This is a genomic window from Shimazuella sp. NTD247, assembly GCF_059510415.1.
The window spans coordinates 287,276-517,961 of record NZ_JCAJZU010000002.1 but is presented as its reverse complement, the minus strand read 5'-3'; the positions used below and the strand labels follow the sequence as shown (position 1 = coordinate 517,961).

General features: G+C 37.6%; 255 protein-coding genes, 5 tRNA genes, 1 other RNA gene, 7 pseudogenes, 2 riboswitches and 3 other annotated features (2 of these 273 cut by a window edge). Of the genes and pseudogenes, 211 read left to right on the top strand and 57 right to left on the bottom strand.

The features are described from left to right. A protein-coding gene (locus tag AC5WOC_RS07200) for a hypothetical protein (protein ID WP_496054717.1) crosses the window boundary here: on the bottom strand, positions 1–139 show its start. It extends 161 nt beyond the left edge of the window; 139 of the gene's 300 nt are visible here — the first part of the coding sequence; the start codon lies at positions 137–139; the stop codon falls past the left edge of the window. Between the two features lie 77 nt (positions 140–216). Between AC5WOC_RS07200 and AC5WOC_RS07195 the strand changes: the two genes are divergently transcribed. From AC5WOC_RS07195 to AC5WOC_RS06980, 44 genes are all read left to right on the top strand, one after another. Next, positions 217–555 (top strand): histidine triad nucleotide-binding protein, encoded by a 339-nt coding sequence (locus tag AC5WOC_RS07195; RefSeq protein ID WP_496054716.1) that lies wholly within the window; start codon positions 217–219, stop codon positions 553–555. Positions 556–726: 171 nt separating this feature from the next. Next, entirely contained in the window at positions 727–906 is a 180-nt protein-coding gene (gene rpsU / locus AC5WOC_RS07190) for a 30S ribosomal protein S21 (protein WP_496054715.1), read from the top strand. Positions 907–919: 13 nt separating this feature from the next. Next, positions 920–1,363 (top strand): GatB/YqeY domain-containing protein, encoded by a 444-nt coding sequence (locus AC5WOC_RS07185; protein WP_496054714.1) that lies wholly within the window; start codon positions 920–922, stop codon positions 1,361–1,363. 4 nt (positions 1,364–1,367) lie between these two features. Continuing rightward, complete coding sequence (locus AC5WOC_RS07180) at positions 1,368–2,093, top strand: NfeD family protein (protein ID WP_496054713.1); 726 nt, start codon at positions 1,368–1,370, stop codon at positions 2,091–2,093. Between the two features lie 51 nt (positions 2,094–2,144). After that, entirely contained in the window at positions 2,145–3,125 is a 981-nt protein-coding gene (gene floA / locus AC5WOC_RS07175) for a flotillin-like protein FloA (RefSeq protein WP_496054712.1), read from the top strand. Between the two features lie 59 nt (positions 3,126–3,184). Further along, on the top strand, positions 3,185–3,595 hold the full coding sequence (locus AC5WOC_RS07170; protein ID WP_496054711.1) for a hypothetical protein: 411 nt from the start codon (positions 3,185–3,187) through the stop codon (positions 3,593–3,595). Between the two features lie 187 nt (positions 3,596–3,782). Continuing rightward, the gene (locus AC5WOC_RS07165; RefSeq protein ID WP_496054710.1) at positions 3,783–4,409 is read left to right on the top strand and encodes a TetR/AcrR family transcriptional regulator; all 627 of its coding nucleotides are present in this window, start codon (positions 3,783–3,785) and stop codon (positions 4,407–4,409) included. A gap of 21 nt (positions 4,410–4,430) precedes the next feature. Next, positions 4,431–6,809 carry a PEP/pyruvate-binding domain-containing protein gene (locus AC5WOC_RS07160; RefSeq protein WP_496054709.1) on the top strand — a complete coding sequence of 793 codons (2,379 nt, stop codon included), beginning with the start codon at positions 4,431–4,433 and terminating at the stop codon, positions 6,807–6,809. Positions 6,810–7,074: 265 nt separating this feature from the next. After that, entirely contained in the window at positions 7,075–7,353 is a 279-nt protein-coding gene (locus tag AC5WOC_RS07155; RefSeq protein WP_496054708.1) for a GNAT family N-acetyltransferase, read from the top strand. Between the two features lie 110 nt (positions 7,354–7,463). Next, positions 7,464–7,856, top strand: a complete 393-nt coding sequence (locus AC5WOC_RS07150; RefSeq protein ID WP_496054707.1) for a GntR family transcriptional regulator — start codon at positions 7,464–7,466, stop codon at positions 7,854–7,856. Further along, positions 7,853–8,545, top strand: a complete 693-nt coding sequence (locus AC5WOC_RS07145) for an ABC transporter ATP-binding protein (protein ID WP_496054706.1) — start codon at positions 7,853–7,855, stop codon at positions 8,543–8,545. The genes AC5WOC_RS07150 and AC5WOC_RS07145 overlap by 4 nt, the downstream gene beginning before the upstream one ends. 12 nt (positions 8,546–8,557) lie before the next feature. Beyond that, the gene (locus tag AC5WOC_RS07140; protein WP_496054705.1) at positions 8,558–9,292 is read left to right on the top strand and encodes an ABC transporter permease; all 735 of its coding nucleotides are present in this window, start codon (positions 8,558–8,560) and stop codon (positions 9,290–9,292) included. A 24-nt stretch (positions 9,293–9,316) separates the two neighbouring features. Further along, on the top strand, positions 9,317–10,231 hold the full coding sequence (locus tag AC5WOC_RS07135; protein WP_496054704.1) for an ABC transporter ATP-binding protein: 915 nt from the start codon (positions 9,317–9,319) through the stop codon (positions 10,229–10,231). Between the two features lie 15 nt (positions 10,232–10,246). After that, positions 10,247–11,386 carry an ABC transporter permease gene (locus AC5WOC_RS07130; protein WP_496054703.1) on the top strand — a complete coding sequence of 380 codons (1,140 nt, stop codon included), beginning with the start codon at positions 10,247–10,249 and terminating at the stop codon, positions 11,384–11,386. 92 nt (positions 11,387–11,478) lie between these two features. After that, positions 11,479–11,826: a hypothetical protein gene (locus AC5WOC_RS07125; protein ID WP_496054702.1), complete on the top strand. Its 348-nt coding sequence runs from the start codon at positions 11,479–11,481 to the stop codon at positions 11,824–11,826. A gap of 94 nt (positions 11,827–11,920) precedes the next feature. Beyond that, a complete protein-coding gene (locus AC5WOC_RS07120) occupies positions 11,921–12,109 on the top strand; it encodes an alpha/beta-type small acid-soluble spore protein (protein WP_496054701.1) in 189 nt (62 codons plus the stop codon). A gap of 113 nt (positions 12,110–12,222) precedes the next feature. Beyond that, a complete protein-coding gene (locus AC5WOC_RS07115; protein WP_496054700.1) occupies positions 12,223–12,492 on the top strand; it encodes a YabP/YqfC family sporulation protein in 270 nt (89 codons plus the stop codon). A 13-nt stretch (positions 12,493–12,505) separates the two neighbouring features. Beyond that, positions 12,506–13,693 carry a sporulation protein YqfD gene (gene yqfD, locus AC5WOC_RS07110; RefSeq protein ID WP_496054699.1) on the top strand — a complete coding sequence of 396 codons (1,188 nt, stop codon included), beginning with the start codon at positions 12,506–12,508 and terminating at the stop codon, positions 13,691–13,693. Between the two features lie 5 nt (positions 13,694–13,698). Then, on the top strand, positions 13,699–14,673 hold the full coding sequence (locus tag AC5WOC_RS07105; RefSeq protein ID WP_496054698.1) for a PhoH family protein: 975 nt from the start codon (positions 13,699–13,701) through the stop codon (positions 14,671–14,673). A gap of 2 nt (positions 14,674–14,675) precedes the next feature. Continuing rightward, positions 14,676–16,784, top strand: a complete 2,109-nt coding sequence (locus AC5WOC_RS07100; RefSeq protein ID WP_496054697.1) for an HD family phosphohydrolase — start codon at positions 14,676–14,678, stop codon at positions 16,782–16,784. Next, positions 16,785–17,252 carry an rRNA maturation RNase YbeY gene (gene ybeY, locus AC5WOC_RS07095; protein WP_496054696.1) on the top strand — a complete coding sequence of 156 codons (468 nt, stop codon included), beginning with the start codon at positions 16,785–16,787 and terminating at the stop codon, positions 17,250–17,252. It begins immediately after the preceding gene. A 12-nt stretch (positions 17,253–17,264) separates the two neighbouring features. Beyond that, entirely contained in the window at positions 17,265–17,951 is a 687-nt protein-coding gene (locus tag AC5WOC_RS07090) for a diacylglycerol kinase (RefSeq protein WP_496054695.1), read from the top strand. A 92-nt stretch (positions 17,952–18,043) separates the two neighbouring features. Next, complete coding sequence (gene era / locus AC5WOC_RS07085; protein ID WP_496054694.1) at positions 18,044–18,946, top strand: GTPase Era; 903 nt, start codon at positions 18,044–18,046, stop codon at positions 18,944–18,946. A 95-nt stretch (positions 18,947–19,041) separates the two neighbouring features. After that, entirely contained in the window at positions 19,042–19,185 is a 144-nt protein-coding gene (locus tag AC5WOC_RS07080) for a YqzL family protein (RefSeq protein WP_496054693.1), read from the top strand. Positions 19,186–19,196: 11 nt separating this feature from the next. Further along, positions 19,197–19,955, top strand: a complete 759-nt coding sequence (gene recO / locus AC5WOC_RS07075) for a DNA repair protein RecO (RefSeq protein WP_496054692.1) — start codon at positions 19,197–19,199, stop codon at positions 19,953–19,955. 100 nt (positions 19,956–20,055) lie between these two features. Continuing rightward, positions 20,056–20,991 carry a hypothetical protein gene (locus AC5WOC_RS07070; RefSeq protein WP_496054691.1) on the top strand — a complete coding sequence of 312 codons (936 nt, stop codon included), beginning with the start codon at positions 20,056–20,058 and terminating at the stop codon, positions 20,989–20,991. A 417-nt stretch (positions 20,992–21,408) separates the two neighbouring features. Beyond that, positions 21,409–22,404 carry a beta/gamma crystallin family protein gene (locus tag AC5WOC_RS07065; protein ID WP_496054690.1) on the top strand — a complete coding sequence of 332 codons (996 nt, stop codon included), beginning with the start codon at positions 21,409–21,411 and terminating at the stop codon, positions 22,402–22,404. 931 nt (positions 22,405–23,335) lie between these two features. Then, positions 23,336–23,513, top strand: a binding site (T-box leader). A gap of 61 nt (positions 23,514–23,574) precedes the next feature. Next, positions 23,575–24,465, top strand: a complete 891-nt coding sequence (gene glyQ / locus AC5WOC_RS07060) for a glycine--tRNA ligase subunit alpha (RefSeq protein ID WP_496054689.1) — start codon at positions 23,575–23,577, stop codon at positions 24,463–24,465. Next, positions 24,455–26,530 carry a glycine--tRNA ligase subunit beta gene (glyS, locus tag AC5WOC_RS07055; protein ID WP_496054688.1) on the top strand — a complete coding sequence of 692 codons (2,076 nt, stop codon included), beginning with the start codon at positions 24,455–24,457 and terminating at the stop codon, positions 26,528–26,530. Before glyQ ends, glyS begins: the two co-directional genes overlap by 11 nt. A 285-nt stretch (positions 26,531–26,815) precedes the next feature. Further along, a complete protein-coding gene (ccpN, locus tag AC5WOC_RS07050; protein WP_496054687.1) occupies positions 26,816–27,475 on the top strand; it encodes a transcriptional regulator CcpN in 660 nt (219 codons plus the stop codon). 11 nt (positions 27,476–27,486) lie between these two features. Beyond that, positions 27,487–28,302, top strand: coding sequence for a pyruvate, water dikinase regulatory protein (locus tag AC5WOC_RS07045; protein ID WP_496054686.1), 816 nt, complete (start codon positions 27,487–27,489; stop codon positions 28,300–28,302). Between the two features lie 2 nt (positions 28,303–28,304). Continuing rightward, positions 28,305–30,956 carry a pyruvate, phosphate dikinase gene (ppdK, locus tag AC5WOC_RS07040; RefSeq protein ID WP_496054685.1) on the top strand — a complete coding sequence of 884 codons (2,652 nt, stop codon included), beginning with the start codon at positions 28,305–28,307 and terminating at the stop codon, positions 30,954–30,956. A 395-nt stretch (positions 30,957–31,351) separates the two neighbouring features. Beyond that, entirely contained in the window at positions 31,352–33,163 is a 1,812-nt protein-coding gene (dnaG, locus tag AC5WOC_RS07035; RefSeq protein ID WP_496054684.1) for a DNA primase, read from the top strand. 26 nt (positions 33,164–33,189) lie between these two features. Next, positions 33,190–34,293, top strand: coding sequence for an RNA polymerase sigma factor RpoD (rpoD, locus tag AC5WOC_RS07030; RefSeq protein WP_496054683.1), 1,104 nt, complete (start codon positions 33,190–33,192; stop codon positions 34,291–34,293). Between the two features lie 221 nt (positions 34,294–34,514). Beyond that, positions 34,515–35,657: an acyl-CoA dehydrogenase family protein gene (locus AC5WOC_RS07025; protein WP_496054682.1), complete on the top strand. Its 1,143-nt coding sequence runs from the start codon at positions 34,515–34,517 to the stop codon at positions 35,655–35,657. 102 nt (positions 35,658–35,759) lie between these two features. Then, entirely contained in the window at positions 35,760–36,344 is a 585-nt protein-coding gene (locus tag AC5WOC_RS07020) for a GNAT family N-acetyltransferase (RefSeq protein ID WP_496054681.1), read from the top strand. Between the two features lie 168 nt (positions 36,345–36,512). Continuing rightward, positions 36,513–37,922 carry a M1 family metallopeptidase gene (locus AC5WOC_RS07015; protein ID WP_496054680.1) on the top strand — a complete coding sequence of 470 codons (1,410 nt, stop codon included), beginning with the start codon at positions 36,513–36,515 and terminating at the stop codon, positions 37,920–37,922. 329 nt (positions 37,923–38,251) lie between these two features. Then, positions 38,252–38,977, top strand: a complete 726-nt coding sequence (locus tag AC5WOC_RS07010) for a tRNA (adenine(22)-N(1))-methyltransferase (RefSeq protein WP_496054679.1) — start codon at positions 38,252–38,254, stop codon at positions 38,975–38,977. Continuing rightward, positions 38,953–40,056: a Nif3-like dinuclear metal center hexameric protein gene (locus AC5WOC_RS07005; RefSeq protein ID WP_496054678.1), complete on the top strand. Its 1,104-nt coding sequence runs from the start codon at positions 38,953–38,955 to the stop codon at positions 40,054–40,056. Before AC5WOC_RS07010 ends, AC5WOC_RS07005 begins: the two co-directional genes overlap by 25 nt. A 56-nt stretch (positions 40,057–40,112) precedes the next feature. Next, positions 40,113–40,533: RNase P RNA component class A (gene rnpB, locus AC5WOC_RS07000), an RNA gene on the top strand. 98 nt (positions 40,534–40,631) lie between these two features. Beyond that, complete coding sequence (locus AC5WOC_RS06995) at positions 40,632–40,868, top strand: hypothetical protein (protein WP_496054677.1); 237 nt, start codon at positions 40,632–40,634, stop codon at positions 40,866–40,868. A gap of 172 nt (positions 40,869–41,040) precedes the next feature. Next, a complete protein-coding gene (locus AC5WOC_RS06990; protein WP_496054676.1) occupies positions 41,041–41,310 on the top strand; it encodes a hypothetical protein in 270 nt (89 codons plus the stop codon). Between the two features lie 23 nt (positions 41,311–41,333). Further along, a complete protein-coding gene (locus AC5WOC_RS06985) occupies positions 41,334–42,401 on the top strand; it encodes a M42 family metallopeptidase (protein WP_496054675.1) in 1,068 nt (355 codons plus the stop codon). 103 nt (positions 42,402–42,504) lie between these two features. Then, positions 42,505–43,122 (top strand): DedA family protein, encoded by a 618-nt coding sequence (locus AC5WOC_RS06980; protein ID WP_496054674.1) that lies wholly within the window; start codon positions 42,505–42,507, stop codon positions 43,120–43,122. Positions 43,123–43,146: 24 nt separating this feature from the next. Here the strand turns inward: AC5WOC_RS06980 and ftsW are convergent, their stop codons facing one another. Then, positions 43,147–44,277 (bottom strand): putative lipid II flippase FtsW, encoded by a 1,131-nt coding sequence (ftsW, locus tag AC5WOC_RS06975; RefSeq protein ID WP_496054673.1) that lies wholly within the window; start codon positions 44,275–44,277, stop codon positions 43,147–43,149. Positions 44,278–44,455: 178 nt separating this feature from the next. On the opposite strand from ftsW, the gene AC5WOC_RS06970 reads away from it, so the two are divergent. The 11 genes from AC5WOC_RS06970 to AC5WOC_RS06920 all read left to right on the top strand — a co-directional run bounded on the left by AC5WOC_RS06970 (position 44,456) and on the right by AC5WOC_RS06920 (position 51,692). After that, positions 44,456–45,145, top strand: coding sequence for a zinc metallopeptidase (locus AC5WOC_RS06970; RefSeq protein ID WP_496054672.1), 690 nt, complete (start codon positions 44,456–44,458; stop codon positions 45,143–45,145). An 8-nt stretch (positions 45,146–45,153) separates the two neighbouring features. After that, a complete protein-coding gene (locus AC5WOC_RS06965; protein ID WP_496054671.1) occupies positions 45,154–45,597 on the top strand; it encodes a YhcN/YlaJ family sporulation lipoprotein in 444 nt (147 codons plus the stop codon). A 161-nt stretch (positions 45,598–45,758) separates the two neighbouring features. Then, complete coding sequence (locus AC5WOC_RS06960; protein ID WP_496054670.1) at positions 45,759–46,034, top strand: DivIVA domain-containing protein; 276 nt, start codon at positions 45,759–45,761, stop codon at positions 46,032–46,034. A gap of 85 nt (positions 46,035–46,119) precedes the next feature. Further along, complete coding sequence (locus tag AC5WOC_RS06955; protein ID WP_496054669.1) at positions 46,120–46,458, top strand: hypothetical protein; 339 nt, start codon at positions 46,120–46,122, stop codon at positions 46,456–46,458. Positions 46,459–46,626: 168 nt separating this feature from the next. Beyond that, on the top strand, positions 46,627–47,256 hold the full coding sequence (locus AC5WOC_RS06950; protein WP_496054668.1) for an O-methyltransferase: 630 nt from the start codon (positions 46,627–46,629) through the stop codon (positions 47,254–47,256). Continuing rightward, the gene (locus tag AC5WOC_RS06945; protein ID WP_496054667.1) at positions 47,253–47,489 is read left to right on the top strand and encodes a PGPGW domain-containing protein; all 237 of its coding nucleotides are present in this window, start codon (positions 47,253–47,255) and stop codon (positions 47,487–47,489) included. Before AC5WOC_RS06950 ends, AC5WOC_RS06945 begins: the two co-directional genes overlap by 4 nt. A gap of 56 nt (positions 47,490–47,545) precedes the next feature. Beyond that, positions 47,546–48,067, top strand: a complete 522-nt coding sequence (locus tag AC5WOC_RS06940; protein ID WP_496054666.1) for a DUF6042 family protein — start codon at positions 47,546–47,548, stop codon at positions 48,065–48,067. Between the two features lie 4 nt (positions 48,068–48,071). After that, positions 48,072–48,542 (top strand): peptide-methionine (S)-S-oxide reductase MsrA, encoded by a 471-nt coding sequence (msrA, locus tag AC5WOC_RS06935; protein WP_496054665.1) that lies wholly within the window; start codon positions 48,072–48,074, stop codon positions 48,540–48,542. A gap of 57 nt (positions 48,543–48,599) precedes the next feature. Further along, the gene (locus tag AC5WOC_RS06930) at positions 48,600–49,736 is read left to right on the top strand and encodes a cysteine desulfurase family protein (protein ID WP_496054664.1); all 1,137 of its coding nucleotides are present in this window, start codon (positions 48,600–48,602) and stop codon (positions 49,734–49,736) included. A gap of 7 nt (positions 49,737–49,743) precedes the next feature. Next, positions 49,744–50,916 (top strand): tRNA uracil 4-sulfurtransferase ThiI, encoded by a 1,173-nt coding sequence (gene thiI / locus AC5WOC_RS06925; RefSeq protein WP_496054663.1) that lies wholly within the window; start codon positions 49,744–49,746, stop codon positions 50,914–50,916. 113 nt (positions 50,917–51,029) lie between these two features. After that, entirely contained in the window at positions 51,030–51,692 is a 663-nt protein-coding gene (locus AC5WOC_RS06920) for a TerC family protein (protein ID WP_496054662.1), read from the top strand. 443 nt (positions 51,693–52,135) lie between these two features. Here AC5WOC_RS06920 and AC5WOC_RS06915 read toward each other — a convergent pair. From AC5WOC_RS06915 to AC5WOC_RS06905, 3 genes are all read right to left on the bottom strand, one after another. Continuing rightward, positions 52,136–52,210: transfer RNA gene (locus AC5WOC_RS06915), tRNA-Gln, on the bottom strand. Positions 52,211–52,310: 100 nt separating this feature from the next. Beyond that, positions 52,311–52,553: a hypothetical protein gene (locus tag AC5WOC_RS06910; RefSeq protein WP_496054661.1), complete on the bottom strand. Its 243-nt coding sequence runs from the start codon at positions 52,551–52,553 to the stop codon at positions 52,311–52,313. Positions 52,554–52,744: 191 nt separating this feature from the next. Next, entirely contained in the window at positions 52,745–53,023 is a 279-nt protein-coding gene (locus AC5WOC_RS06905) for a hypothetical protein (RefSeq protein ID WP_496054660.1), read from the bottom strand. A 326-nt stretch (positions 53,024–53,349) separates the two neighbouring features. Here AC5WOC_RS06905 and AC5WOC_RS06900 point away from each other — a divergent pair, with 326 nt between their 5' ends. Further along, positions 53,350–53,922 carry a hypothetical protein gene (locus tag AC5WOC_RS06900; protein ID WP_496054659.1) on the top strand — a complete coding sequence of 191 codons (573 nt, stop codon included), beginning with the start codon at positions 53,350–53,352 and terminating at the stop codon, positions 53,920–53,922. A 291-nt stretch (positions 53,923–54,213) separates the two neighbouring features. Here the strand turns inward: AC5WOC_RS06900 and AC5WOC_RS06895 are convergent, their stop codons facing one another. Beyond that, positions 54,214–55,530 carry a helix-turn-helix domain-containing protein gene (locus tag AC5WOC_RS06895; RefSeq protein WP_496054658.1) on the bottom strand — a complete coding sequence of 439 codons (1,317 nt, stop codon included), beginning with the start codon at positions 55,528–55,530 and terminating at the stop codon, positions 54,214–54,216. Positions 55,531–55,828: 298 nt separating this feature from the next. Between AC5WOC_RS06895 and AC5WOC_RS06890 the strand changes: the two genes are divergently transcribed. From AC5WOC_RS06890 to ispG, 11 genes are all read left to right on the top strand, one after another. Beyond that, positions 55,829–56,137 carry a hypothetical protein gene (locus AC5WOC_RS06890; protein ID WP_496054657.1) on the top strand — a complete coding sequence of 103 codons (309 nt, stop codon included), beginning with the start codon at positions 55,829–55,831 and terminating at the stop codon, positions 56,135–56,137. Positions 56,138–56,264: 127 nt separating this feature from the next. After that, positions 56,265–57,344 (top strand): GspE/PulE family protein, encoded by a 1,080-nt coding sequence (locus AC5WOC_RS06885; RefSeq protein WP_496054956.1) that lies wholly within the window; start codon positions 56,265–56,267, stop codon positions 57,342–57,344. A gap of 2 nt (positions 57,345–57,346) precedes the next feature. Beyond that, positions 57,347–58,348 carry a type II secretion system F family protein gene (locus AC5WOC_RS06880; RefSeq protein ID WP_496054955.1) on the top strand — a complete coding sequence of 334 codons (1,002 nt, stop codon included), beginning with the start codon at positions 57,347–57,349 and terminating at the stop codon, positions 58,346–58,348. 10 nt (positions 58,349–58,358) lie between these two features. After that, a complete protein-coding gene (locus AC5WOC_RS06875) occupies positions 58,359–58,679 on the top strand; it encodes a competence type IV pilus major pilin ComGC (RefSeq protein ID WP_496054656.1) in 321 nt (106 codons plus the stop codon). Next, a complete protein-coding gene (locus AC5WOC_RS06870) occupies positions 58,664–59,104 on the top strand; it encodes a prepilin-type N-terminal cleavage/methylation domain-containing protein (RefSeq protein ID WP_496054655.1) in 441 nt (146 codons plus the stop codon). Before AC5WOC_RS06875 ends, AC5WOC_RS06870 begins: the two co-directional genes overlap by 16 nt. Next, positions 59,097–59,462 carry a type II secretion system protein gene (locus AC5WOC_RS06865; protein WP_496054654.1) on the top strand — a complete coding sequence of 122 codons (366 nt, stop codon included), beginning with the start codon at positions 59,097–59,099 and terminating at the stop codon, positions 59,460–59,462. Before AC5WOC_RS06870 ends, AC5WOC_RS06865 begins: the two co-directional genes overlap by 8 nt. Continuing rightward, on the top strand, positions 59,354–59,884 hold the full coding sequence (locus AC5WOC_RS06860; RefSeq protein WP_496054653.1) for a hypothetical protein: 531 nt from the start codon (positions 59,354–59,356) through the stop codon (positions 59,882–59,884). Before AC5WOC_RS06865 ends, AC5WOC_RS06860 begins: the two co-directional genes overlap by 109 nt. After that, entirely contained in the window at positions 59,877–60,251 is a 375-nt protein-coding gene (locus AC5WOC_RS06855) for a hypothetical protein (protein ID WP_496054652.1), read from the top strand. Before AC5WOC_RS06860 ends, AC5WOC_RS06855 begins: the two co-directional genes overlap by 8 nt. A 22-nt stretch (positions 60,252–60,273) precedes the next feature. Further along, positions 60,274–60,804: a shikimate kinase gene (locus AC5WOC_RS06850; protein ID WP_496054651.1), complete on the top strand. Its 531-nt coding sequence runs from the start codon at positions 60,274–60,276 to the stop codon at positions 60,802–60,804. Between the two features lie 16 nt (positions 60,805–60,820). Then, the gene (locus AC5WOC_RS06845) at positions 60,821–60,997 is read left to right on the top strand and encodes a YqzE family protein (protein ID WP_496054650.1); all 177 of its coding nucleotides are present in this window, start codon (positions 60,821–60,823) and stop codon (positions 60,995–60,997) included. A gap of 274 nt (positions 60,998–61,271) precedes the next feature. Continuing rightward, the gene (gene ispG, locus AC5WOC_RS06840; RefSeq protein WP_496054649.1) at positions 61,272–62,378 is read left to right on the top strand and encodes a flavodoxin-dependent (E)-4-hydroxy-3-methylbut-2-enyl-diphosphate synthase; all 1,107 of its coding nucleotides are present in this window, start codon (positions 61,272–61,274) and stop codon (positions 62,376–62,378) included. A gap of 344 nt (positions 62,379–62,722) precedes the next feature. On the opposite strand, the gene AC5WOC_RS06835 is transcribed toward ispG, so the two are convergent. Next, the gene (locus AC5WOC_RS06835; protein WP_496054648.1) at positions 62,723–62,884 is read right to left on the bottom strand and encodes a hypothetical protein; all 162 of its coding nucleotides are present in this window, start codon (positions 62,882–62,884) and stop codon (positions 62,723–62,725) included. 166 nt (positions 62,885–63,050) lie between these two features. Here AC5WOC_RS06835 and AC5WOC_RS06830 point away from each other — a divergent pair, with 166 nt between their 5' ends. After that, positions 63,051–63,263: a DUF378 domain-containing protein gene (locus AC5WOC_RS06830; protein WP_496054647.1), complete on the top strand. Its 213-nt coding sequence runs from the start codon at positions 63,051–63,053 to the stop codon at positions 63,261–63,263. Positions 63,264–63,344: 81 nt separating this feature from the next. Next, the gene (locus tag AC5WOC_RS06825) at positions 63,345–64,052 is read left to right on the top strand and encodes a gamma-glutamyl-gamma-aminobutyrate hydrolase family protein (RefSeq protein WP_496054646.1); all 708 of its coding nucleotides are present in this window, start codon (positions 63,345–63,347) and stop codon (positions 64,050–64,052) included. 366 nt (positions 64,053–64,418) lie between these two features. Here the strand turns inward: AC5WOC_RS06825 and AC5WOC_RS06820 are convergent, their stop codons facing one another. After that, positions 64,419–65,432 (bottom strand): cytochrome d ubiquinol oxidase subunit II, encoded by a 1,014-nt coding sequence (locus AC5WOC_RS06820; RefSeq protein WP_496054645.1) that lies wholly within the window; start codon positions 65,430–65,432, stop codon positions 64,419–64,421. Between the two features lies 1 nt (position 65,433). Further along, positions 65,434–66,762 carry a cytochrome ubiquinol oxidase subunit I gene (locus AC5WOC_RS06815; RefSeq protein WP_496054644.1) on the bottom strand — a complete coding sequence of 443 codons (1,329 nt, stop codon included), beginning with the start codon at positions 66,760–66,762 and terminating at the stop codon, positions 65,434–65,436. A gap of 185 nt (positions 66,763–66,947) precedes the next feature. On the opposite strand from AC5WOC_RS06815, the gene AC5WOC_RS06810 reads away from it, so the two are divergent. From AC5WOC_RS06810 to AC5WOC_RS06745, 14 genes are all read left to right on the top strand, one after another. Next, positions 66,948–67,256, top strand: a complete 309-nt coding sequence (locus AC5WOC_RS06810) for a DUF1294 domain-containing protein (protein ID WP_496054643.1) — start codon at positions 66,948–66,950, stop codon at positions 67,254–67,256. A gap of 60 nt (positions 67,257–67,316) precedes the next feature. Continuing rightward, positions 67,317–68,159, top strand: a complete 843-nt coding sequence (locus AC5WOC_RS06805; protein WP_496054642.1) for a VanW family protein — start codon at positions 67,317–67,319, stop codon at positions 68,157–68,159. 203 nt (positions 68,160–68,362) lie between these two features. Continuing rightward, the gene (locus AC5WOC_RS06800; protein ID WP_496054641.1) at positions 68,363–69,355 is read left to right on the top strand and encodes a 3D domain-containing protein; all 993 of its coding nucleotides are present in this window, start codon (positions 68,363–68,365) and stop codon (positions 69,353–69,355) included. A 164-nt stretch (positions 69,356–69,519) separates the two neighbouring features. Next, positions 69,520–70,971, top strand: a complete 1,452-nt coding sequence (locus AC5WOC_RS06795) for a YecA family protein (RefSeq protein ID WP_496054640.1) — start codon at positions 69,520–69,522, stop codon at positions 70,969–70,971. A 100-nt stretch (positions 70,972–71,071) separates the two neighbouring features. Then, positions 71,072–71,239 (top strand): hypothetical protein, encoded by a 168-nt coding sequence (locus tag AC5WOC_RS06790; RefSeq protein WP_496054639.1) that lies wholly within the window; start codon positions 71,072–71,074, stop codon positions 71,237–71,239. Positions 71,240–71,306: 67 nt separating this feature from the next. Next, a complete protein-coding gene (locus AC5WOC_RS06785; RefSeq protein WP_496054638.1) occupies positions 71,307–72,149 on the top strand; it encodes a PHP domain-containing protein in 843 nt (280 codons plus the stop codon). 91 nt (positions 72,150–72,240) lie between these two features. Beyond that, on the top strand, positions 72,241–72,777 hold the full coding sequence (locus tag AC5WOC_RS06780; RefSeq protein WP_496054637.1) for a phosphatidylglycerophosphatase A family protein: 537 nt from the start codon (positions 72,241–72,243) through the stop codon (positions 72,775–72,777). A gap of 239 nt (positions 72,778–73,016) precedes the next feature. Beyond that, complete coding sequence (locus tag AC5WOC_RS06775) at positions 73,017–73,196, top strand: hypothetical protein (RefSeq protein ID WP_496054636.1); 180 nt, start codon at positions 73,017–73,019, stop codon at positions 73,194–73,196. 55 nt (positions 73,197–73,251) lie between these two features. Next, a tRNA-Met gene (locus AC5WOC_RS06770) sits at positions 73,252–73,328 on the top strand. A 5-nt stretch (positions 73,329–73,333) separates the two neighbouring features. After that, positions 73,334–73,410 (top strand) — tRNA-Asp (locus AC5WOC_RS06765). 40 nt (positions 73,411–73,450) lie between these two features. Next, a tRNA-Ile gene (locus tag AC5WOC_RS06760) sits at positions 73,451–73,526 on the top strand. Between the two features lie 14 nt (positions 73,527–73,540). Then, positions 73,541–73,615, top strand: a tRNA-Val gene (locus tag AC5WOC_RS06755). A gap of 115 nt (positions 73,616–73,730) precedes the next feature. After that, positions 73,731–74,639 carry a tyrosine-type recombinase/integrase gene (locus AC5WOC_RS06750; RefSeq protein ID WP_496054635.1) on the top strand — a complete coding sequence of 303 codons (909 nt, stop codon included), beginning with the start codon at positions 73,731–73,733 and terminating at the stop codon, positions 74,637–74,639. Between the two features lie 117 nt (positions 74,640–74,756). Next, a complete protein-coding gene (locus tag AC5WOC_RS06745; RefSeq protein ID WP_496054634.1) occupies positions 74,757–75,533 on the top strand; it encodes a helix-turn-helix domain-containing protein in 777 nt (258 codons plus the stop codon). Positions 75,534–75,654: 121 nt separating this feature from the next. On the opposite strand, the gene AC5WOC_RS06740 is transcribed toward AC5WOC_RS06745, so the two are convergent. Beyond that, a complete protein-coding gene (locus tag AC5WOC_RS06740; RefSeq protein WP_496054633.1) occupies positions 75,655–77,073 on the bottom strand; it encodes a helix-turn-helix domain-containing protein in 1,419 nt (472 codons plus the stop codon). A 241-nt stretch (positions 77,074–77,314) separates the two neighbouring features. On the opposite strand from AC5WOC_RS06740, the gene AC5WOC_RS06735 reads away from it, so the two are divergent. The 12 genes from AC5WOC_RS06735 to AC5WOC_RS06680 all read left to right on the top strand — a co-directional run bounded on the left by AC5WOC_RS06735 (position 77,315) and on the right by AC5WOC_RS06680 (position 83,378). Continuing rightward, entirely contained in the window at positions 77,315–77,467 is a 153-nt protein-coding gene (locus AC5WOC_RS06735; RefSeq protein WP_496054632.1) for a hypothetical protein, read from the top strand. Next, positions 77,439–77,693: a hypothetical protein gene (locus AC5WOC_RS06730; RefSeq protein ID WP_496054631.1), complete on the top strand. Its 255-nt coding sequence runs from the start codon at positions 77,439–77,441 to the stop codon at positions 77,691–77,693. Before AC5WOC_RS06735 ends, AC5WOC_RS06730 begins: the two co-directional genes overlap by 29 nt. Before the next feature lie 21 nt (positions 77,694–77,714). Further along, on the top strand, positions 77,715–78,173 hold the full coding sequence (locus AC5WOC_RS06725; protein WP_496054630.1) for an NUDIX hydrolase: 459 nt from the start codon (positions 77,715–77,717) through the stop codon (positions 78,171–78,173). Next, positions 78,166–79,743, top strand: a complete 1,578-nt coding sequence (locus AC5WOC_RS06720; RefSeq protein ID WP_496054629.1) for a hypothetical protein — start codon at positions 78,166–78,168, stop codon at positions 79,741–79,743. The genes AC5WOC_RS06725 and AC5WOC_RS06720 overlap by 8 nt, the downstream gene beginning before the upstream one ends. Before the next feature lie 120 nt (positions 79,744–79,863). Continuing rightward, positions 79,864–80,073, top strand: a complete 210-nt coding sequence (locus AC5WOC_RS06715) for a hypothetical protein (protein WP_496054628.1) — start codon at positions 79,864–79,866, stop codon at positions 80,071–80,073. Further along, positions 80,070–80,390, top strand: coding sequence for a hypothetical protein (locus tag AC5WOC_RS06710; protein WP_496054627.1), 321 nt, complete (start codon positions 80,070–80,072; stop codon positions 80,388–80,390). Before AC5WOC_RS06715 ends, AC5WOC_RS06710 begins: the two co-directional genes overlap by 4 nt. Next, entirely contained in the window at positions 80,387–80,665 is a 279-nt protein-coding gene (locus tag AC5WOC_RS06705; RefSeq protein WP_496054626.1) for a hypothetical protein, read from the top strand. The genes AC5WOC_RS06710 and AC5WOC_RS06705 overlap by 4 nt, the downstream gene beginning before the upstream one ends. Positions 80,666–81,211: 546 nt before the next feature. Beyond that, positions 81,212–81,355 (top strand): hypothetical protein, encoded by a 144-nt coding sequence (locus AC5WOC_RS06700; RefSeq protein ID WP_496054625.1) that lies wholly within the window; start codon positions 81,212–81,214, stop codon positions 81,353–81,355. After that, entirely contained in the window at positions 81,348–81,725 is a 378-nt protein-coding gene (locus AC5WOC_RS06695) for a hypothetical protein (RefSeq protein ID WP_496054624.1), read from the top strand. Before AC5WOC_RS06700 ends, AC5WOC_RS06695 begins: the two co-directional genes overlap by 8 nt. 317 nt (positions 81,726–82,042) lie before the next feature. Then, on the top strand, positions 82,043–82,462 hold the full coding sequence (locus AC5WOC_RS06690; RefSeq protein WP_496054623.1) for a phBC6A51 family helix-turn-helix protein: 420 nt from the start codon (positions 82,043–82,045) through the stop codon (positions 82,460–82,462). Between the two features lie 371 nt (positions 82,463–82,833). Then, positions 82,834–83,025 carry a hypothetical protein gene (locus tag AC5WOC_RS06685; protein WP_496054622.1) on the top strand — a complete coding sequence of 64 codons (192 nt, stop codon included), beginning with the start codon at positions 82,834–82,836 and terminating at the stop codon, positions 83,023–83,025. Between the two features lie 116 nt (positions 83,026–83,141). Continuing rightward, positions 83,142–83,378 carry a hypothetical protein gene (locus AC5WOC_RS06680; protein ID WP_496054621.1) on the top strand — a complete coding sequence of 79 codons (237 nt, stop codon included), beginning with the start codon at positions 83,142–83,144 and terminating at the stop codon, positions 83,376–83,378. Between the two features lie 32 nt (positions 83,379–83,410). On the opposite strand, the gene AC5WOC_RS06675 is transcribed toward AC5WOC_RS06680, so the two are convergent. Then, on the bottom strand, positions 83,411–83,908 hold the full coding sequence (locus AC5WOC_RS06675; protein ID WP_496054620.1) for a site-specific integrase: 498 nt from the start codon (positions 83,906–83,908) through the stop codon (positions 83,411–83,413). Positions 83,909–84,020: 112 nt separating this feature from the next. Here AC5WOC_RS06675 and terL point away from each other — a divergent pair, with 112 nt between their 5' ends. The 36 genes from terL to AC5WOC_RS06495 all read left to right on the top strand — a co-directional run bounded on the left by terL (position 84,021) and on the right by AC5WOC_RS06495 (position 120,476). After that, entirely contained in the window at positions 84,021–85,727 is a 1,707-nt protein-coding gene (gene terL / locus AC5WOC_RS06670) for a phage terminase large subunit (RefSeq protein WP_496054619.1), read from the top strand. Positions 85,728–85,865: 138 nt separating this feature from the next. Then, positions 85,866–87,419: a phage portal protein gene (locus tag AC5WOC_RS06665; RefSeq protein ID WP_496054618.1), complete on the top strand. Its 1,554-nt coding sequence runs from the start codon at positions 85,866–85,868 to the stop codon at positions 87,417–87,419. Between the two features lie 3 nt (positions 87,420–87,422). Continuing rightward, positions 87,423–88,469: a phage minor capsid protein gene (locus tag AC5WOC_RS06660; protein WP_496054617.1), complete on the top strand. Its 1,047-nt coding sequence runs from the start codon at positions 87,423–87,425 to the stop codon at positions 88,467–88,469. 109 nt (positions 88,470–88,578) lie between these two features. Continuing rightward, entirely contained in the window at positions 88,579–89,217 is a 639-nt protein-coding gene (locus tag AC5WOC_RS06655; RefSeq protein ID WP_496054616.1) for a hypothetical protein, read from the top strand. Between the two features lie 69 nt (positions 89,218–89,286). Then, positions 89,287–90,189: a major capsid protein gene (locus AC5WOC_RS06650; RefSeq protein ID WP_496054615.1), complete on the top strand. Its 903-nt coding sequence runs from the start codon at positions 89,287–89,289 to the stop codon at positions 90,187–90,189. Positions 90,190–90,275: 86 nt separating this feature from the next. Further along, entirely contained in the window at positions 90,276–90,470 is a 195-nt protein-coding gene (locus AC5WOC_RS06645; protein ID WP_496054614.1) for a hypothetical protein, read from the top strand. Positions 90,471–90,483: 13 nt separating this feature from the next. Next, on the top strand, positions 90,484–90,876 hold the full coding sequence (locus tag AC5WOC_RS06640; RefSeq protein WP_496054613.1) for a hypothetical protein: 393 nt from the start codon (positions 90,484–90,486) through the stop codon (positions 90,874–90,876). Then, positions 90,873–91,181, top strand: a complete 309-nt coding sequence (locus AC5WOC_RS06635) for a hypothetical protein (protein ID WP_496054612.1) — start codon at positions 90,873–90,875, stop codon at positions 91,179–91,181. Before AC5WOC_RS06640 ends, AC5WOC_RS06635 begins: the two co-directional genes overlap by 4 nt. Next, positions 91,181–91,609 (top strand): hypothetical protein, encoded by a 429-nt coding sequence (locus AC5WOC_RS06630; RefSeq protein WP_496054611.1) that lies wholly within the window; start codon positions 91,181–91,183, stop codon positions 91,607–91,609. The genes AC5WOC_RS06635 and AC5WOC_RS06630 overlap by 1 nt, the downstream gene beginning before the upstream one ends. A gap of 7 nt (positions 91,610–91,616) precedes the next feature. Beyond that, positions 91,617–91,982 carry a minor capsid protein gene (locus AC5WOC_RS06625; protein WP_496054610.1) on the top strand — a complete coding sequence of 122 codons (366 nt, stop codon included), beginning with the start codon at positions 91,617–91,619 and terminating at the stop codon, positions 91,980–91,982. A 35-nt stretch (positions 91,983–92,017) separates the two neighbouring features. Further along, positions 92,018–92,431 carry a phage tail tube protein gene (locus AC5WOC_RS06620; RefSeq protein ID WP_496054609.1) on the top strand — a complete coding sequence of 138 codons (414 nt, stop codon included), beginning with the start codon at positions 92,018–92,020 and terminating at the stop codon, positions 92,429–92,431. Positions 92,432–92,537: 106 nt separating this feature from the next. Beyond that, positions 92,538–92,828, top strand: coding sequence for a hypothetical protein (locus tag AC5WOC_RS06615; protein ID WP_496054608.1), 291 nt, complete (start codon positions 92,538–92,540; stop codon positions 92,826–92,828). After that, the gene (locus AC5WOC_RS06610; RefSeq protein ID WP_496054954.1) at positions 92,825–93,202 is read left to right on the top strand and encodes a phage tail assembly chaperone; all 378 of its coding nucleotides are present in this window, start codon (positions 92,825–92,827) and stop codon (positions 93,200–93,202) included. The genes AC5WOC_RS06615 and AC5WOC_RS06610 overlap by 4 nt, the downstream gene beginning before the upstream one ends. Positions 93,203–93,254: 52 nt before the next feature. Next, positions 93,255–96,023: a phage tail tape measure protein gene (locus AC5WOC_RS06605; protein ID WP_496054607.1), complete on the top strand. Its 2,769-nt coding sequence runs from the start codon at positions 93,255–93,257 to the stop codon at positions 96,021–96,023. After that, complete coding sequence (locus AC5WOC_RS06600) at positions 96,023–96,742, top strand: distal tail protein Dit (RefSeq protein WP_496054606.1); 720 nt, start codon at positions 96,023–96,025, stop codon at positions 96,740–96,742. The genes AC5WOC_RS06605 and AC5WOC_RS06600 overlap by 1 nt, the downstream gene beginning before the upstream one ends. A gap of 17 nt (positions 96,743–96,759) precedes the next feature. Next, entirely contained in the window at positions 96,760–100,056 is a 3,297-nt protein-coding gene (locus AC5WOC_RS06595; RefSeq protein ID WP_496054605.1) for a phage tail spike protein, read from the top strand. Between the two features lie 17 nt (positions 100,057–100,073). Beyond that, the gene (locus AC5WOC_RS06590; RefSeq protein WP_496054604.1) at positions 100,074–102,626 is read left to right on the top strand and encodes a DUF859 family phage minor structural protein; all 2,553 of its coding nucleotides are present in this window, start codon (positions 100,074–100,076) and stop codon (positions 102,624–102,626) included. Between the two features lies 1 nt (position 102,627). Then, positions 102,628–102,915, top strand: a complete 288-nt coding sequence (locus AC5WOC_RS06585; protein ID WP_496054603.1) for a hypothetical protein — start codon at positions 102,628–102,630, stop codon at positions 102,913–102,915. A 4-nt stretch (positions 102,916–102,919) separates the two neighbouring features. Next, a complete protein-coding gene (locus AC5WOC_RS06580; protein WP_496054602.1) occupies positions 102,920–103,312 on the top strand; it encodes a DUF4376 domain-containing protein in 393 nt (130 codons plus the stop codon). A gap of 116 nt (positions 103,313–103,428) precedes the next feature. Continuing rightward, positions 103,429–104,241, top strand: a complete 813-nt coding sequence (locus tag AC5WOC_RS06575; RefSeq protein ID WP_496054601.1) for a peptidoglycan recognition protein family protein — start codon at positions 103,429–103,431, stop codon at positions 104,239–104,241. A 109-nt stretch (positions 104,242–104,350) separates the two neighbouring features. Continuing rightward, entirely contained in the window at positions 104,351–104,578 is a 228-nt protein-coding gene (locus AC5WOC_RS06570) for a BhlA/UviB family holin-like peptide (RefSeq protein WP_496054600.1), read from the top strand. 39 nt (positions 104,579–104,617) lie between these two features. After that, complete coding sequence (locus AC5WOC_RS06565) at positions 104,618–104,866, top strand: holin (RefSeq protein WP_496054599.1); 249 nt, start codon at positions 104,618–104,620, stop codon at positions 104,864–104,866. Positions 104,867–104,984: 118 nt separating this feature from the next. Next, the gene (locus AC5WOC_RS06560) at positions 104,985–105,860 is read left to right on the top strand and encodes a helix-turn-helix domain-containing protein (protein WP_496054598.1); all 876 of its coding nucleotides are present in this window, start codon (positions 104,985–104,987) and stop codon (positions 105,858–105,860) included. Further along, on the top strand, positions 105,860–106,630 hold the full coding sequence (locus tag AC5WOC_RS06555) for an ATP-binding protein (RefSeq protein ID WP_496054597.1): 771 nt from the start codon (positions 105,860–105,862) through the stop codon (positions 106,628–106,630). Before AC5WOC_RS06560 ends, AC5WOC_RS06555 begins: the two co-directional genes overlap by 1 nt. Positions 106,631–106,645: 15 nt before the next feature. Then, entirely contained in the window at positions 106,646–107,917 is a 1,272-nt protein-coding gene (locus AC5WOC_RS06550) for a DnaB-like helicase C-terminal domain-containing protein (protein WP_496054596.1), read from the top strand. A 649-nt stretch (positions 107,918–108,566) separates the two neighbouring features. Then, positions 108,567–109,526 carry a toprim domain-containing protein gene (locus tag AC5WOC_RS06545; RefSeq protein ID WP_496054595.1) on the top strand — a complete coding sequence of 320 codons (960 nt, stop codon included), beginning with the start codon at positions 108,567–108,569 and terminating at the stop codon, positions 109,524–109,526. 506 nt (positions 109,527–110,032) lie between these two features. Next, entirely contained in the window at positions 110,033–110,764 is a 732-nt protein-coding gene (locus tag AC5WOC_RS06540) for an RNA polymerase sigma factor (RefSeq protein ID WP_496054594.1), read from the top strand. Positions 110,765–110,907: 143 nt separating this feature from the next. Beyond that, on the top strand, positions 110,908–111,606 hold the full coding sequence (locus AC5WOC_RS06535; protein WP_496054593.1) for a hypothetical protein: 699 nt from the start codon (positions 110,908–110,910) through the stop codon (positions 111,604–111,606). A 61-nt stretch (positions 111,607–111,667) separates the two neighbouring features. Continuing rightward, positions 111,668–112,153 (top strand): hypothetical protein, encoded by a 486-nt coding sequence (locus AC5WOC_RS06530; RefSeq protein WP_496054592.1) that lies wholly within the window; start codon positions 111,668–111,670, stop codon positions 112,151–112,153. Between the two features lie 66 nt (positions 112,154–112,219). After that, a complete protein-coding gene (locus AC5WOC_RS06525; RefSeq protein ID WP_496054591.1) occupies positions 112,220–112,924 on the top strand; it encodes a PhoH family protein in 705 nt (234 codons plus the stop codon). Further along, positions 112,921–113,322 (top strand): group I intron-associated PD-(D/E)XK endonuclease, encoded by a 402-nt coding sequence (locus tag AC5WOC_RS06520; protein ID WP_496054590.1) that lies wholly within the window; start codon positions 112,921–112,923, stop codon positions 113,320–113,322. The genes AC5WOC_RS06525 and AC5WOC_RS06520 overlap by 4 nt, the downstream gene beginning before the upstream one ends. 64 nt (positions 113,323–113,386) lie before the next feature. Further along, on the top strand, positions 113,387–114,115 hold the full coding sequence (locus AC5WOC_RS06515; RefSeq protein ID WP_496054589.1) for a Mom family adenine methylcarbamoylation protein: 729 nt from the start codon (positions 113,387–113,389) through the stop codon (positions 114,113–114,115). 88 nt (positions 114,116–114,203) lie between these two features. After that, complete coding sequence (locus tag AC5WOC_RS06510; protein ID WP_496054588.1) at positions 114,204–116,612, top strand: DNA polymerase; 2,409 nt, start codon at positions 114,204–114,206, stop codon at positions 116,610–116,612. Between the two features lie 2 nt (positions 116,613–116,614). Beyond that, positions 116,615–117,550, top strand: a complete 936-nt coding sequence (locus AC5WOC_RS06505) for a PD-(D/E)XK nuclease family protein (RefSeq protein WP_496054587.1) — start codon at positions 116,615–116,617, stop codon at positions 117,548–117,550. Beyond that, a complete protein-coding gene (locus AC5WOC_RS06500; protein ID WP_496054586.1) occupies positions 117,550–117,909 on the top strand; it encodes a hypothetical protein in 360 nt (119 codons plus the stop codon). Before AC5WOC_RS06505 ends, AC5WOC_RS06500 begins: the two co-directional genes overlap by 1 nt. A 173-nt stretch (positions 117,910–118,082) precedes the next feature. Continuing rightward, the gene (locus tag AC5WOC_RS06495) at positions 118,083–120,476 is read left to right on the top strand and encodes a glycyl radical enzyme family protein (RefSeq protein ID WP_496054585.1); all 2,394 of its coding nucleotides are present in this window, start codon (positions 118,083–118,085) and stop codon (positions 120,474–120,476) included. 127 nt (positions 120,477–120,603) lie between these two features. Here the strand turns inward: AC5WOC_RS06495 and AC5WOC_RS06490 are convergent. The 3 genes and pseudogenes from AC5WOC_RS06490 to AC5WOC_RS06480 all read right to left on the bottom strand — a co-directional run. Then, positions 120,604–120,738, bottom strand: a pseudogene (locus AC5WOC_RS06490) (excalibur calcium-binding domain-containing protein); the annotation flags it as partial. 288 nt (positions 120,739–121,026) lie between these two features. Beyond that, a pseudogene (tyrS, locus tag AC5WOC_RS06485) lies at positions 121,027–121,941 on the bottom strand (tyrosine--tRNA ligase); the annotation flags it as partial. Positions 121,942–122,025: 84 nt separating this feature from the next. After that, positions 122,026–122,319 carry a hypothetical protein gene (locus AC5WOC_RS06480; RefSeq protein ID WP_496054584.1) on the bottom strand — a complete coding sequence of 98 codons (294 nt, stop codon included), beginning with the start codon at positions 122,317–122,319 and terminating at the stop codon, positions 122,026–122,028. A 237-nt stretch (positions 122,320–122,556) separates the two neighbouring features. Between AC5WOC_RS06480 and AC5WOC_RS06475 the strand changes: the two genes are divergently transcribed. The 10 genes from AC5WOC_RS06475 to thyA all read left to right on the top strand — a co-directional run bounded on the left by AC5WOC_RS06475 (position 122,557) and on the right by thyA (position 126,995). Further along, positions 122,557–122,811 carry a hypothetical protein gene (locus AC5WOC_RS06475; protein WP_496054583.1) on the top strand — a complete coding sequence of 85 codons (255 nt, stop codon included), beginning with the start codon at positions 122,557–122,559 and terminating at the stop codon, positions 122,809–122,811. A 70-nt stretch (positions 122,812–122,881) separates the two neighbouring features. Then, complete coding sequence (locus AC5WOC_RS06470; protein WP_496054582.1) at positions 122,882–123,103, top strand: hypothetical protein; 222 nt, start codon at positions 122,882–122,884, stop codon at positions 123,101–123,103. Between the two features lie 95 nt (positions 123,104–123,198). Beyond that, positions 123,199–123,804: a hypothetical protein gene (locus AC5WOC_RS06465; RefSeq protein ID WP_496054581.1), complete on the top strand. Its 606-nt coding sequence runs from the start codon at positions 123,199–123,201 to the stop codon at positions 123,802–123,804. An 82-nt stretch (positions 123,805–123,886) separates the two neighbouring features. Beyond that, positions 123,887–124,153: a hypothetical protein gene (locus AC5WOC_RS06460; RefSeq protein WP_496054580.1), complete on the top strand. Its 267-nt coding sequence runs from the start codon at positions 123,887–123,889 to the stop codon at positions 124,151–124,153. A gap of 29 nt (positions 124,154–124,182) precedes the next feature. After that, positions 124,183–124,404 carry a hypothetical protein gene (locus AC5WOC_RS06455; protein WP_496054579.1) on the top strand — a complete coding sequence of 74 codons (222 nt, stop codon included), beginning with the start codon at positions 124,183–124,185 and terminating at the stop codon, positions 124,402–124,404. Further along, positions 124,401–124,850, top strand: a complete 450-nt coding sequence (locus tag AC5WOC_RS06450) for a dUTPase (protein ID WP_496054578.1) — start codon at positions 124,401–124,403, stop codon at positions 124,848–124,850. The genes AC5WOC_RS06455 and AC5WOC_RS06450 overlap by 4 nt, the downstream gene beginning before the upstream one ends. Continuing rightward, the gene (locus AC5WOC_RS06445) at positions 124,850–125,056 is read left to right on the top strand and encodes a hypothetical protein (protein WP_496054577.1); all 207 of its coding nucleotides are present in this window, start codon (positions 124,850–124,852) and stop codon (positions 125,054–125,056) included. Before AC5WOC_RS06450 ends, AC5WOC_RS06445 begins: the two co-directional genes overlap by 1 nt. Next, on the top strand, positions 125,053–125,310 hold the full coding sequence (locus AC5WOC_RS06440; protein ID WP_496054576.1) for a hypothetical protein: 258 nt from the start codon (positions 125,053–125,055) through the stop codon (positions 125,308–125,310). The genes AC5WOC_RS06445 and AC5WOC_RS06440 overlap by 4 nt, the downstream gene beginning before the upstream one ends. Then, a complete protein-coding gene (locus AC5WOC_RS06435; protein WP_496054575.1) occupies positions 125,307–126,200 on the top strand; it encodes an RNA ligase family protein in 894 nt (297 codons plus the stop codon). The genes AC5WOC_RS06440 and AC5WOC_RS06435 overlap by 4 nt, the downstream gene beginning before the upstream one ends. Next, positions 126,201–126,995 carry a thymidylate synthase gene (gene thyA, locus AC5WOC_RS06430; RefSeq protein WP_496054574.1) on the top strand — a complete coding sequence of 265 codons (795 nt, stop codon included), beginning with the start codon at positions 126,201–126,203 and terminating at the stop codon, positions 126,993–126,995. A 49-nt stretch (positions 126,996–127,044) separates the two neighbouring features. Here thyA and AC5WOC_RS06425 read toward each other — a convergent pair whose 3' ends face one another. Further along, a complete protein-coding gene (locus tag AC5WOC_RS06425) occupies positions 127,045–127,266 on the bottom strand; it encodes a helix-turn-helix domain-containing protein (protein ID WP_496054573.1) in 222 nt (73 codons plus the stop codon). Positions 127,267–127,431: 165 nt separating this feature from the next. Here AC5WOC_RS06425 and AC5WOC_RS06420 point away from each other — a divergent pair, with 165 nt between their 5' ends. The 15 genes and pseudogenes from AC5WOC_RS06420 to AC5WOC_RS06350 form a co-directional block, all read left to right on the top strand. After that, positions 127,432–127,956, top strand: coding sequence for a hypothetical protein (locus AC5WOC_RS06420; protein WP_496054572.1), 525 nt, complete (start codon positions 127,432–127,434; stop codon positions 127,954–127,956). Further along, on the top strand, positions 127,943–128,506 hold the full coding sequence (locus tag AC5WOC_RS06415) for a deoxynucleotide monophosphate kinase family protein (RefSeq protein ID WP_496054571.1): 564 nt from the start codon (positions 127,943–127,945) through the stop codon (positions 128,504–128,506). The genes AC5WOC_RS06420 and AC5WOC_RS06415 overlap by 14 nt, the downstream gene beginning before the upstream one ends. Position 128,507: 1 nt before the next feature. Then, entirely contained in the window at positions 128,508–128,876 is a 369-nt protein-coding gene (locus AC5WOC_RS06410) for a sigma factor-like helix-turn-helix DNA-binding protein (protein WP_496054570.1), read from the top strand. Continuing rightward, entirely contained in the window at positions 128,860–129,264 is a 405-nt protein-coding gene (locus tag AC5WOC_RS06405) for a hypothetical protein (RefSeq protein WP_496054569.1), read from the top strand. The genes AC5WOC_RS06410 and AC5WOC_RS06405 overlap by 17 nt, the downstream gene beginning before the upstream one ends. Positions 129,265–129,277: 13 nt before the next feature. After that, positions 129,278–129,538 (top strand): hypothetical protein, encoded by a 261-nt coding sequence (locus AC5WOC_RS06400; RefSeq protein WP_496054568.1) that lies wholly within the window; start codon positions 129,278–129,280, stop codon positions 129,536–129,538. Next, positions 129,513–129,743: a hypothetical protein gene (locus AC5WOC_RS06395; protein ID WP_496054567.1), complete on the top strand. Its 231-nt coding sequence runs from the start codon at positions 129,513–129,515 to the stop codon at positions 129,741–129,743. The genes AC5WOC_RS06400 and AC5WOC_RS06395 overlap by 26 nt, the downstream gene beginning before the upstream one ends. A gap of 132 nt (positions 129,744–129,875) precedes the next feature. Next, a complete protein-coding gene (locus AC5WOC_RS06390; RefSeq protein WP_496054566.1) occupies positions 129,876–130,481 on the top strand; it encodes a hypothetical protein in 606 nt (201 codons plus the stop codon). Between the two features lie 138 nt (positions 130,482–130,619). Next, positions 130,620–130,874: a hypothetical protein gene (locus tag AC5WOC_RS06385; RefSeq protein WP_496054565.1), complete on the top strand. Its 255-nt coding sequence runs from the start codon at positions 130,620–130,622 to the stop codon at positions 130,872–130,874. Between the two features lie 102 nt (positions 130,875–130,976). Continuing rightward, positions 130,977–131,693 (top strand): hypothetical protein, encoded by a 717-nt coding sequence (locus tag AC5WOC_RS06380; protein ID WP_496054564.1) that lies wholly within the window; start codon positions 130,977–130,979, stop codon positions 131,691–131,693. Positions 131,694–131,909: 216 nt separating this feature from the next. Continuing rightward, the gene (locus AC5WOC_RS06375; RefSeq protein WP_496054563.1) at positions 131,910–132,128 is read left to right on the top strand and encodes a hypothetical protein; all 219 of its coding nucleotides are present in this window, start codon (positions 131,910–131,912) and stop codon (positions 132,126–132,128) included. A 494-nt stretch (positions 132,129–132,622) separates the two neighbouring features. Then, a complete protein-coding gene (locus AC5WOC_RS06370; RefSeq protein WP_496054562.1) occupies positions 132,623–133,078 on the top strand; it encodes a hypothetical protein in 456 nt (151 codons plus the stop codon). Between the two features lie 238 nt (positions 133,079–133,316). Further along, positions 133,317–133,679 (top strand): hypothetical protein, encoded by a 363-nt coding sequence (locus tag AC5WOC_RS06365; protein WP_496054561.1) that lies wholly within the window; start codon positions 133,317–133,319, stop codon positions 133,677–133,679. Positions 133,680–133,845: 166 nt separating this feature from the next. Next, positions 133,846–134,391 (top strand): GNAT family N-acetyltransferase, encoded by a 546-nt coding sequence (locus AC5WOC_RS06360; protein ID WP_496054560.1) that lies wholly within the window; start codon positions 133,846–133,848, stop codon positions 134,389–134,391. Positions 134,392–134,458: 67 nt separating this feature from the next. After that, on the top strand, positions 134,459–135,430 hold the full coding sequence (locus tag AC5WOC_RS06355) for a phosphotransferase enzyme family protein (RefSeq protein WP_496054559.1): 972 nt from the start codon (positions 134,459–134,461) through the stop codon (positions 135,428–135,430). A 173-nt stretch (positions 135,431–135,603) separates the two neighbouring features. After that, positions 135,604–135,816: pseudogene (locus AC5WOC_RS06350) on the top strand (phage terminase large subunit family protein); the annotation flags it as partial. A 200-nt stretch (positions 135,817–136,016) separates the two neighbouring features. On the opposite strand, the gene AC5WOC_RS06345 reads toward AC5WOC_RS06350, so the two are convergent. From AC5WOC_RS06345 to AC5WOC_RS06335, 3 genes are all read right to left on the bottom strand, one after another. Further along, the gene (locus tag AC5WOC_RS06345; protein ID WP_496054558.1) at positions 136,017–136,565 is read right to left on the bottom strand and encodes an undecaprenyl-diphosphatase; all 549 of its coding nucleotides are present in this window, start codon (positions 136,563–136,565) and stop codon (positions 136,017–136,019) included. Positions 136,566–136,733: 168 nt separating this feature from the next. Then, entirely contained in the window at positions 136,734–137,327 is a 594-nt protein-coding gene (gene uptA / locus AC5WOC_RS06340) for an undecaprenyl phosphate transporter UptA (RefSeq protein WP_496054557.1), read from the bottom strand. A 127-nt stretch (positions 137,328–137,454) separates the two neighbouring features. Then, positions 137,455–138,201, bottom strand: coding sequence for a polysaccharide deacetylase family protein (locus AC5WOC_RS06335; protein WP_496054556.1), 747 nt, complete (start codon positions 138,199–138,201; stop codon positions 137,455–137,457). 272 nt (positions 138,202–138,473) lie between these two features. On the opposite strand from AC5WOC_RS06335, the gene AC5WOC_RS06330 reads away from it, so the two are divergent. Beyond that, on the top strand, positions 138,474–138,788 hold the full coding sequence (locus tag AC5WOC_RS06330; RefSeq protein WP_496054555.1) for a phosphatase PAP2 family protein: 315 nt from the start codon (positions 138,474–138,476) through the stop codon (positions 138,786–138,788). 495 nt (positions 138,789–139,283) lie between these two features. Here the strand turns inward: AC5WOC_RS06330 and AC5WOC_RS06325 are convergent, their stop codons facing one another. The 5 genes from AC5WOC_RS06325 to AC5WOC_RS06305 all read right to left on the bottom strand — a co-directional run bounded on the left by AC5WOC_RS06325 (position 139,284) and on the right by AC5WOC_RS06305 (position 144,503). After that, positions 139,284–140,081 (bottom strand): COG4705 family protein, encoded by a 798-nt coding sequence (locus AC5WOC_RS06325; protein ID WP_496054554.1) that lies wholly within the window; start codon positions 140,079–140,081, stop codon positions 139,284–139,286. 123 nt (positions 140,082–140,204) lie between these two features. Then, positions 140,205–141,008, bottom strand: coding sequence for a COG4705 family protein (locus AC5WOC_RS06320; protein WP_496054553.1), 804 nt, complete (start codon positions 141,006–141,008; stop codon positions 140,205–140,207). A gap of 120 nt (positions 141,009–141,128) precedes the next feature. Further along, on the bottom strand, positions 141,129–142,451 hold the full coding sequence (locus tag AC5WOC_RS06315; RefSeq protein WP_496054552.1) for a sensor histidine kinase: 1,323 nt from the start codon (positions 142,449–142,451) through the stop codon (positions 141,129–141,131). Next, a complete protein-coding gene (locus tag AC5WOC_RS06310; protein WP_496054551.1) occupies positions 142,441–143,115 on the bottom strand; it encodes a response regulator transcription factor in 675 nt (224 codons plus the stop codon). Before AC5WOC_RS06310 ends, AC5WOC_RS06315 begins: the two co-directional genes overlap by 11 nt. Positions 143,116–143,423: 308 nt before the next feature. After that, complete coding sequence (locus AC5WOC_RS06305; protein ID WP_496054550.1) at positions 143,424–144,503, bottom strand: alpha/beta hydrolase; 1,080 nt, start codon at positions 144,501–144,503, stop codon at positions 143,424–143,426. Positions 144,504–144,935: 432 nt separating this feature from the next. On the opposite strand from AC5WOC_RS06305, the gene AC5WOC_RS06300 reads away from it, so the two are divergent. Beyond that, positions 144,936–145,556: a hypothetical protein gene (locus AC5WOC_RS06300; protein ID WP_496054549.1), complete on the top strand. Its 621-nt coding sequence runs from the start codon at positions 144,936–144,938 to the stop codon at positions 145,554–145,556. Positions 145,557–145,726: 170 nt separating this feature from the next. Here AC5WOC_RS06300 and AC5WOC_RS06295 read toward each other — a convergent pair whose 3' ends face one another. Next, complete coding sequence (locus AC5WOC_RS06295; RefSeq protein ID WP_496054953.1) at positions 145,727–148,360, bottom strand: valine--tRNA ligase; 2,634 nt, start codon at positions 148,358–148,360, stop codon at positions 145,727–145,729. A 75-nt stretch (positions 148,361–148,435) separates the two neighbouring features. After that, positions 148,436–148,689, bottom strand: a binding site (T-box leader). 412 nt (positions 148,690–149,101) lie between these two features. Here AC5WOC_RS06295 and mtnK (AC5WOC_RS06290) point away from each other — a divergent pair. After that, positions 149,102–150,307 (top strand): S-methyl-5-thioribose kinase, encoded by a 1,206-nt coding sequence (gene mtnK, locus AC5WOC_RS06290; protein WP_496054548.1) that lies wholly within the window; start codon positions 149,102–149,104, stop codon positions 150,305–150,307. Positions 150,308–150,509: 202 nt separating this feature from the next. Here the strand turns inward: mtnK (AC5WOC_RS06290) and AC5WOC_RS06285 are convergent, their stop codons facing one another. The 4 genes from AC5WOC_RS06285 to AC5WOC_RS06270 form a co-directional block, all read right to left on the bottom strand. After that, complete coding sequence (locus AC5WOC_RS06285) at positions 150,510–151,328, bottom strand: alpha/beta fold hydrolase (RefSeq protein ID WP_496054547.1); 819 nt, start codon at positions 151,326–151,328, stop codon at positions 150,510–150,512. Positions 151,329–151,474: 146 nt separating this feature from the next. Beyond that, positions 151,475–151,747: a hypothetical protein gene (locus tag AC5WOC_RS06280; RefSeq protein WP_496054546.1), complete on the bottom strand. Its 273-nt coding sequence runs from the start codon at positions 151,745–151,747 to the stop codon at positions 151,475–151,477. Positions 151,748–152,266: 519 nt separating this feature from the next. After that, on the bottom strand, positions 152,267–152,794 hold the full coding sequence (locus AC5WOC_RS06275) for a tetratricopeptide repeat protein (protein ID WP_496054545.1): 528 nt from the start codon (positions 152,792–152,794) through the stop codon (positions 152,267–152,269). 247 nt (positions 152,795–153,041) lie between these two features. Beyond that, on the bottom strand, positions 153,042–154,250 hold the full coding sequence (locus AC5WOC_RS06270; RefSeq protein WP_496054544.1) for a tetratricopeptide repeat protein: 1,209 nt from the start codon (positions 154,248–154,250) through the stop codon (positions 153,042–153,044). Positions 154,251–154,587: 337 nt separating this feature from the next. Here AC5WOC_RS06270 and AC5WOC_RS06265 point away from each other — a divergent pair, with 337 nt between their 5' ends. From AC5WOC_RS06265 to AC5WOC_RS06245, 5 genes and pseudogenes are all read left to right on the top strand, one after another. Then, the gene (locus AC5WOC_RS06265) at positions 154,588–154,737 is read left to right on the top strand and encodes a hypothetical protein (protein WP_496054543.1); all 150 of its coding nucleotides are present in this window, start codon (positions 154,588–154,590) and stop codon (positions 154,735–154,737) included. 429 nt (positions 154,738–155,166) lie between these two features. Then, positions 155,167–156,510, top strand: coding sequence for a phenylacetate--CoA ligase family protein (locus AC5WOC_RS06260; protein ID WP_496054542.1), 1,344 nt, complete (start codon positions 155,167–155,169; stop codon positions 156,508–156,510). A gap of 27 nt (positions 156,511–156,537) precedes the next feature. Continuing rightward, a complete protein-coding gene (locus tag AC5WOC_RS06255) occupies positions 156,538–157,791 on the top strand; it encodes a phenylacetate--CoA ligase family protein (RefSeq protein WP_496054541.1) in 1,254 nt (417 codons plus the stop codon). Positions 157,792–157,869: 78 nt separating this feature from the next. Continuing rightward, positions 157,870–158,673, top strand: a pseudogene (locus tag AC5WOC_RS06250) (bifunctional 3-deoxy-7-phosphoheptulonate synthase/chorismate mutase); the annotation flags it as partial. Positions 158,674–158,729: 56 nt separating this feature from the next. Further along, positions 158,730–159,326, top strand: a complete 597-nt coding sequence (locus AC5WOC_RS06245; RefSeq protein ID WP_496054540.1) for a 4-hydroxybenzoate synthetase — start codon at positions 158,730–158,732, stop codon at positions 159,324–159,326. Positions 159,327–159,443: 117 nt separating this feature from the next. Here AC5WOC_RS06245 and AC5WOC_RS06240 read toward each other — a convergent pair whose 3' ends face one another. Further along, positions 159,444–159,728, bottom strand: coding sequence for a hypothetical protein (locus AC5WOC_RS06240; RefSeq protein WP_496054539.1), 285 nt, complete (start codon positions 159,726–159,728; stop codon positions 159,444–159,446). Positions 159,729–160,092: 364 nt separating this feature from the next. Continuing rightward, positions 160,093–160,362, bottom strand: coding sequence for a hypothetical protein (locus AC5WOC_RS06235; RefSeq protein ID WP_496054538.1), 270 nt, complete (start codon positions 160,360–160,362; stop codon positions 160,093–160,095). A 167-nt stretch (positions 160,363–160,529) separates the two neighbouring features. Between AC5WOC_RS06235 and AC5WOC_RS06230 the strand changes: the two genes are divergently transcribed. From AC5WOC_RS06230 to AC5WOC_RS06215, 4 genes are all read left to right on the top strand, one after another. Beyond that, a complete protein-coding gene (locus AC5WOC_RS06230; RefSeq protein ID WP_496054537.1) occupies positions 160,530–161,249 on the top strand; it encodes a hypothetical protein in 720 nt (239 codons plus the stop codon). A gap of 787 nt (positions 161,250–162,036) precedes the next feature. Beyond that, complete coding sequence (locus tag AC5WOC_RS06225; RefSeq protein ID WP_496054536.1) at positions 162,037–162,540, top strand: nitrite reductase; 504 nt, start codon at positions 162,037–162,039, stop codon at positions 162,538–162,540. A 61-nt stretch (positions 162,541–162,601) separates the two neighbouring features. Continuing rightward, complete coding sequence (locus AC5WOC_RS06220) at positions 162,602–162,931, top strand: metal-sensitive transcriptional regulator (protein WP_496054535.1); 330 nt, start codon at positions 162,602–162,604, stop codon at positions 162,929–162,931. 343 nt (positions 162,932–163,274) lie between these two features. Beyond that, positions 163,275–164,333, top strand: a complete 1,059-nt coding sequence (locus AC5WOC_RS06215; protein ID WP_496054534.1) for an RNA-guided endonuclease TnpB family protein — start codon at positions 163,275–163,277, stop codon at positions 164,331–164,333. Between the two features lie 153 nt (positions 164,334–164,486). On the opposite strand, the pseudogene AC5WOC_RS06210 reads toward AC5WOC_RS06215, so the two are convergent. Continuing rightward, positions 164,487–164,667: pseudogene (locus AC5WOC_RS06210) on the bottom strand (YmaF family protein); the annotation flags it as partial. Positions 164,668–164,839: 172 nt separating this feature from the next. On the opposite strand from AC5WOC_RS06210, the gene AC5WOC_RS06205 reads away from it, so the two are divergent. Together AC5WOC_RS06205 and AC5WOC_RS06200 are read left to right on the top strand one after the other, a co-directional pair. Further along, positions 164,840–165,637, top strand: a complete 798-nt coding sequence (locus AC5WOC_RS06205) for a DUF2935 domain-containing protein (protein ID WP_496054533.1) — start codon at positions 164,840–164,842, stop codon at positions 165,635–165,637. A 274-nt stretch (positions 165,638–165,911) separates the two neighbouring features. Further along, positions 165,912–166,667 (top strand): GTP cyclohydrolase II, encoded by a 756-nt coding sequence (locus AC5WOC_RS06200; protein WP_496054532.1) that lies wholly within the window; start codon positions 165,912–165,914, stop codon positions 166,665–166,667. Positions 166,668–166,929: 262 nt separating this feature from the next. Here the strand turns inward: AC5WOC_RS06200 and AC5WOC_RS06195 are convergent, their stop codons facing one another. Next, entirely contained in the window at positions 166,930–167,772 is an 843-nt protein-coding gene (locus AC5WOC_RS06195; protein ID WP_496054531.1) for a sulfurtransferase, read from the bottom strand. 133 nt (positions 167,773–167,905) lie between these two features. Between AC5WOC_RS06195 and AC5WOC_RS06190 the strand changes: the two genes are divergently transcribed. The 4 genes from AC5WOC_RS06190 to AC5WOC_RS06175 all read left to right on the top strand — a co-directional run bounded on the left by AC5WOC_RS06190 (position 167,906) and on the right by AC5WOC_RS06175 (position 174,296). Next, entirely contained in the window at positions 167,906–170,539 is a 2,634-nt protein-coding gene (locus tag AC5WOC_RS06190) for a tetratricopeptide repeat protein (RefSeq protein WP_496054530.1), read from the top strand. Positions 170,540–170,616: 77 nt separating this feature from the next. Continuing rightward, positions 170,617–170,861, top strand: a binding site (T-box leader). A 50-nt stretch (positions 170,862–170,911) separates the two neighbouring features. After that, a complete protein-coding gene (locus tag AC5WOC_RS06185) occupies positions 170,912–172,474 on the top strand; it encodes a 2-isopropylmalate synthase (RefSeq protein WP_496054529.1) in 1,563 nt (520 codons plus the stop codon). A gap of 11 nt (positions 172,475–172,485) precedes the next feature. After that, positions 172,486–172,953, top strand: coding sequence for a YbaK/EbsC family protein (locus AC5WOC_RS06180; RefSeq protein WP_496054528.1), 468 nt, complete (start codon positions 172,486–172,488; stop codon positions 172,951–172,953). A gap of 152 nt (positions 172,954–173,105) precedes the next feature. Continuing rightward, positions 173,106–174,296, top strand: a complete 1,191-nt coding sequence (locus tag AC5WOC_RS06175) for a low temperature requirement protein A (protein WP_496054527.1) — start codon at positions 173,106–173,108, stop codon at positions 174,294–174,296. A 110-nt stretch (positions 174,297–174,406) separates the two neighbouring features. Here AC5WOC_RS06175 and AC5WOC_RS06170 read toward each other — a convergent pair whose 3' ends face one another. Beyond that, a complete protein-coding gene (locus tag AC5WOC_RS06170; protein WP_496054526.1) occupies positions 174,407–174,796 on the bottom strand; it encodes a nuclear transport factor 2 family protein in 390 nt (129 codons plus the stop codon). 611 nt (positions 174,797–175,407) lie between these two features. On the opposite strand from AC5WOC_RS06170, the gene desA reads away from it, so the two are divergent. The 3 genes from desA (at position 175,408) to AC5WOC_RS06155 (ending at position 177,246) form a co-directional block, all read left to right on the top strand. Beyond that, entirely contained in the window at positions 175,408–176,418 is a 1,011-nt protein-coding gene (gene desA, locus AC5WOC_RS06165; RefSeq protein WP_496054525.1) for a Delta(5) desaturase DesA, read from the top strand. Positions 176,419–176,547: 129 nt separating this feature from the next. Further along, positions 176,548–176,844 (top strand): PadR family transcriptional regulator, encoded by a 297-nt coding sequence (locus AC5WOC_RS06160; protein WP_496054524.1) that lies wholly within the window; start codon positions 176,548–176,550, stop codon positions 176,842–176,844. Next, positions 176,845–177,246, top strand: coding sequence for a permease prefix domain 1-containing protein (locus AC5WOC_RS06155; RefSeq protein WP_496054523.1), 402 nt, complete (start codon positions 176,845–176,847; stop codon positions 177,244–177,246). A 73-nt stretch (positions 177,247–177,319) separates the two neighbouring features. Here the strand turns inward: AC5WOC_RS06155 and AC5WOC_RS06150 are convergent, their stop codons facing one another. From AC5WOC_RS06150 to AC5WOC_RS06140, 3 genes are all read right to left on the bottom strand, one after another. Continuing rightward, positions 177,320–177,790, bottom strand: a complete 471-nt coding sequence (locus AC5WOC_RS06150) for a VOC family protein (RefSeq protein WP_496054522.1) — start codon at positions 177,788–177,790, stop codon at positions 177,320–177,322. 790 nt (positions 177,791–178,580) lie between these two features. Beyond that, positions 178,581–179,276: a YetF domain-containing protein gene (locus AC5WOC_RS06145; RefSeq protein WP_496054521.1), complete on the bottom strand. Its 696-nt coding sequence runs from the start codon at positions 179,274–179,276 to the stop codon at positions 178,581–178,583. Between the two features lie 104 nt (positions 179,277–179,380). Then, entirely contained in the window at positions 179,381–179,818 is a 438-nt protein-coding gene (locus AC5WOC_RS06140) for a DUF350 domain-containing protein (protein ID WP_496054520.1), read from the bottom strand. Positions 179,819–180,035: 217 nt separating this feature from the next. Between AC5WOC_RS06140 and AC5WOC_RS06135 the strand changes: the two genes are divergently transcribed. The 3 genes from AC5WOC_RS06135 (at position 180,036) to helD (ending at position 185,076) form a co-directional block, all read left to right on the top strand. Then, positions 180,036–180,641: a DUF3298 and DUF4163 domain-containing protein gene (locus AC5WOC_RS06135; protein WP_496054519.1), complete on the top strand. Its 606-nt coding sequence runs from the start codon at positions 180,036–180,038 to the stop codon at positions 180,639–180,641. 287 nt (positions 180,642–180,928) lie between these two features. Continuing rightward, on the top strand, positions 180,929–182,554 hold the full coding sequence (locus tag AC5WOC_RS06130; protein WP_496054518.1) for a SulP family inorganic anion transporter: 1,626 nt from the start codon (positions 180,929–180,931) through the stop codon (positions 182,552–182,554). Between the two features lie 197 nt (positions 182,555–182,751). Then, positions 182,752–185,076 carry an RNA polymerase recycling motor HelD gene (helD, locus tag AC5WOC_RS06125; protein ID WP_496054517.1) on the top strand — a complete coding sequence of 775 codons (2,325 nt, stop codon included), beginning with the start codon at positions 182,752–182,754 and terminating at the stop codon, positions 185,074–185,076. 320 nt (positions 185,077–185,396) lie between these two features. Here the strand turns inward: helD and AC5WOC_RS06120 are convergent, their stop codons facing one another. After that, complete coding sequence (locus AC5WOC_RS06120; protein WP_496054516.1) at positions 185,397–186,293, bottom strand: LysR family transcriptional regulator; 897 nt, start codon at positions 186,291–186,293, stop codon at positions 185,397–185,399. Positions 186,294–186,422: 129 nt separating this feature from the next. Between AC5WOC_RS06120 and AC5WOC_RS06115 the strand changes: the two genes are divergently transcribed. Beyond that, positions 186,423–187,175, top strand: coding sequence for an SDR family NAD(P)-dependent oxidoreductase (locus AC5WOC_RS06115; RefSeq protein WP_496054515.1), 753 nt, complete (start codon positions 186,423–186,425; stop codon positions 187,173–187,175). A gap of 79 nt (positions 187,176–187,254) precedes the next feature. Then, on the top strand, positions 187,255–187,635 hold the full coding sequence (locus AC5WOC_RS06110) for a hypothetical protein (protein WP_496054514.1): 381 nt from the start codon (positions 187,255–187,257) through the stop codon (positions 187,633–187,635). An 85-nt stretch (positions 187,636–187,720) separates the two neighbouring features. On the opposite strand, the gene AC5WOC_RS06105 is transcribed toward AC5WOC_RS06110, so the two are convergent. Further along, positions 187,721–188,329, bottom strand: a complete 609-nt coding sequence (locus AC5WOC_RS06105; protein ID WP_496054513.1) for a LysE/ArgO family amino acid transporter — start codon at positions 188,327–188,329, stop codon at positions 187,721–187,723. 99 nt (positions 188,330–188,428) lie between these two features. Here AC5WOC_RS06105 and AC5WOC_RS06100 point away from each other — a divergent pair, with 99 nt between their 5' ends. Continuing rightward, positions 188,429–189,850, top strand: coding sequence for an aminotransferase-like domain-containing protein (locus AC5WOC_RS06100; RefSeq protein WP_496054512.1), 1,422 nt, complete (start codon positions 188,429–188,431; stop codon positions 189,848–189,850). A gap of 106 nt (positions 189,851–189,956) precedes the next feature. Here the strand turns inward: AC5WOC_RS06100 and AC5WOC_RS06095 are convergent, their stop codons facing one another. Beyond that, positions 189,957–190,628 (bottom strand): TetR/AcrR family transcriptional regulator, encoded by a 672-nt coding sequence (locus tag AC5WOC_RS06095; protein ID WP_496054511.1) that lies wholly within the window; start codon positions 190,626–190,628, stop codon positions 189,957–189,959. Between the two features lie 87 nt (positions 190,629–190,715). Here AC5WOC_RS06095 and AC5WOC_RS06090 point away from each other — a divergent pair, with 87 nt between their 5' ends. Next, complete coding sequence (locus AC5WOC_RS06090; protein WP_496054510.1) at positions 190,716–191,699, top strand: NADP-dependent oxidoreductase; 984 nt, start codon at positions 190,716–190,718, stop codon at positions 191,697–191,699. 119 nt (positions 191,700–191,818) lie between these two features. Here AC5WOC_RS06090 and AC5WOC_RS06085 read toward each other — a convergent pair. Then, positions 191,819–192,046: pseudogene (locus AC5WOC_RS06085) on the bottom strand (SDR family NAD(P)-dependent oxidoreductase); the annotation flags it as partial. A 444-nt stretch (positions 192,047–192,490) separates the two neighbouring features. Here AC5WOC_RS06085 and AC5WOC_RS06080 point away from each other — a divergent pair. Further along, positions 192,491–192,841, top strand: a complete 351-nt coding sequence (locus AC5WOC_RS06080) for a hypothetical protein (protein ID WP_496054509.1) — start codon at positions 192,491–192,493, stop codon at positions 192,839–192,841. On the opposite strand, the gene AC5WOC_RS06075 is transcribed toward AC5WOC_RS06080, so the two are convergent. Continuing rightward, positions 192,838–193,134 carry a hypothetical protein gene (locus tag AC5WOC_RS06075; RefSeq protein ID WP_496054508.1) on the bottom strand — a complete coding sequence of 99 codons (297 nt, stop codon included), beginning with the start codon at positions 193,132–193,134 and terminating at the stop codon, positions 192,838–192,840. The two genes, AC5WOC_RS06080 and AC5WOC_RS06075, sit on opposite strands and share 4 nt — an antisense overlap. 295 nt (positions 193,135–193,429) lie before the next feature. On the opposite strand from AC5WOC_RS06075, the gene egtD reads away from it, so the two are divergent. From egtD to AC5WOC_RS06060, 3 genes are all read left to right on the top strand, one after another. Continuing rightward, positions 193,430–194,389, top strand: a complete 960-nt coding sequence (gene egtD / locus AC5WOC_RS06070) for an L-histidine N(alpha)-methyltransferase (protein WP_496054507.1) — start codon at positions 193,430–193,432, stop codon at positions 194,387–194,389. A gap of 121 nt (positions 194,390–194,510) precedes the next feature. Further along, entirely contained in the window at positions 194,511–194,726 is a 216-nt protein-coding gene (locus AC5WOC_RS06065) for a hypothetical protein (RefSeq protein ID WP_496054506.1), read from the top strand. Positions 194,727–194,740: 14 nt separating this feature from the next. Beyond that, entirely contained in the window at positions 194,741–196,549 is a 1,809-nt protein-coding gene (locus AC5WOC_RS06060) for an MFS transporter (RefSeq protein ID WP_496054505.1), read from the top strand. Between the two features lie 263 nt (positions 196,550–196,812). On the opposite strand, the pseudogene AC5WOC_RS06055 reads toward AC5WOC_RS06060, so the two are convergent. Continuing rightward, positions 196,813–197,701, bottom strand: a pseudogene (locus AC5WOC_RS06055) (AraC family transcriptional regulator). A 123-nt stretch (positions 197,702–197,824) separates the two neighbouring features. Here AC5WOC_RS06055 and AC5WOC_RS06050 point away from each other — a divergent pair. After that, positions 197,825–198,766 (top strand): EamA family transporter, encoded by a 942-nt coding sequence (locus AC5WOC_RS06050; RefSeq protein ID WP_496054504.1) that lies wholly within the window; start codon positions 197,825–197,827, stop codon positions 198,764–198,766. Between the two features lie 273 nt (positions 198,767–199,039). Next, positions 199,040–200,419 carry a catalase gene (locus AC5WOC_RS06045; RefSeq protein WP_496054503.1) on the top strand — a complete coding sequence of 460 codons (1,380 nt, stop codon included), beginning with the start codon at positions 199,040–199,042 and terminating at the stop codon, positions 200,417–200,419. 275 nt (positions 200,420–200,694) lie between these two features. Here the strand turns inward: AC5WOC_RS06045 and AC5WOC_RS06040 are convergent, their stop codons facing one another. Next, entirely contained in the window at positions 200,695–201,528 is an 834-nt protein-coding gene (locus AC5WOC_RS06040) for an HAD family hydrolase (protein WP_496054502.1), read from the bottom strand. 419 nt (positions 201,529–201,947) lie between these two features. Between AC5WOC_RS06040 and AC5WOC_RS06035 the strand changes: the two genes are divergently transcribed. The 3 genes from AC5WOC_RS06035 to AC5WOC_RS06025 all read left to right on the top strand — a co-directional run bounded on the left by AC5WOC_RS06035 (position 201,948) and on the right by AC5WOC_RS06025 (position 203,745). Further along, on the top strand, positions 201,948–202,169 hold the full coding sequence (locus AC5WOC_RS06035) for a catalase-related domain-containing protein (RefSeq protein WP_496054501.1): 222 nt from the start codon (positions 201,948–201,950) through the stop codon (positions 202,167–202,169). 554 nt (positions 202,170–202,723) lie between these two features. Further along, positions 202,724–203,221 (top strand): DinB family protein, encoded by a 498-nt coding sequence (locus AC5WOC_RS06030; protein WP_496054500.1) that lies wholly within the window; start codon positions 202,724–202,726, stop codon positions 203,219–203,221. Continuing rightward, positions 203,218–203,745, top strand: a complete 528-nt coding sequence (locus AC5WOC_RS06025) for an SMI1/KNR4 family protein (RefSeq protein ID WP_496054499.1) — start codon at positions 203,218–203,220, stop codon at positions 203,743–203,745. The genes AC5WOC_RS06030 and AC5WOC_RS06025 overlap by 4 nt, the downstream gene beginning before the upstream one ends. 65 nt (positions 203,746–203,810) lie before the next feature. Here the strand turns inward: AC5WOC_RS06025 and AC5WOC_RS06020 are convergent, their stop codons facing one another. From AC5WOC_RS06020 to AC5WOC_RS06010, 3 genes are all read right to left on the bottom strand, one after another. Then, positions 203,811–205,103, bottom strand: coding sequence for an SGNH/GDSL hydrolase family protein (locus AC5WOC_RS06020; protein ID WP_496054498.1), 1,293 nt, complete (start codon positions 205,101–205,103; stop codon positions 203,811–203,813). A 185-nt stretch (positions 205,104–205,288) separates the two neighbouring features. Beyond that, complete coding sequence (locus AC5WOC_RS06015) at positions 205,289–206,077, bottom strand: SDR family NAD(P)-dependent oxidoreductase (RefSeq protein ID WP_496054497.1); 789 nt, start codon at positions 206,075–206,077, stop codon at positions 205,289–205,291. An 80-nt stretch (positions 206,078–206,157) separates the two neighbouring features. Then, entirely contained in the window at positions 206,158–207,351 is a 1,194-nt protein-coding gene (locus AC5WOC_RS06010) for an MFS transporter (RefSeq protein WP_496054496.1), read from the bottom strand. 207 nt (positions 207,352–207,558) lie between these two features. Between AC5WOC_RS06010 and AC5WOC_RS06005 the strand changes: the two genes are divergently transcribed. The 3 genes from AC5WOC_RS06005 (at position 207,559) to csaA (ending at position 208,798) form a co-directional block, all read left to right on the top strand. After that, on the top strand, positions 207,559–207,873 hold the full coding sequence (locus AC5WOC_RS06005) for an ArsR/SmtB family transcription factor (protein ID WP_496054495.1): 315 nt from the start codon (positions 207,559–207,561) through the stop codon (positions 207,871–207,873). Positions 207,874–208,022: 149 nt separating this feature from the next. Next, a complete protein-coding gene (locus AC5WOC_RS06000; protein ID WP_496054494.1) occupies positions 208,023–208,262 on the top strand; it encodes a hypothetical protein in 240 nt (79 codons plus the stop codon). Positions 208,263–208,468: 206 nt separating this feature from the next. After that, on the top strand, positions 208,469–208,798 hold the full coding sequence (csaA, locus tag AC5WOC_RS05995) for a chaperone CsaA (protein WP_496054952.1): 330 nt from the start codon (positions 208,469–208,471) through the stop codon (positions 208,796–208,798). 46 nt (positions 208,799–208,844) lie between these two features. Here csaA and AC5WOC_RS05990 read toward each other — a convergent pair whose 3' ends face one another. After that, entirely contained in the window at positions 208,845–209,252 is a 408-nt protein-coding gene (locus tag AC5WOC_RS05990; protein ID WP_496054493.1) for a hypothetical protein, read from the bottom strand. Positions 209,253–209,439: 187 nt separating this feature from the next. Between AC5WOC_RS05990 and AC5WOC_RS05985 the strand changes: the two genes are divergently transcribed. Then, positions 209,440–209,880 carry a GNAT family N-acetyltransferase gene (locus tag AC5WOC_RS05985; protein ID WP_496054492.1) on the top strand — a complete coding sequence of 147 codons (441 nt, stop codon included), beginning with the start codon at positions 209,440–209,442 and terminating at the stop codon, positions 209,878–209,880. 104 nt (positions 209,881–209,984) lie between these two features. Beyond that, on the top strand, positions 209,985–210,443 hold the full coding sequence (locus AC5WOC_RS05980) for a hypothetical protein (protein WP_496054491.1): 459 nt from the start codon (positions 209,985–209,987) through the stop codon (positions 210,441–210,443). Positions 210,444–210,481: 38 nt separating this feature from the next. Here AC5WOC_RS05980 and AC5WOC_RS05975 read toward each other — a convergent pair whose 3' ends face one another. The 5 genes from AC5WOC_RS05975 to AC5WOC_RS05955 form a co-directional block, all read right to left on the bottom strand. Further along, entirely contained in the window at positions 210,482–210,994 is a 513-nt protein-coding gene (locus AC5WOC_RS05975; protein WP_496054490.1) for a 1,2-dihydroxy-3-keto-5-methylthiopentene dioxygenase, read from the bottom strand. Positions 210,995–211,007: 13 nt separating this feature from the next. Then, positions 211,008–211,640, bottom strand: coding sequence for a methylthioribulose 1-phosphate dehydratase (locus tag AC5WOC_RS05970; RefSeq protein ID WP_496054489.1), 633 nt, complete (start codon positions 211,638–211,640; stop codon positions 211,008–211,010). Beyond that, positions 211,637–212,296, bottom strand: a complete 660-nt coding sequence (locus tag AC5WOC_RS05965; protein ID WP_496054488.1) for a 2-hydroxy-3-keto-5-methylthiopentenyl-1-phosphate phosphatase — start codon at positions 212,294–212,296, stop codon at positions 211,637–211,639. Before AC5WOC_RS05965 ends, AC5WOC_RS05970 begins: the two co-directional genes overlap by 4 nt. After that, complete coding sequence (locus AC5WOC_RS05960) at positions 212,296–213,492, bottom strand: 2,3-diketo-5-methylthiopentyl-1-phosphate enolase (protein ID WP_496054487.1); 1,197 nt, start codon at positions 213,490–213,492, stop codon at positions 212,296–212,298. The genes AC5WOC_RS05965 and AC5WOC_RS05960 overlap by 1 nt, the downstream gene beginning before the upstream one ends. A gap of 68 nt (positions 213,493–213,560) precedes the next feature. Then, positions 213,561–213,670, bottom strand: a riboswitch (SAM riboswitch). 58 nt (positions 213,671–213,728) lie between these two features. Continuing rightward, positions 213,729–214,904, bottom strand: a complete 1,176-nt coding sequence (locus AC5WOC_RS05955) for a pyridoxal phosphate-dependent aminotransferase (protein ID WP_496054486.1) — start codon at positions 214,902–214,904, stop codon at positions 213,729–213,731. A gap of 177 nt (positions 214,905–215,081) precedes the next feature. Beyond that, positions 215,082–215,238, top strand: a riboswitch (SAM riboswitch). A 72-nt stretch (positions 215,239–215,310) separates the two neighbouring features. Between AC5WOC_RS05955 and mtnK (AC5WOC_RS05950) the strand changes: the two genes are divergently transcribed. The 6 genes from mtnK (AC5WOC_RS05950) to AC5WOC_RS05925 all read left to right on the top strand — a co-directional run bounded on the left by mtnK (AC5WOC_RS05950) (position 215,311) and on the right by AC5WOC_RS05925 (position 221,522). Beyond that, positions 215,311–216,528, top strand: a complete 1,218-nt coding sequence (mtnK, locus tag AC5WOC_RS05950; protein ID WP_496054485.1) for an S-methyl-5-thioribose kinase — start codon at positions 215,311–215,313, stop codon at positions 216,526–216,528. Continuing rightward, positions 216,525–217,592 carry an S-methyl-5-thioribose-1-phosphate isomerase gene (gene mtnA / locus AC5WOC_RS05945; protein WP_496054484.1) on the top strand — a complete coding sequence of 356 codons (1,068 nt, stop codon included), beginning with the start codon at positions 216,525–216,527 and terminating at the stop codon, positions 217,590–217,592. Before mtnK (AC5WOC_RS05950) ends, mtnA begins: the two co-directional genes overlap by 4 nt. Next, a complete protein-coding gene (locus AC5WOC_RS05940; protein ID WP_496054483.1) occupies positions 217,589–218,701 on the top strand; it encodes a sugar ABC transporter substrate-binding protein in 1,113 nt (370 codons plus the stop codon). The genes mtnA and AC5WOC_RS05940 overlap by 4 nt, the downstream gene beginning before the upstream one ends. After that, the gene (locus tag AC5WOC_RS05935) at positions 218,698–220,215 is read left to right on the top strand and encodes a sugar ABC transporter ATP-binding protein (protein WP_496054482.1); all 1,518 of its coding nucleotides are present in this window, start codon (positions 218,698–218,700) and stop codon (positions 220,213–220,215) included. The genes AC5WOC_RS05940 and AC5WOC_RS05935 overlap by 4 nt, the downstream gene beginning before the upstream one ends. Next, positions 220,181–221,203: an ABC transporter permease gene (locus AC5WOC_RS05930; RefSeq protein ID WP_496054481.1), complete on the top strand. Its 1,023-nt coding sequence runs from the start codon at positions 220,181–220,183 to the stop codon at positions 221,201–221,203. Before AC5WOC_RS05935 ends, AC5WOC_RS05930 begins: the two co-directional genes overlap by 35 nt. A 70-nt stretch (positions 221,204–221,273) precedes the next feature. Continuing rightward, positions 221,274–221,522: a hypothetical protein gene (locus AC5WOC_RS05925; RefSeq protein WP_496054480.1), complete on the top strand. Its 249-nt coding sequence runs from the start codon at positions 221,274–221,276 to the stop codon at positions 221,520–221,522. Positions 221,523–221,620: 98 nt separating this feature from the next. Here AC5WOC_RS05925 and AC5WOC_RS05920 read toward each other — a convergent pair whose 3' ends face one another. Continuing rightward, entirely contained in the window at positions 221,621–222,466 is an 846-nt protein-coding gene (locus tag AC5WOC_RS05920) for an isocitrate lyase/PEP mutase family protein (RefSeq protein ID WP_496054479.1), read from the bottom strand. Then, positions 222,463–223,092: a TetR/AcrR family transcriptional regulator gene (locus AC5WOC_RS05915; protein ID WP_496054478.1), complete on the bottom strand. Its 630-nt coding sequence runs from the start codon at positions 223,090–223,092 to the stop codon at positions 222,463–222,465. Before AC5WOC_RS05915 ends, AC5WOC_RS05920 begins: the two co-directional genes overlap by 4 nt. A gap of 89 nt (positions 223,093–223,181) precedes the next feature. Between AC5WOC_RS05915 and AC5WOC_RS05910 the strand changes: the two genes are divergently transcribed. Then, positions 223,182–223,727 (top strand): hypothetical protein, encoded by a 546-nt coding sequence (locus tag AC5WOC_RS05910; protein WP_496054477.1) that lies wholly within the window; start codon positions 223,182–223,184, stop codon positions 223,725–223,727. Between the two features lie 121 nt (positions 223,728–223,848). On the opposite strand, the gene AC5WOC_RS05905 is transcribed toward AC5WOC_RS05910, so the two are convergent. After that, complete coding sequence (locus AC5WOC_RS05905; RefSeq protein WP_496054476.1) at positions 223,849–225,285, bottom strand: NAD(P)/FAD-dependent oxidoreductase; 1,437 nt, start codon at positions 225,283–225,285, stop codon at positions 223,849–223,851. Positions 225,286–225,469: 184 nt separating this feature from the next. Between AC5WOC_RS05905 and AC5WOC_RS05900 the strand changes: the two genes are divergently transcribed. Further along, positions 225,470–225,913, top strand: a complete 444-nt coding sequence (locus tag AC5WOC_RS05900) for a hypothetical protein (protein ID WP_496054475.1) — start codon at positions 225,470–225,472, stop codon at positions 225,911–225,913. A 170-nt stretch (positions 225,914–226,083) separates the two neighbouring features. Next, positions 226,084–226,533 (top strand): hypothetical protein, encoded by a 450-nt coding sequence (locus AC5WOC_RS05895; protein ID WP_496054474.1) that lies wholly within the window; start codon positions 226,084–226,086, stop codon positions 226,531–226,533. 148 nt (positions 226,534–226,681) lie between these two features. Here AC5WOC_RS05895 and AC5WOC_RS05890 read toward each other — a convergent pair whose 3' ends face one another. Both AC5WOC_RS05890 and AC5WOC_RS05885 read right to left on the bottom strand, forming a co-directional pair. Beyond that, positions 226,682–227,686: a C40 family peptidase gene (locus AC5WOC_RS05890; RefSeq protein ID WP_496054473.1), complete on the bottom strand. Its 1,005-nt coding sequence runs from the start codon at positions 227,684–227,686 to the stop codon at positions 226,682–226,684. Positions 227,687–227,954: 268 nt separating this feature from the next. Beyond that, positions 227,955–228,896 carry an AEC family transporter gene (locus AC5WOC_RS05885; RefSeq protein ID WP_496054472.1) on the bottom strand — a complete coding sequence of 314 codons (942 nt, stop codon included), beginning with the start codon at positions 228,894–228,896 and terminating at the stop codon, positions 227,955–227,957. A gap of 320 nt (positions 228,897–229,216) precedes the next feature. Between AC5WOC_RS05885 and AC5WOC_RS05880 the strand changes: the two genes are divergently transcribed. From AC5WOC_RS05880 to AC5WOC_RS05865, 4 genes are all read left to right on the top strand, one after another. After that, complete coding sequence (locus tag AC5WOC_RS05880) at positions 229,217–229,555, top strand: hypothetical protein (protein ID WP_496054471.1); 339 nt, start codon at positions 229,217–229,219, stop codon at positions 229,553–229,555. A gap of 137 nt (positions 229,556–229,692) precedes the next feature. Continuing rightward, entirely contained in the window at positions 229,693–230,010 is a 318-nt protein-coding gene (locus tag AC5WOC_RS05875; protein WP_496054470.1) for a hypothetical protein, read from the top strand. A gap of 48 nt (positions 230,011–230,058) precedes the next feature. Then, positions 230,059–230,466, top strand: coding sequence for a DUF6678 family protein (locus AC5WOC_RS05870; RefSeq protein WP_496054469.1), 408 nt, complete (start codon positions 230,059–230,061; stop codon positions 230,464–230,466). Between the two features lie 74 nt (positions 230,467–230,540). Then, on the top strand, positions 230,541–230,686 hold the 5' portion of the coding sequence (locus tag AC5WOC_RS05865; RefSeq protein WP_496054468.1) for a hypothetical protein. Its footprint extends 58 nt past the window's final position; the window shows 146 of its 204 coding nt (coding positions 1–146); it begins with the start codon at positions 230,541–230,543; the stop codon falls past the right edge of the window.

The following is a 230,686-nucleotide window of genomic DNA, read 5'->3' as shown; positions in this document are numbered from 1 at the left end:
AATAAAACCAAGGATCTTCTTGGGATTCGTCTATATAAGGATTTGCAGCTTGATTTCTTTGTGTTTTTATTTCTTCTGACACCATTTGTTTTACTAATCTACGTAAAGCTGTTTCACTTACAGTATATTTTTTAGCCAAAAGTATTCTCCCCTTTTGTTAAAATCGTGGTATAGTGTATGCTGATAAGATGTATTGGTGAATAGTGGAGGGTAATAATGGACTGTATTTTTTGTAAAATCGTCAATGGGGAAATACCATCGAAAAAAGTATATGAGGACGAAAATTTGTATGCTTTTTATGATATCGAACCAGCAGCTCCAACACATGTACTGGTTGTACCCAAACAACATATAGCATCTATCTTAGCTGTTACACCAGAAGATGCAACATTGTTGGGTAAAATTATGTTAGGAATCAAAGCTATTGCAGAGCAGCTTGGTCTGCAGGAGGATGGCTTTCGCGTCGTTACAAATACAGGCCCGCATGGGGGACAAACTGTTTTTCATCTTCATTTTCATATTCTTGGTGGTCATGAGCTTGGCAGAATGGGTTAAAAATGAATTTTGACATAGTCTTTGTGTATGATTTATAATGGAGAGTGACCTTTTGTGTACAATTCTTTAGAAGGTTATTGCAGGTGTTGTGGAAGCTGACCTCCTTTTTTGGATCAGGCCGCTATCTGCTTACTCTAGTGGCTTTTTTTGCTCTTGGAGGGAGGGAGAAGCATGGTTGAAACACGTGTGAGAAAAAATGAATCACTCGATGCTGCTTTACGTCGTTTCAAACGTTCCGTATCAAAAGATGGTGTATTGGCGGAGAACAGAAAACGCGAACGCTATGATAAACCCAGTGTGAAACGTAAAAAGAAAGCTGAGGCAGCAGCACGCAATAAAAAGCGTAAATAATGAGGTGCTACCTGTGAGTTTAGTCCAGCAGTTGGATCAAGATATGAAAGCTGCGATGAAGCAAAAAGACAAAGAAACATTGTCTACGATTCGGATGATCCGCAGTTCCATCAAAAAGGTGGAGATCGATAACCGAGGCGAACTCAGTGAAGATCAAGTTTTAGAAGTGCTTGTACGTGAAATCAAGCAGCGCAAGGACTCATTGCAGGAATTTGAAAAAGCAAATCGAGATGACCTTGCATCTAAGGAAAAGCGCGAGATTGAAATATTGTCTGCGTACTTACCAAAACAATTAACGGAAGAAGAACTTCGTACAATTGTGCAGCAGGCAATTGCAGATACAGGTGCTACTTCAAAAAAAGAAATGGGCAAAGTAATGGGAGCTGTCTTGCCGCATGTAAAAGGAAAAGCAGATGGCAAACATGTCAGTCAATTAGTCCAGCAGTTACTCGGATGACAGCGTGCTACACGCTGTCTTTTTTCAACATCAAGAGAAGGGATTTGATGAAATGGCCCTTGGGACTACCATGCTGGCTGCAAGCAGTTGGGATATTGTAACGAATCCTGTCATCATGGCGATACTTTTAACCATCGGTCTGGCTGGAATTTTTGTTGAATTGCTTGCACCAGGACATATTATCCCTGGCGCAATCGGCGTTGGTGCATTTATCTTGTATTTTTATGGTCAAATTGCTGCAGGTATATCAGAGATGAGTGCACCGCTTATTTTTATCGCGGGACTAGTTTTGTTAATTATCGAAATGTTTGTACCAGGTGGTATTTTTGGGACATTGGGTACTGTAGCATTATTTTATTCCGTGATAGCAGCTGCAAAAAGCGTAGTACTTGGTATTACAGCATTAGCGATCGGTATTGTCGCAACACTACTGTTACTTTGGTTATTATATAAATTTTTTGGTTTTCGTTCCTCTTGGAATCGAATTATTTTAACGAATAAACAAAACAATGAAGAAGGATATACTTCTTCCAAAAATAGAAAGCATCTGATAGATCAAAAAGGAATAGCACTCTCAGCGCTTCGCCCTGCGGGATGGGCAGAAATTAATGGCAAAAAGGAAGATGTTGTAAGTGAAGGAGAACTCATTCCAAAAGGTTCTAACATAATTGTTACAAATGTGGAAGGAACAAGAGTTGTTGTTAAAAAAGTGGATGAAGTGCTGGATTAGTTAGGTTATGATTAATAATGTATCTATATCACATCATGTAAGGAGAATTTCATGGATACTAGCTTATTAGGCCCTATTGTTATTATTGTTTTAGCGATTATTGTCTTGTCTATTTTATTTTCTTTTGTACCAATTATGCTATGGATTAGTGCAATGGCTTCGGGTGTATATGTTGGTTTAACGACATTGATTGGAATGCGTCTTCGTCGTATTGTACCAGCACGCATTGTGAATCCTTTGATTAAAGCACATAAAGCGGGTTTAGGCGTTAATATTCAACAACTAGAAACACACTTTCTAGCTGGTGGGAATGTTGACCGTGTAGTTGATGCACTCATTGCTGCACATCGTGCAGATATTGATCTGATTTTTGAACGTGCTGCAGCAATTGATCTAGCTGGTCGCGATGTTTTGCAAGCAGTTCAAATGAGTGTAAATCCACGTGTTATTGAAACACCTGTTGTTTCCGCAGTTGCAAAAGATGGAATTGAATTAAAAGTTATTGCTCGCGTGACAGTACGAGCAAATATTGAGCGCCTTGTTGGTGGTGCGGGTGAAGAAACCATCATCGCTCGTGTTGGTGAAGGGATTGTCACCACCATTGGTTCTTCCGCAAGCCATAAAGCAGTCCTAGAAAATCCAGATAGTATCTCGAATACTGTTCTTTCCAAAGGTCTCGATGCTGGAACCGCTTTCGAAATTTTATCGATTGATATCGCTGATATTGATATCGGGAAAAACATCGGTGCAAAATTGCAAACAGACCAAGCAGAAGCAGATAAACGAATTGCCCAAGCAAAAGCAGAAGAACGTCGTGCAATGGCTGTGGCACAAGAACAAGAGATGCGTGCTAGAGTAGAAGAAATGCGTGCGAAAGTAGTTGAATCCGAAGCGGAAGTACCACTGGCCTTAGCAGAAGCATTGCGTTCAGGAAAACTAGGGGCAATGGATTACTACCAACTTCAAAACATTGATGCTGATACCAAAATGCGTCGTACCATAGGGGATACAGGCGAAGATGACAAAGAGTAGTCCCTTATCACAGTCCCATTTAAGTTTGATTTTTATGGGAAAGGAATGGGAGGGATGATATGGAAGCCATCTTAGAACTAATCAAAACACTCATCCCTTTTGGCATCGCTTTTCTGTTCTTATGGGGAATTGGTCGCATTTGTTGTACCAATAATGGAAAACCACAACAACAAGCCGATAGGGATCAAAAAAAACAGAGAAAAAAGAAACAAAAACAACAAAGTGATACAGACAAGAAAGATATGTTTGATTCAAAAGAAGAGATGATGAAAAATAAGCAGGACTTATTCTCTTCCAAAAAGCCATTGATACGAGAATCAAATGATGATATGTCCGAATTAGATGTATTGCTTTCTTTGCCGGTATCCAAACAGAAAAAGCTGACTTCTTTGCAAAAGGCTTATTTATTAAAAGAAGTTTTGGATGCACCAAAAGCGATTAAGCCTTATCGAAGAAAGTATCCAAGATAGTTTTTATTAAAAGCTGTTCCTCTTTCACCAAAGGTGATTATGGGCAGCTTTTTTATTTTGTGTTGTAGAAAGTAAAAAAATTGAAATGAAAATTAGATAGAGGGTTATTTTTTTTGTTGACCAATGTGGTCAAAAAAGCATATACTGAAATTGACCATGTTGGTCAATTGATCGAGGAAGAGTGAAAATGATGACAGCTAAATTTTTAGCACTGGATAATCAAAAACAACAACTAATCATAAATGCAGCAATGAAAGAATTTACGCAAAAAGATTATAAGACTGCATCTACCAATCAAATTGTCACCACAGCAAATATCTCCAAAGGATTATTGTTTCACTATTTTACGAACAAACAAGGATTATATCTCTATTTATACGATTACAGTGTAGATATTATATTGAATGACTTTTTTGGAGCAATAAATTATGAGGAAACAGATATATTGCTGCGGATTCGGCAAATGTTATTGATTAAATTTCAGCTAATGAATAAATACCCACTCATCTTTGATTTTTTAATGAAAGCAAATCTGGAAGAATTTCCTGAGATCAAGGTGCTTTTAGATGAAAGAAACCAAACTATCTTGAAAGAGAGTTACCAAAAAATGTTTTCGCAAATTGATGTATCTCTTTTTCGAAATGATATTGATGTGCAAAGAGCAAAACAAATCGTGATCTGGACAATGGAAGGGTTAGCGAATCAAGTACAGACAAGAGATAAACATAAAAGAATAAAAGAATTGCAAAATGGCACAACGTTAAACGAATTAGATGCTTATCTAGAAGTATTGCGAAAGCTTTTTTACAGCTAGAAGAAACAGGAGTTGTATTTGATGGAAAATCATGTGAAACATTTTAAAGATCTATCAGGTGCAGAGGAAGTATTTGCAGGTGGAAAAGGAAAAATGTTAGCGCGAATGTTTCAAAAAGGGTATCCAGTACCAGAAGGGTTTGTGATTTTATCCACTGCTATAAGTGATAAGGAGCAATTGGATGAGGTTATTTGGCAGCAAATCTTTTCACAAGTGAAAAATATTCGCAAGAAGAATCCTCCCGTTAAATTTGCTGTACGTTCATCTGCTTTGAGTGAAGATTCGGAACAAGCGTCCTTTGCAGGAGAGTTTGAGACGGTATTAAATTGCGAAACGGATGCAGAAATAAGAGCAGCAATTCAAACAGTATTGCAGTCGATTCATACAGAAAGAGTTCAAGCTTACAGCAAGATAAAAGGTATAAACAATCAGCATAAAATAGCAGTTGTCGTCCAAGTAATGGTGTCATCAGATATATCAGGCGTCCTTTTTACTGCTAATCCAATCACAGGCAGTTATATAGAAATGATAGGAAATTATGTTCATGGTTTAGGAGAGCAATTGGTATCAGGAGAAAGTGATGCACATTCTTTTCAGTTGATGCGGACAAATGGCAAATACAAAGGTCCAAAAGAACTGAAAAAACATGCTCATACATTGTATCGACTCGCTAAACAATTGGAGAGTGAATATGAGCTTCCTCAAGATATGGAATGGGCAATCTCCAAAGGAAAAGTCTATCTTTTACAGGCGAGACCGATTACTACATTATCTGTAGGGAATCTAGATACTTATGAAATAAATTATTCTTTGTCTGGTGATTATCTTTGGACAAATGCAAATGTGGGGGAAGCGGTTTCTGATGTAGTAACCCCTTTTACCTGGTCTATTTTGCAGTATTTGGATGAAGAAATTCGAGTAGTTCCAGGTTATTACTTAATGTCAGGCAATATATGCGGGAGAATTTACACCAATATAAGCAGACGGTTATCTGTTTTTGCGGCATTTGGATTAAAGCCAGAAAAAATGATTTCTTTGATTGGTGATGTTTTTGGCAACATTCCAAAAGAGATTACTATGCCTATTTACCCTTTTACCCGTTGGCAGCTATTGACAATGATGCTCCCAAAAGTAAAACATTATTTACAAGAAGTAAAAACGATTTCCAAAAGCATTCCCAAACAAGTGAAGAATACACCAGAATGGTGCCAACAAACAGCATTAAAAATAAAACAATGCAGTACCAATCAAGAATTAAAAGCTTTGTGGGAGAATGAAATATTTCCTTATCATCGCAATGCATGGTGGACATTATTGGCAGGTGGCACGAAAGCAGTATTGGCAATGAGATTAAAGAAAAAATTGACAAAGATGGTTGGAGAAGAGGATGCAAACTTGCTTCTTTCCAATCTAAGAGGAGAAAAAGAATTAGCAAGTCTTGGTCCTGTTTTGGGAATTACAAAAGTTTTAGCTGGTGAATTAACAGAAGAGGAATATAGATTGCAGCACGGACATCGTAGTCCATATGAATTTGAGCTTTCTATTGCAGATTCATCAGAAGATCCGCAATGGTTAGCGAATCAAATTTTGGAATTTAAAAATACCAATGCAAATGTAATACAGCTACTGCAAAAGCAAGAGGAGAAATATCAAGAAGCATTACAACGTTTCGGACTGATGTATCCACTAAAAAAACTATGGTTAAAAGAACAGCTTTGTTTAGCCAGTGAAGGAGCGCGATTGAGAGAGTTCGTTCGTTCCGAATTTGTCCGTAGCCACCGGATAATCCGAACATTCTTGTTACGTGCAGGTGAGTTAACAGGTCTTCAAGACGATGTGTTTTTCTTATATTTGAAGGAAGTATTAGCATTATTAGAGGGGGATATTTCATCACAAAAGAACATAGAAAAGCGAAAAGAAACATTTCAAAAATACAAAACCTTGCCCCCTTTTCCATCCGTTATTAGAGGAAGATTTGATCCGTTTACATGGATGAAAGATGATAATCGCAGGACTGATATTTATGATCCGTCTATCTCATTAAACGAAATCGATAGTGAGATATTAAAAGGTTTTGCAGGTGCATCAGGTGTTGTTAAAGGGAAAGTTAGGGTATTACAGAATCCAGATCAAGGGAATCAGCTGAGAACAGACGAAATTTTAGTTACTACTTCTACAAATATTGGTTGGACTCCTTTATTTCCAAAAGCATCAGCGATTATTACAGATGTGGGAGCTCCTTTATCACATGCTGCAATTGTAGCAAGGGAACTGGGGATTCCTGCTGTTGTTGGATGTGGAAATGCTACATCACGCTTAAAAACGGGAGATACTGTCATCGTTGATGGAGGAAAAGGAACAGTACAAATTCTAGAGAATTTAGTGAAGGAAATCAAGTAGGTGAGCAGCTTAGCTCACTTGCTTTTTGTTTTTGGTTATGTGAAACGATTATATTGATATTTGAATAAAACGAACTTCGTCGTTCTCTTACTCAGGAAATTCAAAGGTTCAATACCGCAGACAAAGGGGAAAACATATGAATTTTCGTACATTTTCTTTAAATGATTTTGACTCAGTGATTGATTTATGGCAAAGAGCTGGGTTAATTTTATCTCGTTATGATACATACGAAGGAATGAAGTAAAAATTAAAAAGAGACTCAGAGTTGTTTTTTGTATTAGAGAAGGATGCCCAAATTATAGGGGTTGTTATGGGGAGTTATGATGGAAGAAGAGGTTGGATAAACCACTTAGCCGTTGACCCTGAATACCAAGGGAAGAATATTGGCCAACGGATAATTGAGGAACTAGAAACTCGTTTTAAGAAAATAGAATGTGAAAAAATAAACCTTTTGATTGAATGGAGTAATCAGAAGGTTGAAGGATTTTATGAAAAACAAGGATTTAAGAAAGATGAATTAATATTTATGGAAAAGTGGATTTGAGTATCAACAAAATTTGGGTTTTTTTTTTGAAAATAATACTTGCATTAAGTGTATTAGTTGTTATAATACACTTATAAGAATAAAACTCCTGAAAGGGAGGAGCTGCATATATGAATGAAAAAAAGGTTGGCTCTTTTGTATTTCAACTTGATTTAAGCCAACCCTTATACGAACAAATCTTAGATCAAATAAGAAGTTCTGTAGCTAGGGGAGATATTGGATTGGGTGAAAAAATTCCTTCTGTTCGTGAATTGGCAATGAGTTTGAAAGTGAATCCAAACACGGTAATGCGAGCTTACCAAGAATTGGAGAGAGATGGATTGACAGAGAAAAGAAGAGGACAAGGAACGTTCATCACAACATCAGATGAAAGTATTGCAACTTTTAAAGAGGAGTTAGCCCAACAATACTGTTTAGATTTTGTGACCAAAATGAAAAGTTTAGGATTTAAAGAAAAAGACATGATACGTTGGATTGAACAGCAGAAAGGAGCAGAGGCATGAATGCAATTCAGTGTGATGGTGTAAGTAAAAAATTCGATAACAATCATGCCCTTCAACAAATTGATTTGGAGATTCCTAAAAATCGGATTGTTGGCGTGTTAGGACCAAATGGAGCAGGAAAATCTACTTTTTTCCGTATATTGGTTGGACAATTACAAAACTACGAAGGAAACCTTCAAGTATTTGGAGAGAAACCGGGTTGGAAAACAAACACACAAATTGCATACCTGCCTGATCGAGCTCGATGGTACCGTGATTATAGCGTAGAAAAAACAATCGAATATGGAAAAAACTTTTTGCCTGGATTTCAAGTGGAAAAAGCATATGAACTAGCAGAGCGGATGAAGCTGGATCAAAACAAACTCACAAAAAATATGTCTCGCGGACAAGAAGCGCAGTTAATGTTGATTTTGTGCATGGCTAGAGAAGTACCGTTAGTAGTGTTAGATGAACCATTTGCGGGAATTGATATGATCGCAAAAGAGAAAATTATGGAGACAATTATAGATTTATCAAGTGACCGTGAGCAGACAATCCTTATAAGCACACATGAAATCGCAGAAACGGAAGGATTATTTGACTATGTTGCTTTTTTTTATGAGGGAAATGTTGTCTTAAGTGGGGATGTAGAGGAATTAAGACAGAAACAAGGTTCGCTGCAAGACATTTATCGAAATTTATACAAATAGGAGGGATAGAATTTGTTTTGGAAATTGGTCAGACATGAAATGAAAATTAGATCGTCAGGAAAAGAAAGTAGCAGCAGCCAACGAGAAACAATGAAATATATTTACATCGGAATCTTTATCATCATTGGTCTCATTTTTTTGACAAAAGTATCATTGGCAGGAAAATTCCAACCTATTATGCTCTGGAATATTTTATATGGGTTGCCGTTTGTAGCCCTTTTTGTTGCAAGAGGTGCTATGAAGAGGGAGCATCGGGGCAATACAATTGGCTGGTGGTTATCCCTTCCATTGAGCAGACAGACTTTGGTTTTCGCTAAATTTGTAACAAGTTGTTGGCGTTCGTTATTAACTTTTGTTGCTATTTTTATCTTGGGTGTCATTGCTTTTTTCTATGCGTGGATGCTTGATTCTCACCTTCATTTGCAAGATCTTTCCGCATTTTTGCATATAGGATTGATTATTGCTTTTATTATGGTCGTGGTTGGGCCATTAATCATAGCAATAGGCATATTTATTGGAACTTTGGAATTGACCGAATTTCGTTTTCTCATGAGTATATTTTGGATTGGGTTTTGGGCACTTTGGGGATTTTTAGTTTCTACTTATTCTGAAACGTTTGTTCATATTTTGCAGCAGCAATATTTCCCATTTCCAATAGCAGCATTAATTGCCTGGGTTCCATGTTGGTTGGTGACTTATGGATTTATCTTGATTTCCGCTTATCTTTTAGAAAAGAAACTCATTTAATAAGTCTTCTAGGGAGGTAACACGATGCTTTCGTTTCAAAAGGTAAAAAAAACATATGGAAAAAGAGTGGCAGTAGATAATTTGGATTTGCATGTAAAAGAAGGTTCCTGTTTTGGTTTATTAGGTCCAAATGGAGCAGGTAAATCAACGATGATGAAATTAGTTGCTGGAATTATTAAACCGGATAATGGGCAAATCACAGTAATGGGACTGGATGTTACCAAGAATACAAAAGAAATTCAACAAAAGATCGGATATGTCCCACAGTCCATTACCCTTTACGAAGATCTGTCTGCTATTGATAATCTTCAATTTTTTGGTGAACTAGCAGGTGTGACTGGAAAACAGTTACAGGAGCGGATTGATGATGTATTAGCGAAAACAGGATTATCTGATCGTGGAAAAGATGATGTAAAAACGTATTCCGGCGGGATGAAAAGGAGAATCAACATTGCAGTAGCACTCTTGCATCAACCAAATCTATTAATATTGGATGAACCTACTGTAGGGATTGATCCACAATCTCGCAACCTAATTTTTGAACTGATACGTGAGCTTCATTCCCAAGGGATGACTATCATTTATTCCACCCATTACATGGAAGAAGTAGAAGCATTGTGTGACGAGATCGCAATCGTTGACAATGGAAATGTAATTGCAACAGGGGAACTGGATGAATTATTAGCAAAACATACAAAACCATCCATATACATTGAGTCTCCTCAGTTGGTGGAGATGCCGCGTTTACCTATACCTGTGACCACCATAAAACATGGAAATGGGTGGAAAATCGAGACGGATGAACTATTGTCTACGATGCAGTATCTCACAAGCAATGCGATCCAACAAAATCTAATTATTAAAAAACTCGAAATATTCAGGCCGTCATTAGAAGATGTATTCCTTACATTAACAGGCGTAAGTTTAAGAGATGTTTAAGGAGGAAAAATGAAAATGTCAGTAATACTAAAAAAAGAATTAAAAATATTTTTCAAACGAAAAGCTAATTTCTTTTGGTTACTTGCCATGCCAATTGCGTTTATTGTGATCATGAATTTTATGTTTTCATCTGCTGACTCTAGTGTCAATGTACATCTCATCGATAAAGATCAATCAAAATTTTCTCAGTTGTTCATTCAGCAGCTGGATAAGGTTGATGCTATTGCTGTACAAAAAGAATCTGCATCCCAATTTGATAATCAGATAAATATGCTGAAAAAAGGCAGTATTTCTTCTGTAATTGTAATTCCAAACGGATTTGAGAAAAATTTTGCAAAAGGCACATCACAAATCCAGCTTTATCGGGATGGAAATACAAACCAAGCAGCCTCTGCTGTAGATGCAGTTCTTCGAAATTTAAGTGATCAATACCGTGAGCAGAATATCAAAACACAAATGTTAAACAGAGGTGTTTCCGCGAAAGATGTACAATTAGCAATGAAAAATCCGATTCAAATTACAACCATTAATGAGACATCAAGCAAGATCAATGGAATAACTCAAGTAGTTCCAGGCTATATGATCATGTTTTCTTTTTTCATCATTATGACAATGGTAACACGTTTCACTACAGAGCGTGATTCTGGGATGGTATCTCGTTTGCAAAGTACTTCCATACATTCTTGGCAGTATTTAATTGGTATGTGGTTGCCAAATGTACTGATGGTTATGCTGCAGTGTTTACTCCTTTTATTATTTGGTCACTTTGTTTATGGATTAGCGTTTGGAAACTTTTTATTGATATTGTTCATCGTAATTTCTTTGAGTATTTGTGGTGCAGGGATTGGGATTGCTGTGTCTATGCTCATTGAATCAGATCAAGCATCCAAAGGAATAACGCAATTTTTTACATTAGGTGGTTCCATGTTGGGCGGTTTATGGTTCCCATTTGATATGTTACCTTCTTATGTTCAAGTGATTGGTAAAATCACTCCACAATATTGGGCACAGCATGGTTTACAAGAAGTGATGACACATGGAGCTGGTTTCACGGAAATATGGCCTACCTTTGCTGTCTTACTTGCAATCGGTTTTTGTGGATTACTTATAGCAAAATGGAGTTACCCCTCATTCTTGAGAAGAGCCGTGAATTAAAAAGAATAAATTGAGGATGAAGACTTGCCATTTGGCGAGTTTTCTTTATAGAATGAATTGAATTAAAGTGATAATAAAATGGAGGTATTACGTTGAAACGTTTTTTATCGATTTTTGTTGCTACTATGGTACTGGCATTAGGGTTCGTAACTTCACATGCAGATGTGAGCTATGCAAAAATACGCTCTCACTCCAGTTATCATTCTGGAAGTTCCCATTCAAGCTATTACTCTCCTTCGTATAAATCTCATTCCTATTCCTCCTATTCTTACTCCAAACCAAAAAAGAAAGGATTTTTTGGTAAAATCGGTTCATTTTTTGGTTCTATTATTAAAGGTGTTTTTATTGGAGGAATCATTCTCGTAATCCTATTCATCATTATTGTTATTGTCGGTTTCGTATTGCTGCGAAAATTTCTTCGTCATCGCAGACGGCATTAATTTAAACGGCCAATTTTTCCATCATTGGAAAGATGTAAGCAAAGTAAAGCACATGTCTCCTTCACATACTAAAGAAAAGAAGGAGGTGGGTTTCATGGCAAGAAGTTCAAATAAATTATTGGTTCCTGGTGCTGGAGCTGTGCTCAATCAGTTTAAAGAAGAGATCGCAAGTGAATTTGGTGTAACGCTAGGTAAAAATACAACTTCTCGTGCTAACGGTTCAGTTGGCGGAGAAATAACAAAACGTCTTGTAGCTCAAGCACAACAACAGCAAACCAAATAAATGGACAGTAACGAGCGGCTCTAATGGAGGAGTCGCTTTTTTTGTTTTATGATTTTCTTCTAATTCGTTTTTGCATTGCATAGCATTAACAAGGAGATGGAGGGAGGAAAACAATGAAACGATTTTCACAACTTGCCTCGAATTGGTTTGATTTTCCTGCGGAAGTAATCGGTTCTCTCCCTCGCATAGAATGGATCGGACAGCATTTACAAATAGAAAATTTTCAAGGTGTGCAACAGTTTAATCCGGATCTGCTCACATTGCAAACAGCTACAGGCTTTCTAACTGTTGAAGGGAATTCCCTTGTAATGGAAGCGATCTATCCCGATCGAATATTGCTAAAAGGAAAGATCACTGCCATACATATGAAAAACAAGGATTAAGGGGAGAAATCATATGCGAGGTGGAACCGTAACCATAGAGTGCAAAGGCGATCATATTGCCTCTTTACTAAATGAAATCGTACAAGCTAGTATTGTTTTGCATAATGTTAAATGGGTAAATCAAGAAAAAGTACAGATTATTGTATTGTTATCGGATATGATGAAAACTTGGCAATTGATGAAACGTCATCATGTGAAAGGGAGAATTATCAAGAGAAGTGGTCCTTTTTTTTGGTTGAAAAAAATAAAAAAACGCAAATTTTTTGTAGCAGGTTTTGCAATTTTTCTTTTTCTTTTATTTTTCTTTTCTTCGTTTATATGGCAAGTAGATGTGGAAGGAAACGAACAGATTCCTGATAAGCATATTTTATCTATTTTGCAGAAGGAAGGAATTTACCCTGGGCAGTTAAAAGTGAGTCTGCCAAATACAGATTTTTTACAGCGTAAATTGTTGAAACGAATCCCTAATGCCTCTTGGATTGGTGTGCGTTTAGAAGGGACGAGGGTTATCGTAACAGTTGCCGAGAAAAAACGAGTTGATTCGATAGGAGAAAAAAAGTTAGCAAGAAAGCCAGTCCATTTAATCTCCAAGAAAAACGCTTTCATTATGGATTTACGCGTTTTTCATGGAAATCCTGTAGTGAAAGTACATGATGCCGTGAAAAAAGGTCAACTGCTTGTATCAGGTGTTTATGGTGATCCCTCTGCATCCAGCAACGGCCCTGTCGTCGGAGCACAAGGGATCGTACTTGGGGAAGTATGGTATGAGTCGGAAGTGATTGTCCCTTTGTCATACACACAAAATGAATATACTGGCGAAAAAACTCGATATAGTTGGCCTTTTATTGGTTCCATTGTTTTGACTAACCCTTTTCAAAAACCAAAACCATATACCCGTTACGAATTGATGCGGAGAGTGTCGGCTTTAAATATTGGCAGATACCAGTTTCCAATTGGATTAGTTCGCGATGATTATTGGGCAGTGAAACAGCAATCGTATTCCCGTAGTGAAATGGATGCAATCACAGTAGGTAAAAAAAGGGCGAGATTGGAAATGATGAATACCATAGGGGACGATGGCAGAATTTTAGCGGAAAAAGTTTTGCACCAAAGGGTAGACAATGGTAAAGTTTATTTGAAGATACATTTTGATGTAGTGGAAAATATTGCTCAAGAAAAGCCTATTCTACAAGGGGATTGAAACATTTGCAAAGCAATAATAAACGGGTTCATATTGATTTTCAAACTTCAGATGAAGCAATAAAATTATTCGGTCCGCATGATGCTTTTTTAAAAGTAATCGAGGCGGATACAGATGTGAAAATAGTGTCTAGAGGCGGGGAAATCTCGATTTCTGGACCAGCTGATCAAGTAGATCGTACACAGGAACTATTTCGTGTATTACTCACCTTGATTCGTCAAGGTTTGGAGTTGAACGAAAGAGATGTTGTCTATGCGAAACGCTTATCGGAAGCAGATAAAGCAGATGAATTATTGGAATTGTATCAGGAAGAAGTAGGTATCACCCAAAAAGGTCAAAAAGTTCGTGTGAAAACATTAGGTCAGCGTCATTATGTGACAGCAATTCAAAAGAAAGATATCGTATTTGGAATTGGACCAGCAGGTACAGGGAAAACTTTTTTAGCAGTCGTTTTAGCTGTTATGGCATTAAAAACAAATCGAGTAAAACGAATCGTTTTGACTAGACCTGCAGTAGAGGCAGGGGAAAACTTAGGCTTTTTGCCCGGCGATTTGCAAGAAAAAGTTGATCCTTACTTACGGCCATTGTATGATAGCTTGTACTTTATGTTAGGTATGGAACAAGTTACAAAGATGATGGAACGAGGATTAATAGAAGTCGCTCCTCTAGCATATATGCGGGGTCGTACCTTGGAAGATGCGTTTGTAATTTTGGATGAAGCACAAAATACGACACCAGAGCAAATGAAAATGTTTTTAACTCGACTTGGATTTGGATCGAAAATGGTAATCACCGGTGATGTTACTCAGGTGGATCTACCAAGGGGAAAAAATTCAGGTTTACGAGTGGCAGAACGAATTTTAGGAAATATCACAGATATTCGTTTTGTTTATCTAAAACAAGCTGATGTCGTTCGCCATACACTCGTGCAGCAAATTATTGAAGCTTATGCGGAGGAAGACGAACAAGGAGCCAGCTAGAAATGGGAAAAAGTCAACTAGATTCCTTTCTAAAATTACAATGGAAAACGAGTTTTTCCATTCAAATGCTTATTTACGCGATCTTTGGGATCGCGTTCTATTTGTTATTATTACCACATGCTCTCCCGCAATTTGTAGATATCGAAGTTGGGAAAGCGAGTAAAGAAACGATCATTTCACCAATTACCAAGATAGATGAAACTGCTACAAAATTGGCCAAGGATAGAGCGGCTGGCTCAGTTGAACCACAGTTTACAAAAAACGAAGAACTGACCAATAACCAAATTGAAAAAATTGATTTGGTATTTGCCGATGCTCGAAGAATCCTTGCTGATAAGACATTGACAGAACCGGAGAAAATAAAAAGCTTAAAAGATGCCATTACGAAAGATTTGCCAGAAGAATTTTATTACAAATTAGTGCGCACACCTGTAGCTGAAATAACCGATTTGCGATTGACAACGAGGGATATTGTATCGGATTTGTTGCAGGAGGGGATAAAATCACAAGAATTAACGAGTAAAAAAGATGGTGTAGACCGGCTGCTTGTTACTTCTTCTCTATCAAGCAATTCGCGTTATTTAGCAAGGGAGTTAACAAGGTATTTTCTCATTGCAAATGAATTATATGATCCGAAAAAAACGGAGTCATTAAAGGAAGCGGCTCGAGATTCCGTTGAGTCCATACCTATTAAAGAGGGTCAAGTACTTGTCACTTATGGAGAAGAAGTAACACCTGATCAATATCGTAAATTAAAAGAGATTGGGATCATTCAAGAACAAACGAATCTCATTCCTTATCTCGGTTTACTCTTATTGGTGGTACTTATTTTAGGCATTTTTCGTTTCTATGTGCAGCGCTTTCATTCTTTTGTACACGCAGATAACAGCCAACTGTTGCTTTTGATTTCTGTGATATTACTAACATTGATTGGCATGAAGATTGTTACCTTGGGACAAAATCTAGAATGGAGTACGGTTGGTTTTATTGCTCCAGTCTCATTGGGAACGATGTTAATAACACTATTGTTAAATTCCAAATTATCCATATCAGCTAGTTTTCTTTTTACTATTGCTTCAAGTATGTTTTTTAAAGGAGACAGCCAATTTTTATTTGATTTTCGATTTGGACTTGTTGCAATGATTGCTGGGGTAGTGAGCACATTTGCATTGGATGGTGTGAAAAGAAGAAGCGCAGTATTAAAAGCTGGTATTTTGACTTCTCTTGTAAGTACGGTGGCAATTCTTGCATTATTTACATTAACTCCTGCGGAAAGAGATATTGCACAGTTACTCCAGTCATTACTTTTTGGTTTCATCAGTGGTATATTTTCAGCAGTATTGACCATTGGATTCTTACCATATTTTGAAACTCTGTTTGGCATTTTATCACCATTACGTTTATTGGAACTCAGTAATCCAAATCATCCTCTGTTAAAAGATTTGCTTTACAAAGCTCCAGGTACGTATCATCATTCGATTATTGTAGGAAATCTAGCTGAAGCAGCTGCTGAATCCATCGGGGCTGATGGATTCCTAGCACGGGTTGGTGCTTATTATCATGATGTTGGGAAGCTGAAGCGCCCTCAATTTTTTATTGAAAACCAAATTCATCGAGACAATCCACATGATAAAATATCACCAAATTTAAGTAAAACGATTATTTTATCTCATCCTCGCGATGGAGTGGAGATGTTGAAAGCTTATCGTATACCCAAGGCAATCCAAGACATTGCGGCGCAACATCATGGTACAACCCTTTTGAAATTCTTTTACTATCGTGCATTAGAACAAAGCAATGGCACACAAGTGATCGAAGAAGATTATCGATACCCTGGACCAAAAGCGCAATTCAAGGAAGCAGCTATCGTTGGAATTGCTGATTGTGTCGAAGCGGCAGTCCGTTCCATCGCCAAGCCAACACCAGCTCGGATCGAAAATATGATTGGGAAGATCATACGTGATCGATTAGAAGATGGACAGTTTCATGAATGCGATCTTACGTTTAAAGAGTGCAATCTAATTGCAAAAGCAATGGCAGCAACTCTCCAAGGGATCTTCCATTCGAGAATCGAATATCCAGAAGATATACAATTAAAAGGGGCAAAATAAATGGTAGAACTTGAGTTAGAAGTTGATATTCCATTAACAGAAGAAGAACGCGCGACGATAGATCGATTGCCAATGGTACTTGAAAAAGTAGCAGAACTTGAAGATTTACCAGATGTTTCTGTTTCTTTGACTTTAGTAGATAATCAAAGAATACAGGAGATCAATAAAGAGCATCGACAAAAAGATGAAGTGACAGATGTTTTGTCTTTTCCTCTTTTTGAAAATCGTGCGGAGTGGGTGCAGGAAGATTGGGAAGAATCGATTCAGTTAGGAGATATTATACTTGCTGTTCCACGTGCGATCGAACAAGCGATGGAATATAAACATTCGTTATCGCGGGAAATTAGTTTTCTAGTGGTTCATGGTTTTCTGCATCTACTCGGTTATGATCATGAGACAGTGGAACAAGAAAAAGAAATGTTTGCTCTTCAAGAAAATGTATTATCTCACCTTGGAATTACGAGATAAGGAGGAATGACTATGTGGGTGACCAAAGTGCTTAAAAGCTTTCGTTACGCCATAGAAGGCTTGAAGTATGCGGTCATCACCCAACGCAACATGCGCATCCATTTCATTACTGCGTTGGTTGTTTTGTTATTGAGTTTATGTCTGCCTTTATCCAAAGTAGAAATACTGTTATTGTTTGTATCGATTACATTGGTTTTATTTGCAGAACTTATTAATACTTCTATTGAAGCAGTTGTAGACATGGTGACAAAAGAGTTTCATCCACTGGCAAAGATCGCAAAAGATGTGGCTGCTGGAGCTGTTTTACTGACAGCAGGGCTCGCTTTTTTAGTAGGGACGAGTGTTTTCTTTCCGTATTTGCGGTTTATTCATTCAAGTATAGCAATGCATTCTCTTTACCCACCAACCATCGGTCTTACTGCCATCGTTTTATTTACTTTCTTTGCTACTTTATTGCTAAAAGCATGGATAACAAGATATTGGAAAGAATGGGAACCAAGCCTGATTATGGCTTTAACGTTTTGTGTTGCTACACTGCTCATATTAGTAATTTGGCAATTACCGATTAGTATATTGGTTTTGTTTTTAACTTTTATTGCGATTCAGTCGAGAATGAAAGAAAATACAAATTATCGATCGCTAAGTATGGGGGCATTTTTAGGGATTGTAATTGCTGTTCTTGGATTACAGCTGCTGTAGGAGCTTCTTATCACTCTGTATGAAGATGCAGTGATTACCATTTAATAAGGGGACAAAAAGCCCCTTCTTTGTTTTCCTGAAGGAGGATTTACATGTCGAATAAATTTCGTTCGGGTTTTGTCGCGCTTATTGGTCGCCCGAACGTTGGAAAATCAACACTAATGAATGAAGCAATAGGTCAAAAAATAGCTATTATGTCGGACAAACCACAAACGACAAGAAATCAAATTCGTGGTATTTATACGGATGAATTAGGACAGGTTATTTTTTTGGATACACCAGGTATTCATAAACCAAAATCAAAACTTGGAGAATATCTAGTAAAAACAGCGCAAAATGCATTTTCGGAAGTGGATTTAATTTTGTTTTTAGTAGATGCAGAAGAAGGATTAGGCGCTGGTGATAAATTTATTATTGAACGACTAAAGGGTGTCTCTACACCAGTATTTTTAGTTGTGAATAAAATAGATCTGGTTCATCCAGACGAATTATTACCTTTTATTGATAAATATAGAAGTCTGCACGATTTTGCAGAAATTGTTCCGATCTCGGCTTTACAAGGCAATAACACAGGCAGACTTTTGGAACTTATCATGGAAAAATTACCAGAAGGCCCAATGTATTATCCAGAAGATCAAGTTACTGACCATCCAGAAAAATTTATCATGGGTGAGATTATTCGGGAGAAAGTATTAGAATTAACACATGAAGAAATTCCGCATTCGGTTGCAGTAGTAGTGGAAGAAACGAAACTGCGTGAAAATCAAGAAACATTGTATATGAGAGCAGCAATTGTAGCAGAAAGAAAGTCACAAAAAGGGATATTAATTGGAAAACAAGGTGCAATGTTAAAAAAAGTCGGCAAACTCGCCCGCGAAGAAATGGAACGTTTATTTGGATATCGCATATTTTTGGATTTATGGGTAAAAGTGCGCAAAGATTGGCGCAATGAATACCAATATCTGAGGGAATATGGATATCGTGATGAGGAGTAAAAAATAACCAAAAACTTACATTAGCTTCTTCTCATAGAAATGCTGCTCCTCGGTCATCCTAACTTTGATACCCTCTTTAGAAAGGAAGAGACTCGTTGCGAAATTTTTCATGGAGCTGTTTTCAGGTGACGGGTAGCATTGATGCCTATCTTTTATATAAAGATATGGAAACACTGATGGGACAAAAGGAAGATGATGAAACATCAGATGATCCGGAGCAAAAGGAAGAGGTTAAGTAGAAAGGACAGCAATGATCATACGATTGCAAGGAATTGTGCTGCGCAATAAATCTTACGGGGAAAGTGACCAATTGCTTTTCCTCTTTTCTCGTGAACGTGGCAAAGTAAGTATGATAGTTAGGGGTTCGAAAAAACCTAGAAGTAGATTTGGTGCTGTTACCGAACCTTTTACACTTGCTGACTTTGTTTGTTATCAGCATAGTCCATCAAGTATGCCTTCCCTTTCTCAGGCTGATATTGTATACAATCATCAAGAGATTCGTTCGGATTTATTGTCAACAGCATATGGTGCTTACTGGTTAGAATTGGTTGATCGAGTAATTGTGGAAAAAGAACCTGCGGTTACCTTATATCAACAACTGGGTGTATTGTTAGGTCAATTAAATGATGGAAAAGATCCTGAAATTTTGACTCGATTGTTAGAACTGGCTGTTTTAACAGAAGCAGGTTATAAACCAATCTTTTCTAAATGCGCGAAATGCGGTAATGAATGGAAAACGGGAGATATAGCAGCCTTCTCGCTCAGACAAGGCGGCATTGTCTGTGCAAAATGTATGACACCAAGGGATATAAGTATCACCCCTGCAACAGCTCATTATTTACGCATACTAAATGATATAACTGCTGATCAACTTGGGAATGTAAAAATCAAACAGGAAACCAAACGTGATATGGAGACAATATTACAATATTATCTCGATGCTCAATTGGATTTAAAATTGAAATCGCGAGCAATTTTACACTCTTTACGAACAACATGGAGCAACTAAAGTTTGCTCCTTTTTGTATGCAATCGGAAAGTTGTTCCATTTACGTAAGTATGATTTTTCATGTAGAATGGGTCATCATGATCATTATAGGAGATATCAGATGAAAAAAATTACCATTCTACTATTCTCAGTTTTAATGATTGTCATATTAGCAATGGGTTGTAGTCAATCGCAATCAAAACAAACCAATTCGAACAAATCGAATAGTCAATCAAATACATCAAAGTTTATATTACAAAAAGCTGTGGATAATTGGAAAAATAATCAAGAACATCAATCAATTACTTGGTCAATTATACAAAATCATAGTTACCCGCTAAAAAGCTGCAGCTATCAAGTGATTAAAACGATGGAAGGAACAGAAGAACACTATGGGAAAGATCAAATTCATGCAGCTTCTTCTAGTAAGAGCGGTTCAGCAATCAATAAACAGCCAACTGCTTCTGAACCAGAAGACTCAGCGGATCAATGGCAGGTCAATGAAATGCTAAGTTATCACAAATATATCACCCCTAGTTATGATAATGGCAATAACAACAAATGGCTGTTATCCAAAAATGAACATACAGATTTAATACTTCCTAATTTAGACAAAGAGTATTTAGATGCGATTATAAACACTAAATCAACGAATAATATTACTTTTACGCAAACAGGCGATACTTATAAAATTATAGCTAAGCCTGAATTTTACGCGGCTCTTCCTCAATTTTTTGCGAATAAACAAAAACAAAACATGCTATTCCCTTATTATCCAAAAGCATTGAGGCAGACAATCGCAGATGGGAAAGCGACAATGATGGATTTTAACAGGCAAAAAGTTACGATCAAAAATGCAGATACATCCATCATTGTGGATAAGAAAACGTTGAATTTTAAAGAAGTCGTCTTGCACTATCAACTAGAGCTTACACTGTCTGGTAGTACACCAGCGAAAATAGACTACGTGCAAACGATGAAGCGGACTGGCAATTTCCAAAAACCGTTCAAAATTCCAGCAGAGGCACTAGCAGCGAAAGATAATGATAATAATTAATGGGGAAAGATAGCAGAGATACATTTACTGATTTCCGATGATCAAGCTGTAATGGATTTTTGATGTACGCTTGATGAGTACTTTGTAAATGTTTGGTAAACGATGCAAAAATAAGACAAAATAACATTTAGAGATTCAAGATATTTCCTTGAGTCTCTTTAAGATTCGCCCGGCCTTATTCTATAGCGTGGACGAAGGTAGCAGTAGTCGTCAGCTTAAGGTAACAACTCTATTTGCTTTCGACAGAGGAATGACAAGAAAAATATGGAAGCGGAAGTTTTATCAATGTTATACTCTCATTCAAATAACAAATGGGATATTTGCACAGTAATGAGACTTAATTTTCTTAATTTATTGTCTACATAAATGGGAATATATAGTACTATAGTAATAGTATGTGCATGAAGGAGGGAAGCTATGGAGAAAAAGAAGAATTCGATGAATAAATCACCAAATGATAAATTAGTCAAATGGTTGAAGTTAACCACACTTAGTCTCATCTGTACAATAGGTGGCATTATTATTTACCAATATGCTGAGACTTATGCCCAATCTTCTACAGTTAAGCCGCAATTACAAACGACCTTAGTAGAAAGTTCTGTTATTTCTCGAGAAGTAAAAAAGAAGATGATGGATACTCTTCCATCGCAAAGTATGGAGAAGGAATTGGACGCAGGTCCTATATCTTACAAAGATACAGAGCAACCATCAACCAATAGTAATCACACTTCGACACCAGACCCAAATAATCAAAACTCAGCAAAAGCAGAATCAACATCAGATTCTTCTCAAGCAATTTCTTCTAAACAAGCATCAACACCAGCAGTAAAACCAATAAGTTTTGGAGGACATGCAACTAGTATTGTACCAAAAACAAAACCAAAGCACCCAACCTCTAAACCAAAATCAAAGCCAACATCAAAACCAATACCAATACCAAAACCAAAGCCAAAGCCAAAGCCAAAGCCAATACAAAAACCGAAACCGAAACCAAAACCGAAACCGAAACCAAAACCAGAACCAGAACCAAAGCCAATACAAAAACCAAAACCGAAACCGAAACCGAAACCAAAACCAAAACCAAAACCAAAACCAAAACCACCAGAAAAATCTTGCGTTACACTATATGAAGACATTCATTTTCAAGGCGCATCTATAACATTTTGTTCAAATGATAGAACTCTTGTAAATAATAAAAGTAAACATTTAAAATATGGTAAAAAGAATTGGAATGATGTGACCTCTTCTATCAAGGTTTCTGGTGATGGCAATGGAATCATTTTTTATCAAGATATCAAATTCGGTGGACGCAGCTGGAAGTTAAAACCCGGGGAAAAATTGTCTAATCTTACTAAGTACAAGCTTGGTAAGGGCACTTGGAATGATGTTATCTCGTCCATTAAGATATTATAAGATTCGCAAAAATATCCGATCCCTTTTTTAGATGATCGGATATTTTTGTTATATTCTGCGTGTATTTTTTATTCTTCGATAATGACAAACAGTTTGTCCATTTTTAACCTTGATCGTCATTTAATTGTTTTTCATTTGAATATCAAGATTCTCCACAGGCAATTTCCAAAAACCGTTCAAAGTTCCAGCAGAGGCATTAGCAGCGAAAAATAATGACAACAATTAATGGTGGAAGCTGGTAATGTACTTTTTCAGCCTTCTTTCCTTGGTAATGATTAAGCTATAAAGCATTTTGGATGTTTACTTGTTAAATTAATGTTAGGTGAGACAGTGGACAGAATAAACAAACTATCAGTAAAATAACCATTCATTAGAATTTTGGAGATGATTATAGTCTTGCGAGTGTGAAAACCCACGGTTTGAATCATGGGATGTTAGCAGCATCACTACAACGGGAACACAAGTTTCGCCAATCCACTAAAGTGGCAAGTCTCACTTTGTAGACGAGGGAGGTTTCTACCTCTCGCGAATTTGACAAATTTTTCAAAAAACACTTTACAAACATACATTCTGTTGTTAAACTATCGCCAGTTGCTCTTTGAAAAGTGGATAGTATATAGGGTTATGCAAACCAATCGTTTTGCACGTAAAATGCTATGCGTACCGAAAAATGGCTAGACTGAAATGCGAAAACCAAGCAGTAAGTCTTTGCTATGACGTAGCAACAAAAACTCTGTTCAACCGTGGGGCTCGCGGAGTTAGCTTGGTAATGAAGTAGTCAGAAGGCTACCGTCCCAAGAATCCCATGGCTTCAGCCATGTGGAGTGTCAAAAAACAATTTCCCGATATGTCTTAATTAGGTTAATTGTTTTTTGGCGGTAAAAATCGCAAGTTGACATGAATGATTCAATTTGGTAATCTGAAAAAAATTTGAGATGCGATGACAGAAAAAAGTAACTAATATTTACCTTTTAGCGAGTCAGGGGGAGTGTGAGCCTGATAGGACAAGGTTAGTGAAATGGGCAATCTGGAGCATGATGATGAATAAAGTGGATCAGGCTGCCTGATCAAGTAGGGTGGAACCGCGGGAAAAGCTTCTCGTCCCTATGTGATTTGTTTTTTTATCACATGGGATGGAGAAGCTTTTGTTATTTTATGGAGGTGAAATCGTTGAATTTTCAACAAATGATTCGTCAATTACAACAATTTTGGAGTGAAAAAGGATGTATCTTGGTTCAGTCTTATGATGTGGAGACAGGAGCTGGTACCTTAAATCCAATGACCTTTTTACGTGCATTAGGTCCTGAACCGTGGAATGTAGCTTATGTGGAGCCTTCACGGCGTCCTGCGGATGGAAGATATGGGGAAAATCCCAATCGATTATATCAACACCATCAGTTTCAAGTTATTATGAAACCTGCACCGGAAAATATTCAAGAAATTTATTTAGATAGTTTACGTGTCTTGGGGCTAAATCCGTTGAAACATGATATTCGCTTTGTAGAAGATAATTGGGAAAATCCTACTTTCGGAGCTGCTGGTCTTGGTTGGGAAGTTTGGTTAGATGGAATGGAAATAACGCAGTTTACTTATTTTCAACAAGTTGGAAGCATTGAAACGGAACTTGTATCCGCTGAGATTACATACGGATTAGAAAGACTGGCATCCTATATACAAAATAAAGAAAATGTTTTTGATTTGGAATGGGTAGCAGGGGTAGCATATGGGGATGTTTTTTATCAAGCAGAGTATGAGCATTCCAAATATACATTTGAAATTTCAGATGAAGATTTTTTATTTGCACAATTTGATGCTTTTGAAAAAGAAGCGGCTAGAACGCTGGATGAGTCGCTTGTCTTTCCTGCCTATGACTATATCTTGAAATGTTCACATACATTCAATCTGCTAGATGCTCGAGGTTCTATTTCGGTAACCGAACGTACAGGTTACATAAAAAGAGTTCGAAATTTAGCGAGAAGATGTGCGAAGGCTTTTATTCAAGAACGAGAAAAACTAGGTTATCCCTTGTTAAAGCAAGGAGGAGAGTCATATGATGCATAATTTTTTATTCGAAATTGGTTGTGAGGAGATCCCAGCAAGGTTTGTACGAGAAACAGCTAAACAGTTTGCTGAGAAGGTGTCCGCTTGGTTTCATGAAAATCGGATAAATATCGGTTCGATTCAAACCTATGCTACTCCTCGACGAATTGCAGTGAGTGTTTTGGAAGTAGCGGATAAACAAAGTGATAAGACGGAATCCGTTCGTGGTCCAGCAGCAAAAATCGCAAAATTAGACGATGAAACATGGAGCAAAGCTGCTGTTGGATTTGCTCGTAAAAATGGAGTAGAAATAAGTAGTTTGCGATTACAAGAAGTAAAAGGAACAGAGTACGTATTTGCTCATAAACAAGAAATAGGTTTGCCAACAGCACAAGTTATCGAGCAATCATTTGTTCATGTATTAGAAAATATCACATTCCCCAAAACAATGAGATGGGAGCATACAAGAACAAAGTTTATCCGTCCTGTTCGTTGGTTGGTAAGTCTTTTAGATGAACATGTTATTCCAATTACTTTTGCAGGGGTAACTGCTGATCGAGTAACAAGAGGGCATCGCTTTTTAGGATCCGAGATTTCAATTTCCCATGCGAAAGATTATTCTCTTGCTCTTAGGGATCAGTATGTGATTGTGGATATGGATGAAAGACAAAGTATTATCGAGCAGCAGTTACAAGAATTACAAAAAGAAAATGGCTGGTTTATTCCTGTAGACTTGGAGCTGCTCGAAGAAGTTACCCAGTTAGTTGAGTATCCAACAGTTGTAAGTGGTCAGTTTGCAGATGAATATTTACAACTGCCAAAAGAAGTACTGATTACAACAATGAGAGAGCACCAACGATATTTTCCCGTACAAAATCCGCATAATGAACTTCTGCCATTTTTCGTAACGATACGAAATGGTGATAAAAACGGATTGCAGTATGTGAGTCAAGGTAACGAGAAAGTTTTACGAGCAAGATTATCGGATGCACAATTCTTCTTTGAAGAAGATAAAAAACAATCGATCAAGGCAGCACAGGAAAAATTGAAGCACATTGTATATCAGGAAGAATTAGGATCGATGGCAGCAAGAGTAGATAGAGGAAAGAAAATAGCACTAGCCATTGCTGAGTCAGTCGATCTTACAAAGTTAGAAAAAGAAAATCTCCTTCGTGCAGCTTCAATAGCAAAATTTGATCAAGCGACGCAGTTGGTGAGTGAATTTCCAGAGTTAGAGGGTTATATGGCAAGGGAATATGCAAATTTTCATGGTGAATCAAGTGATATAGCTACTGCTCTTTTTGAACAGGTCTTACCACGCCATGGCAAAGATGATCTTCCTGAGAGTAAAATTGGTACTATCCTTGCATTGGCTGATCGCTTTGATTCATTAGCTTCGGGATTTGGAGTTGGACTTTCTGTCAGCGGATCACAAGACCCATATGGTTTTCGTAAGAAAGCTTCCGCTATTATTCATATTTTGCTTCACCATGCAAAACTGTCTCTTTCTTTAACAGATTTAATTACACAAGCAAGCAATGTGATGTATGAAGCAGGGGTTTCCGACAATAGAGAACAATTAATAAGTGAATTAACTGATTTCTTCCGTGTCCGCTTAAAATCATATTTGTTAGAACAACAAGTTCGTTATGATGTGATTGATGCAGTTCTGCTGGGGAAAATTGGAGAGTTGTCTTCATTGATGCAAAAAACCAGCATCTTAGCAACATTATTAGAAGAAGAAACATTCAAAGGTCAAGTAGAGGCATTCACAAGAGTTTCCAACTTAGCACAAAAGGCGGATGATCGCCTAGTAAATGAAAATTTATTTGATACAGAGCATGAATATTCTTTGTATAATGCTTTTAAACAAGCAGAGCAGAGTTTCCAAGAAACTGATCAAACAGAAGCGGAAAAATATGATTCACTTGCAGCAATGGTCAGCAACATTCATCATTTCTTTGATCATGTGATGGTAATGGTCGACGAAGAAAAGATTCGAGGAAACCGCCTCGCGTTATTGCGGGAAATTGATAACCTTACCAGTTCATTTGCAGCTTTCGATCAAATCGTTTTTAACGGATAAATTACAATGAGAATCTGTTATACAGCTTGCCGCCTATTCTATGGTCGGCAGGTTTTTTTTACTGATTTGGAACATCCCGATCAGAATATTATCTCAAAAAGCCTGCTGCAATATAAATTCACTTCTCCGAAATTTTGTTGTTGCAGATCAATTATCTCATAAGTTAGAATTTTCATGACATAAAAACTCAATTTGACATAGGCTAGCAAAAACTTCTGTTATACGAATAGCGAAATATAGTATATACTATATGGAGTAATTATAATAAAAGTATAACACAATAGAATGACTAGGAGGTGTAAAGCCATCGAGCTGACCAAGCGCCAAGAAACTATTATTTCCATTGTGAAAAAAGAAGGTCCCATAACTGGAGAACAAATCGCAGAAAAACTGAATTTAACAAGAGCCACTTTGCGTCCTGATCTGGCGATTCTCACAATGTCTGGTTTCCTAGATGCAAGACCGAGAGTTGGATATTTTTATACTGGTAAGACTGCGAATCAATTATTGGGAGAACACATAAAAAGTATTTCCGTAGGAGATTACAAATCGGTGCCGATTGTGATTCAAGAAAATACATCTGTTTACGATGCCATTTGCACCATGTTTCTTGAAGACATTGGAAGCATTTTTGTTGTGAAAAAAGAAGGTTTCTTAGCAGGTGTGGTTTCTCGAAAAGATTTGTTAAAGGCCGCTATGGGGCAATCGGAGTTAAATACTGTTCCAGTAAGTATAATTATGTCTCGCATGCCAAATCTCATACTCTGTAAGAATGAAGATTCACTCTTTGAAGCGGCTTTGCAGATGGTTACACATCAAATAGACTCCCTTCCAGTTGTACGTCCACATCAAAATTTTGAGCGGGAATGGGAAGTGGTTGGACGTATTACGAAGACAACAATTGCAAAGGCATTCGTAGAACTAGGACAAGCAATGAATATATAGGAGGGACCCAGTTGTTAAACCATTCGGTTATTTATCTACTCTCTGATTCTATTGGGGAGACGGCAGAAGCAGTTGTTCGAGCAGCTGCCAGTCAATTTGGATCAAAAGCAGTGGAAATAAGACGTGTTCCTTATGTTGGAGATAAAAAAACAATCAAAGAAACAATGGAAATTGCTAAGGAAGAAAAAGCGCTTGTAGTATTCACTTTAGTTGTACCGGAGATGCAGCATTATTTGATCAGTGAAGCAGTTCGCAATCAAGTACCGTATGTCGATTTGATAGGACCAGTAATGAATGGCATCAGCCGGTTGTTGGAAAAAGAACCAAAAGGTGAACCAGGGATAATTCATAAATTGGATAAAGAGTATTTTCGAAAAGTAGAGGCAATTGAATTTGCTGTGAAATATGATGATGGAAAAGATCCACGCGGAGTATTGCGTGCGGATGTTGTCTTAATCGGAGTTTCAAGAACATCGAAAACACCATTATCCATGTACTTAGCTCATCGTGGATTAAAAGTGGCAAACATACCGCTTGTTCCTGAAGTCGAGCCGCCTGATGAATTACATCTTATCCCTCGAAAAAGATGTATTGGTTTGATCATTGATCCAGAGCACCTGAATAGCATTCGACGTGAACGATTGAAGGCACTGGGGCTGACATCTGAAGCAAGCTATGCAAATATGGGAAGAATTATCGAGGAATTAGAGTATGCAGAAAAAGTTATTCGTAAAATTGGATGTCCTCAAATTAATGTGACCAATAAAGCAGTGGAAGAAACGGCTAATATCATCTTAGATATGATTAACAAACAGGGGTGGGAATGATCATGACAAAAAAGGTATACTTGTTCCCTGAAGGCACAAAAGAGATGAAACATCTATTAGGAGGAAAAGGGGCAAACCTTGCAGAGATGACAAAAGTAGGTTTACCTGTTCCTCCTGGATTTACAATTACGACAACTGCATGTTTGGATTACTATCAAGGCAATGAACAGTTATCAGAAGAATTGATGGAGCAAGTTTATCTGGCATTGGAAGATTTAGAAAAGCAGACTGGGAAACAATTTGGAAATGTAATAAATCCCCTCTTAGTTTCTGTGCGCTCTGGATCTGTTTTTTCCATGCCTGGCATGATGGATACCATTTTAAATCTAGGTTTAAATAATGAAACCGTTCAAGGATTAGCACAATTATCTAATAATCCTCGATTTGCATATGACTCCTATCGCCGTTTCATCCAAATGTTTTCCAACGTTGTACTTGGCTTAGATCATTATTTATTTGAAGATATTATTGAAGAACAAAAACAGAAGAAACATGTTTCTGAAGATACTGCTCTTTTAGCAGAAGACTGGAAATATGTGATTGATCAATACTTATTGCTAGTACAAAAGAAAACCGGAAATCCATTCCCCCAAGATCCAAAAGTTCAGCTCTCTCAATCCATTGAAGCCGTTTTCCGCTCATGGAACAATGCAAGAGCGAAAATTTATCGGAAAATCAATAAAATACCTGATGATTTGGGAACAGCAGTAAATATTCAAATGATGGTTTTTGGAAATTTAGGTGAAGACTCCGGTACTGGTGTTGCTTTTACGCGTAATCCTTCTACAGGAGATCGGGAACTGTATGGAGAGTTTTTAATCAATGCACAAGGGGAAGATGTGGTTGCAGGAGTTCGTACTCCAAAACCAATTGCTGACTTGCAAACTCAAATGCCTCTTATATATCATCAATTTGTGAATTTATCTAATCTATTAGAAGAACATTATCATGATATGCAAGACATTGAATTCACAGTAGAACGCGGAAATCTTTATATTTTGCAGACCAGATCAGGAAAACGAACAGCTCAAGCGGCTGTAAAGATAGCTGTTGAAATGGTCAAAGAAGGAAAATTGAACAAAAAGGAAGCATTGTTAAGGATTGATCCAGATCAAATGGATCAAATGCTTCATCCACGAATCGACACTGCGGTAGAATTACAAGTAATAGCCAAAGGACTTCCAGCATCGCCAGGAGCTGCATCTGGTCAAATTGTTTTTGATGCAGATGAAGCGGAAAAGTTAGCGGAAAAAGGACATAAAGTAATTTTGGTTCGTCCAGAAACAACTCCGGAAGACATTCATGGAATTTTAGCATCTCAAGGAATTTTAACAAGCAGGGGCGGTATGACAAGCCACGCTGCTGTAGTTGCCAGAGGTATGGGGAAAGCATGTATTTGTGGTTGCGAACAATTAAAAATAGATTTACGTTCATCTAGTGTTCAAGTGGGTTCTATTTCTTTAAAACGAGGAGATCGTATAACGATTGATGGCAGTTCCGGGAAGGTCATATTAGGGGAGGTACCTTTAATAGACCCAAATCTTTCCGATGAGTTTGAACAAATGTTAACATGGGCAGATGAAGTACGACAGTTAAAAATAAGAGCAAATGCAGACAATCCTACAGATGCACAAAAAGCAAGACTCTTTGGTGCAGAAGGAATAGGCTTATGTAGAACTGAGCATATGTTTATTGAACCAGATAGAGTTCCTATCGTACAAAAAATGATACTTGCCGACAATGAAGAAGAACAAAAAATTGCTCTGGATCAGTTATTGCCAATGCAAAAGGAAGATTTTAAGGGAATATTTGCTTCAATGAATGGATTACCAGTAAATATACGCTTATTAGATCCACCATTACATGAATTTTTACCGAATATAGAGGAATTAGTAGTTGACCTGACTAAAATGCAGGAAAGAAAAGAAAATTCGACAGACATGATTGCTAAAGAAGCATTATTGAAAAAAGTTCGTTCGCTTCATGAGTTTAATCCAATGTTAGGTCATCGAGGTTGTCGCTTAGGAATTACGAATCCAGAGATATATGAAATGCAAGTGGAAGCGCTTTTCCAAGCAGTAGTTGAATCAATTCAATCTGGAGTAGAAGTATATCCAGAAGTTATGATACCACTGGTAGGTCATGTGCAAGAATTAAAGGCACTGCGTAGGATGGTAATCGGAATTGCAGATCGAATACAACAAGACTCTGGGATATCATTTGAATACACAGTAGGTACAATGATTGAAGTACCTCGTGCTGCTCTCACTGCTCAAGCTATAGCAGAACAAGCTGATTTCTTTTCGTTTGGTACAAATGACTTAACCCAAACTACATTTGGCTATAGTCGAGATGATGCAGAAGGAAAATTTTTGCATACGTATGTTGAGCAAAAAGTGCTGCCAGAAAATCCATTTATTGTACTCGATCAAGACGGTGTAGGATCCCTAGTGGATATTGCAGTAAAAGCTGGTAGACAAACAAAACCTGCGCTAAAAACAGGTGTGTGCGGAGAGCATGGAGGAGAGAAAAGTTCTATTGCATTTTTTCATCAAGTAGGGCTTGATTATGTCAGTTGTTCACCATTTCGTGTACCAATTGCCCGTTTGTCAGCCGCTCATGCAGTTTTAAATGATCCTGTCAAAAAAAATTAAATAATTGGACCCGGTTCGTCCGGGTTTTTTTTGTGTTTTTTAGATTCTAGTTAAATATTTCTATCTAGTATTTATTAGAAAATCTATTTTTTTGTTTCTGTTTTTAATGTATATTAATGATTGTATGCCCTAAAAACGGAAAATTATTCAATTAGAAGGACTCCATATATTTTTGTAGAATAGAGCATATGAGATTTGTTATTTACTAAACTTCGAATTAATCATTTTTCATTGGAATGGATTTATTTCGCCTATAAATACTAAGGGTTTTCTAGCCTTATTCGCTATGAATATTTTACCAAATAAAATTCTAGTAAATTTGCAGGAGAATCTTTTTTTACGGCGAACTATTCCAAGTGCTAATCATCTCTGACAGGCTAGGGGCAGTGGTGTTCATGGGAAAAATATCTTCAGAGATTTTACAGCGAATCCGTAAGGAAGTAGACATCTTGGATGTTGTAGGACAGTATGTGAATTTAAAAAGAAGCGGACGTAATTACTTTGGGATCTGTCCATTTCACTCTGAACGAACTCCTTCCTTCTCTGTGGCTGCTCACAAACAAATCTTTCATTGTTTTGGGTGTGGTGCTGGGGGAGATGTTATCCAATTTTTAATGGATGTAGAACAATTTACATTTCAAGAAGCAGTGGTATATCTAGCAAAAGAAAAAGGTATTACCATCCCAGAAGAAGTACACACTGTTTCGAGTGAAGATCAAACTTTGAACCAGTTGAGAGATGTTCTGTCTACTGCCGCAAAGTTGTACCATCACTTCTTATTGCATACACCTTATGGTCGTGAAGCAAGAGCTTATTTGGAAAAAAGAAAAATCAATATGGAAACCATTAAAACATTTGAAATTGGATATGCACCATCCAATGAATGTTTGATACCTTTTTTTCAAAAAAGAGGTGTATCCATTGACTTGCTTAGTGAAGCTGGTTTAGTAGTAGTTCCTGAAGATAAAAACAAAACTCCATATGATCGCTTCCGAAATCGCATTCTTTTTCCAATTGCTGATTCCCAAAGTAGGGTAATTGGCTTTGGTGGAAGGGCACTTGCGGATAATGGACCTAAATACTTGAATTCTCCGGAGACGCGGCTTTTTCAAAAACGGAATCATTTGTTTAATCTTTCTCGTGCCCGGAAACATATTCGCAAGGATGGACAAGCTATTCTAATGGAGGGATTTATGGATGTTATTTCATTGTGGCAAGCAGGAATATATCATGGGCTAGCTCCTCTAGGGACTTCTTTAACGGATACACAATCTCGTTTAATTGGTCGAAACTCAGATCGAGTCATTCTTTGTTTTGATTCTGATGAGGCTGGACAATCAGCGACCGAACGTACATTAGAAATATTGAAAGATCAGAAGTTAACAGTGAAAGTAGCACAGATGCCAGTTGGTACCGATCCTGATGAATTTATTCGGAATAGAGGTGCATCAACATTTCGAGAAGAAGTATTAGGAGCAGCCAAACCGATTGCTCAATTTAAATTAAATCGGTTAAAAAGAGGGTATAGACTGACAGATGATGATGACCGTTTGAGTTACATTAGTGCTGCTATCCGTTTTATTTCTTCTTTGCCAACTGCAACAGAACAAGACTTATATGCTCGTCAATTGACAGAAGAATTTCATTTATCGTTGGAAGCTGTAAAAGAAGAACTAAACAAGCAAAAATTTCCCAAAAAGAAGATCATACAGAGGGATAAAGAAAAAGTCAAGTGGAATAATGGTAATCAAAAGGTTAGCAAACATACGCTTGGAAATTCACCGATAGAAGTGGCAGAAAAATATTTAGTAGCACATATGATACAAAATAAAAAGGTAGCAGATTGGGTGAAAGAAGAGCTACAAGATTATCATTTTAAAGGGGAATTTGGATCTTTTATTCCTTATTTATGTGCTTACTACTCAGATGGTAATCCAGAAGGTTTTGTACCTGTCATCCAATCTCTTGAAATGCCGGATTTGATTAAAAAGATTACGGCACTCGGTATGTTAGAGTTACCGATAGAAGTAAGTAAAGAGATGATCTTGAGTTTAATAGATAGAATACGAAAATCTGATTTGGTTGAAGCGATAAGGCAACAAGGCAAACAGGTGAAGAGAGTAGAGAATGCAGGAGAGCCGTTAAAAGCAGCAAAGTTGGGATTAGAAGTGATTGAACAGCTCAGAAAAAAGCAAAATTTGGTATAAAGCAGTAAAAGGAAGGAGGAATTACTTTGGCAAACGAATCACATGTCGATGAATTAACATTAGATCAAGCCAAGGAACAATTAATTGAATCGGGAAAGAAACAGGGTGTTTTAACATATAAATCTATTATGGAGAAACTGTCACCCTTTGAACAAGATCCTCAACAAATTGATGATTTTTTTGAGGTGTTAACAGAACAAGGAATCGAAGTTATGAATGATGAAGAAGATTTCAACCATAATGATGATAGTGAGAATGATGATAATTTCTTACAAAATGATCTGAGTGTACCTCCTGGTGTGAAAATTAATGATCCAGTTCGTATGTATTTAAAAGAAATTGGGCGGGTACCGCTTCTGTCAGCCGAAGAGGAAGTTGATCTTGCTACTCGAATCGAAGAAGGAGATGAAGAGGCAAAGAGAAGACTTGCTGAAGCTAATTTACGTCTGGTTGTTAGTATTGCTAAACGCTATGTAGGTCGAGGTATGTTATTTTTAGATCTCATTCAAGAAGGTAATATGGGTCTAATCAAAGCTGTGGAAAAGTTTGATTATCGAAAAGGGTTTAAATTTAGTACGTATGCTACATGGTGGATACGCCAAGCAATCACTAGAGCAATTGCGGACCAAGCACGTACCATTCGTATACCTGTGCACATGGTAGAGACTATTAATAAACTGATCCGTGTATCTAGACAGTTACTTCAAGAATTAGGCAGAGAACCAATGCCTGAAGAAATAGCCAAAGAAATGGGACTTACACCTGAAAAAGTAAGAGAGATCATGAAAATTGCCCAAGAACCTGTTTCTTTGGAAACTCCAATTGGTGAAGAAGATGATTCTCATCTGGGTGATTTTATTCCTGATGATGATGCCACTGCTCCTGCCGAAGCTGCTGCATATGAATTATTAAAAGAACAATTAAAAGACGTATTGGATACATTATCTGAACGAGAAGAAAATGTGTTGCGTTTGCGTTTTGGATTAGACGATGGACGTACACGCACCCTTGAAGAAGTTGGAAAGGTCTTTGGGGTAACTCGTGAACGTATTCGACAAATTGAAGCCAAAGCTTTGCGTAAATTACGTCATCCAAGCCGCAGTAAACGTTTAAAAGACTTTTTAGAATAAAAGTTGTTCATACAGCTCATTGTATTTTGTTTCAATTTAACAAAATATGGTGAGCTGTTTTTGTGTCCTCATTCTAACCCTATTTGCATAGTAATGCAAATCAGTGAAGTGGAGAAATAAGCCTTTATCATCTGAATTAACAAAATAATTGAAGAAAACAAACCTCCTCGCCTATAATAAGGCTGAAAGCGCTGTCAATAAGGGTTGTAGGGGGACAAAGAATGAACTTTGAACTTACGAAAGAGCAATCCATGATTCGAAATTTGATGCGTGAGTTTTCTGAGGCTGAGGTAAAGCCTGGTGCTGATTTGAGGGATAAAACTGGCAACTTCCCTCAAGAGATCATAAACAAAATGGCAGACTTATCTTTATTAGGATTAAATATACCTGAAAAATACGGTGGAGCAGGAGCAGATACCATTTCTTTTGCTATCGCAGTAGAAGAACTTAGTCGTGTTTGTGCATCAACAGGGATTACATATTCGGCACATATTTCACTTGGGTGTGCACCTATTAATTTATTTGGCACGGAAGAGCAAAAAATCAAATATTTGCTGCCGCTTTGCACAGGAGAATCTTTAGGCTCATTTGGACTGACAGAGCCAAATGCTGGTTCTGATGCAGCCGGTACAAAGACAGTAGGTAAAAAAGAAGAAGATACATGGGTGATTCAAGGATCGAAATGCTTTATTACTAATGCTAGTTATGCAAAATTCCTAAGTTTAACTGCGCGAACGGATACGAAAAAAAATGTACGCAATGAAATAACGGCTTTTATTGTACCTACAAATGAAAAAGGAGTTACAATCCAATCGAATTATAATAAATTAGGGTTAAAAAGTTCCAATACAACTGAAATCTATCTTGATCAGGTTCGCGTTCCTCTCGATAGTGTGTTGGGGGAAATCGGCAATGGTTTTCGTCAGTTTTTGATCACTTTAGATGGCGGTAGAATTGGTATAGGGGCTATGGCTGTAGGGATAGCACAAGGTGCATATGAATTGGCATTAAATTATGCAAAAGAACGAATACAATTTGGTAAATCGTTAACAAAATTACAAGCAATTCAACACAAATTAGCTGATATGGTAATGGAAATAGAATTAGCGAGAACATATGTATATAAAGCTGCTTGGTTGAAAGATCAAGGGAAAAAATTTACAAAGGAAGCATCCATCTGTAAATTGTACGCGTCAGAAGTAGCAATGCGAGTTTGTAATCAAGCCATTCAAATACATGGAGGATGGGGGTATATTCATGACTATAAGGTAGAACGATTTTTTCGGGATGCCAAGTTAACAGAAATAGGAGAGGGAACATCTGAAATTCAGCGTAATATTATTGCCCGGGAAATTGGATGTTAGGAAGCTGGAAAATAAGCGTCTAGGAAATATCTGTAGGCGCTTTTTTTAATGACAATTTCTCCTTGTCTAGGTAGAATATATGGAGGGAGGGAACTTGTCGAGATGTTACCTATATTGGAAAATTTTCCCCATTCTTTTGAGACGGAGCGCCTTTTTATACGTATGCCTCTTCCGGGTGATGGGGAAGTAGTGCACGAGGCAATGATGGAATCGATGGAGGAATTAAAAGTTTGGATGCCTTGGGCACAATCTTGTCCTTCAAAAGAAGAAACAGAAGCTAATGTGCGGAAGGCACATGCACAGTTTCTAGAGAGGACAGATTTGCGTTTTCATTTGTTTGAAAAAGATACCAAAACCTTTATTGGTAGTAGCGGACTTCATCGTATGGATTGGGCGGCTAGAAAATTTGAGATCGGATATTGGTGTAGAACTCCCTATACCGGTAAAGGCTATATCACTGAATCAGTAAGAGGAATCTCTGTGTTTGCTTTTCAAATTCTTCATGCAAATAGAATCGAAATAAATTGTGATGAACGAAATATACAGAGTAGAAAAATAGCAGAACGGTTAGGGTTTCAACTTGAAGGCATACTACGGAACTATCAGTTGGGGGTAGATGGCCAATTAGAAAATGTCTGTGTCTATGCACTAACAGATATTGATTTCAAAGCGCTACGAGAACAATAAAAAATTTTATACTTTATATTTTAAATAATTCGTAAATGGAAAGTGGTGATAAAACAGGATAAAAGTATGTTTTTATATTCCGTTGATGAGCAATGTGAATAACTTTTTCTACATGTTTTTCTTTCATTTGGTCATCCTAGAAATAGGTACCGATGGAGGAGTGGAAAGATGAAACCAAGATATTTTGTACCAATGCTTATACTCTCAACAGTAGTCGCTGTTATGAGCTGTCTCTCATTTGTTCATGCTGCAGAGCCTATAACAGATCGACCAACTTATCAGATTGAAGCTACTTATATGGATAAACAAGATATTATCAAAGGCCATATGACTGTAACATTACCTGAACTTCGTAACTTTACTCAAAAAGAAGTTTATTTTCGCCTGTATCCAAATGTTTTTCAGAAATGGAAATATAACAGAGAAGCCAAACCTTCGAAGGCTGGTCATATCGCAATTTCTCATGTGCAAGTAGATGGCATAAAACAAAATATTACCATTGATGATACAGTGATGAAAGTTAATCTTCCAAAACCATTATCAAAAGGAAAGTCTGCAAAAATTGAAATGGATTATCAACTTTACATGCCACAAGGAGGTACTCGTTTAAACAAATTTAAAAACACAGCATTTTTAGCACAGTGGTACCCGATGTTGGCAGTAAAAGATAAAGATGGATGGCACACGGAACCATACACAACCACAGGAGATCCTTTTTACAGCGTGATGTCTGATTTTGATGTTACTTTTCATGTGCCAAAAGGGTATCAGGTTATATCGTCTGCAAAAGATATTCACCAAGAAAAACAGACTGTTCACTTACAGCAGTTTCATGTGCGTGATTTTGCTGCTGTTTTAACCAAAGATTATCAAGTTATAAGTGGAAGGGCCGGTAAAACAAGGGTTAATCTCTGGTTTACCAATTCTACCAAAGATGTTAGTAAACCACTCATACAAGCTGCCGTTAATGGTATGCAGTTTTATAATAATCGTTTTGGCGAGTACCCATATGAAGAAGTAGATGTTGTACTTGGGGAAACAGGTTTTGGAATTGCAGGTATGGAGTATCCTGGTTTAGTTACATCACTGCCAAAAGTTCCAACATCAAATGGAATATCACCAGCAGTCAATGTAGTTGTGCATGAGCTTGCTCACCAATGGTGGTATGGAGTAGTTGGCAATAATCAAGTAAAGGAACCTTGGTTAGATGAAGGATTGACGAGTTTTTCTGAGTTTCTTTACATGCAAAAGAAAATGAAACAAGATGATGAACCTTGGTTAAAACGAGTTGCAGTCAAATCGGACGAAATTCACCGTTCGATGGGAGTTCATTCAGCGCAAAAACTATATGATTATCCAGATGAAGTGTACGGTATCATGGTTTATTTGCGACCAGCAGCAATGATGTTTGCCCTGATGCATGAAATTGGTGAAGAAAAAGTGATGAAAATTTTGCACACGTATTATGATCAATATAAATTTAAAACGGCAACAACAACGGATTTCTTACGTGTAGCAAATAAGGTTGCAAATAAAGATTTAACACCGTTTTTCCAGAAGTGGTTGTATTGTAAATAATATTCCGATATCTTTTCGCTCTTTTGTGGATAGGATATAATAGTTGTGACCGCTTAAAAACAACTAGAGACAAGGAAGTATCATGCCTGTTCAGTCAAAGTGTATTCTAATTACTGGAAAGGGATCTTGTGATAAGTCCCCTGTTTGCAAAAAATGTAGTATGTGCAGGGGACATCATGATGCATGTCAGATTGGCTGGATGAAACATCCATATGAAGAAGAGACCGAATAGATCAAAGATCCAGAGCGTACTCCTTTTAGGGGTACGCTCACTAATTTTAAAGTGTGTTTGTTTTCGTTATAATAGAAGCGAAGAGGAGTTGCATGCTGTGAAGGAGTCAATTTCAAAGCGTCTATTACATATTGCTAACTTTGTCCCAACTTCATCGTGTGTAGCAGATATTGGGGCAGATCATGGGAAATTATTGGCTTATCTTGCTCATGAAGGGAAAATAAAGAAAGGGATCGCAGGTGAATTAAATAAAGGCCCTTTTTTAAACGCCTCTGCTTTCATTCAGAAATTAGGTTTGGAATCACTTATTGATGTGCGTATGGGGGACGGTCTTCAAGTATTACAGGAAAAAGTTGATGTAATAGTTATAGCGGGTATGGGCGGATCATTGATCGAAGCTATTTTAGAAAATGATAAAGATAAATTAAAAGGTGTTAGACGAATGGTGCTTCAACCCAATATAGGGGAATATCGTGTCAGACAATGGCTGGAACAAAATGATTGGATGTTGGTGAAAGAAGATATCGTCTTAGAAGACGGGATATATTATGAAATTATTGTAACCGAACCTCGAAATGAGGAAGATCTGGTATATGTTGATCTTCCGTTGTCAAAATCAAGATTTTTTCACATCGGTCCATTACTTTGGAAAAATCGACATCCACTCTTATTACAAAAGCAAAAACTTTCTCAGCAACGTAGACAAGAGGTATTTCAACAGTTGCAACATGCAAAAGGGGCGGAACAAAAAAAGACAGAGATTCAAATGGAAATAGAAGATCGAGAAAAGGTGATTAAATGGTTATCACTGGAAGAGAGCTAATAGGTATTTTTGAAAAAATCGCTCCGCCACATTTGGCGATGGAAAAAGATAAAATTGGTTTACAGCTAGGAAGCAGTTTTCAAGATGTAAAAGGAATTTTAGTAGCTTTAGAAGTAACGGATGCAGTAATAGAAGAAGCGATCAAATTAGGTGCAAATTGGATTTTCACGCACCATGCACTAATTTTCCATCCTTTAAATGCAATTAACACTGATCTGCCGAGAGGGAAAATGATCGAAAAATTACTGCAGCATCAAATCCAAGTCTATGCCGCACATACGAATTTAGATACAGCGATAAATGGTGTAAATGATGTGTTAGCAGGAGAATTAGGATTGGAACAGCAGGAAACATTTCTCTTTCATGGAGAAGAACATTACATAAAACTGGTTGTCTTTGTTCCAGCGACTCATGTGGACGCTGTTCGGGATGCACTTGGAGAAAGTGGAGCAGGGGCAATTGGAGCATATAGTCACTGTACCTTTGCTTCAAAAGGGATGGGAACATTTTTACCTGGACAAGGTACCGAGCCGTTTATTGGACAGCAAGGAAAACTGGAAAAAGTAGAGGAGTACCGATTAGAGACGATCTTTCCAAAATCTATCCAGACAAAAGTAATTCGTGCACTTCTTACAGCCCATCCTTATGAAGAGGTGGCCTATGATTTGTATGAATTGGAACAAAAAGAACGTTTTGGAATGGGGAAAATTGGACAACTTTCTACTGCACAACCCTTAAGTGAATTGGTCGCTCATGTAAAACAAGTCTATGATTTAAATTATGTTCAAGTGGTAGGTCATCTTAAAACAAATATTCGACGAGCTGCTATTTTGGGTGGAGCTGGAAGTCGTTATGTAATGGAAGCAAAACACCAAGGTGCGGATGTATATATTACTGGAGATATCGACTACCATACAGCTCAATTAGCTTTGGAAGAGGGGATTTGCTTAATTGATATTGGTCATGCAGCAGAACAGCGAGTGATCCCTTCCATATGTAACCAATTGACTGCTCTTTTGCCTATGAATGTACCTGTTCATTCATCGAGAGTGGATTTTAATCCTTTTCAAGTTTGTTAGCATCCAAAAATTGACTATTTTTTTAAAAGAGATTTTGTGATATACTAACATTTCATGGAAGTAAACAAAGCAATCGCCGGTGGATACTGCAAGGTACCACGGGAGGAAAGTCCGAGCTCCATAGGGCAGGGTGCCGGCTAACGGCCGGTGGGGGCAACCCTAAGGCAAGTGCCACAGAAATGTAGACCGCCGATGGAGGGGAACCTCACAGGCAAGGATGCAACGGTGCGGTAAGAGCGCACCAGCAGCATGGAAACATGCTGGCTAGGTAAACCCCACCTGGTGCAAGACCTGATAGAGAATCAGTATTCATTTTGGATACAGCTGTTGCCCGCAGTGATTCTGGGTAGGTCGCTGGAGTTAAGTAGCAATACTTAGCCTAGACAGATGATTGCTGCTCCATTTGTGGGAGATATGTATAAGCTATCATTATTACCACAAGGAGAACAGAACTCGGCTTATTGGTTGCTTCCAACTGCTTATAAGAAGACGCATTTAGAGCGTCTTTTTTATTTTCAGAAATTTAATGATCTGATATGATAAATATGAATATGTCCTATCACGAAGGAAAAAAGATGGATGAATTCACCGTTACCAGAGAGAAACTCATGGCTGGAAAAAATGGAACCATTCGAGTAGAGACACCTGCAAATACAGCCCTTATTATCCGGATTTCAAACAAAGAGAAAAAAACTGTTTCCATTCAACGAGAAAAAGGAAAAAATAAAAGGCAACACCAGATTATTGGTTATGTACTCCAAGGTGGTTCTAAGGTGTATGATGGATTGAGAATACTAAATCAAGTGGAGTAATGAGGAGGTGCCTGTACAATATTATTTGTACAGGCACAAAATATTATATTTACATATAAATGCAGAATTAGGAGTTTTTATACTCCTGTTTTTTTATTTTTAGGTTTAAATGAGTTTATTTACATGAAACTATAATTCTTTGTTCATACTAAGGCGAAAAGGCAGGACTCATATGAAATCATTTGAAAGCTATGAAGCATACGTGGATCGTTATAAAACGTACTATAACGAAGAAGGAGATAATAGGCCAGAGATGCTCACTGTAAGGCAATTTAGTGAGCAGTTTCAGATGCTCCGTGAGAGTTATCAAGCATATCATGACTTAATCCAAATGGGTCATACAACAGAAGCATCGCTTTATTATTCCCAGATTATTAACCAATTAGAAAATCAATTGGCAATAGCCGATGCATCTGATAATTTTAATCAAGAAATATACTAGGTATTTTAAAGGAGATATACTTTATGCGATTGTTGCAACAATTAACAGAAGCAAATGGTGTTTCTGGATATGAACATGAAGTTCGAGACTTGGTAAGAGAAGAGTTACAACAATTTGATGTCACAATAACAACTGATGGATTAGGGAGTATTTTTGGTGAGAAAAAAGGAACATCTGAGAAACCTAGGGTATTAGTAGCAGGTCATCTGGACGAAGTAGGTTTCATGGTAACTGAAATTACAAAGGCTGGTTATTTGCGTTTTACTCAGTTGGGTGGATGGTGGAGTCAAGTATTGTTATCACAGCGTGTGTTGATTTTGGCTGGAAATCGTAAATTTACCGGCGTAATCGGTTCCAAAGCACCTCATGTATTATCTGCTGAAGAACGAAACAAAGTGTATCCAATGAGAGAAATGTATATTGATGTTGGTGCACACAGTGATACTCAAATCAAAGAGTGGGGAATTAGGATTGGAGATCCTATTGTTCCGATATGTCCATTTGAAATTTTGCCAGATCAGGATACTATTTTAGCAAAAGCATTAGACAATCGATTTGGATGTTACGCCGCTTTAGAAATTCTTCGTCGTCTGCAAGTAGAAGAACATCCAAATACGATTATTGCTGGAGCTACTGTTCAGGAAGAAGTAGGGCTTCGTGGTGCACAGACAGCAGCTCATATGGTGAATCCAGATATTGCATTTGCCATTGATGTCGGTATTGCAGAGGATGGTCCAGGACAAGAAAATTCTCATCATCCGAAAATGGGTCAAGGACCACTGGTTACGTTTTTAGATGCTACCATGGTTCCGAATATCGGATTGCGTGATTTAGTGATGGATACAGCAGAAGAAAATAATATACCTATTCAACATGAGACAATGCTTGGTGGAGGAACAGATGCTGGTAGATTTCATATGAACAATAATGGAGTCCCTTCGATTGTTATCGGAGTAGCTGCTAGGTATATTCATAGCCATGTATCGATGGTAAGTAAAAAAGATGTGGAAAATGTGATCGAGTTAATGGTAAAAGTAATAAAAAAATTGGATGAAGATAAATTGAATCAATTTTTATCTTTTAGTTCCTAAAAAACGGTTGTTTGCTCGACCGTTTTTTTATCTTTTGTGAAACTGCAATTTTTATGGTATTGTATACTTTAGCTAATAATGCATTGATAAACGGGGTTGTACCATGGATCAGTGGTTCGTTGAGTTTTTACAACACTATGGATATATAGGTGTTTTTCTTTTTTTTGTACTAGGTATAGTTGGATTGCCACTACCTGATGAAATTATGTTGACTTTCCTTGGATACCTCTCTTCGATTGGAGAGCTTCATCTTATTTATACATTCCTCAGTGCTCTTTTTGGTTCCGCAACCGGTATCACAGTAAGTTTTATATTAGGGAAAAAACTGGGTTATCCTTTTTTGCGAAAGTATGGAAGTAAAATATTTATTACTCGCAGAAGACTTCGGATTACCAATCTTTTATTCCGGAAATATGGCAGTGCTCTTTTATTTGCTGGATATTTTATACCAGGAGTGCGTCATGTGACTGCGTATATTGCCGGAATTGCTCGTATGTCCATTGCAAGGTTTATGGTATTTGCATACATTGGTGCATTTGTATGGTGTTTGACTTTCATTGGATTAGGTCATGTTTTAGGATCAAATTGGGAAATTTTATTTGAATACATACATCGGTTCGGAGCAAAAGCATTGTTTTTTATAGTGCCACTTGCCGCTATATTATTTGGTTATTATTACTGGAATCAAAACCGTTCGGTTAACAAAAATCATCCACGTTGATCGTGATCATAAAAACCTGCTTCCTCATTCGGAAGCAGGTTTCTGGCTTTTTTTAGCGGGTTTCCTTTTTTCAAGTCGGTATCGGGATATATTTAAAAGTATACCAGTTGCGATTAATTGGAACATCAGAGAAGACCCTCCATAACTGATAAAGGGTAATGGAACTCCAGTTACCGGTAATAGTGCTGTAACTACTCCAAGATTAAAAACGACTTGAATTGCCAGTAAACTAACGATTCCAATTCCGAGCAATGTACCGAATAAATCAGGAGCTTTGAGCGATATTCGCACTCCTCTTATGACATAAACTGCAAATAGAACGATAAGCGCACCAGCTCCAATGAATCCTAATTCCTCTGCGATTATAGAGAAGATAAAATCGGTATGTGCTTCTGGCAAATAAGCCATTTTTTGAATGCTTTTGCCTAACCCTACTCCTGTTATTCCACCTGGTCCAATAGCGTAAAGAGAGTAAATCACTTGATAACCATGGTTTTGTGGATCACTAAAAGGATTAAATAATGCCATTACTCGATTTACCCGGTATTGATCTAAAAACAAAACTCCCACCAAAACAGGAATTCCAGCACTCACTAATAAAAATAATTGTCGCAGTCTTGCACCACCGCAAAAGATAATAATCAAACAAGTACTAAAAATAATAATTGTTGCACTGTAATGAGGTTCGATCACAAGAAAACCACAGAAGACTGTAATAACAGTAAGTGGAGGCAAAATTGTTTTCTTAAAACTGTTGAGTACCTCTTGTTTCTTTACCATGATCGATGCAGTGTACATGATCATAACAAGCTTTACAAACTCTGATGGTTGAAAAGTTAATGGACCCATACTGATCCATCTGCGAGCTCCATTGGTTTCGTTGGTAAAAAGAAGCACAAAGATCAGCATCACAAGTGATAGTAACAAAAACTTTCCAATATGTTTTCTATACCAGTGATAAGGAATATTGGAAAAGATAAAAAAAAGAATCAATCCTACACCAGCAAATATAAGTTGTTTGTTGAAAAAATAGTAAGCATTTTGATAATCTAATATGCCTTTATAGTAACTTGTACTAAATACCATCACAAGACCATAACCGACCAAAATAAATGTCAAAAGGATAAGCCAGAAATCCGGCTTTATTCGTTGCATTGGAAAACTCCTCATTTGCATGTTCTTGGATATATTATCAAAAGTAAAAACAAAGCTCTAGTTTTTTGCGCAGTGAATTTCATCTTTAGATAAGCAAAATACTCTATATACCCATTTTTACCAAAGGGGATAAAAATCCTTCACTTGCACAAGATAGAAAAAGAAAGTAGGGATTTATATGTTTTTTGCAATTGATATTTTCGTGATGATCATTGCTGTTATTCTTACAATTTGGGCACAGATAAAAGTGAAATCTGCTTTTCACAAATGGTCTGGCGTTCATGCAAAATCTGGATATACAGGGCAGCAGGTTGCTAGGTATATATTAGATCGACATGGATTACAAGATGTAAAAATAGAGCCGATTCAAGGCAGTTTTAGTGATCATTACGATCCAAATGCAAAAGTAGTGAGATTGTCGGAACCCATCTATGGTGAATCAACAGTGGCGGCTATTTCGGTATCAGCACATGAATGCGGACATGCTTTACAACACCAAGAAAATTATGGTGCGTTAGTTTTACGACATCGTTTAGTACCGATATTAAATATTACATCAGGTGCTGCTCCAATTCTGCTTTTAATCGGATTTTTTTTGCAAATGTCCAATCTCATTTTAGTCGGGATATTATTTTACTTGATAACTGTACTATTTCATTTGGTGACACTGCCAGTTGAATTTAATGCTAGCAGTAGAGCAAAACATATTGTGTTTGCAGAAGGAATGATAGCAAGAAATGAGGAGTATGGCGTTAATAAAGTATTAAATGCTGCTGCATTTACTTATGTAGCTGGGGCACTAGTCGCAATTATGGAGTTATTTCGTTTTATTCTTTTGTATATTCTATCGCAAAACGATGAGAGGTGAATTCTTATATGCAAAAACACTGGATTGCAGTGGGATTGGCTGGATTGATGGCTATATCACAGGGTTGTGCGAGATATCATTCTCAATCTCCTGTTCAAGAGCAAAATATGTTACCTACTCGTTATCAAACAAATGTTGATCACAATAATTCCCTTTATAATAATAATGCAAACTATATATCTAATAAAACGCGAACACATGGTATTCGTGTAGAGAAAGAGTACGCAAGAAGAATTGTACAAAGCTATCCTCAAATAGAGAATGCTACAGTCGTTATCATTCGAAATCGTGCATATGTTGCTGTGTCGTTAAAAAGAAAACAGCCAACTTTAGGTCATTTACGTGTAGAAATACCAGCATTAATTAAAGATATGGATGCAGTAGTAGAGAGGGTGCATGTTTCTGATAACCCAAATTTCCGTAAGATGGTGGAAAGATATTCGAAACAATAAGAGATAGGCAGATCAATCCTATCTCTTTATTGTGAAAAAAATAACTTATTTGGTATACTCCTTGCAACAGCTTGTCATCTACTAAGCTTACTTTGCTGTAGATAAAGAATTCGTATATAATAAAAAAATGAAACGCTGATGTTGATAGGAGTGTCTCAATCGTGAAACGTTTAACGCCCATGGAGATTTTCAACAAAGACTTTAAACAATCTATGCGTGGATATGATGTAAACGAAGTAAATGAATTTCTAGATCTTGTAATACGTAATTACGAAGAATTGATAAAAGAAAATGAATACTTAAAAGAACAACTAACAACATCGAAAAAACAAAATACAGCAAGACATAAAGCTGTAAAAGCGAATATGAATGAATATGACGCAGTAATTAATGAAATTTTGACAAGATTGGAACGTATTGAGAAGGTAATTCGTTAGGAAATAGATAACAATTTTATGAACGTATGTTATCTCTTCGATCTATGGAAACTAAGAATAGTCTTCTAGGTCAGGAGGAACATACATGAGTACAGATGACAAGGATCAAATAAGGGATAACCATAGACATAAAGAGCAGGATGTTGAAACAGCTTCAGAGATAGCTCCATCGAGCGTCAAGACTGTCGAACAAGCTCCCCGTCAAGAAAAAACAGAAGTTGATGGTGGAGGAATTGGTGTAACCGCTCTTATTTTGTCATTACTGTCTTTTTTCCTGTTTCCGTTTGTCTTATCGTCTCTTGCTATTGTTTTAGGGATTGTGGGTGTGCAAAGAGGCAGTACAGCAGGCTGGTGGGCAATCGGTATTGGTGTGTTTGTTCTCCTCATTAGAATACTAGCCTTTCCGATCATGGCTATTTTTTAAAAGTCTCTCAAAAGAGAGGCTTTTCTTTTCACGTTGGGCTATCATAGTATATAATGAAATTTGTTTTACATGCTGTCTTCTTTGTGAAACAAACCATAAAGTAAATCACTGCACAAACTAACATTATGGATAGCTTGTGTTTTTTCATATCTGGATAAGGAGAAATGCATGAATTATACCAATTATATTCGAAATTTATTTGTTCAGGAAGATGAAGTATTGTCCACGATTGATACACGTCTCTCATCATTAGAACTGCCGCTTATTTCGGTTCCGCCAGAAGTAGGAAAATGGTTAACGATGATGGTAAAGATGACGAATGCCAAGCGGATTTTAGAAGTGGGTACACTAGCTGGATACAGTACCATTTGCCTTGCTAAAGGGTTGATGGATAATGGACAGTGTACTACTATTGAACTTAAAGAAGAACATGCAAAAATAGCTAGAGAACATTTAGCTAAAAGTAATTATTTAGATAAAGTGAATGTTATTGTTGGAGATGCTTCTGAGCAACTATCGAAATTAATACAGGAAGAAAAGAAATTTGATTTGTTTTTTTTAGATGCAGATAAAGTTAATTATCCTGCTTATTTAGAGCAAGTCATTCAACTTGCTTCACCAGGTGCAGTGGTTTTGTTAGATAATCTTTTTTTAGGTGGGAGAATCTTGGATCAAAAGGATCAGCATCCTGCCCCAGAAGCAGTTCGTAAGGTAACCGACATGTTAGCAAATGATGAACGTTTAGAATCCATCATACTTCCTTTAGGGGATGGATTAGGGGTGGCGATTGTCAAATGAATCCAAATGTAAAACGAGTTCTCATAACTATCACAGGATATTTCTTTCTTCTCTTAGGTGTTATTGGGGCAGTATTACCTATTATGCAAGGTTGGTTTTTCTTTTTAATCGGTTTGATCCTTTTATCTAGGACAACTCCTTGGGCGAGAAGATGGCTTCACAAGTTACGTTTACGTTTTCCAAAACTGGCATCTAAAGCTGATACTTGGATTTCAAAGTGGCGTCGAAGTTAATAAGAAAAGAATAAGCGAAAAGAAAGGAAGCGAATAGCGCAGAAAAGGGGAAAAACATGCGCATTCAAACGGTTCTTAGCTCTGAATGGTCACAAGATTATTTACAAGTACCAGCAGTTTTTTTTGAACTTGGTTGGAATTTGTATCTACCACAAGGGATGAATTCAGTTGTACTAAGCGTTTTTACTTTTATTTATCAAGGATATACAAAATCAGAAATATTTTTTTATATGGAAAAAGAAGCGCAAAAATTATCCATTGAACCTTTTCCATTAGCTCAAATTCAAAATAATAAAGAAGATGCATCATTCTTAGAGTATGAAGCGTTGTATATGCGAGAACAGTGGTGTGAAACTATTTTGGTAAGATCTTCATTGCAGTATCCTACATCAATTTCGGATATGATACAGTTGTTAATAGATATTGGAATCTTGATTGAGGTAAACTATCGAGAAATTGCTTATTTAGATTTAATTTTAAAGCCTTTTCCGAGACCAGAAGAATCTTTATTATTAACACCAGAAGAAAATGATAAAATGTTCGATCCATTTCGTTTTGAGCGTTTGCAAGGAGGATAATAAAATGGCAAAAGCTACTTTCGGAGCTGGTTGTTTTTGGGGTGTAGAAGAGACATTTCGTAAAATACCTGGAGTAATTGATACCTCTGTTGGATATACAGGTGGAAACAAGGAAAATCCTACTTATGAAGACGTATGTACAGATAAGACTGGGCATGCTGAAGTGGTAGATATTGATTTTGATCCAAATCAAATCTCTTACAAAAAATTGTTGCAAATCTTTTTTGAGAATCATAATCCTACAACGTTAAATCAACAGGGACCGGATTTCGGTACGCAATATCGTTCGGTTGTGTTTTATCACAATGAAGAACAAAGAAAAGAAGCAGAACAAATGAAAAAAGAATTAGATCAATCAGGTAAATTTTCGAAACCGATTGTGACAGAAATTACGAAAGCAACAACTTATTTTCCTGCTGAAGAATATCATCAACGGTATTTACAAAAAAGAGGAATGGATTCATGTCGTATCTAAGGCGAATACTTCGCCTTTTTTTATGTCAAACAGTATTTATTTGGGAAGGGAAAAACAATGCATTATCTGGATAATAGTGCTACAACTAAACCGTATAAAGAAGTGATTGAAACTGTAAGCTGGATGTTGGAAAACACATATGCAAATCCAGCTTCTCTTCACAGTTTAGGTTTTCAAGCGGAACAAGCAGTAGAAGATGCACGTTTAAAGATCACAAAAGAGCTTTCTGCTCTTCCTTCTGAGATTATTTTTACCTCTGGAGGTACAGAAGCCAATAATTTAGCGATACAGGGGATTGCGAGAAAATACCAAAATAGAGGCAAACATATCATTACAACTGCTATCGAGCACGATTCTGTTTATGAAGTTTATCAATCTTTGGAGCAAGAGGGGTTTGAGGTTACCTATCTTCCTGTTGATGACAATGGACATGTGTCCGTTGATGAATTGCAAAGCGTTATGACAAATGAAACGATTTTAGTTTCAATTATGCATGTCAACAATGAAGTGGGGGCTGTTCAACCTATTGAAGAAATAGGTGCTTTATTAGCCGCTTTTCCAAAAGTATTTTTTCATGTCGATGCAGTGCAATCATTTGGTAAATGGCCAGTTGATGTGAATAAAGCAAAAGTTGATTTATTATCTATTTCAGCGCATAAATTTCATGGACCAAAAGGCGTCGGTGCATTATATTTACGCAAAAATAAACAAATTGCACCACTATTGCTCGGCGGAGGACAAGAAAACGGGATTCGTTCAGGTACATTAGCTGTACCACTCATAGCTGGAATGGCAAAAGCAGTGGAAATTTCCTCTGCAAAACGAGAAACTTTTTTACAAAATACAGCCGTTTGGAAATCAAAGTTACAAACAACACTAGCTTCGTTAGATGGTATACTCCTTAACGGAGATGGTGTGCCGTACATTCTTTCCTTTTCTTGCAGAGGTATAAAATCAGAGGTTTTAGTCAGGGCATTGGAAGACGAAGGAATTTATGTTTCAAGTAAATCTGCTTGTTCATCAAAAAAAGAGGCTCCTAGTAGAGTTCTATTAGCAATGCAGCGGAGCCGGGCAGAAGCAGTTAGCGGTATTCGAATAAGTATGGGAATGCAGACTACAGAACAAGATATCTCTATATGTCAACATGCATTAACTAAGGTAATCCCTACTTTACAACAATGGTTAAAGGTGTAGATCAGTGATGAATTGGAATGTTATTTTAATTCGCTACGGCGAGCTTTCTTTAAAAGGCAAAAATCAAAAATTATTTGAGGATTACCTCATCCGCAATATTCGTGATAAGTTAGAAGAATATGAAGGAATCGATGTAACAAGAGAACACGGAAGAATTTTTGTTGAACTTGGGAATCAGCCTGCATCACCAATTATGGAACAGCTGAAAGAAGTTTTTGGCATTGTGAGTTTCAGCCCTGCTATCCGTATCTCATCTCAGATTGAGGAAATGGAGACAACTGCTGCTAACGTTTTTGCATCTTATCCGGGAGTGCAAACGTTTAAAGTGGAGAGCAGACGCGCCGACAAACGTTTTCCTATTCGTACTGGCGAAATAAACCCAAGAATCGGTCAATATATATTGGAGCATTTTCCACAAGCAAAAGTAGACGTCCATAAACCTGAATTAGAAATTAAAATCGAAGTGCGAATTAAGGGAACTTATATTTATGGGAAAGAAACTGCTGGGGCAGGAGGGCTTCCTGTTCGGTCAAGTGGAAAGGTATTACTGATGCTTTCTGGCGGGATCGATAGTCCAGTTGCGGGTTATATGGCTTTGAAACGTGGAGTAGAACTGCATGCTATTCATTTTCATAGTCATCCGTTCACGAGTGAACGTGCCAAGCAAAAAGTTTTGGATTTGTGCCGTGTGTTAACGAAATTTGGTGGGAAAATACGCCTTTATGTTGTGCCGTTTACACATGTACAAACAGAAATTAGAAAACACTGCTATGAAAATTACAGCATAACTATTATGCGTCGGATGATGGTTCGTATTGCAGAAGAATTAGCCAAAAAATATGATTTAAAAGCGCTATTCACCGGTGAGTCATTAGGACAAGTTGCAAGCCAAACGTTAGAAAGTATCCAGGCGATTAACCAAGTGACTACTATGCCGATTTTGCGTCCGCTCATCAGTATGGACAAAGTAGAAATTATGGAGATTGCGAAAAAAATAGGCACGTATGATATATCCATTCTTCCTTATGAAGATTGTTGTACCGTTTTTGTACCAGAACAGCCAAAGACGAAGCCAACGATCAAAGTTTGTGAGCGGGAAGAAAAGAAACTAGAAGTAGATACACTAGTAACCGAAGCGGTAGAAGGGATAGAAATCATAAATTTTCCGAATTCAAATTAATGAATAGAAGGGTATTGGGGAAAGCTGATCTTAAGAACAGCTTTCTTTTTGGTTATACAAATACAGCTTGTCACATAAATTAGGATGAGGACAAACTGGAAAGGAAGAAATATATGGAATCTACATTTTGGATAAGTATGTTTACCATTGTCCTCTCCGACCTCCTGTTAAGCGGAGATAATGCTGTTGTGATTGGAATGGCAGCAAGGAGATTACCAAATAACCTTCGTAAAAAAGCTATTCTCATCGGTTCTGGGATCGCTGTTGTATTGCGGGCTTCCTTAACCACCGTAGCGGCTTATTTATTACATATTCCTTTTTTAATGACTGCAGGAGGACTCTTATTATTTTTTATCGCTGGTAAATTGGTCATTGGAGATACAACAGATAAGACACATGTAGAAGCAGGCACTACTTTTCGGAGTGCGATTAAGACAATAATCATTGCTGATGTAGTAATGAGTTTGGATAATGTGATGGCAGTTGCTGGGGCAGCGCATGGAGACATGTGGCTGGTTTTGTTTGGATTGGCACTGAGTATTCCGCTTTTAATGTGGGGAAGTGGCTTCGTCGCAAGGTTTATCGCTCGTTTTCCCTTTATTCTCTATTTGGGAGGAGCAGTACTTGGTTTCATCGCAGGAGATCTCATTATTCATGATCCTTGGGTATTTCAATATGTGATGGATGTACAAATGTTAGAAGTATTACCATATGCTACAGCTATTTTAATTTTATTATCGTGTGTTCCCAGGCTTATTCCTCATGGGAAAAAGTAAGTATATAACAAATATGTCAGTTAAGATAGTTATCTATCCATAGTGCTAACAATTTTTTTTGAATGAGGTTTACTATCTAAAAATTATACAATTCATAATAATGGTAATTGGATTTTATTTTGTTTTGCACTGTTGACCGCCAACCAAAACAACGCATGATGGCATAAAATATTGTCCAGAATGTGGGGAAGAAGATTTTAGCGAAATGGAAGTGATCTAAAGAGGGAAAAGTATCCTTTCTTTTTTTAACTAGAAATGATGTAATCGTCGTAATTCAATGTGTAGGAGCGATATATACACAACAGCTCAATAAAGATCATTGTTCATTACCGAGATTTTGATGGATTAAACAAAGAGCAGCAGAAATGTGCTGAGTTTCTAAAATGCAATCCTGTATATACATAAAGAAAATAACGCCAATAAAGGCGTTATTTTCTTTAAAATGGCTGGGGAAGAAGGATTCGAACCTTCGGTACACGATACCAAAAACCGATGCCTTACCTCTTGGCTACTCCCCATCGCTAAAAATAGTATGAGGAGTTTGGCATGTATTTATACATAGAAAGAAAAGATTTTCTTCTCCCTTCATTTGCATGAAGGGAATGGTACAAGGAGAGATTAACAGGGGACTGCTTTCTTAACCCCAAACCTTCCTGTGTACATCAAGTCTCCATATTCAGTGATGGCTAGGAACAACTGACCGCCATATTCCTTGACAAGTTCGGACAGGTTGCTAGATCTGCTGCACGAACAATCCTCGGCATGTGTCATTTCCATGTTGGTAATCAAACCTTTTTGCACAACCGTAACCTTTGCGGTACAGGACTTCTTGGTTCCAACTGTGACAGAGTGAACACTCATTTGTTCCTCAATTCTTGCTAGGTGATGGAGATAATTTGATGGTAGCAGAAATGATTTAGGAAGGATAGCATCTTTATGATCTTTGAGAATTATTTTTATTTGAAATGAAATTTAATTCGAAATTATACATTAAAATTGCTGGTTAATGCTCGACCCATCTTCTCATGAGAAGATGGGTCATATATTGTCAACTACTGCCGGTGCTCTGGGGAGGTGTAAAATTCCGAATATCGATTTTCTCTAAGAATCCAGTTTTGTACTTCCTGTACCTTCTTATTATCTTTCGCTTTTGCTTTCAGAGCAAGATCAATACAAACCCTAGCCTCAATTTTGTTGTTTACGCTGATGGCAGCTTCACAAGCAAGAATCCATCTCCAAGTTCCCAAATGACGCATTCCAATCTCTTTACGGACTTCTTCGAGAAGTCGGATAGCATCCTCTTTATTGCGGATAAGAGGGATGGAAGACATTTTAAATCCTTAGTTAAGGTTGACAAGACATCTTTATTTTAACTCTAGATGAACAAATTCGCTAATATTATTTACTATATGCACGAGTGTGTCTGCTATCGCACCTGTTGAAAAAACAAAAAGAGCACTTCCATAATTCATACCTCTAATTAGTAAAAAATGGGTTCATCTTTAATCAAGTGGAGATATCTATTTATTTATGAAAACCAAATATATCTTAATAATGCTATTATATTAATCGTGCGATATAATTGATTTAATCAGCAAATCGCTGAACAGCCCTCTTTAGGCTGATGTTCATCTCACTTCCTATGGAAGGATAGTATATGTCTACCATCAACATGACCAAGGGTCAGAAGTTCACGCTCGTGAAGCCGGAAGATGTCGTTGATGACGATATTTACATGCACACGAATTGGCAGTTTCCTGCAGATGTAGACCTGTGTGCTTTGTTCGAGCTGATGGATGGACAGAAGGGTATCGTTCAGGGGCTGGGTGAGAGCCCTCTCCGCTTCGGTAGCCAGACTTCAGCACCATACATTCAGCTTAACCACGATGACCGTTCGGGTAAGACGACTGGCGAGACGATTCGTGCTCGCTACAGTCTGGCTCGACGGTACATCAAGCGCCTCGGTATCTTCGTCTATGTTTATGAAGGAGCTAAGTCTCTGGAGGCTGTGGGGGATGCATATACCACGATCCAGGTCCCGGGCAATCCACTGCTTCGACTGGAGCACAAGGGCAAAGCCAACCGGTATCGGACCTGTGCAGTCGCACTGATCGAGCGATCGACGGATGGTTTCACGGTGAAGATGGAAACGAAGGCCATCAATGGATTCCAGCAGGCTGTGGACCGTCACTGGGGCTGGGGCCTCCAGTGGACTCCTGGCCTCAAGTAATGTTTCCATGTAAGTGAGATGACCCTCTCTACGATGTATTCTTGTCGTAGAGAGGGTCATGCTATTTTTAGGAGTAATAAATATTTTTGGTAAGGTGCAGTATTTCTTACAAGGATCAAGACAATAGATGACTAGTATATTTATCAGTGTTTATAAAATTTAATTCATGCAAACCAAAAAAAAATAAAAAATAAAGCTAGCCTTAAAGGCTAGCTTAGATAATAGCAGATTGCAAAAATCAATAAATTTCAAATATTTAAGTATGGATTGGTTCACTGGTAGCTTTGCGCATTATTCATCACCTCCTCGTTGTAGTTGGATACTGACAGATACCAAGTTGTTGACATAACTTTGATATTGATCCATATCCAAATAATGTTGACATTGGCAAAGTTTGGTAAGTGATTCGCGTTCTTGTTTGTAAAGTTTGTGATCTTGAGCGATATGCAATGCTTTTTGGAGAAAGCGAACTGCTTTTTCTGTATCATCCAATTGAAGATACATATCACCAAGCGCATTATACGCTTCATATATATGATCCATCCGAGTTCCATCAGAGGTTTTGACAGCATCCAATAAATGTGATTCTGCCTGGGAAAAATCTTTTTTCTGGATGTAAATGAGTCCGAGTTGCAATCGAATGTAGGTAAACCAATTTTCATAACTAACTCTCGGTTTCAATCGTAAAGCTGTTTGGTAGCAGATAAGTGCAACAGAAAATTCTTCTTGCTCAAAATAAATATCACCTAAACTACTCCAGAGCTGGAATGATCGGTCATAGCTCTGGCTGATACGCGCAATTTCAATGCCTAATTCAGCACTTTGAATTGCTTGCGTATAACTTTTGTTTTCAATTAGGGCATTTACTTCGACATTATAAGGATAAATAAAACTTAGGCCTGTCTCTTGCGAACCAAGATGCAGTTTGCAGTCTTTCACCATTTCCAAACTCTCTTCTAATAAATCCAAACGCAATAAATACAGAGAGTGATTGGAAAGGAGGATTGCCTTGGTGTACTTTCTGGTACCATGCTCAACAAAGGAATCAATTCCTTTTTGGTTATAAGCAATCGTCTCATCATAATTTTTTTCTTGAAAGAAAATTCGTGCGAGTTCACCAAAACAAGAAGATTTTAAGTTAGTAGATTCCCAAGCCGCTCTGTTTCGATCGATTAATTTGATCGCTTCAAGCAGTACGTTTTTTGCTTTCTCATAAAATTTCTTTTGGTAGTAAATTTTGCCACGCAAGAAATTTACCATTGGTTTCACATGTGTTTTTTCATGAAGTCCGGATTCTCTTAACTGCTTTAATCCTTCTTTTGCGCCTACTAAGTCGATGATAGTTTCAATCGATTTTAACTGTAAATGTTCCAACTGGGAAGAGTTATTTTCTTGTTCCAGCAATTCTTGCAGTTTTTCTTGGTTGTAGCCTAACTTATTTAGGTAATAAAACCGCTTATGTTTGCTGACAGTAGGATCACCTCTTTCGATTTTACTGATCGTTCCTTGTGAAATCTCTTTATCTTCAAAAAACTTCATAGGGAGACCGCGCGATGTTCTCAGTTTACGGACAATTTTGCCGAAGTCTAGCGAATTATATCGATCCATCTGGTTGATCCCTGCCTATTGATGTTATTTTGTTTGTTCAAAGATTCGATGTCAAATCTTGTTTTCCTTCTTCGATTCTTGGATTTTTCTGTCATTATTATGGAAAATATTATTTTGCACTTTTTTGTTCATTTTGGTCGAAAAATTAAAAATTATTACTAATTATGGGTGGAAAAATAGATTTTAATAATCATTGAGTCCTAACAATAGGGGATTTATACTTAATTATGGGTATAAAAAAAGGTTTCGGTTCCGTTTCTATACAATTTTAGAAAAAATAAGGAGTGTGTCTCGTATTATGTTGACGTTGCGTGTATCTGGGAAAAAGGATCAATTACAAGCTTTTATGAAGCATTTTTCATCTCAGCCGTATTACAAAATTATGTTGGATGAAAATTTTGAAACCGTCTCTGTGGAAGATGAGATGACAACGCGATTCGAATTTAACTCTTCTTTGCTAAAGCCCAAAATTCGCAAATCACTAACAGTTACACTATCTACTACTACTGGCAAGAAAATTGATATTGATTTATTGGATGGACAAGTTATTCAGGTAGATGATGATGTTACTTGTATTTATGGGAAAAATTACGACATATTTGCGTAAACGGGCCGAAAGGGCCTTTTTATTTTGTAATACTTACCTTTTTTTGTCATTTTAGGAGGTTTTATGGAATAATGAGTCGAAATAAGTATATACGTTCTTATAACAGTTTGGAGGTGTTGTGTTGGATGTGATTGCATTTGTGAATAGTCTTTTCTTTGAAGCACTGCAGAATCGAGCAAGTGATATTCATTTAGAACCGAGCATGGATGCTCTTGTCATCAGACAACGAATAGATGGATTTTTAACGGAGACAGCACGGCTGCCGATGAATGAAGCGAAAAGTATTATTTCACGACTGAAAATAATGGGACAGCTGGATATTGGTGAAAGACGATTACCACAAGATGGTGCGATGACAGTACAGATAGAAGACACCATGTTGGAAATTCGATTAGCCACTTTACCGGTTTTGTATGGAGAAAAAATTGTATTGCGTATATTACCTACAACATTGTCTTCCCAATCGCTTCATCAACTAGGAATGGAAGAAGCAGAGTCGCAGCGTGTAGAACAGTTATTGCACCGTCCTGGATTGTTTGTTGTTACAGGCCCGACTGGTGCTGGAAAAACGACAACGTTATATACACTGTTATCATTGCTTGATCATAGCCGGAAAAATATTATTACTTTGGAAGACCCGATTGAGTTGCAGTTAACAGGTGTAAATCAAGTTCAAATTCATCCAAAAATAGATTTTACATTTGCTAGAGGACTGCGAGCAATTTTGCGACAAGACCCAGACATTATTATGGTTGGAGAAATTCGTGATCAGGAGACAGCTGAAATAGCAATCGAAGCAGCTTTAACGGGACATCTAGTTCTAACATCACTACATACAGCTGATGGGGCTGGGGTGATCACAAGACTGATTGATATGGGAATCCCGGCTTATTTGGTTGCATCCGCTTTAAATGGAGTAATTGCACAGCGTTTAATACGTTTGTCATGTAAACAGTGTTCGGGATGCGGCTGCTTGCAATGCCGTGAAAGTGGATATTACAAAAGATCGGGAATATTTGAGGTCTTACCTTCCTGCGAAGAACTGCAAAATGAAATAATGTCCCATCCGACTTCAGCTAGACTAAGAAAATTTTTCCATTTTAAAGGATATAGAACGATGGAACAGGCATTAAAACGAAAAGTAGAGCAAGGTTTAACGACAAACGAGGAGTTTTCGAGAATGACTGTGGAGGTTGGTAGTCATTGACTATGTGGAAAGAAGAGAAAATCGTTTCATTCAGTTACCATTTACATTCTATGTTGGATAGTGGCATACCTTTGCGTGACAGCCTGCAAATGTTAACGGTACAGCAGGTTATCCCTTCAGACACTGGGGGGAGGTTACTTGATTGTATTCAGAGAGGTGATAGCTTATCGGCAGCATTTCGAAAGGTTTTTTTGCCCCCGATCTTTTGTTCTTTTATCGAAACTGCTGAACTACATGGAAATATACTTTTTGCGCTCCATCAATGTCATCGCTACTATCAAGCAAAAATGAGATGGAAGAAAAAAATAAAACAGATTACCTTTTATCCTCTATTCATTCTCGTCTTTTTATGCGTTGGTTTATTGTTTCTATCAATAATTGTACTGCCTACTTTTAAAGAATTATATCATTCTTTTTCTTCTACCTTGCCCTTTACAACCCAAGTCGTATTCACTCTGTCTCAATATTTCCCATACCTTTTGGTTACTGGATTGATCTGTTTTACAACATTAATGTACTTCAAACACACTCCATTTTTTCAACAAATTTTTTGCCGAATACCTTTTGTAGCCACTTACTATCGTTATCGCTACACCCAGTACTTATCTCTACAATTAAGTTCATTTATTATAGCAGGTGTACCCATGCTATCTTCTTTTACCCTCCTAGAACAAGTTACACCATGGCCGAAACTCGCAAATTATCTTTCGACTACAAAGCAAAAATTGATGGAAGGTTCTACACTCAGTGCAATAATGGATGAGAATTATTCATGTTTATTGCCTATTTTCTCTCACACAATCATTTTAGGGGAAGAAACAGGAAAGTTAGGAGAAATGTTAGGACAGCTAGCTACTACGTCTGAAGAGTGGTTAACTGAGAAAATTGAAAAATGGATGTCTTATTTAGAACCAGCTTTAACTGTTCTGATAGGAGTTTTGATGGGAATCGTTGTTATTTCATTATTTTTGCCCATGTTCGGACTTATCGAAGCGGTTCAATAGGGGGATATTTATGAGGAAATCAGAAGAAGGGTTTACGTTGGTGGAAATGCTGGTTGTATTATTTATTATCGGTATTATTATTGCGATTGCACTACCAAATTTTATACAGGCGAGTAAAAAGGCGAACGTTCAGGCAGACAAAGCTAACCGTAGGATGATCACCATGCAGATGGAAAATTATTATTTAGATTTTGGTGTATACCCAAGTACCATTCAGCAGCTAGTCACTAAAAAATATTTACGGAGTATTCCCAAATGTCCAGGAGATCAAGGGATATATCAATTAGTAAAAAAAGCGGATGAAGTGCAAGTGATATGTCGAAAAAGCTGAAGAGGGAAGCCGGTTTTACGTTTGTTGAATTTCTATGTGTAATTAGTATTTTAGGTTTGCTTACTTCATTTGCAATGCCAAATCTAACAAATTTAATTTCCAAAACATCTGACACTCAGTTGCGTATGCAAGTGATTTCTCAACTACAACGGGCTCAATTTGTAGCCATGGCAAAAGAAAAAGAAATAACCATACAGTTTAGAAAGAAAAAGATGTTAGTAATAGAAGATGGGAAAGTAGTAGATATGGTGAGTTTGCAAAAAGTAATTCAGATTCAAACCAATTACAATAATAACGAAGTTGTCTTTCGTCAGTCTGGACAAGTTCGCGGTGGAACAATTATTTTACAATGTGCGGAACATAGGCAGATAACAATTATTATTCAAGTAGCAAGTGGAGTAACAAGGATGGAGTCTCATGAATAGAGAAGAGCAAGGTTTTACTCTGGTAGAAACAATGGTTGCTATTGCTGTTGTAATTACTTTGTTGACGTTTGCAATCCCTGTTTATCTAACAGGGGAGACATTTTCAAAAGACAGAATGTTGGAAAATGATGCGCAAATAATTTCACAAGCAGAATTAGAGCGACAATTGAGTGATTTAAAGTTAAGTGATGAAAAAAAGTATATTGCTCCATATCTTATATCCACAAAAGTGCAAAGGGAACAAGCCTTATGGAAAATCACAGTAAACACGACTTGGAAAGACAGACAAGACAAGATTTGCTCCATCAAATTAGAAGTATTTCGATTTCAGAACAAGGATTTACCTATGTTGAAGTAGTCATTACATTTTTGCTTTTTATGACCATATTTCCAATGGTATTTGGCTTTTTTTATCAACTAACAAATGATGTGAGAACTTCATTAACAGAGCATTTATTATGGGAACAATTTAATCGTTTTCACATGCAAACAATATATGATGAATCGAATGGAGTGAACATGTTAGTAAATAATAATCAAATTATCATGGTGATGAAAGACGGACAAGAAGTACAATATCGTCTTATAAATGGTCAGTTAATACGTAGTTTAAAGCAGCAAAAACAGCAGCCGTTTCGTGGACATACTGTAATGTTACAACATGTACACAAGATCGGTTTTCACCGTTATAAGAAGGGAGTGGAAATGACAGTAAACCTTTTACAAAATGGTGCAGTATTTCATGGGAAAGTTTATTTATGGGGGCGGATTGATGAATGATGAGGAAGGATTTATTTTGCCCGTTGTAACGCTTTTGATCGCATTAATAGCCACTTTACTACTGTTTGCATGTAAAGAATGGGTGGAAGCAAAAAAATATGATCAAATGCGTTTTGCATTGATACAAGCTAATTATGCAGCAGAAAGTGCAATTGCTTGGAGACAAAAAGAACTCGTGGAGAATCCAAATGATTACACCACGACACAAAAAAAGTTTGGAAAATTTCTGGTGAATGTTTCTGTATGGGAATCAAATACTGGTACATTGGTGGTCAAGGCAACTGCTAAAAGTCCAAATGGAATTCAACAAACAGAGACAGCGGAATTAAATAAACAGACATTACATATCTTGTACTGGTTAGAGTAAGCCATGTATAATAATTTTTACTATGAGAAAACATCTTATTTTAATCGGCTTTATGGGAACAGGAAAAACATCGGTAGGAAAGATATTGTCACAAACATTAAACATGGAGCATTTGGATACAGATTTGATGATCGAGCGGGATCGAAACAGCTCTATACCTGATATTTTTGCTAATTATGGTGAACTTACTTTTCGTAACATTGAAACAGGGGCGATTGAGCAAGCAGTTCAAAATACACATCCGAGTATTATTACTACAGGAGGAGGAATTGTTCTTCGTTCGGAAAATAGGGTGTGTATGAATCGATATGGTTATGTTTTTGCGTTAGATGCGCCACCTGAAGTAATTATCGAACGGTTGCAATCAGATAATTCCCGTCCACTATTACAAGGAGGTACTCTAAAGGAGAGAGTTCATCAACTGTATACTGTACGGAAACCGTTATACCAGTTTGCTGATTACACCATTCAAACAAAGAATCTATCAGAAGAACAAGCTGCAAAACAAATCAAAGATATTTGGGTTAAACTCACGAAAAGCAGTGAAGGCTAAGTAGTGAGGTGGTAAGATGTCTTTTAAAGATTGGATCACTTATTTACTTGAAAAAATGGTATGGTTTATGGAGACACCACGCAAAGATAGAAAAGCAATTCGGTCTTCGAAAAAAGAACCATGGTCATATCGCTGGTTCGGAATGATACCATTTTCTATGCGAATGGCAGCGAAGAAAGTAAAAAGAAAATAACAATTCACAATATGGAAAATTGCAAATAATTGATTGAGATAATGTAATCTTTTCTTGATCTTCAAAAAAGAGGGGCGAAAAGCCCCTTTTTGCCTTTCTTGATATGATATAATGATGAACGGAACTTGTAGCTATCATCATCTGTCAATACTTTTTATGATACCATTGAAGTATTATCTTTTGTTTTCTGGTAAAACAAATGGATCAACAAGTAATTATTTACTTTGTTATCCATTTTAAAATCTAGTTTTAACTTCTTAAGGAGCGAGTGCTCATGGTTCATCGTACGAAAACAAGACCAGTTCAAGTTGGCAATTTGCAAATCGGTGGAAATGATCAAGTAGTCATTCAAAGTATGGCTACAACAAAGACACACGATGTAAAAGCAACAGTAAATGAAATCAATCGACTAGCAGAAGCTGGTTGTCAAATTGTTCGTGTAGCAGTTCCTGATATGAGAGCTGCTGAGGCAATCCCAGAAATTAAAAAACGGATTACCGTTCCTTTGGTAGCAGATATCCATTTCGATTACAAGCTTGCATTAAAAGCAATTGAGGGTGGAATTGATAAAATTCGGATTAACCCTGGGAATATAGGAAGACGGGAAAAAGTAGAGGCTGTTGTAAAAGCAGCAAAAGAGCGTGGTATCCCTATTCGTATTGGAGTAAATGCAGGGTCGCTCGAAAAACGTATCTTGGAAAAATACGGGTATCCAACTGCTGACGGTATGGTGGAAAGTGCCTTGTATCATATCGGTATCTTGGAAGAGCTCGATTTCCATGACATCATTGTATCACTTAAAGCTTCAGATGTTCGACTGGCGATCGAAGCATATCAAAAAGCAGCGGAAGCTTTTGATTATCCATTGCATCTAGGTATTACAGAGTCTGGAACCTTGTTCTCCGGTACCGTAAAAAGTGCTGCCGGACTTGGGGCTATTTTGTCTCAAGGAATCGGTTCCACATTGCGGATTTCACTCAGCGCTGACCCTGTAGAAGAAGTAAAAGTAGCACGCGAGTTATTAAAAACATTTGGCTTGGCGGCAAATGCTGCTACCTTGATCTCTTGCCCGACATGCGGGCGGATTGAGATTGACCTTATCTCCATCGCAAATGAAGTGGAAGAATATATTTCCAAAATCCAAGCCCCTATTAAAGTGAGTGTGCTTGGCTGTGCTGTAAATGGACCTGGGGAAGCAAAAGAAGCAGATATCGGCATTGCTGGAGCAAGAGGTGAAGGATTGCTTTTCCGTCATGGGGAAATCATCCGTAAAATTCCAGAATCCGAGATGGTAGCGGAATTAAAGAAAGAAATCGATAAGTTAGCTGAGGAGCACAAGCGAAAACAACAAGAGAAAGAAATTCCAGTGACATCTTCATAACGGAAAACAAAAAAAGTAATAATAAACCCGCCATAAAAAGTCATGGCGGGTTTATTGTCTATATACTAATTGATGTGATTTTATATTATAAATCTGGAAATGATAAGTGTTGATGATTTGGGATTCAGATAGCAATTTACTGCTATCTGAACCAAAAAATTAATTATAAATGTTAGGAACGTAAATGGATTCAGGAGCACGTTTCAAAGCAGTAACTTTACAAATTCCCTCAACTGTAACAGGCATTTTCTTTCTGGCTTCTATCCCAACGGGGACTCGTCCGGGAACAGTATAAATCCTTTCGATGACGATTTTGTCGTCTTTTCGAACAATTACGGATTCACCTACCTCAATGCTGTAGTGACGCCCGATATCAAATTTTCTTTTTCACGATAAGTGAGGCCGTCATCTACACCGTCACTATAAAGAATGTAACCATCAAGGAAGATCTCGATCTCCCAATACTCTTTAAAGTGATGCAGTTTCAGTTTACGACGCACAGGCATAGGAAACTCCTCTGTGTATAGGGACTGTCTGTTCAATCCAATGCGATTAAAACACAGCAGCAATATCTTAAAGTATTTTTAAAATATTCCCACAAAGATCGATTGGTATGAAAATGATCTTCTTTATACATACTAACAGAAACATCGATTGAAGGAGGGCGAAGCTGTGGGTAAAGTAGCTCTTACATTAGTGATTATTGGAGCATTAAACTGGTTGCTAGTCGGATTGTTCCAATGGGATTTAGTTTCTGCAATCTTTGGTGGCGATGCGATTCGCGAATCATCGTTGCTGAGCAGAATTATTTATACCATTGTAGGTCTTAGTGGGATTTATGCGATAAAATATTTGTTTGATGATCGTGCTCACGCAAAGGATTAATAAAAAACTCCAGTTCCAAGATGAGCTGGAGTTTTTTGTTTGCATAGAATATACAAAATGCAAACAGGTGGGTGAAACTGTATGTATCCAGTTATTGGTATAACAATGGATCAGGATGAAAAAAGATATTACATCAACCAAGACTATGTTCAATCTATATTACAAGCTGGTGGAGTACCATTATTAATTCCTTTTATGGAAAATCCAATCATGCTGCAAAAGTTAGTTGATCAGTGTGATGGCTTGATGTTATCCGGTGGGGAAGATGTTGATCCTTTTTTATATGGAGAAGAGCCGCAGCCGCATATAGGAGAGATTGTTCCAGAACGTGACCAAATCGAAATAAATGTATTGGATCTGTTTGTCAAACAAAAGAAACCTATTCTCGCAATTTGCCGAGGATGTCAATTGATGAATGTAGCATTTGGAGGGGACTTGTACCAGGATATTCCCAGTCAAATCCCATCTGCTATCAACCATAGTCAAAAAGCTCCTAGAGGGTATCCTACTCATTCCATTGACATAGAGAAAGAAAGTCTTTTGTATCACATCATCGGGCAAGATACACCTCTAGTTAATTCTTATCATCATCAGTCTGTAAAAAATTTGGGATCATCTTTGATTGCTGCTGCGTTTTCAAAGGATGGTGTAATTGAGGCAATTGAAAGCAATCAATATCCATTTCTATTAGGTATCCAATGGCACCCCGAAGGAATGGCAATACTGCAAAATAAACAAGCCATGAGAATTTTTTCTGCATTTATTGAAGCTTGCAATAATTATAAATAGGCTCATTTTCGAATATATTATAGCATTGCGAGCGAGAAAACCCACGATTTAAATCGTGGGATGAAAGCGAGCGTCGAACGAGGGGAAGGAATTTCCCTTCAGCAGTTCAACCTTTGGAGAAAATAAATTTGCAAACGAACATTCGCATGGTAATATATGTATAGTCGCGACAGACGAAAACCAAGTTTGCTCGAGGCAAAGAAAAAACAACAAACATAAACCGTGGGGCTCACGGGGTTAGCTTGGTAATGAAATAGTCATGAGGCTATCGTCCCAAGAATCCAACGGCTTTAGCCGTATGGAGTTGTCAAGTTTCTAAGTGATAGAAAAGAGAAAAAATGCTGGGGTTACCCCAGCATTTTATTATTATTTTCCTTGTTTGACGTATTTGGCATTGAATAAAAATAAGCGCATTAACAGAATGAGAGATGGTATTAATAATAAAAGCCCAGCGATAAATGCTATTACCAATGCCCACCCCATAGTAGAGTTGGTTAAGCCGCTTTGCAATGTAATGTAAGGGTATAGCAAGTACGGCAGGTGAGAATAACCATAACCAAAAAATGCAAATGCAAACTGAATCATGACACAGATAAAAGATATTCCGAAGTTTTTCTTTTTCCACATCAACCAAACTGCAATGAGATAAAAAAGGAAAGAGCAAGCAAAAATCCAGCGAATATCCCAAGATTTTGCAAAGTGAAGGGGATTATGGTGTGATAAACCCCAAAAAACTAGAATACTTGCTAATATTGTTGGGCCACTCCAAAACAAAGAATATTTTCGAAGCTGCTCCATTGCAGGATTGTCTCCTGCTTTGTGTGCATAGTAAGTTAAAAAACTTGCACTAATATATAAGATGCTCACAATTGCTAGGAATACAACGGTCCATGAATAGGGACTTTTCAGCAGATTCATAGCCATGAAATCGATGTTTTTTCCTGTTTTTACAATAAATCCGCCTTCGGATATGGTTAGACCAGTGGAAAGCGCTGCAGGTATAAAGAGACCTGTCATTCCATACAAAAATAAGAAAAATTTGCTTTTTCTGCCCCCGTAGTTTGCAAATGCATAAAAAGATCCGCGAATCGTCAATAAAATTAAAGCGATCCCGCCTGGTATAAGCAGCGCAGTTCCGTAGTAGTAAGCAGTATCCGGGAAAAAACCGACAATACCAACAATGAAAAACACAAGAAATACGTTTGTGACTTCCCATACTGGTGATAAGTAGCGATCAATGATTTTATTGATAATGTGTTCCTTCTTGGTCAAATGACTGTAGTAAGAGAAAAATCCTGCCCCAAAATCAATCGAAGCTACAATGATATAGCCGTATAGAAACGTCCATAAGACCGTTATCCCAATCATTTCTAATTGCATTTTACGACTCCCCCTGAGCTGCTAATTCTGCTTCGGCTGGTTTCCCTTTAAACAAACGAACTAATACGATTATCGCAACTACTGCTAAGACAAAGTAAAGCCCGCTGAATAAAAAATACATTACTTTTACGTTTGCGGCTGTGGTAGCAGCTTCGCCTACTTTCATTATTCCAGTGATAATCCATGGCAGCCTGCCTACTTCTGCAAACACCCACCCCAATTCCATCGCTAAAAAGGAAAGCGGAGCAGCAAGGACAATACCAGTCAATACTAGCGGATGAAACGGATTTCCTTTTTTCCAAATCGATAAAAATACAAAAAGCGCAGTAATAAATAATAAGTAAAATCCAATACTTACTTTTGTATTAAATAAATAATGAATATACAGTGGCGGCCATAAGTTTTTTGGAATACTATCGAGTCCAACAACTGTACCAGAAGGACTATCGGTAGCTAGTATACTGAGTGCTTTTGGTATTTTTATCGCATAAGTAACTTCATTGGTTTCTTTATTAAGTTTTCCAAATAAAACAAGCGGCGCATCTTGCTTTGTTTCAAAGTGCCATTCCGCAGCTGCTAATTTTGCTGGCTGGTGTTCAGCAAGAAATTTTGCCGAAATATCGCCCATCAGAATCGTTAAAATTGACAAAATCAGTGTAGTTATCATGGTTAGTTTTAATGCTTTTTTATAGTAGATATGAGTTCTTCCTCGTAGAATAAAAAATGCTGCCAACCCTGCTAAAAGTAGACCTGAGATTAAATAGGAAGAAGAGACAACATGACCAACTTTTGAAGGAGTGGCTGGGTTAAGCATCGCTCCGATCGGGTCGATATCCACTACTTTTCCTTTGGCATCTAATTTAAATCCAGCTGGGGTATTCATAAACGAGTTAACGGTTGTAATAAATACTGCGGACAGCGTAGAACCAATAATGACTGGTATGGAGGTCAGCCAATGCCAATATGGATTTTTAAAACGATCCCAAGTGTATAAGTATATTCCTAAAAATATGGCTTCAAAGAAGAACGCGAATGTTTCCAAAAATAAAGGCAAACTAATCACATTTCCTACTAACTGCATGAATGTCGGCCATAACAAGGACAAGAGTACTCCAATACAAGTACCAGTGACAACACCAACAGCTACCGTAATCACAAAACCACGAGTCCAGCGTTTTGCCATCATAATATAGTGTTTGTCCTTTTTTCGGATACCGATCCATTCTGCTAAACTAATAAAAATGGGAACTCCAACTCCTATGGCAGCCCAAATAATATGAAATGCAAGGGTTTCTTCGGTAAGCATTCGACTCCAGAAAGCAGAATCCATGGATGTTTCCTCCTTGATTTAATGTCTAATTTGTATACAATTATCTTACTCTCTGTGAATAACTTTGTACACTATTTCACAATCTTTTTTATGATTCATCTGGATAACCTTCAAAAAATGATCATATTTTGTTATATAATTCACATTATCTTGAAACAAAAGCCTCTATTTGTTAAAATAATTTTATGAATATCATTGTTATTGTGTACCTTTTGGCGATGAACATCGCAGGTTTTTCACAAATGTTGTATGACAAAAAACAGGCAAAAGCAAGTCAGCGAAGAATACCAGAAAAAACACTTTTTCTTGTTGCAGCGCTAGGAGGGGCGCTTGGTTCGTTCATCGGTATGCAAGTAGCTCGTCATAAGACAAAACATTGGAATTTTTTGATTGCTATTCCATTTTTATTTCTAGTGAATTTGATTGTTCTTTATCCAATGGCTTTGTTTGGCATAGAGGCTTGGATAACCTATATTATTCATTTTTTTGCGTAGTAAATTTCTTTGTTAAGTCTCTCTTTCTTTGCACAAACTACCAAAGAAGGAGGGATTTTTTTGTTTGTTTATTTATATGCTTGTTTTCTTATTCTTTTGCCTCCTATTTTCCAAGACGGATCACCAAATCCGATTATGCATCTAACGTATGGTGATAAGCATTGGTATTTGGATCTTAGACAAGCTGGTTTTGATGGGATTGACCCAACAACGTTAAATCGAGAAAAACTTCATCGGTGGTTTGAAAAGATAGGAAAAGACATCAATCATTCTGCGAAATCAGCTTACTTTCGTGATAGAAAAGTGATATTGGAACAGCAAGGGATAAGGGTAAAAACATCAGAAATGGATCGCTGGATGGATTTGATTCATTTTTATTTGGGAAAAGAAATTGAAGTTCCTTATGAAACATTGTATCCTGCATTGACATCAAAACAACTTGTAAAGTTAAAAGGAAAATTATTAGCATCTTATACGACATTTTATAATAAAAGTATTTATAATCGATCGCATAACGTACAATTATCTACGAAGGCGATTGATCATGTGGTAGTAATGCCTGGTGAGACTTTTTCATTTAATAAGACAGTAGGACAAAGATCATTCCGTAGAGGGTATAAAGAAGCGAAGATCATTGTGAAAGGAGAATATAGTGAGGGAATCGGTGGAGGAATATGCCAAACTTCTTCGACATTATTCAATAGTGTTGATCGTGCTCATTTAACGATTGTGGAAAGAAAAAGTCATAGCAAAACTGTTCCATATGTTCCCAAAAATAGAGATGCAACAGTTTCATGGGGAGGTCCTGATTTTAAATTTAAAAACGAGCGTAAAGGCCCTATTCTCATTGTTTCGGAAGCAACAAATGGTCAAGTGACGGTTCAAATATTTACCAGTTTTTAGTGTGCAGAAAAAAGAAAAAAAAAGGAACATTTTTCATATAAATAGAATATCTTTTTTAGTCCTGTTATAATGGGCAGAAGTTACATAGGTACACCTAACAAGGAGGTGCGAAGCTGTTACTGGAAAAACTTCAGACAGTCTAGTCAAACGAATTAAGTGTGCCTTTTAAAATTAAATTCAAAGTTTTTCGGTAGCAGTGACCAATGAAGAAATTCCTAATATTAGGAGTAATAGCGATAGTACTTTTATCTGGATCATTTGTGGCTTATGCTGCAATGGAAACAAAAGTAACTGTTACATTTAGTGACGGAAAGTCACAAGTGGTTAGCGAAGGATTACATAATACATTGGAAGAAGCTCTGGCAGGTGCTGGACAAAATGTGCAGCAGCTGAAGGCGTCCTATCAACCGAGTATACCTTGGAATAAAGAATTAGATGGGGATACAACGGTAGAGCTTCGTTGTAAGTGTAAAGTAAATCTGGAACTAGGCGGTAAAAAACTAGGTACGTTTATTACCACACAGACAACGGTGGGTTCTTTCTTGGAAGAAAGAAAGATTGCTTTGTCTGCTTGGGATGAGCCAAATGTATCCATGAACGAAGTTATTACCCCGAATATGAGGATTGTTATCGACAAAGTCGAACAACGGGTAAAAAAGGAAACCAAACCAATTAAATTTACTACGAAAGAAATAAAAGACGCCAAGCTGGAAAAAGGCAAAAAAGAAGTAACGACAAAAGGAAAAATGGGTGTAGAAGAATATCAAATTGTTGCCCTATATAAAAATGGAAAATTGCTGGTGAAGGACGGTAAGCCAGTACAAACGAGGACATTGGTGAATAAAGTAGCACCTGTTCAAGAAGTAGTGAAACTAGGCACAAAAGAACCTGAGAAGGACGATGCAACACCAGCATCAGGAGTATTATCAGGCTCTGCTATGACATTTGAAGCAACTGCTTACACTTCTTATGGCAGCAAAACAGCTACTGGAACAACTCCGCACAAAGGAACCGTTGCTGTTGACCCTAGTGTCATACCGCTTGGAACCAAATTGTATATTGAAGGTTATGGTTACGGTGTTGCAGAAGATACTGGAGGAAGAATTAAAGGTCATATTATCGATCTTTACTTCACAAATGAGGCCGATTGTGTTCAATGGGGTCGGAAAAACGTAAAAGTCCATATTGTAAAATAGTAGGAATCCCTGCAACAATTTGTTGCAGGGATTTTGTTATTTTCATCGAACCTAAATACATAACACGAATATTTTGTCTATGTATTTTTTTAAAATTTTCTTTGTCTTATATGCGTATTTTCGATATACTGGATTACAAGGAATTTTCCATCCGAGGTGTTAGTATGGTAGGTCGAAATCAACCCTGTACTTGTGGCAGTGGTAAAAAGTATAAAAAATGTTGTGAACGCGTAGTCGTTTTCCATCAAGCTGAATTAACTAGAGAAAATCGAGAAAGAGGGCAAAAAGGGAAGCTCCTTTCTGATCTAGATACATGGTTTCATCGCTATGCCAAAGTCGAAGATCAAGACAAGTGGGCAACAAGGTTTAAAGAATTATTACAGCTCCCTTTAGACCAACCTATCCCAAAAAGCTTCGCTTTTTCGTTTCATTATTATTTGCTATTTGATGCACCATGTATAAATGGAAGAAGGCCTGTAGAACTTTGGGCATCCACCAATCGTCATCGGATGGATGGAGAAAGAGTGATTCAAAGCCTATCCGAATTAACCTTTTCTTGTTTTGAAATGTTGGAATCCAAAGAAGAGACGATGACGTTTCGATCACTGGAAACAAATAAAGAGTATGAGGTGATGAAAAAGGATGCTATTCCGCGAGATAAATTGGTCTTCGCCAGGCTCATACGGATAGGGAATCGCTATGAACTATTTGGCCCTTATACATCGTTTGTGCATGAGATGAGAGGGGAGATACTCGTGCAGCTAGAGAAATACAACCACCATGAAGAAGAACAACAAGAACTTACTATTCGAGAAACCAGCTGGAGAGTACTCGGTTGGTCCATTCAAAGAGCAAATGAATTAGAATCAATGGAGCAGCAATTAACTTCAGCTCCAACAGAAATGCGTTTAGAAAATAATAAAGACCTCTTTTTATCTGCAATGGAGAATCAAGCGGAAAGACCTGGGCTCCCTGTATCTATTCTAAATCATTTGGAAGAGTTTTTTGTTACAGAAGTTGGCAAATTACAAAAAGGAACACAGGCTTGGTATTCGCGTTCGTTAGAAACGTTATTCCAGTATCTCTCCCTTCGTTTTGGACAATCCTTTGAATGGTCGCTTTTAAATGAAGACGTACTGGCACGGTTTTTCAGTGTTTGGTACATGGATCATCACCAATCTACCCCAGTGTCTGCGCGCATATTTTTAAACACTTGCAAACATCTTTTCCGTTGGTTAGAGTCCGCTGGTCATGCAAACATTTTTCAAGCATTTAAAAAAGTGTATGTACCATTTATTCGACTAATACCTGAAACCATTGAGGCTCGAAATTGGATGATGGAAAATGGTGTAATGAACAAAAATCAGGAAGAAGCAGAACAAAGAAACATGTTTTTGTTGCATATTACTTCCGCAGGACCTGTAATTTTAATTGGTGAGCAATGGAGACCAATCCAATTGCGCAGTTTCCCTCGTATGTGGGCTGAGAAGCGTTTTTGGATCAAAGGAACTATTCAAGCAGATAATCATCAATATGTTTTTACACAGGTGGAAAATATGTACCCAGTTGTGTCCTTAGAAGAACATGAACGTACGGAGGTTTTACTCCAAAAATAGGAAAAGCAACTCTTTTAATATAGAAGGGGTTGCTTTTTATGTTTAATTTGTCTCTATTGAGACATACTAAGTTTACACTCAGCAAAGGGGGATGTTTTTCATGGATGGGAATCGTCGTGTGGACGAAGCTAAGAAAAACGACAATGTGGAACAATTAGTGGTCGAAGCAGCCAACGAACTAGGAGTATCAGCAGATGCACGTAATATTCAAGAAGACCCCAAAAAATTTGCTTCCCGTTTAAAACGATTAATTCGTGCAGTGAAGTAATGTTAAGTTGAGTGTAGACACCCGTTTTTGGGTGTCTTTTTTGGTATGATAAGAATGAGGTGATGGGATGAAAAGAGCTGATTTACACTCGCATACCACAATGTCTGATGGAACACAAACACCAGCAGCCGTTGTAGAGCTTGCTGCACAACTGGGACTAGGTGCTGTTGCGATTACTGATCATGATACTACTGGAGGATTTCAGGAGGCTTTTGAAACAGGAAAAAAATTAGGAATTGAAGTAATACCAGCAGTAGAGATGAGTTCCGTTTTTGATGATCAATCCATTGATATTTTAGCTTATTTTATAGATCCTGTTCATCCTGCATTTCGAAAGTTATTAAATAAACAACGGACAATGCGGCAAGAACGTAATCGTTTAGTTTTAGAAAAATTAAAGAAGTTGGGAATCTCTATCGACATACAGGAAGTGGAGTCAAAGCAAGAAGGTTTTTCAACCGAAAAAAATGCAGGCAGAGTGCACATTGGGCAAATATTAGTGGAAAGAGGAATTGTTGAAGATTTGAACGAAGCCTTTGATAGTTATCTGGGTATTGACGGCAGTGCTTTTGTTAGTCTGAATAATACTTCGCCCGAAGAAGTGATTGATGCAGTTAAGGCATCGGGTGGTGTTGCCGTAATTGCTCATCCGGGTTTATATAAGCGAGATGATTTAATCCCCATCATTGCGGAAATGGGCTTAACAGGTATAGAAGTGAATCATCCTGATCATACAGAGGAAGACAAAGTCAAATATGCAGCTTTAGCAGAGAAATTAAATTTGATTCCAACCTCTGGATCAGATTACCATGGAGTGCGAAATGGGCAAATGCACCATGCGAATTTAGGTACCTGTACAGTAACACTGGATATCGTGGAAAAGCTGCGAGCAGCTTCCAAAAATAATTAGGAAATATTTACTTTTCGTTCAACGCTATTTTAATATTTGGGTTTTCATTCTCCCTTATTTCGTTTATGATTTGGAAACAGGGGGAGTATGAATGAGAAAAGTTCAAAACAAAGAAATAAAGATGGCTGTAATGCAGAAACTAAAGGATCGCGGTGTAAGTATTGCTGCGATCGCAGACATAGTTTACCAAATGCAGAAACCTTATGCTCCAAACCTTCAGTTGGAAGCTTGTGTAGAGAGTGTATTAGCGGTCCTGAAAAAACGTGAAATCCAACATGCTATACTTGTAGGAATTGAATTAGATATGTTAGCTGAGAAGGATTTGATTTCTGAACCATTGTTATCTCTTATCCGTGCTGACGAAGGGCTTTTTGGATGTGATGAAACACTTGCTTTGGGCTCCGTATTTGGTTATGGGAGTATAGCAGTAACCACATTTGGTCACTTAGATAAACATAAAATTGGGATAATCAAACAACTCGATACAACGAAAAATGGTCCTGTGAATACATTTATTGATGATTTGGTTGCGAGTATAGCAGCAGCAGCTTCCGGACGTATTGCTCATCGATTGCGTGATGAGGAAGAAGAGGAAGATGAATTCGAAGATTTGAGTGCTTATTTATAGAAGAGAGGGGTTCAATTAGAACCTCTTTTTTTATGTAGAAAAACCGAGTGTGGTTACTCGGCTAAATGGAGGAGGGAATAGCTAACAAGCATTTGCTTGTAATAATAGAGTATGGTTATTAACTGTTGAATGTATGTGCAGGAGTGGAGACTCGCGTTTATTTTTATAAAGGTGTTGCTGTAAAAAAGCATGAAAATGTGCAAGTTTAGGTACACTAGAATGAAGAGGTGAACAGTGAGATGTCAAATTGGGTATATTGGCTTAAACTGTATGAAACAAGATTTCAAGCAAGATGTTTAGCTGCTCGTATGGAAGAAGACTGGTGGCTTTATGGTTACGATAGTCCAGATCGAGTAGAGGTCTTTCGATCTCGCAAAGGACGTTTTGGTGTAAAATATATTTGGCGGAAAAAAATATAAATTTGTACTTGCATGTTTTAGATGCCCATAGTATAATAACAAATGTCGCCACTAACGCGGGATGGAGCAGCTCGGTAGCTCGTTGGGCTCATAACCCAAAGGTCGCAGGTTCAAATCCTGCTCCCGCAACCAAATATGGGGCTGTGGTGTAGAGGCCTAACATGCCTGCCTGTCACGCAGGAGACCGCGGGTTCGAATCCCGTCAGCCCCGCCATTTTCTTAAATTTTAATTTAACTGATTTTCCCATATATTCGGGCCTATAGCTCAGTTGGTAGAGCAGTCGGCTCATAACCGATCGGTCACAGGTTCGAGTCCTGTTGGGCCCACCACAACAACTACATAAGGGCGGTTAGCTCAGGGGGAGAGCGCTTCCTTGACACGGAAGAGGTCGGAGGTTCGATTCCTCTACTGCCCACCAATCCATGTCCCCCAACGTGTTTCACGTTTTGCTTCACTGATTCAGTAATATGGTCAAAATAAGGGTCAAATAAACCTCTTAGTGAACTTTAAACAGTTCATTAAGGGGTTTTTTCATGTTAATTGAATCATTACAAAAAGAGTTTCTGGTGGATAAAAAATTTGAAGGTTTGAAGGACAATTCACTTCTTGCTTACGAAAACTTTTTCAGGAATTTGAACTTATGGTTGAACAGTCAAAAAATTGAGCATTTGGAAGACATGACTCCTCGTACAGCAAAAATGTATCTCATGCACTGTTCTGAAATTGGTAACAAAGCAGGAACATTGAACACGAAGCTCAAGTTATTCCGTGCGTTCGCAAAATGGTTAGCTGATGAAGGTTTTACAAAAGAAATGTTGACCAATGGAATTAAATCACAACGAGAAGATCAGAAACCAAAACTTGTTTCAACAGATGACGTTAGACTTGTTCTTTCACATTTAAGGAGAACTAAACGGAGAGAGAATACATTCACAGCAAGAAGAAACTACGCTCTTATTATCTTCTTGATTGGGACTGGGTTACGTCTTGGGGAACTGGAACGTCTTACTTGGTTAGACGTTGACTTTGACGAAAGTTTGATAAGAATCAATGAAAGCAAAGCAAGAAGACAACAAAGCGTTCCATTGTCAGAAGCTCTTGCTCGTGAACTCTTAGACTGGAGATTGTATTTAGATCGTAAATTTGAGAAGGTTCCTCAATCTTTGTTTGTGACTGAAAGAGGAACTTCGTTTTCAAGAAATGGTATTCAGAACTTTTTTAAGCGACTGAAGAAAAAGCTGGGTATACAATCAGACTTCAGTCCTCACGCTCTGAGAGCTTACTTCATTAAAGAGCTACTCAAAAACGGAAGTAACCTGAGAGAAGTTCAGCTCTTAGCAAGACATTCAAAGATCACGGTGACACAACAATATATTGGTTATTTTGCTCACGAATTGAAAGACAGTCTTGACTCAAATAATCCATTGAATGACCTGATTTAACTAGATAAAAGAAAAGAACGCCCTGCTGGGAACAGAGCGTTCGAGTTGTCGCAAGGCAACAACCAAAAATGACACTCACAGTATATCACATATTGTGAGAAATCGGGAGAGATCATCATGAATAACGAGTATGCTTTTCTTGCTCGTAAGCATAGACAGTTTGATGTTGTTGAAGACATGAACGAAGCAGTTAGACAACACATTTACAACAATAAGTCAGAATTGACTAAATCAACAATATCTGTATTAAATCTATTGGCTAAGTATGCTGTCAAATTTAAAGGTGTTGCTTTCCTAAAGTTTGCCACCCTTATGGAAAAAACGGAGCTGTCTCGATCAACTATTATTCGTTCATTGAATAAGTTAAAATCTTTGGGAATTATCGGTAAACAACATGTAATGCGAACTAAAAGCGGTGGCAATGGAGCAAATCTGTATGTTATCAACGATTTTCAAAAAGCTGAAACTCCGTCTGACACTCCGGAAATGACACTCTGTGAAGATCAAGAAAACACAGAAAAAACAGACCTTGAAGCACTATTACAGAAGGCTGAAGCTTTTAACTCTTATAAAGCTAATTCTGAAAAAGAGTATGTAAGTAATTTACGTATTGAATCCGTATATGATCGTTTTAAAAATATGTTTAGTAGATTTTCTCAAAATGATAAACTGCTTTATAAGTTCTATGGAGTATATTTGGCAAACATCAAATGGTTAAAAACAAGCTATACAGAAGAGGAGTTATTGGAAACCGCTCTGTATAGCATCAAAACAACGTTCTTTTACTCCAAGAAGCGTATAGTGAAAAACTTTGCAGGACTGTTTCACAAGGTACTCAATGGAGCATTAGACAGGCTTTATGAGAGTTATATGTCTGATTGGAGTGAAGCTTAATGTTGAAAATCAGTTACTTAATTACGTAAATATGTAATTTAAAAACACCACAAATGTGAGCTTCTTTTTTTAAGTAAAAAGCCCCTAATCCTGAGTAGGAAAGGAGCTTTCTGAGTTGCTTCTAGTCATTTGGAGGGTCGCTCAAAGAAACTCTTGGTTGGTTTCCAGTTTGATGTTTCATTAATGCTTTCCTACCTTTCACCAGATATACAGAAATCTCTTGAAACTCATCTGTAATCTTTTGATAATCGGATAATTTCTGTCTCTTACAAATATCGCTCATATTCAGTAAAATGTCAAACATTAGTTTCTCAAAATTATATTCTGTCGCAAGATTTTTTGCTTCTTTTAGCTGTTTGTAAGCTTCCATATCCCTTTTTTGCATGACCAAACATTGACTCAAAGCAATCAATGCTTTAACTAACTGGAGAGCGTCTTTAAACTCATGAGCTAGTTTAACCGCTTTTTCTAGTATAGATTGACCTTTTTCCAGTTTCCCAAATTCACAGTACACAATGCCTAAATGAGTATGGGTTTTTATAGCTAAGTGTTTCTTTTTTATCCTGTCTTCTAGCTTTAAAGCTGATTGATAGCATAATTCGGCATTTGCCATAGAACCTTTTAGATAATAGCTTTCCCCTAAAGATGACCACAAGTCAAAAGCGTGGTCGTATAATTCATCTACACGAGCAAGGAATAATCCCTCTTGTGCAAAGAGAACTGCTTCATCGTATCTTCCTAGTTTGTTTAATAACTCAATACGGATCAACAATAAGTTCAACCAAGCATCATCACTTCGTATATTGTTTCCTTCTTCACACACTTCCTCTACAAGTGACAACGCTTCCATGTCTCTGTTCAGTTTTTCAAGAATGATGGCTTTATTGATCCATAAGTTATATTGGATATGGTGACGTTTATCTTCTGGGTTAAATGCTTCGATTCCATGATTTACATATGTTAGGGCATTAGCAAGATCATTTCGCCGTAAGTAAACCCTACCCATACCGTTATAACAAGCAGATTTCAAATTATCCTCGTCTATATTTTCTACAGATGAATCTATAGTCTGAATAACTGTTCCATACTGTTCAAGTGCTGTATTCCATTTTCTCTTCTTTTCATAGTACTTTGCTCTTATGTAGTAAGGAAACAAGAGGAGGGAGTTTTCCTTTACACCATTGAATTTGCTGTATTCTTCCAGTTGTCGCAACTCTTCAATACCTTGCTCTTTGTCTATTAGATCAACATCGTACTCAATTGCTAACAATTTCAAATCTGTGGCTAATTTATCACTTAATACGGTTTCAACTGTGTAATGGTTTGATAGTTCATCTAAGGTATATCCGAAATAATCACATAATTTTACCAAGTGGTCTTTATTAGCTTTGTAAACTCCTTTTTCTATCTTGCTAATCAATGTATTATGGATATCTACCTCAACAGACAATCCTAATTGACTTAATCCTTTCTTGTTTCTCTCATCCTTGAATATCTTTCCTAATTCAGCTGACACAAATATTTGATTGTTTTTACCCATGAAGCACCACCAAAAAATATTTTTTTGTACATGTCTACTAACAAATTAATAGTTTTTGATCAAAATGAGCTGAATAAAAGTACTTTTGACGACTAAAGAGCAATATTTGATAGATTGTTTGGAAAATTCATTTCAAAATAGAATAAGAACGCAATATTTTAAGTTTTTGTTATCTTCATTATACTATTCTATTCTAGATGTGTGGGAAGTAATTGGAATTTAGTCGAAAGGATTGATAGTTATGTTAAATACTCAACCCAGAGAACTGAATGTCATCACGATTACAACGAAAGAAGATGTAGAGATTGAAATTCCTTTGCTCGATTTTATCAATGTCGAAATTGAGAAAGGCAGGTGGATATTTGTTGGGCAAGCTTATGATATTTTCGCCTAAATCACAAGCAGAAATCCGTTTTTGGTACAATGCCAAAAAGGTAACATTATTCATTCAACACATTCCAAGCATGACTATTGAAGAAATAAGAGACTCAAAGAAAATAATTAACTTTCTGAAAGCATACAACTTAGATTTACGGACGTTCAGAGGAATTTGTGAGAGTAAAGATAAACTTGGTGTTTTTATGAAAATACAGATAGCATCAAAAACAAAAAGTTCATAATCATGTGAAAGGGGTGTAATTATGGAAAAAGTAGTTGTTTTTGATCAGAATATTGGAGATCAACTTATAACCTTTGTTGTCATCGTAGCTCAATACAAAGGGAAATGGTTATTTTGTAGACATAGAGACCGTACAACTTTTGAAGTTGCTGGAGGAAGAAGAGAAACAGGAGAAGCTGTTTGGGAAACAGCACACAGAGAACTTTTTGAAGAGTCAGGTGCAATTGATTATGAATTAAAACAAATTAGTCCTTATCACATGAAAGTAAGTGATTCGAAATTCAAATGTGGAATGCTATTTTATGCAGAAATTAAAGAGTTAACCTCATTACCAGATTCAGAAATTCAGTCTGTTCACTTCTTTGACGAAGTACCAGAATTGGACAAGTTGACTTATCCCAATATCCAACATGATTTAATGAATCGAGTAATTATTGAACTGGAACCTCTTCAACTGAAAGGGGCTGGTACAATTGATTAATGTGTTTAGCAGTCCCAAAAAGTACCTTGATATTATACAAAGTACTCCATGTATTCCACTAGAAAAGCAAAAAAGACACAATGGGAAATCAATGGTTGTGGTTTTACCAACACGATTTTGCAAAGTTGGATGTACACATTGTATTTTTAACTCCAGACCAAAGTTCAAAGACAGTAATGTTAGTGAAAAAGATGAGATTTCGTGGAATGGTTGTTCAAAAACTGTGGAATTTATCAACTCTGCTAATGTGGAATATGTTTTGATAGCAGGTGGTGGAGAACCATTTGAAAAAGAAGATGTTGTTTTTCACCTGATTGAACATTGTCAAGTGAATCGAGTTGTAATTGCTACCAATGGGTTTTGGGGTAAAAACTATGAAAAAGCATCTCAAATTATCAATAGATTACATGAGATGGTAGAACGGAAAGAACATTTGACTTTAGTTCTTCGACTTAGTCTGGATCAATGGCATAAAGACCGAATTGGTGACAACATTATTGTCCATATCATTCAAGCATATAATCGCATGACTGAAAGAAACAAACAGTTTATTTTAGAAATTCACACGATTGAAAATGACAAATCCATTGATGAATTACAGCGTAATTTCCCCAATAGTTACCGAGTAGACGGGTCAAACCAAGTTATTTCTGATAACAACAAAGTACTCAAGAACAGTAAAAAGAGAGGTATTCTGACGCTTGAAAGCGGTTTGAGGATTCCAATAGGTTATGCAAAATTATTTTACCCGAATTTGCTAGTGGATTTGAACCGATCAGAGCAAGAATTGGAAAATATCCAAAAGCCTTTCTATGATGATGTAAATTTGAATCAAAAGGGAAATTACTCTGTTATCTACAATGATAACGGTACAAAAGGATTAGATTATCTAATCAATTTCAACGGGAATATTACAACATGGGGAAACTACCAGCTAGAAAACACTAGTAACATTTACATTGATACGTATGAAGATATTCAGAGTAACCTTTACAATGATGTGATCAGTTACTCTTTCCTTGATAAAACTCTGAATTTTCGTGAAAATATAGTTGGACTAGTTAATCCTTTGGCGGTTACTCGTGCTTCTGCTATTAATATTCGGGATTACTCAGGGGCTTACTTGCTTCACGAATATCACACAGCATTGTTTTACGCTATTGGAATACTAAAACACTATGTTGCTGAAGGTCTTGTTAGTTCATCAATTTTTAGACAGTTTCCAGATGAATTATCAGACGTAATTCATGCAGGCGAATCACAAGTCATTACACTTTATTCACAATCAAACTATTCCATCATTCAACAATATATGGACAATGCTACTTACACAAAAGATGATTGGATAGACTTATTTAAACTGATCCAATTAAAGCATTACGAGGTTACAAATGAACAACTGCAACAAGGACTTGAATACTTTAATAAGAAATATCACACTCAACACATAGATGTAAACGAACTTACTAAAAACATAAATGTGATGAGTACTATTGCTAGATTAATTGAAAGAATGACTTTCCAACAACCTAAAGTAGAAAAAGAGCATTTGGAGAAATTGTATGTCTGACATTTATATAAAAATAGTTCTCAAATAATAAGTTCTTAGTCGCTCCAATGGCTAAGAGCTTTTTTCTTTTGTCACAACTCTTGTGTGTCTTCGTTGTAGTTTGTGAAAGGAGAGAGTTACATGAAAAAGGTTATTCTTATGAATGATGTAACACTGTATGAAGAAGATGAAATTGCTGTTCTGATAGGAGAAGGAACTGTTTGTGACGTGTTACTTGAGTACTATAACGAAAATTATATTGGTGGAATTGCTGTTGTGATTTTTGATGGAAAAGAAGCTATTTCTGTTTCTAAAAGTATTGTTCGTGAAGTGGAGGTGTATTTGAATTGAGAATTGAACTGAATGGGATTGTTGTTGAAGGTTCAGTGGAAGAACTCAGGGAAATGGGAGTTGAGTTTCTGACAAGCAAGAAGGGAAGCAACGTTGACTCTGTGGAAATCGTTTCGATTAAAACGGAAGTCATTGACACAAGCTCAGATCAGCAACCATTTTTAAAGACAGAAGTACTTGGAAGAACTTTTGGATTTATTGTTAAATTCAAAGATGGAGACCAACTGAATTGTGAAAAGTTTTTCCCTCAGAGCTTATTGAAGGGTAAAAATCAATATAAGTTTGCAAAAGACTATGTGAAGGAGTTGTTTGCATGAACTTCAAAATTGGAGACAAGGTCTCACGGATTACTGGAGGGTCTTTTTCGAATGGTCAATACGTTCTGACAGTTTCACACGTTGATGAAAAAGGAATGGTTTGGTTTAGAGAGACAGAAACTTATCTTCCTCCGCATGAACTTGAAGTTGCCTCTGACGGAGAACAAGAATACGAATTACAACGGTTGATAAAAGAGAACCAGCTTCTCAAAAGTAAAATAAGTTCGTTGATTGAAAGTCAAAAGATTCTGTTGGGCATTCTGACATTACCGTAAATTTTACCGTATCAAATTGAGTTGGTGTAATTCTTACCGTATTGATACCGTAAAAATTACCGTATCAGTTACCGTAAAATTTACCTACTCTATAGAATATATACTATAGAAATAATATAGAGATATTTAATCAATAGACCATTGAAAGAGATATTCAATAATACCTTGAATGTCATTGTTGTATGACAATCTATACACCACACTAATAATTGTAAGAGTCATGTTGTTCTGACAATGTTGGAACTCATGGCTCTATTTTTATTTACATTGAAGAGGAGAGAAGAAGATGAATGAACGATTTGTTGATTTTTTCATGTTTAAAGTACTACCAATTATAGTTTTGTTTACTATTGATTTTCGCTGTTGTTAGTCTTTTCTTTGCAGTACAGAACGAAGGAAAGCAAATAGAAGCATGTGAGCAAGCTGGAGGAACTTGGATGAAGATAGGAAAACAATTGAGAACCGTTCATTCAGGTCAAACATTCATTACTTATTACGCTGATGAAATGGCTTGTGTATTTAAAAAGGACTAGGAGGAAGAAGAATATGGACGTTAATAAAATCATTGATAACTTACTTGATAGAATTAGATTATTAGTTAGAGAGAACGCTTTTTTGATGGCACAGTTACAAGAGTATGAAGAAAAGGAAAAACAACAAGTTCAAGAAGGAGGTTCTGAACATGCTTAATGAAAGAGTGAAGGAACTTCTGGACTACTTGAACACACTCTCTCAAGTTCAAGGTTCTGGTCATTATGTGAATGAAGAAATAAAAGAAGTTATCAAAGAGGTACGTTTGGAACTAGGACTTGAACAACGAAAGCAAGACTCATTGAAGGAAAGTCGCAAGTTGGTCTTTCTTGCAAAGCTTGGAGGAAAAGCAACGTTCAGACAGATGACTTTGTTTGAAGCTGTGTTTGGTTCAGTAGATAAATATATTCAAGTTTCACACTTGGATAATGAAGTTACTGAAATGAAGGAAGCTATTGAAGCATTACTTGGAATGAGCAAAGGAATCAAAATCACTCAATACAAGAATTACTGTGTGGTAGAAAGATAATGACAGGACTACTTATTTTGTTCCTGTCTCTTTTTATTTACATCCTTTTTCTTTTGGTTGTTCACTTCATTTTGATTCCTTTGGTGAATGTTCTTTATATCAAATACGAACCACTCTTTTTCCACTGGTCTTTCAAATGTAGAAGAAAGAGAGAAAAAGTCTATAAAAAGTTGATAGAAACATGGTTAAAAGCTAGGTATTTTTTCAAGTAAAAAGATATTCACTGACACAAGTTTTTTATTGTGGATAACTTGTGGAAAAGTATTGAATCAAAAGGGATTTCCCTAAAATTAGCAATGAAAGGAGACTAAGATAAAATGTCATATTTACCTTCTAAAAATCCGCTGACTAGAACGCAAAGGGACTGTGCTGAAATACTCGCAACCAACGACATTCACAAAAAGACAATAGCCCAGATAGCCGCCGAATTAGGAGTTAATGAACGTACAATCTACCGTTGGAAGAAAGACCCAGAGTTCATTGCATATCAGAACGCTATCAGTGAAAGAGCAATGGAAGACTTCTTGACTGAAGCATATACCCACTTAAGGAAACTACTCCGTGAAGGAAACTCAGAAAGAACCAAACTGGAAGCTATTAAGTTAGTACTACAGAATAGAGGAAAGCTCAATGATAAGCATGAACATGTCCATGAAGTCAAGCAAACAAAGAGTCTTGATGAATTAGAACGTGAAGTCATTGAACTAGAACAAGACTTGTTGGACGACGTGGAATAAAACAAACTGTGTGAATGTACTGTTGAACGACACGCTCAAACCCTTGAAGCATAAGGACTCTTACATTCAACGTTACAAAATCACGATTTTGTTACCCTTTTAAACAACACAAAAGCATAGAAAAGAGACTCTGTTCGCCCATCGTCGAACATGAAAAATGACACTTGCAAAAAAGAAATTTCAAAATGAAAAAATTCAACAGAAAAATTCACAAGAAAAATTGACATGACAGGGCACATGGTGGGGAGTACCCACTAATTCTCCATACAGCTGGTTCCTACAGTTTCCACACAAAATTTTTAAAGTACGGGGTCACACTTGTATGACCCCCTCGTTGTATTTACTGAAATATAAATTTGGGAGGTCTGCAAATGGGAAGATTTGTTGTTAAGACAAATGGGTTATATGTTGTAGAGATAAACTTGTCATTGGACATTATTACGTTGTCTTTTTACGAAGAGGATATTGAATTGAACTCTGCTGAAATTGATTGGTTAAAAGCTCGTTTTAAAGAAGTTAAGTTCTATGAAGTGGAAAGAATACTCACAGAGATTCATCTTTAAAAGTAGTTTCATTTAAATAGTCACAACAAGAGCCAAACCTCGTTGGAGTTCGTGAATAACTTCAATGAGTTTTTTTGTTGTATGCAAAGTTCAAAATTGTGAGAGGAGGAGTTTAAATGGTCGAACATATCCCAAACATGACCGAACTTGAAAAGAAATATAATGTGGTCACTGGTCGAAGACCTGAAGTTCATGACTTGGTATACATCCCAGCTTTTGAAGCTGTGTTTGAAGTCGTTAATGTCGATAGAATGTATGTGAAAATTGAAAGAGGTCACAAAGGTTCGGGGTTATTTGTAAAACTACCAGCAAATTACTATAAGATAGTAGAACCTAAAAGGAAAAAGAAATAAAACAAGACCTTCCGACTTTGGAAGGTCTCTTTTTATGTGTTTATTCCAATATATCGAAGAGTAACACTTGGTGCTGAATGGTTGAATAGCTCTTGTAAAGTAGCAACGTCTTTTGTCTCTGTATAGTACCAATAACCAAACGTTTTTCTCAATGTATGGGTTCCAATTTCATCAAGACCAAGTTCTTCAGCTGTTTTGTTCAATGCTCTGTATGCTTGGATTCTTGAAATTGGTTTGTCTCCCTTACGACTGGGAAACAACCAGTCTTCTGGAGTCATTCCATTTGTGTAATTGTCAATAAGAGCTTTCAACTTGTCATTGATCAAGTACCGCTTGGTTTTACTAGTTCGGGACTCATGAAAGATCAAGTGGGACTTTCCTTGAATGTCTTTTACTTTAAGTTGAAGTAAATCGGAGATTCTACAACCAACATTTATTCCAAGAACAAACATGAAGGAGTCTCTGGGTGAGAGACTCTTTTTCATTTCTTCTATTTTCTTTATGTCTTTGATAGGTTGAACCAGTTTCATTTGGGGCAACTCCTTGAACTAACGTAAGTAAGTTCATGATAATTCGTTTTGTTACATTCGTCAATTACTTTTTTACGAAATTGAGTAATTATTTTCGGAAAGGAGAAAATCCATGAAAGTACAACATTTAGTTGAGAAATACGGTTTTTGTCCAGTAACGGAACCAGCAGAAAGAAAAAGAGCAATCAGAGTTTATTCAAAAGTTGCTCTCCAAACAACTGACCTCCAAGAAAAGAAAGAATGGTTGTTGAAGCTCAAGCAATTGAAACGAATTGACCGAGCTGAAAATGACGTTCTTTTTTTTATGTATCAATATTTAGGAGCCGAAATGAACCCAGAATTTGAAGACCCATTGATTCCATTTGGAACAACAATTGACGACGCTCCAGAGTTTCATGTTGAGTTAACAGGCATGTTGGATGTTGTTTCCAACGAAGAAATCAACAAAAGAGTTGCTTGGGCTTCTCCTCGTGGTTCAGCAAAGTCAGCTTATTTGTCAAACTGTTTTCCACTTCATCAAGTGGTCTTTCAGAAACGAAAATACATTCTGATCATTTCTGAAACTGATTCTATGTCCAAAAAATTCATTGAGTATATTGCAAACACATTGAAATTCAATGCTTTGCTCCGTGAGGATTTTGGGGAAATGCTCAGTCCAAAAGGAGCATTGAATGAAAGGGATAACCAAGAAGCTTTCCTCACACGAGCTGGAACACTGGTGGAGTCTGCTTCTATGGGAAAACAGCTTCGAGGAAAAAGGAATGGGGCATATAGACCAGACTTGGTCATTTGTGATGACTTGGAAAGTCAAAAGAACACAAATACAGCAGAACTCAGAGAGAAGAACCTTCATTGGTACAACTCTGTTGTTATGCCTATTGGAGACCCAAACAGGACAGCTTTTATATACATGGGAACCGCTGTTCACCAGTCTGGTCTCTTGTTTGAAGTAATGAAACGGTCAGACTTCCAGTCCAGACTGTTCTCTGCAATTACCTCTCCACCAGAACGTCAAGACCTCTGGGACATGTTTCAAGATATTCTCCAAGATCGTGAAGACCCAGACAGAAAAGAAACAGCTCTTGCTTTCTATGAAATGAACCGTGATGAAATGGACAAGGGAGTCAAGGTTCTTTGGGAAGCTCGCCTATCATACGTGAAATTAATGTTGGAGAAAGCAAATATGACTTCTAAGTCTTTTGCTTCTGAGTTCTTGAATAATCCGGTTGACGAAGAAAGCCAAATTTTCAACCAGAACAGAATGACCTTTTGGGACTATGGAGACCTAGATGACAAGAACCTTGAATTGTTCGGAGCTTGGGACATGGCTTTTGGGAAGAACAACCGTTCAGACTATAACGCTGTTGTGATCATTGGAAGAGAAAGAAAGACAGGGGTTATTTATGTTCTTCATACATGGGCTGAAAAATGTCCAGCACATAAAGCAATGGAAAAAGCTTTGGAGATTATCAAAGAATACCAACCAAAAGTTTTTGCTGTGGAGACTGTTCAAGCACAGTTTGACCTTTATAGACAGTTACAAGAAGCAATGATGAAAGAAAGAGCTTATTTCACAAAGCTCAAACCAATTACAACTAACCGTTCACACGGAAAGAAAGAAGAACGTATTGAGCAAATGGAACCGTTGTTTGAGAACGGGATCATTCGTCCTCATAGATCACAACGAAGACTTATTGAAGAACTTGAAATGTTTCCTTATGGAGATAATGACGACACAGCTGACTGTCTTCAAATGGCTGTCAGTCTTTGTTCTTTACAATCCAGAAAATCTTGGCACAGAAAACCAGCTGGTTTATAAGTCACAAAAACTTTTTTATTCCGTTGTACTAAGTTTATAGATTGAAAAGGTTGTATGTAACATAATGTACCGCTCTAAGGGGTGAACTGGTAAAACATTACTCAATTACGTAATTTTTTCCGGAAAGGAGGTTGAGGAATGTTTGGAATTGGTTCGTTTTATCCAAATGTTACAAAAGAACATGGAAAGAGAATTGAACGATACCGTGAGAATAAGGAATTGTTCAAAGGAGAACATTTCAAGATTCTTGAGAAATACAATGACGTTCTCTCCACTTATCAGCAAAGAACAATCTATGTGACTACCAACCTTGCTGGATTGATTGCAAAGAAGTCAGCAGACTTTCTCTTTGGAGAAAATGCTCTTTATCAAACTGGCACAAAAGACGATTCTCCAGAACAAAAGAAATTGGACGAGTGGGTCACACTGAATGATGTTCATATTACAAACTATGAATCAGCACTCTCCAACGCTTACAGAGGAGACAGCTTTTACAAAGTACGCTGGGGACAAGAACATGGTGGATTGGTTCCAAAGGAACTTGATCCGTTCCGAGTGATAATTGAAGCTCAGAATGCTGAATATGTTTTTCCCGAAACGTATCCAAATGACTCAACCAAAATAATGGCTTTTCATATCGCTGTTCCGTCTGAAGTTCCTAACACGGACGGAGAAGAATGGTTCCTGAACGTTGAGTCCCACTATCCAAATAAAATTGTTTATAGACAGTTCAGGATGAACCCAGTTGACTCCCATTACACTGGAAGTCCTTTCGTAAGTCGTCCGCAACCATACACAGGTCAAGGAGCTTATGACTTTGAGTTCGCATCTTTCAGAATATACGCTGAAGTGGGAACAACCCGTGAAGTAGTCACCAATATTCCGTTCCCTCTGGTTGTACATGTCCCGAATTACTCTACGGACGACTGTTGGGAAGGAATAGACGATTTATCAGAACTAAGAGGTTTGTTTTCAGAGTTGAACACGAGACTCTCCCAAATCTCTGAAATTCTTTCCAAACACGCTGACCCAGCAATGATTGTTCCGCAAGGAACCCTTGTTGAAGACGAAAATGGACAACCGACTTATCGAGTAGGAGTTGACAAAGTCTTTGAGGTTATGCAAGGAGAGCTTGAACCTAAATATTTAACTTGGAACGGTCAACTTGAGTATGCTTTCCGAGAGGTTGATAAGATCATTGATTTGATTCTCATGAAAGCTGAAATTCCAGCTGTTGCCCTTGGTGTTGGTGATTCTGGAACAAGTGGAGCTTCTGGTCTTGCTATCAAATGGAGACTCAATTCACTTCTCGCAAAAATTAACCGTAAACGTCAGTATTACGATAAAGCTTTGAAACGTATTTTCACCCTTGCCCAAATGATAGAGATGGATAGAAAAACAACTGTTGATTTCAAACCATTCGTGCCACATATCAAGTTTCGTGACGGGCTTCCAGAAGACGAAATGGAAAAAGCTACAATCATGCAGATTAGAACTGGAGCAAAACCAACGATTTCACAGAAACGAGCAATCATGGAGATTGAAGGAGTCTCTGAAGAAAAAGTTCAACAGATTCTCGATGAAATAGAAGACGAAAGTCTTGCTTCAGCTGTTGCTGATCCGTCTCAATTCCAAGTGGATGACAACTTGGTTGACGAAAAGCAACAAATTGACAATAAAAAGGAGGAATAATGAATGTCTTTTCGTATTCCTCCCACTCCCACATATAAACGAAACCTAGCAGAATTAGAGAGCTACTACAAGGAAGCTTTGAAAGAACTGATCAAACTATTGGTTGACCTTGATCCAAAAGAATTAATCAGAACCGAATTGTACAACTCTTTAATTCGACAAATCACTTTTATTATTAATGATTTGAACTCTAGTTCCATAGAGTGGTTGAAGAAAACACTGACAGACGCTTTTGAAAACAGTGTTGCTTCTTCTTTGGTTACTATGGGATTTGCTAAAACTTTGATTGAAGCAAAAGGAACCACAGAATTTTCCCTCATTTCCAGAAATCGTGTTGAATCAATGCTTTCGGACACGTTCCAAGATATTTTGAAAGCTCATTCAGTAATGGAAGAAAGCTTGAAAAACAAAGTAAGGGAACTTCAAACTGAGGTCTTGAAAGTGAATACAGTTCTCCAACGTGGAACCATTACTTCAGCAAAAGACATAAAAAACAAGCTTGTTGAAGAAGGATTCTCAAAGAGTTTGATAGAGGAGAACTGGAAAGGGATTACTGACGCAAGTGGAAAACGATGGGACTTAACCACTTACACTCAAATGGTGGCTAGAACTAAACTTCAACAAGCTCAAGCTGAAGGAGCAAAACAAACAGCTTTAGAGAATGACTCTGATCTTGCTGTTGTTTCTTCTCACGGAGCAAAAGACGCTTGTCGTTATTTTGAAGGAATGATCATTTCATTAACAGGTCGAACCAAAGGATATAGAACATACGCCGATTTACGAGCTTCAAACTTGATTTTTCACCCAAACTGTCAACACAGTTTGCATCCTATTGGAGACCTTAATGTTTTCCCAGAATCTTTGAAAGAGAAAGCAAACAACGCTGAAAAATCTGCTGAAAAGGCTTTGGATGACCCTGACAAAATCAAGCAAGAAGATAATAAAAGACGCTATGAAGAACAGAAAGCAAAGCAAGAAGAACTCAAGAGGAAACGGAAACAAGCTCTTGAGAAAGCAAGGGAAGAAAGAAAACAATCTCGTTCTCAATGACGATATATTGGGAGACCAACAAGGAAGTTAAGTCTCAAAACTGTTCTGTCCTAAAAAACTTGGTCGAGTCGTGACTCGTTAAAAACGAAACCAAAGGAGAGATCATTTCATGTTTAAAAGAGTTTCATTTCCATTTATGAATGCTGACACTGGTGCTTCTGCTGGTGGTTCAATTCAAGGTGATTCCCAAGACCAACAAGGTCAAGGTTCACATAATACTTCTGATCAGAACGTGAACGACGGTTCACAACAAAATAAAAATGAACACATGATTCCAAAATCTCGTTTTGATGAGGTCAACAATAGCTTGAAAGCACTCCAAACACAGCTTGATAACTTTAACAAAGAAAAAGAGCAAGCAGACTTGGAAGCTAAAAAGAAAAAAGGTGAATTTGAAGAACTTTACAACACAGCCCAACAAGAACTGGAAACTTACAAAACGAATGGTAAGCAAACTAGTGAACGTGTTGAGCAACTGGAAGGTATTATTCAATCACTGGTTGACACGGAACTTGAATCTGTTCCAGAAGATTTTCGTGACTTGGTTCCAGAAAATATGTCTCCAGAACAAAAATTGAGCTGGATAACCAATGCAAAGAAGAAAGGTCTCTTTGGAACAACCAAACCAAATAAAGAAGAACAAGAACTTGGTGGTGCTACAAACCAACAAACACAACATCCACAAGTGGACGTTGGTAAAATGTCGATCACTGAGTTGTTACGAAGTGCTTACGGTTCCAAGAAGTAAGCTTTTTTGTTTTGCCTACGAATTACGAAATTACGAAATTTAATAAGATAAAAGGAGAGTGTTTTTACAATGGCTCTAACTCTTTTAGAAGCTGAAAAACTGTCTACAGATATTCTTCGTCGTGGTGTCATTGAAACTTTTGCTCGTAACTCTGCTGTATTTGAGTTACTTCCTTTCATGGAGATTGCTGGTAATTCCTATATGTACAACCAAGAACAAACTTTGCCAGGCATTGCTTTTCGTGCTGTGAATGACTCTTATGTTGAATCTGCTGGTATCGTGAACCAACTTTCCGAAGGTTTGACAATTCTAGGTGGAGACGTTGATGTTGACAAATTCCTTGCTCAAACTCGTGGAAATGTTAACGACCTTCGTGCAATCCAAACTGAAATGAAGTCCAAAGCTTTATCTCTTGAATGGACAAAAACCTTCTTCAAAGGTGATTCTGCTGTCAATGCTAACCAATTTGACGGTCTGCAAAAACGTATTTCTGGAAGTCAAGTTATTAGTGCTGGAACAAACGGAGCAACTTTGACTCTTGCAATGATCGACGAATTAATTGACGCTGTTGAAGGTGAACCAGATGTTTTGTTTATGTCCAAAGCAATGAGACGTAAAGTGAAGGCTTTACTACAAAGCTCTACTCACTACATTGAGTCCGGTGAAGATAGTTTTGGTCGTCCTGTTGCAACTTATGGAGGTATCCCAATCCGTGTAATTGAAACGGATGGAGCTGGAGCACAAGTTCTTGGTTTTGATGAAACCCAAGGAAGCTCAAACGTAACTGGTTCTATTTATGCTGTGAAATTCGGTGCTGACCAATACGTTTCTGGTCTTCGTAACGGTTCTATCAACGTTCGTGACTTGGGTGAGATCGATGCAAAACCAGTTTTCCGCACTCGTATTGAGTTCTATTCTGGTCTTGCTGTGTTCCATCCAAGAGCAGCTGCTCGTTTGAAAGGTATCCTATAAATGACTACTAACGGAGATTGGGGAGGAATGAAACTTCCTCGTCTCCGTTTTTCTTTTTGTATAAACAGATAAAGGAGGAATAGACAATGAAGAAATTCAAAGTCAAGACTCCAAATCAAAACTTTTCTGGTTATCGTTATGACATTCATTTTGAAAACGGTGAAGCAATTGCTGACCTATCCAACGATATAAAACTGGAGTTTGAGTCTTGGGGATATACCTGTGAGGAGATTGTGGAGAAGAAAGAAGCTCCAAAAAAGAAAAAGAAAACTGAAAAGTAAGGAGGTCGCTTAAATGGCTGTTACAGTCGAAAACGCTGACGCTTACTTTCAAAATGAAGTGTTTCTGAATGATGCTTGGGTAAATGCTGACACAGATTCCAAACAACGAGCTTTGAAGAATGCTGAAAATCTACTTTATAGGTTTTACAAAGCACTTGACCCAATCAACAAACCAGTTCCAGACAAAGCTGTATATGAGCAAGCCTATTTCATTATGTTGATCGACGAGACCGTTCAAAAGTCTGCTCTTGGTGTGAAACAAGTTTCTGTTTCTGGGATTGCAATTTCTCTTGATAGTTATGGAAAGACAACAAGAGGTCTTCCAATTTCACCAGAAGCCCAAGCTGTCGTTTCTCAAGAGGCTGGAATTGGTGGAGGAGTTCGACTTGGGAGGACTGCTTTATGATTCCCACAAAAGACACTGTCACAGTTGAAAAAGCTGGAACTCTTGATGATTGGGGAAGACCTACTGGAACAACTTCAACTCAATTCAAAGGTCGTGTGGACTATCGGTCAGAGATCGTGAAGACAAGCAAAGGTGAAGATGCTGTTTCAAAAGCAATCATCTTAATAAAAGGGGTCGCTTTGATCACAGTTGACGACACGGTCAAATGGGCTGATGAGTTTGGAAATCATGAAGCAAAACCAATTTCAGTGACTCCCTTAAATGATTTTTCAAGCAAAGTGTTGTTCACAAAGGTTGTGGTCTAATGCCAAGGATAAGAATTGACGCAAAGATTAGAAAAAATTTGACTCCGCAAGTGAAAAGTCAAGTCAAAAGTGCTGTTCGAAGCTCACTTCGAGTCATTGGTCAAGACCTAGCAAGAACAGCAAGTGAAACAGCTCCGCATCTAACTGGAGACCTTGAAGACTCTTATTCAGTTGAATACTCCTCAAGTGGAGACAAGTATAAAGCAACTGTTGGATTTTCTGTCTTTAAAGGTAGTTTCAACTATGCTATCGCAATGCACGAGTGGACATACAAGCTTGGAGAAGGTTCAAAAGCAAAAGGTGGAGGAACTGGAATGTCTGGAACATCTTATGCAGTCGGACGGAAATATCTAGAACGTGTTTTGGAAGGTGAGTCTGAAGCTTATAGGGACTATATAGAAGAAAAAATAAATGAGGTACTGGGGTGATAGCCCAATGAAAGTCTCAGACTTGAAGACCTATGTTGAAACAGAGGTTCCCTACAAGTATGTAATGAACATGTTTCACACACAAACTCCAGACAACTGTTGTGTGGTTTTACTTGGTTCTGCTGGTCTGTCTGGACGAAACATTGGAGATTTACAGTTTCAGTTCCTTGTCCGCAATACTGACCCAGAACTTGCTGAACAAATCGCTTTTGATATCTATGATCACTTTAATAACAAAACAAATTATCAAATTGGAGCTTCAAAAATTGTAATGAGTCGAGGACAACAAAGTGTTCCGCTTTATACGGGAACAGACGAGTCTTCAAGACACATTTACTCTGTGAACATTGAAGCTCTGTTTGATTATGCCTAGGAATTACTAAATTACGTAAAGGAGTGTTTTGAACAATGGCAAAGATTGCTGGTGTTGACGTTTTACTTTATGCAAACACAGGAACAGGAGCAACTCCATCTTGGTCGGTTGTTGGTGGACAATCCGGAGCCACTCTTTCTCGTGAAACAAATGTAATTGAGGTTACTTCAAAAGAATCTGGTTGGACTGAGAACCTCGCTGGAATTAAGAGCTGGTCTATCGATTGTGACGGCTATGTTGTGATTTCTGATACTGCATATGGAGCATTGGAGACAGCTTGGGAAGATGGAACTGAAATAAAAGTTCACATTGTTGTTCCTTCTGGAAACACATATGAAGGTTCAGCAATAATTTCAAAATTCCCTCTAGAAGCAAAGCAAGACGACGCTTTGACTTTCTCTATTTCTCTTAGTGGTAATGGAGCATTGACAAAAACGGCTTCAATTTAATGACTGGGAGTCTATTTTGTGACTCCCTTAAATTACTCAATTACGAAATTATGCACAAACAAAACACATTGGAAGATTAAAAAACTATGAATGAGGAGTGTTTTATATGGCTAACAAACAACGAGGAATTGTTTCAGTTACTTTGGATAAAAAGAGAAACTTACGATATACAATGAATGCTTTAGCTGAAATTGAAGACCAACTTGGTGTTCCACTTTCTGAGATGGGAAATTTGAAAATGACAATTAAAAACGTCCGTGTGATTCTTTGGGCAGGACTTATTCATGAAGACAAAGAGCTTACTCCAGAAGACGTTGGGGACATGGTTGACTTAGGTAATTTTGAAGAGGTTCAACAAAAAGTTGCTGAAGCTTTCGCAATGGCAAAAAACGAATAATTGCTCTGGACTGGAAAGACATGAAACGTTGGGGGTTCGGAGCACTAAAACTCAAACCAGACGAGTTCTGGGAAATGTCCGTTTTTGAGTTCGGAGAAATGCTTGAAGCTTTCGTTGAGGAAGAAAAACGTCAAGACGATATGAAAAATCAACGCACAGCATGGCAAACAGCTTTGATTATGACCAGTTCTGGAAATTATAAAAGACCAATTCAACCAACTGAATTATATAAACCACTAGCTTATGTTGAATCAGAGGAGGAACCACAACAAAATGTTGTTGAACGCTTTGAGTCTAAAGACCAGAAAGAGGAGTACTTGAAAAACCTCATGAAAAAGTTCGGTAAAGAATACAAAACGGACGGTTCCCAGTAAGAAGGGAGTCGTCCTTTTCTTTTTATGACTATGAAAAGGAGGAGGAAAGAGAATGGCTTCATTGGCTGAATTAATGGTCACAGTTGGAGCTGATATTTCAGAGTTTACAAGGAACATGCAAAAAGTTGACCAATCACTTCAGCAAACTGGAAGAGGCATCATGAACACTGGAAAGTCAATCAGTAGTGCTGGAGTTCAAATGGGTCTCGCTGTGACAACTCCACTACTTGGAATTGCAACGACAGCTGTAATGATAGGGGCAAAGTTTGACTCCCAAATGTCAAGAGTTCAAGCAATTTCTGGTGCAACCTCTGGTGAATTTGAAAAGCTGAGAGCAAAAGCCCTTGAGCTAGGGGCTTCAACAACATTCAGTTCAACAGAAGTTGCTCAAGCAATGGAAGAACTTGCTTCAGCTGGTTTCAACACAAATCAAATTATGGATGCAACATCTGGAGTCTTGAACTTAGCTTCTTCAGCTGGAATTGGTCTTGCTGAAGCTTCTGCAATTGCTGGTAGTGCAATAAACGGTTTCGGTCTTCAAGCTTCTGATGCAAGTCACGTTGCTGATGTTCTTGCCAAAGCCGCCGCAATTTCAGCAACGAACGCAACTGGACTTGGTGAAGCTTTCAAATATGTTGCTCCAGTGGCTAAGACTCTTGGAATTTCATTGGAAGAAACAGCTGGAGCAATTGGGATAATGGCAAACGCTGGAATTGACGGTTCTCAAGCTGGTACAACACTCCGTATGGGTTTATTGAGACTTGCTTCTCCAACAAAAGAAATGACCAAACTCATGCAAGCAACTGGTTCTGAGTTCTTTGACAGTTCTGGAAAAATGAAAAATCTTGCTGGTATCATCGACACTTTAAGAAACGCAACAAAGAACATGACCGACGAACAAAAAACAAGTTATCTAGCAACTTTATTTGGGGCTGAAGCTGTTTCTGGTTTCATGGTCTTAATTGATCAAGGTTCAGGGAAACTCAATGAATACACCAACACATTGAAAAAGTCTGATGGTGAAGCTCAAAAAATGGCTGACACCATGAACAACAACCTCATGGGAGCTTGGAACAACTTGACTGGTGCTTTGGAGAGCTTAGCAATTTCATTCTCTGACGTTATGAAAGGAGACCTTCAAAACCTTGCTAACAAGCTCACTGACTTAGTAAACTGGTTTACCAAACTAGACCCAGCAACAAAGAAAGTGATTGTTGTTATAGGGTTGTTAGTCGCTTCAATAGCTCCACTATTAATTGTAATAGGTTTCATTGCTCAAGGAGTGGGAGCTTTAGCAATTGCCTTTGGTACAATTTCAGCTCCAGTCGCAATTGCAATTGGGATCATTGTGGCTGTTGGTGTTGCACTTTTGGCATTATGGCAAAACTCACAGACATTCCGTGATGGTTTTATGAGAGTGTTTGATATGGTCAAAGCAAAGGTCACTGAAGCTCTCGGAGCTGTTGTAACTTTCTTGAAGTCCAAACTCGATCAAATTCAACAGTTTTGGGCAGAAAACGGAACGCAAATTCTTCAAGCAATTCACAATGTCTGGGACTTCATAGCTCCAATCGTTCAAGTTGCCTTACAGGTGGCTTTTTTTATTGTTCAAGCAATTTGGTCAGCAATAAAGGGAGTAATTGACGGAGCTTTGAACATCATAATGGGTTTGATCAAAATTTTTGCTGGATTGTTCACAGGTGACTTCTCAAAAATGTGGGAAGGGGTCAAACAGCTGTTCTTTGGAGCAATTGAATTCATTTGGAATCTCATGACTTTAACCTTCTACGGAAAACTTATTTCGATAGTTAAAGACCTCGTGAAAGGTCTGGTTGCACTAATCAAAGGAAACTGGGAAACAATCAAAATTCTGTTCTTGTACGGAAAAGATGCTGTTGTCAATGCAATGAACGGAGCAAAGTCATTATTAGTTTCAGTCTGGAATGCAATTAAGTCTTCTCTTGTGAGTACAGCAACAGCAATCTGGAACGGAATCAAATCAATTTTTTCATCAATGGGAAGTGGTCTTTCCACTATTTGGAATGGCATCAAGTCCGTTGCATTAGCTGTGTGGAATGCCTTGAAAGGTGGACTTACTAGCATAGTAAACGGGACAAAATCAGTGATTTCATCTGTGTGGAACGGGATCAGTTCTTTGACTTCTTCAGTTTTCAATAGTCTCAAGTCAACAGCTATTTCTATTTGGAACGGTTTGAAATCGGGTATTTCAACAGCCGTAAACGGAGCAAAGTCAGCTGTTTCGACTGTTTGGAATGGGTTGTCCTCGTTGACTTCTTCAGCTTTTAACAGCATCAAATCAACAGCTGTTTCTGTGTGGAACGGCATTAAGTCAGCTATCACGAACCCAATCACGACAGCAAAAAACACAGTTTTAGGAATTATTAATTCCATCAAAAGTGCTTTTTCAAATATGAAAATCACGATTCCAAAACCTCATTTACCACAAATTGAAGTGACGGTAAAACACAAGAACATTGCTGGAGTTGACATTCCTTATCCTTCTTTTAGCTTTCACGCAAAAGGTGGAATTTTCAACGGTGCAACACTTCTTGGTGGAAACAATGTTGTTGGTGAAGCTGGAGCTGAAGCTGTCATCCCCTTGCAAAACCGTCGTTATATGGCTCCATTCGCTCAAGCAATTGCTGACAACCTTGACGGAATGAATTCTGAAAACAATGTTGAGAACCATTTCCACTTTGAGCAAGGGGCTTTTGTTGTTCGTGAGGAAGCAGACATTGATAAAATTGCTCAAGCATTACTTGATAAACAAAAAAGAACAAATAGAGGAGGAGGACGCTAGTGTTTACAATCACATACAAGGGAATCAGTTCTTTGGGATTCCTAAAAGTGATGGAGGTAAGAAGAAGTGTTCTTCCTCCTTCAACAAACAAGGTTCTAGAGGTGGACGGACGCTCTGGAGCTTTATTCATTTCTAAGAAGCATGGAATGAAAAAAATAGAAGTAGATGTTGCAATTCTTAGTGAGTCAGGAACGGACTTGAGAGCCGACGTTCGAGCAATTGCTGATTGGTTGGACGCTGACAAACCAGAATCACTTGTCTGTTCTGATGAACCAACTCTGACTGACTACGCAATTTTAGACGGAGAAACAAACCTTAAAGAAGTAGTCAAATATGGTTTCGGAACATTGATTTTCATTTGTCCTGACCCATACTCAGAAGGGGCTTTACAGACAAAGAATCTGGTTGCTGGAACAGGCACATTGACATATGACGGAACAGCTCCAGTATACCCAACAATAACAGTGACGTTTGATTCTGACCAACCGTTCTTTGAGATAACAAAAGGAACGGATAAAGTAAAGTGTACTTTCAACTTTACAACTTCCACAACTTTGGTCGTTAATTTCGACACTGGAAAAATCACAGTCAATGAAACTCTGAACCAACAGACCTTGAGTCTTGATTCAGAGTTTTTTTCTTTGACAAAGGGTTCAAATGTGATCACAGTTTCAGCTGGTGCAATGGTCTCTGTTTCTTATAAAGATAGATTCAAATAATACAAGGAGGTTCTGGAATGAATAAGAAGAAGATTTTGGTCTTTGACGGACAGTCAGAGACGCTTGTCACAACATTAGCAAACAAAGACAACTCCATGTGTCCTTTCTCTGTACCGAAATCAATCGAACAATTAAACAAAGACTTCACTTTTGAGTTCGCTGTTCCTGCTTCCCACTCAGACACTCAATTTCTTGTTGACGGAAACCTCGTTGGTTATTTTGATTTAGACGGAGAACTTCAAGTCTATCAAATTTATAAGACAGAGGAAGAACACACTGGAGAGGAACTTTCAAAGAAAGTTTATGCTGAACATTTATTCTATGAAATGAACGATGATATTGTTGAAGACCTTAGAATAATTGATGGAGAAGCTTTGGAAGCAATGACCAAAGCTCTTTCCGCTTCTCTTTGGCAAGTTGGAACAATCGATTCTCTTGGACTTGGAACAGTGAACTTTTATTATTCCAATGCAATCCAGAACATTCAAGATGTTGCAAACACTTATGGAGGGGAACTTGGTTTCCGTTTCGTATTGTCTGGAAACACGATTTCTCAAAGACTCGTTGATTTAAAAACTCGACGTGGCTCTGATACAGGAAAACGTTTCGAGTTCAAAAAAGACCTCGTTTCAGTCAAACGGACTGTTCAACGTGACGGAATCAAAACCGCTCTCTATGGACGAGGAAAAGGAGAAGAAATTGAAGAGACTGGAGGTTATACAAGGAAGGTCACTTTTGCTGACGTTGTTTGGGTTCAAGCAAATGGAGACCCAGTTGACAAACCAGCTGGACAAGAGTGGGTTGGTTCCACGACAGCTCTTACTTCTTTTGGTCGAGTCAACGGAACTCGTCACAGATTCGGAACATTTGACTTTGATACAACTGACCCTGTTGAACTTCTTCAAAAGACTTGGGAAGAACTCCAACGAGTTTCTGTTCCTTTAGTGACATACGAGCTTTCAGTTCTTGCCCTTGAAGAATTGACCGGTTATGAACACGAAAAAGTTAGACTTGGAGACACTGTGTTTGTCATTGATAAAGAACTTGGTCTCACAATTGAAGCTCGTGTTGTTGAAGTTCGCCGAGACATCTTGAACCCAGAGAACACGGAAATTGTGTTGGGAAATTTTATCGACGACATTACCAACTACAATTCAAAGATTGTTGAACTTGAAGCAAAGATCACAGACAGACAAAGCATATGGGACAAATCAAATAATTCAATTTCTGAAGTAGATGACACAGACATTGTCAATGTTGCTCCACCTATTCCAACAGAAGTGTCTGCTGTCGGTTTATTTAAGACAGCTGTTTTGAAGTGGTCGTTTGACCCGTCCATTCGTGTGTCTGCTTATGAAGTGTACGCTTCACAAGTAATTGGATTTACTCCAGACAGTTCCAATCTGGTCTTCAGAGGAAAGTCTGGTGGTTTTGTTCTGGACGCTCAAACCAACCAAACTTGGTATTTCCGTTTGAGAGCATTGAACCCAGCTGGGCAAGCTTCAGCATTCACAACAGAGTTTTCAGCTTCTACAATTCAAATAACTACTCCAGACTATGAAGAGTTATCAATTACAAATGCCCACATTGCAAGTGTTTCCGCTGACAAGATCACAGCTGGAACAATTGACGCAAATGAAATTGATGTGGTCAATTTGAACGGTGACAACATAACCGCTGGACGAGTGAAAGCTCAATATGTGGAGATTGGTTCAACAACACAATTTCAAACTGGTTATGACCCAGCTCCACTTGTCAAAGCTTTTCATGACGGTTTCTTCTCACAAGGTAAAGCTTTTTGGTCAAACTCTTATGCTGGTCAAATTGTTTCTCCAACAACTCTTGGAACATTTGTTAGTTCAACAGAAGCAACAAAAAATGGGAAGCTTTGGGAGATCACAAACGAAGCAACTTTATATGGTCTCAATGCTATTCCAGTGAGTGTGAACCGAGTTTACAAGTTCACTTTTCGTGTTCGACAAACCGTTGATCCAACTGTTGCTGGAAATTCTAAAGTGTCCGCTGGTATTGCTTGTTTAGACTCAAACTTCCAACGAATTGGAGGAAACGTTTATTGTGCAACCGATTCAACACCAATTGTTGTTGCTGATGGTTTCCAGTTGTTTGAAGGTCTCATTTCAAAAGTTGGAACTGATCCAAGCAATTTTCCAACTGGAACAACGTATGTAAGACCAGTATTCATTGTCAATTCTGTAAGTGGGGACGGAACAGTTCAAGTTGATTATGCTGACTTCCAAGACGTAACCGAGATTGACGAGATTAAAACAACCTTGTCTGACGTTAGTTTCCGAACCACAGACGACGCAATTATTTCAACAGTGAGAACTTCCCAATCTTACTTGAATGATATGAATGCAAAAGCAGACTCTTCTGTTCTTGAAAACTATGCAACGAGTGACGAATTGAACCAAGCTGGTCTTGATGCTAATAATTACACAGATGGAAAAGTCACTGAAATAAATACACAGTTTGAATTTGTATATGATCAAATTTCCTCTGTTGACCAGAAAGCAGACGCTATTGACTTTAAGTTCACTCATTCTGGTGGAGTTAACTTGTTGAAAAACTCTTCTGGTTTCAACGAGACGGAGTTCTGGACAGTGACTCTTGACAACTTAGGAGGAGGGATTTTTGGGACTGTTACCACGATTCAAGAAGACATTCTGATTGAAAAAGGTGTTGGTTCTGGTTTCTTGCTGAACGGAGCAAAACTGACCCAAGATGTCATTGACGCTCCTCAATACCACACCATCTCAACCATTGTTAAGAAAGGAACAGCTGGTTCTGGTTATCTGAAAGTTACTTACACAGATTCAACTGGAACCAAAACAGACACAATCAATTTTCCAGCTGGAACAGCTTACAACTATGAAAAATTTGAGCTGATCATTCAACCAATTGGAAACACGATCACTGTTGAACTGTATGGAGACACAACTTCTGGAATCATTTTCACTGGAACAATGTTGAACGTTGGAAATGTCGGTCTCCAGTGGCAACATTCAGCTGGAGAGTTATACACAACAGACGTTTTAATGGATAAAAACGGAATAAAAGTAAAGTCCAATGTCTACAACGGACACACGTTGATTACTCCAGAAGAATTTGCTGGATATGCTGAAGTTCCTGACGACAACAACGTTCCAACAATGACCAAAGTTTTCACATTGAACAAGGACGTAACAGAGGTCTCAAAACTGGACGCTGACAAAGAAATTACAATGACTCCAATTAAAATAGTTCCAGTTGTCTCTACTTCTTATACTGGTTGGGCTTTTGTAGCTGAAGAATAATAGGAGGAGGAACTTAAATGGCTTTATCTGGTACTATGGGGAACACGTTCAGAACTGGATACAGACTTCAAATTGACTGGATAGCAACACAAAGCATTGCAAACAATACAAGCACAGTCACAGCAAAAATGTATTTGGTTTCTCTTGATTCAGTTTATACAATCAATTCTTCTTCAACTAAAGACGGAAATATTATTATCAACGGAACTTCTCACACATTTTCTGGGGCTGGTCTTGCTGATTTAAATGGAAATCAAAAGAAACTCATTTCCACTCAAACTCAAACAATTACTCACAACACGGACGGAACAAAGACGTTTACTTTGGACGGTTGGTTTGATATTGAAGTTACGTTGGGAGGAACATTTTATGACAGGGTTGACTTGGCAACGACAACATTCACTCTGGATACTATCCCAAGGAAATCAACACTGACCTCAAGTCCATCATGGACAGCAGGAAACAATCTTGCTTGTTCTATTTCAAGAGCTGATTCCAGTTTTACTCACACTGTTAACATAAAAGTCAATGGAGTAACCATAAAAACATTGACTGGAATTGGGGCATCTACAACAGCAACGTTCAGCTTGACTGAGAACACTTCAGTATTCGATCAGTTGAACACTGGAGCTTCTATTGGTTCAACAATTGAGGTTACAACGTTTAGTGGGTCAACCAACATTGGAACGAACATATACACTGGAACAGTCACAGCTCCGTCAGCTTCAACTCTGTCTGGTTGGACAACTGGAAAGTATATTGACCAACAAATTGACTTTACCCTGTCCAGAGCAAACTCCAACTTCACACATACACTTGTTGTTACTTGTGGAACTTTCACAAAGACACTGTCTGGAGTTGGAGCTTCTACTTCATGGACACCAAACACAACAGAACAGACAAGTTTATATAACCAGACACCAAACTCAAATGAAGTGGACGGAAATGTTAAGATCACAACTTTCTTCAATGGAGAGCAAGTGAGAACTCCAGTTGACATTGATATTGACTTTCTTGTCCGTAATTCCAACCCAACGTTCTCTTCTTCTTCAATTGCTTATGATGATACGAACACAACGACAACAACGCTGACTGGAAACAATCAATATATTGTTCAGAATAAATCTACGTTGAGAGCAATTGTGAACACGTCAGCAACAGCAATTAATGGAGCAACCTTTTCAAAGTATATTGTTACAATTGATGGTAAACAAGAAGAGATCACAACAACAACTGGGAACGTTTCAGTTGGAGAAATTACAGCAGGAACAAATCAAACATTGACAGTCACAGCTGTGGACTCACGGGGAAATCAGACAGCTGTCACAAAGACGGTCTTGGTTGTCCCTTACTCTGAACCAAGTTTGACTATTTCATTGCAACGGACAAACAGATTTGATAACAACACAACTCTGAAAGTCAAAGGAACTTTTTCTCTTTTGTCTGTTAACGGAGTAACGAAGAACACAATTGATTCTGACGATCTTACTTATCAATACAAGGAAAAAGGAGCTGGCTCTTTCGGCACTTCTAATAATCTAACTTTCACTATTACAGGAAACACTTTCACAGCAACAGACACTATTATCAATCTTGACAATACAAAGTCATGGGACTTTCAAGTGTCTGTAACAGACAAATTGGGGACAACAGACAGTCCAGCTTCAGTTGGTAAAGGTGTACCAATCTTTTTTATTGACACTGTGAAAAAATCTATTGGAATTAACAAATTCCCTGACGCTGGTTGGGATTTAGATGTGAAAGGACTTGTGAAAATAGGAAGTCGTTTGCAATTGGTAGCCACTAATTCAGCACAAACAACAAGTAATATTTTTACGGACAGCACAGAAGGCAGACATATTTTACAGCTTCGGGGAGCAAGTTCTTTCACAGACGGAGCTTCTTTGAACTTGTACGGAAATGATGACTCCTTATTTGGTGGGGAGCTTAGAGTCATCACAGACAATGTGTTAAGACTTCAAGTCGAAAAAACTGGAAAAACAATTCTGACCCTAGGAGGTCAAACACTCGACCTGAAAGCTGGGGCTTCAGCAGACAACGTTTTCATGGCTTTTTACGCTGACTCCCAAGGTCAGTCAACTCGTTCTGGTTGGTTTGGCTATAACGTAGCAGGATCAACAAAAATGTCTGTCACTAACGAAATGACAAATGGAAACCTTGACCTTGTAACAAACGGAACAGGAAAAGTGACTGTGAACGGAAAAGACGCTGTTGCAATTGATAGCTCTGGGTCAAACTCAAATGGAACTTACATTCGTTATGTTGATGGAACACAAATCTGTTGGGTTCGTATGAGTGTCACTGACCAAGCAATCAATACAGCATATGGAAGTTTGTTTCAAGGGACAAGAACTTGGACTTATCCAGCAACTTTCATTGACGTTCCAGCTGTGACTTGTGGTGAGTTTAAATGGGGAACAGGTGCTTCTTGGAGTGCTAGTGCTGGAGCAGATGCAACAACGGCTACATTAAGAGGACTTGATACTAGTTCAAGAGCAAGTGGAACAGCTGTAACTATTTCCGCAATTGCAATTGGTAGGTGGAAATAAGATGAAAGTTCTATATAGTCCTCAAACAAGAGTTGGAGACGCTAGTTTTATCTATTCTTTTGAAAATGATGTAATCACAGTAACACTGAATGGAGTAACAGATGTTTTTGATTTTTCCATCTTCCCTATTGATGGGGAATTGGACATAACAACAATTGAAACCGTCTTGGAAATTCAACCAGTTCTATCTGCAAAAAGAGAGAATGGAGTTTTGAGTGTGGTATTACTGAACTTTATATCTGAAGATGCACCAGCAGAAGACAAGTTTCCCACTTGGATCGAGGTGTGAAAGTATGTCAAATTTTCAATGGAAATCATTGTTGGAAATGAAGAAAATAGAGAAGTTACAGGAGTTAAACGAGGCATGTAATCAAGCAATTGTTTCAGGATTTAACCATACTATCAACGGTGTAGAATATCATTTCTCTTTTGACACAGAAGCACAACTCAATTTTCAAGGAGTTGAAAGAATCTTGAGTAATGACCTAGTCCCAGAGGTTATGTGGACAGTAAAAAGGAACGGTGAATATGAAAGAATACCCATAACAAAAGCAATAATGAGTGAGCTTACAATAGTTATTCTTCAACACAAAGACAGCAATATTTCAAAGTTTAGAGATGTACTCATGGTGCAAGTTCAAAACGCAACAACTGTTGAGGAGATTCAGTCTATTGCATGGGATTAAATTACTAAATTACGTAATTTATAAAGTCACTGAGAATATAAAAATTCGTTGTATAGGGAGCAGGGTGTAAGTCCTTGCTCCTTTATTACTAAATTACGAAAAGGAGAAATGTCAAAGTGATTATCAGAGAGCAATTTGTCCGTGTGAATCGCTATACTAGACCAGCAATCAAAAACTCTGGAATTAAGGGTGTTGTCTGGCATTACACAGCTTCACCAAAAGCTTCAGCTCAAAACATACGTAACTATTTTGATGGAACTTGTATTGCTGACAAACGTTACGCTTCTGCTCACATTACAATTGACAAGAAAGAAGTCATAATTATGATTCCTTTCAACGAAATTGCTTATCATGCTCATGACCGTAACCGTTGTTTTGTGAAGCAATTACAACCCAATGCAAACTATACAGCAATTGGTGTTGAGCTTTGTGTTGATGCAAACAGCAAATTGGAATCCAAAACTTACGCAAACGCCGTTGAGTATGGTGTTGTTCTTTGTAAAAAATATGGTTTTGATCCAAGAAAAGATTTCTTTCGTCATTATGATGTTACTGAAAAGAACTGTCCAGCTTTCTGGGTTGCTGACCCAGCTGGTTTCACTAAGTTCAAACAAGATGTTTACAATAAGTTACACGGAGAACAGCCAACGACAACTCCAGCTCCAACAAAGCCAACTCCAAAACCAGTTACTCCAAAATATACTCTTCCAACTGGAATCTTAAAACGAGGAAACAAAGGAACTGCTGTGAAGCAACTTCAAACAGCTCTAAACGCTGTACATTATAATTGTGGAACTGTTGATGGAGATTTTGGAGCAAAGACAGAGGATGCTGTAAGACGTTTCCAAAAAGTATATGACCCTTCAAATGTTGATGGAATCTATGGTGAAAGAACTAGAACTCGTTTGAACAATTTATTGAATAAATAAGTCACAGAATTATCAATAATTCGTTGGACTCACTAACTAAAGACCTTAGACGTGATTGAACCGAGACCGTCTTGGGTCTTTTTTATATGCTTGAAGGGAGGTAGCTGTCTTGGAACAAATTCTCATGTCGTTAGCCACAAAGGAAGGTTTGTTTGCTACCTTGTTTGTCGCTTTATTTATATATCAAATTATGGATAGTCGCAAACGTGAAACACGTCTCATGGACTTCATGGACAAATTATCAGAACAATTTGGAACACTTTCAACCCAATATGAAAAACTCACTGAAGACGTGGACGAAATACGAAAAGATATGAAGGACTACTTTAAACGGTAATGTCACAACTCTTCTTGATTATCGTTGGAGTAACTACCAATGGAGAAAGGAGGGGTTGCTGACATGGTTGAACTTGGTTTGCTCATTGCAGTTCTTGTTGGAATTGGTCAAGTTGCAAAACAACTTGGAGTTCCTACAAAATATCTTCCGGTAATTTCATTAGTTCTTGGAGTTGTTGGTGGAATCTTCTTTGCTGATGGTGATATGGCAAACAAAGTAATGACTGGAATTATGCTTGGGCTGTCCAGTTCTGGTTTATATGATCAAAGTAAAATAATCAAGAAATAGTCCTATTCTTCAATAATGCTCTCACTGTTATAGGTGGGAGCTTTTTTTTTGTTGGTCACAAATTCAAAAGCGGTTCGTTGTATTCTATGAAATTTGGCAACGAGGAGGGAAGACCGTTGTGACTGATAAATTTGTAAAGCTCAAACATGTTGGAACAAACAAAGCTTTCAACCCAAATGGAGAAGAAAAACCAATGTCCGCAAAACTCTCTCATAGTCAATTCAAAGTTCTTTCTATGATATCGAGCTTTCAAGGAGAGGGAGGTTTGTGTGATTCAAGTCTAGGTCAATTATCTGAAGCTTGTGGAATGACAGAAAAGACTGTTTCAAAAGCTGTTAGGGAACTCAATGAGTTTAGATATGACGGGAAACAAGTCCTCATTGTTACTGAAGGAGAGTTCAAGAACAGAAAAAAGTTGTTCTTTCAATTGTTACCTAATCCATTATTCAGTGTTTATGGGGAAACTGATACCGTAAAAAATACCGTATCAAATGAAGTTGATACCGTAATTCCTTCCGTAACTGAACCAGTTGATACCGTAAGAATTACCGACTCTATAGAACTTAAAGACTCTAAAGAATTAAATAATATAGAAATAGAATTGGAGGAATCAAGATTGAAGAATAAAGAGGTCATTCAATCATTCTGTGAAGCTTATGAAAAGAAGACAATGTCTCCATACAAAATTGTTTGGTCTCGTGATAACAAATTTACAACTCAATTCTTGAAGACCGTCCAAGACTTACAAAATAACGAAATTAAGAAATTGATAGAGATAATTGTTGATAACTATGACAAGTGGTCAACCAATACAGCAAAGTTTCCTCTCACCCTACTATCTTTGAAAACTGAATGGATTCAAAACAAAGCCCGTGATTTATTGAAAAAAGAAAAAGAAAGTTTGTCACAAATTGAAAATCAAACCGTTGAAGCAACCAAGAAGAATGTGTCTTCTATCAGTCGGATTTTACAGAGGAAGAGAGGGAACAACTGATGACAGATACAAACAAAGAACGTTGTCTCATGGCTCCAGTCTGCAAGTTTGCAGGAATGACGAGTCATTGTCATGACCTTTGTTTTCCCTTCAGAAAAGCTCATGGAGAGTCTGGTGAATCTGGTGTTGTTGGTCTTGCTGGTGTTCCCAAGAAGTACAAAACAGCAACTAAACACAACCTTCCTATCGAGAATGACAACCCAGAAGTCTATGAAGCTATCATTCATATTTGTGAGAACATAGAAGATTTCATTGACGAAGGAGTGGGACTCTATCTGTATTCTAGTCCTAACAGAGAGAATCCAAGAGGAACTGGGACTGGGAAAACAACTTCAGCTCTCACAATCTTGAACAGCTATCTGACTCATAGACTCGTTCAACACATTAAGAACGAACGAGAAATAAAAGAACTTCCAGCTCTTTTTGTGAAAGCTAGTAAATTACAAAATCAATACAATGCTCAATTCCGTGGAACAAAAGCAGAACAAGAGGAAGCTTCCTCAAAGTTCTACAAACAGAAAAAGCTGATGATTGAAACGGACTTACTAGTCATCGACGACATAGCTTTAAGAAGTTGCACAGAAGCATTTGCAAATGAAATCTATGAAATTATCGATGAGAGAACAACAGAAGAACGAGCAATCATTTTGACTTCTAACGAACCAGTTGAGGTTGTTGGGAGGATTTTGTCTGAACAAATTAGGTCACGAATTGAGGGTTCTTGTGAATTGTTAGCTTTTGAAGGACGAGACCACAGAAAGAGACTCTAAGGGAGGGAATTGTCTATGATTGAAAACAAACTTCTTTCAAAGATGCTTGACGAACACCATTTCTACGTTGTCTATAAATACGGAGTAGACGTTCACGACTTTGAGAATCATTCTGACGTGTTTCAATTCATTCATGACTATGTAAAGAGTGAAGGCTCTACTCCAGATTATAGAACGGTTGTTGAGAAGTTCGAGGAGTTTGAATACGAACCAGAAGTTGCTGACACATTCAAGTATTTATGCAAACAGTTGAAGTCACGGACTGGAAAACGACTTGCTTTTGAAATGTTACAACACAGGGCAAAACAAGCCTTTAAGACTATGGATGGAGCAGAGTTTACCAAATGGTTGAAAGAGGAGTCAGCAAGGATCGAGAAGCAGACTTCCATAGATTACGAATCAGGAACAAACTATGCAACAAATGGTGAAGAACGTTTATCAATGTATGAAGAAGCAAAAGACCCAGCAAATCACGTACTCATTCCAACTCCCTTCAATGTATTGAATGATACTATTGGTGGAGGTTGGGAGCTTGGAGAATACCTCATGTTACTAGCTTTTACGAACGTTGGAAAGAGTTGGTATGCTTCCAAAATGGGACTTCATGCTTGGACAAATGGTTTTGGAGTGCTTCACTATTCTCCAGAGTTGACTAAGAGACAACAGCTTTTCCGTCTTGACACATTAGCTGGTCAATTCGACAACCAAAAACTCCGTCGTGGACGACTTGACCAGAACCAAGAAGGAAAATTCAAAGACTTCCTTGAGACCTTCAACCCAGACATGAGAAAAGACCCATACATTGTAAAAACTATGGAAGACCTCCCAGTTGGACTTTCTTTGGATGTTCTGGAAGCTGATCTTCAAATGAACCCAGATTGTAAGTTTGTTATTATCGACGGTTTCAATCTCATGGTTCATGAGAGAGCAGAAAGCACACGAAACAAAATGACTGCAACGTCCAGACGGCTCCGTCAAATCTTTGGAAAATATAAAGTCACTGGATTGATAGTTCACCAGACCTCAGCACAGTCACAGAAAGAAAAAGCAAAAGAAGACGAGGACGGTTTGAGAATAATATCTCCTCCGGAGTTAACAGACTTCAGTGAAACCTCTGCAACCATTCAAGACAGCTCAATGGTTATGACGTTAGATGCCTATGACGGAATTGCTAAACTTGCAATTAAAAAGGCAAGGGAGCCAAGAGCAATTGGAAAGATTATTGAATGTGTTGCTGATTTTAACAACGGAATTATAAAAGAACAAAGTGATATTGATTATTTTTAATTCCCTATTGAAAGAAGAACCTCTGTTCTATATAATGAAAGGACACCAAAAACAAGGTAACTGTCCCTTTATTTGAATATAGAAACATGTAAATTAAGGAAACCGAAATAACACACTCCTAAAATCTTTGGAAAGTTGATATATTTATAATGCAGGGGCTACTTTGCATCCATGAGATAGGGGATAGACTCATGAAATACGAATGTGGACTTTACTGGGTCAAATGTACTTGTGGAACACAGTTTTATCGACCAGTCTACGCTGGGAAGTATGAGTTTGATGGTTATTGCCCTCATTGTTCGGAGGATTTAGGAACAGTCATTGTTGAAGATGATGGCTTTGAAGTTATTCTCTATGTTGAAGAAGTAGAATTTGAAAAAAGAAGTTGGTTTTGTGAAATTTGGAAATTAGCATGGAAAATGAGAAACAATCCAAAACTTTTTATTAATAGTGCCGGAATGAAGTTATATGTTTGTGGGTTTTATTGGGTTAAGTGTTCATGTGATAAAGAGTTCTATAAATTAATCAGCACAGGACACTATGAGTATGATATGTACTGTCCTGATTGTTTGGAACATTTAGTAACTATTGTGAAGCAAGGGGACTTTTTTGAAACTGTATCATATTCGAAGGGAGTGAGCTATAAAAAATGCTCACTGTTGGACATTATGAAGTTGATGTGGACTTCGAGACCGAGCTTCAAACGTTCTCTTGGGAAAAAGCACGTTGGAAAGACAATAAGCTTATTGCTTGTTCTCCCTTTCGTCGAGAGTCTCATCCAAGTTTTGCTGTAACTTACGACAAAGGTGGAATCTTCATTGATTCTGGTGGTGAAGGAGAATGGAGGTCTGGAGGTTTTGTGAAGCTTCTGTCTTGGCTCCGAAACGAAACCAGAGAAGAAACTGAAGAATACTTGTTGGAAAAGTATTTTATAGTAGGTTTCAAAGAAACAGACGAGCTTGAACTCTCGTTTGAAGGTTGGGAAGAGACAAAAAAGGAAAACGCTTTCATTTCATTGGGTGTCCTAGACAAATTCAAGTTCAAACATCCTTACTTGGAAACCAAACGAGGAATTGAGGACATTTATCAGAGAGCTTTGAAAATTGGGTATGATCCTGAGAAGCAAGCAATTTCAATTCCTATTTTTGATAAGAATGGAATATTGGTAAACATCAAGTTTCGCTCGGTCAAAAGCAAGGTCTTTTGGTACTATAACAACAACCCTGTTCGAGACCATCTCTATTTGCTTGATTTGGTAATAAAGAAGAAAGCAAAAAGGGTGTTTTTAGTCGAGTCCGAGATTGACGCAATCACGTTATTTAAGAATGGTTTTCCAGCTGTCTCTGTTATGGGAGGTTCCCTCACTAAGAAGCAGAAACGTTTATTGATTGACGCTGGAATTGAAACATTAGTGCTTGCAACCGATAACGATAAACAAGGACAACGACTTGCAAAATCAATTCATGGACAACTTGGAGGTCTCATGAATATCGAAGAAATGAGTTTTCCGGAACAATATAAAGATGTGAATGACCTTCCAACTGAATTTCTAATTGAATACGCAAACAACACAGTTGAATGGACATTTGACCTAGAGAGAACACTCTAAGTCTTTTTTTTCTGTCTTCAATTCAATTCAGAATAATATTATTTTTAATTAAATAGTTACGCAATTACGTAATCGGGGTATACTATTATTAAGTAATTAAATAAAACAATTTCAGAGCTTCACACTAAAAAATTTTAGACATGAATTACGCAATTACGTAATAGAGTATGTAACAACTCTTCTTCCTCTCTTTTTTTCGCTCGTAATTACTGAATTACGAAATTTCTTCCTCCCTGTCCCTTTCTTTCGGTTAGCTATCAATATTCTTATTGAACACGAATTTTTCCCTCTTGAATGTCACAGTTGAAAACAAGTGTATGTATTGCTTCAGGGGAGGCTCTTCCTCCCTTCCTATTCGCATACCTATTCGATTACTCAATTTCGTAATTAGGTAATGAAAGCGATTCCAAGAAATATTTTTTTAAGCTCGTCACAGCTTCAGATGTTGTTCGTTGGACTCATCAAAACGTTGATTCAAAAACAAAACCCATTGGAGGAATTACCTTATGAAAACTTTTAATGTAAACCAAGACAAAGAAATGAATGGTTTAGCTGTTGCATATGCAAACGGAGACCGTGAAGCAGGAGACCGTTTTGTTGAAAAGGTGCAACCACTTTTGGAGAGATTCGCTTCAAATAGATACTTCAGTCATGCGGAAAAAGAAGACCTTGTCCAAGAGTATATGGTTATAGCAATTGAAAAAGCATATGATTTCGCTGAACGTTACAATGACGGAACTAATAATGTTCTTGGATTGATCTACACAGCATGTACACGAAAACGAATTGATTTAAGAAGATACAAAAAAGCTGATAAACGCTATCATTTATTTGAAATCGGTGAAAATACTTATTGCAGAGAGGTCTCACTCCAATATGAAGGGGAAGACAAAGACTCAACGTTTGCTGATAAAGTAGCTTGTGACCAAAAATCAGTTGAACAACAAGTGATTGACAATTTGAATGAAACAGCAATGGAAAAAGTAATAGAAGATTTTGCAAAGAAAACAAAAGGTCGTAATTCTTTAATTATACCACTTGTATACAAAGCAAGTTTATTTGACTATGACTCAGAATTACTGAATAACGAAATCGGGGAAGTGCTATTCAAAGAAACAGGTATTGAGCCAACAAATGAAGCTATTCGTCAATCAAAGTCCAGAGCTTTGAAAGCTCTTAGAAAAGCAATTGAGTCTGGAACAATTACATTTGCGAATCAACTTGAGTGGGAACTGTAAAAGGTTCCTCTCCCAGCGTTGTCACAGCTTCAAGTGTTTTTCGTTGTAGTAGGTGTGAGAACGAAAGCTCACAAGTTTATTTCACAGGGAGGAAATAACATATGTCAGTTTTCACAGGTAAAGGAAAAGGCATCAAAGACCAAATGAAAAACCGCAAGAAACCAAGTGAAGGTGAAAAATTAGACTACAAGAAAATCAAGATCAACAAAGATTTAAAAAAAGCAGGTGACTCTATCCGTGTTCGTGTCTTGGGTAATGAAGATTTTACAACATATGAAGCACATGGAAGTTTTGAAAAAGGTATTTGGACAACTCCATGTATTGACCCAAAAGCAACTAGTGAACAACGTTGTTTAATGTGTGAAGCTTCAAAACATGAATCTCATAAGGACTTGAAATCTTCAACTCGTTTCTTGTTTGCCTTCTATGACATTGATATGGAAATGATTCGTTACATTGATGTTTCTTACACACAAGGTGCTTCTCTTATGGATGACATTGAGGAGGACTCTGATTCCCTTGATGAATTTGCTTTCACATTGAAACGTTCTGGGGAAGGAACGAAGACGACATATAAATTGTCCGCAATTCTTGGAATGAAGAAGAAAGACACAGAAGCACAAGCACGTTTTGAAAAAGCTGAAGGGTTGAAAGTTGAAGACGACTTCTTTGACAAAGCTCTTTATATTAAGTCAACAAATCAAATGGGAATTGACCTTGAGAACTCTGGCTTTGATGTTGAAGGTTTACTTGGTTACGAAATTAAAGACGACACTACCAATGAAAAAGAAGAAGTTCAGTCACAAACTGAGGGAGATGTTGACCCAGAGAAAGTCTTTTAAGGATTGGAGGGAGGTTTCCCTCCTCTCTTCTTAACTAAATAAATTCGAGGAGTTGTTGTGAATGTTTAAAGAAGGTCAGTATGTTCGAGTGATTGGTGACTCTTTCAAGCACGACCCTCATGCATTGGAGATTGGTTCCATTCATAAAATACACAGCATTTCCCCAGCCGCAACATATGGAGATTTTCCTCCAGCAGTCAAACTTATGATTATGTTGGAGGGAAAGAAACCGTATAACATTCCAGAACGTATTCATGTGAAAACTGGTGAAGGACATTATGATTATGCAAATCTAGTTTTTGAAGACGTTGAACTCTACACAGGGATGAACACGGAAGTTTTGAAACCAGATAATGAAGACACAGACGAGGAATACGATGAGAAATATATCTATGAAGTGGAAATGTTAGAAGACGATATTACTGACGGATACCGAGCAGGAGACATTTTCCGAGTCTACGTCAATAAAGAAGGAGAACCATTCTTTCGTGACCTTGACGGTGACGCTCGTTATCTCCACATAACCAACCATAAGTTAGTTAAATAAGCAACATGGGAGTGAGGTGAAAACCTTGCTCCTTTTCTGATACGACTTGAAGGAGAGGTTTTCAATATGGGGAAGTTCGAAGATATCCGGTGGAAATGGCTTGAAGAACGTGGAATCAACGTAATAGGAGACCCATATCAACTCGACTATATGCTTTCCCTTTGGAAAGACCCTGAAATAGTAAAAAGTGTATTTTGTGAATCTAAAGCTGGAACAGGAAAAACAGCTCTTGCTGTACTTGCTGGAGCTTATGATGTTGAAAAAGGAAAATATAAAAAGCTTGTATATATTCGGAATGCTGTACCTGTAAGGAATCAAGGATTCGTCAAAGGAGACCCACAAGAAAAAGACCTTCCTTATTTGGCTCCTTTTATTGATACTTTGGACTTGGTCAAAGCTGGTTTATACGAAGTTTGGATTTCACGAGGACAAGCTGAAGCTTTCACTTCTTCCTTCGTTCGTGGAACAACTTGGACAGACTCCTTCATTATCATTGATGAGGTTCAAAATTTTGATATGCATGAGTTGAGAAGTGTTTTGACTCGTGTTGGTGAAGGCTCAAAAGTTGTTGTCATTGGATCAAGACGACAAGTTGACAACAAAGGAATTAAACATGTCAAAGGTTTGCTTCCTTTCGAGGTCTATATGGAGCATTTCAAAGGAGACTCTCGAATTGCTTTCCATGAATTACGAACGGTTTATAGAGGTTGGTTTGCTGATCTTGCTGACGATATAGACATTACTATTAGCATATTGGAGGGGAGATTGTGAGCAAAGCAAAGAAAGAAGCTCTCTTGACTGGGGCTATCAGTGAGTTATCTGTAATGCTTGAATACTCAAAACGTGGTTACACAATCAACATTCCAACAACTCCAGCTCGATATGATTTCATTGCAGAAAAAGAAGGTCGCTCTGTGAAAGTACAAGTCAAACATGGAACAACCTTCAATGAAGAAAGAGAACTTCTTGGATTTTCTAAAACTCCATATGAAAAGAAAGATGTTGACATAATTGCAATGTTTGACAGCAACAATGAAACAATTTATTTCATTCCAACAGATCATGTGGAGGGAATGACTTCTATTAGATTAAGAATAGAACCTTATCTTTATACAATAAAAGAAGGAAAAGCTCTTGTTGCTGATCATTATAAAAAGTTCATTGGATAGCATGTCACAAGTAAAAAACCTTCTCGTTGGTCTCATTAGACCGGAAAACGAGGGGGTTTTTATTTTGATCATCAAAAACAAGAATTACTATATTAAGGAAATTCCAGCAAAGAAAGCTCGTGAAATGGTGAAAACATATCATTATAGCAAGAAAGTAGTTCCAAACAGTAGTCTACATTTGGGTGTTTTTGACAACAACACTGACGAGTTTGTTGGAGTCTTACAGTTTGGAACTCCGATGAATGCAAAGAAAACACCACAAAAGTTAGTGAAAGACTCCGATTCTAGTCAAATGTACGAATTAAATAGAATGGCTATGACTGACGACGCTCCGAAAATGAGCGAATCTCAAGCAATTGGACTTGCAATCAAATACTTAAAACGATTCAAACGGGAGATCAAATGGTTGCTTTCGTACAGTGACGGAAAAGAAGGAAATGTTGGGACGATCTATCAAGCAACAAATTGGACTTACTGTGGTTACAATGTTTCTGACTCTTTTTGGGAACTGGACGGGGAAATTATGCACAATGTCCAGATATGGCACAAATTCAAGGAGAATGACACAAGTGGAAGGACTACAAACGAGATTCTTTTTGAAACGTTTAGTAATGTAAGTAAAATACAAAGCAGGCAACATATTTATATCTTTCCTCTTGATAAGAATGTGAAGATCATTCCAGACCAAAAAGCTTATCCAAAAAAAGAAACAGAACCAACAATCACCAAACGAATTATATACAGGGAAAACGGTGTTACGTTGGAAAAGAAGAAAACAATTTCATTCGTATAGTGTTACACGTTGATTTAATAAAAAGAAACTAGCACGTCACAGACCTCTTTTTCTTTCGTTGTACAGGGAGAAAAGGAGGTCTTTTTCTATGGATGAAGAGTTGACATTTGATCTAACAGGGGACAATGAGCAGGAGAAACAACAAGAAACAAAAAAGAAAGCCCGCTCCAAAAAAGCTTCAGCAAAGAAAGAAGCATCTAAGTTTGAACCTAACTGGGAACAAGTTTGGAACGGTTACGAGAACCCAAAATCAGGAAAGTGGAAAAAAGGAATTTGGGAACTCAAAAACTCTGAATCTGACTTGCAATGGTTGCATGCTGTGAAGGAAGCTGTGGAGTCTGGTGAAATCGGATTAGAGAACCCAGTGACCAAAGAAACCATTCCAGTCAGCAAGTTCTCCAAAGCACGAGCAAAAGAATTGTTTGCAGTTCTTGAGAAAAAGAAACGAGCCGAACGACTTCAACAAATGGTTGATGAATGCCCAGACAATTACTTTCTGGTTACGGAAACAGAACAAATGGAACAGCTGGTCAAGGACTTGGAAGAAGAATTGGAAACTGGTCTTGACAGTGAAACGACTGGTTTGGACGTGTATGTTGACATAATGGTTGGAATTTCAATAACGCTTCCAGTTCATGATTATCACGTCTATATTCCATTTGGTCACACAACCGGAGACAAACAACTCCCCAGAGATTATGTCCTTCAAATGTTGAACCCTTACTTGTTTTCTACGAAGCATAAAAAGTACTTACACAATGCAAAGTTTGACCGTCACATGTTCATTCGACACGGTCTGAACATCTTTGGTGAAATACATGACACACAGATTGGAGCAAGGGTTTTAAACGAAAACGAGCAATCAAACCGCTTGAAAGACCTACTGACCAAATACAAACATTACCTTGGATTCAAAGAAGATTCTTGGACATTTGAACAGTTATTCGGAAAGAATTGTAATTTTGCAACGGTTCCTCTTGAAATTGCTAAAGTTTACGCTTGTAAAGACACTCATGGTTGCTACTTGCTGGGTAAATGGCAAGAGGAACATTTGAAAGCTCGTGAAGGTCTTGCAAACATCTTTTATAAAATTGAGAGTCCACTTCTTCCAGTTGTTGTTGACATGGAACGGACTGGAATGTTGTGTGACCTTGAATTTGGAAAAGAGTATGGTCATGAGCTGACGGAATACTTGGAAGAACTGAAGCAGGAAATTGAAGCTGAACTTGGAGATGTGAACCTCAACTCTCCTCAACAAATGAAAAAGCTTTTATATGAAGACTTGGGGCTTGAAGATGTTTCTGGAAAACAATCAACAGACAAGAAGACACTTGAAATTCTTGCTGATGAACTTCCAATTTTAAATACGGTGTTGAAATATAAAGACCTTTTCAAACTCAATTCAACATACATTTCAGCTTTACCAGAAAAAGTAAAAGCTGATGGACGTATTCATGGTCAATTTAATCAAGATAAAACAGATACAGGAAGATTCTCAAGTCAAGAACCAAACCTTCAAAACCTTCCTTCTCGTGCAAGAAAACTTGTAATTGCTCCAGACGGAAAGGTTATTTTCGGAATTGACTTTTCGCAAATTGAACCGAGATTTCTTGCTCACATCACTGGTGATGAAGAATTAAGAAAACCATATTTGGAGGGTTTCGACTTATATTCAACACTTGCTTCACGAGTGTTCAAAGTACCCATTGAACAATGTGGAGATGGTTCCAAATATCGAAAAATGATGAAGACTGGGTTGCTTGCTGTGATGTACGGAACATCAATGTGGACTCTATCAAAGCAGATGAAAATCACAGTTGAAGAAGCTGAAAAATTCATTTCAGATTTCTTTATTGCCTACCCAAAAGTCCAAGCTTGGATTGAATCAGTTTGGGAGTTTGTTAAAGAGAATGAATATGTGGAGTGTCAATTTGGAAGGAAACGACGCTTTCCAAAACATAGAGAACAAGCTCGTGTCTATGATGCAAAGAAAACCGAGATTCTCAAACTTCTTGGACGTGATACTTTACCACAAGATTTCTGGAACAGAAAGAAATACCCTCAATTGCCTTATCAACTAAAGAAAGCTTTTCAAGCTGTGAAGAAGTCTGTTGAACGTGTAAGACGACAAGCTGTGAACTTCTTAATTCAAGGAGCTTCAGCAACAATTATGAAAATCGCAATGTTGAAAATGAACGCATTCTTGAAAAAATATGACTGGAAAATGATCGCAACCGTTCACGACGAGCTTCTGATGGAAACAGACGAAACAATCACACACGAACAAATAGTTGAAATGGAACAGTGTATGTCTGAATGTATCCAACTAGAAGTTCCATTGAAGTGTGATGTGGAAGTCATGAGAACTTGGGGTTCTGGTTTCAAGTTCGACGTGAAAAGAAAAGTGTTCTTTCTCAAAGATGAAAAGACTGGTCAAACACTCTTTGAAGAAGCAGACATGAAGACAGCATTTGATAAATACAAGGAGGTTGCTTGATTATGTCAGTCACAAACAAAAATAAAGCAAAAGAGATAAAAGCAAAGAACGACAAATTGAAAGAGCTTCAGATGGAAGTTCAGACTGAAGTATCCCAAGCTTTTACTCAAATGGTCAACGACTTTCATGGAATGGAAATACGAGATGATTACAAACTAGACATTCAAATTCTTCAGTGGAAAATTGAAGAAATGACTGATGGAAAGAACAACTTGAGGGGAAATTGGGATGATAACCTCTCCACTTTTTCTCCATCTGGAGTTGACGATTGTGAAAGATCACTTGCATTCAAAATTCTCGATGCTGATGAAGATGACTCGACAATGGAACCTTATCAAAGACGCTGGGTCAAGAATGGTTCTGCTGTACATGAAAGAATGCAAAGAGACCTTCTTTATATCGGAAAATATCTTCCAAATGCTCCTTTTGAAGTTTGCCGAACAAAAGAAGGGAAACCAGCTTGGGAACGCAACACCCGAACTGTAAAACAGTTCACTCACAACGGAGAAACCTTCCAGATTTATGGGATGGTGGACGGAATGTTGTGGGATAAAAAACGAAAGAAACGAATTGGATACGACTTCAAAACTAAGTCAACAACTATTGCAACTGTCGGAGACTACAAGTTGAAAGTTCCTCAAGAAAACAATGTTGTTCAAATGGTTGCTTACTCTCTGTTGTTTGATGTTGACGAGTACTTGATTCACTATGAAAGTCTAGCAAAAGACGGTTGGAATAAAGGGAAAGAAGCTCGAAATGACATGAAGGTCTTTCATGTTAAAATCACAGAAGAAATGAAGAAAGTACTCCTCGACAAGCTTGCTGGAATTATAAAAGAACTCCGTGAAGATCAACTTCCAGCTCCAAACTTTTCTAAATGTCTCTTTTGTAAATTCAAAGAGGTTTGTTCTGAAGTTGAGAAGGGAGAGTTGGTGTAATGGCAACTAATTATACTCGTGGTCGTTACACAGAATATAAAGCAATTAAACATTTGATAAAAGAAGGTTTCTTTTATGTCACAAGGTCTCCAGCCTCCAAGGGAATGTTTGATTGCATCGGAGTTGGTTTTTCTGGAGGAATACTTCTTCAAACAAAACGAACAAAAAGAAAAAAGCTTGTTCCTTCAATGTACAAAAAAGAGATGGAGTCAATTCAAAGCTGGGTTGACTCCCTTGAATCTTTACCTGAATACATTCGTGTTGAGTTCTGGGTTCAACGTGACGGAGTAAGAGGTTGGACGAAGTTCAGATTTTATAAAAATAAACCAATGGAAATGTATGAGGGAGGAATTGACTAGAAAGAAAACCTAATAGTTTGTAAGTCGGAGAGCTGAAAAGCTCTCTTTTTTGCTGTCACAACAACCTCTTTTGGTCGTTGTATTGGGTAGTTTCTACAACCTTATAAATTACCGAGAGCTTTTGGAAGCTCACTGTTCGGAAAATCAATGACCAAAAGGAGTGTTTTTCGCATATGCAAGCAATTACTTTGTCACCTAAATTTCTGAGTAAGTACCCAGATTTCCCAAGCAGTATGAACGCAATTGGTAAATTTGTTTACTTGAGAACATATTCTCGATATCTCTCAAAGTTAGGAAGAAGAGAAACTTGGAAAGAGACTGTCCAACGCTCTGTTCAATATAATGTTGATCTTTTGAGAAAGCACATTGAAAAGTATGATCTTCCAATTACTTATAAAGAATTGCAAGAAGAAGCTGAAGCTTGGTTTGACTCAATGTTCAACCTTCAACAGTTCTTGTCTGGAAGAACAATGTGGGTTGGAGGGGCTGAAGGTGGGGTGTCTGACAAGTTTCCGCTTGGAAATTTCAATTGCTCCTTCACTACCATTGAGAAATGGGAAGATTTAGCTGACCATTTTTATTTGCTTCTTGTTGGAACTGGAGTTGGTTTCAAACATACTTTCAAAATGGCTGATAACATTGCTCCAGTTCGGGACAACTTTGTTGTTACTCACAAGGAATACTTTGATCTTTATTCACAAGGAGTTCGATATGATACAACCATGTTTGATGTTACAGACGATAAAGCAACAATTGTTGTTGGAGACTCCAAAGAAGGTTGGGTTGAATCTCTGAAAATATTCTTTAAACTGATCACTTTGAAAGAATATGAGAATGTAACTGAAATTAATTTTGTCTATGACTATGTAAGACCAAACGGGGCAAAGCTTCACACATTTGGTGGAACAGCATCAGGGTATGAACCACTAAAAGAGATGTTCACGAACTTTGAAAAGACAATCAAAAACCAGATTGACCCAACTCTTGAAGCTCCTGAACGTCTTCATGATCATTATGTTAAGTTGAGACCAATTCATATTCTAGACTTTGGAAACTTTCTAGGAAACAACGTGGTTGTCGGGGGAGTAAGAAGGACAGCTGAAATTTTCTTAATTGATGGAATGGAAGACATTGAATCCATCTTTGCAAAATATGGTTTGAATGGTTTCTGGACAGAAGAAGCTTTTCAAAGACATGAAGAGATTATGAAGGAAGCTGACCGTCTTGGACTAAAGGTTCCGCTTTCTGCTCGTCTTGTGGGAGAAAGGAAACACGGTGTTTCTGTTAACGGAATCACGAAGCAATTTGAAACAGAGGAAGAAGCTAAAGCATACGCTGAAGAAACTGGTGGTTTCTATATGTTTCCAGTGAATGTTGGAACAGGTCTTCATCATAGAAGAATGAGCAATAATTCCGTTGCTTTCAAATCAAAACCTCCTCGTGAACTTTTGCACTTCATTTTTTTAATGATGCAAGCAGAAGGAGAACCAGCATTCATAAACTTGGAAGAACTCGCAATGAGACGTTTCAAAATGTTGGGTGTTCACAACCCAACTCGTGAAGAACTAGAATCTGTAATGGAAAATCTGGGAATGAATCCTTGTGCTGAAATTCTCCTTTGGAAGTACGGTGTTTGTAACTTAACAACAATCAACGTGACTTCTTTTGTTAAGGAAGGAAAACTTGACCTTAAAGGACTTCTCGAAGCTCAAAGACGTTCAGCAAAAGCTGGTTTGAGAATGACATTGGTTGACTTGGAACTACCACATTGGAGCAAAAGACAGCAAATTGACCGATTGCTTGGACTTTCGTTGACTGGTTGGAAAGACGCAATGGGACAACTTGGTTATGACCGAGGAGAAGAAACGATGTTGCTAATGGTCTTGAAGGGAATTGGACGACAGGAAGCTGATAAGTATGCTCGTAAACTTCGAGTAACAGCTCCGTTGTTGACAACTACAGTCAAACCAGAAGGAACCATCAGTCAAGTAGCTGGTGGAGTAAGTTCTGGACTTCATTACGCTCACTCTGAATATTACATTCGCCGTGTTCGTATTTCAGCAAATGACCCACTTGCAAAAGCTGTTCTTGCTCATGAAGGTTGGGTTGTGAATCCAGAAGTTGGAACTGAAGGGGAGACCAGAGAGGAACAAATGAAGAACGCTCGAACACTTGTCATTGATTTTCCAGTTTACTCTGGTTCTGAGATCACAAAAGATGACGTGGACGTTGACGAACAGTTTGACACTTACTACATGTTCCAAGAATGTTATGCTGAACACAACAGCTCCAACACAATCTCTGTTAAACCACATGAATGGAAAAGAGCAGAAGAAAGAATTTGGGATGGATGGGACAACTTTGTTGGGGTGTCTTTTTCAGCTCATGATGGTGGAACGTATGAACTAGCTCCTTATGAAAAATGTGACCAAGAAACCTATCAAAAATTAAAAGATCAGATGAGTGAATTTGATATGGACATTCTAACTCAATATGAAGTTGGTTCAACTGATGACTTCGACATTGGTCAAGATGGATGTGAAAACGGTGTATGTCCGATAAGGTAAAATGTTATTGTTGGGAGAAGTTCAAAGACAAACTTCCCCCAGATTTCAAACCAAAGTGTTTCAAAGAACAATGTCAAAACTATATAAAGCACAAAGAACCGGAGAAATGATTCTCTGGTTCTTTTTTTTACTCACAAGCAATTCCATCTCCATCACGGTCTAAAGCACTACGATAACCAGCTTCCCCTACATAGATAGGTGCGGCTCCAAATGCTCTCGCTTCAGTACAGTTGGCATAGTATACAGATGAATTGGATGAAGATGAACTGTCGAAAGATGGTGTATTGTTGTTTTCATAGGATGGAGTTTCTTCAAAGGTATTAGTATTAGTAGTTACATTGTTTGGAGTGTTGGAAGGACTGGACGAACTATCAAAAAGTTTTCCAAAAAGCATTAGACCTCCAAAAATTGCCATGAGAATTATTGTGTCTAAGATTTTTTCGGAAAGAAATTTTGCAATACTACGCACAACCAAAAACACCCTTCCTACAAATCAATTTCTTTCTTGTTTTATTTTATCAGAAAATTAGCGGTTTGCGTGACTAATGGCTGCTTCTTCTCCATGAACTAACACAGTCATTTCAAAAGCAAGTTCTTTTTTGGCGTTTTCTTTATCCTTAAGCAAAGAATAGATTTCGTCTAGTGGTTTAAAAGAGAAGGTTTTTAGTAGCTTTTCAACATCAGCGTCCGCAACATTTAACCAAAAGTCATAAAACTTATTCACTGGTAACTTATCTTTATCTAACCAAATAGCACCATCGACAGACTTACCAAATTTGGTTCCATCACTTTTAAGAAGCAAGGGGATACTCAATCCAAAGAGTTGTTTCTTTTCTCCTTCGTTTGCCCTTCTAAATAACTCTGTTCCAGCAGTAATATTTCCCCACTGGTCACTTCCTCCAATTTGAAGCTCACAATTATACCGCTTTTGCAGTTCAACGAAATCATGAGCTTGCAATGCCATATATGCAAATTCTGTGTAAGAAATACCTTGTTCCATTCTTGCACTAACTGATTCCTTTGCCGTCATGTAATTTAGAGGAAAATTCTTTCCAGTAGTTCTCATGAAGTCAAGGGTATTTGTAGAGCCTAGCCAATCAAAGTTATTTGCAAGCAAAGCAGGGTTTTCACCCTCGAAATCTATGAATCTACTCAATTGATTCTTTAGACTTTGAACCCATTCTTCAACTACTTCTGATGGATTCAGTGAGCGTTCATCTTTTCTTCCACTTGGGTCGCCAATTAAACCAGTTCCTCCACCAACAAGAGCAATAACTTTATGACCAGCCTTTTGAAATCGTCGGAGCGTTGATATAATAACCAGATTTCCCACATGGAAACTGCTTGCAGTAGGGTCAAATCCAGCATATAGAGTTATAGGTTGTTCCATTCTCTTTTCTAAGTTGTCAAAGTCTGTAACTTGGTAAACAAGTCCTCGTTCTTGTAATTCCTTTAAAAAGTTCATCTATGTAACCCCTCGATAATTGATAGAAACATTATACATAAAAAGAAGAGGGGTTTTCACCCTCTTCTTGGTCTATTATTATTTTTAGTCTTCTGTTTGGTCACAACAATATTGGTTCACTTTAATTTTTCCATTTTCAAATGCCCATTGGGTAGGTTTAGCGTCTCCAACTTCACTCAATTTTACAGTATTAACAGTTAATACTCGTTTTTGTGGGTCGTGAGTTTCGTGTAGTATCTCATCTTCCTTAATCTCAAAATGATTATGGACGAGAGCTAGTCCAAATTTTCGGTTGAGGTGTGAGTATTTTTCCATAACCTTATTGATTTCCTCAAACAACTTAACCTCTTCCTTCTCTAACCCAAGTGCTGTAGTCAAAGACAAATCCCCTCTCAAATGGTAGTATTTGTTACAGGGAAATTATAACATTGTAAGTGCTTTCAATCAATAGAAATATCAGAAAATATTTTTGAATATAGTAGAAAAGCAAACAGGAGAAACAAAGGCTTTTCTTTTTTTAATTACTAAATTACGTAATTACGTTGACATTGAATGTAACATAATGTATTATTGGTTCTAGAGAGATTACTAAATTACGAAATGAGGAAACGGGATATGAAAAACTTAACTGGTGTCGTAAGAACTCGATTGGGTGAACGTTTGGAAGGAGTAATTTCAAAGATTGAAGATCAAAACGTTTATATGACAGTTGGAAATGACCCTTACAAGTTTCATGTTGAAGAAGTAGCAATCAGACTTGCAACAAAACGCAACAGCAAAAAATCAAAAGCGGTTCAAGCACTAGGATTTACAGAAGTTTACTCTGGCAAAGAAGGAAGAAGCTGGGTTGTTTATCTGAAAAAACGCTAAGACAAGGGAGAGATTTTTTTTTCTTCCTTACTATTACGAAATTACGTAATTTAGAAATGAGGACATTGACATGAAAAAAGTAATTGATGCAACAAAACGTTTTGAGGAAAGAAGAAAAACCAATGAACTCCAACAGCTCCAGAAATCATTCATGAAACTGTTTGGGCATTGCACAAGAGAAGAATTGAAAACAATTAAGAGGTTGCTCGATTCTGGAGATGAGAAGGCATACAAGGAATATGTTGAACCCATTCTTCTTCGTAAAGCAATAAAAGATTGGAATACTCGTTAAAAGGGAACCCAAAAGGTTCTCTTTTTTCTGTCTTTTTAGGTCACACCAAAACTCCCTTGTCGTTGGAGTTGTCAGAAGACAAGGGAGGAATGAACATGTGGTTAACTGATGAACATTACACAATTTCAAAAGAGGAAAGACTTTATTTGAACAAACATTTAGAAAAAGCATACAGCGAACAAGGAGTCAGTTTTCAAGTAGACAACATAGGGTTTGTCATTGCTTCAACTGGAGCTTGCATGAGTTTTCATAAGCTTACAAGAGAATACAATTTTTATTGTGGAACTTATTGGAATGAGACTAACAACATACTTCCAGTAATTGCAATGGCTCATGAACTTGGGCACTACATGGACGTAAAACAAAACTTCAATTTAGACTTAGGAGAATATACAAGAATACTGGGAACAAACGAATTGGAACTTCGAGCTTGGTTGAATGCCATTGATCTTCTCAAAGAAATGGAATTTCAACGTTGGGGTGTGTTCTATCAGTATGCTAAAAAATGTCTTCATTCATATTTTTCTTCTTCATACCATTCACAGGATCATTATTTTGGGTTTAATGGGGAGAGTCCAACCTTTGAAAATGCATTGGAAAGATTGAGAATGAAAATTGGAGTTGATTTTGAGGAGGAAAGACAAGTTAATGAAAAAAGATTTGAACACATAAAGAGAATGTGGGAAACGTGGGAGCTGTGAAAACAGCTTCTTTTTTTTTGTCACGACCAGTTTCTTCTTTCGTTGCATGGAGTGTAAGGAACAAGGAGGAGGGAAGTTTGTAATGGACTTAATAGAAGTTTTGCAAGCTGAAGTTGACAGAATTTCAGAGGAAAAATATCAAGATCGTTGTGAATGTACTCCTGTTTTTACAGTTTCGATTCTCAAGGAACGAGATAGCAAGAGACGGGCACAAAGTCACAAAATTGTATTGTCAATATCACATGCTGGAGTAAGTCACAGTGAAGTTATTTTTCCAAAACTTGCCTATGAATTTGGATATGAAACGTTAGAGCAAGAAATGACTTGGTTGTTCAATTCAACAATGTAATTACAAAGTTAGAGAGGAGAAAAGCTCAGATGAAATTGACATTAACAGAGTGGATATGGAACCATGTCTCTCTTGATAAACTAGCTTATTTGGCAAGGCAAACAGGGTTTACCTTAGATATTAAGTTTATTCCCATGACTGAAGACCAAAAAAATTTCCGTTGTTCACATTGTAACGCTACCTATGAAAGTGATTTCCATTGTAATGAATGTCATGAAGTTTGGTATGGACATGAGGAGGAAACCGAATGAAAAAGTACGATAAAACAACACTGACTGAAGCTGAAAAACAACGTATTCGTGAAGCTGTGACTGGTGGAACACCAATCGATATGTTGAAAGCAATCTTCAAAGCTCAAGAGGAACTGGACGCTTACATTTTTGAGAAACACGAAGACAAACTTCCAGCTGATCTTTCAGAATGGATTGTCAAACTTACCGTAGCAATGGAATCAGAGTTGGACGAAGTCAGAGGAGAGGTTAATTGGAAATGGTGGAAAGCTCCAAAGGACATTGATGTTGAAAAGCTTCATGGAGAAATTATTGATCTTTGGCATTTTCTTATTGCTATGAGTTTACGAGCTGGACTGACTCCTGAGAAAGTATATCAAGTCTACATGAAGAAACGTGAAGAAAACTTTGCACGACAAAACGGAACGTCAACTGAAAAAGATTATAGAGACGGAGGAGACAAATAATGTATTTCATTGCTCAATTTAAGGATGGTCAGCAAGTCGGTTTAATACGTTCGGGTAGACCTAACACAATTAGAGTCTATGAAACTATTGAATCTGCTCGTAATGGAGCTAATCAACTCAAGAACTTTTATAAAGAACATGGAATTGAGCTTGTTATTGTAAAACCTAAAACACTTACTATGGAACTCATTGAGAAGGTCGAATGATGAAACGAGTTAATAAACGGTTTGGGGGTCTCTGGAAAAGAGAGACAGAGGTCTTTCTTTCAAAAAGGTTTGATCACATAGAAATTTGGAACACAACAACTGTCTTGGGTTGGAAAATAAGGGAGGAAGTCAAAGAAGTCTTTCTCCCAGATATAAAAACTTTAGATCAAGCAAAACTCCGAGTAATCGCTGAAGTTTATAAAGAGCTACATTCAACAATTACGGAATTACGAAATGGAGGAATGCTTCAATGATAGAACAAAAGAAATACACAAGTGTTACACGGTATGGTCACAGGTCAACAATTGGGTTGCTAGATTACGGAGATTCTATTGTGATTCAAGAGAAGATTGACGGAGCAAACGCTTCTTTTATGTTAGACAATGGAAAGATCAGAGCTTTTTCACGAAACTTGGAACTAGACGAGACAAACACTTTGGGTGGTTTTTATGGGTGGACTCAAAAGTTGAATAAGAGATTGCTAGTTGAGGGAGCTTTGTATTTTGGAGAGTGGACAAACAAACACAAAGTTCATTACCCAGAATATGAGAAGCAGTTCTTTCTTTTTGATATCTACAATATAACCCTAGGAATGTATATGGGATGGTGGCATGTAGAATTGGAAGCTTTAACACTTAAAGTGAATTTGGTTCCAGTTCTCTATGTTGGGGAGTATAAATCATTTGATCATTTACAGTCCTTTGTTGGACAGACAAAATTGGGAGGACGGCTTGGGGACATTGAGACTGGAGAAGGAATTGTTGTAAAGAAAACCGACGACAACAACAATGTCTTTGTTAAGTTGGTCACGGATCATTTCCGAGAAGTTCAGAAACAAAAAGCTCCAAGAGACCCACAGACTACAACTCAAGAGCAATCGTTTGTTGATGAAACAGTTACAATTGCTCGTGTTGAAAAGATTCTGTTCAGTTTAGTTGACGAGAATATTTTGGATGAGAACTTTGGAATTGAAGACATGGGAACCATTCTGAAACACTTAAATCAACGAGTTCTGGAAGACATTTTGAAAGAGGAGTCAGACAGTCTTCCAGAAGACTATAATCCAAAATGGCTCTCAAAAGCTGTTGCCCGTAAAGTCGCTCCAACGGTTAAACAGATCATAGTAAATAGAGGAGGAGCTTAATTGACAAAGTTTGATGAACAGTATAGAGATATTGTTTTTCGAGCAATTAGGGATGGTGAACGAGTAATTGACAGAACAGGAGTGGGAACCAGAAAGATATTTGGTCAGATAATGAGGTTCAATCTTCAAGAGGAATTTCCAGCACCAACTCTCAAAAAACTATTTTTTGAGTCAGCAAAGAAAGAATTGTTTTGGATATATCAAGATCAATCAAATGACGTTCGTTTGCTTCGTGATAAATATAAAGTGAATATTTGGGACGAGTGGGAGAAAGAAGACGGAACCATTGGTCATGCTTATGGCTACATTGTGAGGAAATATAATCAAATTGATAAGTTAATTCAAGGACTAAAAACTAATCCGCATGGACGAAGACATGTTATCTCCCTATGGGACATTGAAGAACTTCCGTTCATGAGTCTTCAACCTTGTGCTTTTCAAACTATCTGGAATGTGATGGACGGGAAACTGAACTGTCAGTTGATTCAAAGGTCTGGAGACTTGGGTCTTGGTGTTCCTTTCAATACAGCTCAATACGCAATTTTAGTTCATATGATAGCTCAAGTAGTTGGTCTCAAAGTTGGAGAACTTTTACACACAATCACAGATGCCCATGTTTATGAAAACCATGTGGAACCACTGAAAGAAATGTTGTTTCGTACGATTATAAAAGACGTAAAACCTCAAATTCGGCTTAATCCAAATGTTACTGATTTTTACCAGTACAGACCAGAAGACATTGTTCTTACAAATTATGATTCCCATTCTCATATTCCTTTGAAAGTGGCTGTTTAATAGAGACAAATAAACCTCCGTCCTTCATTTTTGGGCTGGAGGTTTTTCTTTATTGTTTAAATGATCTAACCTCTAAAATCTCACTTAAATCTGTAATGTTTAGAGCTTCCATGATCTTTAGTAGATGAGTTTTGTTGTACGCTCCACGACTGTCATTGATTATTTCAGAAATTGTTGCTTCCCTAAGTCCTGTCTTGAATGAAAGCTCTTTCTGTGAAACCCCTTTTCTTTCAAGTACATACCTTAATTTCATATAAAAGTATAATCCCAATTTCAGCACTCCTTGAAAGTAATTTCCTTTCGTAATTACGCAATTACGTTATTCATTATATCAGTTTGACCTACTATTTCAAATATTATTTCGTCACAACTTAAAACTTGCTCCGTTGTAGTGAGTGGGAGACGGTTCCCCAACTTACAAACGGAGCTGGTTGTAATGGAAAATTATCGATATGACAGCAGAACGCAAGACCAATTCATTCAAGATATTAAGAAAGGAACTGCTCGTGAGCGTCTCGCAATTTCTCTTTTTGAGAACTATTTGAGACGTGAATTTGGTTTCACTGGGGTTATAAAAGAAAACGGTTGTGACATGTCTGGAGCTTTTATCGAGGACGATAGAAAAGTTTCAACTGGAGCTGACTATTTGATAGGAGAAGCTGAACTTCCTTTGGAGGTTAAAACTTCAGCTAGTCACATTACGCACATTCATTTAAAAGTCAGACAGCTAGACTCTTATATTCGTCAAGGAGCTTCCATTCTCTTTGTAAACGGAATTGAGCAAGATGTCCCAGCTTTCACACTTTGGACAGCTGAAGAACTTAAACACATGAAAGAGACATGTCCAAAAGTAATTCCTCCAAGAAATATCAATGGAGCAAAACTGTCTTACAGAATCAACGTTTTGGACTACCATTGGAAAACGTTTGGAGGGGATGTGAAACGTTATGAAAGATTTTAAGGGAGTCCAGATTGCTCTAAGTGGTGAAATGAGAAGTGGGAAAGACACTGTTGGAAAGGTTCTCATTGAAGAACATGGATTCAAACGTTTTGCTTTTGGTGATGGAATTGTTAAGACATGTAAGAAACTCTTTCCGAATGAGTTTCTCACTGGGGAGAAACCAAGAAAGCTCCTCCAAGACTTTGGACAACATTGTGTCTCAATAGACAAAAATGTTTGGGTCAACTACCTGTTCAGGGAAATGGAATACAACGGAATTAATCCATTAATAGACAATGTAGTCATTACTGACCTTCGGCAACCCCATGAATACAAAAAACTTTTAGAGTCTAAATTCAAAATTGTCCGAGTGGTAACTGACCCAGAACTCCGAAAGCAAAGAATCATCTCAAACGGTGAAAAGTACGATCCAAAAACATTCAACCACATAACAGAGCAATTTGTAAAAACTTTTGAAGTTGATTATGAACTTGAAAACAACGGAACCAAAGCAGAACTTGTTCAGCAAATAAATAACATGCTCGCATCAATAAGGAGAGGAGGTTTGTGAAGTGGCTCATGTAGACTACTCGACCACAGAAAAGCAATTGCTTAGTCGTTACACACTAACTCAAGTATTTGGGGTCACGAACATGTTGAAAGATATCCATACTTTGAGAGAGCAGAGATTTCAAGGAACGGATTCAACATTCCTTTCCTGTATGTTGGTGGATTTCGAAAATTTATATCGCAAAGCAAGACTCACGAAAAGACAAGCAGAAGCTTTGTTTCTCCATTTTGAAGAAGACAAAACTCAAGCTGAAGTTGCAAAAGAAATGAATGTGACCCAGCAAGCAGTTTCAAAGCATATCGACACAGCAATTGCAAAAATTGTGGTTGTAGCAAAAGAGGAGGAAGCAAGAAATGAAAACTCTTTTTGATGATTTGTTCATTATAGGAACTGACTATAAAGCAACATTCACTGAAGAAGTTGACAAGCTCGTCAAGCAAGAGCTAACGAATGACTTCAAAATCAAACTCACTCAAGCTATCACTGACGCTTACATTGAGCAAACTGGGAAGGTTCCAGATAGCAAAGACCTTTCAAGACTTGCAACTTGGATTGTTGAAGACAAGACAAATGACCCACACAAAGTTTCTAAAACAGAATACCCAATTCTATCAATTGATCAAATGAAAACTCGTTGGAGACGGGAAACAGTACGAGAAGACATTGGTGACTCATCAAATAGTGGGAAACACAAGATCAACGGAAAACGATATCCAAAGAATTTCAAAGTGTTTGGGGAATACGAAGGTGGATATTGAAGGAGGAGTCCTCTTGTACTACGAGACAAAGTTCTTTCAAGAGATAGTTGAACTGATGGCTTCATGTGACCGTCTGGGACTCATGTATGTAGTTCAAAAAGAATATGTGGAAAAAGGGAAATGGTTCCACAAATCCACTGAAGAAATTTACAAGCTTCAAGTTGTTCAATTTGTAGAGGAGGAATATGAAAATGAAGAAGAAAGAAAACAAACTGGTGAAGATAACAAATCCAGAATTGAAAATACAAATGACTTGGGCAGAGATTGTCTTTGAGACTGGTGTTGTTCCAACCTATGAAGGAGGACTTCTTGCCATCAACCCAACAAAAGAAAACTTTGCAACATATGACCCGAATTTCAAGAGAGTTGTTGACCGAGGTGGAGTTCCTGATATCGTTGAAGGTGTTGTTTATTACGATTTCGGAGCAAAAAGAGCTTATATTGTTCCAGAAGAGTTTGTTGAGATTATAACTTTATAATAACACGGGGAGCTTTTGCTTCCCGTTAAATTACTAAATTACGTAATTTCGTTGACATATAGCGACATAGTAATTTATAATCAATTCTGTTAATTACTAAATTACGAAATCGAGTAAATCGGAGGATGGGAAATGAAGAGTAAATTGAAAGAGTTAAAATTAAAAACTGTATGGAATGCTTCACTATCTTTGTTAGTTCTCGCCTGTAACTTGATTTTATCTTATAGTCACAGTGTTAAACTGCTTCAACTGGCTGGTATGGTAGGGGTATTTGCTCATATTGGGGTAGTGGCAATAGAAGCTATATTTTTTCAGAGTTCATTGAATATCATGATTGCAAGATTTCAAGGAAATAAAATTGGTATTCCAAACATACTAGGAACAAGTATGGGACTTGCTCTTGTGATGTTATCAAATGTCCATTATGGAAAACAATTTGGAACTCTAGGAATTATTATTGGAGCAACAATTCCATTAGGTATTTTAGTATCTGAAGCAATGTTGTCAAAAACAATCATTGGTGGAGAAGAAAAAGCTGTTCCAGAGGAGAAACCAAAGAAACCACAGAAAAAGAAAAAACCAGAGTTCCAAATTACCCCAGCTGTAGACAAATACTTTTCAATGCACTTGAAGAAGTTTGGAAAGTTACCTTCTATCAGAGAAACAATGAAAGCTTGTAATATTACAAAATGGTTTGCAGAAAGATCGTTGGAGAAAAAACGAGAAGTGAGTTCTTAACTGAACTCGCTTTTTTTTTGTAGCACCATAAGAAAACTATATATTACTGAATTACGTAATTCCGTTGACATTGAATGTAACATAATGTATATTATTAATAGAAAAACAAATCAATTAAAAACATTGGAGGAATTACAAATGAACAAACTACAACTTGATTACTTGAAAGCGAAAGTTGCATATGATACAGCATTTGAAAACGAAAACTGGGAACTGGTTGACCAATTGGAAGACCCATACATTGACGCTGAATTTAAACTTGCTGACTGGGTTTTTGAAGTAGCTGAAAGAACTGGATTGATCTCAAAAGAAGACCTTGAATATATCAGAAAGAACGCCAACGGAAAACAATGGGACAAATTGATTGAAATGGGAGTAAGACTTGAAGCATAAAACAGAGGGACTTTTTGTCCCTTTTAATTACTATATTTCGTAATTGAGTAACGTCACAGTATTATAAGAAGTTCGTTGAACAAAACAAAGGGAGTGTTGTAAATGGAATTTCATGTGAACGGTTATGGTGACGAAATCGGAAAAGATGAATTCATAAGCTTACAAAGATTACTCAAAAACAATTACGGTCTTTGGAAAAGTGATAAACAAGGAAAGTTCATTCTCTCCAAGTGGACAGCACACGAAGAATCTGTGAAGAGCAGTTGGATTTCTAAGTACATCGACGTTCAAGAAAGTTGTAAATACATTGTTATTGAAGGTTTCATTTCTTTCAGTCATGGGATGGGGAAAGGACATAGACCTGTTACTTATACTTATGAGGTTGACCACGCTGGAATAAAAAGACGCTTTCGCACAAGATATCAAGGAAACATGAGGGACGGTGTGAGCATAAAGACAGTTGAAGTTGACTGGGAGCGAACAATTAAGGTTCCTGAACCTCCACAGCAGGAAGAACCAAAAGTTCAACAAGAAGAAAAAATGGTTCCTGTGAGTCAATGGTTCGGGGAGGTTGGAAAACGTTACAACTCTATAAAATTGACAGTAAATTTCACTACTGGGTTTGACACTTCATATGGCTTTTGTTATTTAAACAAAATGGAAGATGAGAATGGGAATGTGTTTGTCTGGTTCTCCTCCACTTGTTTGGAAAATGGAACAACCTACACAATGAATGGCACTGTCAAAGATCACTCAGAATATAACGGGATAAAACAAACAGTCTTGACTCGTTGCATGAAGGTCAAAGAGGTTGCGTAAAGAGCAACTTCTTTTTTATATAGCCGTGAAACCTTCCTAAAGCGTCCCTGTGACGTTTTGTGTGGGGTTCTTGTCTTACTGTATTACGTAATTTATTAATTCGTTACAAGCCCAAATATTACGGAATTACGCAATTTGATATTTTGTGTCACACGAGGTTGTTTCCTTCGTTGAAGTAGGCAAGAAATCAAATACAACCTAGATGGAGGAACACACATGAATAAATTTGGTTCCAGAGATTTCTTCTTTCAATATTTGAAAAACCAAATTGAGAAAGAAGGAAAAACCCATGAAGTGATATATAGAGTTCACTTTGCAATGTCGAATTTAATTTTGGAAACCAACAAAGGAAAAGACGCTCTCACAATGCTGAACAACCTAAATGACGCTTGTGAGGAGATTTCAAGGAGCAATGTTCACACTAGGAGGTATTAGTCTATAATTTTGTGTGAGGAGCAGTTGCTCCTTTTTTATTTTGTATACAGTTTCAGATGTGGAAGAGTAGAAGATTGACAAGTAAAGCATGGACGTTATACAATAGTAAATATATTATGTAACTGTTTAAAGTCCACGAGGGTTTAGTCCTTTACATATAACTGAATCATAAGACATGGGTATTGGAGAATACCTTGACACGGAAGAGGTCGGAGGTTCGATTCCTCTACTGCCCACCAATCAAACTCCTTTAGAATAGGGAGTTTTTTTGTTGCAGGCGGATGGGGTTTTAGCGGAAAAAATGCGGATTGCAAACAAATTGCAAACCTTTATTACATTAAAGTGATTTCGTCTTAGTTCGGCTATTTTCTAGGAACATTTTTTCAAACTGATCCACAGCTTCTTCTTGCATAGAAGGAAGAACATGACTGTATCAATGGTTTAAAATTCTACTAGATCAAGGTCTATCAGCGGTAGAGTGTTCCGTTGTAGATTTGGATGAACATAAAGAAAAAGCACTTAATATAGCACTAAATAAAATTAGTGGAGACTGGGATATACCAAAACTAAAAGACCTCCTTCAAGAATTAGATGTAGGGGACTTCGATGTCAGCTTAATGGGTTTTGATTTCGATGAAATTGAAAACCTGATGACTCAATTCTTTGTGGAGCAAGAACCCCAAGAGGATCACTTTGATGTAGAAGATGAGCTAGAGCAAATTGAAGAACCGATTACCCAAAAAGGGGACCTTTGGATACTGGGGAAACATCGTTTCTTGTGTGGGGATGCTACTTCCTTTGTAAACATCCAGCGACTGATGAGTGGTAGACAGACCAGTATGGTTTTTACTGATCCTCCCTATAACGTGAATTACACTGGTAAAACGAAAGATGCATTAAAAATCCAAAACGATAAAATGAACCAAAGTCAATTCTATCATTTTTTATAACATTGCGAGCGAGAAAACCCACGGTTTAAATCGTGGGATGAAAGCGAGCGTTGAATGAGGGTAAGGAATTCTCCTTCACTAGTTCAACCTTTGGAAAAAAGCAAGTTTACAAACAAACATTCCCATGGTAATAGATGTATAGTCGTGACAGACGAAAACCAAGTTTGCTCGCGGCAAAGAAGAAATCAACAAACATAAACCGTGGGGCGCACGGGGTTAGCTTGGTAATGAAATAGTCATGAGGCTATCGTCCCAAGAATCCAACGGCTTTAGCCGTATGGAGTTGTCAAATGATTCTTTTGCCAATATGCTTGCCGTTACCGAATCAGGTGGCGGCATTTATATTTGTCATGCAGATAGCGAAGGAATCAACTTTCGTACAGCAATGATAGATGCAGGATGGGAACTAAAGCAATGTATCATCTGGGCAAAGAACGCTTTTGTTCTAGGGAGACAAGACTATCATTGGAGCCATGAACCCATTCTATATGGATGGAAACCGGGGGCAAGTCACAAGTGGTACGCAGATCGAAAGCAGATTACTGTTTGGAATATGGATCGACCTACTCGTAACAAAGATCATCCCACGATGAAAAACTAAGCTAATTATCCTAGTTAATCCATCAAATAATATAAATTTATTGCCAGTATTATTTAGCCCTCCTATTCATCAAATAATAATGGAATTATATTTTATTTGATATAATTAAAACACCATTTATGATAGTTATAGATTTACAAAGGTGTTTATCTTAGGAGGAGATCTGATGTTTAAACATATAATCAATGAAGATACCTTTTTAAAGAAATTAGAAATTCATGACGCAGATGCTTTGTTCTCCTTAATTGACCATTCAAGAGATCATTTACGTGAGTGGCTTCCATGGGTGGATGATGTTCATTCAGCAGAAGATCGACGATCTTTTATTGAGTCAGCAATGAGGAAGTTAGCCCAAAACAATGGGTTTGACGCTGGTATATGGTATAAAGGAAAATTAGCTGGGGTTATTTGTTTGCGTGAAATTAACTGGCCAAACCGGTTTACGAGCATCGGTTATTGGTTAGGAAAAGGATTTCAAGGTCATGGGCTGATGGTGAAATCTTGTCGAGCCTTAGTTAATCATGCTTTTTATGATCTGGGCTTAAATCGTGTAGAAATTCGAGTTGCTACAGAGAATAAGAAAAGTCAGGCGATCCCAGAACGACTAGATTTTCAATTGGAAGGATGTGTTAGACAAGGAGAATGGATCTATGATCATTTTGTTGACACGAACGTATATGGAATGTTAGCAGAGGATTGGATAAAAGGGTAAACAAATGCTGTTCCATGAAGATATTATAGAAGTTCCTTTGATTAAGAATCTGAAAGAGGGGAATGGAATGCCAGAGGAAATGGTGTTGAAAGTAGCAACAGATGCATTTGGACTTAATTTGGGTCTGTTGAAACATGTTGATGGCATGGTAAATGATGTATATCAATATCCAGCACAAAATGGGTATCCTTCACGGATATTACGTTTGACAAATCAGAAATGGCGTAATGAAGAAGAGGCAGTTGCAGAGCTACACTTTATGAAATATCTGTTTGATAATGGCGTTTCTGTTCCTGAGATATTCCTATCGAAAGCAGGAAAATTGGTTGAAAATGTTACAAATGGCTATCATGCCTCTATGTTCGCCAAGGCTCCTGGTCGAATCCCTACAGAAGAAGACTGGAACCAAAGAATGATTGTTAATTGGGGACGAATAGTTGGTCAGATGCATTCACTTACTCAATCCTATGTTCCACTACAAGAGGTTAGACGCCGTGATTGGAAACAGGAACCCTGGATGGATATGATGCGACATATACCAGATGAAGAGCCGATTGTTCTGCAGAAAGCTAAAGAGTTATTAAACTGGTTAGAAACTCTTCCAAAAGATATGAAAAACTATGGTCTTATCCACTGTGATCTTCATGCACATAACTTTTTTGTAACGAAAGACAGTGCGATTACTGCATTTGACTTTGATGATTCCTGCTATCATTGGTTCGCTTTTGACATCGCCATAATCCTCTACTCGGTCATTAAAAGATACAACCAGCAAGATAATAAGAGTGATATGCTTGATAATCACATATCCTGGTTCCTCGACTGGTTTATAAAAGGCTATCAAGAGGTACACACCTTCGATAATTGGTGGTTAAGAGCAATGCCGAAATTTTTATGTTATATTCGGGTACTCTATTACAACGTTTGGCACCAACGTAATGAGTGGAAAATGGTAGATGGTGAACTGAAGGTGAAATGGTTACGTATGAAAGCAGAGATTGAAGCAGATGAATCCTTGACAAATTATCCATTTGGATGATCTTGCGCAATATCTCTAATGAGGATAAATGCTCAAGAGCAATATCGACTCTTTAAATACCTCCAGAAGGAACCGAAATTAAAATTTACCCTGAGAGAGTAGCTTATGATTGGAATAATTATTCTTAATAAAAATTTATCTAACTAAATCAGAAGAAGGATCAAGTAGAAACCAACAATGGTGGAGAAATGGTAGAGTTTACGCTACGAACCGTGGACAAGCATCTTCCCATCAAGAAAGTGCATGCCAGTCGATCCAAAGTGACTCGTGCAGTACCTGTTGCTGCCCTCTATGAACAAGGAAAAGTTCATCATGTGGGCAGTTTTGGGATGTTGATACTATTGAGGATAATTCCTGCGTTATTTCTTCTGTTCTTCTTGTATTGATATCTGATTTACTTTTAAAACGTTATAGTAACATTCATTTACTTACGAGTTTTTTTGCTACCACTATGCTGGTTGAAGGTCCCTGGGTTTAAATTGTGGGATGAAAAACAGCGTTGTTCGAAACCTCCAAATATTAACTGCCCTCCAATTATTAATGATGCTAATAATTGGAGGGCAGTTGGACAGACTTTTATAGTTCCTTATAAAGATTCGGAAGGGCTTTGTTTTTGACCAAAAGGCATTCTGTCTAGAATCTTTTGTCCAACCCTCAGTTTGTTGATCAAAAATGCTGCTACTATTCCTATCAAAATGCCGCCAAGTACATCTGTAGGATAATGATGTCCTACATAGATACGAGAAAAACCAATGAGTAAAGCCACTAGAACAAGTGGAATGCCTAATTTTCGATTGTAGAACCAAATCGCCAAAGCAATCGCCATTGCTCCAGTAGTGTGATCACTAGGAAATGAGGAATCGGCAACATGTGGTAACAGCATGTGTACATGATGTGCCACAAAAGGTCGGGGGCGATAGGAAACCAAACCAATCAGGAAATTTACGCCTATGGCTAATGTCACAGTTAAAAATCCATTTATAGCAGCTAATCTGCTGGATGGGCGGATTGCTAGGATAAGGAGAACCGCAATATATAAATAAGGACCATATGAGGTTAGACTTTCAAAAATATGATCCCACCAAAAATGTTGTCCTGCAAAATGATTGATCCATTGAAAAAGCTGATAATCCAATATAATATCCTCCTTCGTATGATTCGAAGTTTTATTCGTGTGTTACATAAAAGAAGGACTTGCTGCATGCCAAAAAAGTTCATTTTAAATGGACTTAACATTTTTTTGTTTTTGGTAGTCAGTTTCACAAAAAAGGGTTCCCAATTTTTTTGGAACCCTTGGATAACTTTACGTACTACGTTTTTTGAACTTATGAAAAAGGAAATAAGCTACAATCAGTACTATTGCCGCAATTGCGGCATCATTGATATAAGGAGAGGCTATTTCTTTTACGTGATTCCAATTGCTACCTAGTTTCATTCCTAGGTATACAAAAAAGATAGACCAAGGAATAATAGCTAAAATAGTATAGAGAGAAAATCTAGATAAAGACATTCCTGCTATTCCTGCGGGAATAGAGATTGCATGTCGCACTATTGGAATAAAACGTGCGGTGAAAATAACCCCGACTCCATAACGTTGAAACCAATTTTCCGCTACTTCTATGTGCTTCTTTTTAATGAGAAAGTACTTTCCGTATTTATCTAAGAAAGGTTTTCCTCCATATAAACCAATCCAATAGAGAAAGAGTTGAGCGATTGTTCCGCCAATCGTTCCAGCAATCACAGCTCCTGCAAAGGAAATTTTATCTTGTGAAATCATGTATCCTCCATATGCTAATACGATTTCACTTGGGATTATTTCCACCAAAAGCCCCAGTGAAATACCTATATACCCTAGATCAGTCAGCCATTGGAGGATTTCTGTAAAGAATGTTTGCATCTAATATTACCTTCCTTTTTCGTTTGTTTTTATATACTGTTGGCAGGTATTTTCTATATAAAAACTAGCTAAACTATGATCCCGACCTATTTTATTTCCATTTTGCTATTTATTGACTTGCGGTAAATTAGTGAATAATTGACCTTTGGTGAGCGTTCGATCGCAACATATCATCTACTCTCATACAGACATATCCTTGACGAAGAACTTTTTGAAATACACGCTCCAGAGCTTTGATTGTAAATGATGGTGCATCCATATCAGCACCCAAAGTGTCACCGCTATCATGTAACAAAATAATATCTCCTGTTTTCAAGTTTTGAAGTAGACTATTCTCTATTCTTTCGTTTCCTCCTTTCCTTCTCCAATCTTTAACCATTAAAGACCACAGTACAATTTGAAAATGATTCCGTAATGAAAAGTCAAATACATTCAGTAATCCCCAAGGAGGTCGATAATAAATGGGGCGAACTCCAGTGATTTGTTCGACAAGGACAGCAGATTGATCTAATTCACGGCGAATGGTCCAAGGAAAACGGAACCAGTTTGATCTATGCACGTAATTATGAACTCCGATTAAGTGTCCTTCTTGATGCATGCGACGAATTAAATGGGGATATTGTTTTACTTTTGATCCTAGAACAAAGAATGTAGCTTTGATATTGTATTTTTTTAAAAGATCAAGTAATTGTGGTGTATACTTAGGATCAGGACCATCATCAAAGGTAAATGCTAATCCATGCTGAATAGGTCTCCTCTTATATACTCCAATACCTAATCCCAACGATAAGATACTTGGTAGGATAGCATATAAACAAAAAAGAGTAATAAATGAAAGCCATATTATCTCCATCATTCCTTGAAAATCTGCCATATTAAGAACCTCCTTTTTGTAATTTTTTTCTTTCCTTGACACGAAGTATTAGCAAGTTACCATTCCATAGCAATGCGAAGGGAAAAAACAGAACTAATAAAAAGGACTTTTTCAATGGGCGAAAAGTTCACGGTAAGAAATTTTCTATATTTCTGGAAAATACTTTACGTTTTTGTGAATGATAATTCTATTCTTGTAGTGGGGATTGGAAGGAGAAATCTGTTCTCATTGCTTGGCTTGTGCAGAAAAAACGTTGGGAAGCTTTATTTCTAATGATTGGAATAGCAGGTGGAGGGATATTCAACCTAATCTTGAAATGGATTTTTCATCGTCAGAGGCCAACGTTGCATCGATTAATAACGGAAACAGGATATAGTTTTCCAAGTGGTCATTCGATGAGTTCCTTTATTTTTTATGGGATGTTATGTATGTTATTGATTGTATTCTTAGATGCGACAATAGCACGAGTAATAGTTATCATAAGTACTGTTCTTATCGTCATCATTGTCGGTTTGAGTAGAATTTATTTAGGTGTACATTATCCAAGCGATGTTCTTGCTGGTTATATGCTGGAGGCGCTTGGTTGACTATTTGCTTAATGGGGTTGAGGTTAGTTTTGGAAAGAAGGGAAAACGATAGAGAAGAACAATTGCAGTGATAGGTTTGCTGTATGAAAAAGATGTATATCTACTCCTTATATGAAAATTAGAGTAGCTATGTTTCACTAGTAATATTTAGAAAAAACACCAATCTGTCAAATGCCAACTGGAGACAGGTCGGTGTTTTTGATATTATCTTTTTCGATTAGTTTTGAGTGCTAAAATGTTGATTTGTCCAATTAAGAGCATAGTTGAATCAATTTTGATTGCTCTTCATGATATTAATATAATTTCCATCCTATTCCAGTGCACATGGCATCAATAGAAGGAGCATTCGGTCCTAAAATTGATGTGTATGTTATGAGTTCTTGCTGTGATTTCGATCATGTTTCAATTCTTTCCATCAGCAAAGTTCCTGATTTCTACTTATCAAGTGAGTGATTTGTCTAAGGGAATTTCTTCAGTCTATATGATTTCTATTTTTTAGTTAATGACAGATTCCGCAATTTCGTTTTTCATATCTTTACGAGTGATGGACAGGTAGCAGATAAGGACAATGATAATAATGGTCATTGCAAGACTGACTATACCTTCTCCCCATCCCAAACCTCCACGGTTTGATGACACGGAAATCCAATCTGAAAACGAAGCGCCTACAGGACGCGTCATGATATATGCAAACCAAAAGGCAAATATCTCATTAAAACCAAATAACCAGTAGCCTATAGCTGGTATAATCAGGAAGACAGTGAACAGTATTCCTGAGGAAAAGTAGCCCAAGTGCATAGTAGATGCGGTCATATCTCCTGCAGCAGTACCAAGTGCAAATGTGATGAGTATGGTAGCCCAATAAAAAAGTTCACGCCGACGAGTGTAGATACTGTGTATAGAGAGAGTTTTTTCTTTTGCATACCAGATGGAAAAGAGCGCGACCATTGCAACGGTAAAAAAGACAGTGGATACCACATATGGTATACCTATGGCAACATGGACTACATCAGCGGCCATTGTCCCAAAAATACTTACCATCACAACAACTAACCAGTAAATCCATGCTACATATTTTTTTATGGAAAATTGCAGGATCAAAGATGCGACTAAGCCAATTCCAGTTAGCCCAACGGCAATCATTGGATCGATACTTTTGACTAGATAATCAGAGAACACTTCACCCATTCCAGTGGTCAATACTTTGGTTATCCAGAAGAAAGCTGTAATTTCGGGAACCTTCGTAAAGATTTGTCTTATCTGATGTATGTTGTTGGATGCAGAATTATTCATTTGTAACTTTTTCCTCCAGATTTCATAAATAACATTATCCTTGCATTTTTTATTATTTGGGAAATAAAAGATGCAAAAGAGGGTATGCTCTTCCCTCTCCTGATCTATTGTAAGATCAAATGGTTAACGAGCTAGAAGCTGTTTTCCTTCGTTGGAGTCATCTATTTTCGTCTTGGTTAGGTAGATGACTAAGCTCAAGATGATAACAAGAAAGATAGCACTAGTTCCTGTTGTACCCAAACCAAGTCCACCGTCGCTTCGAGGCTGAGACAAAAAATCACCAACAGAGGCACCAAAGGGGCGGGTCAAGATGTATGCGATCCAGAAGGCTAGCACTGCATTTAATTTAAAGGCATAGTGAGCAATGGTTACTACTAGAATTACGGCAGCGAACATCAGCGCTGATACCCAGTAACCTAAGTCCATTCCCTCAGCTATTAAATCACCAGCTGCAGTACCTAAAGCAAAAGTGAATAAAATAGCTAACCAGTAAAATGCTTCACGTTTTGTTGTATTTATGGAGTGAATGGATAGGGTCTTTTCACTCGTATACCAAATGATAAATGTTGCTATCATGAAGATGAAGAAAATGATTGTTGTTGTTTGTAGCGAGACTCCATAATTATCTGTGAGATTATCTGAACCCAGTGTGCCAACGACACTGATCAGTACGACAGTGAGCCAATAAATACTCGCTATATATTTTTTTGCTCGAAACTGAAAGAACAGGATGATGAGTAATAACCCACCCATAGCAAAAGTGGTGTTCGTCAAGCCAAAACCCAGTGTTTCATTTAGGAAGTCTGCTGCGGTTTCCCCTACCGTAGTGGCCATGATTTTAATAATCCAGAAGAAAATCGTAACTTCTGGAACCTTGTTCCACATCTCCTGAATTCGTGATGAGTTAGTCTGTATTTCATGGGACATATGTATTATCCTCCTTTTTTCATCATATAGCGCTAGTTCTCATTAAGAGACTATAAAATACAATTCTGAAAAAAGCATGAAAAAACAAAAAAAGTTAGACAGCAATCTTGTCTAACTTTTTTAAAAATATTTCTGTTTCGAGAGTGGAATCATGATGGAAAATTTACTTCCAGCATTTAATTTGCTCGATACTTTAATTGTGCCATGTAATGATTCGATAATCGATTTTCCGATGGATAATCCTAAACCTGAACTTCCGTTTTGGCGGGAACGGCTTTTATCTGCTCGATAAAAGCGATCAAAAATACGTTTTTGTTGTTCTGAAGAAATGCCAATTCCATTATCTTGAACGACAATAGTTAGGATTTCATTTTTCTGTTCATACGAGATGCTAACAGAACCATCATTCGGAGTATACTTTAACGCATTATCAATGAGAATATAAAGCAATTGCTTTACTTTTTCTTTATCAGTGTAGATTGATAAAGAATGTAAAGTGAGTAAATCTAATTTTATTTCTTTCGATTCTGACAAACGTTGAAAGGAACGAATAATCTGTTGCAAAAGAATAAGAAGATCAAAATTCTCTTTAATTGTAGGTTGTTCTCCTGAATCAGAACGGATTAAATAGAGTAAGTGATTCACTAATTGTGTTGTACTTCTTACTTCTTCTTGCAAATCGGATAAAATATTTTTAGCAATGGGTGAGAAATGTTTGCCTTCTTCAAACTCAATTGTTTCAAGTCCTGATTGCAGTACACTTAATGGTGTTCTTAACTCATGAGAAACATTAACAATAAATTCGGATTGAAGCGTATATGCTTTTATGATTGGCTTTATTGCTTGTTCTGTCATTGTGTGGCCGGCAAGAAGGGCGATAACAAAAAAGATAAGTGAAATTCCTAATAAGATAAACAGAAAATGGAAATATATTGTGATTAAATAAGTAATATCTTTCCCTATGTATATGGTTCCTTTGCGTTTGCTATTTTGGTAAATATTTTGGGAGACAAGAATTAGATAGTGAGTATTCTTTTCGGATAATTCTATCTTCAAAAATTTAAATCCCATTTTATCCGGTTTCCAATTTTCTACGTGTTTGAAGACAGGCTCACGGATTTTTGAGGAGTACTCATCAATGATGATGAGTTTATGGTTGGGTTTTAGAAAATAGGTTAAAAAGATTCCTTTTGTTTTATTAATACTAGGTACTGGGGGGGTTTCTTGGTGTTGTCCTGGATATTCATCTATATCAATATTTAGTTCATTAATTTCTTGCTTACCTATATCAAACAATTCCATTTTCTGTTCATGATACATGATAAGAAAGATAACAATGCTTATCACAACATTAAAAAGTAATAAGAAAACAATTAGCATCCTACTATTATATTGTGCAAGCTGTTTTCTCGTGTTGGTAAATAGATTCATATTATGTATCAATTGAGTATCCTACTCCTCGAATATTACTAATCATTGTTTTCTTTCCGGGTTCATCGATTTTTTTTCGCAGCAGTTTGATATAGGCATCAACAGAGTTATTTCCCACATTTGCATGATAACCCCATACACGATCAAGAATTACTTCACGAGTTAAAACCTGACCTTTGTTTCGAATGAGTAAATCTAGTAAATCGAATTCACGAGGTGTAAGTGGAGTCTCTATTTCATTTCGATATAATGTGCGTTTAGTACGGTCTATTTTGAGGTTTCCAAGTGTGATAATGTCCTCAAACAATGGGGCATAGTTTCTTCTCGTCAGGACACGGATACGGGCAAAGAGTTCTTCGAATTCAAACGGTTTCGTCAGATAATCATCAGCACCTGAATCAAGCCCTTCTACACGGTCCAATACATCATCTTTAGCAGTTAATATCAGTATCGCTCCAGCATAGTCATTTTGCCTTAGTTTTTGGCACACAGTGATTCCATCCAGTTTAGGCAGCATCCAATCCAAAATGATTAGATCATAATAGGAAGCGAGAGCATATTCGTAAGCTTCTAAGCCGTTTTTATACCATTCTACGGTATACCCCTCTTTCTCTTTTAACATATGTGCTAATATTTTGCCTAGACGAAGGTCATCTTCAGCCAATAGGATTTTCATTAAAGACTCTCCAATCAAGAAAACCAAGCGGTTTGTAAATGAAATAGTTAATATAATTATATCCAAATTACGAATTGTATTTACTATCCATTCTAGACTAAAAAAGCGATATGTACGAGAGAGTGGTTAACTTATTTCATCTTAGAATAGGAAGAGAAAACAGAAACCTGCATGATTAGAAATGAAAGGAATGAGTGGCTTGAAGTTATGGTTTTAAACATCCATTAAATAGTCAAAATAGAAAAAACACCGATCTATATAATACCATTAAATGGAAATAAATCGGTGTTTTTGTATTATTTTTTCGTTTAGTTTTGAGTCCCAAAATGTTGATTTGTCCAGTTAAGAGCATAAGTGAACCAATCTTGATTGTTTTTCATGAAATTGATATCATGTCCAGCACCTTTTAGTACATATGCATCCATGGCAGGAACATTCGGTCCTAAGTATGGTTTTTCTATCTTTGACACTGCTTCAGGTGTAGAGCAATCTGCTTCTGATCCACAATAGAGAAAATCTTTTTCGCCCATTACCAGAAGTACAGGTACGCGGATGTCTTGGATTGTATTCAATGAAACGAGAAGGCTTGTAACTTCTGTAGTGGTAAGAGTCTGTTTTAGTTTTTCATCCTCAGCAATAACAGCAGAATCGACCTCTCCTGGTTTCATGAATGACTGATAACGGGTATTTGGACGAGTGGTCAAATAACCGGGATCTTGACCCAAAAGACCAAATTTAGGATCGAGTGAAGCAGGATAAAGATTAAGTGTAAAAATTACTTTTTCTAATGTATTACTCTGAAAGCCTCGTACGGGATCTGTTAAAATGACTCCATCAACATCTTGATAACGTGTAGCTTCTTCCATTGTTATATGGGATCCATAGGAGTGTCCGACTTCTATAACTTTGTTGTAAGCAATCAAACCATTGGGACCAGCCACTTTTCCTTCACGAACAGCCTGTACCAGCTGATGGGCTACCCAAGCATCCGAAGCCATGTCAATACTTGTACTTAGTGGGTGCGAACTTTTCCCTGATCCGATGCGATCAACATTTAAAGTTGCATATCCAGATTTGATGGCCGCATCTACATAAGAATATTGACCATTGAATCCTGATAAATCCCAATAATTATGATCGTAAGTAATACCATGCAGGAGAAGTTGGATTGTAGAAGGGGTCTGTCCTTTTGGTAAGCAAAGTTCTCCATAAATCACCTGATTGACAGGGCCTCCTGGAGTAAGAGAAACAGGAATATTACTTGTATAGCACTGCTTTTCAGGGGTAGATTCCGCAAATACAGACTGAGCTTCAAAGATAGGGACAAAAACAGATAGAACGCTTACAAACAATATAGTAAATATTTGTTTAAAACGTCTGTGGGTCAATTCATCTGTCCTCCTTATTTGTAATCTTCCTATGAAAGATAGATTGGGAACGCCAAATAGCTTTTAATCGTATCGTCTGAATATATAGTTATATTTTGTAAAATAATTCTAATTTAAATATAACTATTATTTTATAATAAATCGGTACTCTTAAATTATCAAGAGGATTGAGTGATACTGAGTGTTCAGCGAAGGAAAGAAAAATGTGCCCTTACGAGCAAAACGATTTTTCCGAGGGGAAACTATTTAGCAGACATCTACAATATTAAACTAAAGCCAAAGGAGTATATGCTGGTGGAGGATTGCACCATGAAACGGAGTAAAGTTGGTTTAATAAATTAGTTTAGCTTTTATTTCATTGCTTCTGAGGATATTCTCTTGGTAGAATGAAAGTAATTCAACCAACCAACTCTGCCTAGAAAGGGCATTGAGATGGCTGACAGCAAGAACGACGTCACGGACAGGATCTTCAAGCTGGTGCTCGGGATCATCGATTCTCACCAGGAGGAGTGGCTGAAGTGCCTGACCGACTTCAGTAACTCTTTCTATAACTATTCCGAGACGGATTGGGTCGGAAAGTTCGAGCAGGAGCGGAAGCAGATCACCAAGGAAAAGCTAGGGATCATCCTTCCCTATGGCAAGACCTTGCTCGACAACCTCGAGCTCATTACCGAGGAGGAAGCAAAGCACCTCATCGGCTGGTTCGCCTTCTTCGGCAGCATGCACATCCTGTGGAACTTCGAACCGAAGACCATCGAAGAGCTGTTGAGGGAGTCTCACCAGAAGCTGATCGATGAGGCCTACGAGCACGTCTACGAAGACGACTACAACCGGAACACTTGGGAAGCGACGGAGGGCTTTTTGGGTCTGCCGAATCTCCGCTATTCGGAAATCCAAAATCGCCTCGATTGTTTCATCGCAGTCGGGATGGACGGCTCACCTTCGGATGTCGCTCTGCTCCTGTGGTGGGAGATGCTGGAGATGATCCAGACCCGAGACCTTGGTCTCCTGCGCCACTGCATCCAGAGCTTCGACTCTTTCGAGAAGAAGTAGGGCACAAGTACCTGTGACGGCGTTCGGGTGGGTTAGTTGGTTTATCCTGCTAATCTGCCCGCCGAATTTAAATGGAAGCAAACATAGATAAAAACGAAATGAGAGCGAAAAAAGCACTCCAGCTTATAACAAAAAGTCTAGTGCCAGAGGACACTAGACTTTTTGTTGAATTAGTTTTGAAGTTCAGCAACACGGGCTTTTACTTTCTCTCTTTTTTCCAGATAATCTTTTTCTTTATTACGTTCTTCTTCAATTACATGAGCAGGAGCTTTTCCGATAAAGCCTTGATTAGAAAGCTTCTTTTGAACTCGATTTACTTCGGCATCAAGATTTTTTAATTCTTTTTCTAAACGATTCAACTCTTGTTGAATATCGATCAGTCCTGCCAATGGCAATAATATTTCTGCTCCTGTTACGACGCCGCTGATGGTTTTTTCCGTGATAGAAATGTTTGAATCGACAGTCAAACTTTCTGCATTACACTGTTTACGAATCCATTGCTCTCCTTCTTGCAGGTCTTGAAGTGTTTTTTCGTTATCTGGTTTGATGAAGATGTTGATTTTTTTACCCATTGGAGCATTCACTTCAGCTCGTATATTACGAACACTGCGAATAACTTCCATATAAAGTTTCATTTGATCAACAGCTCTAGGGAAATGGTAATTTTCTTTGGATTTAGGCCAGTCAGCAATTACAATGCTTTTCCCTTTATGAGGCAGGTTCTGCCAGATTTCTTCTGTTACAAAAGGCATAAATGGATGCAATAGCTTTAAAATATTGTCGAGAGTATAACAAAGAACAGAGCGGGTTGTTAATTTAGTCTTTTCATCATCCCCATAAAGAGAGAGTTTTGCAAACTCAATGTACCAATCGCAGAATTCATCCCAGACAAACTCATACAAGTTTTTACCTGCTTCATTGTAGTGGTAATTGTCTAGTTGCTCGGTCACTTCAACAATTGTTTCTTGAAGTCTTGTAAGAATCCATTTGTCTGCTGTGTTTAAATCACCTGTTAAATCAATATCTTCGACACCAAAGTTCTCTAAATTCATAAGAACGAAACGGGAAGCATTCCAAATTTTATTGATAAAATTCCGAGCTGATTCTACTCTTTCCCAACGGAAACGGAGATCTTGACCTGGTGTAGATCCAGTAGAAATCATAAATCGCATTGCATCTGTACCATATTGATCGATAACTTCTAGCGGATCAATTCCATTTCCAAGCGATTTAGACATTTTAATTCCGTTGGCATCTCGAACCAAACCATGAATGAGAACGTCTTGAAAAGGCTTTTGATCCGTAAATTCCAAAGCTGTAAATATCATACGTGCTACCCACGGATAGATAATATCATGTCCGGTAATAAGAACACTGTTTGGAAAGTATCGTTTTAAATCATTTGTTTCTTCTGGCCAACCCATAGTGGAAAAAGGCCATAGTGCAGAACTAAACCAAGTATCGAGTACATCTGCATCTTGAGAGATGTTGGAACTGCCGCAGTGTGAACAATTGGTTGGATTTTCAAGGGATACTGTTATTTCTTTACAATTATCGCAGTGCCAAGCTGGTATTCGATGCCCCCACCACAATTGACGAGAAATACACCAATCGCGAATATTTTCAATCCAGTCTACATAGAGTTTTTCAAACCGCTCCGGTACAAATTGAACCTTATCTTTGCTTTGTTGTAAAGCTACTGCTCGCTGAGCGAGTGGTTTCATTTTTACAAACCATTGTGTTGATAGATATGGTTCTACTACAGCACCACTGCGTTCACTATGCCCAACAGAGTGAATATGTTCTTCGATTTCTACAAGTACTCCCGATTTTTGAAGATCAGCAATCATTTGTTTCCGTGCCTCAAATCGGTCTAATCCTTGATACTTACCAGCATTTTCATTCATTTTCCCTGATTCGTCCATCACTACAATCTGTTGTAGCTCATGACGTAAACCCATTTCAAAGTCATTGGGATCATGAGCAGGTGTAATCTTTACTGCACCAGTTCCAAATTCTTTTTCTACGTATTCATCAGCAATAATTGGGATTTCTCGATTTGTTAAGGGTAATTTAACCGTTTTTCCGATTAAGTCTTGGTATCTTTCATCGTTTGGATGTACGGCAATGGCAGTATCCCCTAGCATCGTTTCTGGTCGTGTAGTAGCTACCTGAATATATCCTGAACCATCTGTAAGGGGGTAACGTAAATGGTGAAGGGCTCCTTTTACTTCTTTGTGAATAACCTCAATGTCGGAAAGCGCTGTGCGGGCTGCAGGATCCCAGTTAATGATGTACTTTCCGCGATAGATTAAGCCTTTGTTATATAAGTCAACAAATACTTTTCGAACAGCTTGGGATAAACCTTCATCCATTGTAAAGCGCTCTCTGGAATAGTCCATTGAAAAACCCATTTTTCTCCATTGATCATGGATGATGGATGCAAAATGATGTTTCCATTCCCAAACCTTTTTAAGGAATTTTTCTCTTCCTATGTCATGACGAGATATGCCTTCTTCTCTTAGTTTTTCTTCTACTTTGGCTTGTGTTGCGATTCCCGCATGATCCATTCCTGGCAGCCATAATGTATCGAAACCTTGCATTCGTTTCATTCGGATTAGGATATCTTGTAGGGTGAAATCCAATGCATGCCCCATATGCAACATTCCCGTTACGTTGGGAGGAGGTAATACAATACTAAATGTCTCCTTGTTTCCATCTTCTGAAGCTTTAAACAACTCATTATCAAGCCAAAATTGATATCTGTCTTTTTCTACTGCTTTTGGATCATATTTTGTCGGCATTGTGATGTCATTATTTGCACTTTCCAAATCAAAGCCCTCCTAAAATCATATAAAAAATAAAAAAACCCATTCATCTCAAAGGACGAAGGGATTAGCTCGCGGTACCACCTTTGTTAACAAAAGTTCAATAATTAAAATAGGACTCTTGTTCACTTAAACCTGTAACGTAGGATTACGGCTCCAACTACTGATCAAAATTTTGACTTTGGCGGGAACGCTCTGGAGTGACATTCAATAGTAAATCCTGAAGAATTTCACAGCTGCCAGATGGGCAAATTCTTCTCTCTGAAAGGTTTTTTCTATTTACTCTTCTCCATCAATGGGTTGACATATTGTAAATATATTCTACTCAACATAATTGGAGAAAGCAACTTTAAATTTAATCCTCATTTTGTCTACTTAAGATGCAGCCGCCATACAATTTTGTGAATATCTAAACCTAATCTTGATTTTAGATATATGAAATTAATCAGATATTATATGATAAATTTATCTATTTGATTAAATAAGGTTTCGCAGACCGATGACACTTGTTAAGTAAGCATCCAACCTCGAAGTGTCTTTTAAGCTAAAGTTTAGGAAATTGAGAATCATTATGTATTTATTTTCAGCATATTAGTATATTAACGAGTTTACGTTGTGTTTTTAGCAGGCTGTCAACTGTTAGCAGTGTAGTGCCTCATTACTTTTTTGCTCGATATAAGTGCTATGTTAATTAGATGTTATTCGGAGGATGCGGAAATGACAAAATATCACACTTTAACTCAGGCAGAAGCGGTCGAGTATGTACAAGGTATCGAAAATGTATTTTCGGATATTGCGCAGCTGAATCTACGGGAGATCGGTGATGGTAATCTTAACCTTGTGTATCAAATATCGGAACAGGAATTAGGACGATCCTTAATTCTAAAACAAGCCCTGCCATACTACAAGATGATTGGCGAATCAGTACCCTTGACGCTGGATAGAGTACGCATTGAATGCGAAGCATTGCGCATTCAAGGAGAGATCTGTCCTGATTTGACACCAAGAGTATACACATATGATCCGGATTTGGCGTTGATGGTCATGGAGGATTTGTGCGATCACACCGTCATGCGCCGCGAACTAATGAAGCGGGAGCGTTATCCGTTGTTCGCCAAACATATTGGTTCATACTTGGCACGGATGCTGTTTTTTACTTCGGATCTGGCTATGGATCAGCAAGAGAAGAAACTGCGATTGAAATCGTTCATCAATCCAGAGCTATGCAGTATTACCGAAGAACTCATTTTAAACGCTCCTTATATGAAATCACGGATGAATATCTTCGAGCCTTATCTTCGGGATGCCGTGGAACGCATTTGGTCGGATAAAGAGTTGCATCTGGAGGTCATGCTGCTGAGGGAGAAATTTTTGACACAAGCGCAGGCGTTGTTGCATGGTGATTTTCATACCGATAATATCTTTATCAAGCCGGATTCTACAAAGATCATTGATCCTGAATTTGCTTTTTACGGTCCGATGGGCTTTGATGTCGGGACCGTTATCGCCAATTTGCTGCTGAATTATTCAGGACAAGAGTGCTGGAGTGAGGATGAGATGGAGCGCTCCGCTTACCGAGTTTACCTGCTTGATACCATACACGACTTATGGACACAATTCGAGCTTCAGTTCTGTGAACTTTGGAACAGTCATGCCGCTGACCGTATGGCGAAGACACGTGAATATCGGGATTTTTATATGGAAAGACTGCTGCAAGACACAATTGGATTTGCCGGTGTAATAGTGTTGTGTCGTGTCTATGGACTTATTCACGTCCCTGACATCGCCCACATCCAAAATGAGGTTGTTCGGGAACGAGCACAGCGGATCGCTCTGGAAATCGGCGTGTCGTTGATTAAACGGAACCGCTCTATACACTCTATTGAGGAAGTATTGGATATCGTTTTGAAAGGTGTAGATTAAAAAAAGTCGAATTATGTTGGACTGCGGATGTTGCGATTGGTGAGCAATGTTGGTGACAGGTGGTATATTGAAACGACGATAGCCTAAGAGGGAAGAGATATGTTTTAATACCTTAAGTGATCTGCTGCAATGCTGGATTGAATGAAAAGACTCTTATTCATTTAAATGAATAAGAGTTGTTTTTTGTTACCGTAAATGCTGATCAATCTAGGAAACGATTGATTTCTTCCAACACTTTGTGATACTCCTGTGAAAAGACACCATGACCGGCATGGGGGATTAGAATTAGTTTGGAGTCTGGAATACGACGGTTCAGAATCCTAGCATGTTTTGGACTGAACACCCAATCATCCACTCCATGAATAATAAGTGTTGGTGCTGAAATTCTCCCAAGTCGATGATAGGAATCAAAATTTTTGCTTGCCTCATGATGGATCTCCATACTTCTAGGGTTAGAAGGAAATGTCTGCATTCGTTTCAAAAACGAAGCAATCAAATCTGGATTTTGCCGAATATAGGCTTTGGAGTAAAGCATATTTAGCATGTCTTGTGGGTAAGATGAACCCTTTTTAAATAAAAGCCATTTCATCATCCGAAAAGAAGGTGTCACCCGTTTTACTCCACAGGTTGTGGAACATAAGATTAATTTCGACACACGGCTAGGGTTATTGATTGCAAGCTCCTGCGCAATCATTCCTCCCATGGATTGCCCAAAAATGTGTGCCTTTTCGATATCTAATGTATTCATCAGCCCAATGACATCCTTAGCCATATCTGAGATACCATACGTTTCTGCTGGAGCGTCGCTCCGACCTGTACCACGATGATCGAGGATGATAAAGTTGTTTCTTTCGCTTAAAGTATCCTTGATTTCCGGGTTCCACCAGTCCATATTGCTGTCTTTCCCTGTAAGTCCGATCAACGGAAAACCTTCCCCGATCGATTCATAACAAATGGTGATGCCATTGACGAATGCTTTTTTCAAAAATCCCCACTCTCCTGTTATTAAAATCTCTGCCATGAATGAACAATATCCATGATCAATATATTCTCTAAAAGTTATTTGAGTGAGAATGAAAAGGAAAGGCATTCAGCCAATTGACCGCTTGAGCCTTTCCGTGTGACATTTTATTTCTTTTCTTTATTCTATTGTTTCGTCAAAGTGGATTATTCGGATGCTCCTGAATTCTGTGTCTGTGGGGTATTTGCCTTTATGCGTTCTAGTCCTTTTTCCATTAATTCTTCACCGGTTCCTATGATTCCAGTTTTCAATGCATTGATGAATGTCCCGAATTGTACACTGGCCGGTTGCTGTTGATCAGTCGTCACATTCACAAGTTGCTTACCGACATTGGCAGCGCCGCTTTGCAATGCAGCAAAAGAGAAATTAATGATCTCTTTCTTTACTCCCCTCAAAACTTCTTTTATTGTTTCTGACAAGTGTCTCACCTCCTTTCTGAACTTGCGGCAGGTAAAGGGGATGATTCTTTGGTACGGTAAACTTTTGTATAAAGGTTGTCCGGAAAATCGAAGTTGCTTCAAGAGCCTGAACGACGATTACAGATATTTATTGGCTGAAAGTCCACGGTTTAAATCGCGAGATGAAAGGAGTTGCCAGAGCAACAAACATTTTGCATATCAGAACATATGATCGGTGAATTTCCTATAGGTGGTAGATTTGTTCTTTGAATATGTGATGGTATTGGGTTTCGATACTAACTGAATACGTCTCCTATCGTGTAAAACATTAGAGTCATAAAAGAACTAGAACACTGGTAACAGGTGTTCCGCTTATAACCGATGGAACAGCCTTGAATTTAGGAGTTGCACAAAACAGAAAAAGACGGACGTAGCAGAACCACCTAAGAATCCCATGACTTTAGTCGTGGAGAGTCTCAAATTGTCTTTTTCCTTTCTTGAGTCACGGATTAAAAGTAATAATGTCCTCCCTGTTCATTTCTATGATTTTTCTTTTATTTTCAATTGATCAAGGTATTGCAAAACTGAAGTTGCATTGTCAGGTTTTCCGGCATTTTGGTAAGCTTCACTTAGGTTTCGCACTATTTTTTGCAACTGCATAGAAGTAAGGTAATTGGAGTTCACTTTATACTGGTCTAGCAAGAAGGTGAAGTCCTCGACTGCTGTTTCCGAACAATGGAAAAAGGATTCTGGCAGCCTTAGACAGATGTTCCCACGCAACAACCGAATTTCTTTATGAATTGGGTCTAATGAGACAGCCCGATTCAATACGTCTAATCCTTCCTGCGCTTTATCTGCTTTTTCCATAATTTTAGTAGCATCCCGGCCTAATAGAACGAGCGTACTGCCGTAATAAGCTGTAATTAGCGCATTTTCAGGATCGATTTCATAGAGCTTTAAGAGCATCTCGTTTGCTTTTATCACTGCTTTTTTGTCTCCATTTACTCCGTTATTATGGAGTATTTTGGCTTCTTCGAATTGCTTCCTATGAACGCTTTGATCCGCCAATTCTATCGACCTCCAATATTGAGAAACTCAGTATTTCTTCAACCCAAGTAACTCAAATAAAGTCCTTTCTTACATTTCCGATACGATATTTGCGATACAAAAAATAATGTTGGACGAAATAAACAGTATGAGTATGTGTCAATTCTTTATAGAGACTAGTCAAGGATATGAAAACAAAATGAAGCAATATATAATCAAAAGTCTATTGTTGTTTTTGATTTTTTTGTCTTTCGGTTATATATTGCTTTTATTTTTCTTTCTTTTGCTGTTTTGCCAAGTTTATTAGCTCGTTCCCAGCAGCACGAACGGCTCTTTTCATCAAAACTGATTTGAAACTCTCCGTGTTTGGTTTATGCTCAACAGCTGGTTTCCCTTCCAAAGACTTCAGCTTCAGCTTGAGAAGATAAAGGAAATCAGGATCTTTCGTTTCGTGTTCCAGCCTTTTCCAACATAGAATCGCATTCTGATTTCGACCGATCCGGCAATATGCTTCGCCCAGTTCATAGATAAGCTGTAAGTAATTTTCGGTCTCAAGGAAACCTCCTTGAAGCAATTCCCGATTAATGAGAAAAGTGTAATCTTCTATTATTGTTTCGGCCATGTGGAAATGTTTTTTAGGCAACCTATATGCGGTCCTGCCGCGTAGCAGTCGAATCCTGCTATCCTGAGGAGCTGCCTTTACAGCTCCATCAAGAAGCTTTAATCCTGCTTTTGACCACCTCAATTTATTTAATACTGATTTCGAATCCCGAGCCATCAATAACTTGGTGATGCCATAATATGCATCTGCAAGTGGATCGTTTGGATAGTCGGGTCGCACTTGTTCCAACAACTGATACATTTCCTGAACAGCCTTTTTATTGCCTTCCACAGCGTCCTTGTGCAGTGGAATAAGCTGCCCAAGTAAAATGTCGAATTTCTTTTCACTTAGATTTTCCAATTGTCTATTCAACTGGGGTAATTGCTGCAATACTTCATTTGCTTGACTCGATTTTCCGGCATTTTGGTAAGCAGTACGTAAATCTTCCATAATTCTTCTAACTTGCTTATCAGTAAGGAAATTGGGATCTTCTTTATAACGTTCCAGCAGAAAAGAGAAATCTTCGATCGCCGTCTGTGAGCAATAGAAAAAGGACTCTGGTAAACGCAGACATACATTCGCGCGCAGCAATCGTATTTCCTTTTGATTTGGATCCATGGAAACTGCTTGATTCAATGAGTCTAGTCCTTCTTGTGCTTTCTCCGCTTTTTCCAGAGGATCTACAGCATCTCGTCCTAACAGCGTAACAGTAGTTCCATAATAAGCTTCAATAAGAGCATTGTTTGGCTCCATTTCCCGAAGTTTTAAGAAAATCTCACAGGCGGTTTTCACTGCATTTTTATCTCCATCCAGACCTTTCGCAAGCAAGCTTTTTCCTTTTTCATGTTGTATTATACGATCATTGTTTTTCTCCATTTTCATTTCCCCCTCTCGATGTCATTCTGACAATTACCGATGCTAATCTTCTTCAAATATTAATAAATTCAAGCAAAAAAGTTCATCCTGATTGGAACCATTGGCTGGACAGTTTATCAGGAGGTGTGTGGAAATAGGATAAATTGACCAATCCAATTCAAACAGCAACACAATTAACCTCTTCTTCAAAATTAACCCCATTTATTCTATTTACGATATGTATGGTTTCTATGAACGGTTTGGATAGAATACTCTTTTTTCATAATATGTGTATTTGTCTGAATCAAGTCTGACTATCCTTGCATTTCATAGTGAGTAAATGAGAGGAGGGCAGGACATGAGTGATAGAAAACTGAAGAAAGAAGAGAAAAAAGCAGAAAAAGCCAAAAAAAGAGAAGAGAAACTGGCAAAAAAATTAGAAAAGAAGCAAGTGAAAGAGAAACGAAAACTAGAAAAGAAAACAGGAAAAGTGGAAAAAAAACATTAATATAGATGCGCCAAACTGTTCAAAGATACAATTTGCTGGATAACAGAAGTGGCAAATTGGTTTATACATGAGGGAATGGTTATGACTTTTCGCTAAATCATGCCCTCGCTCGTTTTGCTATCTCCAGTAATTTTATAAAAATTTATGTAATTCACGTCACGAATGTGAAAGATACAAATGAAAGTCTATTTTCGGAACTTTTAGTAAATTATCATTTCTCCACAAAAGAAAGAATGTTATAAAAACGACAGCAGTCAATCAGCAGAATTTTTTTCCATTTCAATAACTATGTTTTTCAAGGATGCAACAGTAGTCATCCATAGGTTTCAGGTGATTTGTTGATGATTGTCCTGCTCAAGATCATTGGTAAATACAGTTTAGCAGGATAGATTCTACGTGTAAAAAGAACATATGGAATGGAGGATTTAGATGAATTTTCAAACGCATAAGATGACAGTTTCCATTGACAATCATTCATCCCATCTAGAACAATTCAAGGAATTTTATAAACAATTATTTTCCGAAGGAAAAACCATTGAAAAACTTCCACATCAAAATATAGAAGATTATCAGTTAAAAGCTGTGAACGCCACTCTTGCTCACGTGTGGAGCCGAAATGAATACTATCGATCTGTGTTAGAAGATGCAGGTTTCACAGAACCTAAAATCCATAGTTTAGATCAATTAACTAATATACCGATGCTGAAGAAAGATGTCATTAGAGGTGACAAACAAAAAATATTATGCGTCGACCCGAAAGAAATAGGTCAAGTTCACTTGACTAGTGGCACATCAGGCAAGCCAATATATACTTCCTATACATTAGCTGATCAATATGTGTACGATCTGTTGCCGAAGTATTTGGAGTTGTTTAAAGAGTCAGATGACGATATCGCTGCAATTGCACTGCCTTATGAATTTGCACTGCCTGGACTTGGATTTCAGCGGTTATTTCAATTTGCGTTTGGTACAGCGGTTCTATCGCTTGGTAAAGGTGGATACATGGCACCTGTTGATAAATCATTGGAGTTAATGAAGGAATATCAAGCCACAATCCTTACCACAACTCCGTCTTATGCAGCACTTTTAGCGGAAGAAAGTGAGAAGTTTGGTATAAAAATTGGTGAAGATATCCGTCTGAAGAAAATTTGGCTTACTGGCGAAGGATGCTCATCAACTTTTCGAGAACGATTGGAAAAGGGTTGGGGCTGCGAAGTTTCGTTCTTCTATGGTTCCACCGAGTGCGGAGTTGTCGGTGTAGAATGCAGTAAGCATAGAGGGTACCACATCATGGAAGGGCATGTGAAAGTTGAAATCGTTGATCCGCTTTCGGGGGAAGTGCTTCCATATGGTCGAACAGGGGAAATAGTTGTGACAACGCTGCTTCGTGAAGGAATGCCAATGATTCGCTATCGAACCGGAGATCTTGGTGCTTTGCAAAAATCCAAATGCGATTGCGGAATAACTATGGACGTTTTACAGTTGAGAGGGCGAATGGAGCATATGCTGCGTTTGGGAAATGTAGACTATTCACCATTCATGATCGAGCATTTTCTTATGGAGATTCCTGAAGTAGGTTTATGGTATCACTTTAGGCTGGATCAAGGATTACTCATCATCGAAGCCGAGAAGTATCGTACGAACCTAAGTGACGAGCAGTTGGCTTCGAAAATTCAAAAGCACATGGCGGATCGGATTGGGATACACTGCGAAGTTGTAATCAGGGATGATATCCCCCGTACGTATGGTAAGGCAACCAGAGTATTTAATTAGCTATTTAACAAGACAGGAGGTGCATGAATGCGTGACATTGATAGAGAGAGGGCGCGAAAGTTTGAGGAGATGTATGTACGTATTCAAAACTCTTCACTTTACAAAACGAAACTGTCAGGCAAAGTTTTAAATAATATTGAATTAAGTCACATCCAAAAACTTCCGTTAACGACAAAGGAAGATCTGCGGAGAGCAGGTATTTTTGGTCATCTTGCCGTCGATAAGAAGGAAATCGCTCAATACCATGAATCGACCGGGACGACTGGGGAACCCTCATCTTCTTGGTTTACGCAAAACGATTTAATGATTGGTGGACGGCAATTGCAAGAATGCGGTGTGCAGTTGGTGCCGGAAGATTTTGTGCTGATCCGCTTTCCTTATGCAATGTCACTGCCTGCATTCTTAATGCAGCATGCAGCTTGGCAGACAGGGGCTGGGGTCGTTCCAGCAAGTGGACGTACAATTGTTACCCCCTATCCTAGAGTGTTAAGCCTGATGAAGTGCCTCTCTGTCACGGTGTTGGCTGGACTTCCACGTGAAATGGAGCTGCTGGCCGAAGCGGCTCGTCTCAGCGGTTTTGACCTGAGCAAGGATTTTCCAGCTCTGCGCGCCATATGTGTTGCTGGAGAATTAATGAGTGATAAGCGAAAGAAACATATAGAAGAGCTGTGGAACGTGCCAGTATTTAATATGTATGGTTCTACAGAAACTGCTAATATCGCTACCATGTGCGAACATGGAACAATGCATATCGTAGAGCTAGATTTTTTCATAGAAGTACTTAATGAAGATGGTTCAAATCGTGTTGCTTGCGGGGAAAGAGGATTTGCGACGATCACGACGCTTTCTCATGAGGGTTCTCCTCTGCTGCGATATTTTAATGAAGATATTATCTCGGTAGAGCCATATGGATGCAATTGCGGTCGATCCGGAGCAAAGCTGGTTCATTACGGCAGAAGCAAGGATCGAATATATTTTGGAAACATTGTATTAGACGCATTTGATATACAGGAAGCTGTGTATTCATTATCTCCTGCTCCGGATGCATGGGAAGTGCTAGAAGGAGAAGAAGGATTGCATTTTTTACTAGATTCCCATGATTCCGGGAGATGGTTAGAGGAAAATATCCGTACTCGATTATCAGCTCAACTTCAAGTACCAGTCACTGTTGAATTTACTACGTTGGTTAATCGTGTTGATCTTATGAGTAACATTCCATCGACAAAACCTGTCTATATCAAGAAGCGAAGTAAAATAGATCCATTGAATTCGATAATATAACGAAAATTTGATAGGAATATTCTCATATTAGATGAAAGGAAAGGATGGTTCATCATGAATGATCGCTTGCAACCAGAGAAATCACAACTTCTTGTAAGCCGCCGCCACAAAAATGAGGATACAATTATAAATATTAAACAAGAGGTGATCGGTGGTTCTTCGCATACGCTGATCGCCGGTCCCTGCTCTGTTGAATCGAGAGATCAGCTCGTTGAAGTTGCTTCGGCTTTAAAGAAAGCCGGCATAACAATTTTAAGAGGCGGGGCGTTTAAACCGAGGACTTCTCCTTACGATTTTCAAGGGCTTGGTGAAGAGGGATTAAAAATTATGAAAGATGTTGCAGATGAAATCGGGTTGGTAACAAACAGCGAAATAATGAGTCCTACGCAAATCGACATAGCTGCTCAATATATTGACATCTTTCAAATAGGTGCACGCAACATGCAGAACTTTGATTTGTTGAAAGCCGTTGGTCAAACGAGGAAGCCCATACTCTTGAAACGCGGCCTTTCCGCTACTTTGAAAGAATTTATGCTTGCAGCAGAATATATTTTGTATCAAGGAAATGATCAAGTTATGTTAATCGAACGCGGTATACGTACTTTTGAGGAAATGACTCGCAATACACTTGATATTTCCGCTGTACCAATCTTAAAGCAGGAGACTCACCTTCCCGTGTTAGTGGATGTCACGCATTCTACTGGACGCAAGGACATTTTGCTGCCATGTGCAAAGGCAGCATTAGCAGCTGGTGCAGACGGAATTATGGTTGAGGTGCATTCCAATCCCCAGTCTGCTCTGTCCGATTCGAAACAACAACTCAACATTGAAGAGTTTCATACATTCTGGAATGGCCTTTGTGATTCCGGTTTGTACCACTAATTATTTTCAATAACTCCCGAAAAGAACGCATGCAATTGTTTTATGGAGGTGAGAGTATGGTAGACTCCCCGTCTAAGAGAAAGGTGTCAGATGTTTTACACAAACTGATATTTGACCTTCTGTTAGTAACGGATGGACGGACAACGGATTTGTTAGAAAAGCTGGTGAATGAGAAAATATTTGCATATGTGATACAGCAAGAACAAATTGGTGAAGAGGATGCAGATCTGGTGGGTGAATCCTCGGGAGGTCCATACTATATTCGAGAATCTGTTCTGATCTCTGAGAATAGTCGATTCATCGTATCACACAATATTGCGCTTGTATATTCTAAGCATGTACCTTCGGCTTTGTTCGAGAAAATCGCACATCGACAAGAGGGAATAGGGAAAGCTATCAGTTCGCTTGGAATGCGTACATTCCGAAAAGTGACCGATTTCGGATTTATGGACAATGAGGAAACGGTGGATCTTTTTCAACGACCTATCAAAATCCAATTTGCTAACCTGCAAAATAAGGTGCCTTACAAAAAATACTTCATTTATTTCGGAGATAAACCAGGGATACAGATGCTAGAATATTTCCACCCTAGCATCATCGGACACCGTTTGCAGCAAGGGATGATGAGTGAGCAATTGAACAAAGGGGAATAAGGTTCGGAAGGGAAAGCAGCTGTTCTAACTCCTACTCATATGGAGAGCATTCCTTAGAACTAGCCACTGCTTTTGAAGATGCAGGCCTCAACAGTGAATGAATGCTGGGAGGCTTTCTTATTTTTTTCTCCATTTTTCTTTCATTTTTTCGATTATTTTGACCCCGGAGTTGAGCATTTGTTCTCCAGCATGATGCACGCCTACTTTTAATGCTTCAAATAATTTTCGAGCAACGATCTCGACTGGTTGATTTCGATCTTCCAGTATTTTAATGATTTCTTGCTTGGCTATATCAGCTCCGCTTTTGACCGCCGTCGTATAGTTTGCTGTAAAGAATCTAAATTCCTCATTGATTTTGCGGAAGATTTGTGAAAATCCTTGATTTTCATTTTCATTAGACAACTGCTTCACCTCCTTATGATATTGCATTCAGCCATTTTTGTTTCCTTTCAAATAACGATAGCTTTATTGATTACTTCCTTGTATTTTTCAAAAAAGCTGATCGATGATTTTTTATTTCATAAAATGGATATAGACTGAAATGATTGTTTCCAAGAATTCAGGAATGAACAAGGTAAGAGGGAAGTGGTGGAATTTTAAAGCCATATAGATAAGTATCTATTGTGGAGAAGTGAAAACTTCATTGAAAGTGTCAATTTTGTTGTCTAGTATGAACTCTCCACAAGTCATTTTTGTTATGAATTATTTTTTCGTTAAATGATCAGTAAGAATAATTTATGCGTAGTTGAAATCGCGATTTGCTCTATTAATGAAGTTCATGATTTTTAATTGCCACATTCTCAAGAAACGGAATCGCTTCATCTGCCACTTGTTGGATTCGACTTTCAACAAGGTTGCAGTCTTCGCCATTTTGCAGCGAAGCGGAATCAATCGCTTCTGTTTGTTTTATGCTTCCCTTTGATGTAACTAATGCAACGATAACGCCTGCCGCTAGAACGAATAAAATCACTCCGCATAAAGTCATGCCTAAAATAAATAATATTTTATCTTCCATATCCATGTTCTGTGTTTTCAATCTACTTTCACTCCTTTTGATAATAGTTTAGTATATGAACAAATCTTTTAGATCATATAGGTACTGAACTATCATTGAATGAATTCCACTTCAGTCCAATCTAGAAATCACTAACTTACATAAAAATATAAAGAGTTATTAAGCATATAAAAGGAGGTTTCTGATCAATGGATGATTTTCAGAACAAAATTGATTCTAATCCAACGGAAGATGATAAAACACTTTCGACAGACTTAAATCAGGAGAGCGATTCAGAGTGGAAACAGTTTATCCAAAAAGAGTTAAATAATCTAGAAAATCAGGATAAGAATGAAGAAAAAGAAGACACAGAAAAGACCTCATCGACTGATACGACTTTCAGTTCTCTTATTGAAAAGATCCCTGTCGAACAATTGATTAATTCCGCAATGCAAATGATTAGTAAAAAATTCGAACCGAAAAAAACAAAACAGGAAAATACGGAATCTGAAGAGGCGGAATTTGACAAAGAATCGAAAAAAATGGAATCGGAAGAAACCGAGTTTGATAGAGAATCGAAAAAAACAAATTCGAAGAAAAAAGAACCTGAGAAAAAAGAATCGAAAAAAACAAATTCGAAGAAAAAAGAACCTGAGAAAAAAGAATCGAAAAAAACAAATTCGAAGAAAAAAGAGCTTGAGAAAAAAGAATCGAAAAAAACAAATTCGAAGAAAAAAGAGCTTGAGAAAAAAGAATCGAAAAAAACAAATTCGAAGAAAAAAGAGCCCGAGAAAAAAGAATTGAAAAAAACAGATTCTAGAAAAACAAAACCCAAAAAACAGATCCTCAAAAAAATAGATCAAAAAAGACAAAATCGAAAAAATGTAATCAAAAAAATAGGACTGGGAAAAACACACCCAAAAAAATAGTAACCAATAAACAAAATCGAAAAAATTGAACAGGAAAAAAATATTCCAAAAAGGTCTTTAATAACAAAGAATTTGTCCCTTTATTAAATCAGTGTAAAGAAAAATAAAACGATATATCAGTTAAGACACTTGCAGCTATAGAATTCAAAAAACGTAAAGAGTACATTTAGGAATATTTTAGTTATTAATTTATGCTCTGTTCAGACTTAGGTACCTGCTAGTTAGCAATTTGAAAGTAGAACATTTTTCTATATGTAAAGACCAAACGGCAAGTTTAATCAACAATACAACTAATTATTACAATCTTCTCCTTACAGTGGTACTTTCCAAACACTGACATGAATGTTCGCGAACAGACTTTTTCAATTCTTAATTTTAAAATGCTAAGAGAATGACAGACAAGGAAATAATTATAATTTGAAAAGTTCCAATTGTAGCTCATTTGTTAAAGTTCGCGAATAACTTGCCTGTTTTTATTTACTCAAATGGCGTCTTCTTCCTCTCTTTCGATTTGAGTAACTGAGCACAGTAGGGATAGTGACGATATAGAATCTTTGGATTCGAAAGAAATATTGTAATTTGGAGATTGTCAATAGGAAAGGGAGTATATTATTTTTGAATATTATCGTTTAAAGTTCATTAAGCTTGACTTTTACATAAAACAAGGAGAAATCACACATATAGAAGGTCCTGCTTCCCGTCCTGGGTTTGAGATTGGGAGCTTTTATTTAAACTTAACCAACTTGCCGTCTTGGGTACCCATGTCGGTGAAGATGCTAAGATCGAAATGACCAATTTCGGACAATTATATGTATCAATGGAGGAGAAACGCTTAGAAGAAGTGCAGGAGCAATTACAAAAAATAGGACTGATAATACAACCTAGCGGTTTTTATACCAAAAACTTGATCGCTTGTAACTTTTGTAGAGGAAAAGAAGAAGCTGGTTTAGAAATAGCCAAAAAAATAGATAATGCCATTGCTGGGCATGCAACACCGAGTCCATTAAAGATCGGTTATGCAGGATGTACCCTTGGGATCAGTGAACCTATGTTGAAAGATATTGCTGTCATTAAGATGAGAGATACATTTGATATCTATATAGGGAGAGAACCAAAAGTATTAAAAGCATCACTCGGTTACAAGTTTTTGTCTGAATTAAAAGAGAATCAGCTAATTCCGATCATTACAATATTAATCAAATACTTTCAAACAAATGGAAAGAAAAAAGAGAAGTACTCGAAGTTTATCAAACGTATAGGGATAGATAAATTGCGAGAGGAAGTGGAATAGAGAAACACTTTTTATAGGGTAGGGGACTATGTTAAACTAAGAAATAAAGGAGTGAATCTGGATGAATGAACAAACAGAAGAACTCTCAAACGAATCCTGTCATCTCTCCACTGAACGTAAGAGCCATCACTCTGATACTATCAAGAAAAATTTAATGAATCGATTAAATCGAATTGAAGGACAAGTACGAGGTGTGAAGGGAATGATTGAAAGGGATACGTATTGTGATGATGTATTAAATCAAATTTCTTCCATACAATCTTCCCTAAATAGTGTAGGAAAATTGCTTTTGGAACACCATTTGAAAAGTTGTGTGATTGAACGTTTTCAAGAAGGCGATCAAGAAGTTATCGATGAACTTCTCACAACGATGCATAAGCTAATGAAATAAATGATGTAAATGACTTGAGTTTGCGACTGCTCAAGTCATTTTTGTATTTACTGAATGAGCTAAATTAATCTTATTTATTACCTAGAGCTGGTTGGTCTACTCCTTAAATATGATGTCTGTGCCCGTCTTTCGAACATTACAGAATTCTGCTGTCTTTCCTCCCACGGTTTCAATCGTGGGAGGAAAGACAGCGTTGCTCGGTATCCCTTAGAAAGGGAACGCTTAGAGCAACTATTTTTTGCTATATTCATTGCTGTTGTTTGAATAAACTTATACCATAGGAAGTGTATCGAGGGAGACATTCAATCACTAGGTAGAAGCACAAAAGAAAAGGGGGGAACACATGCCAACGATCACACTGCGACTAGAACTACATAAACCAACGGAAGCAAAACAGCAGATGTACAAGCAAATGACAGAACGGAATACGGATTTTGCAAATTGGCTGCTGCAGCACCCAGAGGGAAACACAGCAACAAGAAAAATTTTCCGCGAGTTTTCGCAGGAAAAATTCCCATCTGCGATCGTGAATCAAACGATCCGGGAAGTAAAGTCGCAAAAGAAAAATCAGAAAGCAAAAAGGTTTCGTAAAATATGGTGTGTTTTTAACAATCAAAACATGAAGGTAGAAAAGGGAAACAAATACGACACAGTCTCTTTCCCAACGCTGGAAAAACGAATCGGTGTACCCATAGTGGTGCAAGCCTTTCAACGAAAATGGCTGGACAAACTGATCAATGGAACGGTAAAACAAGGAGCGGCGAAGCTATATTGCAAGAAAAAGAAATGGTTTCTCGCTATTGCGATCACATGGGAAGAGGAAACCTCATCAAATGAAGGTGTCATGGGAATCGACATAGGACTGCGCTATCTTGCTGTCGCAAGTGTGGGAACCTATTCGCTGTTTTTCAAAGGTTCTTCGGTTGCATATAAACGTAGACGACATACAGCAAGAAGACGCAAGTGTGGAAAAGCGAAGAAACGAAACGCAATCAAGCGATCGAAAAACAAAGAATCACGCTGGATGCGAGAACAAAATCATTGGATCAGTCGTCGAATCGTCGACCGTGCCATTGCCAACGGTGTTGGCGTGATACGGATGGAAGATTTGAGGGGCATTCGCAATACAGCAAAATCGAAACGCACGGATCCAGGTCGCAATCTTCATTCATGGTCCTTTTATCAACTACGAGAATACATTCGCTACAAATCCGAGATGGCTGGAATTCGATTTGAATTGGTAAATCCGGAATATACCAGCCAAACATGCAAAAATGGTCATCGCTATAAAGCAAATCGAAAGGGACTTCATTTTTGTTGTAAGGAATGTGGCTATCGTAGTCATGCAGATCTCAATGGCGCGATCAATATCGCTAAAGCGATATCCGGTTTAGCAGCCTAGCGTACTGGTAACAGGTACGCCGCCCATGGAGGTACATCATAACTGCATGGGATGGGGTGATGGCACACCCCTGAACTTGGGAGTTGTACAAAACAGAAATGGACTGCGTGCGTGAACTACCCAAGAATCCCACGGTTTTAGCCGTGGGAGTGTCAAATAACCTTCTGTGTAATGAATATGACTTCCGTCTTGTGTTGGAATTGGTGGAGAAGTTACATCTAAACATTGATGCACATGTCCATTTTCAACAGATGTATAATCAACAGAACCATGATTGTGATGGGCTACAAGCTACAAATCCAGAAACAAAATCATTTTTATTGATTCTTGCCATTTTTTCACCTCTGAAAATAAATTTTTGTACATATATATGCATGCGAACAAAGAGTTAATTCTTTATCTATTCTTTTCTGTTTTCTCTTTTCATAAAAATGAAGAGATAATTGCTTTTTATTTCCTATAAGTAACTACATACAGAAAAGTACTATGAGGATGGTGTTAAGCCGATGTCTGATCTTTTTGTAGCTCGCTCTTTAGACGAAATTCGTTTTTGGGCTCGTATTATGAAAGAGCATTCCCTGTTTCTCAAATTAGGCTTCCGATGTGAAGATACAAAACTAATCCAAGAAGCGGATTTTTACTACGCTGTTTTTGAAGACATAGAAAATAGAGCCCATGCATTTTCGTTGGATACTGATCCCAAACAGATAAAAAGATTTAACGAAAAAGTTATCGTTTCTGCTACTGGTATTTGGGCATTTAAAAGAAAAGTATTAGGTCTGGTTATTTGCTGTAAACTTCCAGGCCAAAATAATTTTCCATTATTAATTGATCATACTAGCAGGGAAGCAAATTATTTTCGAAGGCGTTTAAAGGAACTGAATAAAGGTAATCTTGCACCATTGCAAGATGCTATTATTGATGAAAATGTGTTCTTCTTGCGTATTATGGCAGATCATGCGAAGTTCATTGGTCATTTATTAGATCCCTCAGAACGAAAACTAGGAGATACGGCTAGAAACTTCAGTCACGATTTTGATCAATTACTATATCAAGCAAAAGATCTGGAATCGATGCGCCCTCAATCTCAAACGGTTCCATTACTTGGACAATTTCTTGATCAAAACCGAGTTTCTGTAAAATCTCTGAGGGACTTTAAGAAAACTGCACGTGATTTAATCGAACAGTGTAAGATCAAAAGTATTATCCATCCTTTGCTTGCCGATCATGTTTTTCGAGAAGCGGAAAGATTTCTTGAAATTATTGATATGTTCGAACAACATTTATCGGAAGTACAATGTTAGCTAGAAGGTCAATATGGTAAATCTAAAATGAATTTAGATTTGTAAAGAGGTGCATCTTACTAAGGTTGCATCTTTTTCTATATAGATTTTAATATGAAATTATTGGTTCGTTTTTAAGAAAGATTTATGATACTATTTATTCGTTAAAAAATTCATTCTGTATATGAATACAAGACACTCTTTATGAAACGAAATATAGAATAACTTGTGCTAATCTTATAAAGCTAGTAGAGACTATTAAAATTAGACTTATGTTAAACAAGGAGTAAGATTTATGAAACAAACAAAGATTGATCCAAATGTTCTTTCCATCCTAGAGGATAAAATTCAGTTAATTAGGACGGACAAAGGTGCCATTTATTTAGTTGGACCTATTCGACTGCCAGTTAATTTGTATGGGGAAACGGTTGTTTTTCAATGGTATTGTTGGTTGAACTGTGAAGAGGTGACAGAAAACTATGAGAGAATTATTGAGAAATTATCAGATATTAATTTAGCTGAATTACAACAATCTAGCGTTTTAACATATGGTGATTTTTTAAACGGAGAAGATGTCATTATTCGAATGCATTCCATTTGCCATACTGGTGATATATTCGGAAGTAAGCGATGCGATTGTGGGTATCAATTGAAACAGTCCATGAAAATGATTGTGGAACATGGAGCAGGTGCATTGTTTTATTTAGCAAATCATGAAGGAAGAGGAATTGGATTGTTTAGTAAAGCGATGGCCTATATCTTGCAAGAAAATGGATATGATACGGTTGATGCAAATGAAGGTTTAGGTTTTGTGGATGATTCCAGAAACTATGGTGACGCAATTCTAGTACTTAAAACTTTGAGAGCTAAGCCAGTGACACTCATGACAAATAATCCAAAAAAGTTGGAAGCATTGAAAAAAGCGGGCTTAAATGTGATAGAACGCAAGCCATTATGGGGAGATATTTCGGAGTTTAACAAAAACTACCTTCAGACTAAAATTAAACGTTCAGGGCATTTAAAGCAAGAAGGAACCTGTCTAAATGACTAGGAGGTTGAAGATTTATCTCCTCATTGATCACCAAATTAACTCCTTTATGGGGAGTTTTTTTGTATGGATTTCTATATTGAAATACAAAAAAAAGAAACTTTGTTCTTGTTGTTGCTTCCCGAAATAAAGAAGTGAAGCATTAAAATTTAAAAGATGTGAATGTTCCAAATGCTACAGCTAATTTAATGGAGACATTTCCAGACCACAACGGTTGCAAAAAAGGTTGGGAACTCCTCGTCGAAGAATTCCCAATAGATAGAGTTTAGGAATTTTCTCCACCTGCGATCGGGTTATCTGAATAAGAAATCCAATCGCTCCAACTTCCCGCATATAATTTGACATTGGAATAACCAGCAACTTGAAGTGCAAGAACATTGGGGGTTGCTGTTACTCCTGATCCACAATACACAATAATTTCTTTCTCAGAAGGTATATCATTGAAGTGCTCTTCTAATTGATCAGACGTTTTATATTCTCCCTTTTCATTTTTTGTGTTTTTCCAGAAGAAGTTTTGGGCACTAGGGATATGACCAGCGATGGCATCGATGGGTTCGGATTCCCCTAAATATCTTTTTTTCTCCCGAGAGTCAATGATAATTGTATCTGCTTTTCCTATTTTTCGTTTTACTTCTTCCATTGAGACCATCATGTATTCTCGTAGCTGTGGGGTGTATGTAGTTGGTCTTCGTTTCTTCAAAACTGTGTCAATCGGGTAACCCAGTTGTTCCCAGTCTTTGAAATTCCCATTCATTACAGAAATATTGGAATGTCCAATATAGGATAGTAGCCACCACAATCGAGATGCCATTGCTCCATCTTGATCATCATAGGCAATAACATGTGTATTATTGTCGATGCCAGAGTGTTCTAACAATGATACAAAGTCTGTTATTTTGGGCAAGGGATGTCTTCCGCCATGTTTTTGGACAGGCGCAGACATGTCTTTTTTGAGGTTAAAGTATATAGCACCGGGAATAAAACCTTGAATATAGGATTGATACCCAGCTTGTGGATTGTTCAGATCAAATCTACAGTCAACGATGATTACATCGGGCTGGTATAGATTATCTTTTATCCATTGCATACTTATGATTGGATTGTTCATTCTTTTCATTCCTAACTGTCAATTATTTGTTTAAAAGAAGATTCTCCCCTACAAGAAAGCTAGTATAATAGTATTATTAGTAGAATATTTCTTTTTTTTACAATTTTATGGATATGTAATGGAGGCGGAGAAAATGAATGTGAACAAGCAAGATGGGGTACAATTACTCCTTCGTCTGATCTCTGACATAGAAATGAGAAGGGATATATCAAAACGAAAAAAATTACTTACGCAATTATCTTACCACTATTTTGTTGATGATCCTATTCCGCTATGTATCTCAAAGAATTCAACATATCCAACTATACGATCGTTACTCGAAATTATGGAGAAAGAAATATATCCACAAATTTTATTTGATATTGGAAAAGATTTGGTAGAGGGTAAAAATAGAAAAGCAAATGCTTTAGAAGGAATAAAATGGTTAGAAATTTCGGCTCATGCAGGCTATCAAAATGCACTGTTTCTGTTATCGAAAATTTGGTTTGAAGGAAGAGGTGTGCAAGCAGATCCTATTAAGGGCGCTAGTTGGTTGAAGATAGGGGCACAAACAGGGAACAAAGATATGATCTTTGCCTTAGGGAATCGATTGTTAACTGGTGATGGAATAAAAAAAGATGCAATAACTGGACAGCAATGGCTAGACAAAATAAACGAGAAAAGAACAAAAAAGACTACTTCTTCACAATTTGTTTGTCGCAGAATAGAACGATGGTTGAAAAATCAAAAACAAGAATCTACTCTTGGAAAAATAAATATAACGAAATCGGAGAAAGTACAAGAGCAACATAGAGAAGATGCGAATGTGAGAAAAAAAGAAGATAGGCAGATGTATCAGTTAGGAAATCGATTGAATGAGGAAAATCGCCTTGCTTTACAAAAATGGATGGAAAAAAGAGAAACATTATTTGTTGATAAACAGAGGGGTTGCAATTCTTCTCATTCATTGGAAGATGTTTCACAAATGAGAGAAATTCACAGAAAATTTGAAGATGGCAGAAGATTAATAATAGGGAATAGGACAATAAAAGAAAAATTACATGGAAAGAAATTGTTGATTCAATCTGCAAATTCAGGTTATCTCCAAGCAATGTTGGAATTGGGTATACGTTTGATAGAAGGAAGAGATCTTCCGAAAAATTCGAAGGAAGGAGAAAAATGGCTGGAAAAAGCAGTAGATGCTAATTTTCAAAATGCAATGCTAGAACTAGCAAAACGGAGGTTAGATGGAAAAGGTATTCAAAAAAATCGGAGATCGGGTCTAGAGATACTGGAGAGAACAGCGAGATTAGATAATATGGTTGCTGCTTTGGAACTTGGGAAAAGATTACTGGATGGAAATGGAGTAGAAAAAAACATACAAAAAGGGCGGAAATGGCTGGAATATGCAGCGAATCGTGGAAATAAGGATGCAATTTTAGAACTTGGAAAACGCCTCTCACTAGGAAAAGGATTACGAAAAGATGCAAGACAAGCAAAATACTGGTATGAGAAAGGAGCGAAAACAGGATATAGAGATGCCATATTTATATTAGGTAAATTGTTACTTGAGGGCAGAACAATAAAGAAAAATTTGCAAGAAGGAAGGAAATGGTTACAAACCATAGCGGAAGAAGATGTACAAGCATCTTATTTATTAGGAAAAAATCTGCTAGAAGCACAGCAAAGTGTTAGTGATCTCTATGATGGGGAAAAATGGATCGTTTATTCCGCTCAAAAAGGATATTTACAGGCAATGGATACATTAGGTCAATTTCTTATTTTTGGTAAACATTTTAAAAGAAACACAACAGAAGGACGGTGGTGGTTGGAACGAGTTGAACTGGAAAGAAATAATGGATTTGTACCTTTTTTAAATACTAGAGTACTGAAAATAGAAAAATGGTTAAAGTCTACTTACTCTACTTTTGCCATGCCTGTTTTCCATCATCCAATTCATCTGACATGGATACAAAAATTAGAGTTGGATGGAATAAAAGATTACATCGTGTATAAATTGACTAAACCATACCAAATAAAAGAGTATAACTACCTTTTTTGGGAATATCCCATTTATCAAAAAAGCAAACTAACTTCGCTTTTCTTTCAACTACAAATGAGACTTGTTTCTGATCAAGATGTATTACAATTGGACAAGTCTTATATTCTCATACTAACAGAACATGCAATGGGTCGATGGAATGAAAGAGTGGGACCTATACTCTCCGTTGATGAAATAACAAAAATTACGCAAATACTCTGGAAAATAGATCGAATTAATTTATATACGTCTAGAATAGGTGTAATTGATAATGAAATTATTTTTGCTTATCGTTTAAAAAAGAAAAGAATAATTATAACTACTTTTCTAGGTAGAATATCATTAAAACCGGATTTAACAGATTATGAATTATCCAGATGGAAGATGTTAAATTATGGTGACTCCGTCAGTTTAAAAGTAGATAAAGATATTATACTTAAGCAGTCGATACCGATCATGCCCCGCGAGTATATTCATATCCAATCCGCTGATAAAACGGAAATTATTTTTGTAGAATATGAGTTCATCGAAGATAGTAATCGTAAAAGTCATTTTTGTTTTTATGAAATTAATAATAACCCTCGATGGAAGAAAGTCCAATGTGACAATGTCTCTATCTCCAGTACTGTAAAATGGAATACTTCCTTATTGCGATTGTTATTTATAAAAGGATATGAGAAATTTGTGCTCTCTTATCTTGTACATCATTTTCCAAATGAGTTTGCAGCATGTTTGAACAAAGTTTAAAATTGATAAAAAGGCAGGCAAGTTCGTTATTGACAAGTTGTGTGAAAAAAATTAGAATAACTGATAATCATATAAACTAGTATGCAAAGATTGGAAATAGTAAAAGGAAACATGAGCTTTTAGAGAGCCAATGGCAGGTGGAAATTGGCAGCTTTTGTCCTTCGAACTCATCCATGAGCTACTCTCTGAACAATAAAAGTAGGAGATGTCGGTTTTCTACCGTTAAAAAGATAGATAGTGTTGGCTATCGAAAACGAGTGGATTAATCATGTTTGAGATTAATCAATTAGAGTGGTACCGCGAGCAAAGCCTCGTCTCTATTTCAGTATAGAGACGAGGCTTTTTTAATTAGAAAAGGAGTGTTCTTACAAAATGTCGAAAAAAATATGGGTTTTTGATACTACTTTGCGTGATGGAGAGCAAGTTCCAGGTGCGAAATTAAATTTATATGAAAAACTAGAAGTCGCTAATCAGTTAAAAAAATTAAATGTCGACATCATCGAAGCAGGGTTTCCAGCATCTTCAGCAGGAGATTTTCAAGCGGTTAAGGAGATTGCTACAAAAGTAGGCAATACAGACAATTTGATGATCACAGCTCTAGCTAGAGCTGTGCAGAGCGATATCGATTCTGTATACAACAGCGTGAAATATGCTGCGAATCCCTTGATTCACATAGTTTTGGGTACATCAGATATCCATGTGGAAAAGAAATTTGGTAAATCCAAAGATCAAATTTTAGACATAGGTGTACAAGCAGTACGTTATGCCAGAACATTGCTGCCAGATGTACAATATTCGACAGAAGATGCCTCGCGCTCCGATTTTGAGTATTTATGGTCTACCATAGAGGCCGTTGTGAACGCAGGAGCTACTATTATTAACGTGCCAGACACTGTAGGATATGCTGTTCCGGAAGAGTTTGGTGAATTGATCTTTAAATTAAATGATCGCTTGAAGAATCTGAATGATAAAGTATTGCTTAGTGTTCATTGCCATAATGATTTAGGCATGGCGACAGCCAATACACTTGCTGCTATTAAAAATGGGGCAGACAAAGTAGAATGTACCATTAATGGTATAGGCGAACGTGCTGGAAATGCAGCACTGGAAGAAGTGGTGATGGCAATAGCAACACGCCAATCTGTGTATGATGCTTATACTGACATTAATAAAAGAGAAATTATGAATACGTCCAGACTGGTAAGCAATTTTATGGGGCTAGACGTACAAGTCAACAAAGCGATTACAGGGGGAAATGCTTTTGCTCATTCTTCCGGTATTCATCAAGATGGATTGTTAAAATCAAGAGATGCCTATGAAATTATTAGCCCTGTAGATATTGGACTAGAAGATATGGAATTAATACTGACTGCTCGTTCTGGACGCCATGCGGTTAAAAATGCATTAGAAAAACTAGGTTTTCAACAATTAAGTGATAAACAATTTGAAGGGATATTCGAAGGTTTTCTAAAACTGGCAGACACCAAAAAAGAAGTATACAATCATGATTTATATGTTATCGTGGAAAATTATTACCGGGAAAACGAAGAAAAACAAGAAGTAAAGTTTAGTGCTCATTTCTATGAACTAGATGATTTGCAAGTGATCAGTAATACTACATTTCCATCTGCAAGTGTTCAATTGACGAAGGGAGAGCAAGTATTAACAAGTAGCAGTGTAGGAACAGGACCAATTGATGCTCTCTACTCAGCAATAACAAATGTATGTGAAATGGATATCAAATTGATTGAATACCACATCAGCAGTGTAACTAGAGGGAAAGAAGCTCTAGGAAAAGTGAAGATTCAAGTAGAATACAATGGAGAATGCTATACAGCGAAAGCTACTGACACCGATATTATGAAAGCAAGCGCATTAGCATACATCAATGCAATCAATAGTATTGTTGTGGAAAATTTAATATTAGTGAATTAGAGGTCAAATAGATGAATGAACGAGTATATGCAGTGCAACAAATATTGCAGAAGTCCGGTTACACGAATAAAATTGTAACACTTCCAGATGGTGCTCATACCGCTCAGGCAGCGGCGGATGCTATTGGTTGTTCAGTAGCGCAAATTGCAAAATCAATCATTTTTAAAATGGAGCCGTCAAATGAAGCTCTACTGGTTGTAGCAAGTGGGATAAATCGGATTGACGAAAAAAAAGTAGAAAAATTTATCGATGGTAATTTAGCTAAAGCAAATGCTGACTTTGTAAGAGAACAAACAGGTTTTGTAATCGGTGGAGTTTCTCCAATAGGTCATATCAATTCGATTAAGATTTTGATTGATGAGGATTTGTTGCAATATGAGACAATATGGGCAGCAGGTCACCCAAAAACTATTTTTACCATGACTCCAGATGAATTGATTCAGCTTACAAAAGGAGAAGTAGCTTCTATAAAAAAATGATTTTTTAACACATTCTGTTTCCATTGAAATAGAATGTGTTTTATTTTATAGCAGGAAATTAGCGGTTTTTAATACCTTCATAGCTGAAAAGTGCTAAAATATCTACTGTTATGAAATGGATTGATGTAATTGCACATAAAGGAGGAAACAGTGTGAAAAATCGACTGCTTTCCTATACAGGCATATGGTGGAGGAAACCCAAATTACAAAACAACGGAAATGAGCGTAAAGCCACATGGCTAGAATTATTTTACGACCTTGTCTTTGTAGCTATATTTGCAAGCATTTCTTCTAGCTTGGAACATCATCTAACTTTCCATTCTGTAGGGGAATTTGTTTTGATTTTTGTTCCTGTTTGGCTGATTTGGCACAGTTCTACTATTTATAATGAACGATTTGAGATGGATGATGTAAGACATCGTATCTTTACTTTCTTTAAAATCATTGCATTAGCTGGTATGGCTTATTCAACCCAAGATATAGCCAATCATACAGCTATTCCTTTTACATTATTTTTTATGATGGCGCGATTGACCTTAATATATCTATGGCTTTCTGCTGGATATCAACATACACTCATGAAAAAAATAGCAATGAAATATGCCATTGGATTTGGTTTTGGTCTAACTTTTTGGGCTATTTCATTGTTTATCGATTCGCCTTCACGCTATGTTTGTTGGATTATCGGAATGATCATTGATATGTTAACACCCGTATTCACATTGAAAGATCAGGAACAACTACCTCCGATTAGTCATTCTCATCTGCCTGAACGAACGGGCTTGTTTACTATGTTAGTAATAGGTGAAATGGTCGGAGCAGTAATACATGGGGCATCCATTTTTAAGAGTATCACCATTCCAGTTGCCTATAGCAGTATGATCGGATTGTTGATTTCATTTGGAGTATGGTGGATCTACTATGATCAAGTCATGTATCGTCCATTCCGTGGCAGCTGGTATACCATGATCTGGATCTACATGCATTTGCCACTATGTTTATCCATTGCTTTATTAGGAACGGGAATTTTGTATGTTATTGCTGACATTCACAGTATGGATTTATTTGAACACTGGTTTCTTGTTGTGAATGTGAGTGTTCTGTTGTTTTGCATTGGTTGTATTGGATATGTAAGTAATTATGTCGATTCTAAAAGCAATGCTAATTTAACTGTTATTTATTCCAAAATTGCTGTTTCTAGCATTCTAGCAAGTTTGTTAACTGTTGTTCTTGGTTTTCTATCAACAGAAGTATCAAATTTAATTGTTTTAGTTATTTTAATGGGAATAGTTTTCTATCAAGTGATTTTTGGAGTATTTTATTGGAAAAATCAAAAAGGATAAATTCTGAATCCTAAGTTATATTCGATTTTTAGCACTGGACGAAGAGTTGAGAAGGTTATCGTTGCTCTCAAACTTCGTCAGTGCGAACGAAATGATATTTTTTCGTGTAATTAGATGTGAAATGATTCTTCTAAACCAGCTGTATCTTCGAATCCTTGAAACAATTTGATTTTATCCTCTTCTATTTCTACGACTACTGCCCAAGGACTTTCAAAAAGACGGTTCGTAGTTCGTATCCGATGTACAAATTTCCCCCAGGCAAAAGCAGTTGTATCATCACCTAAGATTTTATAGATCTTAAATTCTTGCGTATCGAGATCTTTTTGAAACTTAGCTAATAAACGTCTGACCCCTTCTTTTCCGTGGTATTTTCCATAAAAGTGATGGTTGCCAAATTCCTTAGCTGCGGTAAATACTGCATTTTCATGGACATAATTTAGGGCAAGCTCAGGTGTAGGCAGGTTATTCATATAATTTTGTAAGACTTCTATCGGTTTCATGGTTTATCATTCCTTTGTTCCAAAATAGAGGTTTTCATTGCTTCTGATTCGATGGTATTGACTCATGCAGTATGCTGCATCCGGTAAAAGCAAAAATTGCTTGATGGGTAATCATTTGTTTTATTTCTATATCAAAAGTGTAATATTCTCTGTTTAATAGAACAATTTCAAATTCCGATACGAATGATCGTTTTTAATAATGATTGAAGAATTGATTTAGTATGAGTGGAGTTTTCCTAGTGAAGTTTTAAAGAGATAACCTAGTACATCTATTTTTATCTATTAAAAAATGGATTTATTAAGTCGACTAATCTTAAATACAAGAGTAGCCCAAAAAGCAGATTGGATTTTTTATGTCTTCTATGAAATAGAGTAAAAGGAAGTGAAATTACTCTATCTATACTAATAATTTCGGCCGTCCTCATCCACCTTCTTGATTTTACAGGTATTTTAATACATGAAAAATCCATTGATTTATTCTATCTGATAGAGTAATATAAACGGTAATTACTCTATCAGAAAAAGTAATTCGAGCACAGAAATATTTCTGTGGATAATAATTTCAAATGAGAAAATGTAATTCGAAGAGATAAAAATTGGGAGGAAATCAGATGAGTAATAATCAAGATAAAAACAACTGGCGACACATGATAGCACCTTATGAAAAGCCCGATTCTAGACGGAGTATTTGGCAATTGATAAACACGTTTATCCCTTTTATCGGATTATGGTATTTGACCTATTTTAGTTTAAGTATTTCCTATTGGTTGACTCTTCCTTTGGCAATTGTCACCGCAGGTCTATTGGTTAGGTTATTTATTATATTTCATGATTGTTGTCATGGCTCTTTTTTCACGAGCAGACGTGCGAATCGAATAGTAGGAACAATAACTGGAATTTTGACATTATGCCCGTATGATCAATGGAAGTATAGTCATTCTCGTCATCATGCAACAAGCGGAAACTTGGACAAGCATGGAGTTGGGGATATTTGGACGCTTACAGTTGAAGAATATCTTGCTCTTCCGAAATTAAAACGATTAGCTTATCGATTGTATCGGAATCCGATTGTTATGTTTGGTTTGGGACCAACCTATATATTTTTAATTGAATATCGCTTTAACCGAAAAGGTGCAAAACAAAAGGAAAAAAATAATACGTATCTTACGAACATTGCTATTGTTGCGCTAATCTCCTTTTTTTGTTGGTTAATTGGCTGGGAAACTTTTTTGTTAGTACAAGGTCCTATTTTTCTTGTTTCTGGTCTAATTGGAGTTTGGTTGTTTTATGTGCAACACCAATTCGAAGGAGCTTACTTTGAAAATGATGAAAACTGGAATCATGTAGATGCGGCTCTGCAAGGAAGTTCATTTTACAAATTACCAAGAGTTCTACAATGGTTTACGGGAAACATTGGTTTTCATCATATTCATCATTTAAGTAGCAGAGTTCCGAATTATTATCTAGATAAAGCACATCAAGAGAACAAATTATTTCAAGACGTATCACCTGTGACATTCTTTTCAAGTTTTAAATCACTTCGTTTTAAAATTTGGGATGAAAATCGAAAAAAATTGATGAGTTTTAGTTACATTAAAAAATTCCTCCAAGCGAAAAAGTGAAAAGGCTGACAAATCATTTCTTTTTTATTCTGTTATTCGTTACTATAATAGAAAACATACAGGCTCAAATAGTGGTTCAATGACTCATAGGAGGGGAAACCAATTAGAAGTGATATTATTCGTGGACATTTGGACTCTATCATTTTACGATTAATATCGGAGAAGGATCGATATGGTTATGAGATTTCCAAAGAGATAAGCGAACGTACAAATGATCGATTTCATATAAAAGAAGCAACATTATATGCAGTTTTTCAGCGTTTACACCGTAAAGAATTAATTGAATCGTATTACGGGAGTATTACGCATGGAAGCAAACGAAAATACTATCGTATCACACCACTAGGAAGAGCCTATTTACACGAGATAGCAAAAGAATGGCAGGAGACAAAAGATATTATTGATTTGTTTATGGAGGGAATGTAAGTGAAGACCTTGAAGCAACATGTAGACAAACTCTTTAAAGACATCCCAGATACAACAGAAATAGAAACAATCAAACTAGAAATTTTAGAAAATCTAGAAGAAAAAGTGCAAGATTTAATGATGCAAGGAAAAGAAGAAGAGGATGCTATTAATAAAGCTATTATCGAATTTGGTGATGTGGATGAAATTAAACAGGAATTAATGCAAAAATCGATGCCTAAAAAAAAGAATATGTCTAAAGTGAACCTTAGCTTCTCATTGTGGGGCAGTCTACTGATTATTTCGTTATTTTTATTTGCTAATTTTTACTATACCCCACATGAAATCTGGTTTGTGTACCCAACTTTTGTTGTTTTATGGTGGCCTTTATCTATGTTTTTTGTTTGGAGACGGTCCAAATAGCAGAGCACTAATACATAATAGATATGGTATGAAAAAAGAGAACATATTCATAAAACATATGCTTCTCTTTTTTTTAATTATTTTTTAAAGGCCAAATGGCTTCGAGCATAATGCCGTTTATTTTATCTATAAATGTCATGCTTTTCAATGAATCAACTTCGTATATTTCTGTCATTTGCACCTGATATTTTATTAATCGTTCCCGTAGTATTAAGGCACTTTCCTCGTCTGGAAGAGAGAAGGCAATATGTTGCAAAACCCCTTCTATAAATGGGTTAGAGTGTACAGATTGTGAGTTCAGTGATCCTTCCGGAAATGACGTGATTTTTGCATGAGGATTTTCGAAGAAATGCAATCCAAGACCATCACTAATCCCAGGTTTGATAAAACCGTGTCTTCCTCTGCCTCCTTTAGCAGGGAAAATCTTACCGATCTCCATTCCTAAAATATCTTGATAGAAATGAACAGTAGTATCAAGATCAGGTGTCACAATTGCGATGTGATGAAATCCGTTCCAAGGAAACTTATTTGTTTCTGCATCCACAAGATCACTTCCTATTATTTTGCTAAATTATGGTATGTTTGAGTCAACTCATCAGGATTAATATTTTGTATCAATTTTTTAATTTGCAAACGATTTGAGATCTGGTATTGTCTCCTATTTTTTTCTTCCCTCTTCTGTCATAGTGATTTGCTTGATGCAGCGGTCTCTTTTATCTTCTTCTATAATATAATGAAGCCCTGCCACTGGCTGTGTCCCAACGTATATGGCTTCAATGTTTCACTAATTTGACTAATCAATGCGCATGGCTTAATTTTCTAACTAAGTGCCTCATTTGACAACTCATGGACAGTTCCACTCTTTTCAAAAAAATAGTATGTATTAATTATAACATTGCGAGCGAAAAAACCCACGGTTTAAACTTAATTCTATAGTTGAATTAAAAATTAACTAGTCAACTGCGTGGAATGCATCCTGAACGGAACAGAGCTGAGTGCAAATTCTGCTTCAAGGATGTTTTGCTGTAATTAATTATATTGAGATAGTTTTATGTAGGTCGTCGAAGATACGAAGAGGGATACCGTGGTAAAGATTATGTTTAAGCAGAAGTTCTCCGTCAGCGAGTTGTCCATACTTGCCTTCACAGAACTTTGCAGACTGAAAGCGCACGGCTTAAATGTGGGATGAAAGAGTGAGTTGAACGGGGGCTCATGGTTTAAGCTTGGGTAATCCTTGGAGTACCAAGAATTACCCAAGTCCATGTCTTCAACTGCGTGAAGGTCAAATAATTGCACAGCAGAACAGTTGTTACTTGTTCTGTTTCAAATACTTATTAATGAAGTCGATCATGATATTGATCGATATATATTTTTCCGTCTCCTGTAATTTCCATATAACTAACTTCACTAATGGATTTGATTTTCCGTTGACGTAATATGTTTTCCACATCTTTTTTACTTAGTTTGGCTTCTTTTATCTTTTCTTCATCTAATTGACCATCGATAATTAATTCGATTCCCGGTTTTTCTTGTTTGGATTTCAGTTTTAAATCGGATCGATTCGCGTATTCTTTTGCAGCTTTTTTCAAAACGGATAGGCTACCATCTGTTTCCATAAGAGCAAATTCCACATCCGCTACAGAGAATACATCTTTTTTACGGAGTAACATCCGTAAGTTATCAAGATCCAATCTTACTTTTCTTGCATTATTTTCTAAAATTTTTCCATTTTTGATTATCGTAACTGGTTCACCTTCGGCAAACTGACGCACATTTCTTATCTTAAGTCCTAAAATAGATGCGAGAATCGATAAAATACCAAATAATAAAAGAGCTGATATGGATCGTATTAATGGAATCGTTTCATCAATTAAGGCTCCAGCAGCCATATCTCCAATTACAATTCCTGTAATGTAATCAAAATAAGTCAGATGAGAGATAGCTTTTTTTCCTTGAAATCGAGTCAAAAGTAACAAAGCGATAAAAATTATCGGTACTTCCCAGAGTAACTGTAATAAATATTTATCCACAACAAATCACCTCATTATATTATGAGGCGATTTGTATGAAATTATGTTGGTGTAAGGGAAGTGAATAATGAAGATATTTTATGGTACTCGGAAAATCGTAAATGTTAATAACTAACTAGTGCTGCAAGTAAAAGCCCGGAAACGATGCTCATACGAGAAGAGAAAATTCCAATCGCAACGTTTCCTTTTGGTATTTCTTGAATGACATGAAAAGGTGTGAGCCAAGCAAATAAGTAAAAAATAACAACTTGAAATAGAATGCCAATGCCGCCCCAAATAAGCAAGTCGATCAAACTTCCCGAACTGAGGACAACGGATGCAACTACAATAGATAATCCAATGATTTTTCCACTCAGGTCATGTGCTGCTGCTTTTGCAGCATCTTTTTTGTGTGGATCGGAAGTATCAGCACCTTCTTGAATCAATCGATATTCGCGATACGGAGTAGTATAAATAAATACAAGGATTCCGACGATTAAGATTGGTAATGAAACACCTAAATACATCAAAAAATTGATGATTGAATCTAACTGACCACTCAAAAAAATTCCCCCATTTGCAAATAAAATTGCGTCGATATATCTAAATTACAACAGTAATAGGAAAAACAAAAGGTTTTTTGGATTATATGATTTTGATTTTCCTTTTTTTGAGCTTATTTCTGAATGGAACATAGTAGATACTGTTATCTTTGTATTTATCATGCAAACTGCTGAAATGCCATAGATTGTAATAAATGAATTTTTGGAGGAGAAGTTTATGGTGAATTTTCCAGTATCGATTCAGACAAAGTTATATTCTCCTAAGAAACAAGTACATGTATATTATCCTGTCATTTACGGATTACATAATCCCAAAGTGGAGCAAAACATAAACAAAGATATTCAAACTTCCTTGGAATATTTGCTTCGGGAGAGGGGAGTCGATCAAACCGATCTGCAAGAGATGATTGGCTATTATGAAATGAAAACAAATGAACGGAATATACTAAGTTTAACATTAAATGTATATTCTTTTACTGGCGGTGCACATGGTACCACTGTGATCCGTTCCCTTACCTTCGATATTACAACAGGAAAAAAGTATACATTGAAGGAGTTATTTAAACCAAATAGTGATTATGTAAAGAGAATTTCCAAAATCGTTGAAGAGCAAATACGAATAAGAAATATGCCGCTAATCGAGCCATTCCATAGCATCAGACCAAATCAAGATTTTTATATCGCTGATAAATCTTTGATTATTTATTTTCAACTATATGAACTTATTCCATATGCATATGGCTTTCCTTATTTTCCGATTTCCGTATATGCTATTCAAGACATCGTAGATGAAAATGGACCGCTAGGAAAAATGATACCTTAAATAAAAAGTATCTTTGGAAAGTTACGGGATTCATCTATAGATAAAATTTCTTTATGAATTTTTGGTTTGTATTTTCTATTAAGCGTGTTGCGAGTTAAAAATAGACACTAAAGCTAAGGAAAATTTTCGTTAGAATAATCATCATTTGTGAAGAAAAGTATTTTTCTGGTACTTTACTAAATAATTGATTCTATGCAACAATTGTTTTAAAATTGGAAATGGCGATCAAAGTGGGAATAGTTGCTATTGATCCCATCTTCAAAAAATTAATAGGAAAGGGGATAGGAATGTCTCGTATATATCGCTTTTCTAAGTATTCTTGGTTACGTCTTCGCGATGATATTCTCGCTGGAATTGTGGTGGGAATTGTAGCATTGCCGTTGGCAATGGCAATTGCTATCGCATCTGGAGTACAGCCAGAGTATGGGATATACTCCACGATTATTGCAGGTTTTCTCATTTCATTATTTGGTGGATCTTTTTTTCAAATCGGAGGTCCAACAGCTACTTTTGTTCCTGTATTATTAGGAGTGGTAGTAGTATACGGCTATGAGAACCTTCTTCTTGTTGGTTTTATGGCTGGCATGTTTTTAATTCTCATGGGAGTGTTTCGTTTAGGAGCAGTGATCCACTACATTCCAAAACCGGTTGTTATCGGGTTCACTGCTGGGATTGCGGTTATTATTTTTTCGAGTCAAATTCATACTTTCTTAGGTATGGAGAATATCAAAGATGGTCACTTATTATTTAAGTTAAAGCAGATTTTGGTACAATTACATACTGTTAGTTTTGCAAGTGTAGCAACTGCGCTTATTTGTTTAGCGGTTATTCTTCTTATACAGAGATATGTTCCTCAAGTCCCTGCGCCACTAGTAGGGTTGATTGTATCTAGTTTGATTGCTGCTGTGTTTTATCCAGAACACGTTCAAACCATCGGAAGTGCCTTTGGTGGAGTACCTTCCAGTTTACCTTCTTTTCAATTTCCAGAGGTCACGTGGGCCAAAATAAAAGTATTATTTTTTCCAGCTTTGTCGATTGCATTGCTCGGAGCAATTGAATCTCTTCTTTCAGCAGTAGTTTCTGATGAGATGTCAGGAAAAAAACATCATAGCAATCGAGAATTGATCGGTCAAGGAATCGCTAATATTGTTACTCCTTTATTCGGAGGTATTCCCGCAGCTGGTGCTATTGCGAGGACAGCAACCAATATTAGAAATGGAGCAACATCTCCAATTTCTGGAGTAATTCATAGTTTGTTTGTCTTGCTCGTTTTGCTTTTTCTTTCTCCTTTGACAGTACATATCCCTTTAGCGAGTATGGCTCCTATTCTAATGCTTGTTGCTTGGAATATGAGTGAACGAAAGCAGTTTAAATTTGTTTTGCGTTCAAAAACAAGTGATTCTATCGTTTTATGTGCAACTTTTCTCGGTATTCTTTTAACGGATATTGCTATCGGAGTTATGGTTGGTTTGGGTTTGTCTATATTGTTCTTTGTTTCACGAATGAGCAAAGAATTTGTGGTTCGCAAAGGAAATGTAGAACTGCAAGAAGATGAGTTAACACATGTATATACATTAAAAGGTCCTATTTTCTTTGGAACTGCAAAACAATTAGGTACATTATTAGCAAAGGATTTACCTAAAGATTATCTTATTTTATCGATGGAACAGGTGCCATACATGGATATTACAGCAGAGGCGGTTTTGAGTTCCATCATTCGAAGATGCAGACAAAATAATGTCAAATTTATTCTCGCTGGTTTACAAGCCCAACCGATGGAATTGTTAAAAACAACCAAACTATACCAAAGCTTAGAAGAAGAATTTCTTTTTGAAAATATCGAGGAGGCAAGTGAATACGCTAAGGTGCTAGTAACAAAGAAGTATGTGACAGGAGTAGTAAAAGAACAATGAAAAAAAGGAAAGAACTTGTCTAACAAAAAATAGACAAGTTCTTATTTTTTATTTGCAAAAGAACGTAATTCGTACTAGTATAGATATACGAATGACAAATAATATAAGTAATTGGTCAATATTATCCATTATCATTTTATCAAATCAAATGTTTTTTGTCAATCATTAATTACAAGCTGAAATAAGGAGACTTATAAATGAGCATTTCTAAAGATGACTGGAACAAAGAGCAAAATCGAGTGGAACTTGTCATTCAAAAAGTAAAACAAACATTAAAACAATTAACAGGGGATACCGATAAATTAAAATCAGATATTGTGCAAATTCGCAAAGGTTTTTGGGATGATGTAACAGTTAACCTTGAGAATGAAGATGATGCAATAGAAACAGCAGCAAGTATTCGTCAACAAGCAGAAGTGCTGTCAGAAAAAGAGCGAATTCATCACCATACAGATCAACGGGTAGTCTTGCTGCAAAAACTCTTGAACTCACCTTATTTTGGACGTGTTGATTTTCAAGAAGAGGGAGAAGAAGAGATAGAAACAATTTATTTGGGACTGGGCTCATACTATGACGAAGATACAAACGAATTTTTAATCTATGATTGGCGAGCTCCGATTTCCAGTCTTTATTATGATGCATCGCCTGGAAGTGCATCTTTTGAAACACCAAATGGTATGGTCCATGGCCAGATGATGATCAAACGGCAATTTCTAATTCGCAAGGGCCAGATAAAAAGTTTGTTTGATACAAGTGTGACTATTGGTGATGAGATGCTAAAAGAAGTGTTAGGGCAGCAAGCAGATCCAAATCTTAAAAACATTGTGTCCACTATTCAAAAAGAACAAAATGCGATTATACGAGATGATAAAAGTCATTTATTAGTGGTGCAAGGGGCAGCTGGAAGTGGAAAAACATCCTCTGCGATGCAACGGATGGCATATCTTTTGTATCGATTTCGCGATACTTTGCAAGCAGATCAAATCGTATTATTTTCACCTAATGCTATGTTTAATAGCTATGTTGCAACGGTACTTCCTGAACTTGGGGAAGAAAATATGCAACAGTCCACCTTTCAGAACTTTTTGGATCGACATCTCGGCAGACAGTTTCGAGTGGAAGATCCATTTCAACAGTTGGAGTATGCTTTGGATGCAAATGACTCCCCGAATTATATTGCAAGAATGGAAGGAATACGATTTAAATCTTCCCTCACTTTTTTAAAAATGATGCAAGATTATTTAGCCACTCTGAAACAAAGCGGTTTTTTATTTCGTGATATATTATTTCGTGGTAGAGTATTAATTGCAAAATCCGAAGTAAGAGAACAGTTTTATACATTAGATTCTAATTTGTCTATCACCAATCGGTTAGAAGTTATCCAGCAATGGCTGCACAACCAATTAAAGGCATTGGAAGAAGAACAAAAACAAGAAGAGTGGGTAGAAAAAGAAGTTGATTTGCTCGATGAACACATCTATAACAAGATTCATAATAAATTACAAAAACAAAAAAGGTTTGCAGATGATACTTTTGATGATCATCAACGTGAATATGAGATGCTTGCTGCTGTAGTAATAAAACGCGCATTTCGCCCAATCTATCAGTTTATTGATCGTTTGGCGTTCATAGATATAAAGGGATTGTACAAACAGCTTTTTCAAGCGAATAGTCAAGGCTGCGATCTTCCAAAAAACTGGCAGCTTATCTGCAAACAAACCAAACAGAAATTGGATAAATCAATCATGCCATATGAAGATGCCACGCCTTATCTATACTTAAAAGAATCGATCGAAGGATTTGAGAGTGACCGCTCCATTCGTCATGTATTTATTGATGAAGCGCAAGATTATTCACCGTTTCAATTTTCGTTTATCCGTCATTTGTTTCCTAAGAGCAAGTGGACGGTATTGGGTGACATCAATCAAACGATTCATGCACATCAATCGAATGATGGGCTGACACCATTGCTTTCTTGGTTTGATACCGATCGAGCAAAAAAAGTAATCTTCCACCGAAGTTACCGTTCTACGAAACCGATTATCTTATTTACAAGAGAGCTGCTGCCACAAGGAGAACAGATTGAACCATTTGAAAGGGCAGGAAAACTTCCTGTCTTACACAAATTGTCAGATCAAAATAAATTAATTGCTACGATAACGAAGCAAGTCAAAGACTGTGAACAAAGGCATAAGTCCATCGCAATTATTACCAAAACAAAAAAAGATAGTATTAAGGCATATGAATTACTAAAAGATAAACTTGATATCAAACTGGTCAAAAATGGAAACAGCACCTTCAAAACAGGAGTAGTAGTGATTCCTTCTTATTTAGCAAAAGGTATCGAATTTGATGCGGTTCTCGTTTTTGATGCATCAGATCGTGTTTATTTTCGAGAGGAAGAGCGAAGATTGTTTTATACAGTATGTACGCGTGCGATGCATGAGCTATACTTATTTTCAATAGGGAAAGCGTCTCGTTTTATACAAGGAGTAAACAAAAGTCTATATAAAATCACTTAAAAAAATGGAAAATAAATGTGCAGCAGATGAAAACAGAACAGAAAGTTTGTATAAAAGGAGACACTATGTCTCCTTTTATAAGTTTCAGAAACCAAGTTTTAAGCAGCAATGGCATCCTTACTTGTGTCAAACAAAAAGTCTATCAATGCGATTACAATGGAAAAGCGTTATGTTTTTCCATAAAGAGATCTATGATGAGATGTTAAGACAGAGAAAACTTAGATTCTTCAATGAATGAAGTTCACTTAAATTGTATTTATCACCTGTTTTTGAATGAGGTATCAATCAAAGACCAGACGATATTATTTCTCTGTGAGCAATTATTGATGAGTACCTGGAAATAGTTGTTGGATAACATGTATATAGTTTTTTGTAATTGGTGAAGTATCACTTTTATTCCAAACAGCAGATACTTGGTAAGCGATCTGATTTGTACCAATTAAGGGCTTGTAGACAATGTCATTTCGCAAATTTTTCGCTGATTCGTGAATCAATGCGATGCCCATTCCAGATGAAACAAGAGATAGCATCGTTTGTATTTCATCAACAGATTGAATGATAGATGGGCTAAACCCTGCATCCATGCAGACTTTTACCATTGTGTCATAATAATGTGCACCAACTTCGCGTTTGGTTGTGATAAAAAGTTCGGAAGATAGATCACTTACTAAAATTTTGGAATCAGGATCAGCAAATCGATGATCAGAAGGTAATGCAACCCAGTAGGATTCATTTCTTATTACATGAGCTGACAATGTGGGATCATTCACTGGAAACCCTAAAATTCCAACATGCACATCTCCGTCTTTGATAGCCTGAAGTTGATTTATTGTATGCAAATGTCTCAGGGTTATTTTGACATCGGAATATTGAGTTCGATAACAAGACAGCACTTGAGGAAGGATATCCCAAGTTGCAGATTCAACAAATCCCAGCACTAAATGACCTGCTAACCCAGAAAAAGCACTTTTTACTAGATCAATTGTTTTTTCAGACTGGCTAAGTAATAATTTTGCCTCTTTTAAAAAGAGTTTCCCCACCTCAGTGAGGGAAACGTTCCGTTTAGTACGTTGTAATAACAGTCCGCCTAGTTCTTGTTCCAATTGTTTAATTTGCTGGCTTAAAGCTGGTTGGGCGATACCTATTTTCTCTGCTGCTTTACCAAAGTGTAATTCCTCTGCAACTGCAACGAAATATTTAACTTGTCTAAGTTCCATATACTCATCCTTCACTTGAATTAATAAGTTCTCTTTATCACAGCAATAGAAAAAAGATATTTTTTTTATTAATATTTTTATACTACAATAATCAACATAATTATTCATCTATGGAGGAGGAACGGATTAATGAGTGATAAAAGAGTTGCTATTATTACTGGAGGAAGCAGCGGAATTGGTTTCGGGATAGCTCAACAGCTGGTGAAAGATGGATTGGATGTTACAATATTGGGTAGAGACAGGCAAAAATTGCAAGAGGCTGCTAATAAACTTGATGGCATAGTACATTTGGTGCAAGCGGATGTAAGTAATCAAGCAGATGTTCAATCCGCTATCCAAGAAGTTGTCAACAGAACAGGGATTGTTGATGTTTTAATTAATAATGCAGGACATCTAGGAACAATCACAACACATACACCATTTGAAGAAGCAATAAAAATCTGGGATGAAGTTCATCATTCAAATTTAAAAGGCTCATTTATGATGTCCATGGCGACATCTCCTTTTTTACGGAAACCGGGAGGGCGTATTGTTAACATCAGTTCCATTGGAGCTTTTACAGGAGGAAGCAGTTCTGGTTCACTTGCGTACTCTTCTGCAAAAGCGGGTCTAAATGGATTAACATTTTCATTGGCACGCGAATTGAGCCCGGAAGGTATTACTGTTAATGCAGTTGCTCCTGGTTTCATTCCTCAAACTAACTTTTTTGGCGGAGGATTAACAGAAGAGCGTACACAGCAAAACATTGAGCAAATTCCAGCAGGACGCGCAGGGAGAACAGAAGATATCGCTGCTGCTGTAAGTTATTTGGTTTCGCCGAAAGCTTCCTATGTGACTGGGGAAATACTAAATGTCAACGGCGGATGGTTATTTGGTCGATGAAAAGTTGTTTTTGCTCGTATGAATTCTTCTTTGAATACAAATCCTTTCTTATATGACTTTATCGAAAAGGAAGGTTATTATGGGACAACATAATATTTTTGCATATTTTCAAACAATGGATCAAGCACAAAAAGCAGCAGAAGAATTAAAAACCCAGGGTTTTGAGACAGTATCCGTCGATCGATTTTCTCCCATGCTGGGCGGAAACCCTTATGATGGAGACGAAGAGATAACAAGTATCTTTCTAAATCAAAGTAACTCGTTAACTACTACCACATTAGGATCGCCTCCAATGGATGATGATGCCCGAATACTTGCTGCTACTCATCCAGATGCAAGCGGATTAGCTGGCGGGACAGGTTTTTCCCATCCTGAAGATGTATGTGTAACTGTCCTAACAGATAATGATCACTATGAAAAAGCTTCTCATATTTTAGAGCAGTATGGTGCGAAGGTGTAGGCATTTAATTTTGTTAGGAATCTGTTATTTTCAGTTCATACAGATGACTTGAGTGCGTTAGGTTTCTCAAGTCATTTTTTTTCGTTTAAAATGGAATCAAGCCGGTAAAAAGATAAACAGCTGTTCCCCAAATGAAAAGTGCAGAGCATTTGTTAAATAGATTCATCAGATTGCCAATTTCGTCTAATTTTTTCATAATAGAACCGGAGAGTGTCAATCCAAAAAACCAAATCCAAGATACAGCAATACATGTAATGGTAAAATAGATTTGTTCAGCTCCTTTATATTTTAATGCGCTTGTCCCAATCACACCGACAGTGTCCAAGATGGCATGAGGATTTAATAAGGAAACCGATAGTGCAAAGACGATCTGTTGACGAATCGGCAAGCCTTTTTTGGTTACATTTGGTGAAGCGTCTGATGTCCAAATAATATAACCCATATAAACTAAAAAAAACATTCCACCAACCATAAGAATGATTCGCAGCCAATCAAATTGTAAAACAAGAACCGAAACACCAAAAACAGCTAGAAGAATTAGAACAGTGTCACATAGCGCTGCTGTTATCATACCCGGCAGTGCCTTTAGAATGCTTGGCTGGGTAGCTCCTTGTGAAAATACAAATACATTCTGCACTCCTAAAGGTAAAATAAGGCCAAATGCTAAAATTAGTCCATGTAGAACAGCTTCCATTTACATCTGCTTCCTTTCGATTCCTATCGTACTATGATATAACGAAAAGAAAACAACCAATTGGATGGTAATTTATCCATCCAATTTGGGAGGGATTTGATGAAATGGCAGCCAAATCGCCAGTCGCATTTGACAGTGCATGTACAAATAGTTGATTGGATAAAATCTCATATTGAACTAGGCGATTGGATAGTAGGTACAAAAATTCCCACACAGCGTCAACTGGCAGCTCAATTTGGCGTGAATCGAAGTACTGTCCAACTGGCACTTGATGAATTAAAAGCAGACGGATTACTAGAATCCAAAGCGGGATCAGGGATTTTTGTTGCGAATAACTCGTGGAATGCTCTTTTGCACAAAGCACAACCAAATTGGCTTCATCACATTGAAACTAGCATTCATAAACCAAATTATCATACGATCCAACTTATTAACGAATATGAACAAAAGGATCATATCATTCGGCTTGGAACTGGGGAATTGGCGCCAGAATTAATTCCCACACAGCAAATAAAAGCTTCATTAAAAAACATTTCACTCGAACCAAAGGCAATGGGCTATTCCTCACCCCAAGGCAGTGAGAAACTTCGAGCAATATTAAGCACCTATTTGGAAAAACGCGGTATACAGACTTCGCCGGAAAACATATTAATCGTTTCTGGCGCACTTCAAGCTTTGCAACTAATTGCGATGGGTTTATTAGAAACAGGATCAATTGTTTTCCAAGAAGCACCCTCTTATTTAAATTCGGTGCATCCCTTTCAATCTGCGGGTATGCGGATGATTTCTGTTTCATTGAAAGAGCATTTAAAAGACAAACTGTATTCACTCAAACAAAAAAAGCAGTCTTTGTTTTATTGTGTACCAACCTTGCACAATCCAACTGGACACAACTGGTCAATGGGCGAAAAGAGAAGTTTGTATCAAGTATGTAAAGAACTGCAAATCCCCATAATCGAAGATGATGTATATCATGAACTTTTATTTGAACATCCTACTGAAGCAATCAAATCATTCGATACATCAGGACAAGTCCTGTATATTGGCAGTGTATCTAAAACACTTAGTCCTGGACTAAGAATCGGATGGGTTGTTGCTCCAACACCTGTAATAGAACGTTTGGCTGATATTAAAATGCAAACAGATTATGGTTCAAGTGCCATTTCCCAAGAAATCGTCGCACACTGGATGATATCTGGATTATATGAACAATATTTAATAACACTACGTGAAAAATTAAAGCAAAGAGCTGCTTTTATGGAGGAAATACTGGAAAAGCAATTTCAAAACCTCGCTACATGGGAAACTTCGAAGGGTGGTTTCTATATATGGATGAGATTCTATAAACCAATTGTGAATAAGGCATTATTTTTAAATTTATTAAAACAAAATGCACTGATTAATCCCGGTTATATTTATGAATCAAGCGATTATCACTCCATTCGCCTTTCTTATGCCTATGCATCTTTTGAGGAATTAAAGAGAGGATTAGGAGTTTTAAAGAAGTTATGCCAACAATAAAATTATTACCCTAGTTATCAATTTGTTTTTCTTGATTACGAAATTATAAACCCTTTATTAACCACTACAATATTAGGATTACTAAATCACGAATCTTCTATAAGCGTCATTCTAATAAGCCATTAGGAGTCAGGCTTATCAGCCCCTTTGAGATAACGGTTAGAATTTGTCCTGTCATCTGTTCTGCTGAAAATTTTTTATCTCCTTGACTCCATTCCATCGCTACCCCGAATATTGCCCAACTGATCATCCATGCAATTGTCTTTTTAGGTACTTGCCATGCTGTACTGGGAGCGGGAATTTGCTCAAACCAATTTAAGAGTATAGCAGCAATTTCCTCTTGCACAGCTTCTTTAACAAATGGACTCATTGTTTCTGATGGATGACATTGTTTGCGTATTTGTTCAAAATGCTCTAACACAATTTGAATGAGAGTCTGCAAGCTACTTTTTCCAAAATGAGAAGGTGCAGGGTGTTGGTTTGTTAATAATTGTTGGAAGTGCTCGCGAATGATGGAATCAAGAAGCATATATTTATCAGGAAAATGGGCATAAAAAGTGCTTCGATTTACATCTGCTCGATCTGTAATATCTTGAATCGTAATGGAAGCAAATTTCTTTTCTTTCAAAATTTCCAAAAAGGACTGTTTTAATGATCGAATGGAGCGCTTGATTCGCCGGTCGACATTTTTTGTTTGTTCCGTCATTTCATTTTCATCATTTCTTTCTCTATATCGGATAACCGACAATGAGAGATTATTGTTGATTGTTAGTTGCATGATTACACTTTATTATTATAAGCAATAATCGATGTTTAACAAACAAATGTTGGTTAATTCTCTCTTTATGAAAGGGATACAATTGTTATGAATGATAAAACGACTGAAACGATGAAAGCTGTAAGAATACATCAATATGGAGGACCTGAAGTTTTAGTTTATGAGAATATACCAAAACCATCACCAAGTTCTGGACAGGTGTTGATTCGGACTTTTGCGGCAGGGATTAACCCTTCTGACACTCATACACGTTCAGGTTTTGCATATATTCCAAAGGCATTTCGCCCGCTTTCTCTCCTTCCGCTTCCAATGATACTAGGTTCAGATCTATCAGGGGTAATTGTGGAAGTAGGATCTGATGTAACAGAATTCAAAGAAGGGGAAGAAGTTTATGGACTTGCACAACTGGGAATTGCTCCAGCAGGTTCCTATGCTGAATATGCAGTTGCTCCAGTTCATCAATTGGCTCATAAACCGAAGTCAATCGATCACATTCAAGCTGCTGGAGTACCGCTAGCGGCACTTACAGCATGGCAAGCTCTATTTCAACATGCAGACTTACAGGAAGGGCAAACTGTTTTAGTGAATGGTGCATCTGGCGGGGTGGGTCACTTTGCTGTACAGTTAGCGAAGGCAAAAGGTGCACGAGTTATCGGTGTAGCATCAGGTCGTAATGCTAAATTTGTAATAGAGTTGGGTGCAGATGAATTTATCGATTATACAACAACTCCTATCGACAAAGTTGTTCATAAGGTTGACCTAGTTCTTGACGCAGTTGGCGGTGAAAATGGGGATCGTTTTTTGAATGTTTTAAAACGGAGAGGTAAGTTGGTACCGGTTTTTTTCGGTCAGTATTCCACAGAAAAATTTGCCGCTGCGGGGGTAACAAAAATTTCGAATGTGAGAGTACATTCCGATGGAAAACAATTAGCTGAGATCAGTCAATTAATAGACACTGGCAAATTGCAAATTGGAATCGATGCGGTTCTATCCTTGGCAGAAGCTTCCAAGGCACATGAGCTTAGTGAGAGTCAGCGGGTACGAGGAAAAATAGTCTTGAAAATTATTTGATAATAAGCGTTTAAGCCATCTCTATTTAGATGGCTTGAAAAATTCCTCTATTAAAAAACGATAAGAAATTTTTTCATTGGACTTCATTTTATCGATTAATATCAAATTAATTTCTCTCCTCACCATTGGATGAGAAATATTTGAGAGCTTCTTGAAGATGGCCCCAAGAACATTTGTGTTGAATGATAAGTGGAACTCTCTTCTGAGATATTTTCAATCGATTCAAATTTATATATTCCAGCATTGTTCACTAGCACATCGATTGAATCAAAAATTTTACTCGTTTCTTCAAACATCCGTTTAATATCCACTGCATTCGCTACATTACCTTGAACACTGATCGCTTTGCCTCCATTTTCATAATTTCTGCTACAACACGATCAGCACCCCCATTACTGGAAGAATAGTTTACAACAACTGCCGCTCTCGCTGATGCTAATTTTATTGCGATCTGAGCCCCAATTCCTTTTGATACCCTGTTACGAAGGCGGTTTTACCGAATAATTTGCTCAAATGAATACCTCTTTTCTGATGTGATATATAATAGTTACATGTTTATAATGATATTGATTATTTTTCTTAAGGATAGAATCATTACTGCCTTATATCGCTGTTTCTTTGTATAAAGAGTATTCGATTCATGGATTAGCTTTTATGTTATGAGAAGATCATAAGGCGACTATATTTTGTTGAAGCACAGAATATTATGTAAAATATATGAAGGGATTTCTCGACTACAATCAGCAGAATTCAGTTTTTATTTCTATAAGGTCAGTAGAAAGCTGATTCGAATGCTTCGATGGAATCTAACACACCTTTTGAAGGAAATCGATCGAGGAAAACTTCGAGGCAGCTCTCTAGTTTTCTCCCACTTGGGTTGGTGGGATCCTGAAGACAGTGTGCTGGAGTATCAGGCAGAACTCGAACAAACAAATCTGATTCGCTGGATTTCCAAAATTCCACGCTCCGGATTCGAAAACGAACACCGAGTGGCAGTGGGAGAGCATGCTAAAAAGACGCAGCAATTCCTCAGAGCTGTGCAGATCTTGAGATTTGTGGAAACTTCAGATCAAGAAATCATCGAAAAAGAACTAAACCGTCTTGGTGGAGTCTACAGGAGTTGGTCTGTCAAACAGAACTAGTCTTGGGATAGGTTCCGCTGTGCCGCTCCTACTAGAAGGAGCGGCACAAATCGAACATAAGGAATTAAGTTGATCATTCGGAAATGATTCGATGATTTTTTTGTTTCAAATATATTTTTTGCCCAATGCTCATTTGCATTTGAAAATACATAAGGTGAATTTGTAGCTCGGATATAGGAATTTACCTTTGGATTTTGTAGAGTTCTTGTAACAAAACGAAATATGGAGCGGCGTTTAGACAAATATATTTGCAGCCAGAACGATTTTATCTTCTGCAAAATGAAGACAGCCACTATTGATAAATAGCCCCTAGCCTTCACGAACCACTTGCTTTTCCTCATTATTTGGAAACTAGCCTCTCCTTATTACATAGGCCCAGCGATTCTTTCATAGACCGCAAAGTAACACCATGATATCATAGGAATAATTAGCGAATACAGTGTAAAATTTTATGTTTAATCAAATAGTATTAAGAGGTAGTTCCTATGCAACGTCAGCTTCTCACATCCGAGACACGTACCAAAACTTCTTTCGGCCGAAAAAAATGCTTGCAGTTCAGTGAAATTCTATAGTGGAGGATTGTTGACTATGGCAAATGTAAGCGTTATTGTCCATGACTTAAATACGAAAAAAGACAATATGCTGGAAGAAGTATGGAATGGTCTTAACTCTCCAGTTAAAACAATTCATGCCAAATATTTTTATGATAAAAAGGGTTCGGAATTGTTTGAGCAAATAACCGAAACGGATGAATATTATCCGACTAGAACTGAGATATCGATTTTGGAAATGTACAGAGAAGAAATTGCTAAAAGGGTTGGGCAGGTGACAACACTAATTGAGTATGGCAGCGGCAGCAGCAAAAAAATTAAAACATTGTTATCGTCCCTTCATTCACTTAAAGAATACATGCCGATAGATATATCAAAAGACTTTTTATTGCAATCTTGTTTGAAGCTGTCACATGAATTTCCGGAATTAAAGATAGAGGCCGTTTGTGGTGATTACATGCATCCATTACAATTGCCATTGGATCACGCCAAGAGAAAGGTCGTGTTTTTCCCGGGCTCCACGATTGGTAATTTTGAACTGAATCAAGTGTATGATTTTCTGAACCGCACATACGAACTGCTTAACAGTGGGGACGGCTTTATTATCGGAGTGGATGTGAAAAAAGAAGCTCACATTTTAAATGCTGCTTATAACGATAAAAAGGGTATTACAAAGGCATTTAATTTGAATGTCTTGAACAGGATAAACCAAGAGTTAGGAGCTGATTTTCAGCTTGATCAATTTGAACATGTGGCGTTTTATAATGAGGAAGAAGGACGAATGGAAATGCATTTGAAAAGTACCCGCGAGCAGCAGGTATCTATTGGGCAGCATGTGATTTCTTTTCAAGAAGGAGAGTACATTCATACAGAAAACTCCTATAAATACACTGTACAGGAGTTCGAGTCCATCGTGTCTCAGTGTGGGTTTGTGCCTCTTGAAACGTGGATGGATGGAAATAAATTGTTTAGCGTTCATTACATTGAAAAAATATGAGAGAGTGCCTGGAAGAGTTTCTTTCAGGCAATTTTTTTATTTTTATGTGGGTTGGAGGCAATAAGTAAGGTCAGATGATTTAGCAAGTGGAAACAGACCAACACGTCATAAACAACTTCGTTTGCTAGTATCAAAAGCTTTTACTACACAAGTAGCTGATGATTTGAAACCTTGGATTGAGGGGATTACCCATGAATTGCCAGATCAAGTGGTGGATCAAGGTGAACTGGATGTGACTAGTGATTTAGCTGTACCTGTTCCGATTCAAGTAAATGCAAATGCATTGCCAAAAAACAGAATATTATGTAAAATGAATGAAGGAATTTCTAGACATTAAACAAAGGATTTTTCATGCGCTGGTGGAGATTCATACCACTTATCCTCGGACAAATGATTATGATCGTCACGGTTAATGACATGATCAGCCAAGCATTGCACATTCTGTTTGATCAGAATGGAATGTCATCAGGCTTGATTATGTCCAGCTTCTGGTTGACCTGTATGATTTGTGGTCTTCTCTTTGGGAAGATCGTGGATCGGTATGGGGCGAAGAAGCTGGCTATCCTGTTTCTTCCGATCCTTTTGGGAGCAACCAGTCTGTATTCCTTCGCTCATACGATAAAGGAATATGTCATTGTCCAAGTATTGATTGCGGCAGTATTTTCATTGTTGACCAATGCTTTGATCGTGTTGATGCGGACGAGCATTCCTGCAGACCCCAAATTTCAGGTTAAAGTCAATGGTTACCGAGCAGCAAGCAACTATATCGGTTCAGGGCTTGCCATGTTTCTCGGGCTCCAACTCGTGGTTCACCCTTCCCAGCTTTGGTTGACTGTAACGGAGATCATGGCGGTCTCGGTCATCTTGGTATATTGGGGCATTGCTCTAGTCAATGACTCGGAGATGACCTTGAGACAGGAAGTGATGGCACTGATCAAAAGCGTGTTTCTCGCATGCTTTAGGGGCACCAGGAAGATGATTGAAAAGGAGGCCTTGTTCGTAGCCCTTCCTGGAATGGGCATTACTGTTTGCTACCTGGCTTTTCTTACCTACTTTGCTCTTTATGTAGGAAGGGAAGCAGCAGGAGGAATCCTATTCACTGCGGTCATGGTGACGGGCATTTCTACGATGACTGTTGCACCAAAAGTAATGGTGAGCAGAAGGTACCATTTCCTCTTGGGGGCGAGTATCCTGCTTCTGCTCGGAAGCCTGACCTTGATTCGGATTGGTCATCCTATCTGGCTCCTTTGGGTAGCTGGAGTGATGATGGGGCTTGCAGAAGCAGGATTTAGTACCAGTATTTCAGAGGAAGTCAACCGCCGGGTTAGCAGGGACCGGCTTGGTGCAGGCTACGCAACTTCAGGCTTTTTGCAAAGACTTGGTACAGTAATCGGGACTAGCTTCTCGGGTGTGATGTGGGGGATCTGGAGAGAGAATATGTGGATCTCACTCATCCCCTTCCTAGTGGCTTCACTCATTCTCCTCTACTGGATTCGGTTGAAAACTCAGAAAGATAAAACAGAAATTCTGAGTACCATTCGACAGTGGAGAGAGTTGTATCAATTGAGGTATCGGGCTGCTAGGGAGGTAGCAAGTGTTTGTGATCTAGCTGTGCCCAATAGCTATAACTATAAGAACTGGATGAGGCTGAATCAAGATCTCGTGGACGCTCCGAAAGGTCTAGTTTCAGACCCTGAAGTTCTAGTATGTAAGACCCAAAGTGTTGCTCATGCGTTTGGTCTCCTGCGAGTGGTAGCAAGTACAGGAAAGTGTGGGAGTTTTCGTCAGGAGACCAGATTTCTTCGAAGCAGGCTGACCCAACTTCTGGAGCAAATCGATCGAGAAAAAATTCAAAATACAGACCGATTTAACTTCTCTCTGGGTGTTCAAGCCTCGTGGCTCTCAGAAGACAGTGTACAGGACTATCAGGCAGAACTAGAACAATACATTTTGATTTTCTGGTACGACAACCTTCAACAAGCCGGCACCTTCGACTATGGTCCTAGCCGCAAAATGCTCCAACGCTATTTGGAGGCTGTGCGAATTATGGGTGTGCTGGAAGAAGAACCTATAATGCAAAAAAGCCTTATTCAAAAATTGGATAGGCTTGAAGATATGTATGGAAATTGGGCTGATCAAACAGATCTAGTCTTGGCATAGGTTCCGTTGCGCCCCTCCTTCTAAAAGGAGGGGCGCAACTCAATATAATGATTAAGTCGATCATATGAAATGAGGAATGAGCGTATATCGCAATTTCCCTGTGTTTTAGGCGACATGGTGGGATTCTTTTGTCGGAACGATCGAGCAAGGTCATATGATTTAGCAAGTGAAAATCCTGCTTGGAAAGACGTTAGCTATGTCACCGAAATATCTTTTTTATCTAATTCCTTTGAAAATAGATAAAAAAGAGGATCTCTTCAAATTTATAGAAGTCCTCTTTTTTTGCGTTTTTTATAGGAAAATGGTGTCATGTTCATTGATTTTCGAAATTTATCAATAAAATAACTTGTACTACTAAAACCTACTTGATAAGCAACATTTGTAACGGTCAAATTTGATTGTTGGAGTAGCACGATGCTTTTTTGGATACGATAATCGGTTACATAATTCATTGGTGTTGTCTTTAACATGCGTTTAAAATACCGGCAGCATTCAGAACGGCTCAATTGACCAGCTTGGGCAATATCGTTTAGCATTATCTTCTCAGCATAATGAGAATGTATCCAATTTAACATTTGCTTCATGCGCTGGTTTCTTAATATTTCTGTCTGGTTGTATTCTAATGGAAAGCTGTTAACAATCAAGTTTTGCCAAACAAATGTCAGTTGTACAGTGATATCAATTTCGTAGTATGGTAATTTTTGTTGAATCAAATGATTGATTTTTTTTTAAGGCTTCTAATATATTTCTCGCCCAACTCTCTTTTGCATCTAAAAATACGTAAGGTAAATTTGTCGCATGGATATAGGGACTTACATAGGCAGTGTAAAGTTCTTGTGATAAAACGAAATGCGGAGCGACGTTTAGACAAATATATTTGCAACCAGAACGATTTTCATCTTCTGCAAAATGAAGACATCCGCTATTGATAAATAGTCCTTCCCCTTCTCGAACTACTTGCTTTTCCTCGTTTATTTGAAAGCTTGCTTCTCCTTTTGCAATTAAAACAAATTGAATTTCATCATGCCAGTGAAGTGGTATATATCCATTTATGTTTTGTTGAATGGTAGTTTCGTAACATGCAATTGGTAACTCAACCGTTCGATGCTCTGTTAGTTCCTTAAATGTTTGATCAACCTTAAATTCTTTCATTTGGACATCAGCCCCTCAATATCATTATACTTTTTTGTTCGATTTAAGTATTTTTTTATTTATATATAGCTTATTATTATTTCATCATAATGATATTTTTATATACAGAGGTGGAAGTTAACCATGAGCAGGAGAAAGGGGTTATTTTTCGTTATCACCGGAGCTACATTTTGGGGAATTGGGGGTACAGTTTCAAAAAAGCTATTTGAACAATATGCAATCGATGTCAATTGGCTTGTAACAACACGGTTACTCATTGCGGGTTTGTTCCTATTAACCATTCAATTAATAGGAAAAGATCGTAATCAAGTATTTGATGTCTGGAAGAACAAAAAAACCGCTATTCCATTGATTATCTTTGGATTAGTCGGTATGCTGGCTGTTCAATATACGTATATGGCAGCGATTCAAAATGGAAATGCTGCTGTGGCAACATTATTACAATACTTGGCACCTGTATTCATTATTCTTTATTTGGTTTTAAGCAGACAATCTGCTTTAACAAAACGAGATTTATTAACTGCTTCATTGGCACTGGCTGGCTGCTTTTTCTTATTGACAAACGGTTCCATCTCCAAACTATCTGTACCAACACTCTCCATTGTTTGGGGTATTTTATCTGGACTGGCGGCAGCCTTCTACACGTTATATGCAGTTCCATTACTCAAACAATTCAACTCCCTTGTCATTGTAGGATGGGCTATGGTGATTGGCGGCTGTGCATTAAGTTTTATTCATCCGCTGTGGCAAATGGACTTTAAAAGTCTACCACTTGAAGCATATTTCTATTTAATTTTTGTTATTCTTTTTGGCACTATGATTGCCTTTTGGTTTTACGTCGAGAGTTTACAAGGCTTGTCTCCAAAAGAATCAAGCCTTCTAGGCAGCCTGGAACCATTGTCTGCTGTTTTGACAACAGTTTTTTGGCTAAAAGATTTGTTTGGATTTTTCCAATGGGTCGGTACTGCTTGTATTATTGGAGTAGTGTTTATATTAGCTTTAAATAAAGATTCTTCCTCCGTTCCTAATCAATCTTCTGAAATTGAAAAGCCTCTTAATGTATAAAAAAGACTTTCTTCTCTGCGGCACAGGGACTGTTCTTTTGTCGTATTGTTATTAACAAAGTGAACTTATCTTTATCAACTAAATAGTAGAAAAACGAGCAAACCAGTGTTCTTTGGTATTTTACCGGAGACATTGGTTTCATCTTTTTCTGGAAATATTGGTGATTATCTCTTGATCATAATTGAACCTTTTCTCACATAAATTAGTTTGAAAATAGAGGACAGAGCTTGACAAGCAGCACCATTTTAGAAGTAAGGAAAGGGCGAAAATAAGATGCAAAATACTCCGAAAGATAGTAGAAATGGTCGTAGTCTTTCCAAATGGAAGATGGATGAACCAGCAACTTTCCATTCACAAACGATAGGAAAAAGAGGCCCTGTACTGGAACAAGACAATATTTTGCATGAGACATTGGAAACTTTCATCCATGAAAAAATATTGGAACGACCTGTTCATGTGAAAGGTAATGGAGCTTTTGGTTACTTTGAAACGACAAATTCCATGTCAGCGTATACCAAACTCTGTTTCTTACAAAATCCTGGTCACCAAGTCCCCGTTGCGGTGAGATTTTCGCTTGCTGTAAGTACAAAGGGTACACCCGATACTTCCCGTAATATCAGAGGATTTGCCACGAAGTTCTATACGGATGAGGGTATTTTTGATTTGGTTTGCAATCATATTCCTGTATTTTTAGTACGTGATCCGATGCGTTTTCCAGAGACCGTTAGATCTCTTTCGCCCTCGCCAAAAAATAATTTGATTGATCCTGAACGATTTTGGAGCTTTGTAGCAAGAGCACCAGAATCTACTCATTTAGTTGTTCGGCTTTATTCTGATGCAGGTACAGTAAAAAGCCTGCGTCACATCCCGGGTCATAGTGTAAATACATATGTCTGGAAGAATGCCCAAGGAATTCGCACCTATGTAAAATACCACTGGATTCCTGCTGCTGGCATAAAGTATATCGACAGTAAAGAAGCAGCCTATTGGAATGGGAAGAATCCAGATATCGCCGGAGAGGATTTATACAGCGCGATAGAAAAAGGAAAAACGGTAGTGTATGGACTTTATGTACAGCTCATGAGACCGGAGGATGAAACGGAACTTCCCTATGATCCCCTCGATGATACAAAGGTTTGGGATGAACAGCAATATCCCTTGATTCCTGTTGGTCAATTGGTGTTAAATCGCAATCCTGACGACTATGCAGAACAAGTAGAAAAAATAGCCTTTTCTCCGTCCAATCTGTTAGAAGGAGCAGAATTATCAGATGATAAAATGCTTCAGGGACGGGCAAATATTTATTGGGATTCGCAGCGTCGGAGATTAGGCTCAAATTTCCGTGCTATTCCTATCAATCATCAAAGAAATTGGTCACCAGCAAACCTTGTGACAAGTGGCTGCGGAAGACATATAAAAGGTCGGATCGTACGCTGTGGTATACCTAAACAAGATGATTTTACTCAAGCTGGTCAGTATTATGATTCACTTTCAGAGGTAGAACAAGAACATCTAGTAAAGAATCTAGCTAATGATCTAGCTGGAATCTCTCCTGAAATACGAGACATAGTCATGCAGTATTTCTATCATGCTTCAGCCCAATTGGGAGAACGGATTACCTATCAAATAGAGAGGAAGAGAAGGAGGGAGTAGGGTTCTATTCTCTCATCTCATTTATCAATGAGATGAGAGAATAGAACCTAGTTGTCGAGGCGTACGACCATAAGTAATCATATAGATGAAAGTCGTCATAGGACGGCTTTTTTGATTTGGATTATGTTGATTACATCAACTGTAGAAGTAATTGTGTTGTCGTATAAAAAAAGGGGAATTCTCTTTTTTAACATCTAAAATGGACTGACTGGCTGATAGCAAGGTTATCAGCCGGTCGTGTGTTCCCGTTAAGGGATTACCTATCAGTCTTTGTTTCAGAAAGCTCCTGGGCCAGGACATCCGTCGGGATCTGGACACTTCGGTGTGGACTGACCATATTTACGCCTGCAACATAGGCTAACAGACCAAAAATCATTTTCGACGAAATCCAGGTACAAATGTAGCCATGGAGCATAATCTTGTATTACGATTTCGGCTCCTGCATCATAGAGCTTTTTCGCTTTCGCAAAGGTATTTGCATGTCCAAGAAAGCGAACTCCTGCTGCTTTTGCTGCTTGATAATCGGTGGGAGAATCGCCAATCATCAAGCATTCTGCTGGTTCTCGCTTCAGGAATCGCATTGCGTCTATGAGGCATTTAGGGTTAGGCTTAAGATCGCGAAAATCAAAACTACTCCGACCAAATACAGCGTCTCCAAAAAACTCCTGCCAGCCATTTACTCTAACAACAGTGTTTGCCGCTATTGGACTGTTATTGGTCACAATTGCCATCGATTTCCCGTTCTCCTTGAGAACGGGAAGCAATTGATCAGTAAAAGGGGTAGGCGGAGCTTGCAAAGCAGCACAATCTTCCAAATAAGATAGTTTAGTTTCCCAGAGAGCGAGATCTCGATAATATGGTTCCGGTCTTGGCCGATCAATAGACCGAATTACCTCAAAAGGATCATCTTCAAGAATAGCCTTTTCTGGCAAGATCTTCATGAGCCAAAGGTCTTGTTTCAGCTGATGAGCCTGTTCGTATGCTGTACGTGTTCCAAAGAGATGACAAAGTGGACCATCCATATCGAATAGGAACGCCTCTGCGCCTTCTAGTATCTTTTGCAGGGTTTCCCCTGATGGATTGACATACCGACTGAATTCTTCTGACAAAGACATTTTGCTCCTCAAGGATAAAAGGATTCTTTCTATGTAATTCTATCGAATAAGCATGAAAATTGCAAAAGGAAAGGATCTATCCATTTTATGCGACAAGGGGACGGTTCTGTTTGTCGCATTGCTAGTCTAAAAACGATTTATGGAACAAAGTGAACTTACCTATGTCAATTTGATAGTTAAAACCAGTGTTCTTTGGTACTTTACCAGAGACATTGGTTTCATCGTTTCTGGAACTTTCTTATTCTCACATAAATTAATTTGAAATTAGAGGTCAGAGTTTTATTAACAGCACCATTTTCACAGAGTCGGAGAATAGGCCCAAATTTCGTGCTATTCCTATCAATCATCAAAAAAATTGGTCACCAGCGAACCTTGTGACAAGCGGCTGCGGGAGACATCTAAAAGGCCGCATCGTGCGCTGTGGCATACCAAAACAAGATGATTTTACCCAAGCTGGCCACTATTACGATTCACTTTCAGAGGTAGAACAAGAACATCTAGTAAAGAATCTAGCTAATGATCTAACTGGAATCTCTCCTGAAATACGAGACATAGTCTTGCAATATTTCTATCATGTTTCAGCACAATTAGGAGAACGGAGTACCTATCAAATAGAGAGGAAGAGAAAGAATTAGGGTGATATAGGGACTGTTCTTTTGGTGAGTTTCCTATTCTATTATAAATGAAACAGAAAAGAGGTTTCTCAGATTTTCGAGAAGACCTCTTTTTATAGTGGTATTTTCATTATTCAACTGTATCGTCATCATCCCCCATTAAAAAGCCTATCAGAAGCCTTCCATTTCAACAAGAAATGTAAGTAAGTTAATGATTACAAGTGAGGCAGGTCAGAAATTTGAGTTGGTACTTTTAGATGCAGAAGTAGTGCAGATGGGGCAAGGGATGACATATATACATGGGCGCAGTTATGATATTTTTTAAACAGGGAGAAGTCCGTTATTTACGGATTTCTCTATTTATATTGAACTTGTGGTCCAATACCATTGATCGGCCTAAGATGTAAACACATATTAAATCTATGTATGAAAAGACTTACTTCGATCAAATATTACCAACTGCCAATAAAAATCCTTATTTTGTTTCGGTATATATAAACATTGATTAAAATGTAATTACAGATACATATACAGGAATACAGCTATACAAAAATAAAAACAAAGGAGAGATGTTAATGAACTTAAATGTTATTGAACAGTTAGAAGCATCACTGACATTCGTTCCAGAAAAATTAAAACTGTTGTCAAATGAGGAAATTGTCAAACCTCTCTCTACAGGAAAGTGGTCACGTCTTGAAATTATCGGTCATTTGTGTGACTCAGCGGTAAATAACCTGTCTCGCTTTATTCAAGCTCAGTATCATCCGGAACCTATGGTAGTTATTCCCTATAATCAAGATGAATGGGTTTTGGCGCAACACTATCGAAATGCTTCTTTAAATGAGGTGCTGACATTATGGGAAAGTTTAAATCGCTCGATTGTTCGTGTAGTTTCCAACCTGCCAAAAGAAAGGTTTTCTTATAAATGTACGCTGCCCAATGGCGATCAAGTAACACTTGAATGGATGATAAATGATTATCTACAGCATATGAAGCATCACTTAGAGCAAATATTCCCTGATTTTAAAAAAGACTACAATTTAAGTGATAAAACCACAGGAGTGGTAGGATGATGAGTTATTTTATAGAGCAATTAATGGAATTGATACCGCCGCCAGCGAACAAAAGAACCTTCAATTGGCAGAGAGTCGAGGACAATCTAGGAGTTACCTTACCTGACGCCTATAAAGAGGTAGTAGAAAGGTACAGCGGGGGGCAATTTGAGGATTATCTTTATTTTTTAGAACCAGGCAGAGAACACTATGACATCGTGAAACACGACATGGAGCGAGCCGAAGCTTATGAAAGTTTGTGGGAGTATGAAAAAAAACCAGATGAAATCGAAGACGGCAAACATCGTTTGATTCCTTGGGCTACTACTGACAATGGAGAATACCTTTTTTGGTTGGTGCGTAAAGGAGAAGAACGAAACCCAAATAGTTGGCCAGTTATGATAAATGCTGCGAAAGAAGAGGACTGGGAATACTTCCCTATGGGGTGTGTTGCTTTTTTTGTACAGGCTTTGGAAAGAAAAGTGAAATCGCAGATTTTGTCATATGCATTTCCTTTAACAAAGCATAAATTTCATCAATTTTAATAGGATGCTAGTGCTTAGCACCAGCATCCATTGTATAGATCTATACAAATGATCAATTATTACATTTAATTTAAAAGGCTGTTTAAATCTATCGATTCTGCTATTTTTTTGTTACCATCATCACCTGGATGGAGGTGATCGCCTGAATCATACTTTGGTAGAAGTCTTGCCACATGACCGGGATCTTTCAGGATAGCATCCAGATCCACTACGCTATCAAATTCTCCACTGCGAATCCATCTGTTTACTTTCTGGCGAAGCTCATCTTTGTCTTTGCTATAGTAATTATCTAGGTCTGTTCCCGATAGTGCCCCTTCAAATGGAGTTAGAGTTGCACCAATGACTTTGATATGATGAGCATGAGCTTGTCTAATAAGTTGGCGGTATCCTGTGACTAATTCATCAAATGTCGGTTTTTTTTCGGTAGGAGCAAAACCGGTACCCGGCCAGCTGATATCATTAATGCCGATCAGTACAATCACTGATTTAACATTTGGTTTGCTTAGTACATCTCGATTGAAACGTGATAACACACTTTCTCCCATGCCATCTTTTAACAAGCGATTTCCGGAAATTCCTGCATTGATTACCGAAACATTTTGGGATACTAGACGATTGGCAAGGAAATTGGTCCAACGAGTATCTGCATCTACTGTTGCTCCATCACCATCTGTGATCGAATCACCTATTGCTACAACCGTACCATTATTTTTAGGAGAAAGTATAGATATACTTGTTAGATACATACTTGCATCAGTAGTGGAACCAGCTTTCATCATTGTTGCTGAAGTAACATTTCCATTTGCAATATAGGTAGTTTGACGGGCATCCCAATGAAAGGTTGTTGGAGTAGTGGTTTTTGGAAAATATAAACTTACACTAACTTTGGATAGTGGATTGACTTTTAAATGAATCGGATCGCTCACAATGGATGCACCTGCTGGAATGACAACAGACGTTTTTCCGCCAAATTTTATTTTTCGATCTGTATTTTTCACGATAGCTGATCCATTATCTGTTATAGCAACATGCGCTTCTCCGATTGTTAATGGTTCTTTTCCATATTCATTGGAAAAAGAAATACGAATTTGGTTTCCTCCGAGGCTGATTTTGGCAACTTGACGAATTGTTTGGTTTTCGATTTTGTCAGGTAATTTTGTTGGTAAAGGAAAATTCGCTCCCCAAGTTGGTTCAGGACTAGCATTCCAAGTTGCTACCCAGTTCTTATTTATCTTTTGCACATTGGTGAGTGCATGACTATCTTTATTAAAATTTGCAAAAACGGTGGGTTGAATAAAAGGAAAGGCAAAAAGCGCTGCAACAAAAATACCAATGATCAGAGATTTAAATCTTTTCATTTCTTTTGCTCCTTTTTTTTATCAGAGGTTGTTGCATAAAAGAACTTTAAACATGGTATAAAGTCGCTTGATACTTGCGTTTTCCGCGTCTGTTGTTGAAAACCTACAAAGGACGCTACATCCGCGAGCATCTTCGCTTTCAAATAGAATAATGCAACAGCCTCTATCAATATAAATTGTCTCAATTATAGTTGTCTTAAGGAACCGCCATTTACCATGTACTCTGATCCAGTGACAAATGAAGCTTGATCAGAGGCGACAAAGGCAATAATAGCGGCCACTTCTTCAGCAGTACCTAATCGTCCAAGCGGCAGAGCCCTAACGTTTTTAACGAAGTGTTCAATAGCAGCTTCTTTTTCCATACCAAATGTTGCAGCAAGACCATCTGCGAAACCATCAGGACGGTCCCATAATGGAGTTCTGGTGGGACCCGGAGATACAGTATTCGAGCGAATTCCTTTGGGACCAAATTCTTGAGCGATGGATTTAGATAAACTTAACATTGCAGCTTTCGATACACTGTAATCTGGGAGCATTGCATCTGGTAATTGCCCTACTTCAGAAGATATACTGACGATCGAACCTTTTTTCTGCTGAATCATATAAGGCAGGGCAGCGCGAGTGACGCGAACCATACTCATAAAGTTGGCATTCAGAACGTCTTCCCATTCCTCATCCTTGATTGGAAGAAATCCATTGCGAATGGGAGCAATTCCTATGTTGTTAATCAAAATGTCGATTCTGTTGAATGCATCGACAGCGGTTTGGATAACAGATTCTGCCCCTCCTTGTTTGCTTAGATCAGCAGATACAGCGATAAGTTTCTCTGTTGAAATATGCTCCAGAGCTTCAATATTCCGACTGGCCCCTACTACTTTAGCCCCTTGTTCTAAAAATAAATTGGTTGTCGCCAAACCAATTCCCGAACTAGCTCCAGTGATCACGACAACTTTATCTTTGAGTTGGAAATCCATCTTCATTTCTCCTTGCTTATTGAAATAAATTTATATCCTTGAGCGATGCAAAAGGCAAGTGTTTAACTTTATTTTCGTTCTTAGGACACTTGTTTCGGTTGATATGCTGCTTTTTTGGGATTGTATATGAAAGCTCGCACTGCAATGAGAATAAGACTAAGTGCTAGGAATAAGATACCAGCCCATACTACGTGGTGAGCACCTATCTTGGAAATAAACAATCCTCCAACAAAAGTCCCGATGGTGATACCTAAATTGGCAAACGCTACAAACAAACCATTTGTAAACTCAGGTGCTTCAGGTGCAGCAGATGTAATCCAGTATTGGGAAATATTAAGTCCTAAGGTAAAGAGAACACCCCAGACTGCGATTAAGAACATCATGAGTCCAGAAAAATCAGCCAGCAGATATACTAGCAAATAAACTACAGTAAAAATAAACGGATACACCAGTGCAGTAGGCATTGCTTTTTTCTGAAGAAATCTTCCTGCGATCATATTTCCAATGATTCCAGTTAATCCGAATAGTACTAACATCAAACTGATTTGTTTGCCTGACATATGTGTTACTTGAGCCAAGTAGTCAGCAAAGAAACTATAAACAGCGTACATTGCAGAATTGATGCTAATGACGGTTAAGATGCTAAGCCACACCAGTGATTTTTTTAAAATGCTCAGTTGTGATCCATAAGAAAGTCTTTCTTTTACAGGCATCGATGGAATGAAAAGCAAAATAGCTGCAAAAGCAACCGCATTAACAATGGCAAAGAACCAGAGCGAAGCATCCAGAGAGATGGAGTTTGCAATAAGGGTTGCAATTGGCGTCCCGATAACCATACCGGCAGTTACACCCATAAAAATTTTCGCATTTACTCTGGTGAGTTGATCCTTGCTAACTGTATTAGCTGCTGCTACAAAAGCTACAGAGAAAAAAACAGGATGTAGAAAGGCAGGTATGATTCTAGCTATTAAAAGTAGAGAGAAATGACTTGCATAGACGGAAATGACATTGGTAATCACAAAAAGACCGATGACCAATAGCATGGACGTTTTTCGATTTATACCTGAAAATAATAACGGCATGACTGGTCCAGCGATGGCAACAGCTAGTGCGAAAAGACTGACAAGTAATCCGGTTTGAGATGTGCTTATGTGGAAGTGCTCTGCAATCTGAGGTAATATCCCGATTACACCCATTTCTGTATTGATAATGCCAAAAACTCCAAATGCGAGAATGAAAACGATCAATGATTGATATCTTGTTTGAGTATTCATTTTTTTGCTCCCTTTTCTTAGACGAATAAAGATTTAGTTTAATGAAGGTGTTAATTCGATCAGCCTATTTGGACTAATGTACTAAATTTTTAGTACAAACGGATGATAACATGCTGAAAAACATGAAGTCAACATATTTTTTAAAATACTAGTTTATTGGTATTTTAGTAATTTGAATTCTAACTGTTGCTGTGTTATTCTCTTCTTATGAGAAAACCATTTCAACCATCCAAAAATGATATTCGTTTATCTTCTGTTTTACATGCTCTAAGTGATCCAAAACGATTAAAGATTGTCTTGAGTTTAGGGAGAAATGGGGAGGAAAATTGTGCGATCTATCATGATTTAATGCCCAAATCAACATTAACTCACCATTTAAAAGTTCTTCGAGAAGGAGGTGTGGCACAAGTAAGGATTGAAGGAACGCAGCATTTTTATTCGTTGCGTTACGATGATCTAGAGGAACTTTTTCCAGGATTGCTCAAAGCGGTTTTACAGGTGAATCCAGAAATGATTGAATAAATTTTAATTATAAAATGTATGTTGTTAATGATAGCGGTTATAGGGATTTAATTGAGTAGCGATAGCTATTTAGTTAGTGGTTCATTTATCGTTTCATACTGTGTTAGTATATAGTTGAAGTTTATCTTCTTTGTTGAATGGAGAACCTGATGCTAAAGTTTGTGGAGAAGCGAAAGAAGGCTTTGCTCCTTCAGACAGGTGTTGATCATATTTTGAAAAAGTATGACACTCCTCAAAAGCTAGAGAGTAACAAGCATAATGCCATTCAAATTGCTTGGAGTGCCATTTCAGATAAGGCTGTAGAGCTTGGTTTGCAGCATTTCAGTAACAAACCCAACGGTATTGAAGCTTACAACGAGGCGCTAAAGGTTCTTCAAAGCAAGAAGTGAACGGAACTTGCAGCAACTAACTTGTTGTTGTACAAGTAGAGTCTGGATGATAAGGTTTACTTCATCTAGGCTCCCGAGAATAAAAGAAGTTTATAGATTGGAGTCTTCCATGACAGGGAGGCTCTTTTGATTAGGTTGTTGTTATCAAAAGCATGATAATCTTTCAAAAGAGGAATTTTTTATAACGGTAGGATGGAGGAATGAAAGTGGCAACACTGGAAGACTTTCATAATTTAGATATTCGAATCGGTACAGTCATTCACGCAGAAGCCTTTCCAGAAGCGAGAAAACCAGCAATTAAATTAATAATTGATTTTGGAGCACTTGGGGTAAAACATTCTTCTGCACAAATTACATTTAGATATGAACCAGATCAGCTGATTGGGAGGCAAGTAGTAGCTGTTGTCAATTTTCCTCCTTTGCGAATTTCTGGTTTTAAATCAGAAGTATTAGTATTAGGAGGCATACCAGGCAGTGGTGATGTAGTTCTTTTGAAGCCGGATGAACCAGTAGAAAATGGTACTCCTGTATCCTGATAAGAAGATCCCACAATATTACCTACTATTGTGGGATCTTCTTTAACTACATACTTGTTTCGTTCAAGAGGATTTGATAAAAACAATCTTGATCCATCTGTGTAGTCATCATATCTTTTATTGCTAAGTTTTGAGAGGAAACAACAGGTATTTTTTCTTTTTCAATGTTTCCACGATAAAAATGAATATGTATAAAAATATTTTTGGCATATTTGGATAAACGATGAAAATAATGCTGGACATCTGCACGAAATCCATACAATTGATTTTCTGTTTTCTCATAGAGTTCACATGAACAAATTTCGGTCGTTAAAAAGTATGTTTGAAAGGTATATGGAACCAAAGCCCGAAAGGATCTATTTTGATTTGGTTGTAATTCTAAATTTGCAGTTAATAACAAATGTGCATAACGATCGATATTTGAGGGAACAGCGAAAGAGATATAATAACACATATTTTTTTTCCTCCTTCTTCATACATAGTATTCTTCTATACAATACCAGAAGAAGAAAACGGAAAAGTTAATAAAATAAAAAAAGACAATCATTTTTCAAAGTGATACTTTATTATTATTAATAAGTGAATTAGTAGGAAAGAAACAAATCAGATATAATAAGAAAAAATACAGTAGGAGATCAAACATGTTAACCATACAACAAATCGAAGCATCTCAAACGTATCATTTGCGGCACGCGGTATTACGATCAAATCAAACACTAGAAGATTGTAAATATAAAGGGGATGAAGATCCTACAACGATTCATTTAGGAGCTTTTTTTGATGGGAAATTGATTAGTATAGGAACATTTTTGCAATCTTCTTGTCCGTTAGTAGAAGCAAAATTACCTTACCAATTGAGGGGAATGGCAACCGATCCGCAGTTTCGTCGACAAAAAGGCGGTAGCTCTATTATCGCTCATGCTGAGAACTTGCTGAAAGCAGAAGGAAGTGATTTACTCTGGTGCAATGCTCGTTTGAGCGCAAAAGATTATTATGCAAATCTGGGGTATATAGAGGCAGGGGAGACATTTGAGATCTCACCTATTGGACTTCATGTGATAATGTATAAGTCTTTGTTGTAATAGAGGAGTATTTCTCCTCCGGAAAATAAGTCTGAGTATTATTATTGTTTTATTTTTATTGTTTATACTAATTGGAATGACAAATGCAAAAAGGAGTAGTATCAATGAAGATTGTTTTTGCTATTATAAGAAAACTCATTGTTTTAGGGTTAGTGTTATTTGTTGGTCTATCGATTGCATTATTGGCTAGTTACACGCTGGGCGGATCGACGACGATGATGGGATTTAGTGCCTCGATAATTGCAATAATTTCGTTTTCGATGATTATGATGGTCAGTAGTTTTATTGGAGATGCAGTTTTCTTTAAAAGGAGAAGAGGTAGGCAATGGATCAATTTGGCGATTATTTTGATACCTAATTTTCTTTTCGTATACTTTTATATTTTAAATGGTGGTCAGTTTTTAGAATTACCTGGATTTCAGATAGTAGGGAATATTTTGCTGTACGGTTCCATTGTATTGGCACTTGTTTTTTGGGGATTAGATGAATGGTCTAGAAAACTTGTACAAAAATGGATCAATAAAACGAGAGAATCACAACCGATAATGGAAAAGAAAATATAAAAAAGATCTGAGTGATTCTTTCACTCAGATCTTTTTTATTAGTAGATCGGAACCCATCCTTCTTTTGCTTTAAAAATACGAATGGCAACTACTTTTCTATCTTCCATCAATGTAAAATAGTGACGATAGTTTTCAGGCACAGAAATGAGGTCTCCCGGTTCCAATTCTACATCTACAAAACGCCCATTTGGACCTTGGATGGCAAAAATACCATGACCACTAACAATAAAGCGTACTTCGTCATCCGTATGATGATGTTCTTTGATAAAGTTTCCTAACAATTCATCTAAATTTGGTGTCGCGTCAGAGAGGGAGATGACGTCTTCCGTTACATAGCCTCTGCGTTTGGAAAGATCATCAATTTCACCTCGAAAAGATTGTATGATCTGTTCTTTTTCTTCTTCCGTAAGGTCATATTTTTCATGAAGTTGACTTGGAAGTTTGGAAATATCCCAATGTTCATAGATTACCCCTTGGCTGTCCAGATAAGTGCTCACTTTTTGTTGGTCTGTTACTCGCTCTTCGTTGTCATGAAAACGCAATTGTGCCATGGTAACACACTCCTTAGATATGTTGTAGTTGTTTTGAACTTAAGAGATGTAGCTTCACTAAATAAGAAAACAGAAATTCAAACGCTTCCAAATGCTTTTTCGCTTCAAAGCCATTTTTTCCCCATGCCGTAATGCCGTGGTTACGAATCAATACAGCAGGAACTTTTGGTTGAATTGCTTTTCCAAAAGTAGTCGCTAGTACAGTAAGGTCTGCTGTATTTTCAATAATAGGAATTGCAATCTCTGCATTTTGTTCCCATATCCCAAATGCTTTGATGAGTTCTTGGTTGCTGATCGCTACATAACCTCGATCACCATACAGTTCGGAAATAATATTGTTATCTACCGTATGAATATGAAGGCAGCAGCCTGCAGCTGTTCGCTTATAAACTTCAAGGTGCAGCCCAGTTTCTGCCGAAACTTTTGCAGTTGTTTCTGCAAGCGGAGTGCCTTTTTCATCCACCAAAATAAAATCATCAGGTGTTTGTTTGGTTTTGTCCTTTCCACTGGCGGTAACCAAAAAAGTTTTAGGATCATCATTCACTTTGATAGATAAATTGCCACTCGTACCAGGGAACCAGTCTCTTTTTGCTAATTCTGACTTGATCGTTGCTAGCTCTTCCCATCGTTTTTGTAAAATACTCAACTGACTTCAACTCTTTCTAAGTCTGTTATGATATCTGTGAAATTCTCAAAAGGAGTAAAAGGAATCTGTAGTTTTTGACACTGTTCGATAAGGAAATCTCTTGCATAAACGCGATCTGCGATCTTTGCTGCTTCAAAGTCGGTAACTGAGTCCCCGATAACAATTTTTTCGTATTGATCTGAATCAAATTGTCGGATGATAGATGGTTTACAACAACCACAATCATTGGAGCAGTGCGCATCACATGTATGCGGCCATAATATTTGAATGTTATCTTTCGAAAAATCACTTGCATTACAGTATACATATGGACGATCAATATAACTATCTAAAATCGGGTAAACAAAAAAATCAATGCCACCGGAAACGATGTAGAGCGGGATTTTTTGTTTTTGGGTGAAACGTACAAATGATGCAAATCCATCACGAAGAATCCCAGTTTCTTTTACGTATGCAATAATGTCCTCTTTTAATGAACTAGGCAGAAGAGAAAACATTTTTCCAACGCCTTCTTTAACAGATATCTCTTGAGAAAGGACAGCGTCTTTGATAGCTTCCCATTCGGGAGGTGCGAAATTTTTCATAATGGAGACGATATTGTCTGATTGGGTAATAGTTCCATCAAAGTCACAAAAAATAACTGGCTGCTTGTTCACTATATTGATCCTCCCCAAAGTTCTATAGCTTTTGCTAGTTCGGAATGGGAATGAGCTGCTTCTTTCAAAGATATTCCTTTTTTCGCAGCTTCGATTGCTTGACGAAAAGCTTTTCCACCAGCGATGGCTCCACTTGGATGACCATGTACACCTCCGCCAGCATTGATGACAGAATCGATACCAAAATCAGCAAAGAGCTTAGGAACCAGCGCCGGATGAATTCCAGCGGAGGGCACAGGCAATGCTTTTTTCCAATAATCATGTATACTGCTCAATTCTTTTGCGATACCAAGTGCTGCCGTTTTCTCCAATGCGACACTTCCATAAGGAGAAGGGAATAATACCAAATCTGCTCCTGCGGCACGCAGAAGCTTCCCGTACCAAAGAGAGGAACTGACACCATAAGTAGGAGAGGCTGTTACCGCACCTCCGAAAGCAGGATGTGCTAAAATAGGAACATGTATGTCCTTATCCTCTGCAAGTGCTTGAAGGGTATCCAATCCATATGTAAATACGTTAAATAACAAGGCACTGGCTCCAAGATAGACAGCATGTTTTGCTTTTTCTACTAATTCAGTAGAACGACCAGAAAGATTTACAGCATATAAAGTTGTTTCCCCAGTTTCTTGCTCGGTTTCTCTAAGTACTTTTTTTGCAATGGCAATGCGCTGTTCAAAAGGACAAGTGGGATTATCAAATAATATTTCATCATCCTTGATGATATCCACACCACCAAGTGCCTGTTCTCGAAGTTGGTGCTCAAAAAAAGAAAGATCTCTGCCGATAATCCCTTTAAAGATACTCATTAGTAGGGGTCGATCAGTCACTTCCAGTAAATTGCGGACACCGAGAACACCAAAAGATGGGCCTGGAAATCGTTGTGCTAATTCAGGAGTAAACTCCAGATCAATTAGCTTTATTTTTCCATCTAGGGAGAGTTTTCCAAATACGGTTGTTAAAATAGCAGGTATATCCGCAGAAAAATTAACGGATGGATAGGAAATAGTGATCAATCCCTGTTCTTCTGATAATGTTTGGATTTGAATAACTTCTCCCTTATGTTTAGCCAATTGTTGTTGATCTAATTTGGGTAGGTCGGTCCATGATCCAACAGTAAGACCAAGGGCGATTTGTTCTGCTTTTTGTAAGAGGTCTCCTTTATTAGGAACAAGATACGTCGCAATTGCTGCTCCCATTGTTCTCCTCCTTTTTTAAAAAAAATAAACCCTCTTCCTGAGGAAGAGGGGAACGTTTACACCGCTTCCTCTTATCTTTCAGTGTGTTCACTGTAAGAATTAGCACCGTTTTTACCAACATGGTAAATCGGTTGCCGGGTTTCATTGGGCTCATCCCTCCACCTACTCTTGATAAGAGAATGTCATTATTGTCTTGTGATTAGATATTACGATTATGATGGAAGAGTATCCTTTTGTCAACGGAATAATTCCAAGCTATCCAATCGGTCAACTGCTTCTTGTAATCGTTCTTCATCTGCTAACAAACCTACACGAACATAGCGATCTCCTGCTTTTCCAAAACCTATTCCTGGAGCGACTGCGATATGTGCATTTTTGAGAACGTGTGTTGTAAAACTTTGTGAATGATAACTATCAGGAACTGGCAGCCAGCAAAAAAAGGAGCCTTTTGGTTTTTGGATATCCCAGCCGATTTTTTGTAATCCTGAAATAAATACATCTCTTCTTTTTTCGTATGTCTGCACCAATTTTTCCACAGAATGTTGCGATTCGAGTAATGCAGTAGCTGCCGCTTCTTGAATAGCACCGAACAAACTGACATAAAAATGATCTTGCAACAATTCAATTGCTTCAATCACCGATGGATTTCCCAAAGCAAAGCCGATACGCCATCCTGCCATGTTGTAGGTTTTACTCATGGTATAAATCTCAATCCCAATATCTTTTGCTCCAGGTGTCTGCAAAAAGCTCAGCGGCTTTTGACCGTCATATCCGATTGCACCGTAGGCAAAATCATGGACTACACAAATGTTATTTGTTTTTGCTGTCAGCACGGTTTTTTGGAAAAAATCAGAAGTGGCCACACCAGCTGTAGGGTTATTAGGATAATTTAAAAACATTAATTTTGCTTGTTCCAAAATGGATGCAGATATATTTTCATAGTCTGGAAGAAAATCATTCTCTGCAAGCAGGGGCATCATTTCCATTTTTGCATCAGCCATCGCAATTCCAGACCAATAATCTGGATATCCGGGATCAGGAACCAAAGCGATATCTCCTTGATTTAAAAAGCATTGTGCGATTTCGACTAAACCAACTTTTCCGCCAAATAATACAGCTACTTCTGTGTGGGGATCAATTGCAACCCCATACTCTCGTTTATAGTAAGTTGCTATTGCCTCTTTGAGAAACGGAAATCCTCGAAAAGGAGAGTATTTATGATAGGCAGGGTTTGTAGCTGCTGTTTGCAAAGCGGAAATAATATGGTTTGGAGTTGGTAAATCTGGATTTCCCTGCCCAAGATTAATCACATCATATCCAGCTTGCGAATAACGATTCACATCTTTCACTAATTTAGCAAAAAACTGTTCGGGTAGTTGATGCATTCTTTTTGCATATTGAAATGTTTGCAATTATTCCACTTCCTGTACCTGTTTCTAGTCATTTATGTTATTATTTAGAGGAACAACTGTCAAAATGTTTTTGGTTAGTAAACGAATGTTTATTGACAAAATGAAGAGAACGATTTAATATTCGATTTAAATTCTTTTTAATGACAGGTTGAACGTAAAAATAAATAGGTTAGCTATCTCTTATCAAGAGTAGGTGGAGGGAAATGGCCCGATGAAACCCAGCAACCGACCGTAATACCATCGTAAGATGGGGCTCTTTGTGTATGACAGGGCCGTGGTAATACCACGCATGGCACGGTGCTAATTCCAACAGATTTAATCTGTAAGATAAGAGGTTTGGACTGTTCCAAGCCTCTTTCGTACAGAAAGAGGTTTTTTGATTTGCGCAAAAAGGAGAGATTGGAAAATGGTAACAACGCAGGAGCGTTCTTATCAAGCGTTGACGGTAGAATCCGTACGAAAAGTGATAGAGCAGCTCCAATATTTTGAAGATGTTGAGCAGTTAAGGGTATCAGAAATCGGCGATGGAAACCTCAATTATGTGTTTCTTTTAGAAGATCCCATTACCGGAAAATCAATTGTTGTCAAGCAAGCACTTCCATATGCAAAAGTAGTCGGGGAAAGCTGGCCCTTGACACTTGATCGAGCAAAGATTGAATATTTGTCACTGCAAAAAGCTGCAGAAGTAGTTCCCGAGTTAGTTCCGGTTGTTTATGATCATGATCATGATCTGGCTTATACAGTGATGGAAGATTTATCTTCTCATGAGATATTACGAACTGCCCTGATCCAAGGGGAACAATATCCAAACTTGGGTAAAGATATTGGTACTTATACTGCGCAAACGTTGTTCCATACCAGCGATTTCTTCCTGCATCCTTTCACCAAAAAAGCATTGGTACATGACTTTTTGAATCCAGAATTATGTAAAATTACGGAAGATCTAGTTTTTACCGATCCTTTTTTTGACCATGATACAAATGAAATATCTGATGAAATGAGATCATTTGTAACCGAATTTTGGCAAGATGACGAGTTAAAACGCGAAGCAGCGAAATTAAAACTGCAATTTCTAACGGAAGCGGAAGCACTGCTTCATGGAGATCTTCATACAGGTAGTATTTTTGTAACCAAAGATTCTACCAAAGTGATTGATCCGGAATTTGCATTTGTAGGTCCTATCGGATTTGATCTGGGTCAATTTTTTGCTAATCTGCTGCTCAATTTTTTGTCGCAAGAAGCACATATCAAAGATGAAGAACAATTACTATCATTTCGTAACTATTTATTAGATACGTGTCAACAAACATGGGAGACATTTTCGGTGCAATTTTTAGAGCTCTGCAAGACAAAAGGGCATTATACTTTTTCAAGTATTCCGGGTGTAGCAGAAGCTTTTGTTGAAAAAGTTTGGTCAGACAGTCTTGGATTTGCTGGCTGTGAGATAGTCAGAAGAACCATTGGTTTGGCACAGGTTGCTGATTTAAATACAATTGATGATGCTCCTGTTCAGATTGACTTAAAACAAAAAGCATTGGATGCTGGAGCACAACTGATTAAAAATAGACACGAAATCAAAGGAATTCACGCTTTTTTATCTTGGGCACAGGAGTCGTTGACATGATAACTACTGAATCGAGGCAGTCCATCGTATCTGTTATTTACAACAAAGATCATATTTCTTTATTGGACCAGCGTTTATTACCACAAAAAGTAGAATATGTTCGCCTATATACGATTGAAGATGTTTGGAATGCCATCTATCAGTTGCAAGTCAGAGGCGCACCAGCAATTGGCATTGCTGCTGCCTTTGGCTTAGCTGTTTGGGCAAATCAGTGGCAATCATCCGATCTTCCCGCCTTTTTAGCTGCATTGGATAAGGTCAAAGAACAACTTGCTCAGTCTCGCCCCACTGCTGTAAATCTGTTTTGGGCATTGGATCGTGTAGTTCGCCATGCCGTACAGGCAACAAGTGTTATCGAAGCGAAAAACTATATTGAGCAAGAGGCATTGAAAATCCAAGCAGAAGATGAACAAACTTGTCGACGAATTGGAGAATATGGATTGACTCTTTTTTCAGATGAGCAAAAAATTATGACCATCTGCAATGCGGGCAGTATTGCTACAGCAAGATACGGGACTGCTCTGGCTCCCTTTTATATAGCGAAGGAAAAAGGATGGAATTTACATGTATATGCCTGTGAAACACGTCCACTGCTGCAAGGTGCTAGACTTACTACTTGGGAATTACAGCAAGCAAATATTGATGTCACATTAATTACAGACAACATGTCTGCACACACAATGAAAACGAAACAAATCGACGCAGTAATCGTCGGCTGTGACCGGGTAGCCAGAAATGGCGATACGGCTAATAAAATTGGTACATTAGGCTTGGCATTGCAAGCAAAAGCGCTGAATATTCCCTTTTATGTAGCTGCTCCTTTATCTACGATTGATTTTCATACTTGCACAGGTCAAGATATTCCGATAGAAGAACGACCAGCTACAGAAGTTTCGCGATTTGGTGAGGTACCTACTGCGCCTGTTTCCACCAAAGTATTTAATCCTGCATTTGACGTCACACCCAAAGAGTATATTACAGCAATTATTACTGATCATGGCATATTTTCACCAGACAAACTCGAATCGCTCATCGAGCGTATACCAAAGGGGAAAACAACATGAAACGCTTGAAATGGGTCACTGTTATTTTAGCAGTGGTATTCGCACTAACCGCTTGCTCAAACGAACAAAACCAAGTAAATCAATCAACTAATCAGAATAATGCCGCAGAAGACACATCGACTTCTAATAAAAATACAAATATTCCAGAGAAGTTGAAAAAACCTTTAAAAATAGCCGCGATTTCGCAATTGTCGATTGGAACATTCTCTAGTCAATACATCGCTGGAATTCAAGCTCAAGTGAAAGCGTTTGGAGGAGAAGTTCAGGTATATAACTCGGATAATGATTTATCGAAAATGGCGTCTAACATTGATACAGCAGTCAGTCAAAAAGTAGATGGGATTTTACTCGATCATGGTCGAGCTGATGCTTTATTACCAAGTGTGAAAAAGGCAATAGCTGCCGGTATACCTGTTATTTCCTTTGATAGTGACATTCATCTTCCAGGTGTAACGGTTATTGATCAAGATGATTACTCTCTTGCTTGGAATTCTTTGAGAACCCTTGCCCAAGATTTAAATGGAAAAGGCAACATCGTATATGTATGGGTTGGGGGATTCGCGCCTATGGAAAACCGCAATGTCATTTACAAAGCTTTTCAACAACGTTATCCAGATATAAAAGAAATTGCAAAATTCGGCAATGCTTCCAATAACACTGCATTAGATACACAGACACAAATGGAGGCTATTCTACAAAAATATCCGAAAGGTCAAATTGATGCTGTGTTTGCACCATGGGACGAATTTGCCAAAGGTGTTACAAGAGCAATTCAACAAGCTGGCAGAACCGAGATAAAAGTATATGGAATTGATTTAAGCGATGAAGACCTGCAACTTATTCAGCAAAATAATAGTCCATGGGTAGCGAGTACTGCAACGGATCCAACAGAAGTAGGAAAAATTCAAGTCCGGTTCCTCTATCAAAAAATAGCAGGGGAAAAGATTCCGCAAGTTTATAGTGTACAGCCTCATTTAGTTGAAAAGAAAAATTTGCCTGCACAAGCTGTCAATATGAATCAACTTGGAAAATATATTGCAGGTTGGGGAGCAACACAAACAGCAGTTTCTCCATGGATGGATAAGTTAGCCGAGGCGAATAAAAAATGACACTCCAAATGAAAAAGATTATGAAATCATTTCACCAGAATCATGTTCTGCGCGGGGTAGATTTTATGGTCAATAAAGGAGAAATTCATGCTTTATTAGGAGTGAATGGTGCAGGTAAAAGTACATTAGTAAACATTTTATCAGGGCAACTAGAGAAAGATGATGGAGAGATAACGATTGGAGGGCGGCAAGTGTCGCTCTCTTCTCCGCATAAGGCGATCGAAGCAGGAATTGGCATCGTCGTTCAAGAGGTAGACGCTGCATTGTTTGCAGAGTTGACAGTGGCTGAGAATGTTACCATTCATGAATTGATTCAAGGACCTTTTTTTCTTCAAAGAAAAAAGCGAAAAGACAGAGCAAAAGAACTGTTACAAAAAGTCGGTTTGAAAATTTCCGTTAATCGCTTGGTTTCCGAGTGTAGTTTAAGTGAGAAACAGCAAATTATTATTGCGCAAGCAATAGCCAGAGATACACAGTATTTGATTTTAGATGAACCAACGGCACCGCTTAGTCAAGAGGAGAGCTCCATTCTGTTTCAGCTGATCAATCGACTTAAAGAAAATGGGGTCGGCATTGTATACATCTCTCATCGCTTACCAGAAATTCGAAAAATATGTGATCGAATTACTGTATTAAGAGAAGGGAAGACGGTTTTACAAAGTGAAGTATCAAAAGTCACGGATGACGAAATTATCGAAGCAATGCTAGGTAAGCAATTGGTTCCAATACAAGAGAGAAGGGCGCATGTGTCTGCAAAACCTCTGCTGCAATTGAATGAATTTTATATTCCAAAACTTGAACAAAGTATTTCTTTTACTTTGCATGAAGGAGAAATTTTAGGAGTAGCAGGATTGGTAGGAGCAGGAAAGACAGAAATCGCTAGGGTTTTGGCGGGACAGGATAGAAGCAACAGTACATTACACATCGCAGGAAAAAAACGGAAAATAAAGCACTCTAAGCAAGCGATCGAAGCAGGTATATGTCTGATACCAGAAGAGCGCAGAAAAGAGGGGGTAGTAATCGATTTTCCATTGGATCAAAATCTTTCATTGCCGCATGTAAAGCGAATTTTCAAATGGGGTTTGCTGGATTATCAAAAGGAAAAGCAATTGGCCGAGAATATAAGAGATAAATTAAACATCAAATCAGCTGACAGCAAGCAAATTGTCCGCTTTTTAAGCGGGGGTAATCAACAGAAAGTTGCCATAGGGAAATGGTTAGATACAAATGCTTCGGTATTTCTTTTTGATGAACCAACCAAAGGAATTGACATTGGAGCAAAAGTTGATGTATTTTCTATCATTTCCACGCTGTCAAAAGCAGGAAAGGGCATTATTTATTTTACGAGTGAGGTAAATGAATTATTAACCGTGTCGGATCGGGTGATTGTTTTATATGATGGTAAGTTGATCGCAGAAAGACAGACAAACCAAACTTCAGTGGAAGAGTTGATGACATTAGTAGCAGGAGGAGAAGGCGATGGAACAGAGTATCGAAGCACCAAAACTTACTAAGAAGACAAAAAACTATCGGTCATCAGCAGTGTATATCATAACCAAATACGGAACAGTTCTGTCAATTTTGCTGATTATTGCATTGTTTAGTATATTATCTGATGAGTTTTTTACTTACAAAAATTGGACCGACATTCTTCGCTCTATTTCTATTACTACATTAGTTGCAATTGGGGTGACAATGTCCCTTATTGTCAATGGTTTTGATTTGTCTGTTGGTTCTACTGTCAGTTTAGCTACTATTACAAGCACAGCAGCGATGGTTTGGTATCGGCAAGAGACAGTTGTAGCGTTATTGATACCACTACTAGTAGGATTACTGGTGGGCTTAGTCAATGCTTTTCTCATTGTGAAAATTCGTCTGCCAGATATGCTTGCGACTTTGGGTATGATGTACATGATTAATGGTCTGCATTTAACTATTACAAAAGGGTATAGCATTTATAATAATATGCCGCTGCAAGACGGCACTATTGCTCCAGGTAAAATACTGCCTTCCTTTTTATTTATTGGACAAGGTGAACTCTTTTCTGTTCCATTTCCTGTGATTATCATGTTCTTTTTTGTCATTGCTGTTCATCTTGCGTTAAATTATACGAAATTTGGCCGCTTGCTTTATGTTACTGGAGCAAATGAAGAAGCTGCACAATTGTCTGGTGTTCCTGTAAAACGATATCGAACCTATGCATATGTTTTAAGTGGATTATTTGCAAGTATTGCCGGAATTGTGCTGGCATCGCGAATCGGGACGGGACAAGTGTCAGCTGGGGCATCTCTACTAATGGATTCAGTTGCGGCTGCATTGATCGGGTATTCTGTTTTCGGGGCAAATAAACCAAATGTATTTGGTACCTTTATTGGATCGATCTTAATTGGGATATTACTCAATGGCCTCACCATGTTGAATGTACCTTATTATGCCCAAGATATTGTGAAAGGAGCAATTTTGGTAGGCGCATTAGCATTGATGTATAAAAGCAGAAAATAGGAGAGAGACTGGTAACTCTTTCTAGCAGATTTTCATAGAATAATAGAGAACTGTTAGAAGGAGGGATAAAATGAGTTCACTTCAATACCTTCCTCGCCATAAATTAGGAACAAAACATATCGGTCGGCCAATGAAGTTAGTCTTAAAAAATGGTCAAGTTCTTTATGGAACTGTCAAAGAAGTGCACAAAAAGGGGATTGTTTTTATACCAGTGAAAACAAAGAAGCTGAATGGAAAAGCACACGCACAATGGTTTTTCCCATTGTTTGCGATCTTTATACCATTTCTCTTCTTTATACCATTTTTGATTTTCTTTTAAAAAAAAAGAGCTTGTATCATGCTGTGGCGTGATACAGGCTTTTTTTAAAAAAAGAAATTGTCTTTAAGGTTCCCATAACTCAACGTCCGGCTTTTGCATTATTCTTTTGGAGTAGATGTTGAATGAAATAAATTATCTACTTCCTGATAAGTAAGTACATTGTCTGTCATCTGCTGAAAAGTGCCGTGATGAAGTATTTCTGTGCCTAAATTATGTAAAGCTGTAACAATTGCTCGAAATGGACCTGAGCCGCAACTAATTCGTTGAATACCGATTTCTTTCAGTTCTGTAACGGAAGGAGAGTGCGGACCAGCTAATAAATTTATCGGACAAGTAACATTTTTGCGCAGTGTTTGAATATCCTCTGCATTTGTTATCCCTGGAACAAAAACACTATCCGCACCTGCTTCCTGATAGGCGATTACCCGATCTATCGTATTTTGAAGACGTTCCGATGCTGTACCGATGTTAGCCCAAAAGATATCCGTACGGGCGTTTACCCAAAGAGGAACACCCATTTTCAGGGAAAGTTCTTTAATTAAATCAATTTTCTTCTGTTGATCAGATATTGAATACAGTGGGGTGTCTGGATTCATTGTGCTGTCTTCTATATTCATGCCAACTACTCCCAGTGAAATAACTTTTTTTACAGATTCTTTTATTTCTTCACTTGTATAGCCATAACCATCTTCTAAGTCTACACTAACAGGCACTTGTACAGAGCGAACAATCTGTTCGACTACACGAATAACCTCCTCAAATGGTATCTTTCTATCTTGGTAACCTTGTGAATTAGCTATACCGGCACTTGTCGTTCCGATAGCTGGAAATCCACATTTCTCAAAAATTAGTGCGCTCATTGCATCCCATGCGTTAGGAAGAATAAATGTTTTTGTATGTAAATCGTGAAAGTTAGCAGCTTTTGTTAGAAAGTCATTACTCATTGGTTTTCATCTCCTTGTCTATCTTTTTCTAGTTTTTTTGTGAATAGATAGTTTATATGCTGGTGAATAACCGTTCTCATTTTGATTGCTGTTATTTTTTCTTTTTGTGTAATTCCATGCACTGCAAAACCATCTACGAGTGCGTGCAGGTGAAGTGCTTCGATCTCAGGATCAATGTCTTGTCTGGCAAGGTTTTGCTCGATTAGCGTATCAATTATTTGTCGAAACATTTGATGTAATAACGTATGGCTCTGTTGCCGGAGACGATGCAATTCTGGATCAACGAGTGATTTACTAATAAAAGACAGCCATACCTCGCTTTCTGCTCTTCTTTCATCATCCAATGGTAAAATCTGATCGATAATTTTATATATTTTTTGTTCATATTCCTGGGGAAGAGACATGGATTGGATGCGGTTTGTTACTCGGTCGATGACCATTTGCATACAAAATGTCCACAGTTCAGATTGTGTTTTAAAATAGTGGCGCATTGCTCCTAATGACATATTTGCTTCTAGTGCGATATTTCGCACCGATGCTTTTTCTAATCCATCTTTTTGTATAACACGCCAAGCGGCTTCTGCAACTTTTTGTCGACGAATAGCATGATTTACTTTTTTAGGCATATTGCCAGTATACCATAGTCATTTTTTATGATACAGTTGTATTATAAAATTAAATAGTACATCTGTATTAAAAAAGGTGGTGAGCAGTTATGTTGTTTGTCATTTTAGGCGGAGAAGTGATGTTTTGGTTATTTGTCATCAGCGGACTGGTCTGTCGATATACATTTGCGAAAAAGAAATTAGGACTGTTTCTATTGAGTTGTACACCAGCTATTGATCTATTCATTTTGTTTTTTACTGGCATGGATTTGAAACAAGGAGCAACTGCGAATTTTTTCCATGGTTTAGCTGCTATTTATATTGGTGTAACAATTGTATATGGAAAATCAATAATTCGGTGGGCAGATCAGCGGTTTGCTTATCGATATCAGAATGGTCCTAAACCAGAAGAGGCTCCTAAATATGGAGAGGCGAGAGCTCGTTTGGAAAGATCCGGCTGGTATAAACATCTGTGTGCGTGGCTGATAGGTTGTATTCTATTGCTAGTATTCATTTGGTTTGTAGGAGATCCAAGGAAGACAAATGTTTTTTCTAACACGATTCAAACATGGTCCATAGTGCTGGTTATTGATTTTCTTGTCAGCTTTAGTTATACGGTTTGGCCAAAACAAGCAAAATCAGACAAGAATGTTTGATACTAAACTGAAACAATGTTGAGGAATGAATCTATTGACAAAGGCACACAGTTGACGATTGATTTGGAAGCAATGACAACCTTTGGAAAAAGCAGTGACCCTGTGAGTCACTGCTTTCTTCTTATTGGATTTTATTCGTAATATCTCGTGCAATCCATATGCCGCATGCCCCTGCTTGAGCTAAACCGCGGGTAATTCCTGCACCATCCCCGCCGAGGTAAAGACCGCTTATCTCTGATTCAAATCGTTCGTTTAATTTTGGCCGTGCCGAGTAAAATTTCGCCTCCACACCATAAAATAGCGTGTGTTCCGAAGCGATGCCAGGTGTTACATGGTTAAGTGCTTCTATCATCTCTTTTAAACTATTTAATGTATGAGCAGGAAGAACATAACCCAAATCACCAGGCACTGCCTCTTTTAGTGTCGGCTCGATAAAACCTTCTTTGATTCGTTTTTCGGTAGAACGGCGGCCTTTCAAAATATCCCCATATTTCTGAACGATTAACCCTCCATTAGACAATTGATTTGCTAATTTTGAAACTTCATGCGCATATTCTGTGGGTTGGTTAAATGGGGCAGTAAATTGATGCGAAACAAGCAAGGCGAAGTTCGTATTGGAGCTGCCTAGTTTTGGATCTTTATAAGAATGTCCATTTGCCAGCATGATACCAGAGTGATTCTCTACAACAACATGTCCAGAAGGATTGCTGCAAAACGTACGCACTTTGGTACCAATGGATGTGTTATAAATAAACTTGCCTTCATATAAGTGTTTGTTGATTTCACCCATAACAATATCAGAGGTTTCTACTCGAACACCGATATCTACTTGATTGGAGTACATTTGCAGACGTCGTTTTTTCATGATGGACGATAACCATTTGGAACCATCTCGACCAGGTACCACTACAACTTTACCTGCGTGCAATAGGTTTCCATCTTTTAGTTCCACGCCTATTATTGTATGCTTTCCGTCTTTCTTTTCGGTTACAATATCTGCAACTTCTGTCTTAAAGCGCATTTCTATTTTATTTTCCAAGTAACGGAAGATACTAGCTAAAATCGATAAATTTTGTTCCGTTCCAAGGTGACGTACTTGTGCGCGAAGGAGTTTTAGACCCACAGCCGCTCCTTTTCGTTCAATTTCCCGTACTTCCTCGGTTAAAGGATCAGTGATGGTATCGGTTGCACCATGCTCTAAGTTAATGCTGTCCACATATTTAATCAAATCTACCACTTGGTCATTTGGTAAGAAATCAGTCATCCACCCGCCAAATTCACTAGTGATATTAAATTTTCCATCGGAATAAGCGCCTGCACCGCCAAATCCATTTGTGATGGAACATGCTGGCAAACATCCAGCAAATTCTTTTTTCTGCGTCGCAGGCGGGCATTTTTGGATTTTATGTTCCAAAATAGGACAATTTCGTTTGTAAATATCGTGCCCTTTATCAATCAACAAAACTTTTGCATCGGGCATTTTTAAACTGAGTTCATAACAGGTAAAGATGCCAGCGGGTCCTGCTCCTACGACAATCACATCGTATCGATTACTCATAGCAAATCCCCCTCTTAATTAGTAGGCAAACCCTATATAAGATACATGATTTGGATGTAAATAGCAATAAAAATATTTACTAAGATGAAATTATTTTTAGAGAAAATACAAAAGAATATGCAGATAATATTTGAAGGAAATGATATTGTAAAATTGTTCATGCTCATCAAGAATGGAGTTTTTTATGCGTGCAGCAGATTTGGTTGCAGAAGAACGCGATGCTATTCAGAGTTTGAATGGCCAATTTCCTCATCACTACAAAGAGCTCAAGACGATGCAAGAAATGAGCGATTTGGGATTCTTTGCTTCCGCAAAGAAAGTGGTATATAACGTGATGACACATGACCTTTATGTGTTTGATGGCAAGTATACAGATGATATTATCTCCTGTCAGCGGGCACAGCTGGTCAGAGTGAACTTCAACCTTCGTACATGGGATGATGCGTACTATGCTATCGTTTTTTCTAATGATGTAGAGGTTGTAATGGGAAGTAAGCACCTTCCAAAAGCAGAATGCTACCATTTTCTGTATCGTCATGGGGAAGCGCTGCAGGCAGTGCGGATCGATAATTGTTCCAAGAATGATGTTCTGATGGGTGGAAATCGACGGTTTCGCCCTGTTTCATGATCTTCATAGAGAAGCATAATATTTACTAAAAAAGGCTCTAGACATTAGTCTAGAGCCCCTAATAGTTTGATAGGTACAAAAAGGTACGCATCACTTTTTGATTGCAAGCTTTTGAACAAGAATATGGTATATTTAAAGTAATCCTGTTGTATTCCCTAGAGGGAGTTGTTATGCGTACGGTGGTTTCGCTCGGTGAGATGCTTTCCAAGTACCGGAGGCAAGTCGAGCAGAGAGTCGACATCATCACGGGTCGCTTCATGAAGCTGCCAAACATGATCGATGAGAATGCTGATCAGAACTTCATCGGTGAAGGAGAACTGATCGTCAAGTCGAAAGGTTCGGGCACAATCCGCTTGTTCAATGGCTGGTACATGGACGATACCATCTCCTGCACAGGTGTGAAGTTCGCTCTCGTCGGAGACTATGACGATGCATACTACGCTATCGTCCTTGGCGGAGAAGTGCAGATCGGAGACAAGCTGCTTCCGAAGTCTGCCTGTTACCACCTGATGAAGCAGGGTGGTGAGGTGACAGCTGTATCGATCGCTGAGAAATCCTTTGGGATGAACGATCTCGGAATGAACGATCAGCGTCCGTTCCGTCCGATCGCAACTTTCTGAGGTGAACACAGGGTAAAATTTTTCTCCCATTAAGGTGAGAGAAAGCTCTGGACTTTGCTGTCTAGAGCCCCTAACACAAATAAGTATTTCGATTGATATAGATAGCAAAAATCGTTGGACAACATCTGACAGGTTGTCCAACGATTTTTTAGTTTACACGTTTTGCTCCCCAATAATGGGTCTGTGAGTAAGAGTTATTTAAAGAGTCGATTTGTAGATCATTCTTCTCGTTTTCATTGGAAATATAATACCCATTCCCTAAGTAGATCCCCACATGAGAAACACCAGACTTATAAGTGCCTTGAAGGAAAATTAAATCTCCTGGTTGTAAGTTGCTTCTTGATACCGAAGTTCCTTCTTGTGATTGGGCACTGGAGGTTCTAGGTATGTTAATTCCTCGAAATTCGCGGAAAACATATTGTACCCAGCCGGAGCAGTCAAAGTTCGGATAACTTTCCGCACCAAAGACATAGTTTACTTTCCCAATCATCGCCCTAGCTCTGTTTAACCAGGATGTATCGGAATATGTTCCAGGATCAGAAACACCAGATTTTTTTGCTAACGCTTTTGCCTGCTCACTCTTTAATTGTTTTTGCAGCGCTTTGTATTGGGCTTGCAGTGCAAGCATGTTTTTCTCTGCAGAAGCCAGTAGTGCTTTTGAATTTTCGGCTTCTTTTTTGATTAATTCTTGATTTTTCTTGATTTGTTCCGCTTGATTTTTATACTGCTCGTAAACTTGGTAATCGTTTTCCATCAACAGACGAATACTCTCTAATCTACTTAGAAATTCGGTGAATGAACTGGATGCAAGTAATTGAGCCTCCATGTTATTCGAACCAGAAGTATACAGACGAACTAAGATGGAATCCAATCTTTTTTTAGTCTTTTCTTGTTCCAAATTTAACTTGGTTAATTGTTGAAAAGAATCATTCATTCGTTCATCTGTAGTAGAAATCTCTTTTTGGACATCGTCATAATTCTTTTTTGCTGTTTTGTAATCGCTCAATGATTTTTCTAGTTTTGCTTTGGTAGAAGTGGAATTCGCAGGTGCTGCATAACTGTTTTTAGCCAAAAAAGGATTAACGGTTAACGTAATGGCTAGTACCGTACCAAGTAGCATACACGTCTTCTTTTTGTGAGAACGTTTTAACATGTCAAACTCCTTATTTTGGATAGTTGAGTAAAGCCAATGGTTGCCCCATTATTTTCCAGTGTTTCACAAATAAATAGAAAATTTTTCATAAAGGAACAACGAGAAGTATCAAGAGTATATCATGGATTGTTAAAAATGACGATTGGTTCTTAAAACGTTTCGCAAAACTGACAATTCATAAATGAATTATTTTTATTTAAATAAAAATTAAATGTATGTATTAAAGCTTTTGTTAGAAACTATAAAAGGGTGGTCTAGTACCACCCTTTTATATGTTTAAGAGGAAACTACCAATACTATAAATGACTGGTATCGTAAGAAGCGAAGCAATCGTGGCAAATACAGTTGCTTGTGCACCGAATTCTTCATCTGCTTTTAGCTGTGCAAACAAAATGGGTACCATGGAGCCAGTAGGCATAGTAGACAATAATAAAATAACTTGTTTGGTAAGTGTATCCATAGGGAGAAAAGTTAGAATACCGATCGTTAATAAAGGCATAAAGATTAATTTGATACCAATAGCAATGATTAGATTTTTGTAGACGGTTTGTTTACGTAAACGAAATAACTTTGGCAGGAAAAGTCCAATATAAATCAGTGCGAGAGGAGACGCCAATGCACTTAGCTTTAGTAAGAATTGCATAAATCCAGGTGGAGCTTCAAAATGGAAAAAAGATAGAATCAATCCAATAAAAAAAGCAATTAATGGAAAATTGAGCATCGGTTTTAATGATTGTAAATTGATGGAATATCGGTGTTTAATCACCATTACGCTCATAGTCCATAAAGCTATACCGACTGCTGTATCAAATACGGCAGCGAAGATAACCCCTTTACTGCCAAACAATATGAGACAAAGCGGTAAACCAATAAATCCAGTATTGCCTTGAGCTGCTATCACGGACATCTGGCTTGCTTGTAATTTGCTTATGCCGATAAATCGACCAGTCCACCAAGTAAGGAATAAAGTGATGGCATAGATACCAAATGAGAATGCAAAAATACCAAGGAGATGAATGTATAAACCGTCTCCTTCCGGTAATTGCAGAAAACTCCCAATAATTACACAAGGGACGGAAACATATACAATTAAAGTGGTCAGTAAGGAGCGGGTATCTTCATTAAAGTTGACTTTTTTTGTTAACAAGGCACCTATGCCCAGCATACTTGCCATCATAAGTATGGATTGTATCATAACAATTACATTCACGAGTTATACCTTCTCCTATTTAATAACTTCAAATGGGAAATATAGAATATCTAGCAGATCATTCGGTGTTTTTATATACAACATTGATATTTTAATGAATTTACATATCGACTTCAATAACTCAAAGATTAATTTTCTATTAAGACGTGAAACCGTTCATCTTAAAACAGTCATGGCATTGTTAATCTGGTAATACATAAGGAATTTTTCTGCTTTGATTTTTGCATACGTTTATTAACAAGTGAATTTTTTTATTTTAGGAAGACTGGAATGTTTTTTGTGATACAATCACAGTGTCCAGATTTGCGTTAGGAGCATCGATGCTACGGAGACAAACAACTGTCTATGATCTCGCAAGAAAAATAATCCGCGCATATCGAAAAAATCCTCAAGGGTTTACTGTGCTGTCAGACAGGCAAGTTGCGGCAAAGTTTCGCGAAAACGAATCTGACCAAGTGCCTGTGACTTGCATGGATGTAAAAAATAGCTGGCTGTACAAAGAAAAGGATGGCTATATTGTATTCGGATATAAGCATCCAACTCGAAAGAGAGAGTATTTTGATACAACGGAAGTAAAAACACTAGGAATTATTATTGGAGTATCTGGTTCTGATGCCAGATATGTAAAAGTAGGAAATAATAAATGGATTCCAATGTAACTGCTTTAGACAAATAAAAAAAGGTCCTCTTGCTATGGGTGTCAAACATAACAAGGGGACAAAAAGATATTGCGTTATTTTTCTGATAACAATAAAATAATTATAATCATTAACATATTAGCTTAGGGGTGCTTTTTTTGGATAACGAGCAACTACTAGAAGCAATTCAGAGTAGCTTTCTTTCGGAATTAGGCAAATTAGAAAACCGAATTGCACAAGAAATGCAAAGTGTTAAGCAGGTTTCCGAGTCACGTTTTATCCAGATAGAAGAAAGTATTGCAGACCTCCATGATGATACGAGCAATGGTTTTCAAGAAGTGAAGACAATTTTATACGAAGATGTTGTTGAGATTACAAATGAAATGGTAAATGATAAAGAATCGATTCGCAGAGAAATCGATGCATTAAAGGGAAGAATATATTTATTGGAAAAGAAATTGAGTAAAATAAGTTAAAGAAGGACTCACTTGGAGTCTTTTTTATTTTGTTTACGGGAGGAAAAAATGAATCCAGACAAACAGCGTGTTCAAAATGAAATCAACAGAAGACAACTGATTTCTATCCTTAATGATACCAGATGGCAAAAACTACAAAAGGCAGTAATCGATGAAATGCCATTTCCTCCCGCTTTCCAAATGAAGAGAGTATTGGAACTTCATCCATACCCAGAAAGATTTGCAGAAGATGTTTGGTATTGGGGAGATTGGACAGAAGGTTTGTACCCATATTATTCAATCGAATGGATATGTGTTCTGCCTAGATATAGACGGCAAAGGGATAATCAATTGGTGGATATCACTGATATATTTTGCGAAATGCTGCTTCAGTTTCGTATCCCTTTTGTCAGAGAAGAGTGCTTTATTATGATTTATGGATATGTGACGAATATGGATGCATTGGCGGGAAATTAATGCTTTTGAGCTATGTATTTATTTTCCTAATTCTAGTAAAATAAGTTTCGTTTACTTCAGAAATGGAGAGAGCTGTGCATATTGCTTCCAAAACAAGTGACAACAAACCGATTTGTTTTCGTCAAGATGATGATGGATTTACCATCACAGAGAATGGCATCGAGTATGTTTATGTAGAGGAACGTGTCGCTTTTTTTCTCTTTTGGATTCGGGCAACGTT

Bases quoted from the DNA above. Each gene is read 5' to 3' on its own strand.
- AC5WOC_RS07195 (WP_496054716.1), top strand. From the start codon at position 217: ATGGACTGTATTTTTTGTAAAATCGTCAATGGGGAAATACCATCGAAA.
- rpsU (WP_496054715.1), top strand. From the start codon at position 727: ATGGTTGAAACACGTGTGAGAAAAAATGAATCACTCGATGCTGCTTTA.
- floA (WP_496054712.1), top strand. From the start codon at position 2,145: ATGGATACTAGCTTATTAGGCCCTATTGTTATTATTGTTTTAGCGATT.
- AC5WOC_RS07170 (WP_496054711.1), top strand. From the start codon at position 3,185: ATGGAAGCCATCTTAGAACTAATCAAAACACTCATCCCTTTTGGCATC.
- AC5WOC_RS07165 (WP_496054710.1), top strand. From the start codon at position 3,783: ATGATGACAGCTAAATTTTTAGCACTGGATAATCAAAAACAACAACTA.
- AC5WOC_RS07160 (WP_496054709.1), top strand. From the start codon at position 4,431: ATGGAAAATCATGTGAAACATTTTAAAGATCTATCAGGTGCAGAGGAA.
- AC5WOC_RS07150 (WP_496054707.1), top strand. From the start codon at position 7,464: ATGAATGAAAAAAAGGTTGGCTCTTTTGTATTTCAACTTGATTTAAGC.
- AC5WOC_RS07145 (WP_496054706.1), top strand. From the start codon at position 7,853: ATGAATGCAATTCAGTGTGATGGTGTAAGTAAAAAATTCGATAACAAT.
- AC5WOC_RS07135 (WP_496054704.1), top strand. From the start codon at position 9,317: ATGCTTTCGTTTCAAAAGGTAAAAAAAACATATGGAAAAAGAGTGGCA.
- AC5WOC_RS07130 (WP_496054703.1), top strand. From the start codon at position 10,247: ATGTCAGTAATACTAAAAAAAGAATTAAAAATATTTTTCAAACGAAAA.
- AC5WOC_RS07120 (WP_496054701.1), top strand. From the start codon at position 11,921: ATGGCAAGAAGTTCAAATAAATTATTGGTTCCTGGTGCTGGAGCTGTG.
- AC5WOC_RS07115 (WP_496054700.1), top strand. From the start codon at position 12,223: ATGAAACGATTTTCACAACTTGCCTCGAATTGGTTTGATTTTCCTGCG.
- yqfD (WP_496054699.1), top strand. From the start codon at position 12,506: ATGCGAGGTGGAACCGTAACCATAGAGTGCAAAGGCGATCATATTGCC.
- AC5WOC_RS07100 (WP_496054697.1), top strand. From the start codon at position 14,676: ATGGGAAAAAGTCAACTAGATTCCTTTCTAAAATTACAATGGAAAACG.
- ybeY (WP_496054696.1), top strand. From the start codon at position 16,785: ATGGTAGAACTTGAGTTAGAAGTTGATATTCCATTAACAGAAGAAGAA.
- AC5WOC_RS07090 (WP_496054695.1), top strand. From the start codon at position 17,265: ATGTGGGTGACCAAAGTGCTTAAAAGCTTTCGTTACGCCATAGAAGGC.
- era (WP_496054694.1), top strand. From the start codon at position 18,044: ATGTCGAATAAATTTCGTTCGGGTTTTGTCGCGCTTATTGGTCGCCCG.
- recO (WP_496054692.1), top strand. From the start codon at position 19,197: ATGATCATACGATTGCAAGGAATTGTGCTGCGCAATAAATCTTACGGG.
- AC5WOC_RS07070 (WP_496054691.1), top strand. From the start codon at position 20,056: ATGAAAAAAATTACCATTCTACTATTCTCAGTTTTAATGATTGTCATA.
- AC5WOC_RS07065 (WP_496054690.1), top strand. From the start codon at position 21,409: ATGGAGAAAAAGAAGAATTCGATGAATAAATCACCAAATGATAAATTA.
- glyS (WP_496054688.1), top strand. From the start codon at position 24,455: ATGATGCATAATTTTTTATTCGAAATTGGTTGTGAGGAGATCCCAGCA.
- ccpN (WP_496054687.1), top strand. From the start codon at position 26,816: ATGACTAGGAGGTGTAAAGCCATCGAGCTGACCAAGCGCCAAGAAACT.
- ppdK (WP_496054685.1), top strand. From the start codon at position 28,305: ATGACAAAAAAGGTATACTTGTTCCCTGAAGGCACAAAAGAGATGAAA.
- dnaG (WP_496054684.1), top strand. From the start codon at position 31,352: ATGGGAAAAATATCTTCAGAGATTTTACAGCGAATCCGTAAGGAAGTA.
- AC5WOC_RS07025 (WP_496054682.1), top strand. From the start codon at position 34,515: ATGAACTTTGAACTTACGAAAGAGCAATCCATGATTCGAAATTTGATG.
- AC5WOC_RS07020 (WP_496054681.1), top strand. From the start codon at position 35,760: ATGTTACCTATATTGGAAAATTTTCCCCATTCTTTTGAGACGGAGCGC.
- AC5WOC_RS07015 (WP_496054680.1), top strand. From the start codon at position 36,513: ATGAAACCAAGATATTTTGTACCAATGCTTATACTCTCAACAGTAGTC.
- AC5WOC_RS07005 (WP_496054678.1), top strand. From the start codon at position 38,953: ATGGTTATCACTGGAAGAGAGCTAATAGGTATTTTTGAAAAAATCGCT.
- AC5WOC_RS06995 (WP_496054677.1), top strand. From the start codon at position 40,632: ATGGATGAATTCACCGTTACCAGAGAGAAACTCATGGCTGGAAAAAAT.
- AC5WOC_RS06990 (WP_496054676.1), top strand. From the start codon at position 41,041: ATGAAATCATTTGAAAGCTATGAAGCATACGTGGATCGTTATAAAACG.
- AC5WOC_RS06985 (WP_496054675.1), top strand. From the start codon at position 41,334: ATGCGATTGTTGCAACAATTAACAGAAGCAAATGGTGTTTCTGGATAT.
- AC5WOC_RS06980 (WP_496054674.1), top strand. From the start codon at position 42,505: ATGGATCAGTGGTTCGTTGAGTTTTTACAACACTATGGATATATAGGT.
- ftsW (WP_496054673.1), bottom strand. From the start codon at position 44,277: ATGCAACGAATAAAGCCGGATTTCTGGCTTATCCTTTTGACATTTATT.
- AC5WOC_RS06970 (WP_496054672.1), top strand. From the start codon at position 44,456: ATGTTTTTTGCAATTGATATTTTCGTGATGATCATTGCTGTTATTCTT.
- AC5WOC_RS06965 (WP_496054671.1), top strand. From the start codon at position 45,154: ATGCAAAAACACTGGATTGCAGTGGGATTGGCTGGATTGATGGCTATA.
- AC5WOC_RS06955 (WP_496054669.1), top strand. From the start codon at position 46,120: ATGAGTACAGATGACAAGGATCAAATAAGGGATAACCATAGACATAAA.
- AC5WOC_RS06950 (WP_496054668.1), top strand. From the start codon at position 46,627: ATGAATTATACCAATTATATTCGAAATTTATTTGTTCAGGAAGATGAA.
- AC5WOC_RS06945 (WP_496054667.1), top strand. From the start codon at position 47,253: ATGAATCCAAATGTAAAACGAGTTCTCATAACTATCACAGGATATTTC.
- AC5WOC_RS06940 (WP_496054666.1), top strand. From the start codon at position 47,546: ATGCGCATTCAAACGGTTCTTAGCTCTGAATGGTCACAAGATTATTTA.
- msrA (WP_496054665.1), top strand. From the start codon at position 48,072: ATGGCAAAAGCTACTTTCGGAGCTGGTTGTTTTTGGGGTGTAGAAGAG.
- AC5WOC_RS06930 (WP_496054664.1), top strand. From the start codon at position 48,600: ATGCATTATCTGGATAATAGTGCTACAACTAAACCGTATAAAGAAGTG.
- thiI (WP_496054663.1), top strand. From the start codon at position 49,744: ATGAATTGGAATGTTATTTTAATTCGCTACGGCGAGCTTTCTTTAAAA.
- AC5WOC_RS06920 (WP_496054662.1), top strand. From the start codon at position 51,030: ATGGAATCTACATTTTGGATAAGTATGTTTACCATTGTCCTCTCCGAC.
- AC5WOC_RS06910 (WP_496054661.1), bottom strand. From the start codon at position 52,553: ATGAGTGTTCACTCTGTCACAGTTGGAACCAAGAAGTCCTGTACCGCA.
- AC5WOC_RS06905 (WP_496054660.1), bottom strand. From the start codon at position 53,023: ATGTCTTCCATCCCTCTTATCCGCAATAAAGAGGATGCTATCCGACTT.
- AC5WOC_RS06900 (WP_496054659.1), top strand. From the start codon at position 53,350: ATGTCTACCATCAACATGACCAAGGGTCAGAAGTTCACGCTCGTGAAG.
- AC5WOC_RS06895 (WP_496054658.1), bottom strand. From the start codon at position 55,530: ATGGATCGATATAATTCGCTAGACTTCGGCAAAATTGTCCGTAAACTG.
- AC5WOC_RS06890 (WP_496054657.1), top strand. From the start codon at position 55,829: ATGTTGACGTTGCGTGTATCTGGGAAAAAGGATCAATTACAAGCTTTT.
- AC5WOC_RS06880 (WP_496054955.1), top strand. From the start codon at position 57,347: ATGTGGAAAGAAGAGAAAATCGTTTCATTCAGTTACCATTTACATTCT.
- AC5WOC_RS06875 (WP_496054656.1), top strand. From the start codon at position 58,359: ATGAGGAAATCAGAAGAAGGGTTTACGTTGGTGGAAATGCTGGTTGTA.
- AC5WOC_RS06870 (WP_496054655.1), top strand. From the start codon at position 58,664: ATGTCGAAAAAGCTGAAGAGGGAAGCCGGTTTTACGTTTGTTGAATTT.
- AC5WOC_RS06865 (WP_496054654.1), top strand. From the start codon at position 59,097: ATGAATAGAGAAGAGCAAGGTTTTACTCTGGTAGAAACAATGGTTGCT.
- AC5WOC_RS06860 (WP_496054653.1), top strand. From the start codon at position 59,354: ATGGAAAATCACAGTAAACACGACTTGGAAAGACAGACAAGACAAGAT.
- AC5WOC_RS06855 (WP_496054652.1), top strand. From the start codon at position 59,877: ATGAATGATGAGGAAGGATTTATTTTGCCCGTTGTAACGCTTTTGATC.
- AC5WOC_RS06850 (WP_496054651.1), top strand. From the start codon at position 60,274: ATGAGAAAACATCTTATTTTAATCGGCTTTATGGGAACAGGAAAAACA.
- AC5WOC_RS06845 (WP_496054650.1), top strand. From the start codon at position 60,821: ATGTCTTTTAAAGATTGGATCACTTATTTACTTGAAAAAATGGTATGG.
- ispG (WP_496054649.1), top strand. From the start codon at position 61,272: ATGGTTCATCGTACGAAAACAAGACCAGTTCAAGTTGGCAATTTGCAA.
- AC5WOC_RS06835 (WP_496054648.1), bottom strand. From the start codon at position 62,884: ATGCCTGTGCGTCGTAAACTGAAACTGCATCACTTTAAAGAGTATTGG.
- AC5WOC_RS06825 (WP_496054646.1), top strand. From the start codon at position 63,345: ATGTATCCAGTTATTGGTATAACAATGGATCAGGATGAAAAAAGATAT.
- AC5WOC_RS06820 (WP_496054645.1), bottom strand. From the start codon at position 65,432: ATGCAATTAGAAATGATTGGGATAACGGTCTTATGGACGTTTCTATAC.
- AC5WOC_RS06815 (WP_496054644.1), bottom strand. From the start codon at position 66,762: ATGGATTCTGCTTTCTGGAGTCGAATGCTTACCGAAGAAACCCTTGCA.
- AC5WOC_RS06810 (WP_496054643.1), top strand. From the start codon at position 66,948: ATGAATATCATTGTTATTGTGTACCTTTTGGCGATGAACATCGCAGGT.
- AC5WOC_RS06800 (WP_496054641.1), top strand. From the start codon at position 68,363: ATGAAGAAATTCCTAATATTAGGAGTAATAGCGATAGTACTTTTATCT.
- AC5WOC_RS06795 (WP_496054640.1), top strand. From the start codon at position 69,520: ATGGTAGGTCGAAATCAACCCTGTACTTGTGGCAGTGGTAAAAAGTAT.
- AC5WOC_RS06790 (WP_496054639.1), top strand. From the start codon at position 71,072: ATGGATGGGAATCGTCGTGTGGACGAAGCTAAGAAAAACGACAATGTG.
- AC5WOC_RS06785 (WP_496054638.1), top strand. From the start codon at position 71,307: ATGAAAAGAGCTGATTTACACTCGCATACCACAATGTCTGATGGAACA.
- AC5WOC_RS06780 (WP_496054637.1), top strand. From the start codon at position 72,241: ATGAGAAAAGTTCAAAACAAAGAAATAAAGATGGCTGTAATGCAGAAA.
- AC5WOC_RS06775 (WP_496054636.1), top strand. From the start codon at position 73,017: ATGTCAAATTGGGTATATTGGCTTAAACTGTATGAAACAAGATTTCAA.
- AC5WOC_RS06750 (WP_496054635.1), top strand. From the start codon at position 73,731: ATGTTAATTGAATCATTACAAAAAGAGTTTCTGGTGGATAAAAAATTT.
- AC5WOC_RS06745 (WP_496054634.1), top strand. From the start codon at position 74,757: ATGAATAACGAGTATGCTTTTCTTGCTCGTAAGCATAGACAGTTTGAT.
- AC5WOC_RS06740 (WP_496054633.1), bottom strand. From the start codon at position 77,073: ATGGGTAAAAACAATCAAATATTTGTGTCAGCTGAATTAGGAAAGATA.
- AC5WOC_RS06735 (WP_496054632.1), top strand. From the start codon at position 77,315: ATGTTAAATACTCAACCCAGAGAACTGAATGTCATCACGATTACAACG.
- AC5WOC_RS06725 (WP_496054630.1), top strand. From the start codon at position 77,715: ATGGAAAAAGTAGTTGTTTTTGATCAGAATATTGGAGATCAACTTATA.
- AC5WOC_RS06715 (WP_496054628.1), top strand. From the start codon at position 79,864: ATGAAAAAGGTTATTCTTATGAATGATGTAACACTGTATGAAGAAGAT.
- AC5WOC_RS06705 (WP_496054626.1), top strand. From the start codon at position 80,387: ATGAACTTCAAAATTGGAGACAAGGTCTCACGGATTACTGGAGGGTCT.
- AC5WOC_RS06700 (WP_496054625.1), top strand. From the start codon at position 81,212: ATGGACGTTAATAAAATCATTGATAACTTACTTGATAGAATTAGATTA.
- AC5WOC_RS06695 (WP_496054624.1), top strand. From the start codon at position 81,348: ATGCTTAATGAAAGAGTGAAGGAACTTCTGGACTACTTGAACACACTC.
- AC5WOC_RS06690 (WP_496054623.1), top strand. From the start codon at position 82,043: ATGTCATATTTACCTTCTAAAAATCCGCTGACTAGAACGCAAAGGGAC.
- AC5WOC_RS06685 (WP_496054622.1), top strand. From the start codon at position 82,834: ATGGGAAGATTTGTTGTTAAGACAAATGGGTTATATGTTGTAGAGATA.
- AC5WOC_RS06680 (WP_496054621.1), top strand. From the start codon at position 83,142: ATGGTCGAACATATCCCAAACATGACCGAACTTGAAAAGAAATATAAT.
- AC5WOC_RS06675 (WP_496054620.1), bottom strand. From the start codon at position 83,908: ATGAAACTGGTTCAACCTATCAAAGACATAAAGAAAATAGAAGAAATG.
- terL (WP_496054619.1), top strand. From the start codon at position 84,021: ATGAAAGTACAACATTTAGTTGAGAAATACGGTTTTTGTCCAGTAACG.
- AC5WOC_RS06665 (WP_496054618.1), top strand. From the start codon at position 85,866: ATGTTTGGAATTGGTTCGTTTTATCCAAATGTTACAAAAGAACATGGA.
- AC5WOC_RS06660 (WP_496054617.1), top strand. From the start codon at position 87,423: ATGTCTTTTCGTATTCCTCCCACTCCCACATATAAACGAAACCTAGCA.
- AC5WOC_RS06655 (WP_496054616.1), top strand. From the start codon at position 88,579: ATGTTTAAAAGAGTTTCATTTCCATTTATGAATGCTGACACTGGTGCT.
- AC5WOC_RS06650 (WP_496054615.1), top strand. From the start codon at position 89,287: ATGGCTCTAACTCTTTTAGAAGCTGAAAAACTGTCTACAGATATTCTT.
- AC5WOC_RS06645 (WP_496054614.1), top strand. From the start codon at position 90,276: ATGAAGAAATTCAAAGTCAAGACTCCAAATCAAAACTTTTCTGGTTAT.
- AC5WOC_RS06640 (WP_496054613.1), top strand. From the start codon at position 90,484: ATGGCTGTTACAGTCGAAAACGCTGACGCTTACTTTCAAAATGAAGTG.
- AC5WOC_RS06635 (WP_496054612.1), top strand. From the start codon at position 90,873: ATGATTCCCACAAAAGACACTGTCACAGTTGAAAAAGCTGGAACTCTT.
- AC5WOC_RS06630 (WP_496054611.1), top strand. From the start codon at position 91,181: ATGCCAAGGATAAGAATTGACGCAAAGATTAGAAAAAATTTGACTCCG.
- AC5WOC_RS06625 (WP_496054610.1), top strand. From the start codon at position 91,617: ATGAAAGTCTCAGACTTGAAGACCTATGTTGAAACAGAGGTTCCCTAC.
- AC5WOC_RS06620 (WP_496054609.1), top strand. From the start codon at position 92,018: ATGGCAAAGATTGCTGGTGTTGACGTTTTACTTTATGCAAACACAGGA.
- AC5WOC_RS06615 (WP_496054608.1), top strand. From the start codon at position 92,538: ATGGCTAACAAACAACGAGGAATTGTTTCAGTTACTTTGGATAAAAAG.
- AC5WOC_RS06605 (WP_496054607.1), top strand. From the start codon at position 93,255: ATGGCTTCATTGGCTGAATTAATGGTCACAGTTGGAGCTGATATTTCA.
- AC5WOC_RS06595 (WP_496054605.1), top strand. From the start codon at position 96,760: ATGAATAAGAAGAAGATTTTGGTCTTTGACGGACAGTCAGAGACGCTT.
- AC5WOC_RS06590 (WP_496054604.1), top strand. From the start codon at position 100,074: ATGGCTTTATCTGGTACTATGGGGAACACGTTCAGAACTGGATACAGA.
- AC5WOC_RS06585 (WP_496054603.1), top strand. From the start codon at position 102,628: ATGAAAGTTCTATATAGTCCTCAAACAAGAGTTGGAGACGCTAGTTTT.
- AC5WOC_RS06580 (WP_496054602.1), top strand. From the start codon at position 102,920: ATGTCAAATTTTCAATGGAAATCATTGTTGGAAATGAAGAAAATAGAG.
- AC5WOC_RS06565 (WP_496054599.1), top strand. From the start codon at position 104,618: ATGGAGAAAGGAGGGGTTGCTGACATGGTTGAACTTGGTTTGCTCATT.
- AC5WOC_RS06555 (WP_496054597.1), top strand. From the start codon at position 105,860: ATGACAGATACAAACAAAGAACGTTGTCTCATGGCTCCAGTCTGCAAG.
- AC5WOC_RS06550 (WP_496054596.1), top strand. From the start codon at position 106,646: ATGATTGAAAACAAACTTCTTTCAAAGATGCTTGACGAACACCATTTC.
- AC5WOC_RS06545 (WP_496054595.1), top strand. From the start codon at position 108,567: ATGCTCACTGTTGGACATTATGAAGTTGATGTGGACTTCGAGACCGAG.
- AC5WOC_RS06540 (WP_496054594.1), top strand. From the start codon at position 110,033: ATGAAAACTTTTAATGTAAACCAAGACAAAGAAATGAATGGTTTAGCT.
- AC5WOC_RS06535 (WP_496054593.1), top strand. From the start codon at position 110,908: ATGAAAAACCGCAAGAAACCAAGTGAAGGTGAAAAATTAGACTACAAG.
- AC5WOC_RS06530 (WP_496054592.1), top strand. From the start codon at position 111,668: ATGTTTAAAGAAGGTCAGTATGTTCGAGTGATTGGTGACTCTTTCAAG.
- AC5WOC_RS06525 (WP_496054591.1), top strand. From the start codon at position 112,220: ATGGGGAAGTTCGAAGATATCCGGTGGAAATGGCTTGAAGAACGTGGA.
- AC5WOC_RS06510 (WP_496054588.1), top strand. From the start codon at position 114,204: ATGGATGAAGAGTTGACATTTGATCTAACAGGGGACAATGAGCAGGAG.
- AC5WOC_RS06505 (WP_496054587.1), top strand. From the start codon at position 116,615: ATGTCAGTCACAAACAAAAATAAAGCAAAAGAGATAAAAGCAAAGAAC.
- AC5WOC_RS06500 (WP_496054586.1), top strand. From the start codon at position 117,550: ATGGCAACTAATTATACTCGTGGTCGTTACACAGAATATAAAGCAATT.
- AC5WOC_RS06495 (WP_496054585.1), top strand. From the start codon at position 118,083: ATGCAAGCAATTACTTTGTCACCTAAATTTCTGAGTAAGTACCCAGAT.
- AC5WOC_RS06475 (WP_496054583.1), top strand. From the start codon at position 122,557: ATGAAAAACTTAACTGGTGTCGTAAGAACTCGATTGGGTGAACGTTTG.
- AC5WOC_RS06470 (WP_496054582.1), top strand. From the start codon at position 122,882: ATGAAAAAAGTAATTGATGCAACAAAACGTTTTGAGGAAAGAAGAAAA.
- AC5WOC_RS06465 (WP_496054581.1), top strand. From the start codon at position 123,199: ATGTGGTTAACTGATGAACATTACACAATTTCAAAAGAGGAAAGACTT.
- AC5WOC_RS06460 (WP_496054580.1), top strand. From the start codon at position 123,887: ATGGACTTAATAGAAGTTTTGCAAGCTGAAGTTGACAGAATTTCAGAG.
- AC5WOC_RS06455 (WP_496054579.1), top strand. From the start codon at position 124,183: ATGAAATTGACATTAACAGAGTGGATATGGAACCATGTCTCTCTTGAT.
- AC5WOC_RS06450 (WP_496054578.1), top strand. From the start codon at position 124,401: ATGAAAAAGTACGATAAAACAACACTGACTGAAGCTGAAAAACAACGT.
- AC5WOC_RS06445 (WP_496054577.1), top strand. From the start codon at position 124,850: ATGTATTTCATTGCTCAATTTAAGGATGGTCAGCAAGTCGGTTTAATA.
- AC5WOC_RS06440 (WP_496054576.1), top strand. From the start codon at position 125,053: ATGATGAAACGAGTTAATAAACGGTTTGGGGGTCTCTGGAAAAGAGAG.
- AC5WOC_RS06435 (WP_496054575.1), top strand. From the start codon at position 125,307: ATGATAGAACAAAAGAAATACACAAGTGTTACACGGTATGGTCACAGG.
- AC5WOC_RS06420 (WP_496054572.1), top strand. From the start codon at position 127,432: ATGGAAAATTATCGATATGACAGCAGAACGCAAGACCAATTCATTCAA.
- AC5WOC_RS06415 (WP_496054571.1), top strand. From the start codon at position 127,943: ATGAAAGATTTTAAGGGAGTCCAGATTGCTCTAAGTGGTGAAATGAGA.
- AC5WOC_RS06405 (WP_496054569.1), top strand. From the start codon at position 128,860: ATGAAAACTCTTTTTGATGATTTGTTCATTATAGGAACTGACTATAAA.
- AC5WOC_RS06395 (WP_496054567.1), top strand. From the start codon at position 129,513: ATGACTTGGGCAGAGATTGTCTTTGAGACTGGTGTTGTTCCAACCTAT.
- AC5WOC_RS06390 (WP_496054566.1), top strand. From the start codon at position 129,876: ATGAAGAGTAAATTGAAAGAGTTAAAATTAAAAACTGTATGGAATGCT.
- AC5WOC_RS06385 (WP_496054565.1), top strand. From the start codon at position 130,620: ATGAACAAACTACAACTTGATTACTTGAAAGCGAAAGTTGCATATGAT.
- AC5WOC_RS06380 (WP_496054564.1), top strand. From the start codon at position 130,977: ATGGAATTTCATGTGAACGGTTATGGTGACGAAATCGGAAAAGATGAA.
- AC5WOC_RS06375 (WP_496054563.1), top strand. From the start codon at position 131,910: ATGAATAAATTTGGTTCCAGAGATTTCTTCTTTCAATATTTGAAAAAC.
- AC5WOC_RS06365 (WP_496054561.1), top strand. From the start codon at position 133,317: ATGAGGCTATCGTCCCAAGAATCCAACGGCTTTAGCCGTATGGAGTTG.
- AC5WOC_RS06360 (WP_496054560.1), top strand. From the start codon at position 133,846: ATGTTTAAACATATAATCAATGAAGATACCTTTTTAAAGAAATTAGAA.
- AC5WOC_RS06355 (WP_496054559.1), top strand. From the start codon at position 134,459: ATGCCAGAGGAAATGGTGTTGAAAGTAGCAACAGATGCATTTGGACTT.
- uptA (WP_496054557.1), bottom strand. From the start codon at position 137,327: ATGCAAACATTCTTTACAGAAATCCTCCAATGGCTGACTGATCTAGGG.
- AC5WOC_RS06335 (WP_496054556.1), bottom strand. From the start codon at position 138,201: ATGGCAGATTTTCAAGGAATGATGGAGATAATATGGCTTTCATTTATT.
- AC5WOC_RS06330 (WP_496054555.1), top strand. From the start codon at position 138,474: ATGATTGGAATAGCAGGTGGAGGGATATTCAACCTAATCTTGAAATGG.
- AC5WOC_RS06325 (WP_496054554.1), bottom strand. From the start codon at position 140,081: ATGAATAATTCTGCATCCAACAACATACATCAGATAAGACAAATCTTT.
- AC5WOC_RS06320 (WP_496054553.1), bottom strand. From the start codon at position 141,008: ATGTCCCATGAAATACAGACTAACTCATCACGAATTCAGGAGATGTGG.
- AC5WOC_RS06310 (WP_496054551.1), bottom strand. From the start codon at position 143,115: ATGAAAATCCTATTGGCTGAAGATGACCTTCGTCTAGGCAAAATATTA.
- AC5WOC_RS06300 (WP_496054549.1), top strand. From the start codon at position 144,936: ATGGCTGACAGCAAGAACGACGTCACGGACAGGATCTTCAAGCTGGTG.
- AC5WOC_RS06295 (WP_496054953.1), bottom strand. From the start codon at position 148,360: ATGCCGACAAAATATGATCCAAAAGCAGTAGAAAAAGACAGATATCAA.
- mtnK (WP_496054548.1), top strand. From the start codon at position 149,102: ATGACAAAATATCACACTTTAACTCAGGCAGAAGCGGTCGAGTATGTA.
- AC5WOC_RS06285 (WP_496054547.1), bottom strand. From the start codon at position 151,328: ATGGCAGAGATTTTAATAACAGGAGAGTGGGGATTTTTGAAAAAAGCA.
- AC5WOC_RS06270 (WP_496054544.1), bottom strand. From the start codon at position 154,250: ATGGAGAAAAACAATGATCGTATAATACAACATGAAAAAGGAAAAAGC.
- AC5WOC_RS06265 (WP_496054543.1), top strand. From the start codon at position 154,588: ATGAGTGATAGAAAACTGAAGAAAGAAGAGAAAAAAGCAGAAAAAGCC.
- AC5WOC_RS06260 (WP_496054542.1), top strand. From the start codon at position 155,167: ATGAATTTTCAAACGCATAAGATGACAGTTTCCATTGACAATCATTCA.
- AC5WOC_RS06255 (WP_496054541.1), top strand. From the start codon at position 156,538: ATGCGTGACATTGATAGAGAGAGGGCGCGAAAGTTTGAGGAGATGTAT.
- AC5WOC_RS06245 (WP_496054540.1), top strand. From the start codon at position 158,730: ATGGTAGACTCCCCGTCTAAGAGAAAGGTGTCAGATGTTTTACACAAA.
- AC5WOC_RS06230 (WP_496054537.1), top strand. From the start codon at position 160,530: ATGGATGATTTTCAGAACAAAATTGATTCTAATCCAACGGAAGATGAT.
- AC5WOC_RS06225 (WP_496054536.1), top strand. From the start codon at position 162,037: ATGACCAATTTCGGACAATTATATGTATCAATGGAGGAGAAACGCTTA.
- AC5WOC_RS06220 (WP_496054535.1), top strand. From the start codon at position 162,602: ATGAATGAACAAACAGAAGAACTCTCAAACGAATCCTGTCATCTCTCC.
- AC5WOC_RS06215 (WP_496054534.1), top strand. From the start codon at position 163,275: ATGCCAACGATCACACTGCGACTAGAACTACATAAACCAACGGAAGCA.
- AC5WOC_RS06205 (WP_496054533.1), top strand. From the start codon at position 164,840: ATGTCTGATCTTTTTGTAGCTCGCTCTTTAGACGAAATTCGTTTTTGG.
- AC5WOC_RS06200 (WP_496054532.1), top strand. From the start codon at position 165,912: ATGAAACAAACAAAGATTGATCCAAATGTTCTTTCCATCCTAGAGGAT.
- AC5WOC_RS06195 (WP_496054531.1), bottom strand. From the start codon at position 167,772: ATGAACAATCCAATCATAAGTATGCAATGGATAAAAGATAATCTATAC.
- AC5WOC_RS06190 (WP_496054530.1), top strand. From the start codon at position 167,906: ATGAATGTGAACAAGCAAGATGGGGTACAATTACTCCTTCGTCTGATC.
- AC5WOC_RS06185 (WP_496054529.1), top strand. From the start codon at position 170,912: ATGTCGAAAAAAATATGGGTTTTTGATACTACTTTGCGTGATGGAGAG.
- AC5WOC_RS06180 (WP_496054528.1), top strand. From the start codon at position 172,486: ATGAATGAACGAGTATATGCAGTGCAACAAATATTGCAGAAGTCCGGT.
- AC5WOC_RS06170 (WP_496054526.1), bottom strand. From the start codon at position 174,796: ATGAAACCGATAGAAGTCTTACAAAATTATATGAATAACCTGCCTACA.
- desA (WP_496054525.1), top strand. From the start codon at position 175,408: ATGAGTAATAATCAAGATAAAAACAACTGGCGACACATGATAGCACCT.
- AC5WOC_RS06135 (WP_496054519.1), top strand. From the start codon at position 180,036: ATGGTGAATTTTCCAGTATCGATTCAGACAAAGTTATATTCTCCTAAG.
- AC5WOC_RS06130 (WP_496054518.1), top strand. From the start codon at position 180,929: ATGTCTCGTATATATCGCTTTTCTAAGTATTCTTGGTTACGTCTTCGC.
- helD (WP_496054517.1), top strand. From the start codon at position 182,752: ATGAGCATTTCTAAAGATGACTGGAACAAAGAGCAAAATCGAGTGGAA.
- AC5WOC_RS06120 (WP_496054516.1), bottom strand. From the start codon at position 186,293: ATGGAACTTAGACAAGTTAAATATTTCGTTGCAGTTGCAGAGGAATTA.
- AC5WOC_RS06115 (WP_496054515.1), top strand. From the start codon at position 186,423: ATGAGTGATAAAAGAGTTGCTATTATTACTGGAGGAAGCAGCGGAATT.
- AC5WOC_RS06110 (WP_496054514.1), top strand. From the start codon at position 187,255: ATGGGACAACATAATATTTTTGCATATTTTCAAACAATGGATCAAGCA.
- AC5WOC_RS06105 (WP_496054513.1), bottom strand. From the start codon at position 188,329: ATGGAAGCTGTTCTACATGGACTAATTTTAGCATTTGGCCTTATTTTA.
- AC5WOC_RS06100 (WP_496054512.1), top strand. From the start codon at position 188,429: ATGAAATGGCAGCCAAATCGCCAGTCGCATTTGACAGTGCATGTACAA.
- AC5WOC_RS06095 (WP_496054511.1), bottom strand. From the start codon at position 190,628: ATGCAACTAACAATCAACAATAATCTCTCATTGTCGGTTATCCGATAT.
- AC5WOC_RS06090 (WP_496054510.1), top strand. From the start codon at position 190,716: ATGAATGATAAAACGACTGAAACGATGAAAGCTGTAAGAATACATCAA.
- AC5WOC_RS06080 (WP_496054509.1), top strand. From the start codon at position 192,491: ATGCTTCGATGGAATCTAACACACCTTTTGAAGGAAATCGATCGAGGA.
- egtD (WP_496054507.1), top strand. From the start codon at position 193,430: ATGGCAAATGTAAGCGTTATTGTCCATGACTTAAATACGAAAAAAGAC.
- AC5WOC_RS06060 (WP_496054505.1), top strand. From the start codon at position 194,741: ATGCGCTGGTGGAGATTCATACCACTTATCCTCGGACAAATGATTATG.
- AC5WOC_RS06050 (WP_496054504.1), top strand. From the start codon at position 197,825: ATGAGCAGGAGAAAGGGGTTATTTTTCGTTATCACCGGAGCTACATTT.
- AC5WOC_RS06045 (WP_496054503.1), top strand. From the start codon at position 199,040: ATGCAAAATACTCCGAAAGATAGTAGAAATGGTCGTAGTCTTTCCAAA.
- AC5WOC_RS06030 (WP_496054500.1), top strand. From the start codon at position 202,724: ATGAACTTAAATGTTATTGAACAGTTAGAAGCATCACTGACATTCGTT.
- AC5WOC_RS06025 (WP_496054499.1), top strand. From the start codon at position 203,218: ATGATGAGTTATTTTATAGAGCAATTAATGGAATTGATACCGCCGCCA.
- AC5WOC_RS06020 (WP_496054498.1), bottom strand. From the start codon at position 205,103: ATGAAAAGATTTAAATCTCTGATCATTGGTATTTTTGTTGCAGCGCTT.
- AC5WOC_RS06015 (WP_496054497.1), bottom strand. From the start codon at position 206,077: ATGGATTTCCAACTCAAAGATAAAGTTGTCGTGATCACTGGAGCTAGT.
- AC5WOC_RS06010 (WP_496054496.1), bottom strand. From the start codon at position 207,351: ATGAATACTCAAACAAGATATCAATCATTGATCGTTTTCATTCTCGCA.
- AC5WOC_RS06005 (WP_496054495.1), top strand. From the start codon at position 207,559: ATGAGAAAACCATTTCAACCATCCAAAAATGATATTCGTTTATCTTCT.
- AC5WOC_RS06000 (WP_496054494.1), top strand. From the start codon at position 208,023: ATGCTAAAGTTTGTGGAGAAGCGAAAGAAGGCTTTGCTCCTTCAGACA.
- AC5WOC_RS05990 (WP_496054493.1), bottom strand. From the start codon at position 209,252: ATGTGTTATTATATCTCTTTCGCTGTTCCCTCAAATATCGATCGTTAT.
- AC5WOC_RS05985 (WP_496054492.1), top strand. From the start codon at position 209,440: ATGTTAACCATACAACAAATCGAAGCATCTCAAACGTATCATTTGCGG.
- AC5WOC_RS05980 (WP_496054491.1), top strand. From the start codon at position 209,985: ATGAAGATTGTTTTTGCTATTATAAGAAAACTCATTGTTTTAGGGTTA.
- AC5WOC_RS05975 (WP_496054490.1), bottom strand. From the start codon at position 210,994: ATGGCACAATTGCGTTTTCATGACAACGAAGAGCGAGTAACAGACCAA.
- AC5WOC_RS05960 (WP_496054487.1), bottom strand. From the start codon at position 213,492: ATGGGAGCAGCAATTGCGACGTATCTTGTTCCTAATAAAGGAGACCTC.
- mtnK (WP_496054485.1), top strand. From the start codon at position 215,311: ATGGTAACAACGCAGGAGCGTTCTTATCAAGCGTTGACGGTAGAATCC.
- mtnA (WP_496054484.1), top strand. From the start codon at position 216,525: ATGATAACTACTGAATCGAGGCAGTCCATCGTATCTGTTATTTACAAC.
- AC5WOC_RS05940 (WP_496054483.1), top strand. From the start codon at position 217,589: ATGAAACGCTTGAAATGGGTCACTGTTATTTTAGCAGTGGTATTCGCA.
- AC5WOC_RS05935 (WP_496054482.1), top strand. From the start codon at position 218,698: ATGACACTCCAAATGAAAAAGATTATGAAATCATTTCACCAGAATCAT.
- AC5WOC_RS05930 (WP_496054481.1), top strand. From the start codon at position 220,181: ATGGAACAGAGTATCGAAGCACCAAAACTTACTAAGAAGACAAAAAAC.
- AC5WOC_RS05925 (WP_496054480.1), top strand. From the start codon at position 221,274: ATGAGTTCACTTCAATACCTTCCTCGCCATAAATTAGGAACAAAACAT.
- AC5WOC_RS05920 (WP_496054479.1), bottom strand. From the start codon at position 222,466: ATGAGTAATGACTTTCTAACAAAAGCTGCTAACTTTCACGATTTACAT.
- AC5WOC_RS05915 (WP_496054478.1), bottom strand. From the start codon at position 223,092: ATGCCTAAAAAAGTAAATCATGCTATTCGTCGACAAAAAGTTGCAGAA.
- AC5WOC_RS05910 (WP_496054477.1), top strand. From the start codon at position 223,182: ATGTTGTTTGTCATTTTAGGCGGAGAAGTGATGTTTTGGTTATTTGTC.
- AC5WOC_RS05905 (WP_496054476.1), bottom strand. From the start codon at position 225,285: ATGAGTAATCGATACGATGTGATTGTCGTAGGAGCAGGACCCGCTGGC.
- AC5WOC_RS05900 (WP_496054475.1), top strand. From the start codon at position 225,470: ATGCGTGCAGCAGATTTGGTTGCAGAAGAACGCGATGCTATTCAGAGT.
- AC5WOC_RS05895 (WP_496054474.1), top strand. From the start codon at position 226,084: ATGCGTACGGTGGTTTCGCTCGGTGAGATGCTTTCCAAGTACCGGAGG.
- AC5WOC_RS05890 (WP_496054473.1), bottom strand. From the start codon at position 227,686: ATGTTAAAACGTTCTCACAAAAAGAAGACGTGTATGCTACTTGGTACG.
- AC5WOC_RS05880 (WP_496054471.1), top strand. From the start codon at position 229,217: ATGCTACGGAGACAAACAACTGTCTATGATCTCGCAAGAAAAATAATC.
- AC5WOC_RS05870 (WP_496054469.1), top strand. From the start codon at position 230,059: ATGAATCCAGACAAACAGCGTGTTCAAAATGAAATCAACAGAAGACAA.